At 43.1% G+C, this 230,686-nt stretch carries 209 protein-coding genes, 11 tRNA genes, 3 rRNA genes, 6 pseudogenes and 2 riboswitches (2 of these 231 only partly in view); of the genes and pseudogenes, 61 read left to right on the top strand and 168 right to left on the bottom strand.

Translation table 11 applies throughout. The features are described from left to right. From rpoC to LRC_RS01285, 24 genes are all read right to left on the bottom strand, one after another. On the bottom strand, nt 1-221 hold the beginning of the coding sequence (rpoC, locus tag LRC_RS01395; protein ID WP_041819799.1) for a DNA-directed RNA polymerase subunit beta'. Its footprint begins 3,454 nt before the window's first position; 221 of the gene's 3,675 nt are visible here — the first part of the coding sequence; the start codon lies at nt 219-221; its stop codon lies off the left edge, out of view. Between the two features lie 35 nt (nt 222-256). Next, entirely contained in the window at nt 257-3,841 is a 3,585-nt protein-coding gene (gene rpoB / locus LRC_RS01390; protein ID WP_014072852.1) for a DNA-directed RNA polymerase subunit beta, read from the bottom strand. Between the two features lie 250 nt (nt 3,842-4,091). Next, complete coding sequence (locus LRC_RS11485; RefSeq protein ID WP_164477224.1) at nt 4,092-4,229, bottom strand: hypothetical protein; 138 nt, start codon at nt 4,227-4,229, stop codon at nt 4,092-4,094. A 372-nt stretch (nt 4,230-4,601) separates the two neighbouring features. Next, on the bottom strand, nt 4,602-7,106 hold the full coding sequence (locus tag LRC_RS01385; RefSeq protein WP_014072850.1) for an ATP-dependent Clp protease ATP-binding subunit: 2,505 nt from the start codon (nt 7,104-7,106) through the stop codon (nt 4,602-4,604). A gap of 26 nt (nt 7,107-7,132) precedes the next feature. Further along, nucleotides 7,133-7,600 carry a CtsR family transcriptional regulator gene (locus tag LRC_RS01380; RefSeq protein ID WP_003692821.1) on the bottom strand — a complete coding sequence of 156 codons (468 nt, stop codon included), beginning with the start codon at nt 7,598-7,600 and terminating at the stop codon, nt 7,133-7,135. A 400-nt stretch (nt 7,601-8,000) separates the two neighbouring features. Beyond that, a tRNA-Pro gene (locus tag LRC_RS01375) sits at nt 8,001-8,074 on the bottom strand. 147 nt (nt 8,075-8,221) lie between these two features. Continuing rightward, nucleotides 8,222-8,295, bottom strand: a tRNA-Pro gene (locus LRC_RS01370). A 34-nt stretch (nt 8,296-8,329) separates the two neighbouring features. After that, nucleotides 8,330-8,403: transfer RNA gene (locus LRC_RS01365), tRNA-Arg, on the bottom strand. Between the two features lie 24 nt (nt 8,404-8,427). Continuing rightward, nucleotides 8,428-8,513, bottom strand: a tRNA-Leu gene (locus LRC_RS01360). Between the two features lie 23 nt (nt 8,514-8,536). Next, nucleotides 8,537-8,608 (bottom strand) — tRNA-Gly (locus LRC_RS01355). 4 nt (nt 8,609-8,612) lie between these two features. Further along, nucleotides 8,613-8,688, bottom strand: a tRNA-Thr gene (locus tag LRC_RS01350). A gap of 13 nt (nt 8,689-8,701) precedes the next feature. Then, nucleotides 8,702-8,786 (bottom strand) — tRNA-Leu (locus LRC_RS01345). Between the two features lie 11 nt (nt 8,787-8,797). Further along, a tRNA-Lys gene (locus LRC_RS01340) sits at nt 8,798-8,870 on the bottom strand. A gap of 5 nt (nt 8,871-8,875) precedes the next feature. After that, nucleotides 8,876-8,948 (bottom strand) — tRNA-Val (locus LRC_RS01335). 8 nt (nt 8,949-8,956) lie between these two features. Beyond that, nucleotides 8,957-9,074, bottom strand: a 5S ribosomal RNA gene (gene rrf, locus LRC_RS01330). A 75-nt stretch (nt 9,075-9,149) separates the two neighbouring features. Next, nucleotides 9,150-12,063: ribosomal RNA gene (locus LRC_RS01325) — 23S ribosomal RNA — on the bottom strand. Between the two features lie 167 nt (nt 12,064-12,230). Beyond that, nucleotides 12,231-12,303 (bottom strand) — tRNA-Ala (locus LRC_RS01320). A gap of 29 nt (nt 12,304-12,332) precedes the next feature. Then, nucleotides 12,333-12,406, bottom strand: a tRNA-Ile gene (locus tag LRC_RS01315). A 93-nt stretch (nt 12,407-12,499) separates the two neighbouring features. Continuing rightward, a 16S ribosomal RNA gene (locus LRC_RS01310) occupies nt 12,500-14,062 on the bottom strand. Together the 16S, 23S and 5S rRNA genes with 11 tRNA genes alongside form the textbook arrangement of a ribosomal RNA operon. A 422-nt stretch (nt 14,063-14,484) precedes the next feature. Further along, nucleotides 14,485-15,108: a histidine phosphatase family protein gene (locus tag LRC_RS01305; protein WP_014072849.1), complete on the bottom strand. Its 624-nt coding sequence runs from the start codon at nt 15,106-15,108 to the stop codon at nt 14,485-14,487. A gap of 61 nt (nt 15,109-15,169) precedes the next feature. Then, nucleotides 15,170-16,444, bottom strand: coding sequence for a serine--tRNA ligase (serS, locus tag LRC_RS01300; protein ID WP_014072848.1), 1,275 nt, complete (start codon nt 16,442-16,444; stop codon nt 15,170-15,172). 633 nt (nt 16,445-17,077) lie between these two features. Beyond that, nucleotides 17,078-18,523, bottom strand: coding sequence for an amino acid permease (locus LRC_RS01295; protein ID WP_014072847.1), 1,446 nt, complete (start codon nt 18,521-18,523; stop codon nt 17,078-17,080). A gap of 110 nt (nt 18,524-18,633) precedes the next feature. Continuing rightward, nucleotides 18,634-18,814: riboswitch (Lysine riboswitch) on the bottom strand. A gap of 88 nt (nt 18,815-18,902) precedes the next feature. Further along, a complete protein-coding gene (locus LRC_RS01290) occupies nt 18,903-19,439 on the bottom strand; it encodes an Rrf2 family transcriptional regulator (RefSeq protein ID WP_014072846.1) in 537 nt (178 codons plus the stop codon). Nucleotides 19,440-19,536: 97 nt separating this feature from the next. Continuing rightward, nucleotides 19,537-20,364, bottom strand: a complete 828-nt coding sequence (locus LRC_RS01285; protein WP_014072845.1) for a zinc-ribbon domain-containing protein — start codon at nt 20,362-20,364, stop codon at nt 19,537-19,539. 211 nt (nt 20,365-20,575) lie between these two features. Here LRC_RS01285 and LRC_RS01280 point away from each other — a divergent pair, with 211 nt between their 5' ends. The 5 genes from LRC_RS01280 (at nt 20,576) to LRC_RS01255 (ending at nt 24,787) form a co-directional block, all read left to right on the top strand. Continuing rightward, nucleotides 20,576-21,421, top strand: a complete 846-nt coding sequence (locus LRC_RS01280) for a sulfite exporter TauE/SafE family protein (protein ID WP_014072844.1) — start codon at nt 20,576-20,578, stop codon at nt 21,419-21,421. Further along, nucleotides 21,421-21,795: a DUF1634 domain-containing protein gene (locus tag LRC_RS01275; protein ID WP_014072843.1), complete on the top strand. Its 375-nt coding sequence runs from the start codon at nt 21,421-21,423 to the stop codon at nt 21,793-21,795. Before LRC_RS01280 ends, LRC_RS01275 begins: the two co-directional genes overlap by 1 nt. An 18-nt stretch (nt 21,796-21,813) precedes the next feature. Beyond that, a complete protein-coding gene (locus LRC_RS01270; protein ID WP_014072842.1) occupies nt 21,814-22,860 on the top strand; it encodes an LCP family glycopolymer transferase in 1,047 nt (348 codons plus the stop codon). A gap of 494 nt (nt 22,861-23,354) precedes the next feature. Beyond that, nucleotides 23,355-23,888 (top strand): helix-turn-helix domain-containing protein, encoded by a 534-nt coding sequence (locus tag LRC_RS01260; protein WP_014072807.1) that lies wholly within the window; start codon nt 23,355-23,357, stop codon nt 23,886-23,888. After that, nucleotides 23,885-24,787, top strand: coding sequence for an IS3 family transposase (locus LRC_RS01255; RefSeq protein WP_014072808.1), 903 nt, complete (start codon nt 23,885-23,887; stop codon nt 24,785-24,787). The genes LRC_RS01260 and LRC_RS01255 overlap by 4 nt, the downstream gene beginning before the upstream one ends. 89 nt (nt 24,788-24,876) lie before the next feature. Here the strand turns inward: LRC_RS01255 and LRC_RS11480 are convergent, their stop codons facing one another. The 25 genes and pseudogenes from LRC_RS11480 to LRC_RS11745 all read right to left on the bottom strand — a co-directional run bounded on the left by LRC_RS11480 (nt 24,877) and on the right by LRC_RS11745 (nt 44,792). Next, nucleotides 24,877-25,128 (bottom strand): hypothetical protein, encoded by a 252-nt coding sequence (locus LRC_RS11480; RefSeq protein ID WP_041819794.1) that lies wholly within the window; start codon nt 25,126-25,128, stop codon nt 24,877-24,879. Between the two features lie 179 nt (nt 25,129-25,307). Beyond that, nucleotides 25,308-25,670 (bottom strand): transposase, encoded by a 363-nt coding sequence (locus tag LRC_RS11775; protein WP_258414870.1) that lies wholly within the window; start codon nt 25,668-25,670, stop codon nt 25,308-25,310. Further along, nucleotides 25,636-25,836, bottom strand: a complete 201-nt coding sequence (locus LRC_RS11770) for a transposase (RefSeq protein WP_258414412.1) — start codon at nt 25,834-25,836, stop codon at nt 25,636-25,638. Before LRC_RS11770 ends, LRC_RS11775 begins: the two co-directional genes overlap by 35 nt. Further along, the gene (locus tag LRC_RS11765) at nt 25,811-26,548 is read right to left on the bottom strand and encodes an IS256 family transposase (protein WP_258414411.1); all 738 of its coding nucleotides are present in this window, start codon (nt 26,546-26,548) and stop codon (nt 25,811-25,813) included. Before LRC_RS11765 ends, LRC_RS11770 begins: the two co-directional genes overlap by 26 nt. 518 nt (nt 26,549-27,066) lie before the next feature. Continuing rightward, on the bottom strand, nt 27,067-27,525 hold the full coding sequence (locus LRC_RS01240) for a threonine/serine exporter family protein (RefSeq protein WP_014072841.1): 459 nt from the start codon (nt 27,523-27,525) through the stop codon (nt 27,067-27,069). An 8-nt stretch (nt 27,526-27,533) separates the two neighbouring features. Continuing rightward, a complete protein-coding gene (locus LRC_RS01235) occupies nt 27,534-28,286 on the bottom strand; it encodes a threonine/serine exporter family protein (RefSeq protein WP_014072840.1) in 753 nt (250 codons plus the stop codon). Next, nucleotides 28,283-29,470, bottom strand: coding sequence for an MDR family MFS transporter (locus LRC_RS01230; protein ID WP_041819788.1), 1,188 nt, complete (start codon nt 29,468-29,470; stop codon nt 28,283-28,285). The genes LRC_RS01235 and LRC_RS01230 overlap by 4 nt, the downstream gene beginning before the upstream one ends. 153 nt (nt 29,471-29,623) lie before the next feature. After that, nucleotides 29,624-29,824 (bottom strand): cold-shock protein, encoded by a 201-nt coding sequence (locus tag LRC_RS01225; protein ID WP_003693101.1) that lies wholly within the window; start codon nt 29,822-29,824, stop codon nt 29,624-29,626. 152 nt (nt 29,825-29,976) lie between these two features. Next, nucleotides 29,977-30,624, bottom strand: coding sequence for a metal-dependent transcriptional regulator (locus LRC_RS01220; protein ID WP_014072838.1), 648 nt, complete (start codon nt 30,622-30,624; stop codon nt 29,977-29,979). A 79-nt stretch (nt 30,625-30,703) separates the two neighbouring features. After that, the gene (locus tag LRC_RS01215; RefSeq protein ID WP_014072837.1) at nt 30,704-31,618 is read right to left on the bottom strand and encodes an RluA family pseudouridine synthase; all 915 of its coding nucleotides are present in this window, start codon (nt 31,616-31,618) and stop codon (nt 30,704-30,706) included. Between the two features lie 109 nt (nt 31,619-31,727). Further along, nucleotides 31,728-32,456 carry a hypothetical protein gene (locus LRC_RS01210; protein ID WP_014072836.1) on the bottom strand — a complete coding sequence of 243 codons (729 nt, stop codon included), beginning with the start codon at nt 32,454-32,456 and terminating at the stop codon, nt 31,728-31,730. 401 nt (nt 32,457-32,857) lie between these two features. Then, nucleotides 32,858-33,049 carry a hypothetical protein gene (locus LRC_RS11475; RefSeq protein WP_022280643.1) on the bottom strand — a complete coding sequence of 64 codons (192 nt, stop codon included), beginning with the start codon at nt 33,047-33,049 and terminating at the stop codon, nt 32,858-32,860. Between the two features lie 237 nt (nt 33,050-33,286). After that, a complete protein-coding gene (locus tag LRC_RS11760) occupies nt 33,287-33,520 on the bottom strand; it encodes a hypothetical protein (RefSeq protein ID WP_258414403.1) in 234 nt (77 codons plus the stop codon). A gap of 218 nt (nt 33,521-33,738) precedes the next feature. Further along, nucleotides 33,739-34,935: an ABC transporter permease gene (locus tag LRC_RS01195; RefSeq protein WP_014072834.1), complete on the bottom strand. Its 1,197-nt coding sequence runs from the start codon at nt 34,933-34,935 to the stop codon at nt 33,739-33,741. Continuing rightward, nucleotides 34,932-35,654, bottom strand: coding sequence for an ABC transporter ATP-binding protein (locus LRC_RS01190; protein WP_014072833.1), 723 nt, complete (start codon nt 35,652-35,654; stop codon nt 34,932-34,934). The genes LRC_RS01195 and LRC_RS01190 overlap by 4 nt, the downstream gene beginning before the upstream one ends. 1 nt (nt 35,655) lies before the next feature. Then, nucleotides 35,656-36,690, bottom strand: a complete 1,035-nt coding sequence (locus LRC_RS11755) for an efflux RND transporter periplasmic adaptor subunit (protein WP_014072832.1) — start codon at nt 36,688-36,690, stop codon at nt 35,656-35,658. Nucleotides 36,691-36,954: 264 nt separating this feature from the next. Beyond that, the gene (locus LRC_RS01180; RefSeq protein WP_014072831.1) at nt 36,955-38,349 is read right to left on the bottom strand and encodes a glycoside hydrolase family 1 protein; all 1,395 of its coding nucleotides are present in this window, start codon (nt 38,347-38,349) and stop codon (nt 36,955-36,957) included. A gap of 23 nt (nt 38,350-38,372) precedes the next feature. Then, complete coding sequence (locus tag LRC_RS01175) at nt 38,373-39,251, bottom strand: ROK family protein (protein ID WP_014072830.1); 879 nt, start codon at nt 39,249-39,251, stop codon at nt 38,373-38,375. 204 nt (nt 39,252-39,455) lie between these two features. After that, nucleotides 39,456-39,719: pseudogene (locus LRC_RS01170) on the bottom strand (zinc ribbon domain-containing protein); the annotation flags it as partial. 352 nt (nt 39,720-40,071) lie between these two features. Continuing rightward, the gene (locus tag LRC_RS01165) at nt 40,072-40,389 is read right to left on the bottom strand and encodes a PTS sugar transporter subunit IIA (protein WP_014072829.1); all 318 of its coding nucleotides are present in this window, start codon (nt 40,387-40,389) and stop codon (nt 40,072-40,074) included. A gap of 95 nt (nt 40,390-40,484) precedes the next feature. Continuing rightward, complete coding sequence (locus LRC_RS01160) at nt 40,485-40,802, bottom strand: PTS sugar transporter subunit IIB (RefSeq protein WP_014072828.1); 318 nt, start codon at nt 40,800-40,802, stop codon at nt 40,485-40,487. A gap of 51 nt (nt 40,803-40,853) precedes the next feature. Then, on the bottom strand, nt 40,854-42,293 hold the full coding sequence (locus LRC_RS01155) for a PTS sugar transporter subunit IIC (RefSeq protein WP_014072827.1): 1,440 nt from the start codon (nt 42,291-42,293) through the stop codon (nt 40,854-40,856). Then, complete coding sequence (locus LRC_RS01150) at nt 42,293-43,675, bottom strand: glycoside hydrolase family 1 protein (RefSeq protein WP_014072826.1); 1,383 nt, start codon at nt 43,673-43,675, stop codon at nt 42,293-42,295. Before LRC_RS01150 ends, LRC_RS01155 begins: the two co-directional genes overlap by 1 nt. A 636-nt stretch (nt 43,676-44,311) precedes the next feature. Then, nucleotides 44,312-44,473, bottom strand: a complete 162-nt coding sequence (locus tag LRC_RS11750) for an acetylxylan esterase (protein WP_225354896.1) — start codon at nt 44,471-44,473, stop codon at nt 44,312-44,314. Nucleotides 44,474-44,666: 193 nt separating this feature from the next. Next, nucleotides 44,667-44,792, bottom strand: coding sequence for a hypothetical protein (locus LRC_RS11745; protein ID WP_014072825.1), 126 nt, complete (start codon nt 44,790-44,792; stop codon nt 44,667-44,669). Between the two features lie 226 nt (nt 44,793-45,018). On the opposite strand from LRC_RS11745, the gene LRC_RS01140 reads away from it, so the two are divergent. Continuing rightward, on the top strand, nt 45,019-45,738 hold the full coding sequence (locus LRC_RS01140; RefSeq protein ID WP_014072824.1) for a GntR family transcriptional regulator: 720 nt from the start codon (nt 45,019-45,021) through the stop codon (nt 45,736-45,738). A 598-nt stretch (nt 45,739-46,336) separates the two neighbouring features. On the opposite strand, the gene LRC_RS01130 is transcribed toward LRC_RS01140, so the two are convergent. The 7 genes from LRC_RS01130 to LRC_RS01100 form a co-directional block, all read right to left on the bottom strand. Further along, nucleotides 46,337-47,194: a hypothetical protein gene (locus LRC_RS01130; RefSeq protein WP_241531308.1), complete on the bottom strand. Its 858-nt coding sequence runs from the start codon at nt 47,192-47,194 to the stop codon at nt 46,337-46,339. Nucleotides 47,195-47,227: 33 nt separating this feature from the next. After that, entirely contained in the window at nt 47,228-48,058 is an 831-nt protein-coding gene (locus tag LRC_RS01125) for an alpha/beta hydrolase (protein WP_014072821.1), read from the bottom strand. 52 nt (nt 48,059-48,110) lie between these two features. Then, entirely contained in the window at nt 48,111-48,452 is a 342-nt protein-coding gene (locus LRC_RS01120; RefSeq protein ID WP_039122599.1) for an AzlD domain-containing protein, read from the bottom strand. Between the two features lie 3 nt (nt 48,453-48,455). Further along, complete coding sequence (locus LRC_RS01115; RefSeq protein ID WP_014072819.1) at nt 48,456-49,223, bottom strand: AzlC family ABC transporter permease; 768 nt, start codon at nt 49,221-49,223, stop codon at nt 48,456-48,458. A gap of 173 nt (nt 49,224-49,396) precedes the next feature. Then, on the bottom strand, nt 49,397-50,773 hold the full coding sequence (locus LRC_RS01110; RefSeq protein WP_014072818.1) for a TrkH family potassium uptake protein: 1,377 nt from the start codon (nt 50,771-50,773) through the stop codon (nt 49,397-49,399). An 8-nt stretch (nt 50,774-50,781) separates the two neighbouring features. Further along, on the bottom strand, nt 50,782-51,039 hold the full coding sequence (locus LRC_RS01105; RefSeq protein ID WP_014072817.1) for a hypothetical protein: 258 nt from the start codon (nt 51,037-51,039) through the stop codon (nt 50,782-50,784). 59 nt (nt 51,040-51,098) lie between these two features. Beyond that, nucleotides 51,099-51,620, bottom strand: coding sequence for a DUF1836 domain-containing protein (locus LRC_RS01100; protein ID WP_014072816.1), 522 nt, complete (start codon nt 51,618-51,620; stop codon nt 51,099-51,101). 193 nt (nt 51,621-51,813) lie between these two features. Here LRC_RS01100 and LRC_RS01095 point away from each other — a divergent pair, with 193 nt between their 5' ends. Continuing rightward, nucleotides 51,814-52,641, top strand: a complete 828-nt coding sequence (locus LRC_RS01095) for a DegV family protein (RefSeq protein ID WP_014072815.1) — start codon at nt 51,814-51,816, stop codon at nt 52,639-52,641. Nucleotides 52,642-52,769: 128 nt separating this feature from the next. Here the strand turns inward: LRC_RS01095 and LRC_RS10345 are convergent, their stop codons facing one another. The 14 genes from LRC_RS10345 to LRC_RS11470 all read right to left on the bottom strand — a co-directional run bounded on the left by LRC_RS10345 (nt 52,770) and on the right by LRC_RS11470 (nt 69,230). After that, on the bottom strand, nt 52,770-56,186 hold the full coding sequence (locus tag LRC_RS10345; protein ID WP_014072814.1) for a YhgE/Pip domain-containing protein: 3,417 nt from the start codon (nt 56,184-56,186) through the stop codon (nt 52,770-52,772). Nucleotides 56,187-57,011: 825 nt separating this feature from the next. Beyond that, entirely contained in the window at nt 57,012-58,358 is a 1,347-nt protein-coding gene (locus LRC_RS01085; protein WP_014072812.1) for a serine hydrolase, read from the bottom strand. 93 nt (nt 58,359-58,451) lie between these two features. After that, nucleotides 58,452-59,630, bottom strand: a complete 1,179-nt coding sequence (locus tag LRC_RS01080; RefSeq protein ID WP_014072811.1) for a sensor histidine kinase — start codon at nt 59,628-59,630, stop codon at nt 58,452-58,454. Nucleotides 59,631-59,644: 14 nt separating this feature from the next. Then, complete coding sequence (gene croR, locus LRC_RS01075; protein ID WP_003693147.1) at nt 59,645-60,334, bottom strand: response regulator transcription factor CroR; 690 nt, start codon at nt 60,332-60,334, stop codon at nt 59,645-59,647. Nucleotides 60,335-60,457: 123 nt separating this feature from the next. Continuing rightward, nucleotides 60,458-61,174, bottom strand: coding sequence for a hypothetical protein (locus tag LRC_RS01070; RefSeq protein WP_041819774.1), 717 nt, complete (start codon nt 61,172-61,174; stop codon nt 60,458-60,460). Beyond that, on the bottom strand, nt 61,171-61,986 hold the full coding sequence (locus LRC_RS01065) for a glycosyltransferase family 8 protein (RefSeq protein WP_014072809.1): 816 nt from the start codon (nt 61,984-61,986) through the stop codon (nt 61,171-61,173). The genes LRC_RS01070 and LRC_RS01065 overlap by 4 nt, the downstream gene beginning before the upstream one ends. Nucleotides 61,987-62,245: 259 nt before the next feature. After that, entirely contained in the window at nt 62,246-63,148 is a 903-nt protein-coding gene (locus LRC_RS01060) for an IS3 family transposase (RefSeq protein ID WP_014072808.1), read from the bottom strand. After that, complete coding sequence (locus LRC_RS01055) at nt 63,145-63,678, bottom strand: helix-turn-helix domain-containing protein (RefSeq protein WP_014072807.1); 534 nt, start codon at nt 63,676-63,678, stop codon at nt 63,145-63,147. Before LRC_RS01055 ends, LRC_RS01060 begins: the two co-directional genes overlap by 4 nt. 78 nt (nt 63,679-63,756) lie before the next feature. Further along, a complete protein-coding gene (locus LRC_RS01050) occupies nt 63,757-64,503 on the bottom strand; it encodes an NADPH-dependent oxidoreductase (RefSeq protein WP_014072806.1) in 747 nt (248 codons plus the stop codon). A 90-nt stretch (nt 64,504-64,593) separates the two neighbouring features. Next, the gene (locus LRC_RS01045) at nt 64,594-65,841 is read right to left on the bottom strand and encodes a glutamate-5-semialdehyde dehydrogenase (protein WP_014072805.1); all 1,248 of its coding nucleotides are present in this window, start codon (nt 65,839-65,841) and stop codon (nt 64,594-64,596) included. Between the two features lie 9 nt (nt 65,842-65,850). Next, on the bottom strand, nt 65,851-66,657 hold the full coding sequence (proB, locus tag LRC_RS01040) for a glutamate 5-kinase (RefSeq protein ID WP_014072804.1): 807 nt from the start codon (nt 66,655-66,657) through the stop codon (nt 65,851-65,853). A 56-nt stretch (nt 66,658-66,713) separates the two neighbouring features. Beyond that, nucleotides 66,714-67,559, bottom strand: coding sequence for an alpha/beta hydrolase (locus tag LRC_RS01035; RefSeq protein ID WP_014072803.1), 846 nt, complete (start codon nt 67,557-67,559; stop codon nt 66,714-66,716). Continuing rightward, complete coding sequence (locus tag LRC_RS01030; protein WP_014072802.1) at nt 67,549-68,814, bottom strand: PTS sugar transporter subunit IIC; 1,266 nt, start codon at nt 68,812-68,814, stop codon at nt 67,549-67,551. Before LRC_RS01030 ends, LRC_RS01035 begins: the two co-directional genes overlap by 11 nt. A 194-nt stretch (nt 68,815-69,008) precedes the next feature. Further along, nucleotides 69,009-69,230, bottom strand: a complete 222-nt coding sequence (locus LRC_RS11470) for a hypothetical protein (protein WP_014072801.1) — start codon at nt 69,228-69,230, stop codon at nt 69,009-69,011. A gap of 764 nt (nt 69,231-69,994) precedes the next feature. Between LRC_RS11470 and LRC_RS01020 the strand changes: the two genes are divergently transcribed. From LRC_RS01020 to LRC_RS01010, 3 genes and pseudogenes are all read left to right on the top strand, one after another. Beyond that, a complete protein-coding gene (locus tag LRC_RS01020; protein ID WP_014072800.1) occupies nt 69,995-71,230 on the top strand; it encodes an RNA-guided endonuclease TnpB family protein in 1,236 nt (411 codons plus the stop codon). 189 nt (nt 71,231-71,419) lie between these two features. Next, a pseudogene (locus LRC_RS01015) lies at nt 71,420-72,050 on the top strand (ABC transporter ATP-binding protein). Continuing rightward, nucleotides 72,040-72,807, top strand: a complete 768-nt coding sequence (locus LRC_RS01010) for an ABC transporter permease (RefSeq protein WP_014072799.1) — start codon at nt 72,040-72,042, stop codon at nt 72,805-72,807. Before LRC_RS01015 ends, LRC_RS01010 begins: the two are co-directional and overlap by 11 nt. 159 nt (nt 72,808-72,966) lie before the next feature. Here the strand turns inward: LRC_RS01010 and LRC_RS01005 are convergent, their stop codons facing one another. From LRC_RS01005 to LRC_RS00985, 5 genes are all read right to left on the bottom strand, one after another. Beyond that, the gene (locus tag LRC_RS01005) at nt 72,967-73,923 is read right to left on the bottom strand and encodes an ABC transporter ATP-binding protein (RefSeq protein ID WP_003695611.1); all 957 of its coding nucleotides are present in this window, start codon (nt 73,921-73,923) and stop codon (nt 72,967-72,969) included. Nucleotides 73,924-73,946: 23 nt separating this feature from the next. Then, nucleotides 73,947-74,987 carry an ABC transporter ATP-binding protein gene (locus LRC_RS01000; protein ID WP_014072798.1) on the bottom strand — a complete coding sequence of 347 codons (1,041 nt, stop codon included), beginning with the start codon at nt 74,985-74,987 and terminating at the stop codon, nt 73,947-73,949. A gap of 9 nt (nt 74,988-74,996) precedes the next feature. After that, the gene (locus LRC_RS00995) at nt 74,997-76,040 is read right to left on the bottom strand and encodes an ABC transporter permease (protein WP_003695614.1); all 1,044 of its coding nucleotides are present in this window, start codon (nt 76,038-76,040) and stop codon (nt 74,997-74,999) included. 3 nt (nt 76,041-76,043) lie between these two features. Beyond that, complete coding sequence (opp3b, locus tag LRC_RS00990) at nt 76,044-76,973, bottom strand: oligopeptide ABC transporter permease (RefSeq protein WP_003697876.1); 930 nt, start codon at nt 76,971-76,973, stop codon at nt 76,044-76,046. A gap of 144 nt (nt 76,974-77,117) precedes the next feature. Beyond that, nucleotides 77,118-78,746, bottom strand: coding sequence for a peptide ABC transporter substrate-binding protein (locus LRC_RS00985; protein WP_014072797.1), 1,629 nt, complete (start codon nt 78,744-78,746; stop codon nt 77,118-77,120). A gap of 382 nt (nt 78,747-79,128) precedes the next feature. Here LRC_RS00985 and hflX point away from each other — a divergent pair, with 382 nt between their 5' ends. Then, nucleotides 79,129-80,388 carry a GTPase HflX gene (gene hflX, locus LRC_RS00980; RefSeq protein ID WP_014072796.1) on the top strand — a complete coding sequence of 420 codons (1,260 nt, stop codon included), beginning with the start codon at nt 79,129-79,131 and terminating at the stop codon, nt 80,386-80,388. Between the two features lie 51 nt (nt 80,389-80,439). Here the strand turns inward: hflX and LRC_RS00975 are convergent, their stop codons facing one another. The 4 genes from LRC_RS00975 to LRC_RS00955 form a co-directional block, all read right to left on the bottom strand. Continuing rightward, nucleotides 80,440-80,838, bottom strand: a complete 399-nt coding sequence (locus tag LRC_RS00975) for a GNAT family N-acetyltransferase (protein WP_014072795.1) — start codon at nt 80,836-80,838, stop codon at nt 80,440-80,442. Between the two features lie 300 nt (nt 80,839-81,138). After that, the gene (locus tag LRC_RS00970) at nt 81,139-82,065 is read right to left on the bottom strand and encodes a DUF6681 family protein (protein ID WP_014072793.1); all 927 of its coding nucleotides are present in this window, start codon (nt 82,063-82,065) and stop codon (nt 81,139-81,141) included. A gap of 478 nt (nt 82,066-82,543) precedes the next feature. Continuing rightward, nucleotides 82,544-82,975 (bottom strand): Fur family transcriptional regulator, encoded by a 432-nt coding sequence (locus tag LRC_RS00960; RefSeq protein WP_014072792.1) that lies wholly within the window; start codon nt 82,973-82,975, stop codon nt 82,544-82,546. Nucleotides 82,976-83,139: 164 nt separating this feature from the next. Further along, entirely contained in the window at nt 83,140-83,709 is a 570-nt protein-coding gene (locus tag LRC_RS00955) for a guanylate kinase (protein ID WP_014072791.1), read from the bottom strand. A 149-nt stretch (nt 83,710-83,858) separates the two neighbouring features. Between LRC_RS00955 and LRC_RS00950 the strand changes: the two genes are divergently transcribed. Beyond that, nucleotides 83,859-84,026 (top strand): hypothetical protein, encoded by a 168-nt coding sequence (locus LRC_RS00950; protein WP_003697867.1) that lies wholly within the window; start codon nt 83,859-83,861, stop codon nt 84,024-84,026. On the opposite strand, the gene LRC_RS11110 is transcribed toward LRC_RS00950, so the two are convergent. Together LRC_RS11110 and LRC_RS11100 are read right to left on the bottom strand one after the other, a co-directional pair. After that, a complete protein-coding gene (locus LRC_RS11110; protein ID WP_167317000.1) occupies nt 84,016-84,219 on the bottom strand; it encodes a hypothetical protein in 204 nt (67 codons plus the stop codon). The two genes, LRC_RS00950 and LRC_RS11110, sit on opposite strands and share 11 nt — an antisense overlap. A 202-nt stretch (nt 84,220-84,421) precedes the next feature. Next, nucleotides 84,422-84,895: a hypothetical protein gene (locus LRC_RS11100; protein WP_167316999.1), complete on the bottom strand. Its 474-nt coding sequence runs from the start codon at nt 84,893-84,895 to the stop codon at nt 84,422-84,424. Here LRC_RS11100 and LRC_RS00935 point away from each other — a divergent pair. Beyond that, nucleotides 84,786-85,970, top strand: coding sequence for a cation:proton antiporter (locus tag LRC_RS00935; protein WP_014072790.1), 1,185 nt, complete (start codon nt 84,786-84,788; stop codon nt 85,968-85,970). The genes LRC_RS11100 and LRC_RS00935 overlap by 110 nt on opposite strands. 372 nt (nt 85,971-86,342) lie before the next feature. On the opposite strand, the gene LRC_RS00930 is transcribed toward LRC_RS00935, so the two are convergent. Continuing rightward, nucleotides 86,343-87,731, bottom strand: a complete 1,389-nt coding sequence (locus tag LRC_RS00930) for an amino acid permease (RefSeq protein ID WP_014072789.1) — start codon at nt 87,729-87,731, stop codon at nt 86,343-86,345. Nucleotides 87,732-87,904: 173 nt separating this feature from the next. Next, nucleotides 87,905-89,533, bottom strand: coding sequence for a peptide ABC transporter substrate-binding protein (locus LRC_RS00925; RefSeq protein ID WP_014072788.1), 1,629 nt, complete (start codon nt 89,531-89,533; stop codon nt 87,905-87,907). 219 nt (nt 89,534-89,752) lie between these two features. On the opposite strand from LRC_RS00925, the gene LRC_RS00920 reads away from it, so the two are divergent. Further along, complete coding sequence (locus LRC_RS00920; protein ID WP_014072787.1) at nt 89,753-92,209, top strand: Xaa-Pro dipeptidyl-peptidase; 2,457 nt, start codon at nt 89,753-89,755, stop codon at nt 92,207-92,209. Nucleotides 92,210-92,888: 679 nt separating this feature from the next. Here the strand turns inward: LRC_RS00920 and bsh are convergent. Further along, a complete protein-coding gene (gene bsh, locus LRC_RS00910; protein WP_014072784.1) occupies nt 92,889-93,863 on the bottom strand; it encodes a choloylglycine hydrolase in 975 nt (324 codons plus the stop codon). Between the two features lie 275 nt (nt 93,864-94,138). Between bsh and LRC_RS00905 the strand changes: the two genes are divergently transcribed. Beyond that, entirely contained in the window at nt 94,139-95,041 is a 903-nt protein-coding gene (locus LRC_RS00905) for a proline-specific peptidase family protein (RefSeq protein WP_014072783.1), read from the top strand. 204 nt (nt 95,042-95,245) lie between these two features. Here the strand turns inward: LRC_RS00905 and LRC_RS00900 are convergent, their stop codons facing one another. Both LRC_RS00900 and LRC_RS00895 read right to left on the bottom strand, forming a co-directional pair. Next, nucleotides 95,246-95,962, bottom strand: a complete 717-nt coding sequence (locus tag LRC_RS00900) for a GntR family transcriptional regulator (RefSeq protein WP_014072782.1) — start codon at nt 95,960-95,962, stop codon at nt 95,246-95,248. Between the two features lie 396 nt (nt 95,963-96,358). After that, complete coding sequence (locus LRC_RS00895; RefSeq protein WP_014072781.1) at nt 96,359-97,228, bottom strand: ROK family protein; 870 nt, start codon at nt 97,226-97,228, stop codon at nt 96,359-96,361. Between the two features lie 282 nt (nt 97,229-97,510). Between LRC_RS00895 and LRC_RS00890 the strand changes: the two genes are divergently transcribed. Beyond that, the gene (locus LRC_RS00890; protein WP_014072780.1) at nt 97,511-97,909 is read left to right on the top strand and encodes a VOC family protein; all 399 of its coding nucleotides are present in this window, start codon (nt 97,511-97,513) and stop codon (nt 97,907-97,909) included. 671 nt (nt 97,910-98,580) lie between these two features. On the opposite strand, the gene LRC_RS00885 is transcribed toward LRC_RS00890, so the two are convergent. Both LRC_RS00885 and LRC_RS00880 read right to left on the bottom strand, forming a co-directional pair. Then, on the bottom strand, nt 98,581-98,805 hold the full coding sequence (locus LRC_RS00885) for a DUF2922 domain-containing protein (RefSeq protein WP_014072778.1): 225 nt from the start codon (nt 98,803-98,805) through the stop codon (nt 98,581-98,583). Between the two features lie 19 nt (nt 98,806-98,824). Then, nucleotides 98,825-99,025 (bottom strand): DUF1659 domain-containing protein, encoded by a 201-nt coding sequence (locus LRC_RS00880; RefSeq protein ID WP_014072777.1) that lies wholly within the window; start codon nt 99,023-99,025, stop codon nt 98,825-98,827. A 125-nt stretch (nt 99,026-99,150) separates the two neighbouring features. Here LRC_RS00880 and LRC_RS00875 point away from each other — a divergent pair, with 125 nt between their 5' ends. Further along, nucleotides 99,151-100,194 (top strand): glycoside hydrolase family 3 protein, encoded by a 1,044-nt coding sequence (locus tag LRC_RS00875; RefSeq protein WP_014072776.1) that lies wholly within the window; start codon nt 99,151-99,153, stop codon nt 100,192-100,194. 42 nt (nt 100,195-100,236) lie between these two features. Here the strand turns inward: LRC_RS00875 and LRC_RS00870 are convergent, their stop codons facing one another. Beyond that, entirely contained in the window at nt 100,237-101,457 is a 1,221-nt protein-coding gene (locus LRC_RS00870; protein ID WP_014072775.1) for an aminopeptidase, read from the bottom strand. Nucleotides 101,458-101,661: 204 nt separating this feature from the next. Continuing rightward, nucleotides 101,662-103,923, bottom strand: coding sequence for a GH25 family lysozyme (locus tag LRC_RS00865; protein WP_014072774.1), 2,262 nt, complete (start codon nt 103,921-103,923; stop codon nt 101,662-101,664). A 299-nt stretch (nt 103,924-104,222) separates the two neighbouring features. Continuing rightward, nucleotides 104,223-104,270, top strand: a riboswitch (PreQ1 riboswitch). Between the two features lie 10 nt (nt 104,271-104,280). Here LRC_RS00865 and LRC_RS00860 point away from each other — a divergent pair. From LRC_RS00860 to LRC_RS00850, 3 genes are read left to right on the top strand one after another with little or no spacing between them, the layout of a single operon-like run. Next, nucleotides 104,281-104,772 (top strand): QueT transporter family protein, encoded by a 492-nt coding sequence (locus tag LRC_RS00860; RefSeq protein ID WP_014072773.1) that lies wholly within the window; start codon nt 104,281-104,283, stop codon nt 104,770-104,772. 20 nt (nt 104,773-104,792) lie between these two features. Further along, nucleotides 104,793-105,020 (top strand): DUF2829 domain-containing protein, encoded by a 228-nt coding sequence (locus LRC_RS00855; RefSeq protein ID WP_014072772.1) that lies wholly within the window; start codon nt 104,793-104,795, stop codon nt 105,018-105,020. Further along, complete coding sequence (locus tag LRC_RS00850; protein ID WP_004563740.1) at nt 105,017-105,781, top strand: 3-oxoacyl-ACP reductase; 765 nt, start codon at nt 105,017-105,019, stop codon at nt 105,779-105,781. Before LRC_RS00855 ends, LRC_RS00850 begins: the two co-directional genes overlap by 4 nt. A gap of 436 nt (nt 105,782-106,217) precedes the next feature. Here the strand turns inward: LRC_RS00850 and LRC_RS00845 are convergent, their stop codons facing one another. The 15 genes from LRC_RS00845 to LRC_RS00770 all read right to left on the bottom strand — a co-directional run bounded on the left by LRC_RS00845 (nt 106,218) and on the right by LRC_RS00770 (nt 119,894). After that, on the bottom strand, nt 106,218-108,143 hold the full coding sequence (locus tag LRC_RS00845; RefSeq protein ID WP_014072771.1) for an FtsX-like permease family protein: 1,926 nt from the start codon (nt 108,141-108,143) through the stop codon (nt 106,218-106,220). A gap of 13 nt (nt 108,144-108,156) precedes the next feature. Beyond that, complete coding sequence (locus LRC_RS00840) at nt 108,157-108,903, bottom strand: ABC transporter ATP-binding protein (RefSeq protein WP_041819762.1); 747 nt, start codon at nt 108,901-108,903, stop codon at nt 108,157-108,159. Nucleotides 108,904-109,000: 97 nt separating this feature from the next. Next, nucleotides 109,001-109,957 (bottom strand): sensor histidine kinase, encoded by a 957-nt coding sequence (locus tag LRC_RS00835; RefSeq protein ID WP_014072769.1) that lies wholly within the window; start codon nt 109,955-109,957, stop codon nt 109,001-109,003. Next, nucleotides 109,954-110,628, bottom strand: a complete 675-nt coding sequence (locus LRC_RS00830; protein ID WP_014072768.1) for a response regulator transcription factor — start codon at nt 110,626-110,628, stop codon at nt 109,954-109,956. The genes LRC_RS00835 and LRC_RS00830 overlap by 4 nt, the downstream gene beginning before the upstream one ends. A gap of 603 nt (nt 110,629-111,231) precedes the next feature. Further along, nucleotides 111,232-112,095, bottom strand: coding sequence for a DegV family protein (locus tag LRC_RS00825; RefSeq protein ID WP_014072767.1), 864 nt, complete (start codon nt 112,093-112,095; stop codon nt 111,232-111,234). A gap of 34 nt (nt 112,096-112,129) precedes the next feature. Next, nucleotides 112,130-112,468 carry a fluoride efflux transporter CrcB gene (gene crcB, locus LRC_RS00820; protein ID WP_014072766.1) on the bottom strand — a complete coding sequence of 113 codons (339 nt, stop codon included), beginning with the start codon at nt 112,466-112,468 and terminating at the stop codon, nt 112,130-112,132. Beyond that, nucleotides 112,465-112,824, bottom strand: a complete 360-nt coding sequence (locus LRC_RS00815; protein WP_014072765.1) for a fluoride efflux transporter FluC — start codon at nt 112,822-112,824, stop codon at nt 112,465-112,467. Before LRC_RS00815 ends, crcB begins: the two co-directional genes overlap by 4 nt. A 449-nt stretch (nt 112,825-113,273) precedes the next feature. Next, entirely contained in the window at nt 113,274-113,612 is a 339-nt protein-coding gene (trxA, locus tag LRC_RS00810; RefSeq protein WP_014072764.1) for a thioredoxin, read from the bottom strand. Nucleotides 113,613-113,651: 39 nt separating this feature from the next. Beyond that, nucleotides 113,652-114,467, bottom strand: a complete 816-nt coding sequence (locus tag LRC_RS00805; protein WP_014072763.1) for a Cof-type HAD-IIB family hydrolase — start codon at nt 114,465-114,467, stop codon at nt 113,652-113,654. Between the two features lie 129 nt (nt 114,468-114,596). Beyond that, nucleotides 114,597-115,130 carry a GNAT family N-acetyltransferase gene (locus LRC_RS00800; RefSeq protein ID WP_014072762.1) on the bottom strand — a complete coding sequence of 178 codons (534 nt, stop codon included), beginning with the start codon at nt 115,128-115,130 and terminating at the stop codon, nt 114,597-114,599. Between the two features lie 882 nt (nt 115,131-116,012). Then, on the bottom strand, nt 116,013-116,741 hold the full coding sequence (locus LRC_RS00790) for a TerC family protein (protein WP_014072761.1): 729 nt from the start codon (nt 116,739-116,741) through the stop codon (nt 116,013-116,015). Nucleotides 116,742-116,829: 88 nt separating this feature from the next. Beyond that, nucleotides 116,830-117,666, bottom strand: coding sequence for a YitT family protein (locus LRC_RS00785; RefSeq protein ID WP_014072760.1), 837 nt, complete (start codon nt 117,664-117,666; stop codon nt 116,830-116,832). Further along, nucleotides 117,644-118,114 carry a helix-turn-helix domain-containing protein gene (locus tag LRC_RS00780; protein ID WP_225354893.1) on the bottom strand — a complete coding sequence of 157 codons (471 nt, stop codon included), beginning with the start codon at nt 118,112-118,114 and terminating at the stop codon, nt 117,644-117,646. Before LRC_RS00780 ends, LRC_RS00785 begins: the two co-directional genes overlap by 23 nt. Then, nucleotides 118,115-119,194 carry an NAD-dependent epimerase/dehydratase family protein gene (locus LRC_RS00775; RefSeq protein ID WP_258414381.1) on the bottom strand — a complete coding sequence of 360 codons (1,080 nt, stop codon included), beginning with the start codon at nt 119,192-119,194 and terminating at the stop codon, nt 118,115-118,117. It abuts the gene before it with no gap. Continuing rightward, nucleotides 119,169-119,894 (bottom strand): IspD/TarI family cytidylyltransferase, encoded by a 726-nt coding sequence (locus LRC_RS00770; protein WP_014072757.1) that lies wholly within the window; start codon nt 119,892-119,894, stop codon nt 119,169-119,171. The genes LRC_RS00775 and LRC_RS00770 overlap by 26 nt, the downstream gene beginning before the upstream one ends. Nucleotides 119,895-120,183: 289 nt before the next feature. On the opposite strand from LRC_RS00770, the gene LRC_RS00765 reads away from it, so the two are divergent. The 3 genes from LRC_RS00765 (at nt 120,184) to LRC_RS00755 (ending at nt 124,069) form a co-directional block, all read left to right on the top strand. Further along, nucleotides 120,184-122,055, top strand: coding sequence for a heavy metal translocating P-type ATPase (locus LRC_RS00765; protein ID WP_014072756.1), 1,872 nt, complete (start codon nt 120,184-120,186; stop codon nt 122,053-122,055). 203 nt (nt 122,056-122,258) lie between these two features. Next, nucleotides 122,259-123,470 (top strand): AAA family ATPase, encoded by a 1,212-nt coding sequence (locus LRC_RS00760; protein WP_014072755.1) that lies wholly within the window; start codon nt 122,259-122,261, stop codon nt 123,468-123,470. Further along, entirely contained in the window at nt 123,467-124,069 is a 603-nt protein-coding gene (locus LRC_RS00755) for a hypothetical protein (RefSeq protein ID WP_014072754.1), read from the top strand. Before LRC_RS00760 ends, LRC_RS00755 begins: the two co-directional genes overlap by 4 nt. A 55-nt stretch (nt 124,070-124,124) precedes the next feature. Here LRC_RS00755 and LRC_RS00750 read toward each other — a convergent pair whose 3' ends face one another. From LRC_RS00750 to glf, 4 genes are all read right to left on the bottom strand, one after another. Continuing rightward, the gene (locus LRC_RS00750) at nt 124,125-125,108 is read right to left on the bottom strand and encodes a glycosyltransferase family 2 protein (RefSeq protein WP_014072753.1); all 984 of its coding nucleotides are present in this window, start codon (nt 125,106-125,108) and stop codon (nt 124,125-124,127) included. A 59-nt stretch (nt 125,109-125,167) separates the two neighbouring features. Beyond that, a complete protein-coding gene (locus LRC_RS00745) occupies nt 125,168-126,628 on the bottom strand; it encodes a sugar transferase (RefSeq protein WP_049780062.1) in 1,461 nt (486 codons plus the stop codon). 25 nt (nt 126,629-126,653) lie between these two features. Further along, the gene (locus LRC_RS00740; RefSeq protein ID WP_049780083.1) at nt 126,654-127,391 is read right to left on the bottom strand and encodes a DUF4422 domain-containing protein; all 738 of its coding nucleotides are present in this window, start codon (nt 127,389-127,391) and stop codon (nt 126,654-126,656) included. Nucleotides 127,392-127,459: 68 nt separating this feature from the next. Further along, nucleotides 127,460-128,575, bottom strand: coding sequence for a UDP-galactopyranose mutase (gene glf / locus LRC_RS00735; RefSeq protein ID WP_014072750.1), 1,116 nt, complete (start codon nt 128,573-128,575; stop codon nt 127,460-127,462). 273 nt (nt 128,576-128,848) lie between these two features. Here glf and LRC_RS00730 point away from each other — a divergent pair, with 273 nt between their 5' ends. The 4 genes from LRC_RS00730 to LRC_RS00715 are packed head-to-tail and all read left to right on the top strand — an operon-like array spanning nt 128,849 to nt 133,262. After that, nucleotides 128,849-130,300: an oligosaccharide flippase family protein gene (locus LRC_RS00730; RefSeq protein WP_014072749.1), complete on the top strand. Its 1,452-nt coding sequence runs from the start codon at nt 128,849-128,851 to the stop codon at nt 130,298-130,300. Further along, nucleotides 130,293-131,495: a hypothetical protein gene (locus tag LRC_RS00725; RefSeq protein ID WP_014072748.1), complete on the top strand. Its 1,203-nt coding sequence runs from the start codon at nt 130,293-130,295 to the stop codon at nt 131,493-131,495. Before LRC_RS00730 ends, LRC_RS00725 begins: the two co-directional genes overlap by 8 nt. 20 nt (nt 131,496-131,515) lie before the next feature. Continuing rightward, nucleotides 131,516-132,340 (top strand): LicD family protein, encoded by an 825-nt coding sequence (locus LRC_RS00720; RefSeq protein ID WP_014072747.1) that lies wholly within the window; start codon nt 131,516-131,518, stop codon nt 132,338-132,340. Nucleotide 132,341: 1 nt separating this feature from the next. Continuing rightward, nucleotides 132,342-133,262 carry a glycosyltransferase gene (locus tag LRC_RS00715; RefSeq protein ID WP_014072746.1) on the top strand — a complete coding sequence of 307 codons (921 nt, stop codon included), beginning with the start codon at nt 132,342-132,344 and terminating at the stop codon, nt 133,260-133,262. A 38-nt stretch (nt 133,263-133,300) separates the two neighbouring features. Here the strand turns inward: LRC_RS00715 and LRC_RS00710 are convergent, their stop codons facing one another. Then, the gene (locus tag LRC_RS00710) at nt 133,301-134,269 is read right to left on the bottom strand and encodes a glycosyltransferase family 2 protein (RefSeq protein WP_014072745.1); all 969 of its coding nucleotides are present in this window, start codon (nt 134,267-134,269) and stop codon (nt 133,301-133,303) included. A 416-nt stretch (nt 134,270-134,685) separates the two neighbouring features. On the opposite strand from LRC_RS00710, the pseudogene LRC_RS00705 reads away from it, so the two are divergent. Beyond that, nucleotides 134,686-135,906 (top strand): annotated as a pseudogene (locus LRC_RS00705) (N-acetylmuramoyl-L-alanine amidase family protein); the annotation flags it as partial. Nucleotides 135,907-136,019: 113 nt separating this feature from the next. Continuing rightward, nucleotides 136,020-137,207 (top strand): hypothetical protein, encoded by a 1,188-nt coding sequence (locus LRC_RS00700; protein WP_014072743.1) that lies wholly within the window; start codon nt 136,020-136,022, stop codon nt 137,205-137,207. A 34-nt stretch (nt 137,208-137,241) separates the two neighbouring features. Here LRC_RS00700 and thrB read toward each other — a convergent pair whose 3' ends face one another. Together thrB and LRC_RS00690 are read right to left on the bottom strand one after the other, a co-directional pair. Continuing rightward, nucleotides 137,242-138,114, bottom strand: a complete 873-nt coding sequence (thrB, locus tag LRC_RS00695; RefSeq protein WP_014072742.1) for a homoserine kinase — start codon at nt 138,112-138,114, stop codon at nt 137,242-137,244. 12 nt (nt 138,115-138,126) lie between these two features. Beyond that, complete coding sequence (locus LRC_RS00690) at nt 138,127-139,413, bottom strand: homoserine dehydrogenase (protein WP_014072741.1); 1,287 nt, start codon at nt 139,411-139,413, stop codon at nt 138,127-138,129. Between the two features lie 189 nt (nt 139,414-139,602). Between LRC_RS00690 and thrC the strand changes: the two genes are divergently transcribed. The 3 genes from thrC (at nt 139,603) to LRC_RS00675 (ending at nt 143,984) form a co-directional block, all read left to right on the top strand. After that, the gene (gene thrC, locus LRC_RS00685; RefSeq protein WP_014072740.1) at nt 139,603-141,090 is read left to right on the top strand and encodes a threonine synthase; all 1,488 of its coding nucleotides are present in this window, start codon (nt 139,603-139,605) and stop codon (nt 141,088-141,090) included. Between the two features lie 796 nt (nt 141,091-141,886). After that, complete coding sequence (locus tag LRC_RS11735) at nt 141,887-142,951, top strand: hypothetical protein (protein WP_258414379.1); 1,065 nt, start codon at nt 141,887-141,889, stop codon at nt 142,949-142,951. After that, complete coding sequence (locus LRC_RS00675; RefSeq protein WP_014072738.1) at nt 142,944-143,984, top strand: acyltransferase family protein; 1,041 nt, start codon at nt 142,944-142,946, stop codon at nt 143,982-143,984. Before LRC_RS11735 ends, LRC_RS00675 begins: the two co-directional genes overlap by 8 nt. Before the next feature lie 75 nt (nt 143,985-144,059). Here the strand turns inward: LRC_RS00675 and LRC_RS00670 are convergent, their stop codons facing one another. From LRC_RS00670 to LRC_RS00655, 6 genes and pseudogenes are all read right to left on the bottom strand, one after another. Next, complete coding sequence (locus tag LRC_RS00670; RefSeq protein WP_041819755.1) at nt 144,060-144,485, bottom strand: YfhO family protein; 426 nt, start codon at nt 144,483-144,485, stop codon at nt 144,060-144,062. A gap of 205 nt (nt 144,486-144,690) precedes the next feature. Next, nucleotides 144,691-145,029, bottom strand: a pseudogene (locus LRC_RS00665) (transposase); the annotation flags it as partial. Nucleotides 145,030-145,067: 38 nt separating this feature from the next. After that, the gene (locus LRC_RS11080) at nt 145,068-145,229 is read right to left on the bottom strand and encodes a YfhO family protein (RefSeq protein WP_143455480.1); all 162 of its coding nucleotides are present in this window, start codon (nt 145,227-145,229) and stop codon (nt 145,068-145,070) included. A 17-nt stretch (nt 145,230-145,246) separates the two neighbouring features. After that, nucleotides 145,247-145,642 (bottom strand): YfhO family protein, encoded by a 396-nt coding sequence (locus LRC_RS00660; RefSeq protein WP_143455481.1) that lies wholly within the window; start codon nt 145,640-145,642, stop codon nt 145,247-145,249. Nucleotides 145,643-145,690: 48 nt separating this feature from the next. Further along, the gene (locus LRC_RS11730) at nt 145,691-145,993 is read right to left on the bottom strand and encodes a hypothetical protein (RefSeq protein ID WP_049780061.1); all 303 of its coding nucleotides are present in this window, start codon (nt 145,991-145,993) and stop codon (nt 145,691-145,693) included. Further along, on the bottom strand, nt 145,990-147,447 hold the full coding sequence (locus LRC_RS00655) for a hypothetical protein (protein WP_014072737.1): 1,458 nt from the start codon (nt 147,445-147,447) through the stop codon (nt 145,990-145,992). The genes LRC_RS11730 and LRC_RS00655 overlap by 4 nt, the downstream gene beginning before the upstream one ends. Before the next feature lie 274 nt (nt 147,448-147,721). Between LRC_RS00655 and LRC_RS00650 the strand changes: the two are divergent. Then, a pseudogene (locus LRC_RS00650) lies at nt 147,722-148,547 on the top strand (glycosyltransferase family 2 protein); the annotation flags it as partial. Between the two features lie 145 nt (nt 148,548-148,692). Here the strand turns inward: LRC_RS00650 and LRC_RS00645 are convergent. Further along, the gene (locus LRC_RS00645) at nt 148,693-150,762 is read right to left on the bottom strand and encodes a YfhO family protein (protein ID WP_041819751.1); all 2,070 of its coding nucleotides are present in this window, start codon (nt 150,760-150,762) and stop codon (nt 148,693-148,695) included. Between the two features lie 112 nt (nt 150,763-150,874). Here LRC_RS00645 and LRC_RS00640 point away from each other — a divergent pair, with 112 nt between their 5' ends. Beyond that, nucleotides 150,875-152,113 carry an IS256 family transposase gene (locus LRC_RS00640; RefSeq protein ID WP_014072735.1) on the top strand — a complete coding sequence of 413 codons (1,239 nt, stop codon included), beginning with the start codon at nt 150,875-150,877 and terminating at the stop codon, nt 152,111-152,113. A gap of 145 nt (nt 152,114-152,258) precedes the next feature. On the opposite strand, the gene LRC_RS00635 is transcribed toward LRC_RS00640, so the two are convergent. Continuing rightward, nucleotides 152,259-152,801 (bottom strand): YfhO family protein, encoded by a 543-nt coding sequence (locus tag LRC_RS00635; RefSeq protein ID WP_049780060.1) that lies wholly within the window; start codon nt 152,799-152,801, stop codon nt 152,259-152,261. 176 nt (nt 152,802-152,977) lie between these two features. Here LRC_RS00635 and LRC_RS00630 point away from each other — a divergent pair, with 176 nt between their 5' ends. From LRC_RS00630 to LRC_RS00620, 3 genes are all read left to right on the top strand, one after another. After that, complete coding sequence (locus tag LRC_RS00630) at nt 152,978-153,907, top strand: glycosyltransferase family 2 protein (RefSeq protein ID WP_014072734.1); 930 nt, start codon at nt 152,978-152,980, stop codon at nt 153,905-153,907. Nucleotides 153,908-153,919: 12 nt separating this feature from the next. After that, nucleotides 153,920-154,333 carry a GtrA family protein gene (locus LRC_RS00625; RefSeq protein ID WP_014072733.1) on the top strand — a complete coding sequence of 138 codons (414 nt, stop codon included), beginning with the start codon at nt 153,920-153,922 and terminating at the stop codon, nt 154,331-154,333. Between the two features lie 84 nt (nt 154,334-154,417). Then, nucleotides 154,418-155,284, top strand: coding sequence for a DegV family protein (locus LRC_RS00620; RefSeq protein WP_014072732.1), 867 nt, complete (start codon nt 154,418-154,420; stop codon nt 155,282-155,284). 54 nt (nt 155,285-155,338) lie between these two features. Here LRC_RS00620 and LRC_RS00615 read toward each other — a convergent pair whose 3' ends face one another. The 9 genes from LRC_RS00615 to rfbA form a co-directional block, all read right to left on the bottom strand. Next, nucleotides 155,339-156,214: a beta-1,6-N-acetylglucosaminyltransferase gene (locus LRC_RS00615; RefSeq protein ID WP_014072731.1), complete on the bottom strand. Its 876-nt coding sequence runs from the start codon at nt 156,212-156,214 to the stop codon at nt 155,339-155,341. 24 nt (nt 156,215-156,238) lie between these two features. Continuing rightward, nucleotides 156,239-157,255, bottom strand: coding sequence for a glycosyltransferase (locus LRC_RS00610; RefSeq protein ID WP_014072730.1), 1,017 nt, complete (start codon nt 157,253-157,255; stop codon nt 156,239-156,241). Then, nucleotides 157,256-158,281, bottom strand: coding sequence for a glycosyltransferase (locus tag LRC_RS00605; RefSeq protein WP_041820233.1), 1,026 nt, complete (start codon nt 158,279-158,281; stop codon nt 157,256-157,258). 161 nt (nt 158,282-158,442) lie between these two features. Beyond that, nucleotides 158,443-158,823 (bottom strand): serine O-acetyltransferase, encoded by a 381-nt coding sequence (locus LRC_RS00600; protein ID WP_049780059.1) that lies wholly within the window; start codon nt 158,821-158,823, stop codon nt 158,443-158,445. Between the two features lie 331 nt (nt 158,824-159,154). Beyond that, nucleotides 159,155-159,298, bottom strand: coding sequence for a hypothetical protein (locus LRC_RS11465; RefSeq protein ID WP_167317006.1), 144 nt, complete (start codon nt 159,296-159,298; stop codon nt 159,155-159,157). 176 nt (nt 159,299-159,474) lie between these two features. Beyond that, nucleotides 159,475-160,083 carry a dTDP-4-dehydrorhamnose 3,5-epimerase gene (gene rfbC, locus LRC_RS00595; protein ID WP_003697765.1) on the bottom strand — a complete coding sequence of 203 codons (609 nt, stop codon included), beginning with the start codon at nt 160,081-160,083 and terminating at the stop codon, nt 159,475-159,477. Nucleotides 160,084-160,097: 14 nt separating this feature from the next. Next, nucleotides 160,098-161,012: a dTDP-4-dehydrorhamnose reductase gene (rfbD, locus tag LRC_RS00590; RefSeq protein ID WP_014072728.1), complete on the bottom strand. Its 915-nt coding sequence runs from the start codon at nt 161,010-161,012 to the stop codon at nt 160,098-160,100. Nucleotides 161,013-161,032: 20 nt separating this feature from the next. After that, a complete protein-coding gene (gene rfbB, locus LRC_RS00585) occupies nt 161,033-162,052 on the bottom strand; it encodes a dTDP-glucose 4,6-dehydratase (RefSeq protein WP_014072727.1) in 1,020 nt (339 codons plus the stop codon). Between the two features lie 25 nt (nt 162,053-162,077). Beyond that, nucleotides 162,078-162,947 carry a glucose-1-phosphate thymidylyltransferase RfbA gene (gene rfbA / locus LRC_RS00580; RefSeq protein ID WP_014072726.1) on the bottom strand — a complete coding sequence of 290 codons (870 nt, stop codon included), beginning with the start codon at nt 162,945-162,947 and terminating at the stop codon, nt 162,078-162,080. Nucleotides 162,948-163,257: 310 nt separating this feature from the next. Here rfbA and LRC_RS00575 point away from each other — a divergent pair, with 310 nt between their 5' ends. From LRC_RS00575 to LRC_RS10205, 6 genes and pseudogenes are all read left to right on the top strand, one after another. Beyond that, the gene (locus LRC_RS00575; RefSeq protein WP_241531293.1) at nt 163,258-163,638 is read left to right on the top strand and encodes a hypothetical protein; all 381 of its coding nucleotides are present in this window, start codon (nt 163,258-163,260) and stop codon (nt 163,636-163,638) included. A 112-nt stretch (nt 163,639-163,750) separates the two neighbouring features. Next, entirely contained in the window at nt 163,751-165,232 is a 1,482-nt protein-coding gene (locus LRC_RS00570) for a nucleotide sugar dehydrogenase (RefSeq protein ID WP_014072725.1), read from the top strand. 157 nt (nt 165,233-165,389) lie between these two features. Next, the gene (locus LRC_RS00565) at nt 165,390-165,668 is read left to right on the top strand and encodes a hypothetical protein (protein WP_041819742.1); all 279 of its coding nucleotides are present in this window, start codon (nt 165,390-165,392) and stop codon (nt 165,666-165,668) included. Nucleotides 165,669-165,770: 102 nt separating this feature from the next. Next, a pseudogene (locus LRC_RS00560) lies at nt 165,771-166,043 on the top strand (transposase); the annotation flags it as partial. A 95-nt stretch (nt 166,044-166,138) separates the two neighbouring features. Next, nucleotides 166,139-167,608: an AAA family ATPase gene (locus LRC_RS00555; RefSeq protein WP_014072723.1), complete on the top strand. Its 1,470-nt coding sequence runs from the start codon at nt 166,139-166,141 to the stop codon at nt 167,606-167,608. Between the two features lie 6 nt (nt 167,609-167,614). Then, nucleotides 167,615-168,514 carry a hypothetical protein gene (locus LRC_RS10205; protein ID WP_014072722.1) on the top strand — a complete coding sequence of 300 codons (900 nt, stop codon included), beginning with the start codon at nt 167,615-167,617 and terminating at the stop codon, nt 168,512-168,514. A gap of 94 nt (nt 168,515-168,608) precedes the next feature. Here the strand turns inward: LRC_RS10205 and LRC_RS00545 are convergent, their stop codons facing one another. From LRC_RS00545 to LRC_RS00455, 19 genes are all read right to left on the bottom strand, one after another. Continuing rightward, nucleotides 168,609-168,968, bottom strand: a complete 360-nt coding sequence (locus LRC_RS00545) for an IS66 family transposase (protein ID WP_275078242.1) — start codon at nt 168,966-168,968, stop codon at nt 168,609-168,611. A gap of 388 nt (nt 168,969-169,356) precedes the next feature. After that, the gene (locus LRC_RS00540; RefSeq protein WP_014072720.1) at nt 169,357-170,307 is read right to left on the bottom strand and encodes an acyltransferase family protein; all 951 of its coding nucleotides are present in this window, start codon (nt 170,305-170,307) and stop codon (nt 169,357-169,359) included. 139 nt (nt 170,308-170,446) lie between these two features. Next, nucleotides 170,447-171,928, bottom strand: coding sequence for a flippase (locus tag LRC_RS00535; RefSeq protein WP_014072719.1), 1,482 nt, complete (start codon nt 171,926-171,928; stop codon nt 170,447-170,449). 6 nt (nt 171,929-171,934) lie between these two features. Beyond that, the gene (locus LRC_RS11460; protein WP_014072718.1) at nt 171,935-172,906 is read right to left on the bottom strand and encodes a hypothetical protein; all 972 of its coding nucleotides are present in this window, start codon (nt 172,904-172,906) and stop codon (nt 171,935-171,937) included. A gap of 18 nt (nt 172,907-172,924) precedes the next feature. After that, nucleotides 172,925-174,154, bottom strand: a complete 1,230-nt coding sequence (locus tag LRC_RS00525; RefSeq protein WP_041819737.1) for an O-antigen polymerase — start codon at nt 174,152-174,154, stop codon at nt 172,925-172,927. Then, nucleotides 174,145-175,188 carry a glycosyltransferase gene (locus LRC_RS00520; protein ID WP_014072716.1) on the bottom strand — a complete coding sequence of 348 codons (1,044 nt, stop codon included), beginning with the start codon at nt 175,186-175,188 and terminating at the stop codon, nt 174,145-174,147. Before LRC_RS00520 ends, LRC_RS00525 begins: the two co-directional genes overlap by 10 nt. Nucleotides 175,189-175,222: 34 nt before the next feature. Beyond that, nucleotides 175,223-176,134 (bottom strand): glycosyltransferase, encoded by a 912-nt coding sequence (locus LRC_RS00515; RefSeq protein WP_014072715.1) that lies wholly within the window; start codon nt 176,132-176,134, stop codon nt 175,223-175,225. Further along, complete coding sequence (locus tag LRC_RS00510; RefSeq protein WP_014072714.1) at nt 176,127-176,711, bottom strand: acyltransferase; 585 nt, start codon at nt 176,709-176,711, stop codon at nt 176,127-176,129. Before LRC_RS00510 ends, LRC_RS00515 begins: the two co-directional genes overlap by 8 nt. A 97-nt stretch (nt 176,712-176,808) precedes the next feature. Further along, nucleotides 176,809-177,636 carry an NAD-dependent epimerase/dehydratase family protein gene (locus LRC_RS00505; protein ID WP_014072713.1) on the bottom strand — a complete coding sequence of 276 codons (828 nt, stop codon included), beginning with the start codon at nt 177,634-177,636 and terminating at the stop codon, nt 176,809-176,811. Further along, on the bottom strand, nt 177,633-178,463 hold the full coding sequence (locus LRC_RS00500) for a hypothetical protein (RefSeq protein WP_014072712.1): 831 nt from the start codon (nt 178,461-178,463) through the stop codon (nt 177,633-177,635). The genes LRC_RS00505 and LRC_RS00500 overlap by 4 nt, the downstream gene beginning before the upstream one ends. 44 nt (nt 178,464-178,507) lie before the next feature. Beyond that, nucleotides 178,508-179,314 carry a glycosyltransferase family 2 protein gene (locus tag LRC_RS00495; protein ID WP_014072711.1) on the bottom strand — a complete coding sequence of 269 codons (807 nt, stop codon included), beginning with the start codon at nt 179,312-179,314 and terminating at the stop codon, nt 178,508-178,510. 22 nt (nt 179,315-179,336) lie between these two features. Next, on the bottom strand, nt 179,337-180,266 hold the full coding sequence (locus tag LRC_RS00490) for a branched-chain amino acid transaminase (RefSeq protein WP_014072710.1): 930 nt from the start codon (nt 180,264-180,266) through the stop codon (nt 179,337-179,339). A gap of 54 nt (nt 180,267-180,320) precedes the next feature. Continuing rightward, the gene (locus LRC_RS00485; RefSeq protein WP_143455457.1) at nt 180,321-181,025 is read right to left on the bottom strand and encodes a sugar transferase; all 705 of its coding nucleotides are present in this window, start codon (nt 181,023-181,025) and stop codon (nt 180,321-180,323) included. An 11-nt stretch (nt 181,026-181,036) separates the two neighbouring features. Beyond that, on the bottom strand, nt 181,037-182,287 hold the full coding sequence (locus LRC_RS00480) for a type III PLP-dependent enzyme domain-containing protein (protein ID WP_014072708.1): 1,251 nt from the start codon (nt 182,285-182,287) through the stop codon (nt 181,037-181,039). A gap of 12 nt (nt 182,288-182,299) precedes the next feature. Further along, nucleotides 182,300-183,139, bottom strand: a complete 840-nt coding sequence (locus tag LRC_RS00475) for an aldolase/citrate lyase family protein (protein WP_014072707.1) — start codon at nt 183,137-183,139, stop codon at nt 182,300-182,302. Next, nucleotides 183,140-185,149: a polysaccharide biosynthesis protein gene (locus LRC_RS00470; RefSeq protein ID WP_014072706.1), complete on the bottom strand. Its 2,010-nt coding sequence runs from the start codon at nt 185,147-185,149 to the stop codon at nt 183,140-183,142. A gap of 80 nt (nt 185,150-185,229) precedes the next feature. Next, nucleotides 185,230-186,006, bottom strand: a complete 777-nt coding sequence (locus tag LRC_RS00465) for a tyrosine-protein phosphatase (protein WP_014072705.1) — start codon at nt 186,004-186,006, stop codon at nt 185,230-185,232. Next, nucleotides 186,006-186,755, bottom strand: coding sequence for a CpsD/CapB family tyrosine-protein kinase (locus tag LRC_RS00460; RefSeq protein ID WP_014072704.1), 750 nt, complete (start codon nt 186,753-186,755; stop codon nt 186,006-186,008). Before LRC_RS00460 ends, LRC_RS00465 begins: the two co-directional genes overlap by 1 nt. A 17-nt stretch (nt 186,756-186,772) precedes the next feature. Next, nucleotides 186,773-187,561 (bottom strand): YveK family protein, encoded by a 789-nt coding sequence (locus LRC_RS00455; protein ID WP_014072703.1) that lies wholly within the window; start codon nt 187,559-187,561, stop codon nt 186,773-186,775. A 388-nt stretch (nt 187,562-187,949) separates the two neighbouring features. Between LRC_RS00455 and LRC_RS00450 the strand changes: the two genes are divergently transcribed. The 3 genes from LRC_RS00450 (at nt 187,950) to LRC_RS00440 (ending at nt 190,900) form a co-directional block, all read left to right on the top strand. Continuing rightward, a complete protein-coding gene (locus LRC_RS00450) occupies nt 187,950-188,849 on the top strand; it encodes a hypothetical protein (RefSeq protein WP_014072702.1) in 900 nt (299 codons plus the stop codon). Nucleotides 188,850-189,016: 167 nt separating this feature from the next. Continuing rightward, on the top strand, nt 189,017-190,276 hold the full coding sequence (locus LRC_RS00445) for an AAA family ATPase (protein WP_014072701.1): 1,260 nt from the start codon (nt 189,017-189,019) through the stop codon (nt 190,274-190,276). Then, on the top strand, nt 190,277-190,900 hold the full coding sequence (locus LRC_RS00440) for an RloB family protein (protein ID WP_014072700.1): 624 nt from the start codon (nt 190,277-190,279) through the stop codon (nt 190,898-190,900). 27 nt (nt 190,901-190,927) lie between these two features. On the opposite strand, the gene LRC_RS00435 is transcribed toward LRC_RS00440, so the two are convergent. The 3 genes from LRC_RS00435 to LRC_RS00425 all read right to left on the bottom strand — a co-directional run bounded on the left by LRC_RS00435 (nt 190,928) and on the right by LRC_RS00425 (nt 192,135). Continuing rightward, the gene (locus LRC_RS00435; protein WP_041819734.1) at nt 190,928-191,137 is read right to left on the bottom strand and encodes a hypothetical protein; all 210 of its coding nucleotides are present in this window, start codon (nt 191,135-191,137) and stop codon (nt 190,928-190,930) included. Nucleotides 191,138-191,591: 454 nt separating this feature from the next. Further along, on the bottom strand, nt 191,592-191,879 hold the full coding sequence (locus tag LRC_RS00430) for a type II toxin-antitoxin system YafQ family toxin (protein ID WP_014072699.1): 288 nt from the start codon (nt 191,877-191,879) through the stop codon (nt 191,592-191,594). Beyond that, a complete protein-coding gene (locus tag LRC_RS00425) occupies nt 191,863-192,135 on the bottom strand; it encodes a type II toxin-antitoxin system RelB/DinJ family antitoxin (protein ID WP_003697732.1) in 273 nt (90 codons plus the stop codon). The genes LRC_RS00430 and LRC_RS00425 overlap by 17 nt, the downstream gene beginning before the upstream one ends. 98 nt (nt 192,136-192,233) lie before the next feature. On the opposite strand from LRC_RS00425, the gene LRC_RS11455 reads away from it, so the two are divergent. Continuing rightward, nucleotides 192,234-192,380 carry a hypothetical protein gene (locus LRC_RS11455; protein ID WP_167317005.1) on the top strand — a complete coding sequence of 49 codons (147 nt, stop codon included), beginning with the start codon at nt 192,234-192,236 and terminating at the stop codon, nt 192,378-192,380. Between the two features lie 820 nt (nt 192,381-193,200). Here the strand turns inward: LRC_RS11455 and LRC_RS00420 are convergent. The 3 genes from LRC_RS00420 to LRC_RS00410 are packed head-to-tail and all read right to left on the bottom strand — an operon-like array spanning nt 193,201 to nt 196,843. Further along, nucleotides 193,201-195,162, bottom strand: coding sequence for a PTS fructose transporter subunit IIABC (locus LRC_RS00420; protein WP_014072698.1), 1,962 nt, complete (start codon nt 195,160-195,162; stop codon nt 193,201-193,203). A 14-nt stretch (nt 195,163-195,176) separates the two neighbouring features. Beyond that, nucleotides 195,177-196,091: a 1-phosphofructokinase gene (pfkB, locus tag LRC_RS00415; RefSeq protein WP_014072697.1), complete on the bottom strand. Its 915-nt coding sequence runs from the start codon at nt 196,089-196,091 to the stop codon at nt 195,177-195,179. Next, nucleotides 196,088-196,843 (bottom strand): DeoR/GlpR family DNA-binding transcription regulator, encoded by a 756-nt coding sequence (locus LRC_RS00410; RefSeq protein WP_338034097.1) that lies wholly within the window; start codon nt 196,841-196,843, stop codon nt 196,088-196,090. The genes pfkB and LRC_RS00410 overlap by 4 nt, the downstream gene beginning before the upstream one ends. Before the next feature lie 1,047 nt (nt 196,844-197,890). Here LRC_RS00410 and LRC_RS00405 point away from each other — a divergent pair. The 3 genes from LRC_RS00405 to LRC_RS00395 all read left to right on the top strand — a co-directional run bounded on the left by LRC_RS00405 (nt 197,891) and on the right by LRC_RS00395 (nt 200,998). Continuing rightward, nucleotides 197,891-198,688, top strand: a complete 798-nt coding sequence (locus tag LRC_RS00405; RefSeq protein ID WP_014072695.1) for a hypothetical protein — start codon at nt 197,891-197,893, stop codon at nt 198,686-198,688. 90 nt (nt 198,689-198,778) lie between these two features. Further along, nucleotides 198,779-199,222 carry an Lrp/AsnC family transcriptional regulator gene (locus LRC_RS00400; RefSeq protein WP_014072694.1) on the top strand — a complete coding sequence of 148 codons (444 nt, stop codon included), beginning with the start codon at nt 198,779-198,781 and terminating at the stop codon, nt 199,220-199,222. A 348-nt stretch (nt 199,223-199,570) separates the two neighbouring features. Beyond that, complete coding sequence (locus LRC_RS00395; RefSeq protein WP_014072693.1) at nt 199,571-200,998, top strand: aspartate ammonia-lyase; 1,428 nt, start codon at nt 199,571-199,573, stop codon at nt 200,996-200,998. 732 nt (nt 200,999-201,730) lie between these two features. Here LRC_RS00395 and LRC_RS00390 read toward each other — a convergent pair. Then, nucleotides 201,731-203,074 (bottom strand): PFL family protein, encoded by a 1,344-nt coding sequence (locus LRC_RS00390; protein ID WP_014072692.1) that lies wholly within the window; start codon nt 203,072-203,074, stop codon nt 201,731-201,733. 11 nt (nt 203,075-203,085) lie between these two features. Further along, complete coding sequence (locus LRC_RS00385; protein WP_003695792.1) at nt 203,086-203,355, bottom strand: ACT domain-containing protein; 270 nt, start codon at nt 203,353-203,355, stop codon at nt 203,086-203,088. 248 nt (nt 203,356-203,603) lie between these two features. Between LRC_RS00385 and LRC_RS00380 the strand changes: the two genes are divergently transcribed. Both LRC_RS00380 and LRC_RS00375 read left to right on the top strand, forming a co-directional pair. After that, nucleotides 203,604-204,974 (top strand): MFS transporter, encoded by a 1,371-nt coding sequence (locus LRC_RS00380; protein WP_014072691.1) that lies wholly within the window; start codon nt 203,604-203,606, stop codon nt 204,972-204,974. Between the two features lie 26 nt (nt 204,975-205,000). Continuing rightward, nucleotides 205,001-205,417 (top strand): MarR family winged helix-turn-helix transcriptional regulator, encoded by a 417-nt coding sequence (locus LRC_RS00375; RefSeq protein ID WP_014072690.1) that lies wholly within the window; start codon nt 205,001-205,003, stop codon nt 205,415-205,417. A gap of 139 nt (nt 205,418-205,556) precedes the next feature. Here LRC_RS00375 and LRC_RS00370 read toward each other — a convergent pair whose 3' ends face one another. From LRC_RS00370 to LRC_RS00360, 3 genes are all read right to left on the bottom strand, one after another. After that, nucleotides 205,557-207,041, bottom strand: coding sequence for a MucBP domain-containing protein (locus LRC_RS00370; protein ID WP_014072689.1), 1,485 nt, complete (start codon nt 207,039-207,041; stop codon nt 205,557-205,559). 468 nt (nt 207,042-207,509) lie between these two features. Next, complete coding sequence (locus LRC_RS00365; protein ID WP_014072688.1) at nt 207,510-208,946, bottom strand: nicotinate phosphoribosyltransferase; 1,437 nt, start codon at nt 208,944-208,946, stop codon at nt 207,510-207,512. Between the two features lie 86 nt (nt 208,947-209,032). Beyond that, nucleotides 209,033-209,830: an NrtR DNA-binding winged helix domain-containing protein gene (locus tag LRC_RS00360; protein ID WP_014072687.1), complete on the bottom strand. Its 798-nt coding sequence runs from the start codon at nt 209,828-209,830 to the stop codon at nt 209,033-209,035. A 127-nt stretch (nt 209,831-209,957) separates the two neighbouring features. On the opposite strand from LRC_RS00360, the gene LRC_RS00355 reads away from it, so the two are divergent. After that, nucleotides 209,958-210,299 (top strand): hypothetical protein, encoded by a 342-nt coding sequence (locus LRC_RS00355; protein WP_014072686.1) that lies wholly within the window; start codon nt 209,958-209,960, stop codon nt 210,297-210,299. A gap of 197 nt (nt 210,300-210,496) precedes the next feature. After that, on the top strand, nt 210,497-210,727 hold the full coding sequence (locus tag LRC_RS00350) for a hypothetical protein (RefSeq protein ID WP_014072685.1): 231 nt from the start codon (nt 210,497-210,499) through the stop codon (nt 210,725-210,727). Between the two features lie 273 nt (nt 210,728-211,000). Here the strand turns inward: LRC_RS00350 and LRC_RS00345 are convergent, their stop codons facing one another. Then, nucleotides 211,001-211,768, bottom strand: coding sequence for an epoxyqueuosine reductase QueH (locus LRC_RS00345; protein WP_041819726.1), 768 nt, complete (start codon nt 211,766-211,768; stop codon nt 211,001-211,003). Between the two features lie 264 nt (nt 211,769-212,032). Here LRC_RS00345 and LRC_RS00340 point away from each other — a divergent pair, with 264 nt between their 5' ends. After that, complete coding sequence (locus tag LRC_RS00340; protein ID WP_041819724.1) at nt 212,033-212,254, top strand: hypothetical protein; 222 nt, start codon at nt 212,033-212,035, stop codon at nt 212,252-212,254. Nucleotides 212,255-212,287: 33 nt separating this feature from the next. On the opposite strand, the gene LRC_RS00335 is transcribed toward LRC_RS00340, so the two are convergent. The 6 genes from LRC_RS00335 to LRC_RS00310 form a co-directional block, all read right to left on the bottom strand. Then, complete coding sequence (locus LRC_RS00335; protein WP_014072683.1) at nt 212,288-212,569, bottom strand: hypothetical protein; 282 nt, start codon at nt 212,567-212,569, stop codon at nt 212,288-212,290. Between the two features lie 496 nt (nt 212,570-213,065). Then, nucleotides 213,066-213,230 (bottom strand): hypothetical protein, encoded by a 165-nt coding sequence (locus LRC_RS00330; protein ID WP_258414367.1) that lies wholly within the window; start codon nt 213,228-213,230, stop codon nt 213,066-213,068. 322 nt (nt 213,231-213,552) lie between these two features. After that, nucleotides 213,553-214,701 (bottom strand): class C sortase, encoded by a 1,149-nt coding sequence (locus LRC_RS00325; protein WP_014072682.1) that lies wholly within the window; start codon nt 214,699-214,701, stop codon nt 213,553-213,555. A gap of 133 nt (nt 214,702-214,834) precedes the next feature. Beyond that, nucleotides 214,835-216,358 (bottom strand): SpaH/EbpB family LPXTG-anchored major pilin, encoded by a 1,524-nt coding sequence (locus LRC_RS00320; protein ID WP_014072681.1) that lies wholly within the window; start codon nt 216,356-216,358, stop codon nt 214,835-214,837. Between the two features lie 2 nt (nt 216,359-216,360). Further along, nucleotides 216,361-217,389, bottom strand: coding sequence for a prealbumin-like fold domain-containing protein (locus LRC_RS00315; protein ID WP_014072680.1), 1,029 nt, complete (start codon nt 217,387-217,389; stop codon nt 216,361-216,363). A gap of 130 nt (nt 217,390-217,519) precedes the next feature. Continuing rightward, nucleotides 217,520-220,942 (bottom strand): collagen binding domain-containing protein, encoded by a 3,423-nt coding sequence (locus tag LRC_RS00310; RefSeq protein ID WP_014072679.1) that lies wholly within the window; start codon nt 220,940-220,942, stop codon nt 217,520-217,522. 1,339 nt (nt 220,943-222,281) lie between these two features. Between LRC_RS00310 and LRC_RS00305 the strand changes: the two genes are divergently transcribed. Continuing rightward, complete coding sequence (locus LRC_RS00305; RefSeq protein ID WP_014072678.1) at nt 222,282-223,319, top strand: branched-chain amino acid aminotransferase; 1,038 nt, start codon at nt 222,282-222,284, stop codon at nt 223,317-223,319. 198 nt (nt 223,320-223,517) lie between these two features. Then, complete coding sequence (locus LRC_RS00300; RefSeq protein ID WP_014072677.1) at nt 223,518-224,609, top strand: PTS sugar transporter subunit IIC; 1,092 nt, start codon at nt 223,518-223,520, stop codon at nt 224,607-224,609. Nucleotides 224,610-224,967: 358 nt separating this feature from the next. On the opposite strand, the gene LRC_RS00295 is transcribed toward LRC_RS00300, so the two are convergent. Together LRC_RS00295 and LRC_RS00290 are read right to left on the bottom strand one after the other, a co-directional pair. Continuing rightward, a complete protein-coding gene (locus LRC_RS00295) occupies nt 224,968-225,444 on the bottom strand; it encodes a universal stress protein (protein ID WP_014072676.1) in 477 nt (158 codons plus the stop codon). 102 nt (nt 225,445-225,546) lie between these two features. Next, nucleotides 225,547-226,290: a deoxynucleoside kinase gene (locus tag LRC_RS00290; protein ID WP_014072675.1), complete on the bottom strand. Its 744-nt coding sequence runs from the start codon at nt 226,288-226,290 to the stop codon at nt 225,547-225,549. 238 nt (nt 226,291-226,528) lie between these two features. Here LRC_RS00290 and LRC_RS00285 point away from each other — a divergent pair, with 238 nt between their 5' ends. From LRC_RS00285 to LRC_RS00270, 4 genes are all read left to right on the top strand, one after another. Next, nucleotides 226,529-227,005: a nucleoside 2-deoxyribosyltransferase gene (locus tag LRC_RS00285; RefSeq protein ID WP_014072674.1), complete on the top strand. Its 477-nt coding sequence runs from the start codon at nt 226,529-226,531 to the stop codon at nt 227,003-227,005. A gap of 469 nt (nt 227,006-227,474) precedes the next feature. Beyond that, nucleotides 227,475-227,705, top strand: coding sequence for a hypothetical protein (locus LRC_RS00280; RefSeq protein ID WP_014072673.1), 231 nt, complete (start codon nt 227,475-227,477; stop codon nt 227,703-227,705). Nucleotides 227,706-227,801: 96 nt separating this feature from the next. Further along, nucleotides 227,802-229,901 carry an ATP-dependent Clp protease ATP-binding subunit gene (locus tag LRC_RS00275; protein WP_014072672.1) on the top strand — a complete coding sequence of 700 codons (2,100 nt, stop codon included), beginning with the start codon at nt 227,802-227,804 and terminating at the stop codon, nt 229,899-229,901. Between the two features lie 407 nt (nt 229,902-230,308). Then, nucleotides 230,309-230,686, top strand: the 5' portion of a protein-coding gene (locus LRC_RS00270) for a cytidine deaminase family protein (protein ID WP_014072671.1). The gene runs 57 nt beyond the window's last position; the window shows 378 of its 435 coding nt (coding positions 1-378); it begins with the start codon at nt 230,309-230,311; its stop codon lies off the right edge, out of view.

Below are 230,686 nucleotides of genomic sequence, written 5' to 3'. Positions count from 1 at the left end.
ACAATGCCCTTGTAGCTGACTTTCTTGTACTTGCCGCAAGCACATTCCCAGTCTTTTGTTGGTCCAAAAATTCGTTCATCGAACAGACCGTCTTTTTCTGGTTTCAACGTACGATAGTTGATTGTTTCAGGCTTCTTAACTTCACCGTAAGACCAGCTGCGGATCTTATCGGATGAAGCCAGACCTATTTGCATACTATCGAATTTATTGACATCGATCAAAGGACCGACCTCCCTTTTCCATAATTCTTAACTGATTATAATTCAGACTTTGTTTCTTCTTCAGTGTTTTCTGCTTCTTGCTTTTCTTCTTTTTCATGCGATAACTTGGCTAAAGCATCAACGTTGACGACCTCATCGTCTTCTTCGTCCATATCGCGCAATTCGATTTCTTGCTTTTTAGAATCAAGAACCTTCATATCAAGTCCCAATGCCTGCAATTCCTTTACAAGAACGCGGAATGATTCAGGAACGCCAGGTTGCGGAATTTGTTCGCCCTTAACGATAGCTTCATATGTCTTAACGCGTCCGACAACGTCATCAGACTTGTAAGTCAAGATTTCCTGCAGCGTGTAGGCAGCACCGTACGCTTCAAGCGCCCAAACTTCCATTTCACCGAAACGCTGTCCACCAAATTGAGCTTTACCGCCAAGAGGTTGTTGCGTAACAAGTGAGTATGGTCCGATCGAACGTGCGTGAATCTTGTCATCGACCATGTGAGCCAGTTTCATGTAGTACATGACGCCGACGGCAATTCGGTTGTCAAACGGTTCACCGGTACGACCGTCATACAAGATCGACTTTCCATCAGAAGGAAGACCTGCTTCCTTCAAGGCATTCCAAATATCTTCATCACGAGCACCATCGAAAACAGGTGACGTTACGTGAATGCCAAGCTTGCGAGCAGCCATCCCCAAGTGAAGATCGAGTACCTGACCGATATTCATACGTGATGGAACGCCCATTGGCGAAAGCATGATATCGATTGGAGTGCCATCAGGCATAAACGGCATGTCTTCTTCAGGGATAACGACGGAAACCGTACCTTTGTTGCCGTGACGGCCGGCCATCTTGTCACCGACTTGAAGCTTGCGTTTTTGTGCAATATAAACACGAACCATCATATTTACGCCAGGTGCCAATTCGTCGCCTGCTTCACGAGTGAAGATTTTGACGTCTTGGACGATCCCGCCGCCGCCATGAGGAACGCGAAGAGAAGTATCACGTACTTCACGCGCCTTTTCGCCAAAGATTGCGTGTAAGAGGCGTTCTTCGGCTGAAAGCTCCGTCACACCTTTCGGAGTTACCTTGCCGACCAAAATGTCGCCATCCTTAACTTCGGCACCGACACGAATAATCCCGAATTCATCGAGGTTCTTCAATGCGTCTTCACCAACATTAGGAATTTCGCGAGTCATTTCTTCAGGTCCGAGTTTCGTATCACGCGCCTCTGATTCATGTTCTTCGATGTGAATCGACGTATAAACGTCTTCTTTAACCAAACGTTCATTGATTGCAATCGCATCTTCGAAGTTGTAGCCATCCCATGTCATGAAGGCGATCAGCGGATTTTGACCCAAGGCAAGTTCGCCTTGTTCCATTGAAGGACCATCTGCCAAAACTTCATCTGCATCAACGTAATCACCAACGCGAACAATCGGTGTCTGGTTATAGTTTTTGCCGCCGTTAGAGCGACGGAACTTCATCAACTTGTATGAATCAAGCGCTCCGTCTTCACGGCGAACCCTGATTTCTCTGGCATCTACATATTCAATCGTTCCGGCATGTTCTGCAATCAAAGCATCTCCGGAGTCATGAGCAGCCTTATATTCGATACCGGTACCGACAAGCGGTGCGTGCGGCTTAATCAAAGGAACCGCCTGACGCTGCATGTTGGCACCCATCAAAGCACGGTTGGAATCATCGTTTTCCAAGAAAGGAATACATGCCGTTGCAACAGCAACTACCTGCTTAGGCGAAACGTCCATGTAGTCAACCTTGTCAACTGAAATTTCAATGTTTTCATCCTTGCTGCGAGCCATAACGACCGGATCTACAAAAGAACCGTCATCATTAAGCGGAGAGTTGGCTTGCGCAACAACGTAATTATCTTCTTCATCGGCTGTCAGATAGTCAATCTTGTCCGTAACTTTGTGCGTATCCCATGAAACGCGACGATAAGGCGTTTCAACAAAGCCGTACTTGTTGACGTGAGCATATGTCGACAAACTGTTGATCAACCCGATGTTAGGACCTTCAGGCGTTTCGATCGGGCACATGCGACCATAGTGAGTATAGTGAACGTCACGAACTTCATATCCGGCACGGTCACGAGTCAAACCGCCAGGTCCCAGGGCTGACAAACGACGCTTATGCGTAAGTTCGCCGAGAGGATTCGTCTGATCCATGAACTGCGACAGCTGGGAACTTCCGAAGAATTCCTTGATTGAAGCTACGACAGGTCGAATATTGATCAACTGTTGCGGCGTAACCGTCGAGATATCTTGAATAGACATGCGTTCGCGAACGACGCGTTCCATTCTCGTCAAACCGATTCGGAATTGGTTTTGAAGCAATTCGCCAACGGAACGGATGCGACGGTTGCCCAAGTGGTCGATATCGTCAGTTGAGCCGAGACCTTCTTGCAAATTGAAGAAGTAGTTCATTGATGCCAAAATATCTGATGGCGTAATGTGCTTGTATTCCAAAGGAACGTTGCCGTTTCCGATCAAGTTGATGACTTCTTCAGGGTTGGTTTCCGAATAAACCTTGATGATTTGGAGCGTCATCGGTTCTTGAACAACGCCTTCTTCTGAAGGATGGAACGTGAACATCTTGAAATCGTCACGTTTCAAGTAAGGAGCAAGCTTTTCCATGATCGGTTTCGTAACGACTTCGCCGCTTTCGACGATAATCTCGCCCGTTTCAGGATCAGCCAGCGTTTCGGCCAAACGAGCGCCCAAAAGACGCGTCTTAAGGTCAAGCTTCTTATTAATCTTGTAACGACCGACTGCAGCAAGGTCATAGCGTTTCGGATCAAAGAAGCGCGCCGTCAGCAAGCTGCGTGAAGAATCAGCCGTCTTAGGTTCACCTGGACGCAAGCGTTCGTAGATATCCTTTAAGGATTCTTCAATGCGCGAATCTTCCGTATTCTTGTGAACGTCTTTTTCCAAAGTATTCATCAAGCAGTCGTTTTGCCCGAGAATTTCAATGATTTCAGAGTCCGTACCATACCCGAGCGCACGAACCAATTCCGTCAAAGGAATCTTGCGCGTCCTGTCGATACGCACGTATGAAATGTTTTTAGCATCCGTTTCATATTCAAGCCATGCGCCACGGTTAGGAATAACCGTCGTGCCGTATGTTTCACGACCGTTCTTATCCATTTCAGAGTTAAAGTAAACGCCTGGAGAACGAACAAGCTGAGAAACGATAACACGCTCTGCACCGTTGATAATGAATGTGCCTTGCTTCGTCATCAGTGGGAAATCACCGAAAAATACGTCTTGAGACTTGATTTCGCCGGTCTCCTTGTTAATCAAACGCAATGTTACGTGCAAAGGAGCTGAGTAGTTAGCATCATGCTCACGAGCCTCATCAACCGTATACTTAGGTTCCAATAATTGATAGTTTACGAATTCAAGCGACAATTTGCCGGCAAAGTCTTCGATTGGCATAATTTCCTCAAACATTTCGCGAAGTCCTTCATCCAAGAACCACTTGTATGAATCCGTCTGGATCTCAATCAAGTTTGGCAATTCAAGAACTTCTTTAATTCGAGAATAACTTCTGCGCACACGGTGCTTGCCATATTTTACTAAATGTCCTGCCAAGTTGTTCACCTCTCCAAAAATTTGCTGTGAAATTAAACGCCATTGAAATATTACATTTGTGTTACAAATGATCTTTTTTCAATTTTCTGCATGAATTTTGGCAAAAAAAAACCAAAAACAGTTCTGTTTAACTTGAATAAACCTCACTATTTTTGCTTCTTCTTTTGCTCAACATGGACAATATATCACATTGAGCATCTAAATTCACAGTTTTATGCATTTACATATTTTAACAACAAGCCAACAGATTGTCAAGCATTCAGCCAAAACATCTGACGACTGCCAACGAAATAATTCCCACAACCACGACGACCATCAAACTTTTTGAAACGGCTGCTGCCAAAACAGTCGGTAGCGTATCGGTTACTCCCGTCTTGACGTCAAGTTCATCATTCACGCAAACCACCCCCGTAGTGTATTGTTTACAACAATACACCAATATTCGGGCGATTTCCACAATTTTTTGAAAACACCGTCGATTTGTCAAAAAAGGGCTGAGAAAAAACTCTGTCTCAAATTGAAAAACCGGATCAGATTTGCAATCATTTGCAAATCTGATCCGGTTTTTCGAATGCATGACGCTTGCTATGATGGAAATAACCCAAAATAGTTTGGCTGTAAATTCGACTGTGAGCTTGACGCGCTGATTTGTCAGACGCTGCATTTGGCAAAAGCTCTGCCGTTTACGGACACATTGATGAAAATTGACGATTTGTCCGTAAATTTGAGTGAGATCTTGGATAAATAAGTTGAGCAGCACTGCGACTTGCTATTTGGCAGTCTGTTTTTTAACGGCTGCTTTTTTTTCGCTGTCTTCTTTAGGCGTATTGACCGTCAAAGTAATTTTGCCCTTTTTGGCACCAATCGTGACCGTGTCTCCGATCTGAATCTTTCCTTGAAGCAATGCGTCACTCAAAAGATCCTCAACTTCGGTCTGCAACGCCCGTCTGATCGGTCGAGCACCATATTCGGGATCAAAGCCGGCTTTTGCGACGACTTCGATTGCCGCAGGAGTAACCTTGAGCTTGACCTTTTGCTCATCAATTCGTTTAATGACGTTTTTTGCCATCAACTTGACGATTTGGTGCAGCTCATCTTTTTCGAGTGAATGGAAGATGACGATTTCGTCAATTCTGTTTAAGAATTCAGGCCTGAAATGCTTCTTCAGCGATTCTCTGATTTTGGAAGACATTGCCTCATAATCATTTGAGAGATCGGTTGCACCGAATCCGACCGATTTTTCGTCACGTAATGCCGTTGCGCCAAGGTTAGACGTCATAATAATGATCGTGTTCCTGAAATTGACCTTTCGTCCTTTTGAATCCGTCAAATAGCCGTCATCCAACACTTGAAGCAAGATGTTGAAAACATCCGGATGGGCTTTTTCGACTTCATCAAGCAAAACGACCGAATAAGGCTTGTTGCGGACCTTTTCCGTCAGCTGTCCGCCTTCATCGTACCCGACGTATCCCGGAGGAGCCCCGATCAAACGACTGGTTGAATATTTCTCCATATATTCGCTCATATCGATTCTGATCATGGCGTCTTCCGAACCAAACATTGCTTCTGCCAAAGCCTTGGCAAGCTCGGTCTTTCCGACGCCTGTTGGTCCAAGAAACATGAATGACCCGATTGGGCGAGTCGGATCAGACAAACCGCTTCTTGCACGTCTGATTGCTTTCGACACGGCCTTGATAGCTTCATCTTGACCGACAACGCGCTTATGCAGAATTTTTTCCAAATTGATCAAACGTTCGCTTTCTGTTTTTGTCAGCTGCGTAACGGGCACTCCCGTCCACTCGGAAACGACCGTCGCAACGTCTTCTGCTGAAACAATTCCGGCGTACTCCTTCTTTTCGTCTTTTTTGCGCTTGGCTTCTTCGATTTTGGCAATCTTTTCTTTTGTCTTCAACGCCTGGTTGCGCAATTTTGCCGCCTCTTCAAATTTTTCGTCAAGCAATGCCTGCTCTTGTTTCTTGGCGATTTCGGACAATTCTTTGTTCAAATCCAGCAGCTTGACGTTTTTTCCTGCTTTAACGATTCGCAAACGTGCTGCCGCCTCATCCATCAAATCAATTGCCTTATCGGGCAAAAAGCGTTTCGTAATATAGCGACTGCTTAAGTGTACGGCTTCTTCCAAGGCCTCATCCGAAATTTTTACCTTATGGTGTTCTTCGTAGCGCGGACGAACTCCTTTCAAAATTTCCAATGCCGCCTCTTGGCTCGGTTCTTCAACGACAACGGTCGCAAAACGCCGTTCCAAGGCAGGATCTGATTCAACATACTTTTGATATTCATCAAGCGTCGTCGCTCCGATGACCTGCACTTCTCCTCTTGCAAGCGCAGGCTTTAAAATATTGGATGCGTCGATTGCTCCCTCAGCACCACCCGCACCAATGAGCGTGTGCATCTCATCAATAAATAAAATGACGTTTCCATCGTTGTAAACTTCTTCGAGAATCTTTTTCAAGCGATCTTCGAATTCGCCGCGATATTTAGTGCCGGCAACAAGCGATCCCATATCAAGCATCATCAAACGATCATTAAGCAAGTTTTCGGGAACGCAACCTTCGACGATGGCTTGTGCCAAGCCCTCAACAACCGCCGTTTTGCCAACGCCGGGTTCGCCTAAAAGAACCGGATTGTTTTTTGTCCTGCGACTCAAAATCTGGATAATCCGATTGACTTCTTTTTCGCGTCCGATTACGGGATCAATCATATTTTCAGCAGCCATCTCGGTCATGTCGCGACCAAGCTCGTCCAAGGTCGGCGTTTTTGATTTTCCTTGCTGTTCCTCAGCTTTTTTTGTCACGCGACGCAATTGACTTTGACTGATGCCGAGCTTGCGCAAAAGAATTTGTCGAAGTTTTTTGCAATCCACATGCAGACTGGTTAAAATTCGAGACGAAAGGATGTCCTCATCGCTCAACAATGCTAACAGAAAATGTTCGGTCCCGATTCTGACGGCCCCAGTCAAAAATGCCTGTTTCCTGGTTTCGTCCAAAACGGACTTGGCCTTTGGAGAATACGGCAAATAGTTGCTTGGCGACTGACGCAGCAAATTGCCGTACCCGGCTAAGCGTTCGATTTCTCGACGAACATCGCCTGGCGTCACCATCGCTTGTTTTAAGACCTGACCTGCCACGCCTTTGTCTTCGATCGTCAATGCCAAGAGCAAGTGTTCGGTCCCGATTGCCTGATGTCTGAAATAATTTGCCTGTTCCTGCGCAATCGCCATTACGCGTTTTGCGCTGTCAGTATATAAATCGTCCATGGAATTACCTTCCTTCTTTAGTATTGTCAGTCAGCACACTTCAGCCTGTTGATAACGCTCTTTAAAATACGTGCGCGCACGATATCCTCGATCTCATGGTCGCTGAAGGCCAAAACATTGCGATTAAACGTGCTTAAAATAAGATTTGCTTCTCTTCTGTTCAAAAAATGATTCTCATACAGAGCTTGAACCACCTTGAAAGCATCCGTTTCCGTTATCGATTCTCCGGTATATTCGATTAATTCATTTAAATATTCCGCATCATCGACCAAATCAACTTTCTCAATCCTGATGTATCCTCCGCCTCCGCGCTTGCTTTCAACCAAATAACCATTTTGAACCGTAAAACGCGTTTTGATTACATAGTTGATTTGTGACGGAACGCAGTCAAATTGCTGAGCTATTTCCGAACGCTTAATTTCAATTGAAGGCGACTCTTTTAAGATGCTTTTCAAATATTGCTCAATTATATCAGAAATATTCCGATTCTGCATATTCTACCACCTTTCTTCGCGTTTTGACTATGTTTGACTATTATTATAGACGCGTCAGGTGTCATTTTGCAATCAATATCCCTCGTTAGTCGCATGAAAACACGTTTTGATCTCGCAATTGCAGGCATTTTTCAACCTGTGATAACTACAATTAATTATAGTCTTTTCGGACCATTTTTGCACCATGATTTATAATGCGAGACGAGCAGCAATCAATCTCAACTATTGAAAAATACAGGGCTTCTACAAAATTAAGAAACAAAAAAATTTCTTTGTCTGAACCATGGGTATGCTGGTGAATCAAACAAGCTTATAATTAAAAATCCAGGATGCGATTTATATAATCTTTGCATCCTGGACACTATCGCAACAATCGTTGTTGCAAACCGTTTTACTCAAATCGGGAAAACAGGATTTGAACCTGCGACCCCCACGTCCCGAACGTGGTGCTCTACCAAGCTGAGCTATTTCCCGGTAACCATAATCTATTATAGTATTTTAAAACTGATTTTGCACTATATTTATCGCAAAATATTAAAAAAATAGAACACTCGCAATCAATCAGTTTAATGATCGATTACAAAAAAAGGTCGGCATAAATCCAGCCACGATCTATTTAAATCGGGAAAACAGGATTCGAACCTGCGACCCCCTGGTCCCAAACCAGGTGCTCTACCAAACTGAGCTATTTCCCGATAACCGGTCAATCAAATTATGACCACTAAAAAATGCACCCAGTAGGAGTCGAACCTACAACCTTCTGATTCGTAGTCAGACACTCTATCCAGTTGCGCTATGGGTGCATATCAATATATTAAATTATATAATGCCGAGGACCGGGATCGAACCGGTACGGTAATCACTTACCGCAGGATTTTAAGTCCTGTGCGTCTGCCAATTCCGCCACCCCGGCATATTCTTTGATGAACTGGCATAAGCGGAAGACGGGATTCGAACCCGCGACCCCCACCATGGCAAGGTGATGTTCTACCACTGAACTACTTCCGCATTCTGGTGCCGACTAGAGGATTCGAACCTCCGACCCTCTGATTACAAATCAGATGCTCTGCCAGCTGAGCTAAGTCGGCATAATAAATAAAATGGTGCGGGTGAAGGGACTTGAACCCCCACGTCAAAAGACACTAGAACCTAAATCTAGCGCGTCTGCCAATTCCGCCACACCCGCAAAACCGACTATGAGTCGTGACAGGCTCGAACTGTCGACCCTCTGATTAAAAGTCAGATGCTCTACCGACTGAGCTAACGACTCATAAATGGAGGATACAGGGCTCGAACCTGTGACCCTCTGCTTGTAAGGCAGACGCTCTCCCAACTGAGCTAATCCTCCATATCGCAACGTGNCCAACGTCCTACCCTCACAGGGGGCGATCCCCCAACTACTCTCGGCGCTATGGAGCTTGACTTCTGTGTTCGGAATGGGAACAGGTATATCCTCCATGCCATCATCACCACACTATTTTCCTTGAGAAAACCTTGTTCTCTCAAAACTAGACAATATTCACTTCTCTTTTCAAGAACCTGCGTTTTTTTGGTTAAGTCCTCGACCGATTAGTAATGGTCCGCTCCATGCGTCGCCGCACTTCCACTTCCATCCTATCTACCTGATCATCTCTCAGGGGTCTTAACTCCATAAAGGAGTGGGAAATCTTATCTCGAGGTGAGTTTCGCACTTAGATGCTTTCAGCGTTTATCTCATCCATACATAGCTACCCAGCGATGCCCTTGGCAGAACAACTGGTACACCAGCGGTATGTCCATCCCGGTCCTCTCGTACTAAGGACAGATCCTCTCAAATTTCCTGCGCCCGCGACGGATAGGGACCGAACTGTCTCACGACGTTCTGAACCCAGCTCGCGTACCGCTTTAATGGGCGAACAGCCCAACCCTTGGGACCGACTACAGCCCCAGGATGCGATGAGCCGACATCGAGGTGCCAAACCTCCCCGTCGATGTGGACTCTTGGGGGAGATAAGCCTGTTATCCCCAGGGTAGCTTTTATCCGTTGAGCGATGGCCCTTCCATGCGGAACCACCGGATCACTAAGCCCGACTTTCGTCCCTGCTCGACTTGTAGGTCTCGCAGTCAAGCTCCCTTATGCCTTTACACTCTGCGAATGATTTCCAACCATTCTGAGGGAACCTTTGGGCGCCTCCGTTACCTTTTAGGAGGCGACCGCCCCAGTCAAACTGCCCACCTGACACTGTCTCCCGCCGTGATTGCCGGCGTGGGTTAGAGTGTTCATACAACGAGGGTAGTATCCCACCGATGCCTCCGTCGAAACTAGCGTCCCGACTTCTACGGCTCCTACCTATCCTGTACAAGTTGTACAAACACCCAATATCAAGCTACAGTAAAGCTCCATGGGGTCTTTCCGTCCTGTCGCGGGTAACCCGCATCTTCACGGGTATTATAATTTCACCGAGTCTCTCGTTGAGACAGTGCCCAGATCGTTACGCCTTTCGTGCGGGTCGGAACTTACCCGACAAGGAATTTCGCTACCTTAGGACCGTTATAGTTACGGCCGCCGTTTACTGGGGCTTCAATTCTGAGCTTCGCTTGCGCTAACCCATCCTCTTAACCTTCCAGCACCGGGCAGGCGTCAGCCCCTATACTTCATCTTACGATTTTGCAGAAACCTGTGTTTTTGATAAACAGTCGCCTGGGCCTATTCACTGCGGCTGATCTTGCGATCAGCACCCCTTCTCCCGAAGTTACGGGGTCATTTTGCCGAGTTCCTTAACGAGAGTTCTCTCGCTCACCTTGGTCTTCTCGACCCGACTACCTGTGTCGGTTTGCGGTACGGGCGGTCTGATTCTAACTAGAAGCTTTTCTTGGCAGTGTGACGTCGCTCACTTAGAACGATAAATCGTTCATCCCCGTCACAGCTTGTCCTTGAGCCGGCAAGCATTTGACTCGCCGACAGACTTGCTGCTTGGACGCACATCCGATAGTGCGCATCGTTAGCCTCTTGCGTCCCTCCGTTGCTCAAACAAATCAGACCGGTACGGGAATATCAACCCGTTGTCCATCGCCTACGCCTCTCGGCCTCAGCTTAGGTCCCGACTAACCCTGGGAGGACGAGCCTTCCCCAGGAAACCTTAGTCATTCGGTGGACAGGATTCTCACCTGTCTTTCGCTACTCATACCGGCATTCTCACTTCTAAGCGCTCCACCGGTCCTTACGGTCCGGCTTCACCGCCCTTAGAACGCTCTCCTACCATGCAGCAAAGCTGCATCCACGATTTCGGTAATGTGTTTAGCCCCGTTACATTTTCGGCGCAGGATCACTCGACTAGTGAGCTATTACGCACTCTTTAAATGGTGGCTGCTTCTGAGCCAACATCCTAGTTGTCTGTGCAATTCCACATCCTTTTCCACTTAACACATATTTAGGGACCTTAATCGGTGGTCTGGGCTGTTTCCCTTTCGACTACGGATCTTATCACTCGCAGTCTGACTCCCGGATATAAATCAGTGGCATTCGGAGTTTATCTGAATTCAGTAACCCAAGACGGGCCCCTAGTCCAAACAGTGCTCTACCTCCACGATTCTCAACTCCGAGGCTAGCCCTAAAGCTATTTCGGAGAGAACCAGCTATCTCCAAGTTCGATTGGAATTTCACCGCTACCCACACCTCATCCCAGCATTTTTCAACATACACGGGTTCGGTCCTCCAGTGCGTTTTACCGCACCTTCAACCTGGACATGGGTAGGTCACCTGGTTTCGGGTTTACACCAACGTACTCGTTCGCCCTGTTCAGACTCGCTTTCGCTGCGGCTCCGGCCTTTCCGCCTTAACCTCGCACGTTAGCATAACTCGCCGGTTCATTCTACAAAAGGCACGCCATCACCCGTTAACGGGCTCTGACTACTTGTAGGCACATGGTTTCAGGTACTCTTTCACTCCCCTCCCGGGGTGCTTTTCACCTTTCCCTCACGGTACTGGTTCACTATCGGTCACTAGGGAGTATTTAGCCTTGGGAGATGGTCCTCCCGGATTCCGACGGAGTTTCACGTGTTCCGCCGTACTCAGGATCCTGGACTGAGGAAACAACGTTTCGTTTACAGGGCTGTTACCTTCTCTGGCTGATCTTCCCATATCATTCGACTACGTTATTTCTTGGTAACTCAGATGTCCAGTCCTACAACCCCAGAGAGCAAGCTCTCTGGTTTGGGCTGTTCCCCGTTCGCTCGCCGCTACTTAGGGAATCGAATTTTCTTTCTCTTCCTGCGGGTACTTAGATGTTTCAGTTCCCCGCGTCTACCTTCAGCTCAACTATGAATTCATTGAGCGATAACAGGCAAAGCCTGTTGGGTTTCCCCATTCGGAAATCTCCGGATCACAGTCTACTTACGACTCCCCGAAGCATATCGCAGTTAGTCACGTCCTTCATCGGCTCCTAGTGCCAAGGCATCCACCATGCACCCTTAATAACTTAACCTATAATATTTATCTTGCGATAAACGGTTATGAGTTTTGCGATTAAGAACTAATTTCTTGTTTTAAACTCTTTAAAACGCGGTGTTCTCGGTTATAAAAATTAACAAAGAAATAAAATATTATCTAGTTTTCAAAGAACAAGTCTTGTCGGCATCAAGTTGCCGACAATGGAGCTTAACGGGATCGAACCGTTGACCTCCTGCGTGCAAAGCAGGCGCTCTCCCAGCTGAGCTAAAGCCCCATATTAAGAAGGATAATTTAAAACCCAAATGGGCCTAAATGGACTCGAACCATCGACCTCACGCTTATCAGGCGTGCGCTCTAACCAGCTGAGCTATAGGCCCATCAATAAACCTTCCGATGTCTTAAGGGATGTAAATCCCTCAAAACTAAACAAAGCTTCGAATCATGTGCAGATTCCGTAATTCATTCCTTAGAAAGGAGGTGATCCAGCCGCAGGTTCTCCTACGGCTACCTTGTTACGACTTCACCCCAATCATCTGTCCCACCTTAGGCGGCTGGCTCCAAAAGGTTACCCCACCGACTTTGGGTGTTACAAACTCTCATGGTGTGACGGGCGGTGTGTACAAGGCCCGGGAACGTATTCACCGCGACATGCTGATTCGCGATTACTAGCGATTCCGACTTCATGCAGGCGAGTTGCAGCCTGCAATCCGAACTGAGAACGGCTTTAAGAGATTAGCTTGCCCTCGCGAGTTAGCGACTCGTTGTACCGTCCATTGTAGCACGTGTGTAGCCCAGGTCATAAGGGGCATGATGATTTGACGTCATCCCCACCTTCCTCCGGTTTGTCACCGGCAGTCTCGCCAGAGTGCCCAACTTAATGATGGCAACTGACAATAAGGGTTGCGCTCGTTGCGGGACTTAACCCAACATCTCACGACACGAGCTGACGACAACCATGCACCACCTGTCATTCTGTCCCCGAAGGGAACGTTCCATCTCTGGAATTGTCAGAAGATGTCAAGACCTGGTAAGGTTCTTCGCGTTGCTTCGAATTAAACCACATGCTCCACCGCTTGTGCGGGCCCCCGTCAATTCCTTTGAGTTTCAGTCTTGCGACCGTACTCCCCAGGCGGAGTGCTTAATGCGTTAGCTGCAGCACTGAAGGGCGGAAACCCTCCAACACTTAGCACTCATCGTTTACGGCGTGGACTACCAGGGTATCTAATCCTGTTTGCTACCCACGCTTTCGAACCTCAGCGTCAGTTACAGACCAGAGAGCCGCTTTCGCCACTGGTGTTCTTCCATATATCTACGCATTTCACCGCTACACATGGAGTTCCACTCTCCTCTTCTGCACTCAAGTCTTCCAGTTTCCAATGCACTACTTCGGTTAAGCCGAAGGCTTTCACATCAGACTTAAAAGACCGCCTGCGTTCCCTTTACGCCCAATAAATCCGGACAACGCTTGCCACCTACGTATTACCGCGGCTGCTGGCACGTAGTTAGCCGTGGCTTTCTGGTCAGATACCGTCAATACGTGAACAGTTACTCTCACGCATGTTCTTCTCTGACAACAGAATTTTACGACCCGAAGGCCTTCTTCATTCACGCGGCGTTGCTCCATCAGACTTTCGTCCATTGTGGAAGATTCCCTACTGCTGCCTCCCGTAGGAGTTTGGGCCGTGTCTCAGTCCCAATGTGGCCGATCAACCTCTCAGTTCGGCTACGTATCATCACCTTGGTAGGCCATTACCCCACCAACAAGTTAATACGCCGCAGGCCCATCCAAAAGTGACAGCAAAAGCCGTCTTTTACATAAACATCATGCGGTGTTCATGGTTATGCGGTATTAGCACCTGTTTCCAAGTGTTATCCCCCTCTTTTGGGCAGGTTGCCTACGTGTTACTCACCCGTTCGCCACTAAGCTTCTTTCGGTGAATGCAAGCATTCGGTGAAAGAAAGCTTCGTTCGACTTGCATGTATTAGGCACGCCGCCAGCGTTCGTCCTGAGCCAGGATCAAACTCTCAATTTATAGTTTGTGACTCAAAATTTACTAGCGAATTGACTTCGCAAATATTGTTGCTCTTGTTTAAAACAAGAAGCCCTGCACATTTGCTTATCGAAACTTTGTTCAGTTTTCAAAGATCTACTTCTAAGATGTCGCTTAACGCAACTTCTTAAGTCTATCACTGATTATTCATAATGTCAACAACTTTTTAACTGTCAACAAAATTAATTCAGTTTTCTTATCAGAAAAACCAAGTTTCTGACAAGAAATCATTAAGTGACAACTCGATTATTGTAACAAATTCATTGACCAATGTCAACAACTTTTTTTGAAACAATCTCTCAAGAACTTAACAACAGATACTATAATACCAACGTTTTGCTTAATCGTCAACAAGTTTTTTAAATTTAGTTTGTTTTTTTAAATATAGGATCGTTAATTATCTTTCACTTTAAATAATCCGTATTATTCCACATTTTCACCTTAAAATCAGCAAAATCGTTCGTTTTTAAAATGCACAACGAAGTATTATCAACCAAACCTTCAGCCCTGATTTTATTCAGATTTTCACCGAGCAACGTTTTTACCAAAAAAGTATTCACCAAAGCATGCGCAAATATCAGCACTTTTCCGTTCGGGTGTTCCAGATGGATTTTTTCAGCAGCATGTTGGATTCTGCCGACAAACTGGTGATAATCTTCTCCCTGCATCTCAATCGGCACAAAATTTTCAGGATCTTTAAAGAACGTTTCAAATTCACTGCTTTTTTCATGTTCAGACACCAGATCTCCATCCCAATTTCCAAAATCAAACTCGCGCAATCCTTCAATCGTGCTAATCGAAACATCTCCCAATCCCATTCCTTCAAGAACCGCTTTGCCAGTTTGCTTTGAGCGTCCCATCGGACTGGAGAAAAAAGCCTCAAAATGAGTTCCCTTAAGATACTCACCGGCTTTTTTAGCGTCTTCAATGCTTTGTTTAAGCAATGCCGAGTCTTTTTTCCCGCCTTGAAAGCGGCCTTCTTGATTAAAAACGGTTTTGCCGTGCCTTATCAGATAAAATTCAGTCATTAATATTTCCTCCAAACCAAAAACAGGGGGGCAAATTGCCCCCCTCTCTGCATTTTACAGATTAATCCTTCGTAATCTTTTCCAAACCGCCCAAGTATGGACGAAGTACTTCCGGAACCGTAACGGAACCGTCCTCGTTTTGGTAGTTTTCCAAAATTGCGGCTACCGTACGACCAACGGCGAGTCCTGATCCGTTTAAAGTATGAACGAAATTCAGTTTGCCGTTTTCATCTCGATATTGGATATGGGCACGGCGCGCTTGGAAATCTTCACAGTTTGAACAAGAAGAAATTTCGCGATACTTGTTTTGAGCAGGCATCCAGACTTCAAGGTCATGAGTCATTGCGGCACTAAAGCCCATGTCGCCGGTTGAAAGCGTAATTACATGATATGGCAAACCAAGTTTTTCCATAATGTTTCCGGCATTTTGCGTCATCTTCTCAAGTTCGTCATATGAGTTTTCGGGCTTTGAAAACTTGACCATCTCGACCTTATTGAACTGATGCATGCGAATCAAGCCGCGCGTATCACGACCGGCACTGCCGGCTTCCGAACGGAAACATGGCGTAAGCGCAGTAAAGTATACCGGAAGCTTTTCCATTGGAATAACTTCATCGCGGTAATAGTTCGTCAACGGAACTTCGGCCGTCGGAATCAGCGTCATGTCTTCTCCGTTGACTTGATAAACGTCTTCTTTGAACTTAGGGAATTGTCCCGTTCCGTACATTGTCTGAGCATTTACGATATATGGCGGAAGCATTTCCGTATAGCCTTCTTTTGCGTGCTCATCAAGCATGAAGTTGTAAACGGCGCGTTCCAAACGGGCACCCAATCCTTTATAGTAAACGAAGCGTGCGCCTGAAACCTTTGCTCCACGTTCAAAATCAAGAATACCGAGATCTTCACCGATATCCCAGTGTGCCTTTGGTTCAAAATCAAACTCGCGCGGCGTGCCTACTTTGCGCAATTCAACGTTGGCACTTTCATCTGGACCGACCGGAATCGTCGGATTCGGCAGGTTAGGCAAGCGAGAAGCCATATCCTTGACCGTTGCTTCCACTTCTTCGAGTTCCTCGTCCAAAGACTTGATTTTTGCTCCAACTTCACGCATTTCTTTGATTGCGTCAGTTGCATCCTGCTTATTGCGCTTGGCATTGGCAATTTCTGCAGATACTTCGTTACGCTTTTGCTTCAGTCCTTCCGTTTCAACCAGCAATTCGCGGCGACGCTTGTCTTTTTCAAGCAAAGCGTCGATTTTTTCTTCCTTGACGCCGCGCGTTGCGAGACGTTCCTTAATTTCGTCAGTATTTTGACGAATCATTTTAATGTCTAACATGTTTATTCCTCCTATATTTTCACGTAATCGAAAAAAAGAGCCTTCTCATCCCTCTATTGGGACGAAAAGACTCGTTTCGCGGTACCACCCAAGTTCGACCATGCGGCCGCACTCTCAGAATTAACGATCTCCCGTGCAGAATTACCTGCCCATTCAACGAACGCTGGAGTTTCGGTCAGTGATTCTCAGCTGCTTCACTTCTCTGTACGACCTACTTATGGCGAACTCAGATGTTTCGATTATTTGTTTAATTGTTATTATAGTATGATGGGGATGAAAATGCAAGGTGTGAAGCCGAACGCTTAGCCCCCGCGTATCCAAGTTGCGCTTGCGACGGGTAAGCTCGTCTTGCCCGAGCAAGGGTGCTTGGGACAAGGGGGAATGTGAGGCGAAACCCGATTATGCAAGGTGCGAAGACCAGCCGCTTAACAAGGCGGTAGATAAGGAGGGGCGCGAGTGATCAGCACAAGCGCAGTCACGACGCGGCACGAACTTATCATGAGCCTTGTTGCTGGTCTGAGCCTGATTATGCAAGGTGTGAAGCCGAACGCTCATGAGCCCGTACGCAAGCTTTGGACGACCGAAGGAGCTAAAAATCCCCGATTAAACTTCAGCCGTGCATTTCGATAAAATCTATTCATTTTTGATGTCGTGCGGCGTCAAATCGACCTCGTCCAACGGAATCAGTTTGGTTTTGTGCTTAAGCTTGTAATAGAAGAAAAGCACCAAAAAAATCGGAATCGACATATACGTTACGCTGATTGCCTGCCAATCGAAATTTGCAAAAGACTTGAGATCTTGGCCAATCATGACCAAGATGCACAGGACAAGCGCAAGCAACGGCCCGAACGGGAACCATTTTGCATGATATTTAAGCTCGCTTAAATCATGTCCCTGTGCGATGAAAGCTAGCCGGAAACGATAATGAGCAATTGCGATTCCAATCCAGGCGATGAACCCCGACAAACCGCTCGAATTTACCAAAAACGTGTAGATTCTGGTTCCAAAAATACTTGCAAGAAACGTCAAAAGACCGACAAACGTCGTTCCAAGCAAGGCAAAAACAGGAATTCCACGGTCGTTGACGCGCGAAAACATCTTCGGCGCATCACCGGAAATCCCCAACGCGAACAACATTCTGGTTGAAGCATACATTCCGGAGTTCGCTGCTGAAAGAACCGACGTCAAAATGACCGCATTCATCACTGAAGCGGCAGATGCAAGACCGGCACGCCTGAATACGAGCGTAAACGGACTGATCGTGATGTCCGACGCGCTCGATCCGAGCAGATTGGGACTGGTGTATGGAATCAGACAGGCAATCACGAAAATCGAAAGAATGTAAAAAAGCAAAATCCGCCAAAAAACTTGCTTGATGGCTTTTGGCAAGCTTTTTTCAGGATTTTCCGTCTCACCGGCCGTGATTCCGATCAGTTCGGTCCCTTGAAATGAGAATCCGGCAACGACGAAGACGCTCAAAACCGTCGGAATCCCGCCGACAAACGGCGCCTTTTTATAGGCAAAGTTTTCGAGAAATACAGCGTGTCCGCCCAAAATGCCGATAATCGTCAGCAACCCGACAATCAAAAAGACAATGACGGTAATCACCTTGATGAGCGCCATCCAGTATTCGGCCTCACCAAACGATTTGACCGAAAGCGCATTTATCAGAAAAATCATTACCAATGCCGCCAAGCTGAAGATCCAGCCGGGAACGTGCGGAAACCAAAACTTCAAAACAAGCGCTGCCGTCGAAAGATCAACTGCAAGCGTAATCGCCCAATTGAACCAATAGTTCCATCCCATCGCAAATCCAAGTGCAGGATCGACGAATCTTTTCGAATATTCCGCAAATGAACCGGTAATCGGCAGATAGGTCGCCATTTCTCCAAGAGACGTCATCAAAAAATACACCATTATTCCGATTCCCAGATAAGCTGCCAAAGCTCCACCTGGACCAGCAGTCGAAATTGCGCTCCCGCTGGCAACGAACAGCCCCGTGCCAATGCTTCCTCCAAGCGCGATCATCGACAAATGTCTCGTCTTGAGCGAACGCTTGACCTGGTTGTTTTCTTTCATTTAAAATTCCTCCCATGCAAAACTCAGAGGAGATCTTCAGCGCAAAAAGCACGACCTTCAAAACGGAGGACGCGCTTATCAGTTTCTGTCTTAAAATACGTTTTAAGCAACATCTCGATAGCGCTCCGCTGCATTTTTTACAGCGACAGTCTTCAGTTTTTTCAACTAAAGCCCAGCATCGCCTGCATAAAGGCATAGCATGCTTCGGCAAATCTCCCTTTCGTCCGGTTTCAGCACTGCTTTATCAGCTCCACCGGCTTACTGATGATCTTTGCGACCTCTTCTTCGACAGTTACTATGATACAATCTGAAAAATATAATTGCAAGGCTCGAAATTGCACAAAAAAGCCCAGGGCAAGCCCTGAGCTTAAAACAAGCTTCATCTTCCGGAACGGAGATTCGTCCGAATTTTCTCAACAATGGCCGTTGCCTGTTCGGAAGGCGAAAGCTGCAGCTTGTTCCAGTCAACTTTTGGAACGTCGACCGTCCCGAGAGTCTGACACAAAAGATCGTAAATCGTCACTTTGTCAAGTTCTTGTCGCCACAGCTGATCGGCCGCATCAAACGCCGCGTTGATTGCGCTGTTGCCTTCGGTCGCAATCGGCTTAAAGTCGCTGAATACAAGATCCAGCAATCCGTTGTTCGGATAGGTATGAATCTTCCCTTCAACCGCTGATACGATCTGCAAAAGCGTAATGTCTTCCGGTTCTCTCGCCAAACTGAAGCCGCCGCTGTTGCCTGATGCGGAAGTTATCAATCCGCCGACGACAAGCTTGCGCATGATTTTTTTCAAGTACGTCTGCGAACTGCTGACGCGCGTGTGAATGACGTGTGACGACAGCGGTATTCCCCTATTTTGAGTTGCCAAAAGTGCCATGATGCACGCTGCCTGCTCAAAGCCTTTTGTCAATTGCATTATTACATCAACCTTTCCATCCATGAACGGATCTTATATGGATATCTGATGTCTACATTATAACCTTAATTTTATTGCAGTTCTATCGACGTTTTTCCTATTTTGTCCTCTTTTTGCGTTTGGATTTGCTTTCAAAGGTATAACGACCGTTTGAAATCATCTGCGGACGCATGGCAAAAAACAAACAGAAGAGTTCACCGGCAACAGGGATGAAACGGAAAACGATCATGAACATCGGCAGTTCCGAATCATGGAACCTCCTGATAAATGCAGTGATGGTCGTGATAAAGAAGAAGATCATCCAAACAGTGAACATCACGTCAAAAGCAGTTCCGACCATCTTCGGATAATACATGTAGATTCCCGCCAAAACTGCACCCATGATTACGCTGACAATAATCGTCAAGAGATACATTCCAAGATAACCCCACCAAAAATCACCGGTTCCCATGCGCTTGTCAACCGTCAGCCAGTCTTTGAGCATCAGCTTGGTTGATACGATCAAACCCGGCTTTTTGGACTCGTTTTTGGCAATATGGTACTTCTTGGCATTGGCTTCACGAATCTTGTCTCTTTCTTCTTCAATTTTCTGCAAAAATTTCTCCACGTCAGAAGGATCGTTGATTTCAAAACTTTCCAGAGTTTGCAGCGGATCTTCCAGAGAATCGTCTTCATTTTCCCGTTCATCACGGATTTCCTTTTGATCATCTTTGCTGTCGTCAAACGACATCTCATCATAAAACAACGTTGCCTGGTCCAGGCCACAGTAAGGACAGTAGTTTGCATTTACGGGAATGGCTTCCTTGCACTTTTTGCAAGGCTTCGTTTCAATTGAAGTTCCTTCACGTTCTTGAACTATCCCGCAAAAATGACAACGAAGCTCGTCATCAGCTATTTGTCGGCCGCATCTTTGACAATAAAACATTTTTGGCCCCCATCATTTAAATTATTTATCAGTAAATACTTTATTAGTTTTTTCAATATTTATCAAGCGGTTAACAACGCTCTTCAGGCTATTTTTTAAAATTTGCACAATTTTAAAAAATATTTACTACTGTTCAGGTCATCTTTGTTAAAATATATGGTAGCGGTGCGTTTCAACTAAAAAATTCAGCACACCAGGAAAGGAATATATCATGCTTCATACGGCATTACTCATGCTTTGCATCGGCATCTTTGCCGGTGTGATGGGTGCTATTTTAGGGATTGGCGGCGGAATGATCATCACTCCTATTGTTACGTTAGCACTCGGAATGGATATCAAATATGCAATCGGAGCAAGCATTATTGCTGTTATCGCAACCAGTTCCGGATCAACGATCGCATTTTTGCGCGATGATGTTTTAAATCTTCGCGTTGCAATGTTTTTGGAAATTTTCACAACAATCGGCGCAATTATCGGTGCTCTTTTGACGGGTGCCTTCAACCCGATGATTCTTTACGTCCTTTTTGGAGCTCTGCTTGTTTTCTCAAGCTGGAACATGTACAGAAAACTTCGCCGCGGACAAGAAGTTTTGAAACGCGTTGAGCCGGACAAGCTTGCCGAAAAATTCAAGTTCAACAGTTCTTATTATGACAAAAACCTCCACAAACAAATAGATTATCAGGTCGAAAACATTCCGGGCGGCGCCGCCATCATGTTTGGCGCAGGCCTTGCCTCAGGAATGCTCGGAATCGGTTCAGGTGCTTTCAAAGTTATGGCAATGGACGGAGCCATGAAGATGCCGCTCAAACCTTCGAGTGCGACGAGCAATTTGATGATGGGCGTCACCGCAGCAGCAAGTGCCACCGTGTATTTCTTCAACGGATCCATCAAGCCTGAAATTGCCGTCCCGCTGGCTCTTGGCATCATCGGAGGGGCAACCGTCGGGAGCCGCATCATGCAGCTTTTGCCGGCAAAAATCATTCGCGGAATCTTCATTCCGATTTTGCTTTATCTTGGCTTGCAAATGATTCTTAAAGGATTTGGGGTGACGATCTGATGTCTGAAAAAAAAGCTACTACCAGAGAAGAAATGATGGCCGTTGAAATCGTTATCGGAAAAATCATGCGAATCGGAGTTTTCCTGGCAGCTACCGTGATGATTATCGGCTTTGCGATGCTGATGATCAAGGGCACGAGCGGATACCCCGGAAACAGTTTCCCGACGACTCTTTCCGGTGTCGTTTCCGGAATGTCCGCACTCAAGCCGTATGCTTGGATGATGGGAGGAATCTATCTTCTGATCTTGACTCCTGTTTTGCGAGTCGTCATCTCAATTTACGCATTCATCAAAGAAAAAGATTATCTGTACGTCAAAATCACATCGCTGGTTCTGCTGATTCTGATCGTCAGCTTCTTTCTTGGCCACAGATAGTCAAAAGGAGTGAAAAATATGCCACAAAAGGACAAAGGATACGTCAATCCCGAAATTTCGCCGCGTTCCGAACGCAGTAAAAAACATCACCAAGCAAAGAAAAACCATCGAGGTTGTTTCTTCTGGGGGTTGCTCGTGACCGTTATCGCCCTCATCGTCGGCGGCAAATATGCCTACGCAAAATATACGAATGCTAAAAATGCCGCTAATACGATTTTCCAATCCTCAAACGTCAAAAAAGCTCGTGACGTCAATTCGACCTTAAAGGACGGTCATCCTGTGTCAGTTTTGCTGATGGGAACGGATACTGGTGCGCTTGGACGTGATTTCAAAGGCAGGACGGACACAATCATGATTGCCGTTCTCAATCCTAATAAAAAAACAATGACGGTCGTCAGTCTTCCTCGCGATGCCAAGGTTGAAGTTTCCGGATACGAATCAAAATATCCGAGCAAGCTTAATTCGGCCTATTTCTACGGTGGTTCAGGAACTGCGGTCAAGACCGTTCAAAATTATCTCAACGTCCCGATTGATTTTTACGCAACAATCAACATGGGCGGCCTTGAGCGTTTGATTGACTCGGTCGGCGGACTAGATATCAAGCCCCTTCTGACTTTCACTTATGATAATCAGTCATTCGTCAAAGATGAAGAAACACATATGGATGGTGCTCGTGCACTCGCCTATGTCAGAATGCGCTACACCGATCCTCAGGGCGATTATGGTCGCCAGGCCCGTCAACGCCAAGTTTTGACGCAGCTTGCATTCAAGGGCAGCCATCTGATGAGCTTGATCAATCAAAAATTTCTGTCGACGATTTCAAAACAGATGGTTACCGATCTTACTTTTGACGACCTGCTTGTTTTAGGGAGCAAATACAGGGTCGCGACCCACAACATGGTTACGGATCACCTTGCCGGACAACCGAACCAAGAAAACGGCGAATCGTTCGAAGTTCCGACTACCAAGGAACGACAGCGAATCACCAACCTTTTGCGAAAAGCGCTTGATTTAAATCATGCTCAAACCGGAGACTCTGGTGAATGGATTGACGCGGATGATTAACAAGGTATGAAAGCGAGCGATCATGACCCCTATCGCAAGCAAGGACTCCCTAGGCGAGCTTGTCTCGTCTAGGGAGTCCTTGCTTGCGATAGGGGGAATGCGAGCTGGAACCCGATTAGGACAAGGTGTGGAGCCGAACGCTCAGCCCCCGCGTATCCAAGTCGCGCTTGCGACGGGTAAGCTCGTCTTGCCCGAGCAAGGGTGCTTGGGACAAGGGGGTTGTGAAGCGAAACCCGATTAAGACAAGGTGTGAAGACCAGCCGCCTAACAAGGCGGTAGATAAGGAGGGGCGCGAGCGATCAGCGCAAGCGCAGTCGCGACGCGGCACGAACTTATCATGAGCCTTGTTGCTGGTCTGAGACTGATTAACAAGGTGTGGAAGCGAGCGCTCATGACCCCGTACGCAACTGAATGATGATTTTAAATCCGTGCCAGTGATGGCGCGGTTTTTTTATTGTTAGACAAAGTAGTCTAATGATTGTGGGGTATTTTTTATGGCAAAGTACAGTCCGGAACTGAAAGCGGAAATTATTAGTAAATATAATCAGGGAATGGCAACGAGTATCCAATTAGCTCGAGAATACAACCTCAATTCAAGGGTTGTTCGAAGCTGGATTCAAACATATCGACTTCAAGGTAAAATTCGTCATAGTAGAAATAAGAGAATATTTGACACTGATTTTAAACTGGCTGTGATAGACTATTATCAAACACATGAGGTAACCATAGCTGAAGTTGCTGCCAGGTTTGATCTGCTTCCAGGTCAAGTATCCCATTGGAGGACACTATTTAAAACGGGTGGTATAGAAGCTTTGCGTCCTCATCAAAAGGGAAGGAAGCCAAAACAAATGAAATCACCAAAACACCCGGAAAAGAAACCAACATCATCAGAATTGAGCGAAAATGAGCGGCTGAAGGCTGAAATTATCAAGCTAAAGAAAGAATTGTATGATGCACGTCTAGACGCAGCCATATTAAAAAAAGCGGCGGCCCTGTTCTGGAACTCAAAGCACGACGGAAAACGATGATTCTTGACCAGATCAGGGCCGAACAGTTACAAATGCCTAAAGCTGAACGTTTCAGGCTTAATGACTTACTGTCTAAATTAGAGTTGAAACGGGCAACTTACTACGATGAACGTAAGCGCATCAGTAATAAGTTTGACAAGTATCATGAAGTTAAAAGGCAGATGATGATTATTGCGCAGAAGTATTCCATGAGAAATCGTTTCACTGCCGGTTATCGACGAATTCAAGTTGAATTGGAACGTCTGGGAATTCATCTGGCTGGTGATACCGTTCGGAGGCTAATGCGTGACCTGGACATTCAGGTAACCATCTACAACCGTCATCAAAATCGAAAGTATTCGTCCTATCGAGGTACCGTAGGTCATCTTGCTCCTAACCGGTTACATCAGAACTTTTGCGCGACAAAACCCTATCAGGTGTGCCATACAGATGTCAGTCAGGTCCGTCTGGCTAATCAAACCTGGGCTTACCTTTCGGTGATGACTGATGAGGCCAGTAAGGAAGTTCTGGCATGTCAGGTCAGCCTTCACCCGAATTCAGATTTAATTACAAGGACTGTGGATGAATTAATCAGGAATCTTCCTGATCATGCCTGCCCCTTGATTCATTCGGATCAGGGATGGCAGTATCAGTTGCCTTACTATACTCAAAGATTGGCTAACCATCACTTTGTTCAAAGTATGTCTCGTAAGGGACATTGTCTGGATAACGCACCAGTGGAAAGCTTTTTCCACATACTGAAAACTGAGTTGCTGGATGGGCTACCATTATTTGAAGACATTACTGCATTTCAAATGATGGTTCAAGACTACATCCATTTCTTTAATTACGAACGGGTTTCTTTAAAAACAAAAGGCATGACTCCGGTAGAATACCGAAATCATGCCATGACAGCTTAATTGTTTAATTTTGTCTAACTTTTTTATTGCACTTCATGATGGCGCGGATTTTTTTATTCTGGGCGGCACACCGAGATTTCACTCAAATTTTACGGACAAAGCGTCATTTTTTTACTGATTTGTCCGTAATCAAAACGCATTTTACGGACAAAGCGTCCATTTTCATCGATGTGTCCGTAAACGGCAGTGATTTTGCCAAATGCAGTGCTGCTCATCACCTGCTCAATCACGGTCAAAACGTTGCTTTTCGATATTTTGCTACTTTCGAGGTCGCACGGGCCGAATTTGGAGCCGATGGTAGAACATTTTTTCATTTTTCTTTGTTTTTGTTCTACTTTCATCTCCGCATGGAGTCAAGTCCTAATTTGTGTGTAAAATATTTTTTCCCAGGCACAAGTTGTGCAGGGGATGCGAATGCATCCATGTATGTCCACTATCACTCTTGAAGGAGCTGTCAAGGGTGCGCCATCTGCGCACCTCGAAGAGGTTCCCTTGACAGCTTCGGAAAGAGTGATACACCTTACGCAGCTCTTAGTTTTTGTTGTTCCTCTGCCAATTCTTTTAGTTCAGCAACCGTCTTAGACTTGATCATTTTTGCGTAGGTTGCCGGACTGAATATGGCTTTCTTGGAGCTAACGACATCGTTTCTTTCCAACAGAACGGAACCCATCAGCCGCATCAGCGAGTTCTCGTTTGGGAAGATTCCGATGACGGAAGAACGTTGCTTCAGCTCTTTGTTCAGTCGTTCTATATGGTTTGATGTTCTGAAATATCTCCGCAAATTCTTAGGAAGCGCCATGACGGTCATGGCACTTTCAAAGCCTTCATCGAGGCATGACATGGCAGATTCAGCAACGTCTTCTGTAATCAGCGATGATTTCATCACGTTTTTTACGTGCATCTTCTATAGTTTCGCAGTTCCACATTTCCTGAAGTTCGGCTCTGATGCCTGCCTGATATTTTTTTGGTGATTTTCCCGAAATGTTCCTGGCAAAATGAAACTGGCACCTTTGCCATGGAACCTCAGGAAATACCCTTACTGACGGCATCCTGAATACCTTCATGAGCATCAGAAGTGATCATCAAAAGCCTTGGAGGCCACGTTTTTTCAGTTTTTGGAGAAAGGAATTTCCAAGTTTCTTTGGATTCGTTGTCATATACTTCAAATCCAAGGATTTCACGATGTCCTTCGTGATTCGTACCATAAGCGATCATAAACGCTTTGGAAACAATTCTGTGTTTGTCCCTGACCTTGAAGTAGGTTGCATCCACTATTAAAAAAGGGTAGTCTCCGGTCAAGGGTCTGTCCTTGAACTCATTGACCTTTTCAATCAGATCCTTGCATACTTCTGAAACTGAGGACTTAGAAAATGTCGTTCCGCACAAAGTTTCCATGATATTCGACACTTTACGCGTCGCTACTCCGCTGACAACCATCTCCGCCATACTGGCGATCAAGGCAGCTTCGCTTCGGGAATAGTTCTCGAAAACAAGAGTCTTAAAAGGAACATTGCGATGTCTCGGCACAGTTAAGGTGATTTTGCCTATCCGTGTCTTGAGCTCGCGTTCTCGAGTGCCGTTGCGGCTGTCCGTGCGTTCTTCTGACCGTTCATAAGGCTCAGCCTTGAGCTGAGCAGTGGATTCCGCCATCAGAATACTATTGAGACTTTTACGAAGCAGCTCGCGAAATGCCTGATCGTGATCCTTTGAAAGAAGTTGTAGAATTTCCTCTTGATTTAAGGTAATATTTAATTGGGCCATTTGTTCATCCTCCTAGTATTATTGTTGTTTGTTGATTTAATTATACCTGGGAGCTGAGCACTTGGCTCTCTTTATTTTTATCAATTTACACCATTATACGGGCATAACCCAGCATGGCTCGGTTTTGGCCTCTGCGGTAGAACATTTTTTCATTTTTCTTTGTTTTTGTTCTACTTTCATCTCCGCGCGGCACGATTTTGGACTCCGTGGTAGAACATTTTTACGATTTTTTGAGATTTTGTTCTACTTTTGAGACCACGCGCTCCGGATTTGGAGGCAGCGGTAGACAAAAATCACACATTCACCCCGGTTTTTGTCTACTGGACCCAGAGATTCAAAAGGGATTACGGGCAAAACGACGATTTTTGAAACATGCCCGTAAATGCCAGTCCTCGGTCACGGGCAAAAGGCCTTTTTTTTTTAATCTTCCCGTGATTCCGCGCAAAACGCTGCCTCCTTCACTGCATTTGTCAAATAAAAATACCTCGTTTCACCAAAGAAACGAGGCTTAGCTTCGACTACTGCTGAGAATAACCGTGAATTTTAAAATAGACCTGGGATACGAACTCGGCCAAAAAGAAACCGACCGCAATCGAACCGGCAATCATCCCGACTTGAACAAGATAGCTCAAAGCCAAATCGTTTTTTCCAATCGCAAAATAACGCACGGCACGATATGCCTGGCCTCCCGGTACAAGCGGGACAAGGCTTGGAATATTAAACAAAATCATCGGCATTTTCTTGAAACGGGCACAGAACATGGCACCCATACCGATGGAAAATGCTGCCAGCAAGTTGGCAAGCATCGAGCTGCTGAAACAGTCCTTTATGCAAACATAGACCAACCATCCGATGACGCCGACGATTCCGCATTCGTTCAATCCGCGTCGCGGGATGTTCAGGATAACCCCAAACCCGACGGTTGCCATATAACAAAAAACAACGTTCACAATTAAAAATAAAATCAGATTCATCATCGCTTACCTCAGAAAAAACGCAATACGACGGCAATTCCAAAGCCAATTGCGCACGCAGAAATCAACGCTTCGGTTCCGCGCGAAATACCGCTCAAGATATGCCCCGCAAGCACGTCACGGACCGCATTTGTCAAGGGAACTCCTGGAACCAGCGGCATGACGGCACCAATCGTGATCATCCCCATGCTTGTTCCAAGGTGAAAGCGAACAACAAATGAAGCGAACAATCCGATTACCAACGCTCCCAAAAATTCGCTCACAAATTTTACTTTAAATCTCGTATTAATATACCAATAGACCGCATAACCGATTCCGCCTGCGAAAAATGCAGGGAAGAAATCCAAAAAACTTCCGCCATACATCACAAGCAGCGTTGAACTGACGATTGCTGCCGCAAGCAACTGCCAAGGAAAAACGAAGAACGGAGTGGTCGTTTTCATTCGGTTAAGCCTTTCATCCACCTCTTCAAGCGATAATTCGCCGCGCTGAAAGGCCCGCGACAAATCATTGACGCGCGAAACCACTTCAAGATTGATGCTGCGCTCATTGATTGGTTCGATTCGAGTCAGTTTGCTTTTGGGCGCAGACATCATGATTCCCGTCGTCGTTTCAAAAATGCGCGGCTCTTTGATCCCGGCATTTTTTGCAAGACGATACATCGTATCATCGACTCTGGTCATATCAGCTCCGCTTTCAATCATCAGTTTTCCAGCGGTCAAAACAACCTCCATGGCCAATTCATCACGTTTCATTTCATTCATTTCTTAATTTCACCATTGCCATCCAAGTTAATTTCGACGCATCCGATCAAGATGCTACCAACGATTATGACAAAAGCAGACGTAAATGTAAATAGGGCAGCGTATGAAAAATTATCGATAATTATCCCGCCCAAAACGGGACCGACTGCGCGACCCAATGCCGGAAACGCGGTAACGAGTCCCTGATACTTCCCTTTTTCGCTAAATGAGCTGAGGCTTGAGACAAAAGCCGGGAAAGTCGGAAAAGTCAGCACCTCGCCCAAAGTAACAATGGCCATCGACAAAACAAAATACGGATAGCTTTTTGCAAAAATCAGTGAGCTGAATCCGAAGGCAAACAAAACGATGCCCAAATAAATCTTATGCGTCAGCTTTGTTTGGAAAGATTCGTCAAAGCGATTGATCAGCGGCTGAATCAAGACAATTATGATACCGTTGATCGTCCACAGCAAACTGTAGTTTTTGACGGGAATTCCCAACTGTCCCATGTAAACCGACAAATTGCTCTGCCATTGCGAATATCCGACGTCGATTGCAAAATAAAGTGCGAGCGCTGCAAAAATCACGATTGCTGCTTTTTTAGGCGTTTTATCGGAGACACCCTTCTTTTGACTTGCATGTTTAGCCAAAACGTGCTGTGGGACAAAATAAAACAGCCAGACTATCAGCAAAAAAACGGCATACATCGCAAAATTGACGATAAAAATCATGTTGATTGAAATTTCAATGACATATCCGACAAGCATCGTCCCAGCGACCACGCCGACGTTTTGCATGAAATAGATCATATTAAAAACGTATCTTGGATCTTTTTCTTTAATTCCGGTTGCAAGCGAACTGACAATCGTTGACGAAATACCGTTTCCGAAATTATCCAGAATCAGCAAAAAAGCAAAACATGGCCAATCATGGAAAAAAATCAGCAAAAAGACCGATGCAGCTTGCATTAAAACTGACAAGATCAAGAAAAAGCGCACTTTTCCATGATCGTATATGTATCCTCCAAGCCAGCTTCCGATAATCAGCGTAATCGAGTTGAAGAACAGTACTGTTCCGGCAACCGTTAACGACTGATGCAAATAATCATGCATATAAATCGTCGTCAAGGGCCACAACAGGCTTCCGCCGGTCGAACAAATCAGGCTCCCTAAAAGAAGCCAATGCAAGCGTAACTCTCTTTTCAAAATTTTGCCCCCTTTTTAAATCCAGTATCATAAGTGTAATCCCGCACAAAATTTCATGCAAGCAAAAAAGACCGAATGAAATCATCCGGTCCTCTACAATTGCGATTTTCATTTCCTGATCAACAGTTACGTACGCAACTGTCCTGAGTTGTTTTAGTCTTTAACGACGTTTGCAGCTTGCAAACCGCGTTGACCTTCTTCAACGTCAAAAGTTACGTGTTGTCCTTCTTCCAAAGACTTGTAACCTTCACCTTGGATTGCAGAAAAGTGAACGAAAACGTCGCTGCCGTCTTCACGCGTGATGAAACCGTAGCCTTTTTCTGCATTAAACCATTTAACTGTACCTTGTTCCATTAATAAAACTCCTTCTGCGCCATATGCGCATAATTATTGTAATTCTGACGGGCGCAAATGGAGATGTTGAATGAAACGATAACCAATATGACCAATACAAAAATACAAGTCTAATTATACCACATCAAGCTGATTTATAGTAGGCATCAGACCTACTTAACAAAAATATAGTGTGCCGCCTTATACCCGATGCTCGTTTCTTCGCCGCTGTCGCAATAAGTCAGCTTGATCGGGCCTTCAAACGGAGTATGTTCCCCAACGACAAGCCTGTCGCCAAGATTGATGTGAATATCGTCCAAATAGGAAAGCAATTCATGATTATCGATAAAACGATCAACGGTGACCGTCGTCCCCTCTGCAACGTCAGCCAAAATCAAATAGCTTTCTTCGCGGTAGGTTCCCGATTTGTCCGGAATAACTCCTCCGTGAGGACAATGTTCGGGATGACCTAAAAATTCTTCCAAGTGATCCATCAAATTGTCGCTTGTAACGTGTTCTAAAATCTCGGCATCGTTATGCACGTCCTGTAATTTATAATTCAGCTTGTCAACCAAAAAAGTTTCCCATAAACGATGCCTTCTGATCAGATTTTCTGCAATCTCAGTCCCCTTTTTCGTCAAAGATATTCCGGCATACGGAGTGTGATCGACAAGTCCTTCTTTTACGAGCTTGCTGACCATTTCCGTCACGGAACCCGCTGCAATGTTCAAACTCATTGCAATCTGCTTATTTGAAACTTTCTTTTTGCGTCCGCCCAATTCAAAGATGATCTTTAAATAGTCTTCTTTTTTTGGCGTCATTAATCTTCACCTGACCTTTTTGTTCGTCTAGTTACAAACATTATACCAAATTTTTAGGTATATTAAAAATATTTGTCAATCAATCACAATTTATGCATCTCAATTCCCCTAACAAATGTTCCATATCATTTTCAAGCGGCAATTCAAACCTGAGCCTCTTGCAGGAAAAAGGATCGTCAAATGCCAAACAGCAAGCGTGAAGTGCTTGTCTTTTGCATGCATCGTTTCTTTTGCCTCCATACAGTTCATCTGAAATCAGCGGATGCGCAAAATGTGCAAAATGAGCACGAATCTGATGGGTTCTTCCGGTATGAAGAACGCACTCAACCAACGTGGCTTCGTTGCCAAAACGCTCTCGAACCCAATATTCCGTGACTGCATTTTGCCCATCGCAAGAAACGATCCGCCTAAAACCGTTATCCTCTTTCTTAAGCGGCAAGTCAATAATTCCGTGATCTTTCTTGACAAATCCAGAGCACACGGCCAAATACCGTTTTTCCATCGAATGTTCCTGAACCTGCTTTGAAATCAGTCCTTGCGCAAACCCATGCTTTGCGCAAAGCATCAGTCCGCTTGTAAACCTGTCCAGTCTTGTTACGGCATGAGGAACAAGATTTTCGCTTTTTTGATCAATCAGATACCCCTTGACGCGATTCATCATCGTATCATGATCGTTCGAAGGACCAGGAACGCTGGATATTCCTGCAGGCTTGTCAAGCAACAGCCAATTTTCATCTTCATAGACGACTTTAATCCTTTCGTGACTGACAAGAATCCGCTCATCGTCATTTTCCGGTGGAAGCACGAGCGTTACTTTATCATTTTGGCCGACCAAGGCCGAAAGAACCGTTTTTTCTCCGTTCAGTTTTACGTTGCCTTGGCCTCGCTTAAGTTTAGCGATCATCCGATGACTGACGCCATGATTGGCCAGAATTCTTTTCACCGTTGCTTTTTTCCCCGAATGGTTCTGCCACGTAAATTCCATGTTTGCCATCCCTTCGTTGATGTTTAGTTCATTTTAGAGCAAAGCAGCCAAATAAGCAAGCAGCCCTTTAGTCAAAAAAAGAGCCTTGCCTTCCGGCAGGACTCAAAAACAAATATGTCTACCGATCAAAACGATAGTGGCTTAGCAAAGATTCAATCTTAAGACGTGACGTCATAAAAATGACAAAACCTGGAATAATCAGCATCGCAGAAAATATCCACTGTAACCTGACCCAGGTCATTATCACCATCGAAAAACAAACTTCGCGTACGTATAACAAATCACCGATGCCAAATGCAGTGTTTCCTAACGAAAAAAACAGTGCAATCGTCATAAGAAGTCCGCCAGAAATTATCATTGCCAGACCTGAACCGTAAAAAAGCCGCCACTTATTTTTGAGATAAGCAAACAAATACCCCACGATAAGGATAATCAGACTCCCGAATACGAAAAGTCCCGCCCATGAGATGGTGCTCAGGAATTGATAAAAGTGCTGCATTCTGGAAATCTGCATTTGACTTTCCCTTGCTTCAACGTATTCATTCAGATTGTTTCTGAACTTAACTTTGACATTTGTCCAATATTCCTTGTCCTTTGACGAATACCCGGCACCGTTTACGTTGTGATCAAGCATCTTGTAAACAGTATTCGATTCAATTACCTTGTCATTCATTGCGCGAAAATTCGAGATCATTTTTTTGGAACATTCTGCCGTTTGACTGTCGCTGAGAATCAGCTTTTCCCTAAACCTCAGCGGCATCCCCGTATACTGTGCCGTTTCGATTACAGTGCGGTTCAATTCATCACCGAGTTCTTTAATCATCGTAGCATCATTTCCGAAACGCACAGGGTCCAAAAAACTTTCGATACTAATCAAAAACGTTATTGACAATACGCACAGTGTAATTAACAATGCTAAAATAGAAGAAATTACGCGTGGCAATTTGACATATGTCTTGCGTAATTCCTCCGCATAATTTTGCAAAAAAACCAGCTCCCTAAAATTATACCTAATCAACATCCAGTAACCGTCCGATTTATTATTTCTCTTTCCCCTCTCAAAATAAATAAAACGATTACAGTAGTTTACTTTTATAATACCCGGTAAAATTATTACACACAAATATTGATTTTTATTGCCATATTTGTGAATATTTTTAATAAACATCAAATTTTTTATTTATTAAAAAATGCAGCCAAGATTCCAAACACTCTCTTGACTGCATTTATCCCATTCATACGAAACGATCAATCTCGTCGCCAGTATATCATTGTCAGCACGTCTATCAGCATAACCGATAATATCAACCCAAAAAAGACTCTGATCATCGGCTCCGCACATGCATCCATTATCATTCCCCATAAAGGCAAATGCAAAGAGAACAAGACAACCACCAACAATAAGGCAACAAGCTCAACATAATTTCTTCTGTCTAACATGCTATCCTCCCCTTGCTGCGCAGAACACCTACTCAAAACGCAGCTTAAATCTCTTAATCACCAACAAACAAAGTGATATCGACACGATTGCGTATATTATGGCTGGATAAACGGGGTTCATGCCCTTAATCATACTCTCGATGCCTAGCAAAAATGAAGTGAAGGCATTATGTCTTTCAATTTCAAAAACGCCCGATCCCCAAACGGCATTCACGCCAACCAAGATCAACGCCAAGACTATTTTACCATTTTTTCCAACATTCTAAAGACGCAGCCAATCAACATCGCCGTCATCATTCCGTCAACATACAAAACCACGGCAAACGGCAGGTCATTGACATCACTGATCGAAAATACGTTTAGCAGATAGTTGTTTTGGGGATAAAACTGCTGAAACGCAAAGTAGTAGGTCGATCCTAAAAAGATATGATTCCATAGGCCGTAAAGGCGGCCAGTACTTTTGCCCTCCAATACTCCCTGCGCGTAACCCCGTTTTGAATAAAATACTTGAACTCATTATAAAAGAATAACAGGAAAACGCATAGTATGGACTGCACAAAGTCCGTCACCGGAAACATGATCCAATCAGCGGTCAATTCATTTGCCTTTCCCGACAAAAACAACCATCCGCCAAAATAAACGATGATGATGCCGCCGACTAGATTATTTCCCAAGGTCTAATCCTACCACTATCTTAAAATGTCAATCAAGTTTTTATTTGCGGCCTGCTTGGCAGGCAAAATCCCAAAAACGACTCCGACCGCTGATGAAACGCCGAATGCCAGAAGGAACGAATGCATCGTAACCACAGCATGAATCTTTTGCGGTAAGAACGGTGAAATGCCGGCCCCAATCAGCCACCCTAAGGCAAAGCCCAACAATCCGCCGGTCACCGTCAGCATGACTGCTTCAAGAAGAAACTGAATCAAAATGTCGCTTGGCCTTGCCCCCACTGCCAAACGAATCCCGATTTCCTGGGTTCTTTCCGAAACAGAAATATACATCATGTTCATCACGCCAATCCCGGCAATAAAGAGCGAAATTGCGGCAATCGCACTCACGAAATAAGTCATCGTGTCGATTACGCTGCCGATTTGTTTCAAAGCAGCTCCGGTGTCATAGTAAACGTAATCTCCTTGTTTGCGATCCTTGCCGTGCTTTTTCAAGTACTTGGCAATTTTTTTGCTGATTTTTGATGCCTTGGCATCTTTAACAAAGGTCACCTCAAGAATCGTTCCGCCTTTTTTGCCTTTTAAATACACTCCGCTCGGCACTAAAACATCTGCGCCAAGCCGATTGGAACGCCCATCAGAATCCCATGTCTCAGACGGATTAAAGACACCGACGATCGTATATGACTGGTTGTCGATCACGATTGATGAACCTAAAGCATTCTCGCTTTTTTTAAATGATTTCTTTGCAAGCGCCTTTGAAATCAACGCAACCTCATCACCGATTCCCAACTGGAACCGAGAAATATTTTTCCCGGCAACAATGTCGGGATCATCCGGACTTTTTAAAAGAGACAAAGTCCCGTTGATTTCCTCACCGCCAAGCGTTCCGACGAAATTCAACTGCTTATCTTCACGTTTGAGCTTGACGGATTTGAATTGTCCGGCAAAATTGCTTTCGATTTTATTGATATCCTCAGACGTAATCTCTCCTTGATCTTTTCCCGTTGCGATAAAATCGATTTCCGTCTTTTGAACACCTGTTGCATTTGTCGAGAAGAGATCATACATCCGCTTTTTCACGCCGTCTCCCAACGACATAATCGTAATTACTGCCGCAATCCCGATGATGATCCCAAGCATCGTCAAGAAACTGCGTTTGGGATTTGCTTTCAAAGATTGCAGTGAAGTTTTGAACAATTCAATAAACTTCATGCGTTCATGCCCCCTTCTCCCTTTTTTCCTCCCCACTCATTCAAGCCGTCTTCATCAGAAATTATGCGCCCGTCAAGGATTTTGACCAATCGCTCGCATTGTGCCCCGACTTTAGGATCGTGGGTAACCATAATGATCGTCGTATGATTCTCCTCGTTCAGTTTTTTGAAAAGGTTCATAATTTCTTGACTTGTCCTTGAATCGAGTGCCCCAGTAGGTTCATCTGCAATCAAAAACTTGGGCTTGGCGACGATTGCACGCGCAATCGAAACGCGCTGCTGCTGCCCGCCGGACAAATTTTGGGGCAGTTTCTTTTCGGCCCCTTGAAGTCCCACTTGGGCTAGAACCTCACTGACGCGATCTTTGATATACCTGCGCGTCTGTCCTGCATAAAGCAGCGGCAAAGATACGTTTTCCGCAACCGAAATCGTATTGATCAATTTGAAATTTTGGAAAACGAACCCCACGTTCTCATTGCGTAATTTTGAAAATTGCGCCCGCGTATAATCATGAATCGGATGCTCATAAAAATCATAACGTCCTTCAAACTGATCGTCCAAAAAGCCAATGATGTTGATCAGAGTTGATTTGCCAGAACCAGATTCCCCCATGATTCCGACAAACTCGCCCTGATCGATATTAAGATTGATGTCATGCAGGACGTGAAAGTTCTCATCCCCCTGCCGATAGAATTTATTAATATTTTCAAGCCTGATCATATCAATCTACCTTCTTGCCATCTTTCAGGTGCTTGTCCGGATTGGCAACAATCCTTTCCCCCACCTGAACGCCTTGTTCGACACAGAAGTATCCATCGGCAAATTTGCCATCAATTTTTTGCTTATGAACTCGTCCCTTGCTGTCAACAACATAGACCGAATTATTTCTGACGCTGTCCTTTGGCAAACGAATCTGCTCCTGCGGAACTGAGATCTTAACGGTTTGTCCATCCATGAAATTGTTTCCGTCGACATCAATGGTGAGAGGATATCCCGTACTCTTGCCTTCGACCGGCACCTGCGATAAAAACGCGATTGTCGATTCTTGCGTTTTCTTGGTTGCAAGCGCCTTGACTTCAACCTTTTGCCCTTGACTAAGCTTTTCATAGTCATATTCGGACACGGATGCTGAAACCTGCTTTTCGTGTGAGTACAGGGTTATTGATGGTGCATCTTGCTTTTTGTCGTCGACGTCAACGATTCCATCAAACGGAGCAATCAAAACGTTGTTTATTTTTCCGCTGATACTGTTCAGTTTCGTTTGTGCCGCCGTTACCTCAGAAACAGCATCATCATAAGAGCTCTGTGCTTCTTTGACTTGATTTTGAAGATCGCTGTAGCCGTCATCTTCTTTCGATGCCTGACCCAGCTGCTGTTTTGCAGAATTGAGACTCGAGAGCGCGGACTGCTGCGTTCTTTTGGCCTTGTCCAATTCCTGTTGAACTTCTTCTTTTGATTCTTGTTTTTCAGAATCATATGTTGTGAGAATAACATCGCCCTTATGTACTGACTGACCATTTTTGACTCTGATTTCTTGAACTTTTCCCGACGGAAGTCCAAGGGTCGAAACCTGTTTTGATTCTACTTGACCATTGATCGAAAATGGCGTCGGTCTGCTGACCTTTGTCACATAATACTTTGGAGCAGCGTCTTTTACGTCATCTTTTTTGGCATTTGCTTTTTGAATAAGTCCCCATACTGCCAAAATCACGATTATGACTGCTGCGACAACCAAAATCTTCCTTTTTTTTGTCATTCAAAAATCCTCCTTTAAAAAGTGGTCTGCCATTTAGTTGATTACTTACGCAACTAACTATACCGCCATCCAATTAGCTAGTCCACTGTTTTTTAATTTAAAAAATAATTTTATTATGATTGTTTCAAAATCCAGTGCCGAAACAGACTGTTGCCATAAAGCAAGAAGAGCCGGCCGGTTACAATTGAAAACGCGTATTGAAAACAAAAAAAGCCGGGAATTTCTCCCGACTCTTTTACGATTTTTTTGACAATCCGCCAATACCTATTCTTCAAAACCGTTATTATCGCTTGTCTCTTTGAACCAACGACCTGAATCCTTGATCGTCTTGATTTGCGTATGAATATCGTCACGAATAAGGCCATAACGATTGCGATATGCATTCATCCACGACCAGCAGTCAATGCCCGTCCAAACAAAGTAGCCATGGCAGTTTGAACCTTCTTCGATTCCGCGATGAAGTTCTTTCAAGTGATTCTTCATGAAATTGATGCGATAATCGTCATGAACTACACCATTTTCATCCATAAAACGCTCTTCGCGAGAAACACCCATGCCGTTTTCTGAAACGAACCAAGGAATGTTTTTGTAATTGTCGCGAACGTTGATTGCAATGTCATACAATGCTTCCGGGAAAATTTCCCAGCCTTTGTCAACGTTCATGACGCGACCAGGCATCTCATATTCATCAAAGTAGATGTCAGGCATCCAGTCCTGCAAACTCTTGGATGATACTTCAGGCGCCTTGACGCGGAACGGATGGTAGTAGTTGACGCCTAAAACGTCGATGGTTTCTTTGGCAATCAAATCGAGTTCTTCTTGAGTATAATCCCACAAAACACCGTCACGCTTCAAAATTTCAACAAGCTTTTCAGGATAGCATCCCAAAATAGCCGGATCCAGGAACATCTTGTTTGCCCAAAGTTCTGCGAATTCAGCTGCTTCCTTATCTTCTTTAGAGTCGGATGCAGAATATGCGGGCGTAAGATTCAAGATAATGCCGATACGCTTGTCGTCATCATTTCCGTAAAGCTTGCGGAAACGTTCAATTGTTTTGGCAGAAGCAAGGTTGATGTTATATGCGACCTGCACTGAAAGAGGACCGTCAACTTTCAACGGATAATGGAATTGATACAAATATGCACCATCCAGGATAACCTTTGGTTCGTTGAACGTAAACCAGTTCTTGACGCGATCGCCAAAGAGCTTGAAGCATTGTTCAGCAAAACCGGCATACAAATCCGTGACGTGCTTTGATTCAAATCCGCCGTATTTATGCTGCAATTCGACAGGCATGTCAAAGTGGCAAAGATTCATGTATGGTTCAATGCCGTTTTCGAGCATCGCATTGATCACGTTGTTGTAAAAATCGACCGCATCCTGATTTACCGTGCATTTTTCAAAATCATCAATCAAGCGGCTCCATTGAATGGACGTCCGCAATGACTTGATGCCGGCCTTGCGCATGAGAGCAAGGTCTTCTTTATAATCGTTGAAAAAATTCGATGCGGTATCAGGACCTACTCCGTCATAAAATTTATCCGGATCATTGGCATACCAATAATCAAAAACGTTTTGGTGCTTCTTTTTGAAAGTACCTTCGGATTGGGGGCCTGACGTTGCGGCACCCCACGCAAAATCACTTGGAAATTTCAGCATGTTCGTTGCTCCTCTAAATTATGTCAGTCTTCAGGATAAGTTTGTTCGAAATCGACAACGGCTCCGTACAAGTTGGCGTTGCCGCGATAAGCGCACGTTTCGATGACAGGCTTGATCGTTGCAACGTCAGACCTGTTCCTGATCTTTTCGACTGCTTCGTTTAAAAGCGGAACGAGCTTAGGATTATTAGAAACCGCCCCGCCCAAAATGAACTTTTCAGGATCAAAACTGTGCTGCAAATTAAAAATTGCAATGCCTAAAGTTTCTGCCATCTGGTCTACTTGAAACTTGGCAGCTTCATCCCCCTGATCCGCAAGATCGAAAACGGTCTTGCCATCGACGTTTTTGCCGGTTTCTTCATTATAGCGTTTGGCCATGCTTACAGGAGAAGCAGCTTGACTAATAGTCAGCAGCGTTGGGGTTGCGACCATATAGCCGATTTCACCGCCAAAAAGATGCGTACCGTGCCAAACTTTACGATTCACGATTACTGAACCACCAACGCCCGTGCCGATAATGATAAAGATCATATTTTGACAATCACGCCCGGCACCTTCTGCCACTTCTGCCAAAGCCGCACAGTTAGCATCATTTTCGATTGAAACGGGAAGCTGGAAACGTCTTTCCAACTCTTGTTCAATATTAAAGTTATGAATATATGGCAATGCGCTTGCACCTTCAATAACGCCGGTTTTCTTATTGACTGCCCCGGGGGCACTGATCGCAACGCCTTTTACGTCGTATTTTTTCTTGAAATCATTTGTTTCATGCTCAAGAATTTCATAAAATTCGTCAAGCGATTTCGGCGTATCTACCGCATGGACATCCATCAATTCGTTATTTTTCCATGCTGCAAATTTGATCGTCGTTCCTCCGATATCAATAACTGCTAAATCTCTCATTGTTGTTTAACCTGCTATATAAAATATAGAATAATATGGAATTGTAAAACTTTTTCCCGTATTATTCAGAAAGAATATAGCTTTTCCTTTCCTAATTTTATTTGTTGCCGTCAACGCTGGTATTCCCATATCCTAACGTGAGGGTAATGACATTGACCGGCTCTTGCAGCTTAAGGGTGTAGCCCGCCCCTTTTTTATTTTTCTTTATATCAAAATCATTAAATTCATGACCGCATTTTCATCTCTGCCCATGACAGCACCGCATTCATAACAAACGTATTCGTTATGCTTGGTTTTATGTTTCATGCTGCCGTCAAGACCGATTTTGTCGTCACCTTTCCTGACGAATCCGCATCGAGAACACCGTTGCATGCTTGGATAGAATTTGTCGGCTAAAAATAATTCCTTGCCATCCCATTGGCATTTATAAGCTAAAACATGTCTGAAACAGCCGAACAACAACCGCTTTCACCACCTGTCAAAGGATCATCGGTTTGCTTTTTTGCTATATAATCCCATGCAATTCTGTCTTTTTCTACAAATTAATTAACAGTTAGGTTGCTCCCTGTATCTTAATCAGCATAAGATAGTAAACGCTTTAATCCAACGTCTACAGTATACTCCTCAATCCGAATATAGTCAATACATATAACAGCAGTTGTATATTCTTTTATTTCATTAAAAAATGTTATGTCAATTACCGGATTTTTTGCGCAATAACGACAAAAGAGGCCAGGAATATCAACTCCTCGCCTCTTGTCATCACACGACATCTTCCGAACTGCAGTCATCAGCAAACATGTCGTCGTCAAAAATCAGATTAATCAATAATCTTCTTATAGACTTCAACAATTTCCTTGGCAAGATCGACAAACGTAATGCCTGTCATCAAATGATCTTGCGCATGAACCATATACAGATCGATTGGCGTATGTTCGCCACGAGCTTCAGCCGTCAACATTTCAGTCTGCGTATTGTGTGCGTCTACAATAGCTTGGTTGGCTTCTTCAAGTTTCTTTTCAGCTTCTGTAAAGTCGCCTTTCTTAGCAGCAGTAATTGCTTCTACTGCATGCGCCTTTGCATTTCCGCCAGCCATAATGATTCCCATTACAACCTGCATTCTTTTTTCGTCATCCATTATCAACAATACCTCCTGGATAAAATACAGAGCCGCACAAAATGTGCGGTTCCGCATTATTCTCAATATTTAATCAAGCACTTACAGCCTCAGGACTAACCCATGATCTTTTCTGCTTCTGCAAGAACGTTCTTACCGTTCATCATGCCATAATCCGTCATGTTGATAACTTCCATAGGAACGCCTGCATCATCGCATTTTCTTTGAATATCGGCCTTCATGTAGGCAACTTGCGGTCCAAGCATCAAAATATCTGGCTTTTCAACTTCGAATTGATGATCAATATCAGCAACTGACTTTGCGAAAATTTCGTAATCTTTGCCTTGTTCTTTAGCTGCTGCCTGCATTTTTGAAACCAAAAGCGACGTTGACATGCCTGCTGAGCAGGCAAGCATAATAACTTTATCTGCCATTTTAATCTATCCTTTTCTTTATTAATAAATTACTAACTAAATTTTTCTTAATTATTGAGCATCCTTTACAGCATTTGCATCTTCTTGTTCCTTCAAGTACTTGTCATACTTAACAGCAAATGGCCAGTAGATAGCAGTTGAAATTGCAAGAACGCATGCTTGCCACAATGCCATCTTCCAACCACCGATGAAGAAGCCGGAGATAACAGCCGGCGTTGTCCAAGGAGCAGCAACGCCTGTCGGAGGAACGATGCCGAACTTGATTACAAAGTATGTTGACAAAGCAACAACAACCGGTGTCAAGAAGAACGGAATTGCCAACCATGGGTTCATAACCAATGGGAGACCGAACAAGAACGGTTCGTTGATGTTGAAAAGAGCAGGAACAAGTTCAACTTTACCAATTGACTTGAATTGGACTGACTTAGCACCAACTAAAGTAAAGATAACCAAACCAATCGTAATGCCAGAACCCGTCAAATTAATGAAGTTGTTGTAGAATTCATTTGTAACGATATGTGCACCGTTTGCAAGAGACAACTTGCCTTCAGCAAGCAAGCGAGCGTTGTCGGCAGAGTTCGGAAGAAGGAAGGCACCGCCGATACCACCCATGATAAGGCCGCCGTGAACACCAAAGAACCAGAAGAATACAACCATGAAGGCAAGAATGATACCACCGCCAAGGGAGTCTGACAAACCTTGCAAAGGAATTTGCAAGGTCTTGTAGATCCAGTTCAAAAGATCCGTGTTAAGAGCCTTGTCGAAGATTGCATAGACAACCATAGCAACAGTGATGATTACGCCAGAAGGAATCATAGCTGAGAATTGGTTTGCAACGTTTGCAGGAACTTGTTCCGGAAGCTTGATTTCCCAACCAGCCTTAGCCATCAACGTATATGTCCAACCAACCAGGAGACCGCAAAGGATAGCTGCGATCATGCCCTGGCCGCCAAGCCATGTCATGTTGATAACGTTTGTAACAGGTGACTTCAAATATGTTTGAATCGCATCAGGCAATTGTGAAATTTGATGTGCCAATTGTGAGCTCGTGTAAAGCGTCTTGCCAGCAGCATCCGTAATGCCGGAGCCGCCCTTTGCCATTGCGCCGACAAGCGGAGCATCCACTTGGAGCTTTTGCAAAAGGAAGAAGACTGAAAGTGATGTCAAACCAACAGGAAGCGGTTCGAGTTTTTCATTCTTAGCATAGACGTAAGCAATACCAACTGCCGTCCAAATTGAAATAATAGCAAATGTCGTTTGATATGCTTGGTTGAAGAAAACCGACCAACCAATGTTATCAAAGAATGTTGAAACCGCAGGAACAGGAAACGATTTCAAGATCAGGAATACAGAACCAATGATGATGAACGGCAAGGCGTAAACCATACCATCCTTCAATGCAACAACAGCTTTCGTATTAACGAACTTCATTACAGAGGGCAGAATTTTTTCGTTAACAAACGTGCCTACTGATGATTTCTTTTCAGCCATTATAACTCATCTCCATTATCTTTAAATATCTTTTTAAACCAGTGAAAGGATTTTTTCGGTATGCGTCTCAAATCTTTAAGATCATGATTTGAACGGTTAACATAAACGGCACCGTAACGTTTTTCCATGTCTCCATGGGAACTCGGAATGTCGATCAGGCCCCACCCAAGATATCCTATGACTTTAGCGCCGTCTTCAAACATTGCGTCTTTCATCGCTTTGATGTGATCACGATGATATTCGATTCTCTTATCATCTTGAATCTCATGTTCGCCATCCCATTGCTCGCGAATTCCGATTCCGTTTTCGATAGGAAAAATCGGAAGCTGATATCTGAAATACAGAGTATCGATTGCTTCTCTGAAACCTAAAGGATCGATCTGCCATCCCCATTCATTTGCTTCAAGGTACTCATTTTCGACGTACCCGAAATTCAAATAACGGTTTGGAGCAGTTCCGTCCGGAACCTTCGTCGAGTCGAGAACGTCCGTGCGATAATAGCTGAATGCCAAGAAGTCAGCTTTCATCTTGGACAAAATTTCACGATCGCTTTCCAAAAAGTCCATGTCAAGTTTGTTTTCCTTGATAAAGTGTTCTACTGCCAAAGAATAATGGCCATTTGCAAATAAATCACACAAATTATAAATTAAAAATTCCGTTGCCCTGTCAGCTAAGAACACGTCTTTCGGACGAGAAGCAGCTGGATATACAGGTGTGTAGGCCAGCATTCCGCCAAACTTAACGTCATCGTAGTTTTCATGGACGAAAGCATCCAATTCAGCGTGCGCCAACATCGTATGATGAAAAATCTTATAGAGGTTGTCCAATGACTTTTCGACATTTTCGCATCCTGCAAAAAGAAATGCTCCATCACCGAAGTAAAGATTATGCTCATTAAACGTAATCCAATATTTGACGCGATCGCTGAAATGTTCAATCATCTTCTTGCCATAACGAACAAAAGCATCAACGACATGCCTTGACATGAAACCATTACCGTTTTTTGCCAAGTTGAGCGGCATGTCAAAGTGGTAAAGACAAATCATCGGCTCGATTCCGCGTTCCAGCATTGCATCGACCAATCGATCGTAAAACGCAATCCCTTCTTCGTTAAACTCGCCGTCACCCTGCGGATTGACGCGTGACCAGGAAATCTGAATACGATACATGTTCATATTCATCTCAGCCATCAAGTCCAAGTCTTCTTCGTAACGATGATATTCATCAATCGCTACGTGCCAGTCTGAACTATTTTCGTCTGCAGGCCGAACGTCATAAACGGATAATCCTTTGCCGCCAATGTTCCAAGCGCCTTCTGTCTGCATACTTGAAACTGAGTTGCCCCAGAAGAACCCTTGTGGCATTTTACGGTTCGTTTGCATTAAATCTCCTCCTCAATCTTGATTTTTTGATGTAACCGTTTAACCCTTTCAACAGTATTTAGTATAACCGCTTTCATGATTTTAGTCAATACTTATCAGCTTAATGTGTGTACATTTTTGTGATTTGTAACTCCATTAGTTCTAAATTAACGTTACAATACCAATGTTGTCAAGAAATTAACTTTTATAAATCTCTTTAAAAATTTTTCTGTTTTTTTACTTTTCGCTCTCCTCAAGTCTCTAAAATAAGTTAAAAAAATTAAGAATAAGCATTTGAAGACCCGCCCGTTATTATCGCTTACACCATTGCTTTAGCCACATTATGCGCATAATTTAGCTTTTATGATTTAACGTTATCAAAAATATTTTAATTCTTCCAAAAAATGTCATGTGCTAAAACTAGAACATTCGTCATGACGTGTACTTTTGTCTGAATTTCCGTCTCAAAGAAGATCATTGCTCAAGGTTTTAATGCTATTTGCAGAATTCAAAAAATTCCCGCAATTCATCGGAACTTTTCGGGCGATGCTCACGTCCGTACTCTGACAAAACCAACAGCTTCTTTGGAATTGTTCCGATTGAACGCTGCCATCTGCTTTTTGGAAAATACGACCGTGTCTTGGGGGCCAATGACCATTACGACTTCTCGGCCTGATGCTTGACGTCGACGTAATCAAGCAATCTGAAAAACTCGTTTTCATTTTTGCGAAGCGAATCGTGATATCTGAACCAATATCCGAGTTCATCAACGGCACGGACATCACATCCTGCTCCATATGCTGCTCTGTAATCAGTCAAATCGTCAGCTGATTTGATAAAAATGGCAGCAATTGCCTGACCTTTAAAAGAGAAACGAAGTATCCCTCATAAAAAAGTTATTTTTTTGTCAGCCTTTATGCTTTTATATTTATGTTATCTAAAAATCAAACATGGGGCTTCATGATACATTTTTTGAAATTGTCTCAACATTACTTTTAGCTTTCTACATCAGCTATTTGTTGATGACGATTGCTCTGAATTTGTCAAATGCAGCACGGTCAAAAAATCTGCCGATCATCTCATGCCTGACTGTTTGCAAAAAGCCTTTGATTTCAATGTCTTTCGTGACATGCATCATTTTAGCCGTGATAATCGGTCGCTTGAATCTTGTCGTTTTACATTATTCCAGGATCATGCGCATTCGCAATTAATAATTTATCTAAAAATTTGATCAGATGACATCTATAGTAAATGATACACGTAAAATACATCATTTGCTTTTTTTGTTATACTGTTGCATAATACAAGATAAATAAAGGAGATTTATATGATAAACTTATTCCCTTTGGAAAGGATGCTTTTTAATGTCTACAAAATACCAAGTTGTCGCTAATGCAATTCGTGAACGCATTGAAAACGGCACATATAAAATCGACGAACTTATTCCAGATCAAAATGCACTCGCACAAGAGTTCCACGTTAATCGCTTAACCGTTAAGAAAGCTTTGGACGGTCTTGCTGCCGAAGGTTTGATTTACAAGCAGTCCGGTCTTGGCACCTATGTCCGCGGAAAGATTCCGTTCATCACTCCGCATGACGTTTCAGTCAACGACTTCGGCGGAGCATTCCACCATTTTGGCGAAGAACATATCCAAAGCAAAGTCATTTCCTTTGACGTCGAACTTCCAGATGAACGCATTCAAAAGAATTTGAGCATCAAGCATATCGACCCCGTCTACAACATTACTCGTCTCAGGATTGTAGATGGCAAGCCGACCGTCTTGGAACATACTTACATGCCTGTTCGACTTGTCCCTGATTTGGAAAGAGAACATGTCGATACTTCAATTTACACATACATTAATGAAACTCTTGGCCTGAAATTTGGCGGTGCCTTCCGCAAATTCTCAGCATTCGGCGCAAGCGGTGATGACATTAAATATCTTGAAGTCGAAGAAGGCAGCCCGATTCTTGAAGTTGAACAGCTTGTTTGGCTGTCGAACGGCAAGATGATCGAATATTCAACAAGCCGCAATCCAGGCAACCTTCGCAGCTATACGGCTTTGAATGTGAATAATTTTTAAGCAAGGTGTGGAAGCGAGCGGTCATGACCCCGTACTCAACTGAATGATGATTTTAAATCCGTGCCAGTGATGGCGCGGATTTTTTTATTCTGGGCGGCACGCCAAGATTTCACTCAAATTTTACGGACAAAGCGTCATTTTCATACTGATGTGTCCGTAAACGGCAGTGATTTTGCCAAATGCAGTGCTGCGCGGCAATTGCTCAAGCGCTGCACCTGACCTCGGTTACGGGCAAAACGTTGATTTTGGAATTTGCTTGTAATCTGAGATCACACTGCTTTGGCGAAGGTACCCGAATAGAACATTTTTCCGATTTTGGAGGATTTTGTTCTACTTTCGAGGTCACGCGAGTCGATTTTGAAGCCGGAGGTAGACAAAAATCAGACATTTCCCCCAGTTTTTGTCTACTTCCAGGTCCGCGCACCCAAGTTTGCCCGTAATTATCAGAGATGCTACAAAGATTACGTCAAATCAAAAACTCTTCCAAACAGTGTTACCAACAGCACTGCATTTCCCACGAAAAGAGACTTCATCCACCTTTTCCCAAAAATGCCAAAAAACGCAGGGCCGATTTGCCGCTGCGTCATCATCATAATCTTTATTTAAATTCGTCCGCCACCTGCTTGACTGACTTTCCTTCGTGCTTGGCACGCAGGATAACCTGACGAACCTGCTCATCCGTAAAGGCCTTTTCGTTGAGGCCTTGTGCTTTCAAATCTTTGCGGGCTTGTTTCACCTGAGCATCAGTCATCTTGCTTTCGGCTGCGGAGGCAGCAGAATCAGAAATACCGCTGAAGACGTCTTGTTTGGTATTTTTTGAATACTTTTGCGACCTGGTCTTGTTCGCATCGGTCGAATCGTCATCGACGGTATAGCCAAGCGAACGAAGGATGCGATCGTTGTATTCTTTCAATTTTCTGGCATTATTATAGACGTCGCGATAATAGCTTTCATTAATACTGCCATAACCAAGAATTACCGCAAGTTTCGTGTTGGAAGCAGTATATTCATAGTTTTCCGAAAGCGTTTTGGCTTTCTTGTAAGCTTTCAGGAAAATCTTTCTTTCCTTGATGACTTCCTTGAGCTCCGTTGCAAGCCCAGATGACCGCTGAACGAGAAGAGATGAGCCGGAATCAACGTTAGCAACGCACTGAAACTTTTGACAGGCGTCAGCATACTTGCCGTTGTTCATATCCTTCATCCCCCGTTGGTAATCAGTCAGCTGATCGACAACGGTCGTTGCAAAATCATCGTTTGGCTTCTTCTTCAAAGCATCCCGATATGAAAGCTTGGCAGCATCATAGTTGCCGTCACGAATGCTTTGCTTGCCGGCCTCAATCGCTTGATTATAATATTTTTGCGTTTCTGCCTTCCTGGTATAGCCGTACCCGACGAAAAAAAAGGCCAACACGATACCGACAATCGTCCACCATGCCCATCTTTTCAATAGCCTCACCTCTTTTACAACTTACTTCACATTATACCATGTTTAACCGTTCTGATTAAAGATTGACGTGTTGGGAAAATTGTCCTCAAGCCATCTTTTCAAGAGAAAAACCCAGCTTTGAACGTCTTTTTCGACATAAGTTTCATTTTTTGCGCTGATTTTTGTTCCGAGTCCCAAACCATGCCTTCCTTTCGGGTAAACGTGAAGTTCAAAAGGAATTGCGTTTTCGCTCAAAGCTTCAGCTAAAAGCAGACTGTTCTGAACGGGAACGGTTCTGTCGGCAAAAGTCTGCCAGATAAACGCTTTTGGCGTTTTATCATTCACTATTTTTTCAAGTGAAAATGCAGAGCTTCGTTCCATCAGCTCATCTCCCAAAAGGTTTTCAAACGAGCCTTGGTGCCAATATCTGCCTGACGTTATCACCGGGTAGCATAAGATCATCCCTGCCGGGCGAATCAACTTCTCATCATAGCCAAGCTTTTCAAGCTCATCGGGGATGATTCCAAGACAAGCTGCCAAATGTCCGCCTGCAGAAAAACCCATTACCAAAATTTTTCCCTCATCAATGTTGAACCGCTCTGCATTTTCCTTGAGAAATAAAACGCTTTGCGCAAGTTCGCACAAAGCTTTAGGAAATCTCCTGGGAGCACAACTGTATCGCAGAATGCACACCGCACAGTCCATCGATAAAAGTTCCAGTGCAATCGGCTCTGCTTCGCGATCCGACGTTTTCGCGTATGATCCGCCAGGACAGATAATAATCGCCCTTCTTTTGCGATGCGGTTCAATCTCTTCAGAATTGTCCGGAATATAGCAGATCAGCCGAGCATCACTTGTCAGCGGTGTTTTCAGGTTATGTTCGAAATATCTCATTTTAAGTCCTCTTCAGTAAAAAAGCCGGGATAATCCCAGCCAAATTAATCTTTCAAATTGGAAATGCCATTGCCAGCAATGCAACGGCGACAAGGCCCAGCACAACGGAAAGGCCCATTGAACGTGAGCGATAGGCAACGATCGCAACCAGCACGGAAGCAAGAATCTTTGCCATATAATCGCATCCGACGAACGTGTATGTTTTCGTATTCATGAAAACGTCCTTTACGACCAAAGCCGTAAAAAGCGAAACCGGGACATATTTCATCCATTCATTGAACCACTTTGGAATCTCACGTGTTGAAAAGATACGCAACGGGATAAAACGCGGCCCGAAAGCAACCAGCATTGATAAAAGGATCAAAATGAAATGATCCATCGTTGACATATTCATACGCTACTCTCCTGACTTGCTAATGACTTTGCGACTCGCTTTTGGCTTGATTCGCTTGAGCCAAAAACCTTTCTCCTTGCCCTTCTTCACCAAAGTGTCTTCGATGATGAATCCAGCGAGCGAAGCAATCAGCGTTGCAACGACAAGACCCATCGTACTCTTCAAAATCGTCATCGAGATGATCGCAAGAACGGCTGAGAAGAAACTGACCAAAATGGTCAGCTTATTCTTAATTTGCATCATGATCATATAAAGGAACAAAGCAGTCAAGGCGTAGTCGACGATTGCAAGATCAATCGTAATCACGTTGCCGATCAAACTGCCAACGAGGTTTGAAAGCGTCCAAAAGAGTAGCGAGTAGTGCTCGACCATCAAGGCGTCTTTTGGAGTCCATTCCTTATCAGTGGCAAATTTAAGATAATTAACCGCATAATTTTCATCATTAAGAGAAACGGCGAAGAAATACAGAAACTTTTTGCTCGTTCCACGAACATACTGCGACAAGCTTGATCCTAACAAGGCATAGCGCAGTTCAAGGAAGAACAGCATAACAAGAATTGTATGCATTGGGGCATTGACAGTCAGCATCGATGCGATCATGAATTGAGCACCGCCCGAAAAAACAAGCAATGAAACCAGACCTGTCATCAAGGGATTGAAACCCGCAGCATTAAGCAAAATGCCACAGGCAACACCGATCGGGATGTAACTCAAACATAAAGGCATCGAAATCTGAAAGACCTCTGCCCAACGTGGTTGTTCTTTTTCCAAGGTAATCCTCCATCAAATCATAGAAATAATAGATCTAACTGTACATCATGTATAAATCGTGTAAATTTACACAAATTTAAAAACCTCGCAAAATCGATTATAACATAATATGTTATTCATTCGAAATCGAAAATAGAGGTTTAACCCAAATCTAACATTAAAAAAAAGAACAATTACCCGATAATGATCTTTTCTGTCGGAAGTTCATAGCTCAGATCGCGATTGCGTTTTGGAATGAAGAACAATAAAGTATAAAGCATCCCGATTCGACCGACAAACATCAAAACCATGATGACGATTTTACCGACAAGAGTCAAACTGCTTGTGATTCCAAGCGAAAGCCCCGTGGTTCCGAATGCCGATGCGACTTCGAATACGATCGAAAGAAGCGATGCATCCTCCGTAATTGATAAAATCAAAATCGCCCCCACGCACAAAACAGTCGACAAGCCGACTACAACGATTGCCTTTTGAACGTCGTCTCTTCCGATGCGGCGATTGAAAACATTGATACTGTTGTGTCCGCGAATGAATGAGAACATATAGAGAATAAAAATTCCGACGGTTGTCGTTCGAACGCCGCCGCCAACTGAGCTTGGGCTTGCGCCGATAAACATCAGGATCGCCAAAATCAAAATCGTCGTCGTGTTGAATTCGGCCATATCGTTGATCTGAAGCCCTGCATTTCGCGAGGAAACACTGTAAAACATCGCCGTCATCAATTTGTCGAACCAGTCTTGGCGAGACAGCGTTCCGCGCATTTCCGAAAAATAAATCAGAATCGTGCCGACGATGAAAAAGAAGACCGCAAAAAAGACCGCCATTTTTGCAAACAGCGAAAAACGGAATTTGCGCTTCGTCGTCTGCCTGCTGAATTTGTAAAAAGCCCAGTTTTCGCACTCAATCAAAACCGGGTAGCCAATGCTTCCGATGATGATCAGAATCATCACGATAAACAAAAAGCCGTAATGGTGCCTGAACGGGATGATCGAATTTCCCGTCACATCAAAACCGGCATTCGTGACCGAACTGACCGAGACGTAAATTCCGTGGAAAAATGCGGTGGGCCAAGTCGTCCAAACGCCCGTTGCCTTAAAATAAGCCGCAAAAATGACGCCAAAAACGATCTGAACGAAAATCATCAGGCCGAAAACCGATGTTACGAGGCGAACCATGCCGCTTAATCTGGGCTGATTCATGTCAAACTGAATCAGCTGCCTTTGGTGCAGACTGATCCTTTTGCCGGCAATCACCAAGGCAACGGTTGACAGCATCGTAATGCCGAATCCTCCGACCTGAAACAAAAATTCCAACAAAACGACGCCACCCTGATTGTACACCTGCTCAATCGGAAACGTCGTTAAACCGGTCACGCTGATGGTCGAAACGGCCATGAACAGGGTATCCAAAAACGAAATTTTCGCCCCTGGATTCTTAAAACATGGCAAGCTTAGCAAAATAAAGGCAGCTACGGTCGCCAAAGCGTAATACGTCACCAAGGACTGAATCGGCGTTGCCCCGCGATAAAGCTCCTTTAGCTTATGAATCATCTACTTCCTCACTCGATTGCTTTCATTTTCTGGTAACTGATGACAATTTTTTGTTTGAGATCAATTGCCGTATTCGTATGGTCAAATTCAGGGTCGAAATTAAGAATCGCAGAATTTCTCAATTGCTTTTCGATTACACCGGTAAAGCGATGGCGATGATACGTGAATTCAACGTGCGTTCCCTTGACAAATGCTTTTCCGATACTTGAAACTTCAATCTCTTTTTCTTCACGAGCCTTTTGCTCGCGTTTTTCGGATTGTTCCATCGAAAGAATCCCCCTTTGCTTTCTCTTACCTCATTATACCGCAAAAAAAACAAATTTTGCTAACCATCGATTTGCTCATGAAACAGTGCAAAGTATTTTTCAAGATAGATCTTATGTGCCGCCGTCATGATGATATTGTCAAGCATCCTCTTTTCTTCAGTCTTGTCCCGGCCGATTTTCTTGAGCGTTTCCTGCGTTCCAAAGACATATTCCAGCGCATTGTCGAGCTCTTCCGTGAAATATTCGTATGCTCTTCTGGTAGTATAAGTCTTGCGCTGAATCTCGACTAAAACCTTGAGATCTGCAAGCGGCAGAACCGTCTTTGAAATTGCGATAAAAAACAGGTACGCAAGCTGTTCGCGCGAATACTGCTTTTTGATTGGACTTTCAATCAGATGCTTTTTGACGTAATTGCTGATCATCGAACTCGTCAATTGAGTTCCGTCCAAGGGTTCAAGATATTCGTTCAAAAACGTCGTCGCCTGCTCCAAATAAAGTCCGACATTCGGAATCTGATCGAACGTCGGCATTTTAAATCCTTCAATCGATGGCACGAGTGCTTTTTTATTATCGTCAGTCATGTTCCAATTCCCCTCTCAACCGCCTTTCAAGCAATTATACCGATAGCGCGTCTTAAGGTCAACAAAACTCTAACAGCGGTTTTTGCAAAACTCTTTACAAGCAGTCGATTTAAGTCTATACTCTAGATACAGTTAACGGGTTTTTAGAAAACCGATGATGAAGAATATAATTCTAAAAAAGGACTTAAAAATTATGATTAAAAAAATTATTTCTGATTCAGGCGCAAACGTTTTGCATTTAGATGACGCATCATTTGAAAATATTCCGTTGACGATTCATGTCGACGGCACGGATTATCAAGATGATGCCTCGCTTTCAGTCAACGAATTTATTGAAGCGCTTCATCAAAATGACGGAAAAACTTCAACGGCATGCCCAAGCATTGCGCAATGGCAAAAAGCCTTCGAAGGAGCTGATGAAATCTATGTAATCACGATTACGAGCGTTCTTTCCGGAAGCTACAATTCTGCCGTTCAAGCAGCAAGCCTGTATCGCGAAGACCATCCAAAAACAAAGATTCACGTCATCGATTCGCTTTCAGCCGGACCCGAGATGGAACTTATCATCGACAAGCTGAAAGAATTAATCGATGCCGGTCTGAATTTTGACGAAATCTGCGCAAAAATCAATGCATACAAAGAAAAAACGCACCTGAACTTTGCGCTTGAATCGCTCGATAATCTGGCCAAAAACGGGCGCATCAGTCCGGCAGTGGCCAAAGTCGCCAAAATGCTCAAAATCCGCATCATCGGTCGTCCGGAAGACGGCAAGCTCACGCCGATCGGAAAAGCTCGCGGTGCCAAAAAAACCATCTCTTATTTAATTAAAGACATGGAAGAACACGGTTTTTCCAACGGGCGCGTCATCATTGCGCATATTTTGAATGAAGAAGGAGCAAACAACCTGAAACAGACCATTCTTGACAAGCACCCTGAAGCCTCTGTCGAAATCAGAAATGCACGTGGCCTTTGCACCTACTATGCCCAAAAAGGCGGCTTGATGGTCGGATACGAAGCATGATTCTGATTAAAAATGCAGAGCACTGAAGCTGCACTGCATTTTGACGAATCAAAAGACATTATACAGACACAAAAAAGGAGCCGGGAATGATTCCCGGCTCCTTTTTGAAGTCAGTCATTTACAACTGTTTAGTTGCCTGGATATTCTGATTCCATTTCTTCATGGAATTCTTGTTCCGGACGGATGATGCGCATCGTAACGTACAACAAGATGAGGAACGTTGCAATGAATATCAGCTGAATCAGAACCGAATGCAAGACCTGATTTGCTCCAAGTCCTGACGTCAATGCTTCACGGAATCCGTAAACAGAGTACGTCATCGGCAAGTATGGGTTGATTGCCTGGAAGAAACCGTTCATTCCGCGAGTGATTTCGATTGGGAACGAACCGCCGCAAGATCCGAGCTGGATAACCAGCAAGATCATCGAGATGAAGCGACCAGGGTTGCCGAATGCCATTGCCATGAACATAATCAGGAACATGGACGTGAACGAGAACGAAACGGCGTTCACGATCATCTGAACCGGATGGTCCGGATGAAGCCCGCAAGCCATCATCAAGAGCGTTTCAACCAAAGCATTGCCCGTAGCTATGAGCGCTCCGACCGCAACCTTGCTGAAGAACCATTCCGTTGCGCTGCCGTCTTCCGTTGAAATCCGACGAATCGGATAAACGAGATTGAAGACGAGACATCCGACGAACAAAGCAACTGACAGCATGTAAGGTGCCAGAGCATAGCCGTAGTTAGGAACGTAGCTGTAATGCTTTTCTTTAAGCTTCGTCGGGCTTGCAAACATGCTTGCGTTAGCTGAACCGAGGTTGAGCTTCGTTACGGTATCTGCACCGCCCTTAAGAGCAGAAGCAAGTTTCTTGTTGCCCTTATGAACATCGGTTGCGCCCTTGTCAAGCTTGCCTGAGTTGGCCGCAAGTTTCGATGTGCCGGCCGCAAGCTGTAAAACGCCGTCAGTCAATGTCGGTACTTGGCTGTTGAGCTGACCAAGTCCCGCTGCAAGCTGACCTGCGCCTGAACGCAATGCGCCTGAGTTGGCCGCAAGCTGCGACGTGCCGGATGCAAGCTGATTTACGCCGCTTGCAAGGGCCGGAACTTTGCCGTTGAGCTGGCCGAGACCGGATGCAAGCTGACCTGCGCCTGAACGCAATGCGCCTGAGTTGGCCGCAAGCTGCGACGTGCCAGCTGCAAGCTGATCTACACCGCTTGCAAGGGCCGGAACTTTGTCGTTGAGATGGCCAAGACCGGCATTGATTTGGCTTGCGCCTGAATTGAGCACAGCTGATTTGTTCTTAAGCATTTGAGTACCATTATACAAATTCGTGATTCCTTGCGTAAGTCCAGGAATCTTTTTACCCAATCCGTCAACTCCGTTTGCAAGTTTTGTTGCGCCGTCATTAAGCTCGTTGTTGTTGGCAACAAGCTTGTTGCTTCCGGCAAGAACTTGAGAAACGCCGGCCGTGTAATTTCCAACGCCTTCAATCAGTGCAGGAATCTGTGAATGCTTAGCCATCTTGGCTGATTGAGAAGCAACAAGCTGCTGAACCTTGGCTTCATCCGCACTGGCTGCAAAAATTGCGTTCAGATCAAGATCTTTGAGGGCTTCTTCAGTATTGACGCCGCTGTTGACCGCCGTCGAAATCTGAACCGCATTAGCAGATAAGCCTTGCAGGCTCTTGACTGCCGCAGACAATTTCTTCACTTTGGCCTGCGACTCTGCATTTGTCAAATCGTCACTTTCAGCCAACAGTTTGTTTGCCGTGTCGATTGTGCCGTCAACGCTAGCAAGGCCGCCCTTGAGCTTGTCAACGCTGCTCATCAGATTATTCAATCCGCTGAGAACTTTTTCGGTCGTAGTATTGAACGTTTGGGCTGCAGCCTTCAAATTGTTGACTGCTTGCAACGTATTGTTGTTGTTCGTTTGAATGGCTGAAATCTGTGTTTTGGCATCATTGAGAGCGTTCTTTTGATCTTCGCTGAGAGTGCCGCTGTTCAAAACTTTATCAATGTCAGCCTGTGCAGTCGTTGCGCTGGCATTTGACTTAAGGGAATTCGTGGCAATTTCGGTCAAATACTGCGTCATTGCCTTGTTGAATTCAGTCTTGGCGTTATTAACCGTTGCAATTCCGGTCTTGGCGGTTGCCAATTCGGTATTAAGCGTCCCGATGTTTGCCTTGATCGTTGCTAAAGTTCCTGATAATTTTGCAATCTGTTCCTTCTTCGACTGAACATCAGCCATTGAAGAAACCATGCTGTCCAATTCGTTCGTATCAATCTGCTTGAGACCGGCATTGATCGTGCTGTTCAAAACGTATGTCGCAGCGACGCCTTGAGGTAATTCGCTCAATCCGGCAACGCTCTTGTTGAGCAATGCGGAATTTGAATCGAGCTGCGTCAAACCGGCATTGATTTGACTTGCACCTTTCGTATAACCGGAAACGCCTTTTTTCAGATTGCCGGTTCCTGAAACCAATTTCGTTGCACCAACCGTAAGTTTCGGAACGTTGCTGTTAAATTGTGCTATTCCGTCAGCAACTTGATCGGTTCCTTTGGTATAGATCGCAACTCCGTCCTTCAACGTGCCTGAGCCGGTATAAAGCTGACTCACGCCGCTCTTCAAAACAGGAACTGAACCCTTGAGCGTCTGCACGCCGCCATTGACCGTATCAACTCCTGCAGTATAAGCATTGATCCCGTTTTTCAACGCGTTCGAACCCGTATAAAGCTGACCCACGCCGCTCGTCAAAGCAGGAACTGAACCCTTGAGCGTCTGCACGCCGCCATTGACCGTATCAACGCCTGCAGTATAAGTGTCGATTCCTTTTTTCAACGTGCTTGATCCTGTCGTCAATTGCAAAACGCCGCTTCCCAAAGGAACTACACCGGCATTGAGAGTCATGACGCCTTTGTTGACCGTATCAACTCCTGCAGTATAAGTATTGAGTCCGTCAGACAATGTCTTCGAACCGTCCGAAAGCTTCTTGGCACCATTTGCGGCCGTCTTGAACCCGCCGCCGACCTTCTTGATAACCTTGAACATCGTATCGGCATATGCTTCAGACACGCTTTCCTTAACTCTTGCATTGACTTGAGTCGCACCTTGTTTGGAAATAACTTCACCAATGTAGTTCAAGGAATCATTGGTTTTATAAGTAAGTTCCATCTTCTTTGGTTTCTTGTTCAGTACGGTCGTTGCATTTTTCGAGAAGTTTTCGGGAATCGTAATTACCATGTAATACTTCTTATGACTCAATCCGTACTGTGCTTTCTTTGCAGAAACGAAATGCCAGCCAAGATCATCGTTTTCCTTGAGCTGATCAACCAACTGATCACCTACTGCAAAATTCTTGCTTTGGAATTTGACCGATTGATCCTTATTGACAACGGCAACCGGAAGATGCCCGGTATTGCCGTAAGGATCCCAAACCGACTTTAAGAAGAATACGGAATACAAGAACGGAATAATCATCATTGCACAGATTGTCGCAGTCAAAATCTTGTGCTTTGCGATGTTCTCGAATTCTGCTTTAATCATCTTCAAAATTATCTGCCTCCCTTAATTAATTATGATCAAGTATAATCATTATCCACTTTCATAATATACACGCAATGTCCACGAAAAACAACATAATTGTATGCGACAAACGTTGCAATATGTTTCTGATAACGCTTTCTTTTGTTTTTTATACCATCCCACTTATTGCATCGGTTAAGTGTTTTTCGTACTTAACCATGATTAAAATTGTTTCACCCATTGTTCTTCTATAAGATGTCCGCTGCCGTGCGGTCACAGACTTCGGGCGGATCTGGATTTAACCGTGCCGGCAAGAAAATACAGTGCAGATTGCCGCAATTGATGTTTTATGCCGCTTGATTTGGCAGAATCACTGTTGTTTACGGACACATCGATGAAAATGGACGCTTTGTCCGTAATTGGACTGCTCGAAAAATGGCGATTACGGACAAAATGACCAAAAATCCAGCTTTGTCCGTAAATTTGAGTGAAGTCTTGGCGTGCCGCCCAGAATAAGAAAAAATCCGCTCCATCACTGGCACGGATTTAAAATCATTATTCAGTTGCGTACGGGCTCATGTCCGCTCGGCTCCACACCTTCATAATCAGGTTCAGACCAGCAACAAGGCTCATGATAAGTTCGTGCCGCGTCGTGACTGCGCTTGCGCTGATCACTCGCGCCCCTCCTTATCTACCGCCTTGTTGAGCGGCTGGTCTTCACACCTTGTCTAAATCGGGTTTCGCCTCACAACCCCCTTGTCCCAAGCACCCTTGCTCGGGCAAGACGAGCTTACCCGTCGCAAGTGCGACTTGGATACGCGGGGGCTGAGCGTTCGGCTCCAAACCTTACCTGTTAAACACACCCTTGATTGCACGCCATGCAATCACGAAGATATTGGCCTTGTCAACTGCTTTATCGGTCTTGGCCTTGATTTTGATTGAAGTTGCGCCATCAAGATAGTAAAGATCTTGACCTTTGACTTTGACGGAAAGTTCGCCGACCGTCTGGCCCTTCTTCAAAGGAGCAACAAGGCCGCCATCCTTGTAGAGCTTCTTGTCGCCTGAGAGCTTGGCAACAAGATTGGCTGATGAAACGCTGCTCTTAAGCCAAACATCGGTGTCATTTTTGGATGAAACGGCAACTTTCAGGTCCTTGCCATGATAAACAGGCAATGAAGCGGCATTTTTGAATGATTTGCCAGCTTTGATCGTTTCATATGAATAGCTGTTGTAGCAATACGACATTAACTTTTGCGTTTCGACGAAACGGGAAAGGTCTTCCTGACTGTCATGCTTGGCACCCAAGACAACGGTAATCAGACGATGACCGTCCTTGTTGACCGTTCCGGTAAAGCAGGCACCAGCTGAATCTGACGTGCCGGTTTTAAGACCATCAACGGGAAGCTCAGAGTAGGCCTTTGCCAGTCCCGGAAGCATCCAGTTCCAGTTTTCCATCGTTGTCTCATCAGTGCCGTTTTTGAATTTCATCCGTGCAATCCTGGTCGTCTCAAGAACTTCAGGATAATCTTCAATCAAGCGCTGACCGATGATTGCCATGTCTTTTGCGGAAAACTTGTTTTCGGCATTGTCTGAAGCACCAGGATATTTGGCATCAAAGACTTCATCGTTCGTCAAGCCGTTAGCCGTATAGATTTCAGCATCATTGATTCCCATCTTCTTGGCTTCCTTGCGCATCATGTCGATAAAGTTCTTATGCGTTCCGCCCACTGCATTTGCCAAAGCCATTGCGGCCCCGTTGGCAGAGTAGATCAATGTTGCTTGATACAGTGCTTTTACCGTGTACTTATGGTCAGCCTTCAAAGGAACGTTTGAAAGATGCGTGTCCTGACTGACTTTTTGCGAAGCCTCATCAGGCAAGATCTCTTGATTCCAGCTCAGCTTGCCGTTTTTGATGGCTTGAAGAACCAGATAGACCGTCATCAGCTTGGACATTGATGCGACCGGCAGTGCTTGTTCCGCATTCTTTGCGTAGAGAATCTGCCCCGTCTTGGCATCAACGGCAATTGCGGCCTTGACGTCAAGATTCAAATTCGAATCTGTTTGTTGCGGTAAAGAGTCGGCAGATACTTTTTGAACAGACAGGCCACCGATGCCTGCTGCGGCAGCCGTAGATACGGTTACGCCTGCGATGAGTGCGATCATTGTTTTTTTCAATGATTTGAATAGTTTCATTACTAAGCAGTCCCCTCTAATAAATTCCTATTTAAGAATACCCAAAAAAAACCAAGGATTCAATAGTTTTTCCAACAAAAAAGGACGAATTCGTTATTCATTCGTCCTTCTTTCAGCATTTGCCGGCTTACGCACAACATTCTTGTGTTCCGTTGGAAAGTGCATCACAAAACTGGTCAGTGCCGCATTTGATTCAACGTAAATATAGCCATTATGGCGTTCAACGATGCTTTGCACGATTGCAAGTCCGAGTCCTGATCCGCCCGTCTCGCGAGATCGTGAGCTTTCGGCACGATAAAATCTGTCAAACAGCTGCGGAACAGCATCTTCAGGAATGGGTTCTCCGTCATTTTCGATTTTGACGACGACTTCTTTAGAAGAAAGCTGCTTTACCGAAAGATAGACGTGCTTGCCGTCGCGTCCGTATTTGAAAGCATTCGAAATCAGGTTGTTGAAAACCCTGGCCAGCTTTTCTCCGTCTGCTTCCATAAATACCGGCTCATCCGGAACGCTGACTTCGACTTTCATCCCTTTTTTGCTTCCTTCAAGCTCATAGCTTGCTCCGATCTGTTCAAGCATCGCGCCCAAGTCGATTTTCACGATGCTTAACGGCAAACTTGGTTGTCTGACTTTGGTATATTCAAACAAATCGTCAACCAACGATTTCATCTGCTTTGATTTCAAAAAAGCCGTGTGGGTGTACTTTTTCAATTCTTCTTCGCTGCCGTACTGATTGTCTTCAATCAAGCCGAGATATCCGATAATCGAAGTCAACGGCGTTCTGATGTCATGACTGACGTTTGTGATCAATTCGTCTTTTGAGCGTTCAATTCTCCGCTCGTCTTCCATCGCGTTGATCGTACTGTCAACCAACGCATTGACGCTTTCAACGACGCGCTGCATTTGACCGTCAAGGGTAAATTTGATTCGATGCGAAAAATGTCCGGAAGCAATATAGTGCAATTCCGAAATAACGTGACGCAGCTGCATTTGACGATAGCGACGCATCAGGCGCCAGTAGACGATAAAAGCATCCACTAAAAGCATCAAGACAGTGAAAACCCATCCCCAAGACCACAGTCTGATGGCATGCGGCCCGAGAGAAAGCGACAGTTTAATCTGAAAAATTCCGGCTGCAAGCCCTGGGTTGCGGGCGATTTCCTGGTTAGCAATCACAAAAATCGACATATTGAGCAGCAACAGCAGGATAACCGTTGCAACGCCTTCACCAAACAGCTCGCTTTTTTCACGCGTCGTGAGTTTAAATTGCACTAAGCATCACCCCGTTAATGTGATTCAATCTTGTATCCAACGCCCCAAACGGTCTGAATGACCTTTTCACCGCCGGTTGATTCTTCAATCTTGTCTCTTAGATGACTTACGTGAACCATAACCGTCTTGGCTGAAACAACCGATTCTTGCTGCCAGACGCGCTCAAAGATTTCATCAGCAGAAAATACTCTGTTCGGATGGCTTGCAAGCAAATACAGTATGCCAAATTCCAAAGCCGTCAATTGAATCGACTTGCCGGTGACGGTTTCGACTTCATGCGAATCCTTTTTGATGATCAGCGGACCGATTTCGATCTGATCCGGTTCGTCATTTTTAACGTCATGCTGGCTGCGACGAAGCAGAGACTTGACGCGTGCCATAACTTCAAGCGGATTGAACGGCTTGGTCACATAGTCGTCCGCACCTTGAATCAGGCCTTGAATCTTATCCAAATCATCGGTTTTGGCCGAAAGCATCAATACCGGAATCTGACTATCCTTTCTGACTTCTCTGACGACTGCAAGGCCATCCATCTGAGGCATCATGATATCAAGAATCATCAAACCGATGTCAGGATTCGTATTGAGTTTCGTAATGGCCTCTTTTCCGTTATAGGCACGTTCCACTTCGTAGCCTTCGTTTTTGACATAAATACTGAGCAATTCAACAATATCTTTATCATCATCAACAATCAGAATTTTCATGGTATTTGACTCCTTTTTGATATGTACCTTGCGTAATATATACCTATATGATACCAAATTTCGCAACGTCAAGACGTAAAGAAACATCTAAAAAAAGTCGGTTTATTTAAGAAATCTCAAGAATCATCCGATCAGATAGACCCTGTCATCAATAAAGTCAAAACGTTCGTGCCGTTGATTCAGATCTTCCGGCTCTTCTAATCGGCACTCATCCCAAAATTTTTCGGAATTCGTTGCCCCGTTTTTTTCGCCGATCACGATAAACTCGCCAGGCCAGCGCATTGTTCTGAGCTTTTGCAGCACTTCCCAGTCGTCTTCTGACGTATCGGGAGCCCATTCCATGATGATGACGTCCATAACGTCCGCATATTTTTCAACTGCGGACGTTGCATCAAGACTTTCAACTTTTGTCCATGGATCGGGACGCGTAACGTCTTGTTTTGACCAATCAAAGCTGTCCGTTGCCGTCACGTTCGCCAAACCGGCTGAAAGCACTGCATTTCCCGACATTAATTGGAGCGTTTTCCTTCCGTTTAAATGCAGAGCAAGATCATCAAGCCAGTCTTCCGAAAAAATATGCCAAATTCCAAAGTTTTCGATTACCGTTTGGCGCAAATCATTCAGTCTGCTGTCAAGTTCCAGCAAATTGGCGCAATCAAGCAGATGATCCATGATGAATTCTTCGCTAAAGCCGAGTTTTGGCAAAGGATGCCTGGGCAATTTGCGCTCGCCGTATGCTTTAAGCGTTTTTTCAACGGCTGATACCTGCTCAAGCACTTCTCTTTTCGAAGAACCCTTTGACAAACGTTCAAGTTCTTGCAGATATTCTTGCCACCTCATAACATGACGTCCATCGCTTTTTTGAAATAATGCTTGTAAAGGCCCGCAAACCGACCGATGTAATCTTCGTCCCACGGCTTGTCCCTTCCGCAGAAATGCAGCACGACGGTATTCTTTATGACCCAGTCAAGGTCCCATTCGCCCATGCTGATTGCCTCATAGATCGGATTCTTTCTGACGTCATAATTATAAAGCTCATCTTCAACCTTCTTGATCTTCTGCCCGTATAGTCCGTTCAAGACGTCCTGATCGGGTAATAACATATTAAGCTTGTTTTTTTCAACATATTCGACAATTTTTTGAGGATCGACGACTCGTCTGATTTCTTCAAGGTTCATCAAAAGCACGCCGGAGTTGAAGTAGCTTTCGCCGCTTTCTGCCCCGAGCCGCACGTTGTTGAGCACGTTTTTGACGTTGGTCAAACCCGAATGACTTGCCGCTGCGTAAAGGTTGCCTTCAAAATCAAGTTCATAAAGCCGACTTAAATCATTGATGCACAAAACATCGGCATCAAGATACAAAATGCGTTTGATGTCATTCGGCAAATACTTGTGCGCAAGCAATCGATAATAAATCGTTTCCGGATACCTGTCCGTCACCGGAAAATCAGAAAAATCCTCATCGCCGATAACTACCGGATGATACTTGGCTCCGGTCTTTGAAGCAAATTTTTCGATTTCCTTCGTTTTTTGAAGCTTCTTTTTTTGCAGAACGTAAAAATCGAGCTGATCTTGCGTATTTTCCAAAATTGAGTAAACGGATGTCAACATTTGGTCAACGAAGCCGTCGTTAACCGCAAAGAGCAAGTTCATGGCGAAAACCTCCTTAACTTTCTTTCTTCCATTATAGCAAATTTTAGAGTCGAGGTAATTTTGTTCTGCTTTTGGATGGGGGCAGCTGTAAAATATTTTTTCAAATTTTTGGCCTGCTTTCGGTGTCACCGGCTCTGATTTTGGGTTTTGTCATAATTTTCCCGACACACTGCCCCAAATTCCGTACAAGAACTGCATTTGACAAAAAAATCCGCACCATCACTGAAGTGCAATAAAAAAGTTAGACAAAATTAAACAATTAAGCTGTCATGGCATGATTTCGGTATTCTACCGGAGTCATGCCTTTTGTTTTTAAAGAAACCCGTTCGTAATTAAAGAAATGGATATAGTCTTGAACCATCATTTGAAATGCAGTAATGTCTTCAAATAATGGTAGCCCATCCAGCAACTCAGTTTTCAGTATGTGGAAAAAGCTTTCCACTGGTGCGTTATCCAGACAATGTCCCTTACGAGACATACTTTGAACAAAGTGATGGTTAGCCAATCTTTGAGTATAGTAAGGCAACTGATACTGCCATCCCTGATCCGAATGAATCAAGGGGCAGGCATGATCAGGAAGATTCCTGATTAATTCATCCACAGTCCTTGTAATTAAATCTGAATTCGGGTGAAGGCTGACCTGACATGCCAGAACTTCCTTACTGGCCTCATCAGTCATCACCGAAAGGTAAGCCCAGGTTTGATTAGCCAGACGGACCTGACTGACATCTGTATGGCACACCTGATAGGGTTTTGTCGCGCAAAAGTTCTGATGTAACCGGTTAGGAGCAAGATGACCTACGGTACCTCGATAGGACGAATACTTTCGATTTTGATGACGGTTGTAGATGGTTACCTGAATGTCCAGGTCACGCATTAGCCTCCGAACGGTATCACCAGCCAGATGAATTCCCAGACGTTCCAATTCAACTTGAATTCGTCGATAACCGGCAGTGAAACGATTTCTCATGGAATACTTCTGCGCAATAATCATCATCTGCCTTTTAACTTCATGATACTTGTCAAACTTATTACTGATGCGCTTACGTTCATCATAGTAAGTTGCCCGTTTCAACTCTAATTTAGACAGTAAGTCATTAAGCCTGAAACGTTCAGCTTTAGGCATTTGTAACTGTTCGGCCCTGATCTGGTCAAGAATCATCGTTTTCCGTCGTGCTTTGAGTTCCAGAACAGGGCCGCCGCTTTTTTTAATATGGCTGCGTCTAGACGTGCATCATACAATTCTTTCTTTAGCTTGATAATTTCAGCCTTCAGCCGCTCATTTTCGCTCAATTCTGATGATGTTGGTTTCTTTTCCGGGTGTTTTGGTGATTTCATTTGTTTTGGCTTCCTTCCCTTTTGATGAGGACGCAAAGCTTCTATACCACCCGTTTTAAATAGTGTCCTCCAATGGGATACTTGACCTGGAAGCAGATCAAACCTGGCAGCAACTTCAGCTATGGTTACCTCATGTGTTTGATAATAGTCTATCACAGCCAGTTTAAAATCAGTGTCAAATATTCTCTTATTTCTACTATGACGAATTTTACCTTGAAGTCGATATGTTTGAATCCAGCTTCGAACAACCCTTGAATTGAGGTTGTATTCTCGAGCTAATTGGATACTCGTTGCCATTCCCTGATTATATTTACTAATAATTTCCGCTTTCAGTTCCGGACTGTACTTTGCCATAAAAAATACCCCACAATCATTAGACTACTTTGTCTAACAATTATAGGGCACTTCAATCACGGCACGAATTTTAATATCCTATTTCCAGCAAAGTCCCTGCTCATGCAGTACTTCAAGGATTTGGCTGCGATGCGTCTTGCGGTTGTCAAGTTTGGCAGATCCGATCTGATTGGTGAACGAATCAATGCGCTTGTTGGCATCTCGAAGATCGTAATAAGTTTGAACGACTTCATCATATGAGGCGAGATTTTCGATTGAAAAATCGTGAGGATATTCGTTTTCAAATGAGATGAATTCCAAAGGCAGGCGCGGCTTCAGCTGCGGTTCCTGATCAGGAACGCCGACTTGAACGCCTAAAACGGGATAGGTCATTTTCGGCAGATTCAAAATTTTGACCAATTCCTTCGGCTCATTATTGATGCTTCCTAAAATAACAGCGCCAAGTCCCATGCTTTCAGCCGCATTGACGAAATTTTGCACGGCCAAAACCGTATCTTCAACTGCCTGCAGGAAAACATCGGTCCCGTGAAGCGCGCCTTCGTCTTTTCCGAGTTGGCGACGAATTTCGCTGTTGCGGTACAGATCGGCAACAAAAATGAACAAGTCTCCGTTTGCGCCGACATATTTTTGCCCCGTAATCTCACGGATTTTTGCTCGTTTTTCATCATCCGTAACGTGCAGCATCGAGAACTGCTGCAAGAACATGCTTGTCGACGTGTGACGTGCCACTTCTTCCAAAGTCTTCTTCTGCTCATCAGTGAGTTCCTGGTTTTTGAAAGCTCGTATCGTCCGATGGTTCAATTGCGTTTTAATCGTTTCGTTCATGATGATACCTCCGTTAATTATTTTAAATGCAGTGCTTTTCCGGCATGACTGCCTTTAAATCCAAAAATCAGACACGTTTTTATCTTGAATCTACTCTCTGACTTGACCGTCGCCGCGAATCACGTATTTGATCGTGGTCAGCTCGTTTAAGCCCATCGGTCCTCTTGCGTGAAGCTTTTGCGTCGCAATGCCGATTTCTGCTCCAAATCCGAATTCGAACCCATCGGTAAAACGGGTCGAAGCATTGACGTAGACGCAGGCGGAATCGATTTCGTTCAAAAAACGCTGACTCGCACGGTAATTTTCAGTAATGATTGACTCGGAATGATGCGTGCTGTGCTGATTGATGTGTAAAATTGCCTCATCCAAAGAATCAACGATTCCGATCGTCAAAATATAATCGTTATATTCGGTATCCCAATCTTCAACGGTTGCGGGCCTGCAACGGCTGCCAAGAATCGCGCATGCCCGTTCGTCGCCGCGAAGTTCGACGTGCCGTTCTTCAAGGGCTTGTGCTACGCGAGGCAGAAATTTCTCTGCAACGTCTTCATGAATCAGGAGTTTCTCAGCCGCATTGCAGACTGACGGGCGTTGGCACTTGGCATTGACGACGATTTTTTCCGCCATGTCAAATTCAGCATCCTTATCAACGTAGAGATGACAATTTCCGGCGCCTGTTTCAATCACCGGAACCTTGGCATTGTTGACGACGGCCTTGATCAGACGAGCCGAGCCGCGCGGAATCAAAACGTCAAGATAATCCGTCAGCTGCATGAACTGATTTGCAATCTCATGCGAAGTTTCCTGAATGATTTGTACGGCATTTTCGTCAAGGCCTGATGAGGCGACCACAGTCCGCAAAATTTCACAAAGCTTGACGTTTGTCCTCAACGCTTCTTTTCCGCCGCGAAGAATCACGGCATTTCCGGACTTGAAACAAAGACCGGCCGCATCGACCGTCACGTTTGGACGAGCTTCATAAATCATGCCGACGACGCCAAGAGGAATCCGCCTTTTGGCGATCTGCAAACCGGCATGGTTGACCCAGGCAGAATCCTCGTTTCCGATCGGATCAGGCAAGGATGCAACCTGGCGCAGGCCTTCTGCCATCCCTAAAATACGGTCATGATCAAGCGTCAGACGATCCGTAAAATTTTGCGGCATCTCTGATGCTTTCTCCAAATCGAGCCTGTTTTGTGTCAAAATCTCTTCTTCTTTTTCGATCAAGGCATCAGCCATCTTGTTCAACACTGCATTTTTCAATGAGGTCGGCGTCTGTGCCAGCTCAAAAGCTGACTGCCTGGCCTTTTTCCCCATCTCTTCCAAAGAAATTACCATAATTTCACCTCATTTTTTCCTGAAAAGAGTTCCGATCTTATCACCGTTCATGATTCTGAAAATAATCGACGGATTTTCACCGTTCGCAAGAATCATCATGCGATCATGCTTCAAAATGCGTTTTGCCGCCTTGAGCTTGGTCGTCATTCCGCCCGTTCCGAATTTAGTTCCCTTGCCGCCGGCCTGTTCGATAACCTTGGAGTCAATCTTGTTGATTTCGTCAATCAGCCTGGCGTCTTTGAAATGGCGCGGATTTTTGTTGAAAAATCCGTCAATGTCTGACAGCATGATCAAAAGATCCGCATCGACGATGTCGGCCACGACAGCTGAAAGCTGATCGTTGTCGCCGAACTTCGTGTGGTGATCGAGTTCGTCGACTGCAATCGTGTCATTTTCGTTGATAATCGGAATAATGCCCCATTCAAGCAGCGTATCAAGCGTGTTAAAAACGTTCTGGCGACTCTCCGGATAGTCCAAGACGTCATGCGTCAGCAGCACTTGGCTGATCTTTTGACCATACGTCGTAAAACGCTGCTGGTAAATCGTCATCAGTTCGCACTGCCCCATTGATGCCAAGGCTTGTTGTTCCGGAATCTTCTCGGGTCGAGCATCCAACCCCATCTGTCCCATTCCGACGCCGATTGCCCCTGATGAAACAAGGACGACCTGCTTGCCTTCGTTGACAAGACCGCTCAACGAAAAGCTGAGCTGATCGATTGCCTGCAGATTGATCCTGCCATTCGGATGAATCAGCGTGCTGGTTCCGACCTTGACAACGATTCGTTTTGCACCGTCAAGTTGGCGCTTGCTGCTCATAACGACTACCTTCCTTCTTGCTTTTTGTTATGTTCTAACTATACCATTAATCTTTTCTATCTACTAGCACCAGGTTGGCGCTTGAGGCCATCAAGCATGTATTTTTGGATCAAATCAACAATCTGTCTGTTTTCCGGAAGATCCGAATGTTTGGCTTCGTTTCCGGTCACGGTTATTTGCGTGAATGACTTGACTTTTCCCTGAAAAATATACTTGCCAGCCTCGACGCTTTTTTCGGGAACCAGGCCGTCCGAAGTATAGGTTTCGGTTCCGGCAACCGAATATACGATCAAATCGTCGGGGAGACGGTAACTGTATTTGATAAAATCAGACAGCATCTGCGACTTCTTCTTCATCGACTGTTCCGAAAAATTGTAGGGAGATCCGATCGTCATCAGTTTTTTAAAGCTGACGTCGTAATTTTTTGAATAATTTTCGAGAAAACAGGTCCAGACCAGACCACCGTTTGAATGTCCGATACATTTGCAGTTGTTGAACTCATAGCGTTCATATAATTGCGTAAAACATTTATTGAACATCCGGGCCTGCTTCTTGATGTTCGAGTACCCGTCACGATTGTTCTCAAATCCGACCACGATGACTGGTTCGGTGTCCCTTGCAGAAATCTTGCCTTTAAACTTTATCCTGCCGTTGCTCATGACTTTGATCTTAAGCAGTCCATGCTTTTTGGGCTGATCGGAATTAAGCTGTGCGACCATTCCGTCAAATCTGTTTTCCGTCGCTGAACTTCCGGGAATCATGATCACTGGCGACAGCTGCGAATTATAACGCCGAGCCATTTGTTCAGAACTTTCTTTAGTATACCGATACGTCGGAATTGCCAGGAGAATCGTCAAAATTAAAATCAAGCCGGAAAAAAAGACTGCGCCCTTATTTTTCATCAACCTGTCCTCCCTTGAGTCGATTCATCAATTCGCCTGCGCGCTCTGCATTTTTCACAAAAAAGCAGTAAATAAAAGCATCCATCATGACCAACGCAAGCGAAACGAAAAAGGCCGCAAACGAACCGTTCGTGGCAATCAGCGCGCGCAAGACCGGCGGCGTGCCGCCCCAGACCGGGTAGACTGACGGAAGCAGGATTCCAAGCTTATAAAATGCAGAAACGACGACCATGTTCAGTTGCGGAACAAAAACATACGGTATCAAAAACAGCGGATTGAGCAAGACCGGCACCCCGATATTTAATGACGAATCGTAGCCGAAAAAGACCGGAATCAGACACCACCAACAAAGAAGCCGTCGATTTCTTCTCTTCGAAACAAACATCAAAGCAAGCAACAGCCCCAGACCGGCAAGCTGAGCATAAGTAAAGTACGTCGAATAAGTCGTCAGTTTATAAGGAACGCTGGTCAAATCGCCATGATGAGCCAAAGAATAGTTCAGGTTCTTCGTCGCCGAGGCCTCATCAAAAAAAATGCTGCTCGTATAAGGTCCAAAAAGTCCGCACCAGGTTCCGACGCTCGTCAATAGTCCGAGCCAAAGAATCGACGTAAAACTGCTCGTTGCCGCTTTCATCTCCTGAGACTGAGAAATCCCGTTTTTAAACAAATAGCTGCCTGCAAAGTTCAGAATTATCGCAAATGCAAGCGCTAAAAACAGCGGCAAAAGCATTCGGAACGAACCCGGAAGCTGCTGATCGGCGCCTTCTCTTCCCTCAACCCTGCTCCAAAATTCTCCGCTCAGTAAAAACAGCTTGCCCACGACGTATCCGAACATGATGCCGGCCAGGATTCCTTGCACGCCAAGCAGCCGATAAGCAAATACGAACCCGTGCGACTGCCCTGCCTGTTGAAAACACAATGCCAGATAAGCTATAAATCCGGTTGTCGCAGCCGTTTTATAATTTTGCCGCAAAAACTGTGCCGTATATCCGGCAGAATAATGAGCTGCCAAAAGTCCGCTCAACCCGCCGGTCATCGCATAGATTCCGTTACACAGACTATTGAATCTCTGGCTCAGTTCCATTCCAAAAATTCCGCTCAAAAAACTATCCGGGGCAAGCAATGCCACCGTTGCAACCTTTGCAAAACTGCCGATCAAAACGAATGGAAAAACTGACAGAAGCGCTGCCCGTGCCGTTTTAAAAAAGCTCATTTCTCTGATTTTGGCAATCTCAAAAATGACTTGTTTTTGCATAGTATTTTCCTCCGACTGAATGATAACTTAATTATACGCTTTTTTGAACAAGGTGCGAAGACCAGCCGACTAACAAGGCGGGAGATAAGGAGGGGCGCGAGTGATCAGCGCAAGCGCAGTCACGACGCGGCACGAACTTATCATGAGCCTTGTTGCTGGTCTGAGCCTGATTATGAAGGTGTGGAAGCGAGCGCTTATGACCCCGTACGCAACTGAATAATGATGAAAATACGTGTCGTGATGGCACGTATTTTTTCTTTTTTGGGCAGCGTGCCAAGATTTAACTCAAATTTACGGACAACGCTGTATTTTTGGCCATTTTGTCCGTAAGCAAACCGCATTTTACGGACAAACTCCCAATTTTCATCGATTTGTCCGTAAACGGCAGTGATTTTGCCAAATGCAGTGCTGCTCATCACCTGCTCAATCGCTGCACCTGACCTCGGTTACGGGCAAAACGGTGCTTTTTGGAATTTGCCCGCAATCCGATACCACACTGCTTTGGCGAAGGTAACCGAGTAGAACATTTTTCCGATTTTGGAGGATTTTGTTCTACTTTCGAGGCTGGGCGGGCCGATTTCGGAGAGTCAGGTAGACAAAAATCAGACATTCACCCCGGTTTTTGTCTACTTTCGAGGCTGGGCGGGCCGATTTCAGAGAGTCAGGTAGACAAAAATCAGACATTCACCCCGGTTTTTGTCTACTTTCGAGGCTGGGCGGGCCGATCTCAGAGAGTCAGGTAGACAAAAATCAGACATTCACCCCGGTTTTTGTCTACTTTCGAGACTGCGCGAGTCGATTTTGGAGCCGGCGGTAGACAAAAATGAGACATTTCCACCGGTTTTTGTCTACTTTCGAAGTCGTGCGGACCGAACTTGAAGGCAGCGGTTCTGCTTTCAGGGCCGCACCAGGCACGATTAAGGTCAAATCACCTTTTCCACAATTTTGCCTGTAAACTGCAGCGTCACCACGGTAATTCAACCGAATCAAGAAGTCGATTGATGCCGACAGCACTGTATTTTTCATTGATAAATATATAGGCTGGAAACCCGTCACTTTAGTGATGGGAGAAAAGCCTCGCTCAAGCACCTGAGGTGCTTCTTTTTTGCCTTTTCCCTTTCTTAGATTTTCACACATCGATATGATATAATTGATGTATGAAGAAAGCGAGGTGAACCTGTTGCAACAAACCATTACCATCAAATGCAAATTAAAGCTACAGTCATCATTGGATGAATCGGTTTTGACCAAATCCTTAGAACAATACCGACGAGCTTGTAATGCGGTTTCTCAGTATATGTTTGACCATAGCTTTGAAATGGCTCAAGCAAAGCTGAACAAGGCATTGTATCACCAGTTGCGGAATGATTATGGATTAAAAGCACAAATGGCTCAGTCCGCAATCCGTAACGTCGTTGCCCGTTACAGAACGGTTAAAACGCAGTTGGCTCAAAAGCCTTATCGCTACAATACGGGCAAACAAGATCGATACGGCAACGATATTTGGAAAAATGAGACCCGTACCCTGGATTGGTTATGGCATCCTGTCAATTTCAAACGTCCTCAACTGGACTTGCAACGCAATCGTGATTGGTCGCTTAAGGACAATCACATTATGTCTATCAATACAGTTAACGGGCGTATAAAAGTGCCGTTTACCTGTCAAGGATTCGATCAATATTTAAACGGTACTTGGGAATTCGGCATGGCTAAGATTCTCCATGTTGGCAACAAATGGTATATGCACATTAGCGCAACTAAAGAACTGCCGGATTACCTGAAGGAACAATCGCAACATGTGGTTGGCATTGATCGCGGATTACGATTTTTGGCGACTGCTTATGATGAACACGGCAAAACACTGTTTTTCCAAGGCCAGGAAGCATTACGCAAGCGGCGCAAATTTAAGCGATTGCGTCAGCAACTGCAAAGCAGGGGAACCAAATCTGCTAAACGTCGTTTAAAGAAAATCGGTCAACGAGAGAACCGCTGGATGACTGATATTAATCATCAGTTATCAAAGACACTCGTTAATCGTTACGGAGTCGACACCCTCTTCGTTTTGGAAAATCTGGCAAATGTGCGATTCGCGACTGAAAAAGTAACAAAAACACAACGTTATGAGCAGGTTTCATGGGCTTTTTATCAATTAGCACAGTTCTTGACATACAAAGCTCATTTAGTCGGAAGCGAAGTGGTTCAAGTTTCAGCTAAATACACAAGCCAGCGATGCCCAAAATGTGGTCGTATTTACAAAAATAACCGTAATCATCAGCAACATTTGTACGTGTGCGATCGTTGCGGTTATCAATCCAACGATGACCGTATTGGCGCTATGAACATTCAGCTTTTGGGCACGCAATATATTAGTGGCAATGAACGCCCGTCTTTCAACAAAGTAACAGCCGGTGAGTAAATCTCGTTGGCTAAACGGGTGTGTCGTCAACCACCCGATGATGTAGCCACATCGTGAAGAAGCACGTTAGTGCGTTACTACTTCTAAGCCGTTAGGCTTGTGAGCTACAAGCCACCGATTTTAATCGGTGGTAGTTGATGAAAAGAGCTTTCTAAATGTACTATAATTAGGCATAAGGGAGGCTTCAGCATGGATATCTTATCACTAAAAAATATTTCATTCCAAAATATCTTGGCCAATATCAGCTTGAACGTTCCGCAAAACAGCTTCATCACGCTCAGTGGTCCATCAGGATCGGGAAAAAGTACGATTTTGAAAATTTGTGCGCGCATGCTGACGCAATCCACAGGTGAATTAATTTTTGAAGGAGAAGATGCTGCCAAAATACCTGTGGATAAATATCGAATGCAAGTTTCGTATTGTTTTCAACAACCGGTGCTTTTTGGAGATACAGTGGCTGATAACCTTGACTTCCCGTTCGAGATCAGAAAAGAACCAGTGAAACGCCAACACGAAATCGAACTGTTGGAGCGCGTAAACTTAAGCTCATCATACTTGGAAAAGCCCATCGCTGATCTTTCCGGCGGTGAAAAACAGCGCGTGGCATTGATTCGCAACTTGATGTTTAAACCAAAGGTTCTCCTGCTTGACGAAGTTACGGCGGGGGCTTGATGCGGATAATAAAAAAATTGTCCACATGTTGATAAGTTCTTACAGAAAATCTGGCGGAACCGTTATCGCCGTGACGCACGACACCGACGAATTACGCCAGGCAGAACAAATCATCCATATTGAGGAGGGACGAATCATTGAACAATAGCGTTCACGTTAATAATCTCAGTCTGACATACGCCGCCGTCTTAGTTATCGTTGCGCTGATCATCTCAAATCGACAGAAGCTAAAGCTTGAATCGGACATGATTGTCAGCGTCATTCGGGCAATCGTGCAGCTGACGATTGTCGGTTACGTTTTGAAATACATCTTTTCGCTCAACAACATTCTTGTAACTGCCGCAATGATTCTGATAATCATTTTCAATGCCGCCCGCAATGCGGCAAATCGAGGCAAAGGCATCCCAAAGCTTTTTTGGCCTTCGTTCATTTCCATTTTGACGAGCACTTCGATTACTCTTTTAGGTTTGGTCCTGAGCGGCGCAATCAAGTTTATTCCATCGCAGATCATTCCAATCTCCGGAATGATTGCCAGCAATTCGATGGTGGCAATCGGTCTTTGTTACAAGCAGATGAAAACCAAATTCCACGATGAGCATCAACGAATCGAAGAAAAACTTGCGCTCGGAGCTCAACCGTTTCAAGCATGCGCAAACATTGTTCAAACGTGCGTCAAAACCGGAATGCAGCCGACGATTGATTCTGCCAAAACGTACGGCATCGTCAGTCTTCCGGGAATGATGTCAGGTTTGATTTTTGCAGGAGTCGATCCTGTATTTGCTATCAAATACCAAATCATGGTCGTCTTCATGCTGCTTTCGGCAACCAGCCTGGCATCGGTTTGTTCGTCATATATAGCCTATCGCCGCTTTTTCAATGACGAGTTTCAAATCATTATCGATTAGCACAAAAGAGACTGATGATGCACGAAAACAAACTATTTTTTCCTTATCTCCATCATGGAAGTCGATTGTCACACATACGCAAAAAAACGGATGATTCGCAACTAATTGCAAATCATCCGTTTCTTTATTTGAGGCAGAGTTTTTTCAGCCTCTCCTCATTTATTTTTGTTCGTACTTAGCAGCACGTTCCTTATACATTTCAACTTGATCTTCACGGCAGCGAACGAAGTGGCCAGGCGTGATTTCACGCAGTTTGGCCGGTTTGCCTTCAACATCTTGTTCGATCGATGCATCATACAAAATCTGCTTGCGGTTGCGTTCAAATTCAGGGTCAGGAACCGGAACGGCGGAAATCAAACTTGCCGTGTAATCATGAAGCGGCTTCGTATACACGTCATCGGCCGGTCCTACTTCAAGCAGACGACCGAAGTGCATAACGCCGATGCGATCCGAAATATACTTGACCATCGATAGATCGTGAGCAATGAAAAGATACGTCAAGCCTTTTTGTTCCTGCAAATCTTTAAGCAGGTTGACAACTTGGGCCTGGATGGAAACGTCCAAAGCAGAAATTGGTTCATCGGCAATGATGAAGCGCGGTTCAACGGCCAAAGCACGCGCAATGCCGATACGTTGACGCTGACCGCCTGAGAATTCATGCGGATAACGGCTGGCGTGATCTTTGTTCAAGCCGACCGTTTCCAGCAATTCTTCAACTTTGGCACGACGTTCTTCTTTTGTCTTGACCAAACCGTGAATATCCAGACCTTCTGCAATAATGTCTTCAACCGTCATACGGGGGTTGAGAGAAGCATAAGGATCTTGGAAAATCATCTGCATGTCACGGCAGAATTTAAGATGATCTTCTTTTGAATTAAGTTTGCTTACGTCTTTTCCGTCAAAGATAATCTGACCGTCAGTCGGATTATAAAGATGAATGATGCTTCGGCCGGTAGTTGTCTTACCTGAACCGGATTCGCCAACAAGTCCAAAAGTTTCGCCTTCGTAGATGTCAAACGTAACATCATCGACAGCTTTGACCATATCTGCCTTGCCGACTCCGAAGTATTGTTTCAAATGCTTGACTTCGAGAAGTTTCTTTTTTTGTTCTGGCATACGGTTTTCTTCCTTCCTTGTAACTATTTAGCAGCTGCTTGCATTTCTTGCCAAATTTTTTGGCGACGCAGGATTTCGTCAGGTGGCGTAATCTTTGGCGCATCCTTGTGCAAGAGCCATGTTGCTGCATAGTGCGTATCAGAAACCTTGAAGAATGGTGGCTGTTTTTCAGCATCAATCTTCATGGCATACGGATTACGAGCTGCAAACGGATCGCCCTTAGGCGGATCAAGCAAGTCGGGAGGAGTGCCCGGGATTGCTTCAAGCTTTGTACTTGAAAGCGTCGGCATTGAGTTCAGCAAGCCCCATGTATATGGATGCTTAGGATTGTAGAAGATCTCATCAACCGTTCCGTATTCGATGATTTGACCGGCGTACATAACGGCAACGCGATCAGCCATCCCCGCAACAACGCCCAAGTCATGGGTGATGAAGATGATGGATGTTTCAATTTTTTGTTGAAGCTCTTTCATCAAATTCAGAATTTGAGCCTGAATCGTAACGTCCAAAGCAGTTGTAGGTTCATCAGCAATTAGAATTTCCGGATAGCAAACGAGCGCAATCGCAATCACGATACGCTGACGCTGGCCGCCTGAGAATTGATGAGGATAATCGTTGATACGTTCTTCTGCATTTGCAATCCCGACCAGCTTCAAAATCTCAAGAGCCTGTGCCCAGGCCTTCTTCTTATCGACATTTTTGTGAATCATCAGCGGTTCGGCAATCTGGCGACCGATTTTCATCGTCGGATCCAATGACGTCATCGGATCCTGGAAAATCATCGCAATGTCCTTGCCGCGAATTTCTTGCATTTCCTTTTCGGTCTTCTTCAGCAAATCTTCACCGCGGTACATGATCGAGCCGCCGACAACTTCAGCGTTGTTGGCAAGAAGCCCCATCAGACTCTTCGTCGTAACGGACTTGCCTGAGCCGGATTCACCAACGATGGCGAGCGTTTCACCTTTATCAAGGTGGAAACTGACATCACGAATGGCTTTTACATCGCCAGCATAGGTGTGGAAATTAATTTTAAGGTTCTTTACGTCTAAAATTCTTTCGCCCATCTTAATTACCTACCTTCTTGTCTTTGGATCAAATGCATCGCGAAGACCGTCGCCTAAAAGGTTAAAGGAAATCATCAATACACAAAGAACGATTGCCGGATACCACATCTGGTATGGCAGGAATTGGAAGTTCTTTTGACCATCGTTGAGCAATACCCCAAGAGACGTTTCAGGAGCAGAAATACCGATACCGATGAAACTCAGGAACGCTTCGAAGAAGATGGCACTCGGAATCGTGTACATCGTCTGAATGATGATGATGCTTGAAAGGTTCGGAACCAAATGTTTCATCGCAATCTTAATCGGTGATTCTCCCAATGTTCTTGCGGCCAAAACATATTCCTGACTCTTCAGCTGGAGCGTCTCCGCTCGAATCATTCGGGCCATCGTCGTCCAACTTGAAATGGCAATGGCCAAGATGATTGACGTCATGCCGGGTTTGAAGACGAGCAGCATCAAAACGACAATGACAAGACTTGGAATCGACGAGATGATTTCAATAATACGCTGCATGACATTATCCACCATCCCGCCTTTCCAGCCTGAGACAATGCCATACGAGACCCCTATCGTAAGGTCAAAGAACGTTGCGACCAAAGCAACGATCAACGAAACTTTCGTACCATAGATGATACGTTGCGCAAGCGAGTGACCAAGATAATCAGTCCCCAAAACAAAGTATGTTCCTTCAGGAATATTGTTTGCCTTGTATTGGTCAACCCAAACTCCGCCTTGCTTGAGCTTGCCGTTAAACCCATTGATGTCTACGCCAGGAATCTTGGCAGGCAGGTTGGCATACTTAGGCGCGGATTTGACCAAAGTATCATGATTAATGAACGGTGTCGAACCAAAAGCCACAACAATCATTACGATAATGACAAAAAGCGAAATAACGGCACCTTTGTTTTTCTTAAGACGACGCCATGCATCCTGTGTGAAAGTTAAGGATGGGGCCGCGATTTTTTCAGCATCAAGCTCTTCTTCTTTTGGCAAAGCTTGAAAATCTTCCGGTGAAACTTTTGCTTCCGGATCTAACTTCAAATTTTCTTCCATAGCTTAATCCTCATTTCCAGCAAGACGAATGCGCGGGTCGATGATTCCGTAGATGATGTCGGTCAATAGAATAACTGCCACCAAGCCTGCGGAGAAGAGCATCGTAACACCCATGATCGTTGGATAGTCGTTTGTCGTGATTGACTTGACGAATTGTTCACCGATACCAGGAATCGAGAAGATGTTTTCGATAACCATGGAACCGGTCATCAACGAAACAGTATATGGTCCAATCAAGGTAATGAGCGGGATCAAACTGTTGCGAAGCGCATGATGATAGACAATTTGGAACTTGCTCAAGCCTTTGGCACGTGCAAGCTCAATATAATCAGAATTCAAAACGTCAACCATGCCGGTTCGAATAAAACGGGCGGTTTCAGCCAACGGACCTACGCCAAGCGCAATCGTCGGCAAAATCGTGTATGAGAACCCGCCCCAATCGGCAATCGGTAAGATGCCGAGTTTCAAGGCAATATAATATTGCAAAAGCACGGCCAAAACGAAGTTTGGAACGGACTTGCCGATAATTGACAGAACTGTGACCAACGTATCAACCCACGTGTTGCGATTGATGGCAGCAATGGATCCCAAGATGATTCCGAAGAATACGCCGAAAATCATTGCTTGAATACCAAGTTGTGCAGAAGCCCCGATACGAGTTGCAATCAAGTATGATACTGGTTGGTTGCTGAATTGGAAAGAAGTACCCATGTCCCCATGGAGCATTCCGCCAAGATACATCAAATATTGCATCCAAACAGGTTTGTCCAAGCCATATTGCTGGTTCATGATCTGAATCTGTTCAGGTGTCATTTTTTCTTGGTTAGAATATGGCGTCCCTGGCATCAGCTTCATCAAAAAGAACGTGATGGTTGCTACCAAGAACAATGTGAGTGCCATATAGAAAACCCTTTTTGCCAGGTATTTTTTCATAACAAATCCTCTCACAATCTTTGTTTTAAGAAACGTCAAAATCCCGTATTACAGGCATCTGCGCATTTCTCTTTAAAATAAACCAATTGGGGAAAGCGAAATTCTTTCCCCAACAACAGTTATTTAAATGATAAATCTATCGAATTAGTTGCCTGAAACGTAAGTATTCTTAAAGTTGTAATTTGCACCTGCAGAGTTGTAAATTACACCCTTAACCTTTGGCTTAACCATCCAAGCCGTTGCTTGTTGATACAAAGGAGAAATCCCTTGTTCTTGGATAAGGATCTTTTCAGCATTCACCAAATCGTCCCAACGCTTGGCGGCATTGCCAGCATCGGTTGACTTGGATGCTTCAATCAGATTATCGTATTGAGCATTCTTCCATTTTCCTGCGTTATAGGAGTTGTTTGACGTGAACATGTCAAGGAATGAAATCGGATCTGCGAAGTCAGCACCCCATGCTGAGATTACGATGCCGAACTGACCCTGGTTCGTACGGTTCAGGCGTGTCTTGAACGGAACGTTAGCACATTCGACCTTTGCACCCTTCAAGTTTGATTCAATCGCGCTTTGGATGAATTCAGTCGTCTTCTTTGCAATATCGGTGTCATCGCTCAAAAGTCCGAACGTCAAGCTGTCCTTGCCGATTTCCTTCAAACCTTCAGCCCAGAGTTTCTTGGCCTTTGCAATGTTTACGGTTACGCCGTCCTTGACGTAGGAAGCATCAGCAAAATCTTTGCCATTGCGCGTTGCAAGACCGCTTGAGACCAGACCCTTCGCAGGAATTGAACCGTTGCCAAGAACCTTGTTTACGAATTCCTTGCGGTCAATGACCATTGAGATTGCTTGACGAATCTTCTTGTTCTGGAATTCAGGCTTTGTTTGGTTGTACTGGAAATAGAATGCCGAAGCGGCCTGACGAACCGTATATCCGGATTGACCCTTCAACTGCTTGGCTTGTTCCGCACTCAGGCTCGTTGCATCAAGCTTGCCGGATTGATACAGGTTGTAAGCCGTTGAGTTGCTCTTGTTAACCTTGAAGTTGATAGCATCAAGCTTGACGCTCTTCTTATCCCAGTAATTGTCGCTTTTCTTCAAAGACCAGGAAAGGTTCGTACCCGTCCACTTCGTCAAATTGAACGGACCGTCGTAGCACATGTACTTGGAAGCAGTACCGTACTTGGAACCGTACTTTTCAACAGTCTTTTGATTTTGCGGGAAGAACACTGGGAAGCCCATCAACAGCTTAAAGTATGGAATCTGCTTGTCCAACGTAACGACCAGCTTGTAGTCGCCGTCAGCCTTGACGCCGACTTCCTTGGTTGACTTCTTGCCGTTCATAACGTCAGTTGCGTTCTTGATTCCTTCAAACAAATATGCATATTGCGAATTTGTCTTAGGATCAAGCGTACGACGCCATGAGTAGACAAAGTCCTTGGCAGTAACCTTGTCACCGTTTGACCACTTGGCATCCTTGCGCAAGGTAAACGTATATGTCAAGCCGTCCGAAGAAACCTTTGTCTTAGTAGCAATACCTGGTTCGATCTTTGAATCCTTGCCCAAACGATAAAGACCTTCCATCGTGTTGTTTAACGTATCGAAACTGACAACGTCAGTCGCCTTGGAAAGATCCATTGTCGGCAATTCAGCAGATTCGTTCCAATTCAAAACCTGCTTTGAAGCTGAATCGCTTGCTTTGGAACCGCAAGCGCCAAGCATCAAAGCACACAAGGCAGCAACAGAGCCTGCAGCTGCAACTTTTGCTAATTTCATATCTTAACAACTCCTTAATAATGTCAGATAATTTCAAAATGTCTTTTTACAGTTGATTAAATTTTATATGATAACCGTATTAAATTCAAGTGCCAAATCTAATTTTCCAATATATTTCTGTCCAAAAATATTCTTAATCGTTGCCGTGACGGGCTTTTAAAAAAATTAACAATTTTATCGTCTTTTGCCGACATATCAAGATTGCGCCCCTTAAATCAATCTAATAATTTTTAAAAAATTGCTTTAATGAGTAATCTTTCCAAAAGCTCAAAGAAGCGTTTACACCCTGTATTTTTCTAAGAATTCAAAGCATTATTCTTAACGATGAAATGCCGCAATGCTATAATAAAGACAATTTTACGCTAAGAAAGCGAGGGATTAGATGACACCTGTAATAATCTGCGGCGCCGATTTGAATCAGCCGGACTTTGACTACACCATGCAGGAGCTTGCAAACCTTGCCGAAGCCTGCGACATGGAAGTCAAGAACACGGTCATTCAAAAACTTGAGCGACCCGTTTCCGCATCATACGTCGGACGCGGAAAAGCAGAAGAAATTAAAACCCAGGGAAAGATTCATGATGCCAAGATTTTAATCGTCAACGACGAACTCACGCCTATGCAGATCAGAAATCTCGGTGACCTGACCGACATGAAAATCATCGATCGAACAGCGCTGATTCTTGAAATATTCGCATCAAGAGCACGCTCAAAAGAAGCCAAGCTTCAGGTTCAGATTGCCCAGCTGCGCATCAGCCTGCCGAGACTTCACACTGACAACGACAAAGTCAAGCTTGATCAGCAGACCGGTGGCGGCGGCGGTTCATTCAACAGTCGCGGCGGCGGTGAAACCAAGCTCGAAAAAGACAGGCGCGTCATCGGCAAACGCATCAGCATCCTGAAAAAAGAGCTGAAGGACATCGAAGAAAAACAAAACGTCACGCGCAAACAGCGCGACGCAAGCGGTTTGAGATCGGTCGCTCTCGTCGGCTATACGAATGCCGGCAAATCAACGACTATGAACGGTCTTCTCAGGGTCTGCGGAAAGGACGACGACAAACAGGTTTTTGAAAAGGATATGCTTTTTGCCACGCTTGACACCTCGGTTCGCAGACTGCATTTCAAAGACAACAAGGATTTTTTGATCAGCGACACCGTCGGCTTCGTTTCGCACTTGCCGCACCAGCTAGTCCAAGCGTTCAAATCGACCCTTTCCGAAGCAGCCAAAGCCGACCTGCTCGTTCAGGTCATCGACGTTTCCGATCCGAACTATTGCGACATGATCAAAACGACGGAAACGACGCTCAAGGAAATCGGCGTTGAAAACATCCCGATGATTTACGCCTTCAACAAGGCAGATTTGACCGAAGCTCCGTATCCTGAAATTCTCGGAAATCAAATCACGTATTCTGCCAAAGATCCTGCCTCAATCGAAAAAATCGTCGAACTGATCAAAGAAAACATCTTCAAAGACGATCGCATCGTTACGTTCAAAATTCCGTTTTCCGAAGGACGGTATCTTGACGAACTGAACGTCCGCGGCACCGTTTTGGAAACGACTTATGAAGAAGACGGTACCGTCATTTCCGCAAACGTCTCGCCGGAACTTCACAGCAGACTCAGCCGCTTTGAAATGCACTAGTCGGCAAATGAAAGATGCAGAGTTGACACGTCAATGTCAGCTCTGCATTTTTTAGTCTCTTCGATCAATTTCGTAAGTGTTCTTGCTTTCTTCTTTGAAATTCAAATAGCGGAAAAACTTGCCGATTCGCTCGTCATTCTTGGCCGTCACGATAATTTGGCCGACCGATCCGAAATAATTCAGCAAATGATGCATCAGGCTCTTCCCTACGCGCTTGCCCTGATAATCCGATGCAACGAGCAGATCCTGAACATAAACAACCGTTGCGTAGTCGCTTAAGGCCCGAACAAGCCCGATCAGTTTCTTGTCCTCATACGCTGCAATCACATAAGATTTTTTCATACCTTTGCGAAGATTGTCGATGTTGTTCACGTCGGCAGTCCAGCCAACGGACTTATAAAGCTCAATCAATTCGTTTTTGTTAATCTTTGGATTCACCACCAGCTCCATGAAACCAACTCCCCTCCAAATTCACCTTATATTAAAAAAAGATTATAAAATAGACAATTACATTATATTTTATACATTGCGATATTTCAAGCATTTTTCTAGATATCGGCCAGTTTTATAAAAAAAACTTAAGAGACTATAACTTATATAATTAGATTGAAAACTCCAGCAGCAATTGTCGGTTTACCCGTTTTGAAACACGCTTTTTTGTCAAATGCAGCGCATTGATCCGCATCAGCAAAACAAAAAGGCATACGGAACTCTGCATTTTGCAAAATCCTGCATGCCTTAGGACATTTATTAATGATTCCACTTGTCTTTTCTGCTCAAATGATGCGGCACGTCGGAAACGGTCATAGTTTCTGAAGTTTTTTCCGCTTCTTCTCTTTTTTTCTTTTCCGCAAGTTCTTTTTCAGGATCACGATAGGCAATCTGAACGTCAAGCTCAAACTCGGCATCCTTTTCCAACATGCTGGAGCGACCGGCAACCTTGTAAGGTCCCTTGGTCAAACATGCCGTTGCAACGGAAAGCTTGTAGCGTTTGGCAGCTTCCCTGGCACTCAAGAGACCGATCGTTTTGACTTCTCCAAGCGGCTTTGCTTCCATCTGATTGGTACCACCGTAAATAAACATACGACCGGCACGTTCGACCAGCTCGAAATACGGCAAAGCGACCGGTTCGGCCAAGGCTTGAAAACTCGTTGCAGAACCTTCCCTGACAATCGCCAGCATGTCATCTTCTGCCATGCCGCCATAGTTCAAATCAAGGTATCCGACATTCGCCAGATTCTTGACCAAAGCCTGAATATTTGCTTTTTGCTCGGCATTTGTCGTGACAACGGACGGGAGAAACTCCTCATCCTTGAAAATGCCGTTCGTTTGAACATATCCCGGTGCCTGATTCTTGCGCTTTTCGTATTCCGCCAGATGGTCTTTTGCTTTGATTCCGAGAAGCTGCTCGATTTTTGGCGTAATGTCGTACTTTGAAGACTTGTCTTTCGTAAAATAATAAAGAATGTTCAAATAAGCGAAATAGGCCAGGACGAGAAAGGCCAGAATATAAAGAAAGCCGCGCAGATAAAAGCCGTTCGCAAAGAAACGGTAAGCAACATATAATAGATAGAAGTTGCCCAAAGTTCCCAAAGACGTGTAAACTTGACTCTTCAGCTTGGCGTTCATGCTGAAATATCCGATATAGCTGTTGATTATTCCAAGAATGCTGAACATCGTTTATTCACCCCCTTCATCGTCTTGGTTGTCTGTCGCAGACGAGCTTGACGAAGACGAGCTCGAGCTGCTGCTTGATGAAGACGAGGAGCTTGAGCTTTNTTTTTTCGTCTCTGAACTTGAACTTTCCTGGTTTGAAGCCGTGCTTTCCTGCGTCGTACTTTCTGCAGAACTTTGCTGTTCTGACGAAGAAGAACTTTCATCTTTTCGATCCGGCTCAGGTCTGCTTTCCGACGATTGTGAGACGCTTTCGACGCTGGAAGATGAACTTGAGACCGTTGAAACGCGCGCACGCCCTTCTGACGTATGCGTAACCTCGTTGACTGCCACGTTTGTTGCGCCGAGCGCCAGCACGATTGACATGATTGCAAACGGCGTCAACAATGGCGGTGTTCGTTTTGCCATTTTGTTACCCTCATTTCTAGTTTGTTTCCATTTACCTATCCTACTACAATTCCTGGCTAATCAGGCTTAAAGTTTATTTAAAATTGCGTTCCGTCCCGGCACACTCGGAACACAGTCCCGTCAATTCGAAACGATGATCCTCGATCACGCATCCCGGCAGTTGTTTTTGAAAATCGAGCGGACATATCTTGATTTCCTGAACGCGTCCGCATTTGCGACAAACGAAGTGGTGATGATGCATCTGATTGAAATCGCATTGATATTTTACACAGGTTCCGTTGGGGCGGCTTTTTGTTTCAAGAATGCCGATTTCGGCAAATTCGCGAATATTGCGATAGACCGTATCATGACTGATGCCGGGAAACAATTCGCGCATATGCTCATCGATTTTCGTGACGTTGACGTAATTTTCGCGAAATCCACTCAAATATTCCAACATGGTTCTTCTTTGCTTCGTAATTTTGTAATTGTGGCTTTTAAGCAATTGAAGAGCTTGATTGATCATGCTTTTTCCTCCATTTTGACAATGTCTAGCGTATTTTACCGTTTTGATTAAATCGTAATAATTACTAATTATTATAATTCATCTGGCCAGACAAGTAAATCAGCTTGCTCAAAATTTCCGCATTGAAGCAGACGACTTCAAAATCTTGTCCAAATCCGCAAAAATCAACAAGTTGTTTCGATTCCCAACATTTGTAGCAGAGTCTGGATTTTGACCTTGGTTTCTTCCCAGTCATCGTTTTCGATGACATGCACATGCTTAACAAGCTTGTCGGGCAAGTGCTTGTCGCGCTTTGCTTCCTGCGAAGCAAGCCTGCGCTGTATTTTGTCAGCATCGTCTCCGCGTTGCTCCATGCGTTCTCTTTGAACTTTTTCATCGGTCACGCAAAGATAGACGACCTCCGTTTTTTCGGGTATCCGTTCCAGGTACGTTTCCGCACCCTTTGTATCAAGAACGATCGTCGCAACCGGAGCCCTTTGCCAGGCACGTTCCAAACTTTCATAAGACGATCCGTACAGATTGCCGTCATATTCGACATATTCCAAATAGTGATTTTTAAAAAAAGTTTCACGCGTTTCAAACCAGTAGTCGATTCCGTCGTGCTCGCCCTTCCGTTTTAGCCTGGTCGTATGCGTCAAAACCGGTTCAATTGCAAAATTTTCCGTCAGATATTTGCGGACGGTCGTTTTGCCGCTGCCCGGAGCACCGCATAAAACAATTACTTTGTTCTCCATTGTTTTTCCTCCAAAGTATGTCAACAAGCATATTGTTTGCAAAAAAGGCGATTACATAGTATACTTGTCTCATTAGGTTGTAAACGAATTCATATTTTTTGATTCAACGCTTCCTAATCTAATTTTACTATGAAATGGAGGGCAAAGTTATGAAGTTTGGTCAATTTTCAAAAACCAACTATTCAATTTCCTTAGACATGAAAAGTCAACTCTTTATTGCCCGCTCAAATGATAACCCTAAATTTGAAGCATCCGGCATTACGATCCAAGATGCACTTTTTGCACTGTCTAAAATCGATAAAAACGTCAAATTCTGACAACTTCTGAAGCAGGAGGCTGGGAAAAAAACTCTGTCTCAAATCGAGAAGCCGGATCATATTTGCAATCAATTGCAAATATGATCCGTTTTTTTTCGTATGCAGGACTGAAGGACGATTGATTGCTATGATGAAAATAACCAAAAATAGTTTGGCGCGCTGATTTATCAGGCGCTGCATTTGGCAAAATCACTGACGTTTACGGACACATCAATGAAAATGGGTCTTCTGTCCGTAAACGACCTGCTCGAAAAACGACGATTACGGACAAAATAGGCGAAAATAACCGTTTGTCCGTAAAATGCGTTTTGCTTACGGACAAATCAGCCAAAAAGGGCATTTTGTCCGTAAAATTGCGTAAGATCTTGGCTAAGATCGGTCGAGCAGCACTGCATTTAAAAATGCCAGACAAAGTCAGTCGCAACCCGACCTCCTTCGTTCGGCTTTTCGTTTAACTCAAAGGGAAAAGAGACTTTTTTCCCAGCCTCTTTTTTGCTGTCAAATGCAGAAGCCGATGTTCCAAGGTCGTTCGTAAATGAAAAATGCAAAGGCAAGCGGCAACTATTTTTGAGTCCGGGCACTGCATTTTCCTGACTCGCAGGATCAAATCGGGCGACTCCCAAGATTCTAAGGACCTTTTCATCCCCCGATTCTCTTCCGCAATATCTTGCTAAAGAGATCACAATTTGGGTATAATGGCCATATATAATTTTTATAGTTGGTCTTTTTTGAATTTTGGCAGGAAGGAAGAATGAATCTATGTCATATTTAGGGACACTCAGTCTCGTTTTAATCACCACAGCATTGGCCGGCCACTTCAGCCGCAGGGTCGGCATGCCGGCCGTCATCGGCGAATTGCTCGTCGGCATCGTCTTGGGGCCTGCCGTCCTGGGTCTGGTCACCAACAATTCTTTCGTTCATACCTTCTCTGAAATTGGCGTGATCATTTTAATGTTTATCGCCGGACTTGAAAGTGATTTGGAACTGCTCAAAAAATATTTAAAGCCTGCATTTTCCGTTGCGGTCTGCGGCGTCATCGTTCCCGTCGGCCTGGTTTTCCTGTTTGGGAAGCTCTTTTCCTTTTCAAATGAACAGGCAATCTTTTTGGGCGTGACGTTTGCTGCGACTTCAGTCTCAATTTCAGTTGAGGTTCTTAAAGAATTGCATTTCCTCGACTCTAAGGAAGGTACTACCATTCTTGGAGCGGCCGTCATCGATGATATTCTGGCCGTCCTGATTTTAAGCGTGCTCGTCAGCATCTTCAGCGACGTTGCAGCCAAATCGGGCGGGCACGTCCAGTCGAACATCGGACTCTCGTTGGTGCTTCAGGCACTGTATTTTGCAGGAATCTATCTGTTGTTCAAATACATTGCTCCGTTCCTCATGAGCATCGCAGAAAAACTCTCGATTCCGTCTTCAGTGGTTCTGATGTCGGTCTTTATCTGCATGGGCATGTCCTATCTTGCAGAAGAAGTCGGCTTGAGCAACGTTGTCGGCGCATTCTTTGCCGGCGTTGCGGTTGCACAGACGCCTTGCAAAAAAGAAATCGACTCGAACATCGAACCGATCGGGTATGCGGTGTTCATCCCGATGTTCTTCGTCAGCATCGGACTCAACATGACGTTTGACGGTTTCTTTAAGGATCTGATTTTCGTTATCCCGCTGACGATTTTGGCATTGCTGACCAAGTGGATCGGTTGCGGCTTTGGCGCAAAAATCCTTGGCATGAGCATGCGTTCCGCAGACATCATCGGTGCCGGAATGGTTTCTCGCGGTGAAATGGCTCTGATCATCGCCCAAGTCGGATACGAGGCAAAATTGCTTTCGAGCGACTTCTACTCCGGCGTGATCATCGTCATCATTCTGACCACGGTGATTGCTCCGTTCATGCTGAAGCATTCAGTCATGGCACAAAAGAAGGCTCTTAAAGAAAAAAAAGCTTAGTCAAAACAAGCGCCTGATGCTAATTAAGAAGCGGGGCGCTTGTTTTGATTGTCTGATTGCACAATGAGACAGGGCGATTCCGCGAGCATTTACGGGCAAAATGGCGCTTTTGGGGATTTGCCCGTAAAATGCAGCCCTCGGTTACGGGCAAAACGGTGATTTTTGGGATTTGCCCGTAAAATGCAGTCCTCGGTTACGGGCAAAATGGCGATTTTTGAAATCTGCCCGTAAAATGCGGCCCTCGACTCCTTTTGACGTTTCCATCATAACAGGGCATACGCAAAAAAACCGGATGACTTGAATCAACAAGTCATCCGGTTTTTTAGTTTGAGGCATAGTTTTTTTCAGAACATCTTATCTTATTCCAAATCATCATGAAGCCAGCTTGCTGTGCCTGATACCGTATCCGAAGTAGATTACCATCCCGATCGCAAACCAAATGCCGGATGCAATCCATGTTTCTGCAGAAAGCTGCAGAAGCATCACGACGCAAAGAACTGCGGACAAAATCGGAAGCACGGGATAAAACGGTACCTTGAAACCATCGTTTTGCAAATCCTGACGGCGTCGAAGCGGGATGATGCCGAGCGAAACGAACGTAAATGCCAACAGCGTGCCGATATTAACCAGATTGGTCAACTGATCCAGCGAAACGAATCCGCCCATCAAAGCAATAATGATCGTTACCGCAGCCATGCTGTGTTCCGGCGTTTTGGTCTTCTCGTTGATTTTGCCGAGAAACTTTGGCAGCAGTCCATCGCGCCCGATTGAGTAGATCAGCCTTGAAGAACTGAAAATCATCGAAACCATCATCGTAAACATCCCGGCCAAAGCACCAACGGAAAGAACACCGGCAAACCAGTTTTGATTGACGGCATGAAGCGCAAAAGCAACGGGATCCGCCACGTCAAGTTTCTTGTAAGAAACCATCCCCGTCAAAACAACCGAAACGAGCATATAGAGCACGGTGCAGATCATCAGCGTGCCGATAATCCCGCGCGGCATGTTGCGCGACGGATTTTTAACTTCGGCTGCCGATGCGGCAACAGCATCAAAACCAAGATAGGCGAAAAAGACTTGAGCCGCTCCGGCCATTACGCCGCCAAAGCCAAACGGCATGAACGGATGCCAATTTGACGGCTTGACGTAAAAACATCCGACTGCAATGAACGCAATGATGATTGTAACTTTGACGAAAACCATAATGCTGTTGACCGTCATTGAAGTTCTGACGCCTCGCGACAAAATCAAAGAAATGAACAAGACGATCAAAATCGAAATCAAGTTGACATAGGTCCCCTTTGAGGGATCAAACGGACCGCTGATTGCCTTTGGAAGATTGATTCCGAATCCTTCGAACAATGATCTCATATATGCGGAAAATCCAGTAGAGGTTGCCGCAACGGCGAGCATGTATTCCAAGATCAAGGCCCATCCCAAAAACCAACCGACAATCTCGCCGAAAACGACGTTCCCAAAAGAATATGCGGAACCCGCAACCGGCAGAGCAGAAGAAAATTCAGCGTAGCACATGGCCGCAAGCGAACAAACCACTGCAGCAACGACAAAAGATAAAATGATTGCAGGACCGCTGTGCATGGCTGCAACCGTTCCGGGAAGAATAAAAATCCCGGTCCCGATTACGATGCCGATTCCCATTGCGATCAAATCAAAAGCTCCAAGCTGCTTGGAGAACTTTTTGTCCGAGTCAAGGTAACGTGCCAGGCTCTCTTTTCTAAAAACTCTCTCTTTAAAATTCATAAAAGGGCCTCCTGATAAAAATTGTTTCATCTACAAATAATACTTATTTCAGGATTAGATGTCAATTAGAAAATCTTAGAATGTATGCCCTTCCACATCCATCATTCCTTGTCATATCAGCGTTTAAAAATGAGAAAAATTTTCTTGTCTCGTCTAATAATTGAAAAAGAGGACTATTTTTTTAACCGGCAGTCTCTTAAAATATAGTCTGAACCATAGGGGACGAACACGACGTCTTGCAGCTTTGGATTAAGCAAATATCCGTTTTCCTGCTGACAAAGCGGTGCTACGAAAGCATCCTTTTCAATCAGATCTTTTTCAGCCGCGATCAAGTACTGTCTTCTCTTGCTGAATTCGTTCGCATTCGTAACCAGGGCCTTTTCAAGATTGTTCCAGTAGTTCGGATTATCGTAGTCGTCTTTGATATGTTCGATTCCACCGTTAATGGCAAAAGCCATTGAATCAACGTATCTCGGCTGCCAGGTTCGATAACACATGTCGTAATCATAATCGATTGCCTGCGTCAATTTGTCGTTGACGGCAACCGACTTGAGTCTGATGTGTAATCCGGGCAGAGTCTTTTCAAGATTGTTCCTGATGATTTTGCCGATTTTCAAGCAATCGTGACTGTCGTTGAGCGTCAGCGTCATTTCGACTTGATTCTTCCCGATTTCTTTTTTGGCTTGTTCCCACTCGCTTTTAGCCTTTGTTTTGTTCAGGTCAACAATCTTGCCGGCCTCCTTGCGATAATCCACGTCATTTTCCGGACTGTATGAATAATCGGCCGGAACGATGCCGTAAAGCGCCTGACCATGAAATCCTTTTGTTGCGGCAATTTTTCTGCGATCAATCGCGTAAGTCACGGCCCGCCTGAAATGAACGTTTCCCGTCACCTGTCGTTTCTGATTGAAACAGATTATCGAAATTTCCGGTATCCGTCGATGGTGAAATCCTCTTTTTGAAGCAAGCTTTTTGTCATAGAAGCAGCCAATGCGAGCATAGTCGAATTTTCCCTTGAAGAAATTTTTCTGAGCCTTTTCTTTGTTTTTTTCAACGACGTATTTAAACTTCTTGACCTTGACGTCTTTTTTGCCCCAATAGTTTTTATTCTTGATCAGTTCCCATTTATGGCTGCCCCGTTCCAGTCCCTTGACCGTAAACGGCCCGTTAAATACAGTACTTTCGGATGTCTTTCCGTAGTCATCGCCGTACTTTTCCGCGATTGCATGATTTTGCGGATACGTTGCCGAAATGGCCAAAATTTCCTTATAATAAGGCGCATTTGCTCTGAGTTCGACTCTCAAAGTATGATCATCAAGCGCCTGGACACCAAGACTTGCCAAATCTTTCCTGCCTTCGTGAATCTCCTCTGCATTTTTCAAAATCAAAAGATTCGTCCAGTTGGACGTGTCATTTTTAGGCGAAAACAGCTTCTTCCAGGCATAGACATAGTCTTGTGCCACCACCGGATCACCGTTTGACCACTTGGAATCTTTTCTTAGTCTGTAGACGTGGACCCTCCCTTCATCTTCTGTTTTTTCGCTTTCTGCTCCGGCCAGGACCAGGTGACCTTCTTTATCATAGCGATACAATCCTTCAAAAACGTTTTGATTGATCACAAGGCTGTTGGAATCAAGACTCATGGCAGTGTCAAGCGTCTTGATCTTGTCACGGATTCTCATGACGATCTCTTTTTTGACAGGCTTTTCATGCGTTTTTTTTGTCTGATGGCTCGAACATCCGACAGACAAGATGCTGCTGACAAGACTTATAGTAATCACAAAAATTTTTCGTGCTTTCATAAAACGTCCCCCCTGCTGTCGTTAAAGCGATTTCTTTATCCGCTATGCTAATATAACTGTAATTTTAGACCACTTTTCTTTTCAGTTCAATCAAATCTTGAAAACATTTCTCTATCTGCAATCTGTGCTTATACTTGTCACAATAGTTATAATTTGCCGAGCGTAAAACAGGCTAATGGGTTATAATCAAGTTAGATTATTTTAATTTTGGAGGCCATCATGAAAATCAATCAATTCGCACACGCTCCGGCAGCTTTTGAGACAAAACTTGAAGAATTGTCCAAACTGCGCTTCATCAAAGCTGACGCACAACAGGAAGATCTGAACCTGCTTTGGAAAAATCTTCTTTTGAAATGCTTTCCGCAAGCCAAATGTCTGGCTCAAAAGCATGAAAAATTAGCTTCTCTGGCTGCTACCAAGACCGAATCCGTCCCGGAATTCATCGAAAAAAAGACTGTCAATCTGACCGTCTTCTACGCTGTTGCCATGCAGCTTTTGCAATTTGAGCCCGACACTGAATTTGACATCGACAATCCGCTCAAATCAATGGACGAGCTTGGCGTTTTTCACGCAGACAAGCTTGAAGATTCAACCGACCTGATCAGTGCCTTCTACGACCTTTTGGCAACTCACGGCAAAAACGGCCAGACGCTGCTCGATCATCTCGGAAATCTTGGCTTCTTCCTTGATTTCTATGACCTGCCCGTTTCCGAAAAGCCGGTCTTCTTCAACGGTAAGGCCCAGCCCGTCTTTGACACGACCAAACTGATTTTCGAAGTCGTCTACGTCGAATCCGATCTCGATACGGATCATGACGGCAAAGCCGATTTGCTCAAGGCAGAAATCATTCGCCCTAAAGATACCGAAGAAGGTCTCAAAGTTCCCGCGCTTTATACGGCCAGTCCCTACAATCAAGGAACAAACGATGCCACGGTCGAGGCCATGACGCATAACGTCAACGTCAAGCTGACGCGCAAAACGCCCGATTCCTTGACTTATGACGAGATCAAATACACGGCAAAACCAAAGACAGAGATCAAAAAACAAACCGTCAACGGCACCGTCAAGTCGGCCAACGAGACTTTTCCGCGCGAATTTTCATATACGCTAAACGACTACATGCTGGCACGCGGATTTGCCGCCGTCTATGCGGCCGGCATCGGCACGATGGATTCCGACGGCTTCAGGACGTGCGGATCCAAAGAAGAAACCGAATCAACGACTGCAATCATCGAATGGCTTGCCGGCAACAGGAAGGCTTTCATCGATAAGACGAGCGGCATCGAAATCAAAGCATGGTGGTGCAACAAGCACGTCGCAATGACCGGCAAATCATACCTCGGAACGCTCGCCACTGCTGCTGCAACCACCGGCGTCGAAGGGCTGTCGACAATCATCTCGGAAGCTGCGATTTCAAATTGGTACGACTACTACAGAGACGGTGGTCTGGTCGTTGCTCCGGACGGTTTTCCCGGTGAAGACGCCGACGTTTTGGCAGAAGACTGCTTCAGTCGCCGCAAGCAATCCGGTGATTTCCTGCACGTCAAAAAAGATTGGGAGAATCATCTCGCAAAAATCACGCGCGGTCAGGATCGGACAACCGGCAGCTACAACACGTTTTGGGATGCAAGAAACTACTTGAAGGACGTTCAAAACATCAAGTGCGACGTCGTGATGGTCCACGGTCTGAACGACTGGAACGTCAAACCAAGAAACGTCTACAATCTTTACAACGCATTGCAAAAGCTCCCGGTCGTTTCAAAACTTGTTTTGCATCAAGGGCAGCACATCTACGTCAACAACTTTCAGTCGCTTGATTTCACGGACATGATGAACCTGTGGCTTTCCCACAAGCTCTATGGCTTGGAAAACGGTGCAGAAAAGCTTTTGCCAAACGTTTTGGTCCAAGACAACGTCAAAGAAAGCACTTGGCATGCCAAGGATTCGTGGATCGATGAGGATGCGGACGAAGTTGTCTTGAAGGCAACGCCTTGTGGCAAGCTCAAACCGTTATCCGCTGAAAAATGCAGTGCTGACGGCCACGACGGCAATTGTCATGCCAAGGAACTGCAATTCAAGGACAGCCTTGATCAAAAAGATTTCGAAGCATACGTCAGCGACATTGCAAAATGGAAACACGATCTGGCTTCCGAAAATACGCCGCTTGATTCCAACCGCATCGTGTGGAAGAGCACTGCATTTGACAAAGACATCGTTCTTGAAGGAGCACCAAAAGTTTCCTTAAGGGTCAAAAGTTCGCGCGACTACGGCATGCTGAGCTTCATGCTCATCGACTATGGCACAGACAAGCGTTTGGGCGAAGTTCCGACCACGCTTGCTCGCAAAGCCATCGACTGCGGCTTCCATTGGCGCACTGACGACCTGATGGAATTCAAGCTGGCAAAAGCAACGCCGTTCAAGATGATTACGAAAGGCCACCTGAATCTTCAAAATCGAACGAACCTGTGGCATGCGGACGATCTTTCGGCCGACGAATACGTTGAAATCGACGTCGTTTTGCAGCCGATGCTTCACAGAATCAAGGCCGGACATCAGTTGGGCCTGATCGTTTATTCGACCGACATGGGGATGACCGTTCGCGGAAACGAAGATATCCGTTATACGTTGGACGGAACGAAAACCCGTCTGACGATAAACGTCAAAAATTTGAACTAACATACGACAGAGGCTGAAAAGAAACGATGCCTCAAATTGAAAAACCGGATGATTTGCAATCAATTGCAAATCCGATCCGGTTTTTTTTGCATTCAGGACAATCGCTTGCTGTGATGGAAATAACCCAAAATAGTTTGGCGGTAAATTTGACTGAGAGCTTGGCTGAATTGATTGAGCAGCACTGCATTTGGCAAAATCATTGCCGTTTACGGACACATCGATGAAAATGGGCACTTTGTCCGTAAATTTGAGTGAGATCTTGGATAAATCAGTTGAGCAGCACTGCATTTAAAAATGCCGGACAAAGCCAGTCGCAAATCGACCGTTTTTGTTCGGCATTTCATTTAATTCAAGAAAGAAACGGGACTTTTTCCCAAGCATCTTCCTTTTAAACAGACTGTACAAATCGCAGAACGAGAGCACGGTTCATAGCAAGGATAAGTTGCATCAAACGTAATTGGCTAATCCGGTCCTCAATTCAAATAACGATGCGCGCTGAATGATCGTTCCACAAATCGCGCATCTCCTTGAGAATCGCAAATCCATTGCGATTTCAAACTGAAACAAGCACATCCCGGATAATTGCTGTTCAGGGCACGTTCGAAAGCGCGAAAATCATACAATAAACTCAGAAAATACGTACCCTGACAATTAACGAAACATCGTAATCAACTCAATTTTAGTTTTGCGCAAAGATTTGTTGTTCTTCAATCAGCTTATATGATTTCAAAGCTGCTGAATCAAGGTCTTCCTTGTGCATGTCTACTGCCGTGATTTGGCTGTTGTCATAAGTCCTATAGTAGTAGATTCCGCGATCGACGTTGCAGCATGAAGAATAAATCGTGAATTCAAATTTGCCGTTGCCAACGTCGCAGCATCCCTTCTGTTGTTCAACGGAACCGAGAATGTGGAAGAATTGACTGACGCTCGTGTTTTCATCAGCCATCTTCGGCGCATTGAGCTTCGTGAACGTTGCTTTAACGAAACGCGAGTTGGATGAAAGATCTCCCGGCAGTCCCATGCTGCCCATTCCGCGAGTATATTCATCGAGTTCAAGGCCATCTGCAAACGTTGATGCGACCGGTTTTGGAGAAACGCGGCGATAGTTGTTCAACGTAAACATCTGGAATGGAAATTCAGGGTTGTTCGTCATTATGCCGACCGGGTTGTCATAGACATTAAGTCCCGCCTTCGTCTGTTCAACCGTAATCGACTCATTCTTATCGGAAATCATCCAGTGCAATGGACTCGGCGGGAATTGTTCACTGAATTCAACGTTCGTAATATTGATTTTTGCAAGCAATTTACGGACGTCAGCAACAGTCTCGCATTGTCCGAGAATCCAAGGAATGAGTTCAAAGGATGCGACATTGTCGACATCTTCTGCAGGTTCTTTGTAATCTGCATTTCCCGGGAAATTCAACCCTGCCATACTCAATCCTTTTTCGTTCGTTGCATCATAATAAAGCGGATAATCATCGACCACCGTTGCCATCCCGATGATGGCAAAATGTTCGTTCATATCATGTACTTGACGAAACTTTAAAGGAAATTTGCGTGGCGTAACCGTCACGGATTCATTGTAGGAGAGTTCCAAATCAAGATTGCGACCAAAATAATGATCTTTGCCAGTATACGTTGCTGCTGTACACATAATTAATACCTCCTAACTGTTTACTAGTATTCTAACACAGAAAATTGATGAATATTGACATTTTTTAGCGTCTTGAGTGAAGAATTATAGACGGCTTTTTGAAGATGAAAATAATCCAAATGATAAGATATGCCTTATTAAAAATTATATAATCCGAAAAATCAGGCGCAAGACAATCATAATCAGCTTTACCGATAACAATCATGCAAAATTTGACTCCGTTTCTAAGAAAGAGTGTTAAAATTAATGTATCACATTAGAAATCAGGTGTTATCATGCGTGAAGGAACGACAATCCTTACTTTGGACAACGGCTACCATTTATGGACCCACACTGACAACGTCGGCGGAAAAATCCGCTTACTTTGCCTTCACGGAGGTCCAGGCGGCAACCACGAATATTATGAAAATTTTGCTGAAAAATTAAAAGACATCGACGTTCAGGTTACAATGTATGACCAGCTCGGCTCATGGTATTCTGATCAGCCGGATTTCACCAAGCAGGAAAACGTTGATAAATTTTTAAAAATGGACTATTTTGTCGATGAAATTGAAGAGGTTCGCCAAAAACTCGGCATCGACGATTTTTATCTCATCGGTCAGTCATGGGGCGGAGCAATTACCCAAGAATATGCTTTGAAATATCCGAAACACCTCAAGGGCATCATCATTTCCAGCATGACCGACAACATTGCCGAATATATCGTCAACATCAACAAGATTCGCGAACACGAATATTCAAAAGAAGATCTTGACTTCATGAAAGAATGCGAAAATTCCGGCGACTATGACAACGAACGCTACCAAAAGCTGATCGACAAACTGAACTGCGGCTACGTCGATCGCAAGCAGCCGCCTGCAATCAGCCATTTGACAAGCACCGTCGCAACTCCCGTCTACAATTATTTCCAAGGCGACAACGAATTCGTCATCACCGGTGCTTTGGATGGCTGGGACATCAGAAACAAGATCAAAAACATTTCCGTGCCGACGCTCATCACTTACGGCGAACACGAAACGATGCCTCTTGAAACAGGAAGGCGCATGGCAGCAACCATCCCGCATGCCCGTTTCGCAACGACTCCAAACGGTGGCCATCACCATATGATCGACAATGCACCCGTGTATTTTGCACACTTGAAGGAATTCTTGCTGGACGTTGAGAACGGAACTTTTTAGCTGAATTTATATCAATGGCGTTGACTTATTCATCAGCGCCATTTTTTATTGGCACGAAGGGAACTTTCAGACCGATTTCTTCCGCCTGGCAGAACATTTTTCCGATTTTTGGGATTTTTATTCTGCTTTTGAGCCCGCAGACATCCGTTTCAGACGGGCGAGCAGACCAAAAAAAAGAAGCTGTTCTCCAAAAACAGCTTCTTTTTACTTGCGATCAAGCAACGTGTAGGCATGATCACCGTTATACGGGTGTCTGTTGCAGGAAAACTCAAGCGGACGTCCGTCTTCCAAATACACGACCTGGATCACTTGAAGAATCGGATCGCCTTTTTCAGCTTCCAAATAGTCGATGTCTTCTTGCGTTGTTTTTTCTGCTGAGATACGTCTAAAAGCACTTCCAATTTTGAAGCCGAATTCTTTTTGCAAAAACGAATAAACGGAATGCTTCAAAACATCTTCGGTCAAATTAGGAACCATTCTAATCGGCATGAACGTGTGTTCAAACACATAAGGTTTGTCGTCGCAAAGGCGCAGACGCTTGATTTCATAAACCGGATCGCTTTCCTTGACTCCCAAGCGTTCCTGAATCTCTTCATCCGGAAAAGTCACGTTAAACGAAATAACCTTGCTCTTAACGCGATCGGCCCCAAGCTGATGCGTCAAACCTTCATACTCGTTTACCGGCAAAGCATCACGCTGCGCAAGCGCGTTTTTCCTGACGTATGTACCAGCGCCTCTTCTGGAATAGATAAAACCTTCCTTAGCCAACATGTCAAGCGACTTTTTGACGGTCATTCGGCTTGTCTTGAATTCTTCCGCTAAAGAATTCTGGTCAGGAATAAGACTTCCGACAGGATACGTTCCATCCAAAATTCTCGACTTGATCGTTTCGAAAATTTGCCTATATTTCAATTCAGCCATACGGCTCACCTCACTTTTTGTATTTACAAATATTATAACATAGAATTACATATCAAAATTATGTTAATTTATACTTAATCAAATTGATTTCGATATATTGTTAGCTCAAAAAGTGTTACTTTTATTCTCAAACAAAAAGAGTCTGAGAAAAAATGATGCCCAAATTGAAAAACCGGATGATTTGCAATCAATTGCAAATCATCCGGTTTTTTTCATATTCATGACAATCGCCTGCTATGGTGGAAATAACTCAAAAGATTTTGACGGTAAATTTGACTGAGAGCTTGGCGTGCTGATTTATCAGTCGCAATCCGACCGCCTTCATTCGGCTTTTCGTTTAACTCAAGCAAGAACCGGGACCTTTTTCCCAGTCTCTTTTCGCACATTGCTGATTGATTATTTGTCTGCTTCGATTGCCAAAAGCAAGCATCCCGTAATGCCGGCATCATCGCCCAGTTCAACGTGAACGATGTAGTCGTCAAGATCCGGAGTCTTAACGTAGCCGTTCATTTGTTCTTTGAACGATTTGCGAATCATCGGAAAGAGTTGTTCCTGCTTGGAAACGCCGCCGCCAAAGATAATTTTTTCAGGAGAAAGAACGAGCGTATATGTCATGCAGGCTTGAGCAAGGTAGTATGCTTCGATTTCCCAATCCTTGTCATCTTTTGGAATATCATATGCCTTGACACCATGATGACGAGCCTCAACGGCAGGACCAGCACACAATCCTTCAAGACAGTCATGATGGAACGGACACTTGCCTTCATACTTGTCTTCTGGATGACGACGCAAAATAATGTGTCCCATTTCCGGATGACCATAGCCTTCAAGCAATTGACCGTTGATAACGCCGCCGCCACCGACACCCGTTCCGACCGTCAAATAAACGCAGCTTTCCTTGCCGCGTGCGGCACCGCGCTTGAGTTCGCCGTAAGCAGCAACGTTAACGTCAGTCGTCCAGACATAAGGAATATCGTAATGTCTCTTCATATCGCCAAGGAAGTCGTAGTTTGCCCAACCTTGCTTTGGCGTTGTCGTAATGTAGCCGTATGTTTCAGACTTCTTGTTGACGTCGATCGGTCCAAATGATCCGATTCCCATTGCGCAAACCGGATTTTCATCGAAGAACCTGAAAACCTCGGCCATCGTTTCTTCAGGAACGGTCGTAGGAATCTTGACTCTCTTCAAGATATTCATGTTTTCATCGCTAACAGCGCATACAAACTTTGTGCCACCGGCTTCTATTGCTCCATAAATCTTTGACATATATGTTTTCCTCCTGATATAGGTAATCGTTTTCAAAATTATTTTAACGCATTTAACAAAATTTGAAAAGAAACCTAAAAAAATTATACTTTTCTATGTCAATCGTTTGACATAGAACAGCTCTGCATTTATTTTGTCACCCTTTACAAATACAGTATTGAACTATTTCATTATATGCTTATCGATTATCAGAAAGCAACATTTTTCTGTGCAAATTTGCTCCAATTTCAAGACTTCTGCTATACTGAGTGAGGAAATTATTTTAACAAAAGAGGAATTCAAATGAAAATCAAGCGTATCGATCACATCGTGCTTCCCGTTTCCAATCTTGAGGCAGCCGCTCGCTTTTATCACGAGACTTTTGACATGCCGCTGATCAGCGATCAATCAGACGATTCCGTGCGCACTTTGCGCTGCGGTCACCAGCTGATTCGTCTCGTCGAAACTTCTGAATTGAAAGCTCGCAAGCAAAAAGCAGCCAGCATTTGCCCCGGAGCATGCGATCTTTGCATCGTTTCCGGAGACAAAATGAAAGACATCATCAACCATCTCAAGAGCTATTTCGTTGAAATTATCGAAGGACCGGTTGAACGTTACGGTTCTGAAGGCAAGATGGAATCAATCTACATTCACGACCTTGATTCGAATCTGATCGAAATCTCGGTCTATGAGAACAAATAATCAAAAAGCGGTCGGGTTGCGACTGACTTTGTCCGGCTTTTTTTCTTATAGGTGAATTTTTTGCCAAATGCAGTGCTGTGCAGCGCCGGCTCAATCAATACGCCAAGACTGGCTTACGGGCAAAATGGCGATTTTTGGGATTTGCCCGTAAAAGGCAGCACCCGCTTACGGGCAAAATGGCGATTCTTGGAATATGCCCGTAAAAGGCAGCGCCCGCTTACGGGCAAAATGCCGATTTCTGGGATTTGCCCGTAAAAGGCAGCACCCGCTTACGGGCAAAATGCCGTTTTCTGGGATTTGCCCGTAAATTCCAGTTCCCGATTACGGGCAAAACGGCGATTTCTGGAATCTGCCCGTAAAAGGCAGCACCCGCTTACGGGCAAAACGGCGATTCTTGGGATTTGCCCGTAAAAGGCAGCACCCGCTTACGGGCAAAACGGCGATTTCTGGGATTTGCCCGTAAAAGGCAGCACCCGTTACATACAACGTCCTTTTTTGGCCGTTTTGATACGTTACATATAAATGAAAACAGATTTTTCTGCTTGTTTCCATCATGGAAGGCGATCGTCCTGCATGCAAAAAACCGGATGATTTGCAATCAATTGCAAATCATCCGGTTTTTTAATTTGAGGCAGAGTTTTTCCAAAGCCTCGCCTGCTTCTTATTTCAGACTAGTCTTCAGCAGCAAAAACGACTTTTTCTTCAGTGTCGACATATTCAGCCTTGACCGGATCGACATAGAGCTGAACGCCTTTATTTTCAAAAAGCTGCAACTCGCCGATTTCCTTCATTGCCTGCTTGATCGTTGCCTCATCGAGTTCTTCTGCAACGTACTTCAGTTGAACGGTGCGCGTACTGTGCGAACCGGAACGAAATGTCAATTTCAATGTTTTCATATCTTAAATTCCCCCTTGCTTACTTGGCGATTTCATCAACAACCGTCACCGTCGTCGATGATACGGAATCTCCCGTCAACTTTTCGACAATTTGTGCAAACCGGCCGATTTTCGTTTCATCCGCATTTTCCGCGACGTTGTTGAAGGAACGATTTCGTGCCGTTTCGTTTGCGTCCTTTGAAGCAACTTTGATGCTTGTTTTCTTCCATGTTTTAGCCATTTTTCATGACCCCCTTTTTTATTTCGTAAGATCTTACACTGATAATAACGGAATTTCCCGCCTGATTTGAACGAATTTGTTATAATTTTTTGGGAGGCATTATTTTGAAAAAGATATTAACCGTTATGTTCGCTTTGCTGATGCTTTTTTCAGGCTGTTCTTCTCCAAAAAGCGCCCACGAAAAGAAACGCCATTTAAGGCATTCTGCCCCGGATCAAGCCGAAATCAAGCTCAAATCAATGAACCAAACACAAAAAATCAAGCAGATGTTCATCGTCAGGCCGCAAAATCAGTCCGCCTCTCAAACCGGCGGGATCATTTTGTTTTCACAAGACATGAACGACCCGAAAGCATTGATTTCTTCCTTGCAAAATGCAGCGTCCACACCGCTGCTTGCCGGAATCGACCAGGAAGGCGGAACCGTTTCGCGCCTGAGCGCAAATCCTGCTTTGACTAACAATCGCGCATTTCCGTCCCCAAAAGAAGTTTTTACGCAAAAAGGCCTGAAAGGAACTGCCGACGAAGCCTCGCAAGTGGCAAAAATCCTTCATTCACTCGGCTTCAACTGGAACCTGGCACCCGTTGCCGACGTCAGTCAAAATCAAAACAGTTTCATCTATGATCGCACGATCGGGCAAAACACGAAAACGACCGCTGCTTACGTTGCAAAAACCGTTTGCGCCATTCAAAAACAAAACGTGGCCGCATGCCTGAAACACTTCCCCGGTTATGGCTCTGCCGGTGATACCCATACTGGATTTGCCGAAGAAGACCAAATGGATCTGAAACCCTTTAAGGCAGGCATCAAAAACGGAGCCGACACCGTTTTGGTCGCACACGTCGTGATCAAAAGCGTTGATCCGCAGCTGCCGGCTTCACTTTCCCCGAAGCTTCATGACCTGTTGCGCAAAAAACTCGGCTTCAAAGGCGTGATTGTCACGGATGACCTGGCGATGGGCGCCATCAGGCAATTTGCGGAAAATCAACGTGTCTGCCCGGAAGTCCTCGCCGTCAAAGCGGGCAATGACCTGATCATGAGCGAAAACGTCGATTCCGGAACCGCTGCGATTGAGCAGGCAATAAAAGACAAACAAATTTCTCAAAAGCAGATCAACCAGTCGGTGCTGCGCATTTTAAAGCTGAAAGAAAAATTGGGCTTGTTGAAATAAAAAAAGTCGAGGCGTTTTGCCCCGACTTTTTTATCGTCAAAATCAAGCCCAGTTTCCGTTTCTGAACACGGGCACGACCGTTCCGTCTTCTTTGATGCCGTCAATATTCATTTCGGAAGATCCGACCATGAAATCAACGTGCGTCTTGCTGACGTTGACGCCGTGTTCCAGCAGTTCTTCATTCGACATTTCTCTTCCGCCTTGAACGTTGAACGGATAGGCTGCCCCAAGCGCAAGGTGATCGCTTGCGTTTTCATCATAAAGCGTATTGTAAAAAATAATTCCGGACTGCGAAATCGGCGATTCGTCAGGCACGAGCGAAACTTCGCCCAGAGAATCCGCCCCTGCATTTTTCAAAAGCTCATCCAAAACATCCTGGCCCTTTTCAGCCGTTGCCTCGACAACCTTGCCGTCTTTGAACGAAAAGCGCATCCCTTCCAGAATGTTTCCCGCATAGCTCAACGGTTTCGTTGCCGTGACGTACCCGTTGATTCTGCGATTGTCCGGTGCCGTGAAGACTTCTTCGGTCGGCATGTTGGCCATGAACTTGATGCCGAGACTGTTTTCCTTGCTTCCGCCCGCCCAATAATGATTTTTCGGCAAGCCGATCGTCAAATCCGTCACGGGCGACGTATAATGAAGTTCCTTGAACTGTTCTTCGTTGAGCCAAGCTGCTTTTTCATGAAGCTTTTCTGCATGACGCTCCCATTCTTTGACGGGATCTTCCGTCACGCGAGCCGTGTCGAAAATCTTTTTCCACAGCCTTTCAGTCGCCGCTTTTTCGTCAAGCTCAGGAAAAACCTGCTTTGCCCAGGCAGGACTTGCCGCACCGACCACCGTCCAGGCCAGCTTATGATTGATCGTTGCGTCCATCACAGGTTCGAGCGCATCGTCGCAAGTTTTGTTCCAAGCGGCCACTCGTTTGGTATCGACGCCGGAAAGAGCGTTGGGATCACTTGAAATGACCGAGATTCTGGCCGCCTTTTCGTCTGCGATCCATTTTCCTTCAGCTTTTTCCCAGTCAGGCATGTCGTTTAAGAATTCGTCTGAGGCATTTTCGATAAATTTTCTGTTGATAAAATCGTCGCGCCATTTGACAAATACACGACCGGCACCCGTTTCGTATGCTTTAGCCACGATCAGGCGCGCAAGTTTGGCCTGATCGACGCTGATATACAAAATAACCGGCTGACCCTTTTGAACGTTGACGCCCGTTTTGACAATCAGTTCCGCATATTTTTCAAGTCTTTCATCAAAATCCATTTCGATTTCCCCTTTTCATGTTGATAGGTCAATTATAACAAATGAAAATGCAAAAAAATGCAAACCACTGTTTTTTTGCTTCAATCACTGCATCAACGCCAGACATTCTTGTACAAGGATATTGCTTTTTTATCTGCCACGCCCCGCATATTCTGCAAAAAAATAGCGAAATCCCGTCTAAACGGGACTTCACTATCATACGCTTTAATTCATCAAAGCACCGGTCCACCGGTTGAAAGTGTACCAACGTCCATTGATATATTGTCTTCCATAAAGCATTTGACCATTGCCGTTATAATAGCAGGTCTTGTGCTGATCTGATATCCATTGGAACCCGGTCTTCATCGCGCCCGTGTTCTTATCGAACAGGTACCACTTGCCGCCTATGTGCTGTTGGCCGTATTGCATCTGACCATTGCCGTTATAATAGCAGGTCTTGCGCTGATCTGATATCCATTGGAACCCGGTCTTCATCGCGCCCGTGTTCTTGTCGAACAGGTACCACTTGCCGCCTATGTGCTGCTGGCCGTATTGCATCTGACCTTCGCCGTTATAATAGCAGGTCTTGCGCTGATCTGATATCCATTGGAACCCGGTCTTCATCGCGCCTGTGTTCTTGTCGAACAGGTACCACTTGCCGCCTATGTGCTGTTGGCCGTATTGCATCTGACCTTCGCCGTTATAATAGCAGGTCTTGCGCTGATCTGATATCCATTGGAACCCGGTCTTCATCGCGCCTGTGTTCTTGTCGAACAGGTACCACTTGCCGCCTATGTGCTGCTGGCCGTATTGCATCTGACCATTGCCGTTATAATAGCAGGTCTTGCGCTGATCTGATATCCATTGGAACCCGGTCTTCATCGCGCCTGTGTTCTTGTCGAACAAGTACCACTTGCCGCCTATATGCTGCTGCCCCGTGACTGCCTTGCCCTTTGAATAATAGAACGTCTTGCCGTTGACGGTCTTCCAACCGCTGGAAGCCACCGGCTTGACGATTACGTTTGGCTTGCTTTGCGATTTCAATTCGCCGGTATTTTTGTCAAAGAGACATTTTGAACCGTCAATCGTTTGTTCGCCGAAAACCTTGTGACCATTCTTGTCGTAATAATATTTCTTTCCGTTAAGCGTCAGCCAGCCATGATGCATCGAACCGGTCGACGGATCGAAATAGCAATAATAATTGCCGATTTTTTGCGAACCGTATTGCATCTGACCGTTCGAAGCGTAATAGCAGGTTTTGTTTTGATCTGCAACCCACTGCAAACCGGTCTTCATTGCGCCCGTGTTCTTGTCAAACAAGTACCACTTGCCGTTGATGCATTGCTGGCCGTACTGCATTTGCCCGTTTGATGCGTAATAGCAAGTCTTCTTTTGATCTTCAATCCACTGCAAACCAGTCTTCATTGCACCCGTGTTCTTGTCGAACAAGTACCACTTGCCGTTGATGCACTGCTGACCGTACTGCATTTGCCCGTTTGAAGCGTAGTAGCAGGTTTTGTTTTGATCTGCAACCCACTGCAGGCCGGTCTTCATTGAACCGTCCGATCCGAACAGATACCATTTGCCGTTGATCTGCCTTTGGCCGGTTACTGCATTTCCATTGACGTAATACTTGTTTCCGAACCAACCGTTTGAAACAGAAGTTGAAGGAGCATTCGTCAGCAAGCCGTTGAAGTCAGTCGAAAGATCGAGATTCCCGAACCACCATTTCCACGGCATCCGTGAGGTCGAAGCAAACTGCCATGCACCGTATCCTTGATTGCGCCATTGTCTTTCATAATAGCCGCCCCTTGAAGGCGTGAACGGATATTGAGCCAGCCACGTTCTGGACTTGCCGACCGTTGAAACGACAGCATCCCGATACTTGTAGCCAGCATAAACATAAACCGCATGATTGCGATAGCCGGCATTGTTCAATGTGCGCCAAAACGAATTAAGACCGTTTTTGACCTGATTGTTCAACGTTGCTCTGTCTTCCATATCCGCAAAAATCAGCGTATTCGGTCCAAGACCGAGCTTTCTCAGACAATCCGCCATGTGGTTGCCCTCATTCCAGCCGCTGCCGGAGTTGTTGAAAGTCGCATAATGATAAACCGCAACCTTCAGCCCTGCCTGAATGGCATTTCTGATCTGGTTTGAAGCAGCAGGATTAAGATAACCCCTGCCTTGCGAAACTTTGACGATTACCGTCTTGATTCCCTTTGCCTTGAGCTGCTTGTAGTCATTAAGCGTCAAGCCGCTCTGGTATGACGCGACGTCGATCGCATCCCCGTGCGTATAGCGTCCGTCGCCGATTCCGAAAACATCGCACGTGTCTGAACTTCGCATCACATTTAAAAACGGTGCCTTGACTTCAGTATATTCATTTGCAAAATCCGTTACTTTCCCCTGACTGTCGATTTCGACGTCTCGGCCGCTAGGAACCGCATTAGGCTGTACCGTCTCTGCATTTGCCGGAATCGTCATCAAACAGCCGGCAGAAAGAAACGTTATGAGACTAACAGCAAGTTTCGTATGCCGATTGGTGCTTTGTACTCTTTTTTTCGTCAATAAATAAATCCTCCCTTTTCAAAGACTGTCTCAATCTTAGGGGGCAAAGACAGCCTTTGTTAACCTGTAATCAACTGTAATACGCTATAATATGACTTATTTTAATACATCGTTGTGAACATTGCTTGAAAGTTATTGCAAAATACATCAAACTGTGCTTGAACAAAACTTGCAAAATGGCCTTTGCCTCTATATACTATATATTCGTGAGCAATCACGCGGTGGTTCGCAAACATCCCACCGTAATAAAAAACTAGAAACGAGGTTATCGTTATGTCAAATACTCAAAGCAAGGTCGCAAATCTCGCCAAAGCGGGCGTGGTTGCAGGCCTTTATGTTGCCATTACCTTATTGCTTGCACCGTTTAGTTTCGGTGCCGTCCAGCTGCGCCTGTCGGAATTGTTCAACAACTTGTCCGTGTTCAACAAGCGCTACATCTGGGCCGTGACGCTCGGATGCGCAATCGCCAACCTGACTTCGCCGCTCGGAGTGGTCGACGTCATCTTCGGTTCGCTCGGAACGCTCGTGATGACGAGTCTCAGCTACTACTTGACCCGAAACGTCGAATCCGTTCCGAAGAAACTTGCAATCTGCGTAATCATCTGTGCCCTCATGTCATGGAGCGTTGCTTTGGAACTTTATTTCGTAAGCAAGGCACCGTTTTGGATGACCTATCTGACGGTCGGAATCGGCGAACTCATTTCCATGGCAATCGGGGCCATCATCGTCTACGGAATCAGCAAAGTCATTGACTTGAGCGAATAATTCCGAAGAAAGGAACAAACATGACTTTTGAAGAAATTCTGCCGAAGCTCAAAGCAGGCAAAAAAGCCGTCCGCACAAAAGGCTGGGGCGCCTGTGAAGAATATGTCTTCGTCGTTTCCGGCGACACGCTGAACGGCGAAGAAATCAATCCTTATCTTATGATCAGAACCAAGGAAAAACCGGCGCTTTCACAATTTATGCCGACTTCATGCGACGTCTTGGCAGATGACTGGGAGATCGTTGAATGATGAAAAATTATCCGGAATTTAAAAACGTTTCAGTCATCGTCACTGGCGTTGCTTCCGGAATCGGGCGCGCTCAAGCGGAAAAATTTCTGCTCGAGGGCGCCTTTGTTTTCGGAGGCGACATCAACGATAACGAAGCAGTCAAAAACCTGAAACGACGTTTTCCGCAAACGTTTCGTTTCAAGCTCTGCGACGTCACCGAACTTGAACAAGTCAAGCAGTTTGCTGATGCGGCTCTGCATTTTCTAGGGGGATGCGAAATCTTGCTGAACACGGCCGGAATCCTTGATGCATATAAACCCACCTTGGAAACCGATGAAGAGTTGTGGGACAAGATCATGAACACGAACTTGAAGAGCATCTTTCGCCTGACAAATGCAGTGCTGCCGTCCATGCTGAAACAATCGCACGGTGTCATCATCAACATGGCTTCAATCGCAGGCATGGTAGCCGGCGGTGGCGGGGCGGCATACACGGCGGCCAAACATGCCATCATCGGCTACACCAAACAGCTTGACTACGATTATGCCAAAAGCGGCATCCGTGCCTGCAGCATCGCACCCGGCGCCATCAACACGCCGATGAATGCCGCCGATTTTGCAGGAGATGCTCACATGGCCAGGCAAGTTGCAGAAGAAACGCCAGCTGGCCGTTGGGCCAAACCTGAAGAAGTGGCAGAATTGACGCTGTTTTTGGCGAGCCCGCGGGCCGACTACATTCATGGCGCAAACGTCCCGATCGACGGCGGCTGGGTGGAAAAATAGATAATTTTGAGAAGTCGCAGCGTGGGAGCTGCGGCTTTTTTGTGCATATTTTGGGAGAGAGTGTTAGGGGCGGCAAGTGTTGGAGCTGCGGGGAAGCATTTGGGGCGGTGCAGTCTGGTTGGGATAGTTGCGGGAACTTAATTTGGCCGCCCTGATAGACTATTTTTCCAATTTTTGGGCCTACTTTCGGGGATGCGCGGACCATTTTTAGTGGTCGGTAGACAAATTTCAGACATTTTGCTCGGTTTTTGTCTACTTTTGCCTCCGCGCGCTGGGATGCGCAATGGCATCCGGTTTCTGCTTATTTTTACGGACAAACATTCCCAAACCGTAATCACTTCTTGACGTACTGATTGAGCGTGTGCTGCATTTGAAAAAATAGCTTCTTATACATCAAAAATCAAAAAAGGCCGCATCCCCATGCGGTCTTTGATCATCATCTGTTTACAATGTTTTCATAGACGTTTGTCGTCAGCTTGTAGACTGCAACGTATCCAAGGAACGTTACTGCTAAAGAAACAATTCCAAACTTGACGAGCAGCAACTTGTCATACATCGCCAGTAAGACCAGCATCTTCCGGATGGCCGGAATCGCAAAGCCGACGTTAACGGCCGCACCGATGATCGGGAACATGAAGACTGTCAAAACCTGACTGTTGATGGCTGATTTTGTTTCTTCTCTGCTTAATCCGACCTGCTGCATCGTTTTGAAGCGATCGCGATCTGCGTAGCCTTCCAAAATCTGCTTGTAGTACATAACGACGACGGTAGCGATCAGCATGACGATGCTGACGAAGATTCCGATAAAAAGGAGTCCGCCATACACCTGATTGAATATTTCCGAAACCAATGGGCGATCCGAGAAAGAATCCATATGAATATAAGTTCCTTGGCTGTTTTCCAGTCCCACCGTATATTTTTTCAAGTCAGATTTCTTTCCGGAAATATCGTACCCCATTGCATAAAGCCATTTTCCGGAAATCTGCTCGCAAACCGTCTTGTCTTTTGCAAAAACGAAGATTGGCTTAAAGATTGTCCGTTGATAATCGAAGTAGAAGTCAAAACTGTCAATATGACGTACCTTGTAAGTTTTCCCTTTGATCGTGAGGCGGTTTTTGTCATATCCGCCCTTTGAAGAGCACATCAAAATTTCGTCTTTTGCCAAATGCACGTTTTGCTTTTGAATTCGGTTGTAATCGGCTACCGGCACTGCAAACAGCTGATTTTCGGTGCTCATGTCAACTGTCTTGCTGACAGAATAAGCGCTGCCTGAAAAATTGCCATAAATTGGTCCTGTCATCGTCATGTTGACGTATTTTCCGACCGTGACATGATTGTCTTTTGCCCTGCTTTGAATCATCATTTTGTCGGCATGACTGATCGGCGTTTTCTTGGTCATCACCACGTCGTACGGATTGTAAAGCTTGATCGTTGCTTCTTGCGAGAGGCGCAAGGTTCCGGTCGTCACGATCGCAACAAGCGCCGTCGTCAAAAGCAGGCAGATTGAAGCAAGACTTGCACCGTTTTGCTTCATTCGATAAATCATCCCTGAAACGGAAATGAAGTGATTGCGCCTATAATAGAAGCTTTTGTTTTTTCTGAGCATCTTCAAGAAAATGATCGAAAATGCGATGAAAACCAGGTAAGTTCCGATTACGACAAGAACAACGGCCAACATGAAGCTCTTTACGCCATCCATTGAAACTTTCATTCTGACTGCAATCGCATATCCGGTGCAAAGCGCGACAACGCCCGCAATTCCGAAGATCCATGAGCCGCGCGGTTCTTTTTCTCGCTTATTGGTTGCTTTCCACAAGTCAAGCGGGTTGACCGAGCGCAAGCGCCACAAATCGCCCAAGAGCAATATAAAATACACGGCTGCAAAATATCCGATGCAGATGATAGCTGCGACAGAGCTGAACACCGGCACATTCAAGCGTTCCATCTCAAGCAATTTTTTCAACCCGAGTCCGACGAATTTGACGAAAGTTGCTCCAAAAACAAGCCCCAGAACTGAGCTTGCGGCAAACATGATCGCATCAATGAAAAAAATCATTTTTCCAAGATCAGATCTTGTCATCCCCAAAATGCTGTAAAGGCCAAGTTCGTGATTCCGACGGCGGCTGACGATGCCGTTGATGTAGATCATGAAGAAGAAAGTGATTGCCATGGTGAAGACAAGTCCGATGTTCATCAGCTGAATCAAAAAGGATCCGTAATTTTGCTTTTCAAGACTTTTATTCGTCGTCATTGAAAAGAAAATGTAGTTGATTCCGACCAGCACTGCATTTGCCAAAAGGAACGGCAAATAAAGCTGCAAGTTTTTGCTGATGGTCTGTCTTGCAAGTTTAAGTTTCAACATCCCTTTTTCCCCCTTATTCAGCCGTCAAAACGGTCATGCTGTCCGAAATCTTTTTAGCATAGTCTTTTTGCGACATGTCCCCGCGGTAAAGCTCGTGATAAATGATGCCGTCCTTGATAAACAGCGTTCTGTTGGCGTAGCTTGCGGCCTGCGAACTGTGGGTAACCATCAGAATCGTCTGTCCCTGCCTATTGACTCTGTCAAACAACACAAGCAGGCGCTTCGTATTTTGAGAATCGAGCGCTCCGGTCGGTTCATCGGCCAACAGAAGATCAGGATTCGTGATTAATGCTCTGGCGGCTGCCACGCGCTGTTTTTGACCACCGGAAATTTCGTACGGATAACGATCGAGCAATTGCTCAATTTCAAGCTCCTTTGCCAAAGGTTCAAGGCGCTTTTCCATTTCCTTATGCGATACTTTGTTCAAAACGAGCGGCAAAAAGATGTTGTCGCGATTGTTGAACGTGTCAAGCAAGTTGAAATTTTGGAAGACAAATCCCAAATGCTGACGTCTGAACGCTGCTTTTTCCTTTTCCTTGAGCTTTGACAGATCCTGATTATTGAGCGCGATCTGACCGCCCGTTGCCGTTTCAAGCGTTGCGATGATATTCAAAAGCGTCGATTTGCCGGCACCTGATTCCCCCATGATGGCAACATATTCCCCTTCTTCAACGCTGAATCTGATATCGCGCAATGCGGTAACTTGACTGTCCCCTTTGCCGAATGATTTACTGACATGGTTCAACACTAAAATACTCATTTTTCATACCTCCTGTTTCATTACTCCTTTATTATAAAAAGATTCCCACCGCAATCATAGTTACATGTGCGACAGGAACCTTACAGTTTGTTATTTTTTATAAATCCAGAATCCGATTCAAATCCAGTCTGACAACGGTCCCCGCTCCCAGTTTTGAATCGACCGCAACGTCGATCTTCAAAAATTCGCTGACCCGTTTGACGATATAAAGCCCCATTCCAGTTGCGGCACCGTGCTTTCTGCCGTTTTCACCGGTGAATCCTGCTTCAAAGATTTTTGGCAGATCGGATTGCGAAATGCCGATTCCTTCATCTTGGATGAAAAGCACGCCATCGTTGTACCCGATCATGATCTGCTGATGCGGAGCACTGTATTTGTTGGCATTAACCAAAATCTGCTCCAAGATGAATGACATCCACTTCTTGTCGGTCAAAAGCTTTTCATGCGGCACCGCCACGTCAAGCGTCAGGTTTTTGTCGACGAAAAACGTCATGTTTTCGCGCAAAATCTGCTGCACGAGCTCAAGCAGATCAATCGAAACGAACTCGATGTCATGGTTAAAATCGGACAAACGCTCATAATTAAGCAGCAGATTCAACTGATATTCGGCATTATCAACCTGCTTTTGCACGCGCGCGCTGTCCACGACATCCGCCGCATCGGCCATCAGCTTCAGTGCCGTAAGCGGCGTCTTCATCTCATGACTCCAGACAATCAGATAATCGTAACGCTCTTTGAACTCATGCTCAAGTTTTTGCGCGCGCTGATTAAGATTGTCCTTTTCTTCACTCATCTTGCGCAAGAATTCTCTTTCAACGAGCGTCCTGCCAAAAGATTCGTCAATATTTCCATTTTCAATGCGTCTGAGAATTCGAAACGTCCGCAAGGTTTTAAAAAATGCAGCACCGACCGCTACGAGCCAGGTAAAACGCACGAAGTCGCCGATCAAACTGAATTTCAAATCATAAAGCACGCAAAAAAGCGCAAAGACAGCCACGCAGAACAAATATACGATCAATGTCGACCAGCAGTCCGCCAAATATTTCCTGATCATAATTTTTCCTCCAAGCGATAGCCCTGGCCCCTGATCGTCGTAATCTGGAGCGGTCCTTCAAGAGTCGAAAGCTTGCCGCGCAACCTGCTCAAGTTGACGTTTAGCGCATTTTCGTCGATAAAGTTGTTTCCTTGCCACAATGCCGAAATCATTTTCTTCTTGCTGACCGTCTGGTTTGCATTCAGCATGAGCAGCTTCATGATCAGCCCCTCAGTCGGTGTCAGTCTGACGCTTTCTCCTTGAAAATCCAGATCGTTGGTCAACAAATTGAGTTCGCAGCCAAATTTTTCCAGACTCTTTTCCTGCACTGCATTTACACGGCGAAGCACGGCCTGAACCTTCGCCGTCAAAAGATCCATCGCAAACGGCTTGACCAGATAATCATCCGCACCGATCATCAGCGCCCTCACGGCATTTTGATCAAAATCGGCGGCCGAAATAAAAATAATCGGCACCTGTGAAAAGGACCTGATCTGCTGCGTCCAGTAAAAACCGTCATACATCGGAAGCGTAATGTCCATCAAAATCAAAACGGGATCGGCTTTCTTGACTTCCGCTATCATGTTGTCCCAGTCCGAAACGCCGGTCACGTCGTATCCCCACTTTTTCAGTTCATCATGAACGGCCTGAATGATATCTTGTTCATCTTCAATAATAAATATCTTCCTCATTGTTTCTTCTTTGTTCCTCCACATGGGTATAGTGTACCACGGATCGAAACGTGCACGCTTGCTTTTATTATTTCTGGGAGTGTGGTTTTGGTGCGGACGACTGAGTCAGGTCTGTTTTCGGATCTGCGCGCTGTCTTCGTCGGGGCGGTAGACAAATTTCAGGCATTTTAATCAATTTTTGTCTACTTTTGCCTCCGCGCGCACCGATTTCGGTCGGGTCGGTAGACAAATTTCAGACATTTTGCTCGGTTTTTGTCTACTTTTGCCTCCGTGCGCACCGATTTCGGTCGGATCGGTAGACAAATTTCAGACACTTTGCTCGGTTTTTGTCTACTTTTGCCTCCGTGCTCACCGATTTCGGTCGGATCGGTAGACAAATTTCAGACACTTTGCTCGGTTTTTGTCTACTTTTGCCTCCGTGCGCACCGATTTCGGTCGGATCGGTAGACAAGATTCAGACATTTTACTCGTTTTTTGTCTACTTTCGATACCGCGCGCACCCATCGGCCGGCTTTTGCTCCGCGGGCACTGCATCTAAACATCCCGCAAACACGCAAAAAAGCGCCCGGCCACTTACAGCAACCCGACGTTTCTTGTCAAATATCAAACATATAATTTCCAATCCGGTTCAAACGAAAGCAGCGCGCTCTTTTTCCCCGCATATGACCAAAGCGACGGTTTCATCGACATCCGTTCGATGTGAAGACGCGGAAAATCAGTATGCAGTTTTTCGTCAATGATGCTCCAGTCAGAAGCTGCCGTTTCATCATACATCATGCCGAAAGAAAAATCGCTGCCCATCAGGCGCAGCTGAAATTCGAGTTTTTCAGCAAGATCTTCATAAGTATTTTTCATCAGCAAAACTTTTCCCTCAAGTTCAAGACAGCCGTCCTCATTGAAACGCAACAAGGTTTTGACCGGAACGACGCTTGGAAGATGGTTTGAGATGTGCCCCGTCTTAAGCAGAGTATGCACATCGTTTACGAACAGGTACGTTTGCTGAGATTTTCGAAAAACGGCCAACTTGCTTAAGATGTCTTCCGGAGAAAATCCTGCTTTGGCAAGCGCGCATGCAAGCAAGACCTGATGCTTTTGCGAAATCCCTGTAGCACGCGAGTCAAACACATAAAGCGGAATCGGGCATTCGCGCATGTTCGAGTATGTGACAAGGTTGCCTCCAAGTCCGGAAATTCCGCTTGAAATATGGATGGCAACGCATGCATCATAGCCTTGTTCGCTGAGTTTGTGCACAATTTCGCCGATTTCCTGCAGAGAATTCTGCCCCAGGCTCAAGATGTCTCTGGACAATTTGGCACGGCGAATAATCGTTTCGTCAGAAGCATCGAGGCTCTCGCGATACTCTGCATTTCCCAGTGTTATTGGCAAATGCAGAGTCGCCACATGCAACGCGGCGGTTTCGGTCGGCGTCAGTGCCGCAGAACTGTCCGTTAAAACAGCAATCTTCATTTTAAACACCTTTCACTTTTATAATACTTCCATTCTAACACAAACCAGCCAGATACCAACCGATAAAAGCCGCAACAGGACCGAAGATGCCGCTCAAAACAAAGTAGGAACAGGCCTTGCTCCAGGCTTTGTTTCTGATCAGCGTCAACAGCTCGACGTTATAAGTCGAAAACGTCGTATAGCCGCCGAGAATGCCGGTCCCGACAAGAAGCGCAACCTCAGTATCCTTGACGATTCCAAGCAAAAAGGCTCCGGTCAGATTGATGATGAGCGTTGCAATCGGAAAATTCGTGCCAAGTTTTCCTTTGATGAATGCAGTCAGGTTATAGCGAACAAGTGCCCCGATTGCTGCACCGATGCCCGTAATTATCATAATTTTCCTCCCAATGCGCAGCCTAGTGCCGCAAAAAGCAGGCCACCGCACAAGTTGACTAGCCAATACGTTACGCCGATCAAAACGGCTCCTTGCTGCAAAAATGCCACCGTTTCAAACGAAAACGTCGAAAAAGTGGTCAACGCTCCAATCATGCCGGTTCCTAACCCGGTCGTCAGCCAGGACGGCCACTTGGCACGTTTGATAACGAAAAACGTTATGAACGACAGCAAAAAACATCCGCACAGGTTGGCAATCAATGTCCCCGCCGCACAGAAATCCTGTGACAGCACGTATCGCATTGCTCCACCGAAAAATGCAAAGCATGCAACGCTGATATTTTCAGCCAGTTTCACAAAAATCACCCCATGACTACTAAGTATACTCCTGTCACCTGTTCATGTCGACATTTCAGAGATCCACGACAATTTTGACTCATTTTTCACGCAAAAAAGAGGCTGAGAAAAAAGTCCAGTTTCCTGCTTGAATCAAATGAAATGCCGAACGAAGACGGTCGATTTTCGATTGAATTTGTACGGCTTTTTTAAAGGAGACGCCGCGCAAGCAGTTCAGTCAAAATCTCATTCAAATTTACGGACAAAGTGGCCATTTTCATCAATGTGTCCGTAAACGGCAGTGATTTTGCCAAATGCAGTGCCCGCCAAATCAGCGCGCCAAGCTCTCATTCAAATTTGACGCCAGCCTCTTTTCGGCGATTGTCATGCATACGCAAAAAACCGGATTAGATTGCAATTGCTTGCAAATCATCCGGTTTTTTTATTTGAAGCATAATTTTTCACAGCTTCTAACACTCCGCAAGCTTCTCTTTGAGATACCTCTTCAGATCGCCGTACTTGCGGTACCCGACGACCTTCTCCTTGGCCACGCCGTTTTCAAAAATCATCAAAGTCGGCAGATTCATCACGTTGCGATCTTCGGCAAGCTTTCTTTGATGCTCGACGTCAACGCTCAAAAACTTGACCTGCCCGCGATATTCCTTAGCCGAAAAATCGCGCTCAAGCTGTTCAAGCACCGGTGCCATCATCTTGCAGGGTCCGCACCAATCCGCAAAGAAGTCAACGACCACGAGCGGTGCCTGTTTGATGTCTTCTGCAAACGCGTACTCATTCGTTTTTTTTGCCATCTGATCACCTCATCTGAAATGAGTATAACACATCAGCCCCTAATCAATAAACTTTTCGATCACTTCAGCCACAGGATTGTGGTTGTTGTCTGCTTCCGTCACGTAGTCTGCGATTTCTTTGACAAATTCACGGCCGTTGGCCACTGATACGCCCAAGCCGGCTGCCTTGATCATCGGAACATCGTTGCCGTTGTCACCGATTGCGATGATTTCTTCCGGCTTGATTCCCAAAAGCTCACCAAGATGCAAAGCTGCCTGCCCCTTGTCTGCTTTCTTTGAGTTGAACTCGATATAGCGATCAGACGAAAAAGTAATGTTCATTTCTTCAAAGTTTTCCTGAACGTATTTTTGCAGTGCAAGGCGTTCACCTTCAGACGGCACGCTGAAGATGATCTTTGTAATCTGCTTTTCCTTCAAAAATTCGATGCTTTCGTCTTTCGGCTGTTCATAATCGTTAAGTCGCCCGTTAATATAAGCAAATTCTTCATCGTTCAAATTCCAGATGTATAACTCGTCGGGCGTATAGATATGAACGCAATACTCAGGATGTTCAATCCCAAGCCTAAACAGCTCATTTACGGTTTCAAACTTCATCGTTTCCATTTTAACGATTCTGTTGTTCTTATTTTCAACGATTACGGCCCCATTATTCGAGATGACGTACTGTCCCGAAACATCCTTCAATCCCAGTTTCTCAAGATCATCCTGCACGGATAAGAAGCCGCGCCCGGTATTCGGTGAAAAACGGACGCCTTTTTTAACGGCACGCTTGATTGCTTCAACGGTTTTCGGAGTAATCGTCTTGTTATCGGCAAGCAGAGTTTCATCCATGTCACATACGATAAGCTTATACATAACGGTACCTCCATTTAATTTAAACGTTTTCATAAGGCTATCGTATATCATTTGTACCAATAAGTCAATGAAAATAACGATAATTACATAAACATCCTAATAAAGACATAGAAATCATTATAAACACTTCTATTTGATTATATTCAAATCAACGGTCCTCAGTTTTCCGACAATTTCGCATCCGTCTTCTCGAACACCCATCGGCATTTCTTCACCCGTTAAAAAACCGTGCGCATCAAAGAAAGAGCCGATATCAGATTCTATTGGAACAAGCGTGCACAACTGTTTGAAACGTTCGCGCATCAATGCTTGTTTCAGCTTTTCGATGATTTTTCCTCCGATTCCCTGACCGACGACATCATAATCGACCATGATCAGCCCCAGCCATGCGGTTTTGGATGTTGGAAAATTCAGTACGACGTCAGCAATCGCAACGAGATTGTCGACATCATACATTCCGAGATAAAACTTGTTTTCCGGCAAAACACCTTCCGGAATGCTCGTCAGATCGCTTAACACGTCTGCTTTTTTAACTTTATGATTCAAAAACAGCGCATGATATTCGGGATGTCTTCTTTGCAAGGCAAAAATTTCATCACCGTCTTCTTCTGTCAAGCGTCTCACTTGGTAAGGCAATAAAATATTCAGTCTTTCGATCAGCATCCTGATTCCTCCTTGATTTCAAAAAGAAGCCGGGAAAAAAGTCCCATTTTCCTATTGAATTAAATGAAAACAAACTTTTTTGTCAAATACAGAACTGCGCAGCGCCTGCTCAATCAATGAGTCAGGCCTGGCTTACGGGCAAAACGCCAATTTTTGAGATTTGACCGTAAATACCGGCCCCCCGTTACGGGCAAAATTCCGATTATTGAAATCTGCCCGTAAAATGCAGCCCTCCGTTACGGGCAAAATGCCGATTATTGAAATCTGCCCGTAAAATGCAACCCTCCGTTACGGGCAAAACGCCGATTATTGAAATCTGCCCGTAAAATGCAGCCCTCTGTTACGGGCAAAACAGCGATTTTTGAAATCTGCCCGTAAAATGCAGCCCTCCGTTACGGGCAAAACGCTGATTCTTGAGATTTGCCCGTAATCTGAGACCACACTGCTTTGGCGAAGGCAAACGAGTAGAACATTTTCTCAATTTTTTGGATTTTTATTCTACTTTCAAGGCAGCGTGCCCCGTTTTTGGTGGCGTCGGTAGAACATTTTCTCAATTTTTTGGATTTTTATTCTACTTTCAAGGCCGCGTGCCCCGTTTTTGGTGGCGTCGGTAGAACATTTTCCCAATTTTTTGGATTTTTGTTCTACTTTCGAGGCAGCACGCCCCGATTTTGAGAAGTCAGGCATACAAAAATCAGACTTCCCCCTCTGCCTCTGTCCCATTTTTGGACGTTTTGACACACGGAAATGAAAACCTTATTTCAAGCATAACAGGGAACCGGGCCTGCATACGCAAAAACCCGGATTAGATTTGCAATTAATTGCAAGTCATCCGGATTTTCAATTTGAGGCAGAGTTTTTCCCATCCTTCAAAGTTGCTTATTAATTTCTTATCTTATGCACGACAACCGTTACCGCTAATGAAGCCAACACGATTCCGCCAAACAGTGCAGCCGGAATTTCGATATCTATCATCGGAATCGTCAGGAACAGTTTGACCGCAATCAATGCGATCAGAATATATGCCGTCACCTCAAGTTCAGGCAGGATTTCCATCAGTCTCATTACGACTTCCGCAATTCCTCGCATACACAAAATACCGATCAGACCACCAATCAAAACGATGACTGGATTTGGCGAAATGGCAAGCGAAGCCAAAATCGAATCAATCGAAAAGACCATATCCATCAATTCGATCGACACGACTACGGACCAGAAGAGCGGCAAAATTTGAAAACGCCCTTTTTTCTCCCGGTGGTGCACCGATTCCGGATGACGCATCTTCCAAAAGTGGTTCAAAGACAGATACATCAGATACAACGCGCCCAAAACTTTGACTTCCCAAAAATTGATCAAATATGCGCCGAGTCCGATCATGATGAAGCGAAAGACGTACGCTCCCCACAACCCGTAAAACAAGGATTTTTCCTGTTGGACCTTATCCGGAAGCTTTTGCGTCTGCGCAACAAGCACGATCGCATTGTCAACCGACAGCAAACATTCAATCAAAACAAGCGAGAGGATAATCATCCAGTCCTCGCCAGACGTAATCACCGTCCTCCAATTTTCCAAATCAAAAAACGGACCATACAGTTTTTCAATTAGTGACAATCACGGTTCTCCCTTACTATTTATTCAAATCAATTCTAACATGAACGAGCAGTGTAATGAATATTCCAAATTGTAAATTTTTCGTAAGTTACAGAATCCTCAACAAGTCTTTGCCATACGTACTTCTGACCTCTTCCATCACGACGAATGCTTTCGGATCAATCTCAGTAATCAGGTTCATCAATTTCACCAGATCCTTCGTGTCGCAAACGCAATAAAGCAGCTGCTTTTTTTGTCCGCTGACGTACCCGTGACCGTCGATGATCGTCACGCCCTGCTTTGTCGCATCGGACAATGCCGAAGCCAGCTCTTTGAAACGTTCCGAGATGATCGTCAAAGAGCGTTTTTCCACGAATTGTGCAAGCAGTTTGTTCAATATTACCGCTGACAAATACAGTTCAACAATCGTCAGCAGCATGTTTTCAAAACCGATAATCACCGCTGACGGGATTGCCACCATCAGATCAAAACAAAGCATGGCAGAACCTGTTTTGATGCCGAAGAACTTGTTGACGATTCTGGCAAGAATCGTGGAACCTGCTAAAGTTCCCTCGCCCTTCATGATGAATCCCATTGCGACTCCCATCAATGCTCCGCCGATCAGTGCCGCCACCAAAGGATCATGCAGCGGAAAACGCATTGATCCGATCAACTTCAAAAAGACCGAAATCATCGTAATCGTATATAACGTATAAAAAACGGTCTGCTTGTTCAGCAGTTTCCAACCGATCAGAAGCAGCAGTCCGTTCAACACGATGTTCGTCACGCTCGGCGCAATTTTCAGCCAGTAGTAGAAAATCGTCATGAGACCGGTCACGCCGCCTTCGCCCAGATGATTCGAAATCAAAAAACCGTTGATTGCAACGGTGTACAAAAACGCTCCCACAGTATTCAGCAGTAAATTAACAACGATCGTCTTCTTCATCAAAATTCTCCAGATTCAGCTGCATGTCGCCGTTTTCTTCAACGGTTCCGCGCAAGCCTCGTTCCTTTCTTCCTTTCAGAAAACCTTTGATCAGCTCATAAAGCTCGCCTTTTTCCTTCGTATCAAGCTTTTGTACCCCAAAACAAACGTCTGCGCTTGAAGCCAGGGTTTCAACCAAATCAACCTTTTTGATTGCCCGACCGCACAAATAGTCGGTCGAAACGTCAAAAAACTCTGCAAGCTGCCTGATATCAAGATAGGTCGGAGTATTGACGCCGCATTCCCACTTGCTGAGCTGCGACCTGGTATTTTTCTTTTGGTTGTATGAAACATCCATTTCGTTCAGCGCATCCGCAAGCTGACCGAGCGTCAGGCCACAGCCCCTGCGAAGCGCACGCATCCGTTCCGGAAACATGGCAATCCCCCGCTTTCTATATGATCCAGACAATCAGATCATTTTTTGTTCCTTCATCCATTCAGCCATTCTGCGATATGCATCGGTAAGTCCAACTGTCGGTTTCCAACCAAGCGCCTCTATTTTGTCAGAATTCAATTTCATCTTAACGTCAGGTGCATATCCCAGTTTCTTTGAGTCAGCAGGAATATCAATCACAACCTTTGACTTTTCCTGAGATAACGTTTTCGAGACCAGCTCAGCCATTTTTCTGATAGTCGTGTGGCTCGATTCGTTGGCTACGTTGTAAGCCTGTCCTGCTTCACCTTTGTACAAAAGCATCAAAATCGCTTTAACCGCATCAATCGTATAGACATAGTTTCCTTCAGACTTGCCTTCCGTCTTAAGAACGATGTCCTCTCCTCTGAGCGCACTTCTTGCAAATTGTGCAAATACGCGATTTTCTGTCGGCAGGATACCTGCTCCAAATGTTTGGGCCAAGCGTGCAGAAGAGATTCTGATTCCATGTTGTGCGGCGTAAGCAGTACACATGCATTCGCACATTCTCTTTCCTTCAGGATAGCAGCTCCTGACAGCGGCCAGATCAACATAACCCAAATCACTTTCCCTTGTATCTTCAGGATCAGCAGACTGACCGTAAATTTCCATTGAAGAAATATAGACAACGCCTTTTGTTCCTTTTTCAACAGCAAGGTTTAAAATATTTTTGGTTCCCTTCAAGGCAACGTCAATCGTTCCTACGGGATCAGAAACCATTACCTTAGAAGTCGTAACCGCAGCGGCATGCACGATATAATCGACTTTTCCTTCTAACGAAATCGGCTCATCACCAGAAAGATCGTCCAAACAAAAAGAAAGAGCATCTTTTCCCATGCATCCTTCATATATCCTGTCAGCCTTTGCTTGATTGCGAATCAGTCCGATTACTTCAAGACCTAAATCTAATTTTTCGTTTGCGTAAATCAATGATCTGACAACCATTGACCCGACAAGTCCCGTTGCGCCCGTTACCAAAATTCTTTTATCTTTAAAATTGCTCCACTCGATTTCACTCGTTAAGAGAGAATTCAAATCTTCCGTCAACACGTTATTCAAGGCCATAGATTTGTTCATCCTCTCTTGCATCCAATAATGCACGCATCGTATAGAAATCATCGGGGGTCGTAATCTTGATGTTTTCCTGCGGTCCTTCGATGAGGTAAAGCTTGTGTCCGTAATATTGCATCATTGAGCACGAGTCAATGAAATCGTGCTTGTTTTCAGCAATTGCTTTCCGATGAGCACCAATAATGTCTTTAAGCCAAAAACTTTGCGGCGCACGTGCTAGACGCGAACGTGACCGATCCGGAACTTCTTCGATTCCGTTTTCGTCATCCACCATAAGAACGGTTTCCTTTACGACAACGCTCGTAATTGAGCTTCCGCGTTTTTTGACCGATTCGATATTGTCAGAAATCGTCTTCGGTCGAATCAAAGGACGAACGCCGTCATGAATCAGCACAACGGATTCTTCACCATTTGCAACGCGTTCTGCGGCACAAAGTCCGTTGTAAATGGAATCTTGCCCAGTGGCTCCGCCTTCAACGACTTCTTTCACCTTTTTGATGTTATATTTCTCTAATAAATCCTTGAAGTAAGGAATCCAATCTTTAACGCAAGAAACGACGATCGCGTCAATTTCAGGATGATTTTCAAACAATTCGAGCGTATGGATAATAATCGGCTTGCCATGCATGTTCAAGAATTGTTTCGGACGCTCCTTGCTCCGCATTCGCGAGCCAACGCCGCCGGCAAATATTACAGCAATGTTCATGTTAAAAACCTCTCTCGATGCAATAATCATATAATGTAAATTATACCACAATTTAATTATGATTCTCTTTACAAATGCAGAGCTCCGATTGATATCTAATTGATAACCATTTTCATTTGACGTTTTTAAACCATCTCTGTCAAATCTCCGTGAAATCAACGTTTCAGCGCCCCAATTGAGAATGATTTTTATTTAGAATCATTTTAGTTTACATTATTTTCATCTCGTGTTATCTTTGAGACGTAATAAGGATCAGCGTACGGGATTCCACTCAAAGGAGGAAAAAACAATGAAACACTCAACAAAATTGTGGATCATTTTGGGGATCGGCCTTGTTGCGCTTATCTTGGAGTTCGGCTTAAAACAGCAGCTCCTTGCACAAGCGCTGATTACGATCGTCGGATCCATCATCTCGCTTTCAATGCTATATGAAATGATCAAATCACTTAAATCAGGAGACTACGGGGTTGACCTTTTGGCAATCATGGCGATTGTCTCAACGCTTGCGGTAAGTCAATACTGGGCTTCCATGATCGTTTTGATCATGCTTGTCGGAGGCGATTCGCTTGAAGATTACGCTTCGAAAAAAGCACACACGGAACTTAAGGCGCTGCTTGACAATTCACCGCATGTCGCCCATCGTTTGAACGGGGATGAAACCGAAGACATTTCCGTTGATGAAGCAAACATCGGCGATAAGCTTGTCGTGCGTCCGGGGGAACTCGTTCCGGTCGATGGTCACGTTATTCTTGGTCAAAGCAGTCTGGACGAATCTTCTTTGACCGGAGAATCAGTTCCGGTAAGCAAAAAAGTCGGTGATGACATCTATTCCGGATCAGTCAACGGGGATGCTTCTTTAACGATGGTCGTCGATAAACTGGCTAAAGACAGTCAATACCAACGCTTGGTTCAATTGGTCAAAGAAGCCGACAGCAAACCCGGCAAATTCGTCAGAATGGCCGATCGATATGCGGTTCCGTTCACGGCGATTGCCGTAATTATCGCAGGGCTTGCATGGTTCATCTCAAAAGATCCGGTCAGATTTGCAGAAGTCCTGGTCGTTGCTTCGCCTTGTCCGCTTATTTTGGCGGCACCGGTTGCCATCGTTTCCGGGATGAGTCGCTCATCAAGAAACGGTGTCGTCATCAAAACGGGAGACGTCTTAGAAAAACTCGCAACGGCTAAAACCGCTGCATTTGACAAAACCGGAACCATTACAAGCGGAAAACTGACGGTTGATTCGGTCGTTGCGTTGGACGGCATTGATAAAAACAAGCTGCTCGAACTTGCGGCAAGTTCAGAACAGGCATCAAATCACATTCTTGCGCGTTCGCTCGTTTCGTACGCAAACGAACAAGGAATCGACCTCGATTCGCCGGAAGAGTTGCAAGAAGAAACCGGCAAGGGCATCAAAGCTCAAATCAACGGTCACAAAGTCATGGTCGGAAAACTCAAGTACGTCGCTCCAACGGACAAAATGGAGTCATTGCCTGAAACTGCCATCTACGTCTCCGTCGATGACACGCTTTGGGGATACGTGATTTTCCTTGATCATATCCGTAAAGAAGCTCCGGAAACCATGAAGTCACTGAAAGAACACGGCGTTGAACATCTCGTCATGCTGACGGGCGATCAAAAAGCGATTGCTGAAAAAATTGCTCCGCAAGTCGGAATTACCGACGTTAAGGCCGATCTGCTCCCAACAGACAAAATCAGCGCTTTGAAGAACGTTTCAAAAGACAAGCGCCCCGTCATCATGGTCGGCGACGGAGTCAATGATGCTCCTTCGCTTGCAACGGCAGACGTCGGAATCGCCATGGGTGCCAACGGATCAACGGCTGCGAGTGAATCGGCAGACATCGTTATTTTGAAAGACGATTTGTCAAAAGTTTCCAAAGCCGTCATAATTGCGCAAGATACCATGCGCATTGCTCGTCAGGCGGTTTTGATCGGCATCTTCATCTGCATCGGTTTGATGCTGATCGCAAGTACGGGCGTTATTCCGGCCCTTGTCGGCGCAATGTTCCAGGAAGTCGTTGATACCGTTTCGATTTTGTGGGGACTGCGCGCAAGATACTCGAAAGAAAAATATCATCAGGACAACAACGATCATCATAAAAAGCCACATGGCAAGATGAACGGTCATGTGGCAATGAATTAACAGTTTATCTGTTATATATTATTACGCTCCAAACGTCGAATCCAACGTTTGGAGTTTTTATTTTTGATTGAAATCATTTATATCATGCGGATTAACTGCTATCAATTCATTTTCCTTGAATACCGAACCTATTAAGTATATTATTTACTTGTAACGAAAAATTACAGTTAAACTGTAATTTTTCGCAAAAGGAGGTTGCATTAATGTCGATAACAAAATTAATTGGTTTTAAAATATACAATCATTACCTGTTCAAAGATGGAAGCTATTTTGGAATAGACATTTCGGGACAAGACACTCAAAAAACAAGAAAATCAATATTCTCATTTTCTGACACGGTAAAGTTAAACAAAGTTACCAGCGTAGTCGGTATTAACGCGGTCGGCAAGACAATGTTGATTAATATCTTCAGCGGCTTGAGCGATTTTTATTTAAAAGAGAAATCAATTGACCAAACATTATTAGAAAGTACGCTAAAGCTCCGAAAAAATACTGACTACATTAAAGTCGAAGCCAGAATTGCAAGCGATGACAACAAAAGGTATGTCATTCAAACAATTTTTAAACAAAAAAAACAAGAAATAGATGAAACCAGCAGCAGCTGGTATGTAGAAGAAGAGGTAATCTACTCAGACTCGCAAAGAAATTGTTCTAGAAAAAATCTTTTTAACCCGCAAAAAATGGGTCAGCCAAGATACAGAAGTAAATTGGCGAAAAATTCAATGCTAAGTCCAAAAGATTCTTACTTCAAAAGCGTAGGTATCGATTATGCTCCAAGAGTCATGTCAACATCTTCTTTCACGAACCTCAATATTCCCTATCATTTTTCGGATAAAACACCTGAATCTTTGCTTGGATACCTGGACAACTCCATAGATTATCTTCGCTACAATCGAGATTCTAATAATGATGCCGTCATAAGCTATTCTTTGAAGTTTAAAGGTTCTGATGAAGTAATCACTTCCAATGATTTCTCAAGTTTCTCTAACATCCTTTCTTCAGGCACGATCAAAGGAATCAGTTTGTTCTTTTGGATCCTTGGAGCTTTACGAAGCGGTTCAACCATCATTGTCGACGAAATTGAAATCCATATAAATAAACAAATTGCGAGAGATTTTATCGGCTTGTTCATGGATCCTAAGACCAACAAAAATAATGCTTCCATAATCTACACGACGCATTATATGGAACTTACAAATGATCTTCAGCGCAAAGATCAAGAATATGTAATTTCCAGAAACAATGATACTCTTCAGTCATCAATTTTGAGACTGAGTGATTCAAATGCACGTTCAGAGCTTAAAAATAGCGAACTATTCGAAAGTGGCAGTATTACAAACACCCAACCAGATTATGAGAAATATATCGAACTAAAATCAGATGTTTCAAAGCACGTAAAGGAGCTGAAGCGATGAGCAAACTTCCAGAAGAATACAACGGAATAATGGTTGAGGGAGCTTCCGAAAAAGCAATAATGGATTTGCTCATCAATAACAACAAACTGATTTTTCCGCTTAACTCAATCATACAATCATCAGACGGAACCACAGTTCAAGATTATCTTAATGAACTGGACTATGCCAATAATTTCTTATCACACGGATTCAGCAAACCTGTCAATATCCATGTTGTTTTGGATTCTACCAATAGAAATTTCAAAAAATTGGAGTCCAATCGTTTGATTTCTACAGTAAGGTATTACATTACACGTGAAGAAATTGAAGCCATTCACTTATACAAACATACTGAATGGCTTGAAGGATATATGGCTTTTAAAAATAACAAATCAAACAGAAAGGGAGGATCAAAACAAATAAAGCCAAGTGCTTTTTTCAAGCAGGAACTTGGAATTAAAAACATCAAAACATATGATTATATTTATAAATTGTGGGAAGACGATATTGACGGATTGATTAAAGCAATTGACAATGTTAAAACGGACATGGTCAAACGACAAAAACTAAAATCTGGACAAAATTACCTGGCCGACATCATTAACCACGATTATCATTAGCATTGTATATTACAAAAATCCTCCAAAAATTTCTCAGCGTTTTTGGAGGATTTTGCTAGTTATTCATGATTTTTTTCTGATGCTGCAACCAACAGAATCTATATAACGGATATCCTATCTTGAGCAGGATAAAAGCTATCTTGTCTCGTTTAGGCGTCTTAGGATTCTTAGCGACTTCTTTGCTGTTTTGTTTCACATATTTAATGATTTCGACTCTCTTTTGATTAACTGCTTGACCATCCGCATTAAGCATCTGATTCAGCGTACTTAGTCTTGAATAAACTTGACGTCTGAGTACGGCTTCACGCAAATCGGGATAGACGCACAAGACGTCACTGGCCATTTTATCAGTCATTTCAATCATATCAAGCTTATTCATTTTGAATGTCCCATTGACGATTGAATTGTTATGAAAATTATAAGTATACTTTGCTTCGTACCCCACCGCAACGTCATCACATTTTAACATCAGAGCATAGGTCGTTCCGATATCCTCAAAGAGCTTTCCCTTGGGATATTCAACATCGTCAAACAGATCCTTGCGATACAATTTAGCCCAAGCAGAAGTGTCAATGACATCATGATAAAGCATTCTTTCGAGACAATGCTTGTTCGACATCCTCTCATCGCCCTTAGATCCCAAATTTTTAACATTGCCATTGTCATAATGAACTCGATGCTGACAAATCGACATTTTGCAATGATACTTTTCAACAAGAAAATAAAGATACTCAACATAATCTTTATCAACGATGTCATCAGGATCCACGCATGTCACATATTGCCCCTTTGCTTTCTTGATGCCATAATTTCTTGCATCTGACAGTCCACCGTTTTCCTTATGAAAAACAACCACGCGTTTATCCTTTTTTAAAAATTCATCGCACATTTTTGAACATTCTTTATTCGTAGATCCATCATCAACCATTACGAATTCAAGATTTTCATATGTCTGATCAAACAATGAAGTCATACATTCAGATAAATATTTCTCAACATTATAGACCGGCAAAATCACCGAAATTAAAGGCTTATCCATTCTTACCTCCAAATAGCATAAAAACAAGGAGCCAAGTTCAACTTGACTCCTGCATCATCTTACTTGGAACCTTCACCGCTGAAGACTTCCTTCACCGTCAGTCCCAAAATTTTAAGGTCTTCAAAAATCGACCAGTTATCGATATACTTCATATCAAGTTCGATAACTTTTTCAAAATCCGTAATGTCGGAACGACCGCTGACCTGCCACATGCCGGTAATTCCGGGACGAACCGCAAGACGAGCACGATGATGCTTTTCGTAATTTTTCCATTCATCAATCAACGGCGGTCGCGTCCCTACAAGACTCATTTCTCCCTTAAGAACGTTCCAAAATTGCGGAAATTCATCCAATGACGTTTTCCGAATAAACCAACCAATGCCATGTTTCGAGCCATCCTTGCCCGAACCGATGATTCGAGGATCATTGTCTGCCTTAAACATGAACCCCTTCATCGTGTTCATCGCCATAAGTTCTTTCTTGCGTTCCTCTGCATCCTGGTACATGCTGCGGAATTTATAAATTTTGAAAATTCGCCCATTTTGACCGACACGTTTTTGCGAGAAGAAGATTGGTCCAGGATCCGAAAAATAAATGATCGGCCCGATGATGATTACCAAAATTCCCGTAATCAACAAACCGACAAGCGCACCGACGATATCCATCAAACGTTTCAGTGCCAACTGAAAACTGGATGCAATTTTCAAGCTTTCCGTCATAACGGTATAGCCGCCGACCTTTTCAATCGTCTTCATGCCACGTTCGTTGTCATAAAGCTCACTGATTGACACGTGAGAAGTAATCCCCATGTTAAGCAGATCCTGCAGCAAACTTTCTGGAACTACCCCGCCCTTAGGCAAAACGAACATGACCTCGTCTACCAAATCAGTGACGATATTATCCGTAAAATCGTTAAGACTGCCTACGACCGGAACATCATCATATTTTTCGCCGACTTCAGCCGTTGAATCATCGAAAAAGACCGCTCCGGAAATCTCAATATCGCCCAATGATTTTTGTTCGATTCTTTGCTTAACGCCAGCAAAATCGTCTTTTGAAGAAACCAAAATCATTCTCTTCTTGGAATAGCCGTTTTTCTTTCGATATGCCAAAACAATCTTCTTCCATATCAATCGGCCAAAATACACTGCCGGAACACCCAGTATCGCCAATAGAACAAACACCGTTCTCGAATACCAAAATGTTGTCTGACTCAAAAGAAGATATAAGGCCAAAACAATAACCAAAGCTGAAACGTATATGATTGATGCCTTTAATTCCTTCAACCAGCTACGCTTAAGAATATTGCGATAGTTGTCTGAAAGCGTGGCAAACACAACGCCAGTAACCAAAATAACCAATGCACCGACTTGGTAGTATGTCCTATCATAAGGGTTTTCGAGTCCATGGCGGATAACATATGAAACAATGTAGACGATTTGCATAACGATCAAATCGACCAAAACAAAATCAAGGTGTTTCAACCACCCATTGCTTTTTTTACTGTACAAATTATTCACCCTCAATCCAAGCAGACATCGTTAACTATGGTTGTTTAACAAAGCCAAACTTTCTAGCAATAAACATCCAAATCTTCTTGACCATATTTTGATTACCCATAAACATCACAGGCAACTCAACGTAGTCTATCTGGTTTTGCTCAATCCAGACATCCATCAAAAGTTCGCTGATATAGCCAAATATCCGAGCTTCGCTGACCGAATACCCTGAAATATCAACACGTTTCTCAACTTCTCCCAAAACATCAAAAAGCCATTCTGAATACGCTGAAAAAACCTTGTCTTTGGCAATAATCATATTGAACATATGCGCACTGCGACGCTTCATTACCTCATCAAATTTAATCAAATAATCCGGGTATTTTTCCGCAATAACCTTGCGTGTTTCTTCAAGGCCTTCAATTTTGTGAGAATGTTCATAGTGAGACCATAAAGTTTCGATATAGTAATTACGCTTTTTAGGAAGAATAGCGTCATGTTTCTCCATAATATCAACAAGCGTTTTTTCATCTAAAACATTTTCATACTTTTTTTCAAGTGACGCACCAAGCATTCTTTTTCCCTTTGAAAACAAACGTCGGTAGTGTACCAAACCTTTAACATCAGCTTTACGATTTTTCCAGGCCCAGTACTGTGCCGTCAGTTCGCAATAATTAGGGTTCTTTTCTGAAATATTTTCTCCGGTATTATCGCGCACGAATCCAGAAAAATCATCTTTTGCCGGTCCAACCTGAACCGGAATATAAATGTTTCCTTCAGGCATCCGAATATCTTTATGGCTTACAACATAAATTTCATATGACAAACAAAAATTCCTCGCTTCATCTCAAATTAATCAGCAAATTCTTCTTTAACTGTTACCAGTGCGGCAGCGATAACCTGATCCATATTGTAGTAACGATACTGCCCCAAGCGTCCGCCAAAAATAACGTTTCCTGCTTCTTTTGAAGCCAAATTCTGATATTCCTTATAAAGACTATTATTACGCTTGTCATTGACCGGATAGTACGGCTCGTCGCCGCGTTTCCAGTCAGCAGGATATTCACGCGTAATAACCGTCTTGTCTTTGTCGCCCTTGCCGAACTCAAAGTGCTTGTGCTCAATCACACGCGTATACGGTGTCTCGGCATCCGTGTAGTTGACAACAGCGTTGCCTTGATAGTTATCAACGTCAAGTTCTTCCGTTTCAAAACGCAGGCTGCGATATTCAAGTTCTCCGAGCTTATAGTCGAAGAACTGATCGATCATCCCAGTGAAAAGAACCTTGTCATAGTTTTTCAAATATTCGTCCTTTTTATCAAAGAAATCAACGCCGGTTTCAACCGTGATCTTATCATCAGCAAGCATCTTTTCAACGATTTGAGTGTATCCGCCAACCGGGATTCCCTGATAGTCATCGTTGAAATAGTTGTTGTCATAAGTCAAACGAACCGGAAGACGGCGGATAATGAATGCGGGAAGTTCCGTAGCCTTCCTGCCCCATTGCTTTTCCGTGTAGCCTTTGACAAGTTTTTGATAAATATCCGTTCCGACAAGCGAAATTGCTTGCTCTTCAAGGTTTTCTGGTTTCTTGCCATTAAGCACCGCACGCTGTTCATTGATTTTGTCCAAAGCTTCCTTAGGAGTAACCACTCCCCAGAGCTTGTTGAACGTATTCATGTTAAACGGCATGTTGTAAATTTCGCCATTGTAATTAGCAATCGGACTGTTCGTATAGCGGTTGAATTCAGCAAATTGATTGACATAGTTCCAAACTTCCTTGTTGGAAGTATGAAAAATATGCGCACCATATTGATGAACCTGAATTCCGTGAACTTCTTTCGTATAAATATTCCCGGCAATGTGGTCGCGTTTTTCGATTACATGTACTTCGTTCCCGCGTTTTGCTGCTTCGTATGCAAATGTTGCGCCAAACAAGCCAGCACCTACAACTAAATACTTTGTCATCTTTTTTATCCTCCGTACTGATAAAAGCACTTTTTATTCATTATACACTATTTACATTTGAAATAATTTACCACTAAAGATATGTTACCTAAATTTAAAATAGTTTGTTTAAACTAAACTGATTTATAGTGTATAATATGGTATTAGTGGTTTTGAATCCACTTTTGCACAGTCGATTATATTATATTACTACAATTTACTGCAAGCAATCACATTCTTGGTGAATACGCATAGCTGATAACATCAGCCAAGCAAAAACAGGTAAGGAATCATATGAAAGTAATTAAAAATTATCTCTATAATGCCGGATACCAGCTTTTGGCTGTTTTATTGCCGTTAATAACTGCTCCCTACGTTTCGCGCGTAATCGGAGCACACGGTATCGGCATCAACACCGCAACCAACTCGACCATTCAATACTTCATTCTCTTGGGTTCAATCGGTATCGGCCTATATGGCAACCGCGAAATTGCGTACCTTAGATCAAACAAGCAAGCGATGAGCGAAGCTTTTTGGGAAATCCAGATTTTGAAAATGGTTATGGTTACAATTTCTTACGGAGCATTTCTCGTATACTTGGCCTTTTGCCCGGTCTATAAAGAATACATGCTGATTCAATCTCTTAACCTTATCGCTGCGGCAGTCGATATCTCATGGCTCTACATGGGTCTTGAAGATTTTAAAAAGACTGTTTTGCGAAACACCATGGTCAAGCTTGCATCAGCGGCCATGATTTTTATGTTTGTCAAGGATGCAAACGATACATGGGTCTATATATTCGTACTTTCAATTTCCGTTCTCGGCGGAAATCTTACCTTGTGGCCATATGTCAGGAAAACACTTGTCAAAGTTGATTTTAGAAAACTTCATCCGTTCAGACACTTTAAACCGACGATTGCACTCTTCATTCCGCAGATTGCGACTCAGGTTTACCTTGTTTTGAACAAAACCATGCTGTGGGCAATGGTCAACAGCGACGTTGCCGGATTTTACGATCGTTCCGACACATTGGTCAAACTAGTTTTGACAATCGTTACGGCAACAGGAACAGTCATGTTGCCACACGTTGCCAATGCCTTTCATGAGGGCAATGAAGATGAAGTTAACAATCTTACCGCTGACTCATTTGACTTCGTTTCATGCATCGCAATTCCGATGTTTGCCGGACTGGCAGCCATCGGACAAAAATTGGCACCTCTATTCTTTGGCCCGCAGTTTAAACCAGTCGGCATGGCCGTTTGTTTGGAGGCAATCGTTATCGTCCTGATTGGATGGAGCAACGTTATTGGACAACAATACTTGTTGCCGACTGACAAGATCAAGGTTTTCACCGGCTCAGTCGTTTCAGGAGCAATCGTCAATCTGATCCTTAATTTGCCGTTTATTTATCTTTTAGGATTGCACGGTGCTGTATTCGCAACGGTATGTTCCGAAATAGTCGTTACCGGATATCAAATGTGGCACGTCAGAAACATCCTGAACTTGAAAAAGATGTTTATCAACGTTCCCAAGTATGTCTTAGCCGGCTTAGTAATGTTTATCGTTGTCAATCGCGTCTGCATGATGCTTGATTTTACGTCAACAATTAAAAACGTATTGGCAATTGCAGCTGAAATTGGTTTGGGAGTTGTTGTGTACGGGGGAATATTGCTTTTGTTAAAACCTACAATTTTAAACAAATTGGTAAGTATTATCGAGAAAATTAGGAGTAAGAAAAATGGATAATATCTTAAAAAACAAGATCTATAGCTCAACGCTTGGAATGAAAATAAAGGAAAAAGTCCCGAGACTACCTGAATGGACATACTTTTTCGCTCTATTCATGTACCTTCTCTCTCAATTCGCACAAGGAACTTTAGCAATCAAACGTCTTATTCCCATGTTCTTGCCATATTGGATACAAATGTTTGTCGCACTAATCATCGTTTTAAAGATCATTACATTTGATGAATATTATCTTAAAGACTGGTTTATCTTGCTATTTTTAGGCATAGTTTTATGGCAAAGTGGCATGAATGCAGGTGAGTTGAACTTATTCTACTACTACATCGCTATCATCGGCGCAAAAAATATCGACTTTAAAAAGATATTGCGTTTCTTTCTCGTAACGATTTCATCATTATTGATACTGACATTTATAATCACTAAATTAAGAATAATACCTGGTTTAGTATTTAATCGTGGTGATGGTGCCCTCAGATATGCATTAGGAACGGTTTACCCATCGGATTTATCAGCAAGGTGTTTCTACTTGATGATTACCTATGCTTTGCTTCGTGATTATAAATTAAAGCTACCTGAATACATCGGATTGATTTCAATTACAATATGGGCATACGTAGTTACCGACACAAAAGTCGATTTGATTTTGATGGTATTTTTCTTGTTAATCGCCATTTTCTATAAGCAAACCATCACCCTTCTGGAAAAAATAACATCGATAGGCATTGCCATAATTTTAGGATCTGCCGTTTCATTTATGATTTTGATGACATATTTTTACAATCCATCAAATCATTTTATGAAATTGGTCGACCATGCTTTGTCAGGAAGATTCTACTTCTCACATATTGCTTTCGAAAAATATAACGTTACGTTCTTAGGGCAATATATACCGCAAAATGGGTTTGGTGGAAACACCAGCAGAGTTTTCAACTATTTCTATATCGACTGTTCTTATATAAGAATTTTGATGATGTTGGGTGCATTCGTATTTCTGCTAGTGGTTGGATATTTATTGTATCTCTCTCACATGTTTATCTCCAAAAAGTACTATTCTTTAGAACTTACCTTGATTCTAATCGCGATAAGTTCGTTGATCGATCAACATATGTGGGAGATATCATATAACATTATCTTCTTAGCAACATTCGCTACTCTATATAGTTTTAAACATTCATCAAAAAGCCTATCAATATAACGATAACTGGAGACTTTACTATGAAATTATTAAGTAACACAGAAATCAAAGAAGTTTTGCTGAATATTCTCATTGAATTGCAAAAGTCATGCAATAGAAATGGGATTGAATTCTATTTGGTTGGAGGTTCATTGCTCGGTGCAATTAGGCATCAAGGTTTCATCCCATGGGATGATGACGTTGACATTGGAATGAAACGACCAGACTATGACAAATTACTTGAACTTTCAAAAAAGAAAAATTTTTTGCCTTCTTATCTCAAAATCATATCTTATGAACAAGGAACTTCACAGTATCCATTCATAAAAATTATTGATACTAGATATTGTATGGAACAAGGATACGTTCAGGAGGGGAATGTGACATCAATATGGGTTGATATCTTGCCTACGGATGGATTGCCGGATAATCCAAAAGATATTAAAAAAATATATCGCAAAGTTGGTATATATCGCGAAATACTAATGCTGAACTTTGCAAAAATCGGTGAAGGAAAAAGCAAGATTAAAGCCTTATTGAAGCCGTTGGTTATTCCATTTGCCAAGTTAGTAGGGGTCAACCGTTGCAACAAATTAATCGACAATCTCACACGTTCAATACCATACGAACAAGCAAACAAAGTCGGATGCATAATGTGGGGGCTTTATGGAACAAAAGAGTGCATGGATAAAAAAGATTTTGAACGATCTGTCGACGTCACTTTTGAAGGGCATACTTTCAAAGCACCATCTTGTTGGGATTCGTATCTTTCCAATCTTTACGGCAACTACATGGAGCTGCCTCCTAAAGAAAAACAAGTCACGCATGAGTTAAAGGTATGGAAAAAAGAGACTGAGGAATTTTAGAATGAACATATCAATTGTAATATCAAGCTACAATGGATCATCGCACATTATAGAACAACTTGATTCTATAAGAAATCAAACAAGGACGCCTGACAAAGTGTTAATCTGTGATGATTGCTCGACTGATTCGACACCTGAAATAGTTAATAAATACATCAAGATTCATTCCTTGAACAATTGGAGAATAGTCATCAATCAAGAAAATAAGGGATGGCAAAGGAATTTTATCGACGGGATTGAAAAAAGCACAGGAGATTTAATCTTTACTTGTGACCAAGACGACATTTGGAGAACTGACAAGCTTGAAATCATGGAAAATATCATGCTTAAACATCCTGAAATAAATCTTCTTGCCTCTAATTATCTTGAATTTTATGAAGACGGGCACACAAAAACGGGTCCACTCAAAAACACTAAAAAACTTGAGAAAGTTAAGCTTAAAAATAATTATATGCTTGTCGGCGCACCGGGATGCACACACTGTTTCAGAAGAAGCCTATTTAATCAGGCAAAAAAAATTTGGTTTAAAGATTACCCTCATGATGCCTTGTTATGGAGAACAGCGCTATTTTCAGACTCCCTGTATTTTTACACGGATGATTTGATAAAATGGAGAAAACACAATGACAGTGCTTTCTCTAAGGACAGTCGAGCAGGTAAAACCAAAGCCAACAAAGAAAAGTGGCTTGACTACGATTTGGCCGTTGCCGACGGATTAGAAAAATTTTTGAGTACACTTGACATAGATACTAATCAACAAACCAAGATGCTTGACAAAAATCGCAAATGGATATCTTTAAGAAAAAATTTTTACCAAACAAAAAATATTCTGACGGGTCTTCATTTACTTTTTTATTGGAATTATTACCCACGATATCGCCAATATCTTGCTGATTGGTATTTAATTTTCATAAAAGGCTAAATTTGATAAAAAAGGCTGCGTAACGTGCGCAGCCTTTTTTATTTCAAAAATTCCTTCGTATAGTCGTCTTCCTGAATCGTAAACCTAGGACGCTTCTTAACCTCAGTGAATATCTTTCCGACATATTCACCAATCATGCTCAAACAAATCAATTGAATGCCCCCAAGCACCCAAATTGACGTAATAAGCGAAGTCCACCCGCTGACAACGTTTCCGTTGATTTTTTGGACAATTGAATAAATAAATAACCCAATTCCAATTAAAACAACCAGTAAACCAAGATTCATGATCAGCTTGATCGGCACGGTCGAAAATGACGTAATGCCATCCATCGCAAATTTAATCATCTTCTTTAACGGATACTTTGATTCACCGGCAAAACGTTCTTTTCTCGCATAATAAACCTTGTCTGAAGGATAGCCGACAAGCGGCACCATCCCTCTTAAAAACAGATTTCTTTCGTCAAAACGTAATAATCCTTCTACCGCTCGTTTGCTGAGCAATCGGTAATCAGCTGAATTAGGCACCATGTCGACGCCTAATTTGCTCATCAAAGAATAAAATGCAATCGCCGTCTTGCGTTTGAAAGCCGTATCAGTATCACGATTATTTCTTACTCCGTAAACAACGTCTATTCCTTCATGATACTTTTTGACCATCTCCGGAATGGCATTGACATCATCCTGCAAATCAGCATCAATCGTAATCGTCATGTCAGAATGGTCAACGGCCGTTGTCAATCCCGCCAAAAGCGCATTTTGATGTCCATAGTTGCGACTGAATCTGATTCCGGTCACATATTCAAACTGGTTTTCAAATTTCTTGATCAATTCCCACGTCTTGTCTTTGCTGCCATCATCGACAAACAACAGCTTGCTGTTTGAAGATACTTGCTCTTCAGAAATCATAGACTCAAGAACAACACCAAGTTCTTTAACGGTCTCCGGCAATACTTCCTCTTCGTTATAACAAGGAACAATAATCGTCAACATATTGTCTTCGCGCATGAAAATACTCCTCTCTGTTATGAAACATACTGACTTTAATTATAAATCAACGAAGCAAGAAATTGTATCGATAATTATCCTGATAACCTGTTTATAGACATGTCTGATACAATATTCTAATTTATTTAGCATTATTCAACAAATCCGCAATTTCTTCACATCATCAAAATAATTAAACTGAAAAACTGAACGATTTGTCATAACTTTTGAAACATCAAAGCCATAAGTTTTATGTATATTTTAAGCATAGAGAAAGGCGAGGTGCAATGGATATGAAACACGTTACAAAATTCCAAAAATCAATTTTTGTTTCATTGGCTGTTTTAGGATTTGTCGGAGGAATGCAGATGTCCGACATTATTAATAGCGGTGACGGATCAGCAATCCCAACGATTAAAGCAGCATCCGTGCGCCGAGGCCAACAAAGAATCAACGGAAAGTGGTATCTGTTCGATAACAATGGACATTACAAAACAGGATTCCAATGGATTCCCGAACAACATAAAACAGTCTACTATGCCCGTAACGGACAAATGCAATACGGCCAGCAAAGAATCAACGGAAAATGGTATCTCTTTGATAATTGTACTGGTGCTATGAAGACTGGTTTCCAGTGGATTGCTAATCAACGTAAGACTGTTTACTATGAGGGCAACGGTCAGATGCAGTACGGTCAGCAGAGAATCAACGGAAAGTGGTACCTCTTTGATAACAACATTGGTGCTATGAAGACTGGTTTCCAGTGGATTGCTAATCAACGTAAGACCGTTTACTATGCGGGCAATGGCCAAATGCAATACGGCCAGCAGAGAATCAACGGAAAGTGGTACCTCTTTGATAACAACATTGGTGCTATGAAGACTGGTTTCCAGTGGATTGCTAATCAACGTAAGACCGTTTACTATGCGGGCAATGGCCAAATGCAGTACGGACAGCAAAGGATCAACGGTCACTGGTATCTCTTTGATAATTGTAATGGTGCTATGAAGACCGGCCTTCAATATATCGCAAATCAGCACAAGACAGTCTACTATGCGGGCAACGGTCAGATGCAGTACGGTCAACAAAGAATCAACGGTCACTGGTATCTCTTTGATAATTGTAATGGTGCTATGAAGACCGGTCTTCAGTATATCGCAAATCAGCGCAAGACAGTCTACTATGCGGGCAACGGTCAGATGCAGTACGGATATCAGACGATAAACGGACATCATTACTATTTCAACACATCCACTGGTGCATTGGAACCACTTCCTTCAACCGGAAGTTCCAAGACATACGCTCCAAGCAACCATTCAACGTTCTCATTGAACGGTCATAGTTATGCCGTAAAATCGTTCAGCGGAACTGGAACTGTACCTGCTGACAATTACGTCTACGCCTGGACATCGCTTAGAAACTACTACTTATTTGAATATTACGGCAATGCACACAAAGAACTTGCATCTCTTCACGTTGGCAGTCCCGTCGTGATCAACGGTCAAACCCTTCACGTAAGAGAAATCATCACGAACGTTTCAAACAACGGCAACGCCTATGACCTTGTTGCAGGAAAAATGCAGCAACACAAGGCCGGCTGGCAAACGTGCGAATATGCAGCATACGGTTCAACGTTGAGGCTTTGGTTCGCAGACTGACAATGTGCAGAAACAGACGCCTTCTTACAAAAGGTGTCTGTTTTTTTATGCATCGTCTTTTAACGAATTTTACGATATAATAGGCTTAATACTAAAACTTAAGGGAGAAGAAAATGTTTAAATTCGAAAAAATATTCTTAGACATCATCTTTAAATATAAAGATAAATTTTTTCTGCTGGTCATAAGCATACTAGGTCTATTCATCCGCTATCAAGGAATCCACTTCATATCCTGGGATATGAAGACCTTCCTTATCCCATGGTATAACGTAATAGATGCCAAAGGAGGACTGCATGCTCTTGGAACACAGGTCGGAGACTATAACATTCTGTATCAGACATTTGTCGCCTTGATTACCTATCTTCATAGAAACTGTGTTGTCATGTACAAGATTCTCTCAATACTATTCGATTACATTCTGGCAGTGAGTGCAGGATTACTGTGCATGCGTCTGACAAAAAAGAACAATTCCTTCATATTCTCCAGCATATACTCCATTGTTCTTTTCCTGCCAACAGTAATACTCAACTCTTCTTACTGGGGACAATCTGATTCCATTTATACAACGTTCGTTATTCTCACACTGCTATTCCTGTTTGAAGAAAAATACCTTTTGTCTTTCATAATGCTTGGACTTGGCTTTTCCTTCAAGTTTCAGACGATTTTCATTGTTCCGTTCATCATTTGCTATTATGTTTACAAGAAACGTTTTAGTATCATGTATTTTTTAGCCTCCGTGGGCATATTCTGGCTTTCTGGACTTCCTGCATATCTGAACGGAAGAAACTTGCTTGCCCCATTTAAAATTTACGCAAATCAAACAGGCACTTATAAACAAATGTCCATAAGTGCCCCAAGTTTTTGGATTCTGATTGGCAATGATTATAAATTACTGCATCTAACAGCAATAATTCTTACAGTTGCCTTATGCGGCATCGCACTATACTTGATTATGTCCGGAAAAATCAATCTCGAAAATGCAACCAGTTATATGGCTGCTGCAGCATGGTTTACATGGACCTGTCCACTGTTTCTTCCAGCCATGCACGAACGATATACCTATCTGTTGGATATACTCCTTGTCATTCTGACTTTCATGGATAATAAATACCTCAAGTACGCCGCCATCTCCATCCTGATAAGCATCATAACCAATTGCGCATCTCTTTTCGGAACATGGCACTTCGCCATTCAATGGTGCATAATAGCCTGCGTACTGGCATGGGTACACTTCACATATACCCTGCTCAATGACAACAAAAACAGTAATCAAGAAGAAATTGCCACAGAACAATCATAAAAAAAGGCCGGCTGGATTTTCCAACCGGCTTTTTTTATCTGTCCACATGAACGCCTTCACGTTCAATTTGCAAAATTCGATACTCGTCTTTTAACCCGGCCTTTTTGCCCAAATCAATATATTCTTCAACCTTGTCATGCGGCAAAAAGCTCATGACAGTTGGACCGGCACCGCTGAGGTACGTGGCCATCGCACCTGTTCTGTGTCCGATTTCTCTTAAAATCGGAAGATGCGGGACGAGCTTTTCACGATAAGTTTCGTGATAACGATCGCTTTCAATCATTTTGCCCGCAGTCTTCATGTCACCGGCAACGAGTGCCGCAACCAAAACGTTTCCGATGCTTCCCGCCGCGACGGCTTCAGAAAACGGAAACTTTGCCGGCAAGACGTTGCGTGCGTCAGCCGTGGCCAAATCGTATGCAGGGATATACGCAACCATCGTCAAATCAGGAAATTTGAGCTTGATGCTTGAAACATCGCCGTCGACCATCGTTGAAACGACGAAATCCCCGTATAATGCCGGAGCCACGTTGTCCGGATGTCCTTCCATTTCAGCAGCTTTTTGAAGAATCTGCTCATTTGTCAAATGCATCTTTCCGACCTCGTTTGCCATGACGACGCCTGCGATCAGTGCCGATGAGCTGCTTCCCAGTCCGTGTGCCAACGGAATCTCGGACGTTACCTTAATATGCTGCGGCTCCAGCTCAGGATTCGTCTTAATCGCTGTTGCAACGATCATATTGCGTTCGTCGCTTGGAATCGCATGTCCCATCTTGTGGTCGACCTTCCACTTCGGTGCTTTGCCATAAACTGTGACCGTGAGGTATGATGAAACAGCAATGCCAAGTGAGTCAAAGCCTGGTCCAAGATTGGCGCTGGTTGCCGGAACCCTTATTTTAAGTGTCATGAATAACCTCCGCTATTTTTCGGGAAGAACTTTATAAGCCGCAAGCACGGAAATTTCTTCGAGTTCATTGAGTTTTTCCACAATATGATTCAGTTGTGATTCGGACATTTCATGAGTTACCATTGAAACGCGCGCAAAACGATCATTCATTTGCGTTTGCGTAATCAAACGGAAACTTGCGTCATATTCAGTCATGATTTCGGTCAGCTTGAGCATCTGTCCTGGCTTGTCAAGCACTTGCAGCGACAGATAGTACGGATAAACGACTTCAGAATCATCCGCAAGTTCAAGCTCATTCGTGTAATCGTTAAAACTAAAGCCCGTCGTTCCCATAACGATATTTTTCGTGACAGAAGTAATATCGCTCAAAACGCTATTCGCCGTTGGCAACTCGCCTGCGCCAGGTCCATAAAACATCGTTTCGCCAACGGCAGATCCTGTCACAACGACAGCGTTGTTTTCGTTTTGAATGGCAGCAAGCGGCTGCGTTTGCGGTACAAGCACTGGTCCGACGGAAACATCGATGTGCCCGTTGACAAGTTTGGCAATTCCAAGAAGCTTGATCACGTATCCCAAGCGCTTTGCTTCCGCAATATCAGCCTTCTGAATTCCGCGGATGCCTTTAACCTTGACCTGATCCATCGTAACGTCTTTGCCGAATGCAAACTGCGTCAAAATGATCATCTTATAGGCAGCATCAATCCCGTCAACGTCGTTTGTCGGATCGGCTTCAGCAAAGCCAAGCTCTTGTGCTGATTCAAGCGCATCTTCATATGAAGCACCGTTTTTGTTCATCTGTGTCATGATATAGTTCGTCGTCCCGTTGACGATTCCGCGAACTTCGATAATTCGATCGGCAGCAAAAGAGTTGACGATCGTGCGCAAAATCGGGATGCCGCCGGCAACGCTGGCTTCATAGCAAAGATCGCAGCCATGTTCTTTTGCAAGGCTGATCAGTTCAGGGCCGTGCGTTGCGATAAGATCCTTGTTTGCCGTAATGACATGCTTGCCGGCTTTCAAAGCCCTTTCAATATACTCTTTTGCGGTATTGACCGTCCCCATAACCTCGACAACCATTTGAATCTCGTCATCACAAAGAACATCGTCCGCATTGTCCGTCAGATTGATGCCTGTCAAATCAACGGAACGCTTCTTTTTGAGATTGTGCACGACAACTGTCTTGACTTCGAGTCTTCTGCCTGTAATGTTGGAAATTTTTTCAGCATGATCGCGCAAGATGCGAATCACGCCGCTGCCAACGGTTCCGAGACCCAAAATGCCAATTTTGATTGTTTCCATGTAATGCTACCCCCACTTGGTTTATTTGTTACTATTCTAACATAAGGAGACATTAAAAACCTACGTATTCTATAAATTTGTTGCCGAAAAGCACTATGATGATTATAATTTATTTAAAGCAATGCGAACATTATCAGTTTTATCAGCATTAATCTTCGAAATTTGAAATTTTTGAAAGGGGTATTTCACATGCAAACTCTCTATCGCAGCACGCGCGATCCAAAAGGTCAAACGATTACTGCCTCACAAGCCGTCCTTCAAGGCCTCAGTCCTGATGGCGGCTTGTACGTTCCAACGTCAATTCCTGAAATCGACCTTGATTTAAACGAATTAAAAGACCTGTCGTACCAGGATTTGGCATACAAGATTCTGCGTCCGCTTTTTTCCGACTACACTGATGAGGAACTGCGCTCATGCATCGACAAAGCATATGGAGATCAATGGGATACCCAAGAAATAGCACCGGTCGACTATCATGCGGACAACGCCTACCTTGAGCTTTTCCATGGTCCGACGATTGCTTTCAAGGACGTTGCTTTGCAGCTTCTTCCGCATTTAATGACCGTTGCGGCCAAAAAGAACGGTTCAGACAAGGATATCGTCATTTTGACTGCAACGTCAGGCGATACCGGCAAAGCTGCCATGGCTGGATTTGCCGACGTTCCGAACACGCAAATCATTGTCTTTTATCCAAAAGACGGCGTCAGTGCCATTCAAGAAAAGCAGATGCTGACGCAAACAGGAAAAAACACGCACGTCGTCGGGATTACCGGCAATTTCGACGTTGCTCAAACAAACGTCAAAAAACTTTTCAATGACAAAGAACTCGCTGAAACGATTGCCGAGGCAGGTTATCAATTCTCTTCTGCCAACTCGATCAACATCGGACGACTCTTCCCGCAGATCGTGTACTATTTCTATGCTTACGGAAAACTCGTCAAAGATGGCAGGATCTCAGTCGGAGACAAGATCAATTTCAGCGTTCCGACGGGCAACTTCGGCGACATCCTCGCAGGATGGTTCGCAAAGAAGCTCGGTCTTCCCGTCAACAAGCTCATCTGTGCTTCAAACAAGAACAACATCTTGACCGATTTCTTCAATGAAGGCACGTATGACAAGAATCGTCCATTCTACGTCACGAGCTCTCCTTCCATGGACATTCTCGTTTCAAGCAACCTTGAACGTTTGTTGTTCTATGTTTCGGGCGAAGATGCCAATAAGACGGCCGAATTGATGAATCGGCTGTCGGTTTCAGGAAAATACACGATTGACTCCGATATGCGCGCAAAGCTCGCCGATTTCGCAGCTGATTTTGCAACTGAAGACGAAACGGCTGCTGAAATTTCGCGCATCTTTTCTGCAGACAAGACGGCAATCGATCCGCATACGGCCGTTGCATCCAAAGCTGCCGAAAGCTATAAGGCAAATACGGGCGATAACAGCCCGCTCGTCGTTGTTTCAACGGCAAGCCCGTATAAATTCCCGCAAGCAGTTTTAAATGCCTTAGATGCCAAGGGAAAAGACGAAGAAGGTCTCGAGGCAGTCAAGTACCTTCAGGAAAAGATCAGCGTCAAACTGCCTGAAACGGTCCAGCGTTTGTTCGATGCACCGACTTTGCATGATACGGTCGTTTCACCGGATGAGATGAAGGACACGGTTGTAGAAATTTTGAAATAGCAATCTAATTGTGATATATTCAAATAGTTATTTTCATAACGTAATATAATAGAAATCGCCTCACTAAAAAACATTTTGGTGAGGCGATTCATATGTATGATTGAGGGAAGATAGAATGAACTTCATTAAGAAATTATTCAAAAATAAATACTTGCAAGACGTCATGATCATATTTTCATTTGCCATGATAACTATATTCATGACATATCCAAAAATTAAAACGGGAAATATCGAAGTTCGTAGCGACTGGTCTTTTCATGGACAGCGTGCTGAACAAATTTTTCTTAATCTGAAAAGAGGAAATTTTTTGACCTTTATCGCTACCGATGCTTTTCAGCATACCGGAGTAGGTAATTTTTTGTTTTATCCGAATGTCTTCTTGTACCCTTGGGCGGTTTTAAGACTTTTTTTCAAACCAGTGACTGCATTTTATTGTTGGTACGGTCTGATAATGCTAATGACGTTTATAATCGCATACTTTAGCATGAAAGCTTTCAGCAAACGTCGGATTGCAGCAATGGTCTTTTCTCTTTCATATACCTTAGGCTCGTACCATTTATGCTTGTCAACTGCCGTTTTTGGAGAATTTATTGCCGCTTCCTTTCTACCGCTTGCCTTTTGGGCCTTTTATGAAGTGCTATTCAGAGACAACTCAAAATGGCCTTGGCTCGGCATCGGCATGTCGCTAATAATTTACAGTCATGTTCTGAGCGTTTTTATAACATCAGAGATAATGTTTGCAATTTTTATCATGAAACTTATTTTTGACAAGGTAAGCAAAAAACGTTTTCTTTCATTGTCTAAAGCTGTAGGAATATCCGTCTTGCTGACTTTATTTATAACCATTCCTTATCTGACGGATTTTATCGGAAAAAACGTAACGTCTGCCCAACCCGGAATTATAATAGTCAACACATTGATGAACGTTCTTGAAACATCCTTTAATAATTCTGTTTCAACAAGCGGCATCGGACTTGTTTTGATTTTAACGGCTGTTTTTGGAAGTATCTGGATTTTGAAATCACATTCAAAGACATTGACGGCAATATATGTTTTGGGAATTTCACTGATCATCGTTTCAACAGGCTCGTTTCCATGGAACGTTCTTTCGGACACCCCATTAGGAATGATTCAGCTTACGTTTAGGTACCTTTCCTATGCATCAATGTTTCTCTCAGTGATTCTTGGTTTGTCAGTCAATGATTTGTATGAATCAGAAACATTTGATACAACGTTCAAAAGGGGAATGGTTCCTGTTTTGACAATTTGTATTTTTATGCTGTTTTATGTAGGATTTCACCATGACTCGCTGAATGCTTTAAAAAATTCTCAAAGTCAGTTTTTGAAAAATACGGATACCTTTAACCAATTGCCTGGCCGAACCTTCGTAAATAATTCCAACTATGATTATCTGCTCAATTATCCGGTCGAATATGGAGAATTGGACTACTATCCAAAAAAGGCTCGCCGATCGACCGGAAATGTTTCATACAATGAAACCAATTTATCAATCATTAATAATATCGCCGTCGTCGGTCGAAAAAAGATCCATGTCAGTCCCCTATGCGAAAGCAACAAGATGACCTATAAGATTCATACCAGGAAACAAGCCGACGTTGACCTACCGGCTCTTCGTTACAAAGGATCTTATGCTGAATTAAACGGAAAAAGGACAACGCTTATCAATAGTGCCCGCGGAACAATCAAAGTAAGAACAAAAAAAGGAATCAATACGATTACCGTTGGATACAGTCCTTCAAAATCATACTATGTCGGAATAATTATTTCCGTGATGACATGGATCTCATTGCTAGTATTAGCATTTTATAGAAAAGGAGTCTTCAAAATAAATCATGAATGAAACAACATCAAAAACTAAACGTCTTCAGTATGTCGACATTGCAAGAGGCATTGCAATGATCTGCATCATCTTGGGACACTTAGGAAATCCTTCCATCAATCGCGTTGTATTTACTTTCCACGTGCCGATTTTCTTCTTTATTACCGGTTATTTTACCAACAACAAGCGCCGTCTTCCTGAATTTGCCAAAAACAAACTCAGAACCCTGATCGTTCCGTACATTATTGCGTGCCTTGCAATTATTATTTTAGGAACGCTGCTTGGCGCACATCACGGAGATGCGGCAAGCGCATTCAAAGGTTGGCTGTCCGCTTCTCTCTATGGCGCAGGAGACTCATATACCGTTCCATTCTACATTAAAGGAATCGGCGCAATCTGGTTTTTGTGGGCAACATTTTGGGGAAGCATCTTTCTCAGAATTTCTCTTAACTTCAACAAATCTTCTAGAGTTATCGCGATCTTCGGATTATTCGCATTAGGATACTATACCAGAAAGCTTTTCTGGTTCCCTCTCAGCATTCAAGCCGGTGCATGCGCGACATTGTTCATGTATATGGGATATCTGTTGAAACAGAATAAAGATGCATTGAACTCGCTTCCAAAAGAAGCTAAAATTTTCGGTTTTGGCTTTGCTTTTGTCACATGGATATCATTTATGAAAAACTTCCAATCTTTTTGGCTGGTCAACTGTGACATCGGTCGCGGGATGGTCGACATTTTCGGATGCATCTGCGCCTGTGCCATGGTAATCCTTATTTCCAGAGTTATTGAGAAAAAACTCTCTTTTATAGGAAAGCCGCTTGCGTATTTTGGAAAATACAGTCTGCTGATCCTTTGCGTGCATATTGTTGAACTGGATCTCTTCCCATGGTGGCGCATAGCATGGAAACTTGTTCAACACAACATCCTTCCGGCAACATATTTAAGTCAGCTCGTTTTTATTATTGTAGGTAAACTGATCATCGACCTGGGATGTGCATTTATCATGTCGAAAATCCCGTTTGTAAGAAAAATGTTTGGATTTAGAAATTAAGGTTGAGAAAAATATGCCTCAAACAAAGACCCGGATGAAATTTGCGATTAATTGCAAATCCCATCCGGGCCTTTGTTAGTTTATTCTTTTTCTAAAAACTAAAATTGCAGTATAAATCCCAAAAACAATAAATGAAATAATCGAAACAATAATCCCTAATTTAAAACCAGGAGTATGATACTTGAACACCAAATTATGTTCTCCCTTAGGAACTTTGACTGCCATCATTCCGGCAGATTTGATTATTTCAATCTTCTTTCCGTCAAGGGTCGCATCCCACCCTTTATCATATGGGACAGAGAACCAGACAAGCTTTCCTTTTTTGTAATCCGTACTGCATGAAAATCCAGTATTATCACGTTTGAAATTCTTGACTCTTTCCTTGACGGTACGACCAACGTATTTGTATTTTTCTTTTGCAGATACTTTTCCGTCATATTTTTTAGCAAAATCGTCAATATCTGATAGGTCGCTACCGTCAATTAGCGCAGCATTCATCATTGCAAGTGCTCTTTTTTCTACGGGGAGTTTCATGAGAAGTCAAGTCCTAATTTGTGTGTAAAATATTTTTCCCAGGCACCAGTTGTGCAGGGGATGCGAATGCATCCATGTCTGTCCACTATCACTCTTGAAGGAGCTGTCAAGGGTGCGCCATCTGCGCACCTCGAAGAGGTTCCCTTGACAGCTTCGGAAAGAGTGATACGCCTTACGCAGCTCTTAGTTTTTGTTGTTCCTCTGCCAATTCTTTTAGTTCAGCAACCGTCTCAGACTTGATCATTTTTGCGTAGGTTGCCGGACTGAATATGGCTTTCTTGGAGCTAACGACATCGTTTCTTTCCAACAGAACGGAACCCATCAGCCGCATCAGCGAGTTCTCATTTGGGAAGATTCCAATGACGGAAGAACGTCGCTTAAGCTCTTTGTTCAGTCGTTCTATATGGTTCGATGTTCTGAAATATCTCCGCAAATTCTTAGGAAGCGCCATGACGGTCATGGAACTTTCAAAGCCTTCATCGAGGCATGACATGGCAGATTCAGCAACGTCTTCTGATGTCTGAAATTTCTTGCATACTCAAAAATGAACTAGACGCCGGAGAAGATGCAGTTTATGCCTGCGCTGTACCAGTTGGCAATTATCATGTATCCTACGGCAACCGCCAGTTTCCATCCTTTGGACTCGCCAGTGACAACTTTGTGAATAAATAGAAGAAACAACGGCAGCATATAGACACCATCAAGCCACATGATGTTGCTGCTCTGCGCTATGTTGTACTGACGGAAAGGACGACTGTCATTGCATATTTCAATCTGTTGTTGATTCTTTCCCTAAATGTTTCAACAAAAAACCAGCTGCATGTAAAAGAAGCCAAGGACAGCTTGATGACAACGGCAATGTCAAAGAACGCACGTAAATTTTCCTTGTTGAAAAATAACACCAGCAAATTGATTGGTGATGACAGATAATAACTGAAAATTGCAAAGGCTCCGTCACCAAGCATGTTTGAGAATGTATACGAAAAACTGTTTTTGCCTGCGAGGACATACTTAAGATATGCAAAAAGATCAATATACTGAATATGAGCATCCATAGATGCCAATGATTTATTGCTACCCCAAGGGATGAATCCATTAACCCAAAGTATCATTACTAATAGCAATGTCGTTATAACAGTTGTAATAGCAATCAGTATCCGTTCGCTTTTTTATCAATCATCTAAATTAATTGTCCTCCTATAAAAGCTCACCCATTCATCAGCTAATAAAATAACAAAAATAACGATTATCGAAATAAATGATACATATCTGAAAACAACAATATATGTTGGAGTTATATATTTTATTTTTATATTGACATTTCGAATTTCTTTAGCTTTTTCAATTTTTGCTCTAGAGTACTTATCTACTTTCAATTTCTCATTTCTGCCATTGACAGTTAATTTATAATTACTAACATCATATACAACAAATGGGAGTATGATATCGGCCTTTCTTGAAGTGACATCATTCAAGGTAAACGTTTCTTCCTGATAACCAGATTTAATGTCCTTCTTCCTACACCATATCTCTTACCATTGACATATGCATTGTGATTATATATATCATTTGCTTTTGGAATACTTCTCTTGGGAAGGTAATCTCTGACCAACACAGCAGAATCAGTATCTCTGTTTATAGATATTGCCTTGGAATAATTGTCATTATTAAGTTTCATAAACCACAATTCTGAAGGTGCTGGATCTTCCTTGGACTTTACTAAACTGTTGTCACGCCGCTGACTGATAGCCGATATACTAAAAAGAACAGTCAACAAAATTACAATATATTTCAATGCCTTGAAATCAGCATTGCATATAATCATTGATGCATATAATGAAAGAAACATAATAGCGAAAGTTAATATTCTCCAAGGAAACTGAATTATACTTACCGCTGTATTAGACAATTCTCCCCAAGGGAACAGAGACGTTGAAAAAATAAGCAAAAGCACCCCACACACATATATATATCTTTCGAAAATATCTCGCTTATCACGCTTATATAGAGAAAATAATCCAATTAATGCAGTTATAATTAAAATAAATCCGACATTAGGAATATCAATGCAGTTTTTTAGTGACTCTGATACTAGGCTGCTCATTTCTATAGATAGATTAAAGTATTCTGTCTGTGGATTCTGAACCTCATTAGTGAGCATGGATTTTATAAATGGAATAATGAATCCTGCCGTAGATATTATATATATAAATACACTTACTGCTAGAAACTTAAAAGAATTAATTCTGTCATTCTGTATATTCAATGTTGTAACATAAATAATCATTAAAATTATAATAGCAAATACTGTTGAAAGAATGTGGCTATATGTTATTAAAGCCATGCCCAAGCCAAGTAACAATGATCCCTTGAAACGTTCTTTCCTAAACAACACAATATACAAACCACTGAAAGCCATCGGTATGAATATACTTGCCCAGCTTTCACCAACATCGTATCTTTTGTAATCGTTATGCATCATATAAGGACACAATGTATATAGAATTGAAAAAACGTACGATATGTCTTTTCTTTTAGTGACACATTTACAACTATAATAAGAAACAACAAAACCAATAAATCTTCCAATCATGAAGAATATAAAAATTGATGTCACAGGTTTATGAATAATGCTACGTATAATAGCATAAACAATTAGATTTCCTGAAGGATAATAAGTACCAATTGCTTGTCCAACACGAAGACTGCTAAATGTCGAAATCATCGAAAAAACATGTCCAGTTTTAAGATTTCTGTACGCTTCTTCAAAACGTTCTATATGAAAAAATCTATCACTGGCAATCGTACTGTATCCTCCTTTCAAGAATATGTACATGTAGAGATAAGACGCAACAAAAAAACTAAATAAAATCAAAATGTTGTTCAAGATACACCTTTCAGTTTCTATCTTCCTTTTTGATAAATTCATCTTTTGCCCTCCGTATACTAAAAAGTTATGTAATACATCTTGAAATTGAATTAACAAATTCCATGATAATACACATATTATCAGAAAAGCAACCTCTTCAAAGTGTTATACTGTGTAATGTATACTGTCATTTGAATGCTACCGATAATTATATTAACCAAAGGTATTTTCTAAATTATAATTCAGGACTTCAATCATAACAGCATACATGAATCATTCCTATGATCAATTAGAATCAACAGACTTTTTCCAAATTAAAAATCGGAGGACCATTATGAAGACACTATCAATCATTGTCCCCTGCTACTATGAAGAGGACAGTCTTCCCCTGTTCTACCAGGCAACCTCAGGCAACAGAGGAAGTCAATAAAAAGCTGAAAAACATCAGGTTCGAATACTGGTTCATAAACGACGGATCTACCGACGGCACCTTAGCAGAAATGTGCAAATTAAACAAACTTGATCCTGAAAAAGTGCATTACGTGTCGTTTTCCCGCAACTTTGGCAAGGAAGCCGCACTGTACTGCGGTCTTCAGCAGGCAACTGGCGATTATGTGACCGTGATGGACGCTGACCTGCAGGACCCGCCGGAGATGCTACCTGAAATGATCAAGATCCTCGAAAATGAAGACTATGACTGCGTCGGCACACGCAGGACAACGCGTGAAGGCGAACCACCGATCAGATCTTTTTTCGCCAGAATGTTTTACAAAATCATCAATAAGATTTCCGATACCGAAATCGTCGACGTCGCCCGTGATTTTCGCATCATGACGCACCAAATGGTTGATGCGATTCTCGAAATGAGCGAATACAATCGCTTTTCAAAAGGCATCTTCAGTTGGGTCGGTTTCAATACCAAATATCTTGAATATAAAAATCATGAACGCGTTGCCGGAAAAACAAGCTGGAACTTCTGGAGCCTGTTCAAGTATTCCATTGACGGCATAGTGAACTTCTCGCAGTTCCCGCTTGACATCGCATCGTTTGTCGGCTTCATCTCCGCCTTCCTGTCAGGCTGTGGAATCCTGTTCATCATCATCCGCTACATCGTCCATGGCGGCGACCCGACAAGCGGCTGGGCATTTCTGACTGCCGTATCAAACGGCAACTGTTGTGCATTAAAATCAGCAAATATCGTAAATGCACCGTTGCCTTTAATTATGGCAGTCCCAAAAATTGCAGCTGCCACCACTAAAGAACACAATATGCATACTAATAAATTTTTATCGTATTTTTCCTTAATCAAAATATCTCCCTAGCTTTAAAGCATTTGCAGACGGTTATCCAGATTCCCAACAAAATAATGCCGATCAAAGTTTCGACTAGTCCCTTGAAGAATCCCGGAACCATGTAGTGCATGCTCAAATTATTCTTTCCTTTCCTCAACGGAATCGAATATAAACAATCACCAATCATCTGCGTTTGTACGTCTTTTCCGTTTAGCTTAATCGTCCATCCTTTGTCACACGGGACCGATAAATAAAGACTTTCGCCCTTTTCTTTGGCAGTCGTCATGATTTTAACGTCGCCATTTTTTATTTGCATAAATTTAGGTTCCCGTACTTTTAGTTTGGACGTAATTTTGGCAAATTCTTTTAAATCCAATGCATAAAATGCAACTCCGTCTCTTTTTATATCATAGGACGTTTTAGCTGCCAAAGAGACGTTTGCCGTTTCTTTACTGCCATCAGTCGACATATGGAATACTACCGGGGACAGCCATGATGAATATGGAATTTTATATTTATCATCAACGTTTAGTTCCGCATTCACCCATGTGTTCCAAGGAATCATTCCGTAAACGGTGTACTTGCCGTTTTTTGGCAAAGAAACCTTGTAAATCATCGGTTTCTTTTGTTTGATATCCCCTTCTTGAACCAATGAAAAATTCAAGGGTTGATAAACGGAAACCTTTTTGCCGATAAGTTTGCTATATAAGCTGTTTTGATATTCAAAATGATTGGCTAAGTTATATGCAACGTTATTGTCCTTATATTGTACAGCCATAGGAAGGGCATATGGGTTCAAATACGTTTTACGCCCATTGTACTCACCAATGTCTTTCACTCTCTTCAACCCATTGATCGGATATGAGGACAGCACGTATTTTGTTCCCAAAAATGAATCTATACCCAACATGGAGGTATTGACGACGCAAAAATTCGGCCCCATGATATTATATCCTGCTTTATCCAAAAAGCCCCTCTGCATATCATTCGGCGAAGACGTGTATCCTGCCAACGACCAATAATTATGTGCAAATGCTTCATCATAATTTGCATTAATTCCAGCGTAAGTCTGCGTTATTCGATAAACTCCTCTGTCTCTGCTTTGAATCATGCTGATTTGTTTACTTGCTTCTTTAGCCTCTTTGCTTCTTAAATAACTGTCATGTTCCGCATATTTATCCATCAGCAAAACAGAATTATACACTGAATCGCCTATGCATAAAAAGGCCATCAGTAAGATTGATGATTGATAAAACCTGATATTTATATTTTTTGATTTAATGAATATAACCAAACCAAATGCGAACCCTGTCACAAGAAACATCAGTGAGGTTGCATAAACTTCCCTAATCGGCTGAGCATGCCTTGCATGGTTTAACAAAATAATCATCACGCTCAATAAAATAGCACTGACAGACGTAGGCACCATCCCATATTCACTGCCCAAGAAATATTCACCCGCAATGTATATCAATACAAAAATAGCTAGATATGAATAACGATACCAATAACCATTAACATCCTGAAACATGGAAAATACCGATATCAACGGTTTCCAATACATGCTCAAAATGGCAAATAAAAGCAATAGTCCGCATTTTGCTTTTACGCTTACTTTACTTTTCTTATTTAGGAAAAAGGCAATCACGCCGATTGCAACAATGCATCCACAAAACAGAGCTACGCTGTTTTCGGCACTTGTTGCACCATAAACGTAATTTTGAAGAACCGTTTTTATATCACCGGTTATCGTATTATCAAAAAGCTTGTCCCACTTCAAATCACCGCGAGAACTCCCCTGTAATGCCTTAACGGTCGGAATGAACAAAAATGCGCTCAGCATGATTCCAAGAACCATTGCAAAAACATAGCTTAATCCATTTTTCAGTAAATTTACAAGCTGATCTTTAGCTGAATCTTTTTTCTGATAATTTCTGGCATATTCAAAAATAAACCAAAATCCGGAAAAGATGCAGTTAATGCCTGCACTATACCAGTTGGCTATTATCATATATCCTACTACAATAGCCAGTTTCCATCCTTTTGATTCACCAATGACGATTTTGTGAATGGACAACAACATCAATGGGTTATGCCCGTATAATGGTGTAAATTGATAAAAAAAAGAGAGCCAAGTGCTCGTCTCCCAGGTATAATTAAATCACCTAACAAAATAATACTAGGAGGACAAACAAATGGCTCAATTAAATATTACCTTAAATCAAGAGGAAATTCTACAACTTCTTTCAAAGGATCACGATCAGGCATTTCGCGAACTGCTGCGTAAAAGTCTCAATAGTATTTTGATGGCGGAATCCACTGCTCAACTCAAGGCTGAGCCTTACGAACGGTCAGAAGAACGCACGGACAGCCGCAACGGCACTCGAGAACGCGAGCTCAAGACACGGATAGGCAAAATCACCTTAACCGTGCCGAGACATCGCAATGTTCCCTTTAAGACTCTTGTTTTCGAGAACTATTCCCGAAGCGAAGCTGCCTTGATCGCCAGTATGGCGGAGATGGTCGTCAGCGGAGTAGCGACGCGTAAAGTGTCGAATATCATGGAAACTTTGTGCGGAACGACATTTTCTAAGTCCTCAGTTTCAGAAGTATGCAAGGATCTGATTGAAAAGGTCAATGAGTTCAAGGACAGACCCTTGACCGGAGACTACCCGTTTCTAATAGTGGATGCAACCTACTTCAAGGTCAGGGAAAAACACAGAATTGTTTCCAAAGCGTTTATGATCGCTTACGGTACAAATCAGGAAGGACACCGTGAAATACTCGGATTTGAAGTATATGACAACGAATCCAAAGAAACTTGGAATTCCTTTCTCCAAAAACTGAAAAAACGTGGTCTCCAAGGACTTTTGATGATCACTTCTGATGCTCATGAAGGTATTCAGGATGCCGTCAGTAAGGTATTTCCTGATGTTCCATGGCAAAGGTGCCAGTTTCATTTTGCCAGAAACATTTCGGGAAAATCACCAAAAAAATATCAGGCAGGCATCAGAGCCGAACTTCAGGAAATGTGGAACTGCGAAACTATAGAAGACGCACGGAAAAAGCGGGACGAAATCATCGCTGATTACAGAGACGTTGCTGAAGCTGCCATGTCATGCCTCGATGAAGGCTTTGAAAGTTCCATGACCGTCATGGCGCTTCCTAAGAATTTGCGGAGATATTTCAGAACATCGAACCATATAGAACGACTAAACAAAGAGCTGAAGCGACGTTCTTCCGTCATTGGAATCTTCCCAAATAAAAACTCGCTGATGCGGCTGATGGGTTCCGTTCTGTTGGAAAGAAACGATGTCGTGATCTCCAAGAAAGCCATATTCAGTCCGGTAACCTACGCAAAAATGATCAAGTCCGAGACAGTTGCTGAACTCAAAAAATTGGCAGAGGAACAACAAAAACTAAGAGCTGCGTAAGGTGTATCACTCTTTCCGAAGCTGTCAAGGGAACCTCTTCGAGGTGCGCAGATGGCGCACCCTTGACAGCTCCTTCAAGAGTGATAGTGGACAGACATGGATGCATTCGCATCCCCTGCACAACTGGTGCCTGGGAAAAAATATTTTACACACAAATTAGGACTTGACTCATCAATGGCAGCATATAAACACCGTCAAGCCACATGATGTTGCTACTTTGAGCAATATTATATTGACAAAGCGCATAGCTGACGGATAAAACAATTGTCATTGCATACTTCAAATTGCTATTAATCTTTTCTTTGAATGTTTCCGCAAAAAAATAACTGCATGAAAGCGCAGCAAGCACCAGCTTAATGACAACCGCAATATCAAAGAAAGTACGCAAATTATCTTTGCTGAAAAAAATTACTAATAAATTAATGGGAGAAGAGAGGTAATAGCTAAAAATGGCAAAGCTACTTCCACCCAACACATTGGAAAAAGTGTATGAAAAATTATTTTTGCCTAAAATAACGTCTTTTAAATATGCATACAGATCAATGTATTGAATATGCGCATCCATTGATGCCAGTGATTTATCGTTTCCAAACGGAATGAAGCCTTGAATATACATGATCATCAACAAAAGAGACAACGTGCATAGACTGGATATAACCACTATCGATGCCTTTTTTCTCTTGCTCATCCTATTTCCCCCCTATGATAAAAACTGTTAATCAACAACAAATTATATCACATAAAATCACCCTTAATACAATCAATATATTAATTTTAAATCACATATCACCGTATCTAATGTATAATATAACCTAGTAAGCCCTTGTTTTCCGCATAGGCAACTACCCATGGAGGATTCTCAAAATGAAGATATTATCAATTATTGTCCCGTGCTATTACGAAGAAGAAAGTCTTCCTCTGTTTTATAAAGCAACAGAGGAAGTCAATAAAAAGCTGGAAAATATCAAATTTGAATATTGGTTCATCAATGACGGGTCGACTGACGGAACCTTAGCAGAAATGCGCAAATTAAACAAACTTAATCCTGAAAACGTGCATTACGTGTCGTTTTCCCGCAACTTTGGCAAGGAAGCCGCACTGTACTGCGGTCTTCAGCAGGCAACTGGCAATTATGTGACCGTGATGGACGCTGACCTGCAGGACCCGCCGGAGATGCTACCTGAAATGATCAAGATCCTCGAAAACGAAGATTATGACTGCGTCGGCACACGCAGGACAACGCGTGAAGGCGAACCACCGATCAGGTCTTTTTTCGCCAGAATGTTTTACAAAATCATCAATAAGATTTCCGATACCGAAATCGTCGATGGCGCCCGTGATTTTCGCGTCATGACGCGCCAAATGGTTGATGCGATTCTCGAAATGAGTGAATACAATCGCTTTTCAAAAGGCATCTTCAGCTGGGTCGGTTTCAATACCAAATATCTTGAATATAAAAATCATGAACGCGTTGCCGGAAAAACAAGCTGGAACTTTTGGAGCTTATTCAAATATTCAATCGACGGAATCGTCAACTTTTCGCGTTTCCCGCTTGATATCGCATCGTTTATCGGCTTCATTTCGGCCTTGATTTCGGGATGTGCCATCCTTTTCATCGTTATCCGCTACATGATTCATGGCGATCCGACAAGCGGTTGGGCTTCCATGGTCTGCATCATGCTGTTTATCGGCGGAATCCAGCTCTTTTGCTTAGGAATCGTTGGCAAGTACATCGGCAAAATCTTCACTGAGGTCAAGCACCGACCTATTTATATCGTAAAAGAAAAGAAATAACAGGTAATTGTAATGAATAAACTAAAAAACTTTTTTGACGTGACCATGATCAAGTTCATTTTGGTCGGAATCGTGAACACTGCAGTCGGCATGGGAACCATGTTCATCTGCTATAACTTCTTCCATCTCAGTTACTGGATCTCTTCTGCCTCCAACTACGTGGTCGGAAGCATTGTCAGCTACTTTTTAAACAAGTACTTTACTTTCCAAAACAAGTCCAAGAGCATGAAGACCGTTGTCAAATTCATTATCAACATTACGGTCTGCTATCTTGTTGCGTACGGTGTTGCAAAACCATTGGCTATTTGGGCATTCAGTTCATTTGACAAGGGCATTCAGGACAATATCGCAATGCTTGCAGGATCGGTATTCTTCGTCGGCTTGAACTACATCGGACAACGTTTCTGGGCATTTAAAGAAGAATAATTCCCAAATTGCAATATTGGAACACATTCTCTCTTTGCGGTATAATATACACATAGAAAACGATTTTAAGGGGGACCATTTCGAATGGCGAAAATCAAGATTGTCACCGACTCCTCAGCTCAGTTGACACCAAAAGAAATTGAAGAATACGATATCCACGTTATTCCGTTGTCAGTCGAAATCAACGGGGAAAACCACGTTGACGGCGAAACGATCACAAGACAGGAACTCGTCGACGAACTGCGCAAGGGCAACATTCCAAAGACCAGTCAACCGCCAATGGGACGTTTTTTAGAAACATTTGAACAACTTGGAGCTGATGGCAGCGAGATTTTGGCAATCATGATGTCTGACGTTTTAAGCGGTACATACCAAACCGCATGTTCTGCCGCTGAAATGGTAAAATGCAGCGTTACCGTCATCAACAGCAAAGAAACTGATCGTGCGCTTTCTTTCCAGGTCTTAGCAGCCGCAAAAGATGCTACGGAAGGAAAAAGCGTCGAAGAAATCAAAGCACACTGTTTGGATATCCATAAGCGCACGACGACGGACGTTTTGATTGACAACATGGACTGTTTGGTTGCCGGCGGTCGCGTCAGCAAATTGGCAGGTGCTTTGACCAAATTGATCAACCTGAAAATCATCGTTCGTCTGCGCGAAAATAGTCTTGACGTTGTCTACAAGGGACGCAGTCGCAAAGCATTCTTGAAATATTGCCAAGAATTGAGCAAGTTCCATCAGGACAATCACATTCAGGAACTGTCTCTTTCAAACGTTGGAACCGATGAAGACTTCCTTGAACGGATCAAAGAAACCATGTTGCCGGAAGGAAGCAAGGATGCCGCATATATTGCACGTTTGACAAGTCCGATCATCATGACGCATACCGGTTTAAATGCCGTTGGCGTAATCACGTTGACAGAAAAAGAAGAACCTGAAGAAAACAGATAATGAAATGAGTCCTTACTGAACTTTATGACACAGTAAGGACTCATTTTATTATGTTCAATTTTTATAAACTTCATTGAGCCTTTCAATCAAATCACTGGAATGCTTAAAATCAAATTTCCTCGCAAAAAAGAAGTTGCCGCTTTTTATCTCATTCAAATCCTTTTCGTCCAGGACAGCGGGATAGCTTTCATATTGTTCAACCCATTTTATATAACGATAGTTTTCGTTCGTACATCTTTTCAAATAGTCCTCGTTATTGCATAATATCGTCTGAACCCAGAATTCATCCGAAAAACACCCTGTTTGAAGCATCTTGACAAAGTTGGGGTGCTTATCCATATATTCCACACAGTATTGTGCAACATCCCTCGGGAGATCCATCCAATTGGCACCGGTATAAATATCAAGATCTATTCCCAGCTTCTTGAACTTATTAACTCTGAGCAACAATTGGGCAAATATCAAAAAACGATGATAAAACTTTCCAAAAATGGTTCTTCGCTTAACGGCATCGTAGTTAAAATAGAACTTTTGCCACCAAATCAGCCGTTCATGTGACTTAATTCTGTCTTCAGCCTTGATATAACGCATATAGATTCTATCGTTATTTTCAAAAACTTCATATAACTCATCAATATTTTTTACTGGCCAGTCTTGACCTGAAATAACATGCACATACGATATATCCGGATTCTTCAAAGCAAGTTTCATCAAACGATATGCAGCCTCGCCTATGCTCCAACTGCCCCAGTTTACATCAACTTCAGAGATATGTTTAATGCCGTTATCATCCATAAACGACTTCTCTTTTTCACTAACAGGACATTTGGTATCAAAATGAATATAGACTTCAAACCTTCTGTTTAATTTAGATGCCAACTGCAACACTTGATCAACATTCTTGTGTGCCAAAATGAGCATTGCTTGCATACTCTATTCCTCTTCTCGATTAAATTAGTGTATCAATTGCCTGATTGCGTTCTTGATATAGTATCCGGAACGCATCTTTTCAGCAATTACTTGCGTATTACTCTTTATCTCATTATACTGTTCGCTGCTGAGTTCGTCTAAAATCGAATCAACGTCTTCCAACGACTCAACGGCTATCCCGACTTTGTTTTTCTCAACAAAATCAGCCAATGCGGCATCTTTCCAAATAATAACCGGTATTCCTGAACTCAAGTACAATGACACCTTATGCGGGTTGTTGTATCTCATGTATTCCCCAAATACTCCATCGCACTTGTCCACGCTTTTTCCATCCCACACCAATCCGAAACTGTGATTCAAGTGTGCCGGAACCTCTTCAGGAGTATATTGACCTTCATAATTAATGCATTCACCGTAATTATTTTGCGGATTAGGCCCCATTAAAAACAACTGATGCTTTATGTCAAGTCTGTTTAAAAAATCAGCTTTCTTTAGATTGCCGGCAAAGCACAAGGATCCATCATAAGGATACCCGCTTTGTATCTCTTGAGGGTTGTCATAATCGAAAATTTCCAAATTGGCAATAGGAACATTGACACCATTATCTTTAAGCCACCCATTCATTTTATCATTGTGACCGACCAATCCGTCAGAACCGTTCAAAATTCCAACTTCTTCCCTGATAAATTCCTTATTATCTCTAAACAACCTTAATGATTCCAAATCATGAATGACAAAATAAAGTTTGGCATTGGTATATTTTCTTGCATTGTCAATTATGGCTTTAGTAATAACCGTTGAATAGAGCGGGTATTGCAAAACCAAAGCATCCATATCTCGATGCTTCTTGAAAAAGCTCGGCACTGTTATCTTTAACGCAAAATACTTCTGAATCTTGGATTTTAAACTAGAATCGGTTTCAAATTTCAAATACTTGTTAACAAATCCAAGTTCTTCCAAGTACTTAACTACATCTACCTTGGCCTTGGGTGCAGCCGTATTCTTTTCGGTATCTTCTAAAGATATAATATAGTTCTTCATTCAATATTCCTGCCTATTCATCAACTTATTTAACTCATCAGTAGCGTTTGTCAAAAAATATCCCTTTCTCATCAGCTTGGCTATGTTTTGTACATTTGAACACATTTTTTGATAATCATCGACTTTCACTTCAGATAAAGCTCTGTCAATATCCTTCAAACTATCTACGGTTATCCCCAGTTTTTCATCTCTTACAATGTCTGCCAATGCCGCCTCTGACCAAATAATGATCGGAAGTCCGCTACTCAGATACAAAGATACTTTATGTGGATCATTAATTCTCAAATAACTTCCATAATTACCTGTACATTTATCCATGGAGTTTCCGTCCCAGACCAATCCAAAACTTTGGACTAGTGCACCAGGAAGTTCTTCAGCGGCTAGGACTCCTTGGTATGATACGTTGTTTGGATACTTATCTGCGGCATTGGGTCCGTAAACATCAATCGGAGTTTCCAAATCCCATTTTTTCAAAAACGTTGATTTGCCCAAATTTCCCGCAAATACGATGCTTTTCTTGTACTCTCTCGAATCAGTCAATGGCTTAGGGTTATTATAATCCCATATTTTCATGTCAGTTATTGGTGCCTTGATTCCTTTTTCAATCAACCAGTCTGTCATCTTATGATTGAGCGAAACTATCCCATCCGCTTCTTTTAAAAACAACAGCTCCGTTTGCTCACTCTCAGGATGGTCATTGCCATCATTCCATATCCTCAAAGTTTCTATATCATGTATGATATACGCCAGCTCAGCGCCAGAAAAATGCTTGATAAAAAATATTATCATCTTCATTTGAAAAGGTATGCCTGTCGGAAATTGAACATAAATTACGCCGCGGCGTATTTTTAAGCACACAAATGGCAAAACAAAGATTACATATAACATTTTAAGATACTTATTATGCGGAGTATCTATGATTTTGTATCCTTGATTTCTCAAAAAGAATTCAACATCATCTTTTGCCTTTGTTCCACCAGTATTTTTAGCACTGTCATGCCAGCTTATAAGATATTTATTATTCATTTTCATCTCACTAATTTCTGCAGTATTAATCTCAAAAACAATTTTACCATAATATTATCTACTATGATAATATTCGCATTTCCAAAATAAAAAGGCGGGCATATTCAATTAATGCCCAACCTTTAATATCAACCAAATTATGTAATGTTCCCCGCTATTTTCTAGCCTTTTTTATGTTTTTCAGTATCCTCAAATATAGAATAATGATAGTCTGGATCCTTTATGATAACCCTTGGCTTTTGCAATACCACCGTCGCATTGTCGGGAACATCCTCAAAAACCACACAATTAGCACCAATTCTAACGTTATTTCCTATTTTGATACCACCAAAAATTTTAGCGCCGGGTCCTATATAAACATCGTCACCTATCGTTGGGACACCGCCTTTTGATCGTCCGATGGTAACCTGATGCGAAAATTCCACGTTTTTGCCGATTTTTGCTTCACCAGCAATTACGATACCTTTTATACCGTGCCCTAAGATAAGGATGACCTTTAAAATTGTTCTCTTTAGCCGATAATATATTAATATCAGCTCCATTTTTGGCATCCATCCTGCGCAAATAAAAAAGATAATACATCTTTAATATTTTGGGTGTCTTCTTTTCAAATATCTTATCTCTTCGATTCCAGTACTTATCATAATTAAAGCCTTTGATAGCTGGCAATAAATAATCCCTGATACTCATTTTACGCCTCTCTTGATATGGCTAAATAATCCTCCGCTTAATTATCCATACAACTAGCTTAATTTTAACACAAACAATATCATAGTATAGAAACGATTTTTTTGTCAATTTCAACCGAACAATCCGCAACCCTGTAAAATTTAAATCCTCGCCCAATAAGGCGAGGACCCAAATTCCCTCAGTTCAAAGTCTTCTCCTTCTAACCACTATCGCAACTCCCATAATCACGCAAATCACAACAATAACCCCGATTATTTCAAATCCCAAATAATCATCAGTCAACGTCTTGATCAGCGGTACTTTTTTGCCGTTGAAGATATTCATCACGTTGATTTTAGCATCCAGGTCACGCAGAACACTCCCTCTTCAAAAATTTGCTATAGTTTTGTTTTAAGCAATCCAATCAATCTGCGGGTCTCTAAATAAATATAAAAAAATTTTTATTTTGATAACAATAAAAGATCCAGAACCGCACACCGATTCCGGATCTTTTGAAAATTATTCTAAAACTTGAACGTGTCCTTGAATCCGAGCCACTTCTGATCTTTGTCGGACAGAGTGATCTTCGTGCCGTCTTCAAGCGTGTAGCCTTCAGCGGACGGAGTACCTTTGTACTCACCGACAAGTTCCGGCCACTCTATCCCGATTTCGGGATCGTTCCAGGCCATGCCGCCTTCATCGTTTGGATGCCAGAAGTCATTGACCTTGTAACAGAATTCCGCTTCATCGCTCAAAACGAGGAAACCATGCGCAAAGCCTTCGGGGATCAAGAACTGCTTCTTGTTTTCGGCTGAAAGCGTCACGCCGTACCACTTGCCGTACGTCTTCGAATCCTGACGAAGATCGACGACCGCATCAAACACAGTTCCGCGAACGGCTCGCACGAGCTTGCATTGCGGGAAGTGCTTTTGGAAATGCAGTCCTCTCAGCACGCCTTTGGTCGACATCGACTGGTTATCTTGCACGAACTTCACGTCGATGCCTGCTTCCTTCATGTCGTTTTCATTGTACGTTTCCATAAAGTATCCGCGATCGTCACCGTGGACTGCCGGCGTGATGACGCAAAGGCCTTCGATTCCGCCGACGTTTTTTTCAACATTGATTTGTCCCATTTTGAATTACCTCTTTAGTATTCGATTTCCTTTAAATACCGCGACAGCGCGTCCTGCCAAGTCGGCAGCAGTTCAAAGCCGTTTTCTTTGAGCTTGCTCTTGTCCAAGCGGCTGTTGAACGGACGCGCGGCTTTCGAAAGGCCGTACTCTTCGGTTGTCACGGGGATGACCTTCGTCTTATAGCCGGCCTGCTTGAAGATTTCGCACGCAAAATCATACCATGAAATATAGCCGCCCTCGTTCGTTGCGTGATAATAGCCGTACTTGTCCGTTTCGATCATGTCGACCAAAAGGCGCGCAAGATCATATGTGTAGGTCGGAGTTCCGATCTGATCGGACACGACCTTCAGCGTATCGTGCGTCTTGCCAACGTTCAGCATCGTCTTGATGAAGTTCTTGCCGTTGACGCCGAAGACCCAGGCAATGCGCACGATGAAGTACTTGTCCAGATTTTGGCTTACCGCAAGCTCACCTTCGAGCTTGGTCTGACCATAGACGTTCAGCGGCTTGTAGTCCTTGCAGTCCGGTTCCCATGGCTTCGTGCCCTGTCCGTCGAAGACGTAGTCCGTTGAGATGTAGACCATCTTGCAGTCAAGCTTCTTGCAGACCAGAGCGATATTTTCGGTTCCCTTTGCGTTGACCTGACGCACGAGCTCGACCTTGTCGTCGTCTTCTGCCATGTCGACGGCCGTCCATGCGGCACAGTGGACCACGACGTCAGGATTCAGATCCGTGATCGTCTTTTCGACGGTCTCCTTGTCCGTAATGTCCATCGAAACATAGGGAGCGCTCGTGACGAACGTTCCGTCGGAAGCTCCGACATATTCAGGCGCAATATCTGAACCGATGCCCTCGTATCCGCGTTTATTGAGTTCGTTCATTACATCGTGTCCGAGCTGTCCGGACACGCCCGTTACAAAAATTTTCATGCCTTTCCCTCACAAACAAATCAGCGATTTTCGTACATTTTCTTATAATAGTTCTGATATTCGCCGGAAACGATGTCTTCCCACCAGTCTTTGTTGTCAAGGTACCATTGGATCGTCTTCTTGATGCCGTCCGCAAACATCGTTTCAGGTTCCCATCCGAGCTCGTCATGAATCTTCGTCGGGTCGATCGCATAGCGGCGGTCGTGCCCCTTGCGATCGGCAACATGCGTGATCAGGCTTTCAGGCTTGCCGAGCTGTTCGCAGATAATCTTGACGATGTCGATGTTTCTCATTTCGTTATGGCCGCCGACGTTGTACACTTCTCCGACGCGTCCTTTGTGGATGATCAGATCGATTGCGCGACAGTGATCTTCAACGTAAAGCCAGTCGCGAACGTTGAGGCCTTCACCGTAAACCGGAAGCGGCTTGTCGTTCAAGGCGTTGATGATCATCAACGGAATCAGTTTTTCAGGAAAATGATACGGACCGTAGTTGTTTGAGCAGCGCGAAATCGTCACGGGCAGGCCATATGTACGATGGTATGCCAAAACCAACAAATCGGCCGATGCTTTGGAGCTGCTGTAAGGAGAGCTCGTATGAATCGGAGTTTCTTCCGTAAAGAACAGGTCGGGACGATCAAGCGGCAAGTCACCGTAGACTTCGTCCGTGCTTACCTGATGGTAGCGCTTGATGCCGTATTTGCGGCAGGCATCCATCAAAACCGACGTCCCCATGATGTTCGTTTCAAGAAAAAGCTGCGGATTTTCGATTGAACGATCGACGTGCGATTCGGCCGCAAAGTTGACAACCATGTCGGGATGTTCTTCTTCAAACAATTTGTAAATTGCTTCACGATCGCAGATGTCAATCTTGCAGAAACGGAAGTTGGGATTGTCCATCACCGACTTGAGCGTCGACAGGTTGCCCGCATACGTGAGCTTGTCAACGCAGATGATGCGATAATCCGGATGTGCCTTAAGCATATGGAACACGAAGTTGCTGCCAATGAACCCCGCGCCTCCTGTAACAATAATGTTCATTTCAATAAAACCTCTCTGTAATTTTCTAATCTTCAGCTGCCAGACGCAACAAATACTGACCGTAGTCGTTCTTCTTCAGCGGCTGCGCCAGCTCAATGAGCTTTTCCCTTGAAATCCAGTGCATCCGGTACGCAATTTCCTCAAGGCAGGCCACCTTCAGGTTCTGACGCTTTTGAATGGTCGAGATGAAGCTTGCCGCTTCAAGCATCGAATCATGAGTCCCGGTATCGAGCCATGCGTACCCGCGGCCCATAAGCTTGACGTCAAGCTTGCCGCGTCTTAAGTACTCCTTGTTGACATCCGTGATTTCAAGTTCGCCGCGATCGGACGGCTTTAGATTTTCCGCGATTTCGACAACGTCATTGTCATAGAAGTAAAGGCCGGTGACGGCATAGTTGCTCTTCGGATGTTCCGGCTTTTCTTCAATCGACAAGGCATGCATGTTTTCATCGAATTCGACCACGCCGAATCTTTCCGGATCGTTGACGTGATACCCGAAGACGGTTGCGCCGTCCTCTTTTTTGGCTGCTTCCTGGAGCTGCTTTGAAAGGCCGCTTCCGTAGTAGATGTTGTCGCCCAAAATCAGGCAGACGGAATCAGACCCGATAAACTCTTTCCCTAAAATAAACGCTTCAGCCAAACCGTTCGGATGCTCTTGAACCTTATAGGAAAGATTGATTCCAAAATCGGAACCGTCTCCCAAAAGGCTCTCAAACAACGGAGTATACTCCGGCGTCGAAATCACCAAAATATCTCTGATTCCGGCCAGCATTAGCGTTGACAGCGGATAATAAATCATCGGCTTGTCGTAAACCGGAATCAGCTGCTTTGAAATTCCTTTGGTGATCGGATACAGGCGCGTACCTGATCCGCCCGCAAGAATTATTCCCTTCATAACTACATTCCTCTTCTTTCATTAATCAGATAATTTCATTATCTCACAACCAGCATACCGATAACAACCATATGCTAACAATGATTATAATACATTTTTGCTTGAATGACATTTTAAGTTAATGATTGAACCCGAATAGACCGATTCGCATTTTCTGATTGCACAACCCAGCCAAAATAATCCACGCATATTTCGTGCAAATGCATAGCATCCGCAAGAAACACAAAAAAGGACCAATGAGCTGATTGATTCAAGATACCCGCTTGACGAAACGCACCTCTTCTATCTGTCGATTCAGCTCAAATCAATCATGCGGCAAATGCTTCCGCCGGTCGAAATCATCACGGTTTCAGACATCGTTTCCGAACTGTCCGACATGTCATTGTTTTTGAACAGAAAGTTTTCGCCAGATCTCATCACGATTACGCCCTACCTGTTAAATGCACAGTCTCCGGCAACGCTGCTGCATAAAGAAAACTGCATCATCATCACCAACAAAAAGTTCAAAAATATCCTCTGCTCGTTCGGCTTTGCCGAAAAAAACAAGATCGTCTCGATCACGATCGGAATCAATGACAACGACGTCAGAATGATCGGCGAATCCATCATGGAAGCTGAGCAAAAAAAGGTTGACGAACTTAAAAAAATCCTTCGTGCGTCTTGCATGAAGGATTTTTGTTATTATAGATAACACTGATGAGATATATTGAACGGAATATACCCTTTGTGGTAGTATATTCTCATACAGAAAAGTTACATAGGTTATTGTAAGTTATTTTAAATAACAAAAGAGGCTAATCATAATGAAGAAATTATCACAATCATTGTTAGCAGACATCGTTTCAACGAAACGCAAAGCCAAAAACATGACGCAGCAAGAATTATCAGACAAAGTCGGCATTAATCGTGCCTTGCTCTCACGTCTCGAACAGCAAGACTTCATGCCGTCCATTCCGCAACTCGAAAACCTCGCAGAAGTCCTCGATTTCGAGCCAAGCGACCTCTTCATCAACAGCGAAATCAAAAAAATGAAGTCACCGTCGCCGCTCAACATTGCCGTTGCGGGAACGGGCTACGTCGGCCTTTCCATCGCCACGCTGCTTGCACAGCACAACCATGTCACAGCCGTTGACATCATCCCTGAAAAAGTCGATCTGATCAACAATCGCAAGTCACCTATCCAAGACGACTACATCGAAAAATACCTGGCTGAAAAAGATCTCGATCTGACCGCCACGCTTGATGGTGCTTCTGCTTATAAGGATGCCGATTTCGTCGTCATCGCCGCTCCGACGAACTATGACAGCAAGCGCAACTACTTCGACACGTCCGCCGTCGAAAGCGTCATCGAACTCGTCATGTCGGTCAATCCGAATGCCATCATGGTCATCAAATCAACGATTCCTGTCGGCTACACCGATTCAGTCCGCAAGAAGTACGGCACTTCAAACATCATCTTCAGTCCCGAATTCTTACGCGAATCAAAGGCTCTTTACGACAACCTCTACCCGAGCCGCATCATCGTCTCAACCGACAAAAACGATGCTCGCTTAGTTGAAGCATCCCACACCTTCGCCTCACTTCTCCAGGAAGGCGCACTGAAGGAAGACATCGAAACCCTCTTCATGGGCTTCACCGAAGCCGAAGCAGTCAAGCTCTTCGCCAACACCTACCTGGCACTGCGCGTTTCATACTTCAACGAGCTCGACACATATGCCGAAATGAAGAACCTCAGCACAAAAGACATCATCAACGGCGTCTGCCTTGATCCGCGCATCGGCTCGCACTACAACAACCCTTCCTTCGGTTACGGCGGCTACTGCCTGCCAAAGGATACGAAGCAGCTGTTGGCAAACTACGCTGACGTTCCAGAAAACCTCATCGAAGCCATCGTCGAATCCAACCGCACAAGAAAGGACTTCATTGCGGATCAGGTCCTCAACATGGCCGGCTACTACAGCTATGACGAAGAAAACACCTATGATTCTTCGCTCGAAAAAGACGTCACCATCGGCGTCTACCGTCTGACCATGAAGTCAAATTCCGACAACTTCCGACAAAGTTCCATCCAAGGCGTCATGAAACGCATCAAGGCAAAGGGTGCCAAAGTCATCATCTATGAACCAACTCTCAAGGACGGCGAAACGTTCTTCGGCAGCAAAGTTGTCAACGACCTCTCCAGGTTCAAGGCCCAAAGTCAGGCAATCATCGCCAACCGCTACAACAGCTGCCTCGACGACGTCAGGGACAAGGTCTATACAAGGGATCTGTTCTACAGGGATTAACGTATAATATCTTCAATCGATATGAAACAATACATGCAATATCTTTGTGTGTATTGTTTTTTATTATGAACATTTTAAAAAAATAATTCTGCCGTTTTAGTGGTAATTAAAACAAAAAAATACTAATATGAAATCATCAGGAAAGAAGGGACAATAAATGAAAAAAATCACAATAGATTTCTTTAACGAAAAAAACCTAACTATAGAATCTTCTGATATTAATGACTTCTTAGAAAAAATAGAAGAATACGTTCCTTACGATCAAAAATGGAAAGATTTGGTATCTATAGGCGACACCTTCGTTGACTTACTGATAAAAGCAAAGGAGAAAGGATGGATAAAGGAATTTGATGTCGATGACGAATTGACTGAGCCACCACATCCGACAAATAAAGCGAAACCAAAGCTCCAAGACAAACTTGATATAGGACACTAAAAATAAAAGACATTAATCGAAAATCCCAGTAGCAATGTTATAATGTCCTTTAAGTATACAGGTAAAAAAGAAAATTACTGTATGCTTGGAGGGCACTTTCATATGGGAAGAAAATCGAAATATTCTGCTGCTTTTAAGCTGATAATCATTCGTGAAGCAGAAACATCAGGAATTATCAGAACATCAAAGAAGTATTCCTTAGCAGACCATACCATCAGAACCTGGAAACTCATCTATAAGTACCAGGGTATTCAGGGCCTGGAACCCATGCGTTCAAATAACACATATTCCAGTGAATACAAGGCATCACTGGTTGAAGAATATCAGAAGTCAGATGAGAATACCGAAAAGTTTGCCATTCAGCACATGCTCAGGAGCTTGTATCCAACTAAGACAATGTATTATTTTATGGTATAATATGACTGAAACTTGACAGGACATAGTACAGAAAGTACGGGAGGGTTCTATTGATGCAAATTATACATAAAACAGACACCTGGCCTCCTAGTGCAGGTGATTATAAAAACTGTTTGGTGTTATATGATGATAATTGGAACGACTATCGTTATATTACACTGTTTCATGCAGTTTTTTGTGATGATGATGGCGAGTGCATAGACATCGGTGATGTGAAAATTTATTATTACGACTATGACAAAAAGCGAACTGATACCTATGGGAAGGCTGTCGCTAGTGTTATTGACAAAAATATCACTCAACTAGACAAAAAATTTTGCTCTTTGGGGCAGACATTAAATTATTATCAAAAACTTAAAAATAACTGTCCAAATGATTACCTTGACATCTTGAAAAGACTGAATGACATTGCAATCGACCATGATTTGAGAAATGAATTCATAGAAGAGGATGGAGTTCAGACATCACTTCTTCGAGATTCAAGTGCAGAAAAGGCCTTGAACGAGGCCGAATTGTTATTAAAAACAAATCAATTACTTGAGAAAGATGTTTCATTTAGCTATTTTGCAAAAGTGCCTTACAATACAGATAGAACACACCTCTTTTTTGATTTCAAGAAAAATGAAAATCTTCCTTACCGAATAAATGCATTGATTGGAAAAAATGGCGTAGGAAAGACACAAATTCTTTCACATCTTGCGGAGTCACTTAGTGGGATTACAGAAAACGTTTCAGAAAAAGAAGAATCGTTTAAAGGCAAGCGTCCCCCAGTGGATAAGGTTATATCGATTTCTTATAGTGCCTTTGATGAATTTCGTAAGCGTGTGGCAAAAGACAATGATTATAAAGACAACAGTTACGCATATTGTGGAATACAGTCCGAACATGGAACTTTATCCTTGGATGATCTGAAGCGTAATTTTCTTAAAGCATTAGAAACCATTCGGCAGAGTAAGCGCTTGAAATCGTGGAAAATTATCATGCAGGAGTTGATTGAGAAAGAGCATCTTGATTTGATTGAACAGACTGTAGAAGGTGAGATAGATAACATTCATTGGAGTTCAGGCCAATATATATTACTCTGTACAATGACTGAAGTAGTAGCAAAGATTGAAAAAGAGTCTATTTTACTTTTTGACGAACCAGAGCTACATTTGCACCCTAATGCAGTTGCCAATACGATACGAATGCTTTATAGATTGCTTGAAGAATTTGATTCTTATGCGATTTTTGCGACACATTCGCCTTTAATTGTTCAAGAAATTCCTTCAAAATATGTGAAGATATTGTCGAGAATTGATAATGTTCTTACGGTGAGAACACCTTCACTGGAATGCTTTGGGGAAAATGTTACGAATATTACAAATGATATTTTTGATGTAAATGAATCAGAAAGCAATTATAAGACAATTCTAAATAATCTGAGCAAAAAAATGAGTTTTGATAATGCTTTAAAGATTTTTGATGGAACGTTGTCTTTTAACGCAATGATTTATTTAAAAGGATGTTATAGGGACGAGTAAGAGATTATGAAACAGTTGAACGAACCAACAATGAATAATGAAGAGATATTTGAAAATGTAATCCAAGGCAAAACATACAAGAATGATCATTGTAAAAAATGTCGTATAACACAAAAAGATTGCCGAGTGTGCGGCTATGGGAACCGTGGGAAAATGATGAATATTAAAGATAAGGTTTTTCAGCGATACAAATTTTATCTTCAGAATAAAAATAAATTAAATGAAATTAGACCTATAAAAATGCTGAATCCTGATGAAGTACAACTAATGAAGGACTCTTATAAAACAAGCAAAGTATTCCAAGGGGTTAAAAAACAACTGCTTGAAAATGTTCCTAAAGAGCGTAGGGATGTATGTCCATTTTGTATGATCTCAGAACCGACAACCATAGATCATTATTTCTCGGAAAGTGAATATCCAGAGTATATTATATTTGCACCTAATTTGGTTCCGTGTTGCAGTCATTGCAACACCTTAAAGGGAGAGCGATTGTTTCTGAAAAATGAAGATGAGATAAAAAGAACAATTATTCATTTTTATTATGATGTTCTTCCAAAGACAAAATATCTTAAATGTACATTTTGCGTAACTGATAAAATTCCACAAATTTCGTTTCGTTTAGAATTTGAGTCCGAAACAGAGATTACGAGAATTATTAAGGACCATTTTAAAACACTACATCTGCTTGAACGGTATCAAGAACGGAGCAATGGTATTTTATCTACAGAATGCAAAACTATTAGAATGTGCCTAATGAATGATTGTTTAGTAAAGAAATTGGTTCAATTATTGAGAATTAAAGCACAATTTTTAGAGGAAATATTTGGTAGAAATTACTGGAAAGCATGTATTTACAGAGCAATGAGCGAAAGTGAAGATCAATTGGTGAAGTTGGTAGAAGACTAGTAAGCGGTCGTTAAAACAGCGGTGTGTACACAAATAGCCTGAGATAGTATTATTATCTCAGGTTATTGCGTATGCATCGTTTTTATTTTCTTATTTATGAGGTAAGATCGATGTTCCATGGGAGAAGTTGGCGGAACCTTTCAGGATCAAATACCTCAATGTTGGTAATCTCCGTTAATACTTTTCTCAAGTATTTTTCAGGATCCAACTGATTAAGTTTGGCCGTATATATCAGCGACAACGCAACGGCATTAGCCCTTGCGCCTTCAAAAGTTGATGAAAACAGCCAGTTTTTTCTCCCCATCACGCTCTCTTTGACAGCACGTTCTGCGCTGTTGTTGGACAATTCAAAATATCCTTTTTCAAAGATGTTCAGAATATTCTTTTCTTGACCCAGGGCGTATTTTTTGGCTCTTCCCAATGATGACTTGGCAGATGCGGTAACTGAAACTATCAGGGAAAGTCATACCGTTTAACATCGGTCAGTTCTTAAACCGCCCAAATCATACATTTTTAAAGCGCCCTTGACAAGAGTTAACAATTGCATTTTTTGAATCTTTATTATTTACATTCGGATTATGTATAAAAAATTCTGTTGATGTTTGCCTTAAATTCCACAGTCCTGCATCCAACGCCATACCACATTAAATATTCTTGTAATTTCCTGATATGCAACTTGACTTGCTTCAAAAAAAGCAATTGCCATTATGAAACCTCAGTTCTTATCAACTTGTTTTCACATCTTAACCAATCATAAGATCGTTGCTTGCTAATCACCGCATAAAGGTGTGTGATTATTAAAGCAGCACAGGAGTTCTCGCTCCATATACATAACTTTGCTCTTACTTACCAATGAAAATTTTTAATTTTGTTTTCGTAAACAACATAGACAAAAACCACAAAACAGCTAAACTCAAAATCAACACAAGCAAATTAGAAACAATCTTCGGCATTGCAACACAACTAAAGGCTTTATGTAGAACTTGTATAACAACCTGATTCAAACAGAGATACACAATGGAATTTTTCCCAATACCCATCAGCCATTTAAACTTGCCCGTCTTACATATAAGTTTTGAAATAGAAATACCCAAACATATGGATAATAACACATTAATCCAGAATAATGGTAAAAATCCGTACCGTCCCTCTCTCATATTAACATACCCATTAACAAAAATTAGTCCAGTAGTAACAATCCCTACAATCAGTATTTGAACCAAATTCATATTATATATTTTTGTCAATTTGTTCTCATATTTTTTGCTTATCTGACCCATCCAATATAACCCTAATCCGACGCAAGCCGCACTTAGTGCCCACGGAAGTGGATACGGTAATATCTGATCAGCAAAACTACCAATAAGAACAGCTGGAATTATCAGCCACTTAACATTCCATTTGTCAAACAAGAAATAAATAATATCAGTCAAAAAAAGCGCAGTTAAAAACCATAACGCTCCTGCAATTGGAAGTCCCTCTGTATTAACGGTAAGTAAATGGAGAACAGGATTGATAGAAAATCCAACAATAGTCACTAATAGAAGATAATGAAAAAAACCAAATGAAACATATGGAATCAGTAAAGATTTTACCTTTCTATCAACATATTCCTTGGTGCCGTACTTTCCTGTTCTGTAAAAAAAGCCCGAAATAAAGAAGAACATTGGCATATGAAAAGCATGGATAAGATGATCAAATATTTCACCAAATCCGATATGCCCCATCACCATTGCTATGATTCCAAGTCCTCTAAATGCATCTACATAGTCTAATCTCTGCTCTGCTCTCAAAATTCTAATTCTCCTTCATCTTTTAAATATCAACAGTACTATTATGATGGGTACACACCGCTATTTTAACGACCGCTTACATTTAAAGCCATCCTTGACAGATATTTAATTTATTGTTATACGCTATAACTTAGATGATTCAATACATTTTTTCATCTCTCTTCGTAGCACTTAATAATAGATTCTTTAAATTTTTTCCAATACTATTGTTTTTTGAAAATATATAAAATACAAATAGTGATATGATATATAATATAGCACCAATAACAATCTTAATGAATAAAGAAACAATAGATTTAGTAGAAAAAGTAATATGAATCAGAACAACATACATTACAATCCCAGCAACTAAAAAAGGAGATGCCATCTTTATCATCTTAAAAATTTTAACTTCCTCTTTAACTGAATAAACCTGATACACACATACGGTCATCTCCGCAAATAAAGTTCCTATTGCAGCTCCCACTGAACCTTTTCCGCTTATCAAGGAATAGTTAATTACAAAATTGACTATTGAACCTAAAAAAACAGAAATGATATACTCCTTATCTCTTTTCATAGGAATCAAATATTGTGTCCTTATAACATTAGCAACTCCTAAAAATAAACAGCTTGGTAATAAAATATTGAAAAGGATAATACATATATAATAATTATTTCCCAAAAATATAGGAACAAATATATCAGATACACCCATCAATCCGAAACAAACAATAGATACAATAGCAATTACAAATATAACTGAATCAAGCATGTATCTATCAGCTCTTTCTCTCTCACCTTTGGATATAACATTAGACATTTTAGGCAACATCACAGTTCCAAGAGAATTAATTAAAGCCATCGGAACTTGTATAACACGTTCAGAATAATCGTAATATCCTACTTCAGACATCGAACTTAATGCTCCTAGCATAATTTTATCCATATATTTATATAAACTAATAGCAATAACAGGAATGAATAATATTAAGTTAGGCTTTATATGTTTGACTATATCGCCAATGACAATTTTCTCCATATGAACAAATCTAGCGAGATATACCCAGAGAACGCATTGACCAATTATTGTCCCCATAACAGAAATAAGAGCATATATATATACATCACCCGAATCTTTTACCAATAAAAATATCAATAATGTTGATATAATTTTGATAACGGTATTCCTAGTAACCGTAATTTTAAATTGTTCCATTCCAAAAAAGAACCAATTTATATCGATAATACCAGAAATAACATAAATCAACAATATCCACGTCATTATATTATTAGAGAACAGTATCGCATAACATACATATACGAACGTTGCAATCAATCCACATATTAATTGTAATGCATACACTGACCAAAACTCTTTTGATAAAATTTTATTATCGTCCCTTATAGACGCTATGGTTCTATTCCCGTAATTATTCAATCCTAACATTATAAATAGAACAAAGTAAGTAGCAATTGCGTATGAATACGAATACATACCCGTGTTTTTAGCACCTAAAACCCTTGACAAATAAGGCGTTGTAATCAAAGGTATCATAATTATCAATAATTGATACAAAGAATTATAAATAAAATTTTTCTTGATATTTCCCACATTAAAACACTGATCCTTTATATCCATATAATTTTATAATACACTGGCTATTTTACGAACTTCATCAACAAAAATATCCTCTTGTCTCCTTATAGAATCTCTGTATTCATCAAATAATGTTCTATTAAGTTCATAATTATTCAAGCAGTCTGTAATTCGGTCAATTATTTTAGGAATGTTTTTTCCAAACATATCATATTTAAATTCATTAGGAATTGGAACATCTTTATCATTCCCAGCCGATCCTTCTTTATTAGTTATAACACAACACCCACATACAGCTGCCTCCCTAGGTATTCTATCTTTTCCTGGATGGTTCCCAAAATCTATATAGACCTTAGAACTAGTCATTACATTCATCATTTCTTTGTGAGTCATATTTTCCAAGGGAAGAAAATCGATTCCCTTGGCGTTATTAATTATCTTTTTAGTAAAATCAATTCCCTTTTTAGGATTATACAAAACAATATTCTTTTTTGGTTTAGAACTTTCATTAATTGTCCCACTAATAAATTCTGAACTTAAATAATCAGACAACGAATATATATTATCTTTCTTAATCCCCTTGTTAAATAAAAACAGGCGAGCATACTCAGACTGCACGCAATGAATGTATTTATTGTCAAAAGGATTGTACTTCTTCCTCTTCATACCTAAGGGAGCATATAATTTAGCATATTTTGTTTCCATAGATTTATAATAGTTATCTACGCTTAGCCACCAAATTACAACCTTAGCATTCTTAAACCTAGGCAAAAACCACAACTCACCTTCAGACAGCACGATCGTATTTTCCTTGCTATCTATTATCTTGTCAACCTTCTGGCAATTATACCTATTATAAGTTTTAGATAAATTTGCCCCTGTTTTCATAGTAGGAAAGCTAAACTTTTCATAATACGCCATTTTTGCATCTTTACCAATTTTATTCAGATGGTAACAAAATTGATGTAATAATTCTGGACCTCCGCTAACACAATTTGCATTTGCTACAATATATATCATTTATAAAACACTTCGCTTTCAGTTTCTTATTTTAAATCTATATTTATGATTAGAGTTAAGTAAAAAGACAAACAAAAAACCTATGGCAAACCTTATGCTCATCCAAGAGCATCTAACCATGCTAAAAAACATTGCATAATATATAAATGCAAGCATTACCTTAGATTTTGCATTATTAATTCCCGCATTCTTTTTATAAATCATACATATGACGTATCCATATACTATCGAAAATAGAACCACGCCAACATAACCACCATCTAAAAAGAAATTACCTATAAATGAATAAAATGAATTCGTAATCTCATCGGGAGCTACATACTTAGCATATTCGAAATACTCAGTATATTTGTCAGCTATAGTAAATACTGACCATTTCACTGGATTACCCGTTATAAGCTGAATTGCCTTAGGTATAATTCTCAAAAAACCATTACAGGATAGTACTCCATAAGTATATCCCTGAGTAAAATGATAATCACTTTGTGTAATCAAACTATCCATCAAGGGAACACATGAGCAAGCATAAAAATAAAAAGATTTAAATAGTTGCATGCCATAACCAGAAACTGTAATTACTATCCCAGCTCCAGCTAGCAAAATGTATTTAACCTTAGACTTTATTTTTACCATATATTCACTGCGATCAGTTAATGCCATAACTGCAAATGATAAAACAAAGAATATCAGTCTTGCTCTACTACCAGTTGCCATAAAGAACAATATATTTAAAAATAATCCTGAAAATATAAGAAACTTTTCTTTACGCTTGTATATTATCAGATAAACTGTTAACGCAACTAAGAAAAAATTAAAAGGATCAAAAAAATATACCGTAAAAACATCATTGCCTTCCCCTAATAACAATTTTGCATTTTTTACCGACCAACCAGAAGAAAATATCATAAATATTTTATTCAAATATATAGGAGCAACATATATATAATCAAATATTGTTATAGTCTTAATTAAAAAAAATGAATTAATATCTTCTTGTACTAATTTCTTGCCATTTCCATTAATCTTAATACTATTGGCTATTAAGTAGCCGATTATAAAAAAAGAAATACCTAAAATTATAGTCAATTCTGTACTGAAGCTGACTTCAACTATTTTGTATAAATGTAATCCGTATAGAAAACATATCGTTGTCCAAATAACAAGAAAAACTGTTAATGGACTTCCTTTATCTTTCTTTAGATACATATACATTAAAAAAAATAATAGTAGTGAAAATACTAAAAGCATCTTCTTACTCCTTCTTGTATTCTATGCTTTGCACTCCTCATGCCTTCAAGAAAATTAAATACGAACCTCAGAGTACGAACTTTATTATTTCTTACAAGATAGCACATCCATCGCCACTTTGTTTTTATATCACAATCGTTTACAATACTATTGTATATTTCCAAATGGCACAAACGCAAAAGATCTTTATCTGTTATTTCATCAGGAATGCTCCTTAATAAGGAAACAAATAAATATAATAATACTTCATTTTTATAAAGAACTTTTAGTTCTTTCGTCAATCTGTCAGGATATAACTTAAAAAAATCTTTTCTTGCTTCTAAAACACTATATAACTGTTCTGGAGTATTTTTAAACGCACTGATATGGTCTTTTCTATACATATATAAACACTTATCATAATAAGAAATGTTATTAGCATTCTCAAACGCATACATATTAAAAATATTATCTTGTGCTCGTTTCAGATTACAGTCAAATCTCAACTCATATTTGTCTAAAAAGGATTTTCTATACAATTTGCCCCACGGAACACCGATAGCAGTGGTTACCGTACCAGGATGATGCTTACTCAAATCTATAAGTTGTTCAAAGAAAAATGATTTTCCTTTTTCAGTGCTTGAAAAACTCTCCTCAAAAAAATGCTCATCTGATTGACCAGCATCATCAAATACCGTACAACCACAAGCAACGATGTCGCAATCATCCTTTTGAATATTATTAACTAATTCATGCAAAATATTACTTTTCAATAAGTCATCTGCATCAACAAACATAATATATTTTCCACACGCATGCTCCAATCCACAATTTCTTGCAACAGCAGCACCGCTATTTTCTTGATAAAAATAGTAAATATAATCATATTTTTTTGCATACTTTTTGGCAATTTCTGCTGAAGAATCTGTAGATCCATCATCTACTAGCAATATTTCTGAATTATCATAATCTTGTTTTAAGATACTCCTTATACAATCATCCAAGTACATCTCAGCATTATATACGGGCACAATAATAGATACTTTTTCTTGCATTTAATACCTGTTCTTTCAAAAAATAACCATACAACTAGAATTTATTAAACAACATTAGCAATCTATACTTCATTACAGATTTCCAACCTACATCTAACCTACCCAAATTATAAAACGCTCTAATTTTATGAAAAATACCCTTTCTATAAACTGCAAATGAACGTATACAATCATCAGCAGCGTAAGGAAAATATTTATTGATGCTTATGCATCTTAACGAAATACCCAGTTCTTTTTTCTTAACAAAATAGAAATCGTAATATTTTTTCATTTTATTAATCAGTGACTTAGGGGTTGCGCCACATGCATTACCACCATGAACTCTATAATGAATATAACTGTTGCTATCAAATATAAGTTTTCCTTTATAATGTGCAACCATATTTAGCCACACATCGTGCGTCAAACCTTTAGGGTTATCTATTTTCATTAATTCACGTTGTAAATTTTCATTCCAAACCATAGTGCAGCCATAAGGATTTGATATATAGCAATAATTATTGAATTTATTAATTATAGTATTAATTTCTGATTCAGAAAAAAGCATATACTCTCTTTTTTCGACTGTATCATATACCTTCAAGTTACTTGCGTATAATAATGGCTCATTTTTATCAATTTTATCTACAGCAGTTAATATTTTATCTTTTTCCCATATGTCATCCTGATCAGCAAATGCATAAAAATCAGCCTTAGCACAATTTTTAACCAAATACATAAAACTATTTGCGAATCCAATATTATCGCCATAGAATACAGTAATCATCTCTGGATATTCTTCTTTATATTTGCTAATCTTTTCTATGGTACCATCACTCGATCCATCATCCCGTATACTCAATTGAATAGATACGCCTTCTTGTTTAAGAATACTATTAATCTGATCATCAATATATTTTTCACCATTATAGGTTGACATCAATATATTAACTTTTTTCTTATCCATGGCTATCTCCTCTAGAAGTTTTTTCCCACACACCAGTATCTGTATTATATTTCTTTATGACTCTTGCAGGATTTCCAACAGCCATACAATAATCCGGAACATCTTTTGTTATAATACTTCCGGCACCTATAACACACTTTTTTCCAACAGAAGTACCAGGTAAAATAATGACTTTTTCTCCAATCCAAGTCCCATCGCCAACATAAACATCTTTAAACTTTAAATCTTGTTTCATGTATGGTACCGATGAATTTGCATCAATAGAATGATTTTCTGCAAAAAAGCAAACATCACTTGCAACAAGCACATTTCTGCCTATTACAATTTTTCCTCCACATAGTATTGTTACCCTATTGCAAAAATACGAACCATCACCTATGTATAGTTTCTTATCATTTTCTTTGTCATAAAAATTGATCCTGGTATCTCTGCCAAACGATATATTTTTTCCAATATTCATTTTATTAATTCTTTTTATTTGTCCGCTACGAACAAATAAATTGTTTTTGAATGTATTTGTAAAAAATAATATTGGATGCAAAAAAAGCATGTATAATTTTTTTATTGTTTTCTTCATATCTCACCGCATTAAATTACCGTTTATATAGCGCTCAGTATATGCTATCTACGAACCAAATTCCCCCTCTTAATCACTGCACGAGAATCCAATACAATTAATTGATTTTCTCAATCATTTTAATTTTAAAGTCATCTCCCCAGATAGCCTTCGAATCATATGGCCTATCAGGGAATCTTCCGTAATCAAGCTTTATGCTGAAATTATTCTCTTTAATAAAACGCTCTACACGATCTGCTAATTTTTCAGGCCTTCCAGAACATATATTGATAACACCATCCATTTCATCCTGTTTTACAGCATCTGCCACATATTTGCAGAATACATCATAATTAAGAAAATCAAACTGATTAAGTCCCATTGTAAACGGAAAATGTTCTTGACCACTATTTGCTGCTTGAACAATTTTAGAGAATATTGAACAACCATCCTTAGTATTTCCGACAATATAAAATCCTCTCAGCCATTGAAATTTAGCATTGTCATCTTCACACTTGAGTTTTAACAGCTCTCTAAGCGCATTCTTGCTTATACCATACAGACTTTGCGGATTGCATGGCGTTGATTCATTAATGCTTCCTTCGTAGAAACCTATTTCATGCATAGAACCCATGCATGCTACTCGTTTTACACCACCATCAATCAGTTTGCACAAAAAATCATAATGCTTTGGCAAATCATTAATATGATTGACAGAATTGTGCACAAATCCGTCTCTCCATGCCATATGCAATACTACATCCGGTTTTCCAAAGTATTCATATGGATCATCTAAGCCAAAAAGGTCCGCTTTAACAACTGTTGCTCTTTTGTCTATTAAATTATCTCGAAAGTCTGTAGCAACAACATCTATTCCATAATCTAAAAGTTGTTTCACAACACCCTTGCCAAGATATCCATTAGCCCCTGTAACTAAAATTTTCATTTATTGCTTTTCTCCATTCTGTCCGAAACAAAATCCACATTCATCAACTTACCAATCTTTTTTAAAATTGGACGTAAGCACTTAGGACTCAATTCTGAAACTCTGCATTTTAAATCATACTTCAAATTTTCAGAAAAAGTCATGACCGGTCTTGTTCCCGTGTCAATATGATATCCTTGTTTTTCAAATACCTTTATTGACTTTCTGAGATATTTGCTCTGAACAACCGTATGTGTAATTTCTAGTATGTTTCTGTCATCACCTAATGCTACTATATCAGATTGTAGATGAGTTTTATTGCGAACTTGGTTAAGTTCAAAAATCCACGCATTATAGTTGTCAGAACCAACCAAATCTTTAAGAAAATTCTTCTTCCATATTGCAGGTTGTAAACTTATTCCGTAGTCAGAATTTTCATCTAGAATATGCAAATACGGCTTGCCATCATAACTTTTTCCCTTAATTTTTGTTTGATTAAGCAATTTGCAAAAATCAACGTTGTTTTTCTCAATAATACGAACCAAATCTTCGAAATTATCCCCATTTACTGGTCGTGTAGTGAAAAAATCCTCCAAAAGCAATACTACGTAGTCTGTAGGAATAGCATCGATAGCTGTATATACTTTTTTACTCCACTCCGCATCTTCACCACACGGAATCACAGTTACGTTTTCATAATTTGGCATAAGAATATTTGATGCTAAAAACGTTTGGGGACGATCAGGCCAATATTTGTTTAATAACTCAAAGTAGTAATCCCAAACATCTTTGTATGGATCATACCCAATAATTAAAAGCGATATATTATCATAATTAATTGCATTCATATCAATATGCCTCCTTCTGAATATATCCAACCAATTGAAATAAATTACATATAGTATTTTTTCAAAGAATTGAAACACCACTTTATTAAGTGAATCACTACCAATGCTCTGTTGATACCTTCATCTTGAGTCTGTATTTCCCAAATTTGCTTTATGCTCTTTGTCTTTCCGGAACTAAGAGAATTATCCAGTATACGATATTTGACCAAGGACTCATTTATTCCGCACGCAAAAACATCATTTCTCAATAATTTCAGCCACGTTGCATAGTCTTGACCACCACGTCTTAAATTCATCCTAAAATCCCCCAAAGTACACCTATCAATAACAACGGACGACGTTGCAATCATCGTATTACTGAGCAAAAATTTATAGTCAATGCTCTTTTTAACCTGTCTTTTTCCTTTGATAAGCTTATCGTCCTTATCTATCATTTCAATAGCTGTATATGAAAAAGGAGAACTTTTCTCTTTCATTAACTTAATTTGCCGCTCAATCTTGCCCGGCATCCATACGTCATCAGAATCAAGGAAAGCAACATACTGCCCCTTTGCCAATTCAAGTGCCTTGTTTCGAGCATAACCGGCACCCATGTTCTTAGGCTGTAAATAATAAACCATCTCGGGATGCATCTTCTGGTATTTTTTTATAGCATTAGCTGAGCCATCACTTGATTGATCATCAACCAATATAATTTCAATATTCTCATATGTTTGTGAAAATACTGAAACCAACGTACTATCAATATATTTTTCTACATTATAGACCGGGATGATTACCGAAACTAACCCTTTTACGTATTCATTCGGCATTCTCAACGAATGGCTATCCAAAATCTCAACATCTGACATCCTTTATTTTCTCCTGATAATTTTATAAATCGTAAACACCCGTAACCCAATCTTGATGAAGCTTGTCTTTACCCATTGCAGCATCAAGATATTTTTTATGCAGCATCTTTGTGATTTTGCCAACTTCAGACGTAATTTCATAACGATCCACACTGTAAACAGGCGTAATCTCCATTGCAGATCCACAAAGAAACGCTTCATCAGCAACATAAAGCTCGGTTCTGTCAATCGTTCTTTCTTCTACATCAAGACCAGCATCTAATGCTAATTTAATCACAGTGTCCCTGGTAATGCTCTCCAGAACGCTGTCCGTTAATTTAGGAGTAATAATTTTATTGTTTTTTATCATAAAGAAACATGATCCAGGTCCTTCAGATATTTTTCCTTGTGAATTCAAAAATATACATGTGTCATACCCGTTTCTCAATGCTTCTCTTTGCCCCATTCGAGAGTTAATATAATTTGCACCACATTTGATTCTCGGGCTTAACACTGTATCATCAATTCTTCGCCATGACGTAATGCAACAATTGAGTCCTTTTTTATTATACTCTGCGCTCGTTTTTCCTCTAGAAATAGGCGCCACAAACATGTCTGAAGGCTCACTTGATCCCCATGATCCAAAACCATCAACAAAAGTAGTGGTACGAATAGAAATATTTTCATCGTATTCGTTTGCCTTAATAGTATCTATAATTGCTTTTTTTATTTCATCAAAACCATAGGATGCATCTATCTGCATCAATTTCATTGATTTTTCCAGTCTCTTGATATGGTCCTCTAATCTAAATATATAAAGCTGACCATTATCTGAATTCCAGTACCCTGGAATTCCTTCAAATACATTCAATCCAAATTGGGAAGTTGGAGCCAAGATATTAATTTTTGCATCATTGACATTCAAAATTTCGCCTTTAAACCAAATTCTTCTGTTCTCGACATCATATTTCATAATGCTCTCTCCTTCAAAATAACATTTCCTTATACGATTGTAGTTAAGTGATTTCTATTCGCCATCATCTGGAAGATGTGCTATCCGTATAATCTCTTTCTTGGCAATTTCTGCTGATTCGGCACTGCTTTTGGCCCCATCAACTTTTTCCTCGTATATGTCAGATTTTTTAAATACTTTGGCAATAGTTTCGATTATAATCTTAACGTCAAGAAAAATGCCCTTTTCCTTAAACTCATCAATATATTGATTGTCAAGAGTGACTTTCTCATCCCAAGAATTCTCGTTTCTTCCCCTAGCTTGCGCCAATCCTGTGATGCCACCCTTTACCTGAAATCTCTTCTTGTACTTTTTATTTAAAGTTTCGTATTCACCAAGTTCATAACTAACACATGGCCTAGGTCCAACTATCGATATATCACCTTTAAAAACATTGAATAGTTGTGGCAATTCATCAATGCTGGTGTTTCTTAGAAACCTTCCAACCTTAGTAACCCTTGGATCATTTGCATAATTGAACAGGCCTGTACCCATTTTTTCAGCATCTACAACCATAGATCTGAATTTATACATTTCAAAAATTTTTCCATCCTTAGTTCTTCTTTTCTGTGAAAAAATAATTGGGCCCTTTGAATCAAATTTAATTGCAATAGAAACGACTATCCAAACAGGGAAAAGAACTATAATTGATATACCTGATAAACAAATATCAAATATTCTTTTGAGAACCAAATTTAATTGCAACATAAATTTATTCATTTCTTACCTCTTCAAAAAATGTACGTCCTAAAAAGATCTTCAAAATTCTCAGCACGCTTGATAACCTCACAATTATCCCTACAAATATCAAGTACTGCAAAATTAGGAAGAATAAACGGTGGCTTCATAACTATGGAATATGATCCGCAGTTGCTGATAACCAAAAAATCACCAATAGAAAGCTTACCGCTATGATTCCTTACAAGCACATCCCCTTCTATACAAGTAAAACCTGCAATATCAACATCTTTATAATCAATCGTTTCTTCTTCTCGTAATCCGGGTACAATTTCATAAGGAGGATTTATCCCTGACATGCTAATGTTTTTCTGTGAACCAATAACTGTAGCTATATCTTTTCCCCTAACGTTTTTGAACGTTTCAATACGGCTGACAAATTTCATGCAGTCCCCTGCAAGTGCTGAGCCCGGTTCAATAACTAACTCTGGAGCATCTGGCACATTTGCAAAATGATCCGCAAATTTTTTGGCCGCAGCTTCTGCATATGAATCATAATTTTCAGAATCTCCCAACCCTAACTGATTTTTCAAATCATCTGGCATCTTACCATAAATTCCGCCACCAAGATCTATGCGCTGAGGCTTGAGGTTATAATCTTTAACAACGCGATCGTATATGTTCAACATTCCATCGGCTCTTTTAGACCAATATTTAGAAAGTCTCTTTGCAAAATGGCATTGCAATTCAACCAAATCAATGTTTTTAGAATTTTTTACGTAAGAAAGAACATAATCAAAATCGTTACCTTCAACATCAATCCCAAACCTTGACATTACACCATCGTTAACGTCGAAATTACACCTTACCCCAACATGCAACTTTTTATCCAAGTGCCGTTTGGAAATTGAAAAAATAATATCAGCCTCTTGCTTGGAATCAATATTGACCATCCCACCACAAAGAAGAAATTCTTCAATTTTCTCTTTATTCTTGATTGGTCCGTTCCAAATAATACGATTATATTCAATACCGCTATGAATTGCTATTTGTTCCTCCATATCAGAGACTATTTCAGCATAACCACCAAAGTCATTAACAATTTTTACAAGCTTAGGAATGTAGTTTGTTTTATAAGAGTAAGCAATATTAAACTTAGGATAATACTTTTTAAAAGCATTAGAAAGTTCAACATAATTTTCTTTGAAAGTGTCGGAGTCTAATAAATAAAAGGCATTCCCATACTCTTTCGATAAGTTTATCAAAGTTTCGGTATTAATTTTTTTTTGTAACTTTTTTGACATACTCATCTCTCCCTATCTACGTTTACTCACTCTTATTTTTTGAACTACGCTCTCAACATCTTGGGCTAATTCATAATGATTTCGTTTAAGTTCCTCATACGTAACTTTTTCCATCTTTTTTTCAAAAGAATTGAGCTTGTCCATATTTATACGGAAAGTATCTTCAATTTCATCAATATCAGTAATTTTTGAACAATTACAGAAGGATCTTGATAAAATTACCCGTGTAGAACCCAGACGATAATGCTCCATAATTATTTCTTCTGCAGGAACTGCTCCTTCTCCTATTCGTGCAATACCTCCAAAACCATATGGAACATTAAATTCTTTAAATTTTGAACAAAGTTCGTCAACTATGCCATTCGTAAGCAATTCGAACATGAAATCCAAACCATATGAAAGGTGTAAATCGTTCAATCCTATATGAATCTCGTCAAATCCGCCATTTGATAGAACATTGTTCAGACACTGAACCGCTTCTTTTGTCTCCAAAAGCAACGTTGTTTTGACCCTTCCATTTACAAATTTCGTAAATTTATCGACCTCAGCAACTGTTTTCCACATAGGAAGCATAATCATGTCAGCACCTGCTTCAATAACAGAATCGATTTCATTTGGACTGTAATCGTCATCCCATGGATTTATCCGAACTAATAATTCTGATTCCTTGATTACAGGGCGAACATTTCTGATATCTTGAACCGTGTGATGATTCTTGACGGTATCCAAGCCCTTTTGTCTCTCATCCTTTCCCTTATATTCCATATCAATCCATATACGATCTACGCCGTAATTTTGTGCAATTTCAGCTACTTCAGGATTATTTGTTATATACATAAGTTTCAATGCCATTTATGAGTTCCTCTCTGAATCAGTACACCATTTCTGATAAATTTCTTCCTTGCCAGTCGGATGCGCGCCAACCGGATGGAATGTTGAAACTACTTTCTCAACCATTGATACAATGATTTCGCTATTCTGATAGCTTGCCTGTGACAGATTTTCAAGATCTTTAAAGAAGTTGTCCATATCAAACGGAATCGGCTGACCGATAAAAATCAACTCATTTTTAGTCTTCTTTAGGCCCTCTTCCTTCATGAGCTTTTCTTCATACAGCTTTTCTCCGCTTCGAAGACCCGTATAAACAATCGGAATATCGACATCTGGTTCATGTCCTGACAATTTGATCAAATTTCTTGCCAAGGTATCAATCTTGACAGGAGACCCCATATCCAACACAAAAATCTCTCCGCCCTTTGCGTATGTACCAGCTTGAAGAACTAAACTGACAGCTTCAGATATGGTCATGAAATAACGAATAATGTCTGGGTGAGTAACCGTTACTGGGCCACCTTCTGCAATCTGTTTCTTAAAAAGCGGGATAACACTGCCATTGCTCCCCAAAACATTGCCAAAACGAACAGCTACGAACTTTGTCTTAGTTGCTTTTGGTTTTTCTTCTTTTAAACCATCTTTTTTATGATCATGAAGCAACGGAAGAGAATCAAAATTATCGTTCTCGCTGATTCTTTCCATGCTTTGGATAACCATTTCGCAAAGACGCTTGCTTGCACCCATGATGTTCGTTGGATTGACCGCTTTATCCGTACTGATAAGAACGAATTTCTCAACTCCGTACTTAAGTGCCATATATGTCGTTTTATATGTCCCGATGACATTATTCTTGATTGCTTCATTAGGACTTGCTTCCATTAACGGAACATGCTTATGAGCTGCCGCATGGTAGACAATATCGGGACGATACTTGTCAAAAATCATGTCCAGTCGACGGCTGTCACGAACGGACCCTATCAGCGTCACAAGATTGAGCTTATCGCCATACTTACGGACAAGTTCCTGCTGAATGTCATAGGCATTGTTCTCGTAAATGTCAAAGATAATTAGCTGCTTCGGATTATGTGCTGCAATCTGACGGCATAATTCGCTGCCGATTGATCCGCCACCACCTGTAACAAGGATGGTCTTGCCGGTAAGCTGCCTGAAGACCTCTGCCATGTCAACTTTAATGGGATCTCTTCCAAGAAGATCTTCAACATTGACAGCCTTCATCTTGCTCAACGACACCTCACCGTTGGCAAGCTGATAAATTCCCGGCAAACTCTTGAGTTCACACTTTGTCTCCTTGCAGATATTAAGAATATCCCGCTTGTCTTCGGTTGAAGCCGACGGAATTGCAAACATAATCTGGTCAATACTGTACTTCTTAACGGCACTTAAGATTGCGTCGCGGCCACCGACAACAGGAACTCCTTCCATTGTCCGGTCCCACTTATTTGGGTTGTCATCAATGACACAGCAGGCCTTTCCAGTCATTCCCTGGGAATTACGCATCTCTCGCAGGATTGTCTTGCCGGCAGCACCTGCACCGATTACCATGACATTGTGAATGGCAGCGTTGGTATTGTAACGACGATTTCTCTCAAGATTGATATATCTGTAACTGAAACGTATTCCGACAATCATGGCAAACTGAATGAGGGCCCCGAAAATGTAATAGGATACAGGCATCCTGACAATCAGACATGTCATGAAAAGCATCTGAAAAACGGTTGTTATCACAGATGAAGAAATAATTCTGTTAAGTTCATCAAAGCTTGCAAACTGCCACAAGCTGTTATAAAGTCTCAGAAAACGAAACACAGTTAGTGCAAATACCGTATAGAATGGTGCAAACATTATGAAGGCATGCAGATACTCAGGGGGGATGCTTGAAATGCGCATATCAAACCTGAGAAACAGTGCGGCAAAATAAGAAAAATTCACCGCAATAATGTCATAAACAACCAAGTACAAGGAAATCAGTTTCCAATGTTCGAATTTCTTTTCTGAACCGTTTTTCATCGTCGTAATCTACCCTCTCCGCCATCGTATATACTGTAATGACGCTGCCTTCCAACAACGTCATCACAGTCAATCATAAGTTAAAAGAACAAGAACCTCTTTTTCTTCTTGATAGGTGAATAGTTGCGTGCAGCAACATAGTCACCGTTAATCAGCTTTTCAGCATTGTTCTCAAATTCAGTTGCCTTTTCTCCCCCAAAATCTTCAGCAATCTGGTACAATGCTTCACTCAAAACAAACTTTCTGCCCGGCAAGCTGTGAGCATCGGAAGCAACGACTTGAACAAGATTGTGTTCAACCATGTCATGCGAAATCTGTGCAACGTGCTCGCCAAAGCCTCCAACGTAGCTTGTTGCGGTGACCTGTGCCAAGGCACCGTTTGAGATGAAGTCATATAAAATGTCCAAATTGTCCTGAATCTTCTTGTTTCTCTCTGGATGAACGATTACAGGAATCGTTCCCTTACGCTTCAAATCAAAAATCAACTGTTCCGCATAGCCTGGAACGTCACCGTGCGGAAATTCCAACAACATGTAGCGTTTCTGCTCATCAATGCCTAAAAGATCATCGTAACGTTCAACCAGATCACCGTTGATGTGAACTTCTTGACCGGGAAAGACCGTCAACGGGATATCCCTGTTGTCAAGTTCGGTCTGAAAATCATCACAGACTTTGATGACGTCATCTTTGTGATTGACATAGTCATTGTCAAGATGATGCGGCGTCGCCAAAATATGCGTCACGCCGTCCGCAACCGCTGCTTCAGCAAGTTTCAAAGACGTTTCTAAATTTTTGGAACCATCATCAATCCCGGGAAGGATGTGACAATGCAGGTCAACAATCTTGTCAAATCGCATTATTTCTTGTCTTCTTTACCATAATATCCATAGTAGCCGTAATATCCATAGTAGCCGCTGCCGGATGATCCTTTGACGTCATTGAAAATTGTCCCGATAATTTTGGCATTGACGTGATTCAACAATCCGACTGCCTGACGCAAAGCCTCTTTTTCAGTTTTGCCTTCTCGAACGACAAGAACGGTGCCATCAACACGCGTCGAAATCAGCTGGGCATCGGTTACGCTCAATAGCGGTGGGGCATCATAGATCACAAGATCAAAGTTAGCTTCCAAAGCCTTGATCAAGCCGGCCATTTTCCGCGATCCGATCAATTCTGACGGGTTGGGCGGCACCGGACCGCTTGGCATAACGCTCAGGTTATCAACCGTTGTCTTATAAATCACGGCATTTGCCGGCATGTCTTTTTCCGTCAAAAAGTTCGTCAAGCCCTTCGGATCAGCGATGCTGAATGTCGCGTTGAGCGTTGGACGTCTCAAGTCGGAATCGACCAGTAACGTTTTCTTGCCTTGACGAGCAAACGAAACGGCCAAGTTGGCCGAAACGGTCGACTTGCCTTCAGAAGCCATCGATGACGTCAGCATGATTGATTTGAACTGTTCGTCAGCGCTTGAAAACTCGATGTTCGTGCGAATCGTATTGAACTGTTCCGTGTTGGCTGAACCTGATTTGGATACGGTGATCATGCGAACGCCGTAATCCATTGTTGTAGTTTCAAGATGTTTTTTCTTTTTCTTAAACAATGACATTTCATACCTCCGCTAATCTAAACGCGACGACGAACACGATGTTCATCGCCATTTTCCGAAACGCTTTCGTTCTTTTCAATGATTTTGACCAAGCCGTAATCCTGGTTGTCGCTACTGATGTGGTAAATGGCGCCAAGATTCGTCAAACCGAGTTCCTTGGTCAAGAAGTCCGTATCCTTGACGGTCGTATCGCGAAGTTCTTTGATGACGGCAATCGCAACGCCGATCAATAATCCAAGCACTAAGCCAATCAAAGCATTCTTAAACTTGCTTGGTGAAACAGGGTTGGTATTAGCTGTTGCTTTAGTAACTATAGTAACGTTGTCAATTTTCATCATTGTCTGGATCTTCTTGGCGAAAACCTTGCCGATCGTATTGGCAAGATCAGCGGCCGTATAGGCATTCGTATCGGTTACGGTTACGCTTATAACACGCGAATTTTCCTGATTGGTAATCGACATCGATTTCTGCAAAGTACCGACGGATCCCTGGTAGTTGTCGCGTTCTTTGACTTCTTTGACGACAGGAGCCAAGATGACTGATTTTTGCAAGACGTCCTTATAAGTATTGATTGCCTGCAAGTCGGCCTGTTGTGCCGTGTACTGCATCTGGGTGTTGTCTGCTTTTTGATTGACCAAAATATCAATCGTCGAACTGTACTTTGGAGTCATCAGAACAAAGGTCGCAAACAGGGACACCAGCAAGCCTGCGATGCCCCAGATGATAATACTGACAATGTTTTTCCTGACAGCTCCGAACAGTTGGGATAAATCGATAACTGTTTCTTCATTATTGTTGTCGTTCATTTCACTTCTCCTCATATGTAGATTACTCTCACCATTTTAACATAATTCAAGACAGGCGTTTTCTTAATTTACATAGTTTTTCAAAAAATAGCCAATCTAATTATCGATTATTATATAACTGTAATGCAATACAAATAATTGATAAATGCATTATCGATAATCATTCTAATTTCTATCAAAGTCTTATAAAAAGTATTCTACCACATTATAATATGGAAAGTAGGGCAAATTTGCCATACTTTAATTTTAGTATTCATAACTATTATTCAATATTACATTTTAGTTCACAATTTATTTATATCAAACACTAACTAAAAGGAGTATCATTATAGGTGAAATAAGGGTTATCGACATTTAAAGGTTGCGGTTACAAAAAGGAGTGGTATATATGAAAAAAGAATTGAAGCTTTTCGGAATTTTACTTGTTTCAGTCTTGATTTTAGGGGCTTGCTCAAATCAAAAAAAAGGTGAAAAAACTTCAAACGAAAGCGAAAAAACAAGTTCGGTAGCGTCAGTCAGGACGAAAAAATCTCAAGAAAAGTCACAATCATCAGGCTCCGTCAAAAAAGATGCCTCAACTTCCAGTGCCGGTTCAGTTTCTGACGCTTCTTCGAGTTCCGGCTCAAACCTCGAGGCAAGAGAAACATCAACGTCTTCTCCGACACTGGATTTAAACAACAAACGATTATTAGAACTTAATGCTTCAATGCGAAACAACTTAGGAAACATCTTGCTTCCGAGCTCAAACGGACTCGATTCGGCACCCGGATATTTGAACATGCGTTATACCGGCGATGCGAACAACTTCTCCGTTGACTACATCGTAAGCTACAAACCATACGGATTGAATGACGGGGCAATCAGCGGACACGTGCCTTACGCAACGTTTGTCAAAAAGACTTATGACAGCGAGAGCGCAGCCGCAAACGACGTGCCTTACCAGTCATCAGACAGCTCAAGCGGATTGCCGACAGTCGATCTTGGACACGGCATCAGCGGCGTCATGGACTCGGGTGCGGGACAACGCTACCTGCAATGGAACGAAGGCAGATGGTCATTCGTCGTTCATGCGAGTGCAGTCGTTGGCGAAGATCCTGTTCCGACAGCACAACACGTCGTTGACCTGCTTGAACGATACTACCTGCCGGCACCAAGTACCAAAGGCGGCGGACAGTTTGAAGCAACCGCCAACGAAAACGTGCTGACGTGGAACAAGGGCAACGTTTTGTATACATTGAAGGGAAAGAATATCGATACGCTGGTCAAGATGGCTGCCAGCGTGAAATGATGGATAATAGGAAGCGTTGCGACGGGGTCGGGGCGCTTTTTTGCGTATTGTGCATTATTATGAGGAAATGTGTGGGAAAATTGCAAAAAACGCCAAAATAATGTTGAAAATAGGATTTAAGAAGCATATGATAAGCATAGGAAAGCATTTTAAAAGGAGGTCATCATATGCTGATTCAATTTACTGTCGAAAATTTCTCATCCATCAGAGACAAAGTTTATTTGAGCCTTGAGCCTTCAAGAACCAAAGAGCATTCTGAAAACATCATAAAAAAAGGAAAGTATAAAGCCGTAAATTCCATTGCTATTTATGGAGCGAATGCTTCTGGCAAAAGCAGCTTATTTAAAGCGATAACTATTTCCCTAATAATGATAAGAAATTCAAACAATATTCAAGTTACTGACAGCCTTCCTGTAATTCCATTTAAACTTGATTACGAATCCAGAAAAAAGCCCTCTTCTTTTGAATTCACATTCATCGCAAAAGACGGCAAAAAATATATTTATGGGTTCAGCGCAACCACTGAGAAGATTGTTGAAGAGTATTTGTACAGATACAACTCGTCAAAACCGACATTATTATTTGATATAACCGAAAACGAAGATCCTAAGTTTAACAGAACATATAAAACGAAATTTGAAGCTGCATACCAGATGAACACCCCGAATAAGCTATTTTTGTCAACTGCTACTGCTTGGAACGTTGAATGCACAAAAATTCCGTTTGAATGGCTTGCAAGATCAATCGATACTTTTACGGACGTAACAAGTCTAAGCGGAGTATCCCTTGAAAAATATCGCACAGACAAGAACCATGAATATATTGATTTTACAAAAAAATTACTGCAACAAGCAGATATCAACATCAGCAACATTGAGATAAAATCAAAAGAAGTTGTTGAGAATCTTCCATTTCAGCTCATTGTCCAGGACAGGGTAATAACACCAAGCGAAGGAAAGCATTATAATTTGGAAATTACTACCAGCCACACTGTTACAGATGACGATGGAAAAAAGACAGAGTTTCCGCTTGATTTTCAGGAAGAATCATTAGGCACACAACTTTTATTCTTCTATGCCCCACTGTTAAAAGATTCTTTTGAAAATGGAAAAACGCTTATTTTAGACGAAATCGACAAAAGCATGCATCCGAGCCTAGTAAAATTTATAATGAACCTTTTCAGAGATCCGGATATAAACAAAAGCGGATCTCAATTGATCGTAACAACACATGAAACAAGCATTTTGTCCTTGAATATGTTTAGAAGAGATCAAATCTATTTTACGGAAAAAGACTCCAAAAACGGCGTAACGGATTTATACTCACTTGACGAATTTTCAGTTCGCAAAACGGAAAATATTGAAAAAGGATATCTGATGGGAAGGTATGGGGCAATTCCGTTTATGAAGACGGGGGAGGTTCTGTAGATGGCTGAAAGAAACTTTAAAAAGAAAAAAAGAAACAATGTCCAGCGGCACAGAAAACCCGTAATGCTGATTACAGGTGAAGGAAAAAACAAGACTGAACAGTTATATTTTAGCTCCTTCAATGAACAACATGGCAATTATGTAATTAGATTTGTAAAGACAGGATTAGATACAGATCCATCCAGGATGCTCAGATCTATGAAAAAAGCATGGACTGCCAATGGTCTTAATACTAAAAATGGGGATAAAGCCTATATTGTCTTAGATTTAGATTGCGATCCTCAAAAAATTCAAAAAATAAAAAGTTTGCAAAAATCATCAAAAAATATCAAATTCATTGTATCTAATCCTTGCATCGAGGTTTGGTTTATTTTACATTTTAAGTATACTACCCACCCATTTGAGGATAGTAAGGATCCAAAAAAAGAATTAGCAAAATATATACCAGGATATAAAGAAAATATGGATATTTCAGAAAAGATCCGCCCATACTTAGAGAAAGCAGTCGAAAATATCAAAAAATTGTCGGAACACTTTAACTCCATAAATATTAAGTGGGGAGATGTTGACTGTAATCCCATGACGGAAATTGATACAATTCTAAAAGAATTGGGTGTTCTGTAAATATACATGCAAAAAAATCAACGCTTGCTAAAAAAGGCTGCTTCGCACGAAGCGGCCTTTTTTTAACAAGCACCCTTTTATATCGAAACAGCAACTACCACCATTTACTTCTGATGGCAACAATTTTTTCAGAAATTCAACCTCAGCTTTAGCATGTTCGACTTCTTTTTTAAGTTTTAGAAACTCCTCTTCGCTGCAGTAGTAATCGCCGTCTTCCTTCATCTGCGCTCTGAGCATAACCGCACCTCCTGTTTTGATAATAGATTACCACATTTTGGGGCAAATGGCGTCTATTAATGTGCTCCATGAAAGATGGTTTGGGGGAAGCGAGGAGGTGGATGAGAGCGTACGAAAGAGGTTGCTTTGAGGTGAGGATGAATGGGAAGTTGACGAATGTTATGTAAACCAGATGCGAACAACGTGAGCATCTGTTCCTTATTGATTAGATTCTCGGCAGGCCGAGAATCTTTTCCTTTTTGATTTGGATTGGGGGGAATTCGCAGCGGAGCAAGAATTCCGACAGATTGAGTGGTGGAGGGTTGGAGGCGGTTGGGGGGATTTGCGCCGGTAGACAAAATTCAGACATTTTCCTCGCTTTTTGTCTACTTTTGGGGCCGCGCGGGCCGATTTCGGAGGGGGCACTGCATTTTCATGAAACAAAAAAGCACGTCGGCAAATTCCAACGTGCTTTTTAAAACAATTCAGAATGTGTGCCTAGCCTGTAAAGAAACAGGACCAGCACGTCTTGGCGAATTTCATAGATGAGCAGGCAATCCGGTTCAACGTGACATTCGCGTGTGCCCTTGTAATTACCCGTAAGAGCATGATCTCTGTACTTTTCGTCCAATGTGCCGCCAGCCGCTAAAACATCAATCACTTTAAACAATCTATCAAGATTCCTATGCTGCTTTTTCGCAAGCTTGAAATCCCTCTTAAACTGACCGGTGAACTGAATATCGTACTTATTTTTCAAGCGCATCCCTCAATTCATCAATGTTGGAATATCTTGGTGAAGATGGATCGGAAGCCATTTTCCTCCCCTCTTCAATCGCTGCAATCGTCGTTTCGTTCGGCACGTCCAATTTCAATTCAAACGGAATGCCGCGTTCACGAATAGCAGTTCTCAGAAAAATATTTACGGCACTGGTCATGTTTAATCCAAGTTCATTGAAAATTTTCTCTGCTTTCTCTTTGACATCCTTATCTGTTCTGATGTTTAAATTCGTTGTTGACATATGGAACACCTCCATTCAAGGATATCGTATATAAGAATGATCTTTTTGTCAACATTTTGTCATTACAATATATACAAAAAAGCTATGAATACATAGATATGCTGTCAACAAAAATAAGATTCGAACATCGTGAGCATCTGTTCCTTGTTGATTTATTGGAAGAAGATTCTCGGCTTGCCGAGAATCTTTTCATTTTTGTTTTAATCGGGGGAATTCGCATCGAAGAAAGAATTCCGACAGATTGAGTTGAGAGGGTTTTGGGGGGTGGCGGCGGTAGACAAAATTTCGGCATTTTCCTCTGTTTTTGTCTACTTTAGGGGCCGCGCGGGCCGGTTTTGGAGGCGGCAGTAGGCAAAATTCAGGCATTTCGCTCGTTTTTTGTCTACTTCGAGGACTGCGCGGGGCCTTTTTGGAGGTGGCGGTAGACAAAATTTCGGCATTTCACTCGTTTTTTGTCTACTTCGAGGGTTGCGCGAGCTGTTTTTGGAGGTGGCGGTAGACAAAATTTCGGCATTTCACTCGTTTTTTGTCTACTTCGAGGGTTGCGCGGGCCGGTTTTGAAGGCAGCAGTAGACAAAATTCAGACATTTTGCTTCGTTTTTGTCTACTTCAGAGGTCGCGCGGGGCCTTTTTGAAGGCCTAGGTAGACAAAATTCAGGCATTTATCACTATTTTTGTCTACTTTGAGGGCTGCGCGAGCTGTTTTTGGAGGCGGCAGTAGACAAAATTTCGGCATTTCACTCGTTTTTTGTCTACTTCGGGGGCGCGCGATCAGCAGCAGTCAAAGCTCTGCATTTCACAAAAAAGCAGCCGAAACAATCGACTGCTTTATAAACAGGTTCCTCGAACCCTTGTATAAAGGAGAAAGGAGTTCGATCTGAAGTAATCAAATCAAAACAACCACGGATAAGGCGAGGAGGGCACCACCCCCTGCGCTCTATATTATATCCTGTCTCTCCAAACCGGCAGTCCCATTCAAAAGGTCCGACAGTTCGTTTTTTGGCACTTCAGGCAAGATGCAGAGCACAAAAACAGGACTTCTCAAGGAGAAGTCCCGTCAATCATTTATTTTTCATCAGCATCCTTGCGCCAGAAGCCGAGGATGAGTCCGGCAACGATCGTACCGATGACAACGGCAAGGATGTAGCCGAGCGGGTTGCTTGCAAGCGGCGTTACCCAGAAGCCGCCGTGCGGTGCGGGAACGGATACGTGCCACAAGCCGATGAGAGCTCCTGAAATGGCAGAACCGACGATGCAGGAAGGAATCACGTGACCCGGATCGGCCGTTGCGAACGGAATCGCGCCTTCAGTGATGAAGGAGAAGCCGAGAACCCAGTTGGAGACGCCGGCGCGGCGTTCCTGTTCCGTGAACTTCTTAGGGAAGAGCACTGTTGCAAGCGCAGTTGCGAACGGAGGCACCATGCCGCCGACCATGACCGCAGCCATCAAGCCTGCTGCGGCCGTTGAATGCGGATCGTTTGCGAAGGCACCGGATGCAAAGACGTATGCGGCCTTGTTGAAGGGACCGCCCATGTCGATGGACATCATGCCGGCCAGAATCAAGCTGAGCAGGACGGCATTGCCCGTGCCGAGGTGATTCAGGAAGTTCGTAATCCAGACGTTGATCGTTGAGAAAATCGGGTTGACGATGAAGTACATGATCAGTGCGATGAACAGCAAGCCTAAAATCGGATAGATCAGCATCGGCTTCATGCCTTCGACTGACTTCGGCAAGTTCTTGCAGAGCTTCTTCAAGCCGTTCATCATATGGCCGGCAATGAAACCGGCTGCGATACCGCCAAGGAAGCCGGCTGCGGATTTGGCATCGGACATGACGTTAGCAGTATATGCGCCGCCGAACGAGCCGGAGTAGACGGTTGCCATGAAACCGCCGACGAAACCTGGCATCAGGGCCGGCTGATCGCCAATGGCTTCGGCAATGTATCCGGCAAGAACAGGAACCATGAAGGCAAAAGCCATGTTGCCGGCATTATTCAAGAAGATAAATGCAGGTGATTTTGCACCGCCCATGTACTGTTCAACGATAAATGAGATGGCCATCAAAATCCCGCCGCCAATAACGAACGGAAGCATATGAGAAATCCCGTTCATCAGCTGCTTGTAGATGCTGCCCCAGACTGTGTCGTTTGAAGATGCAGAAGATGATTCTTCTTCACCCGCTTCTGCTTTGTATGCAGGCGCTTTGCCGTCAAGAATCGTTTGAATCAGTTCTTCAGGATTTTTGATGGCGCTCGTTACGGGTTTTGAAATCAATTGCTTGCCGTTGAATCGTGCCATTGCGACTTTCTTGTCGGCAGCAATGACGACGCCCTTTGCGCGCGCAATTTCCGAATCTGAAAGAAGGTGCTTGACGCCTTCCGAGCCGTTCGTTTCGACCTTGATGTCAACGCCGAGCTTTTCAGCAGCCTTCTTGAGGTTTTCTTCTGCCATGTACGTATGCGCAATGCCGTTCGGGCAGGCCGTGACGGCAACGATGTACGGGCGGTTGCCTGCCGGAGCATTGTCCGCCTGCTTTTCAGCCTCTTCCTGAGCCTTGTTTTCAGCTTCCTTCCTTGCAACCGCGTCAGCAAAGATTGCCTGAACCTTTTCAGGCGTATCGGCGGACTTCAAGGCACTCGTAACGTCAGGATTCATCAATACCTGCGACAGTGCTGCCAAAGCTTGAAGGTGCGTATTGTCGCCGCCTTCGGGAGCTGCAATCATGAAGAAGAGATGTGCAGGCTGTCCGTCAAGCGAGTCGTAGTCAACGCCCGCTTCGCTCTTGGCAAACATTACGGCCGGTTCGTTGACGGCTTCGTTGTGCGCATGCGGAATGGCAATGCCGTCGCCCATTCCGGTCGAACCTTCTTCTTCACGTTTGATAATGTCTTTTTTATATGCTTCTTCGTCCTTGATGACGCCCTTTTCAAACAGATTGTGGACCATTTCATCGATGACTTCAGCCTTTGTTCGTGCCTTAAGATCCATGATCATCAGGTCCGTTCTTAATAGTTCGCGAATGTCCATGAGATATTCCCTCCTTATCTATATTCTTCGATTTTGATCAATGGCAAAATTTCGTTGATCTTATTCTTGTCTGCAAGGTCTTCGGAAAATGCAGTGGCTGAACCGCAGGCGAGACCGTAACGGAATGCTTCCAAAACGTCGCCCGTCCTGGCAAAGGTTCCGGTAAAACCGCCGATCATCGAATCACCGGCACCAACCGAGTTGATGACCGTGCCCTTCGGCGCATATGAACGATAGACCTTGTCTTTTGTAATCATCATGCCGCCGTCACCTGCCATTGAGATCAAGACGTGCTGTGCGCCAAGCTCCAAAAGTTTCCTGCCGTATTTCGCAACGTCATCCATCGATTTCAGTTCAACGTGGAAAAGATCTGCCAGTTCGTGATTGTTCGGCTTAACGACAAGCGGCTTCTTTTCAAGCGTCTTCATCAAGCTTTCGCCCGTCGTGTCGATCACGAAATCCGCGCCCTTTTCGCGAATCACGTCAATCAGTTCCGCATAAAAACCGTCATCGAGATTCGGTGCAAGGCTGCCCGCAAAAATCACGACGTCGCCCTTTTCCAATTTTTCAAACTGCTTTTTGAACTCGACCAATTCTTCTTCAGAAATCACCGGACCGCAGCCGTTGATTTCAGTTTCTTCTTCTGCCTTGATTTTAACGTTGATGCGCGTGTCTTCCTTAATATGCGTAAAACTTGTGCTCAAACCGACGTTTTCAAGCGATTCTTCAACGAATCTGCCGGTAAACCCGCCCAGGAAGCCGAGCGCTGTATTTTCCACGTCGAGCTCTTTCAAGATGCGCGAAACATTGATGCCCTTTCCCCCCGGGAGCTTGTTGTCGTAGTCCATGCGATTGACTTCGCCCAATGTCAGGTTCCTGAGCTGAACGATGTAATCGATTGAGGGGTTGACCGTCACCGTATAAATCATTTTTCTACCTCCTGTATCGTTGTCTGCTTGTTGTACTGACTGCTCAGCTTTGGCAGCAACTGCGTGGTGATGATTTGTGCTTTCGAAACGTCAGCAACCTTGACGAACGAGACCGCATCAAACTTAGTGTGATCAGCGAGCACGTAGCACTGTTCGCTTTGTTCCATCGCAGCCTGCTTGACGGCAGCTTCGTTGGGATCAGGGGTGGTGTAGCCATAACGAGGGTGGATGCCGTTCATCCCCATGAAAACTTTGTTGAATCGGTACTTCTTGAGCGAGTTGACCGCTTCAACGCCAACGATGGCCTTTGTCGTATTTTTGAGTTCGCCGCCGATCAGAATCGTCCTGATGTCATTGTCGGCAAGCATGGATGCGTGCATGACGCCGTTCGTGACAACCGTCAGGTTCTGTTCCGGTTCAAGATATTGAACCATTGCAAGAGTTGAAGTGCCGGAATCAAGATAAATCACGTCATCCTGCTGAATATGTCTTGCCGCAGCATGCGCAATCGCATTTTTTTCAGAAGTATTGCGTGTCGCCTTGCCCGACATGTCCGGTTCTCTCGACAATGAATACTTGATTTTGGCACCGCCATGCACCCTGACCAAAAGATTCTTTTCTTCAAGCAGTTGGAAGTCCCTTCTGGCGGATGATTCCGAGCAGCCGGACTTTTCACAGATTTCCTGGAGCTTGACGACTTTGTTTTCCTTCAACATTTGCAAAATCATTTGCTGTCTCTCTTCTGCAAGCACTTTCATCACCTTCCGATAGTATAGTAACATGGCGTTTGAGAAAAAGCAATCAAAAAGAGTCAAAAAGTTTCATTAATTTGAACGGTTGTGACTGTTTATGAATGAAGATGGAGAGTGTGGACCGTTGAAGGATGGTAGGTTTGAGTCTTGTGTGGGGGGGATTGTGAGGGGGTGCGGTAGTATTATGTAAACTAGTAGCAGGAATATTAAAAGAGGAGGAAATATTATAAAATGGGGTATTATGTAAACTAAAGTGAGCGGAGGAATTACGTAAACTGAAATATACGGTGAGATTATGTAAACTAGATAAGGACGTGGTGAGATGCGTCCACGCAACGATGTTATGTGAACTAGCGAGGCATGGTGAGTTAATCAATACGTCATGAAATCCAGATGCGAGCACAGTGAGCATCTGTTCCTTATATACTATTGAAAAAGATTCTCGGGAAACCGGGAATCTTGTCATTTTTGATTTAGATCAAGGGAATTCGCAGCGAAGCGAGAATTCCGTTCATTATTCGACGCTGTGCGGATCGGTTTTGGAGGATACGGTAGAACATTTTTTCTTTTTTTCCTGTTTTTGTTCTACTTTCATCTCCGCGCGGCACGATTTTGGACTCCGTGGTAGAACATTTTTTCATTTTTCTTTGTTTTTGTTCTACTTTCATCTCCGCGCGGCACGATTTTGGACTCCGTGGTAGAACATTTTTTCTTTTTTCTCTGTTTTTGTTCTACTTTCAGCTCCGCGCGGATCGATTTCGGACTCCGCGGTAGAACATTTTTTCTTTTTTCTTTGTTTTTGTTCTACTTTCATCTCCGCGCGGCACGATTTTGTGAAGACAAGACATGCGTCCCAGGGGTACCGCAGTGCACGGCAAACGATGCTTTGGAACCCATGGCCATAGCTTTTTAGCCGTGGTACAATTGCACCCGACCCGCAGCCATCAAAGCCCTGCATTTTACAAGAATATTACATCGTGTTTTAAGTATTGAATAAGCCTGGAATAAGAGTATAATTAAAACAATTTTAATATAAGGGGGGATCATATGGACTCACTGCACGCACTATTGTTAGCCGAGCACGACAAAGTTTTGCAACAGATCGACGTGCTCGAAAAAAGAATCAAAACGGCTCCGAAGGGAACGCTTCACGTTGTCAAATACAAGGGAAAATCATGGTTTAAGAGATATGATTCAGAAAGAAAGAAAACAACCTACCTTCCCAAAAGCAACATCAGCGTGATCAAGGGATTGGCCCAGAAGATGCATGACGTCGCGTGCCTGAAATTTGCCAAGCAGCGACTTAAGGCGATCAATCGGTTTTTGAAAACAGACAGCGAATCTTCCTATTTGGAGATTTACGAAAATTTACCGGACGAATTCAAAAATTTCACCGCACCGCTCGCAAAATCGATGGAATACAAGATCAACGAATGGGTTTCAAAGGGATACGCAAAAATGCGTCCTGTCGAAAATGGGTTCAAGACTCTTAAGGGCGACACGGTTCGTTCAAAGTCGGAGAAGCTGATTGCGGACCTGCTGTATATGCTCGGAGTGCCATACAGATACGAAATGAGGCTCGATATGGGCGACGGGACGATCGTTTATCCTGATTTTACGATCTATGACGTCAGAAAAAACCGCTTGGTTTATTATGAACATTTCGGAATGATGGATGATTCGCATTACGTCAACAACGCCATCAGAAAGCACAACGAATATCTGAAGCACGGTTTGGGAAACGACTTGATCATAACGCTTGAGTCAGGCCAAAAACCGCTTGACCTTGAGGCGGTTGAAGCACAGGTGAAAAAATACGCGCTCGCCAAAAGCGCGACAAATTAAACAGGATGTTATTAGGCCAGGGGAGTTGGCCTTTTTTTATTGCTTAACTCGTCAACTTGGTGTTATATTATATAACATGGAGGGATTTATATGGATCAGATTGACCGCACCATCTTAGGATGTCTGGAACATGATGCGCGAATGTCTCTAAAAGAACTAAGCAAGCAATGCTTTATTTCAGCTCCGGCCGTGAGCTCAAGAATCGCGCGCTTGAAGGAACACGGATACATAACGGGATTCCACGCAGCAGTCGATTGCGAAAAACTGGGATACCCTATCAAGGCATTCGTCAGCTTGTGCCTTGCACCAAAAGACAAAGAGGAATTTTACCCTTACGTCAAAGGATGCAGGAACGTCGTCGGGTGCGACTGCGTGACCGGCAAGTATTCGCAGATTTTGACCTGCCGTTTTAAAACGACGAAGGATCTGGACGAGTTCATCAATGATTTGCAAAGATTCGGCGAAACGCAAACTCAAATCGTTTTTTCGACCAGCGTGGAGCCGCGTTCGCTCGTGCCTGCAGATGAAGAATAGAGAGTCGCAGCCCTGGTTGCGGCTCTTTTTTTGTCAAAATGCAGAGCAGACGGCCGCGGTGTCTGAACAAGGAAGCAAAGAGCAAACCGACGCACCGGGACAATGATTCATCCTGGCCGCGCAAAGAACAGCAGCGTGCGTTTCGAACCCTGAGGCTCCAAAAACAAACGGCGAATCAACGCCCTGCATTTTTTAAGCGACATAGCCTGCAGACTTAAAAATCTTAAGTTTAAAACGTCGCACACATTATTTTCAACGCAAAACCGGTTAAGGTATCGCAATTCAGCACCTAATGTTATATTATATAACACGTAAGTTGATTCAGATTTTGAAAGGTAGGTTTTTACAATGCGGATTGAAAGCGACTCATTAGGTACCAAAGCTGTTGACGATGCTGCGTATTACGGCATTCACACCGAGCGTGCTCGCGAGAATTTCCCTGTCACGAGTCGACCGGTCGACGGAAGACTTGTAAAGAATTTGATTCTCGTAAAGGAAGCTTGCGCAAATGCGAATGCCGAAACGGGCAGGTTGGCAGCCGATAAGCACCGGATGATCGTCGGCGCATGCGAAGCTATTTTGGACGATTTTGATCGTTTTGCTTCAGAATTGCGGACTCCAGCTATTCAGGGGGGAGCCGGGACGAGCACCAACATGAACGCTAACGAGGTAATCGCCAACCTCGCGGCGGAAATGGCCGGGGCAAAGAAAGGTACATATGAGCTGATTCATCCAAACGATGACGTCAACATGGCACAATCGACAAACGACGTCTATCCGACCGCCGGACACATGGCTCTGGTGGAATATACGACCGATCTCTTGGATCAGCTTGAGAAGACTGCATCCTCATTTCTTAAACTGGCTCATGAACACCGCTTCTCCTTGAAAATGGGCCGTACCCAACTTGAAGATGCAGTCCCGACAACGTTTGGCAAGGAGTTTCACGCGTATTATCGTGTCCTCATGCGCGACTACAAGCGAATCGAAGCAGCCTCAGCTTCTTTGCTTGAAGTGCCCCTTGGCGGAACGGCGATCGGCACCAGCATTTGCGCAACTCAGGAATACTGTGACGCCGTGGTTCCTGAATTGCGTCGCCTCTCTGGAATGCCGTTGACTCAAGCTGAAGATTTGTCGGATGCCGTGCAAAACACGGATTGCTATGTGGCATTGTCAAGCGCATATAAGAATCTGGCCACTGATCTGATCAAGATTACAAACGACCTGCGTCTCCTTGGTAGCGGTCCGCAAGCCGGTCTCCATGAACTGGAACTGCCAAAAGTTCAAGCCGGATCATCAATCATGCCCGGCAAAGTCAACCCAGTCATTCCTGAAGTTTGTGCGCAAGTTGCATTTCAAGTAGTGGGCAATGATGCTGCAATCGCACTCGCAAGTTCGTCTGGGCAGCTTGAACTGAATGCCTTTGAACCCGTAATGTTTAACGATCTTTTTGAAGACGCATCCCTTCTTCGCGGCGCGCTCCTTACTTTGAAGAAAAACTGCCTCGATCATCTCAAAGTCAACGAGCAACGCTGCGCTGAAATGGCTGCACACTCCGCAGGCCTTGCAACCGCGCTGTCTCCAACAATTGGCTACCGTGCCGCGGCCAAAATTGCTCAGGAGGCGGTTGCTACAGGCGAGTCGATTGAAGTGTTACTCAAAGAAAAGATCAACATTCCCGATTCAAAAATCAAAGAGTTACTCAATCCACAAAACCTTCTCCAACCGGCAAATTCGAGTGTTAAGCTCGAGACCGCCACAATGTTGAAACGTTAATGTTTCGTTTATGATCTAATAACCGAGAAAAAGATAAATGCGGCACATCTCAAGAACCGTCCGATTTTCGGCGGTTCTTTTTTTGTAAAATCCAGTTCTTTTGGATGCAGCGGTGATGCGATGCTGCATTTGGATAAGGCGCTGTGAAGATGGGCCGCGTGCAGGCTGATTTTGGCAGCACTTCCCAATATGACAGCTGACGAGTCCGCGCGGTTTTGGAGGATGCGGTAGACAAAAATTAGGCATTTCTCTCGATTTTTGTCTACTTCGATGGTCGCGCAGGGCCTTTTTGGAGGCAGCAGTAGACAAAATTCGGGCTTTTTGCTCCATTTTTGTCTACTTCGGGGATCGCGCACGCCCTTTTTGGGGGCAGTGGTAGACAAAATCAAGGCATTTCTCTCGATTTTTGTCTACTTCGATGGTCGCGCGAGGCCTTTTTGAAGGCAGCGGTAGACAAAATCAAGGCATTTCTCACGGTTTTTGTCTACTTCGATGGTCGCGCGCGCCCTTTTTGAAAGCAGCGGTAGACAAAATTCAGGCATTTCTCACGGAACTTGTCTACTTCGATGGTCGCGCGCGCCCTTTTTGAAAGCAGCGGTAGACAAAATTCAGGCATTTCTCACGGAACAATTGCGGCCGCCCGCCACTGCAAGAACAAATTCCGCAGCCGCAAGCTCTGCATTTTATAAAAAAAGCGACACGCCGAAATGGCATGTCGCAAGCAACTTAATGTTAATTTTTAAAACTGTGAATCGGAGCCGGGATCAAACCGCCGCGGTGAATCATGTCGGCAGAACTTGCCGGATTGACGCCCATGATCGGCGCATGGCCGAGGAGGCCACCGAATTCCACGGTCTCGCCGACCTTCTTGCCGGGAACCGGAATGACGCGAACGGCCGTCGTCTTGTTGTTGATCATGCCGATTGCTGCTTCATCTGCAATCATGGCACTGATCGTTTCAGCAGGCGTATCGCCAGGAACGGCAATCATGTCGAGCCCAACCGAGCAGACTGCCGTCATTGCTTCAAGCTTGGAAAGTGTCAGCGTGCCGGCATTGACGGCATCGATCATCCCTGCATCTTCGGAAACGGGGATGAATGCGCCTGACAAACCACCGACGTGACTGCAAGCCATGATGCCGCCCTTTTTAACGGCATCGTTGAGCATGGCAAGAGCTGCCGTCGTGCCGTGAGTGCCGACTTGTTCAAGACCGATTTCTTCCAAAACCTGCGCAACGGAGTCCCCAACGGCAGGCGTCGGTGCAAGCGACAAATCGACGATGCCAAACGGAACGCCGAGACGTTCTGAAGCAACGGCACCAACCATTTGACCCATGCGCGTAACTTTGAACGCTGTTTGCTTGATCGTTTCGGCAACGACGTCCATGGAAGCACCCTTGACTTTTTCAAGCGCCTTCTTAACGACGCCAGGGCCGGAAACACCAACGTTGATGACAGTATCCGGTTCGGAAACGCCGCAAAAACCGCCGGCCATGAACGGGTTGTCTTCAACGGCATTGCAGAAAACAACCATTTTGGCATTCGTCATGAAATCAAGCTCTGAGGCTTTCTTGACGGCCTGCCCCATTTCGGCAACGGCATCCATGTTGATGCCGCTTCTCGTTGAACCGACGTTGACCGAAGCACAAACAAGATCGGTTTGAGCCAAAGCTTCCGGAATCGACTTGATCAGAGTCTTGTCGCCGCTTTGATATCCCTTTTGAACAAGCGCAGAATATCCACCGATGAAATCAATGCCGAGCGTATGGGCTGCCTTGTCAAGCGTCAAGGCATATTTGACGTAATCCTGATCGTGCGAAGCAGCGGCAATCAAAGAAATCGGCGTTACCGTGACGCGCTTGTTGATGATCGGAATTCCGTATTCTTCTTGAATCTGTTCACCGACCTTGACGAGATTCCTGGCCTTGGTCGTGATTTTGTCGTAAATCTTCTGGCAAGCTTTGTCGCTGTCCGAATCGATGCAGTCAAGCAATGAGATTCCCATCGTGATCGTACGCACGTCAAGATTCTCGTCAGAAATCATGTGAATCGTTTCTAAAATCTTTTCGCTTTCCATATTTTCCCCCATTAAAGATGATGCATCGCACGGTAGATTTCTTCGTTGCGAATGCGAATCTCAACGCCAAGCTTTTGACCAAGGTCTGCCAATTCTTGTGCCAAAACGCCGAATTCTTTTTCGTTTTCCGGCACGTCTACCATCATCATCATTGTAAAGTAGCCATCCATGATCGTTTGTGACAAATCCAGGATGTTAACCTTGTTTTCTGCCAAATATTGACTTACGCCTGCGATAATTCCGACTTGATCTTCACCGACAGTGGTCAAAATTGCTTTCATCTTTTTTGCACCTCGTTCTTTATATTAAACCTGTTAGTTTTAATAAAAGTATAGCGCATAACTAATAATTTCGCAAAACATTTTGAAAATATTCGTGTTTTTCAGCAAATTTGTTTTTTTATCCTCATGTATTTGATGAAATATCGAATGTTGCCGCACTGCATTTTATAAAGAAGGCTTGAAATTAAATGCAAATGCATTTATTATTAAATGCAGATGCATGTAATTTAGAAAGAGGAATTGAAAACATGGCAAATATTTCAAAAACCATCAATCCGAAACTTCGGACGACAATTACCGTGCTGCTGCTTCTTTCATCGTTCATCAGTCTAGCCAGCCAAACGATGATGGTCACAGCTCTTCCTGTCATCCAAAGGGAAATGCACGTTTCACTGACACTTGCGCAATGGCTGACCACCGGTTACACGTTGATCATCGGAGTCGTAACGCCCCTTTCATCCAATATGTATGAAAAGTTCCGCAATCGCTCCGTCTTTTTGGGAACGATCGGCACGTTTGTCATCGGCACACTCATCGGCTGCGTTGCGCATAACTTTTGGTTCCTGTTGCTTGCGAGACTCGTTCAGGCATGCGCAGGCGGAATTTTGATGTCATTTCAAATGACGACGATGATTTCAATCTATCCGATGGAAAAACGCGGAACGATTCTTGGCATGTCAGGCCTTGTTATCGCCTTCGGACCGGCAATCGGGCCGACGCTTTCAGGAATCATCGTCAACTCGCTCGGATGGCGTTACATATTCATTCTTGTGCTGCCGCTGATGCTGCTGGTTTTACTGATCGGTTTTGCAACGTTCCCAAACTTCAAAGAACCGCGCGAACTCAAAATCGACGTTCTTTCCGTCTTCCTGTCCTTGATCGGTGCAGCTTTGACGCTTGCAAGCCTGACGTTTTTCCAAACAGACATTGCTCTGGGATTTGTCATGCTCGTTGTCGGACTTGTCATTTTGACACTGTTCATTAAGCGCCAGCTCAAACTCAAAGACCCGATGCTAAACGTCAGAATCGTTGCCAACCCTGCATTTCGCAGAATGACGCTCGTTGGTATTTTTGCCTTCATGATTTTGCTTGGCACTGAACAAATGGTGCCGATCTTTGCGCAAAATGCCTCGCACGTCAGCTCAACCGTTTCAGGGATGATTCTTCTGCCAGGGGCAATTGCCAATGCGCTTTCGGCCGCCATCGTCGGACGCTTGTACGATCGCTTCGGACCAAAATATCTGATTACGACCGGCGGTATTTTGATGCTTTTGGCCTCGATTCCGTTGGTTTCCCTCAAGCCGACGACCCCGCTTTGGATCGTGACCGTCGCCTATATGGTCCGCATGATCGGCAATGCGCTCGTCTTTTCGCCTGCAATGTCCGAAGCATTTATCGAACTTGATCAAGCAGAAATCAGTCATGCGACTGCTTTGAACAACTCCATCAGACAGGCTTTCGGAGCAACTTCGATTACCTTGCTGATCGTTGTTTCCGGAATTCCGGCTTCATTTATTACCGGGTTCCACGCTGCCATGTGGCTGACCGTTGTCTTTGCGGTTTTGCTTTTAGCAACGTTTGCCCGCTACTGGCAAGGATCAAGCAGAAGGAATTCTTAAACTCTGCATTTTAAAAGGAACAAATTATGAGATCGAGCATTGAAAAATGGTGTTCCGTCTTCAACCGCAAGATCAGAACCGAAATCAACCGACGCTGCAGCAAATACGGCTTGCACGAGGCGAATTTCTTTTACCTGATTATTGTCGACGAACACCCTGGCATCAGCCAGAATTACCTGATTCAGACGATTCAGCGCGAGCAAAGCATCGTTACTAAACACATCAATCACCTTGTGGCCGACGGTTGGCTGAGAAAAGACGTCGCAAAAAACGACCGGCGTAAAAACGAACTGTTTTTGACACAAAAAGGTCGAGACGTTATTCCCGTACTCGACCATATTATGGAAGACATCAGCCATGAAAGCGTTGCTGGCCTGACTGACAATGAAGCTAAGATGTTGGAGAACCTGTTGGAAAAGGCGGCCAAAACATATGACGTGTAAGTTCAAGATGCCGGGAAATCCCCGCTTGGACTAAATAAAAAGCCGAACAGAGGCAGTCGAGTTGCGACTGACTTTGTTCGGCTTTTCGTTTAAACCAAGATAGAAAAGAGACTTTTTTCTCAGCCTCCGTTGTTAAAAATTATTCTTTCTTGTTATCTAAATTGAAACGACGATCAAGCATGACCAAGCCGCAGATTGATAAAATTCCAACAATAACTGCACCCAAGAAACACAAATTTGAACTGAAATCGCCCGTTTGCGGCAGAAGTCCAAAATTCTTTTTGCTTTCGCTTGGTTGAGCAGCTTTTTGCTTGACGGCAAATTTAGCTGGAGTGATAACTTCTGTCTGACGCGGCTGATCTTTTTGTCGATCCACCTGAAATTTTCTCACGTTCCGATCGTTATTTGACCCGGCTGCAACCTTTTCTTGTTGCGGGTTTTTATTTTCACCGTTGGCGTTGCTTTCCGCAGAATTATCGGCCACGTAGCTGACCACGCCATCCTTGAACGGATCTTCAGGCGAAGACAAACGGTAGCCGTCGCATTTGTTTGCGCTGACCTGTTGAAGGCTGCCATTGCTGCATTCGACAGTATATCCTTCGATATAAGGAACGATCTGATTCTGGGCGGCTATCTTGGTCGAATCTGACGGATCGTTTTGGTATGCAATGTCTTGCTCCGGCTTTCCGGGAACGGAAATCTTCCACGATCCCAGACGCTTATAAACATAGTTGATTGTCCGAGTCTGGTTGCCGAAGTAATTTTCAAGCGGAATCGTCATCCCGCCCACAAAACTGAGATGGGCAGTTCCGTGGCCGAACGGCTCAAGCATCATCGAGTTGCCGATTTTTGCTCCGCCGTAATAGACGTCGGCAATTGCCGTACCGGAATCGTCCATTTGCGTATATTTGATCGTTGCACCGATGCCGCCATGATACTTGATTGTCCGCACCGTTCCGGGAACGTTGCTTTCATTCATTCGATCATCTGCATTCGATGGTGTTTCCGTCAACAGATATCCAGGAAAAACTCGACGCTTGGTTTGGTAAATCATTCCGGTCATGACGTTGTGTCCGATAGACGGGGCAATCCTTTTGCCGTTGCTATCAAGGTAATTGATCGTCTGGTTGATCAACCGCGGCGTCGGTTCGGATATTTCCCGGGAAATAATCTGCGAATCTGAATCTTTGTAATGCTGCAAGACAACATTCGTATCGCCTTCGACCATCACGTCAAAGCTGTCTCCGTCATGGTAGTAGTGCAACTTAAACGGACGATTGCTTTGATCTACGTGCCTTAGTGCTTTATTGCTGTTCGGAGCAAGTTTGAAATTATTCGTTACTCCGTTTGGCATAAACTCCCAAACGCTGATCGTCTGGTCACCATCGCGCCCGATTGCGGCAACGACTCTCGTCGGCCCCTTTGCGTTCAAGATGTCCGCATCAAAGAAAGCATATCGATTTGCACCAACAAAACTTGAATATTGCATATAGTTTTTAGGATTGCAGATCGTGTAGTTTTCATCTGCATGAACCCTGTTGACATAAATTGCAAATACTCCAAGTATTATGGAAATAATCGTAACAATACCATATTTCAATCCCTTTTGAAATTCGTCCTTCATAATTTATCCCCCTAAGTAATACTAAGATTAACTATAGCACAAAATTGAAAAATAGTGTGCATTTTTAATGCTCTGCCCCTAATTCATCAGACAGGAGGGCAAAGCTTATTTTTCCACAATTTTTCTGCGTTTACGGACACATCGATAAAAATGGAGCCTCTGTCTGTAAATGGCCTGCTTAAAAAATGGCGATTATGGACAAAATGGTCAAAAATGGCCGCTTGTCCGTAAGATTCCAGACGTTTGAGCCCCGGTTTTACGGACAAATCATTGGAAAAAGCCGGTTTGTCCGTAAATTTGCGCGAAATCTTGGATAAATCAGTTGAGCAGTACTGCTTCTTGAAAAAGTAGTTTTTATGCATTTAAAATTAAAAAGCCGAACGAAGTCAGTCGCAACTCGACCGCCTCTGTTCGGCATTTCATTTAATTCAAGTAAGAAACGGGACTTTTCTCCGGCATTCTCACTATTTATTGATCTGCAAATTTTGAAACGAGTTCTTGCTGAACTTCATAAAGTTTTGGCGTGATGAACACCGGATATTCATCCGCATTGAGCAGGCGCTTCGTTGAATGCGGAAGCAAATCGAGCTGAGATTTGCTGAACTTTTGGATCTCAAAGACGTTTGGAAGATCGATTTTGACTTCAGTCCCGTCCATAGCTTCTTTTTGAAGAGGAACCGCCGTAAAGTTTGCAAGATGACCCTTTTGTTTCGTTGCCAACGGATCAGCCTTGAAAGCCGTGAGTTCGGACGGAAGATCCTCGTCACGAAGCGTGATAATATCGGCAAAGGCTTTGCCTGATTTGTTGTCGATCAAGCGATATGTCTGCTTGATGCCAGGAAGCGTCAACTTGCCCTTGCTTTCCGAAACTTTGATCTTCGGAATGAGCTTGTCGCCTTTGATAACGGCAGAAAGCTTGTAAACACCGCTCAAAACAGGCGAAGACGAGCTTGTGATCATCTTTTCGCCGACGCCGAAATTGTCGATCGGAGCACCTTGTTCGAGCAGGGACTGGATGATGTTTTCGTCAAGCGCATTTGAAATCGTGATTTTGGCATTCGGGAAGCCTGCTTCGTCCATCATTTCACGGGCTGCTTCAGCAAGTTTTGTTACGTCGCCTGAATCAATCCGGATACCGAAATTGCCGTGTCCTTCCGCCTTCAATTCGTTGAAAATCTTAATGGCATTCGGAACGCCTGATTCGAGCACGTCATACGTATCAGCCAAAAGCGAGCAGTTGTCAGGATAAATGTCTGCCCAGGCTCTGAATGCGTCGTATTCGCTGTCGAAAGCTTCGATCCAACTGTGCGCCATCGTTCCTGCAGCCGGAATTCCGAATTTTTTGGCCGCAAGCAGGTTGGAAGTGGAACTTGCGCCGCCGATTACGGCTGCCCTTGCACCGTAAGTAGCACTTGAAGGACCTTGGGCACGACGAGCACCGAATTCCATGACGCCGCGCCCTTTGGCTGCAGCCGTGATTCGACGCGCCTTTGTTGCAATCAGAGTTTCGTGATTGATGATGCTCAAAAGAAGCGTTTCAAACAGCTGTGCCTGAATCAGCGGTCCTTGAATCGTCATTACGGGTTCGCGCGGGAAAATCGGAGTGCCTTCCGGAACGGCCCAGACGCGGCAACTGAATTTGAAATCAGCCAAATATTCGATAAAATCATCTGAAAAAAGGTTTAACCCCTTCAAATACTCGATGTCTTCTTTTTCAAAGTGGAAGTTCTTGAGCTCCTCGACTGCTTGCTCAAGCCCTGCCAACACTACAAAACTTCCATCGTCGGGCATCTTGCGAAAGAAGATGTCAAAAACGCCTTCTTCTTCGCCTAACTTCTCCTTAAAACCGTTTGCCATCGTCAGTTCGTACAAATCGGTCACTAATGCCCAATTGTCTGCATCCATGAGATTTCCTCCTATTTAAGTCGCAACCACCTTTATTCTCCAATAAAGTAGATACCACTTTTATATTGAACCTATCTTACACTAATTTACTTTGTTTTGCAACTTTCATCATCTTCGACTGATTTTAAAGCGTAAATCTTGGCTGGTCGTCCTGGGCGTTTTTGGACGGTTTCCGTCCCGATTTCCTTTAACAGATGCATATGCGTTTTTCTGAAGTTGGAATTGTCGATTGCGTCGACTTTTTTCATCAAAAACGGTGCATAAACGCAGCGAGCCTCGCGCATCGTAAACGTCGATCCCAAAACCAGCAAGACGTTTGGTCGGTAGTTGAGCTTATTGCGAATTCTTTCGCAAGCCACTTTGAAGATCCAGTCGTAATCAAATGCGAGGTGCGTTTTGGGATCGTACTCTGCATTTTCATAATACTTCGCCTGACTCGTCGCTTCGCTTGCTTTAAAATGCAGTGCTCCGTTCCGCACCACATAGTGACCGTCTTCTGCGGAGAACGCAAACCAGCGCGCATCGGTTGCTCCGTATCCGGCTTTGAGCGGTGGCATTTCAGGAAGAAACGTCATGTACGCCAAAGACAGGATTCGGTCGCGCCCCCGGCCGGAACGCATCGGATTCGTGAAAGTCGCCAACTGTTCGGTATGGATCGCAGACAGATTCAGTCCGATTTTTTCGCGAACCAGCCTAAGCGCTGCCGCATCCGCGCTTTCTTCCGTTCTCAAATATGTTTCGGGCATTGCCCATGCCCCTTTTTCGGGCTCATTTGCACGCTTAACGAGCAGCATGTTGACTTGACTTGTTTCCCGGTCAAAACTCCAAATAACATTAACGATGTTGATATATGGTCGTTCCAACAATTCCGTCTGTTCGCTCATGATATTCTCCCTTTCGATTGATACCTACTTATAATTATATCTTAAATTAAGAGTCATGTGTACTCAAAGCAACACCAATGGATTATAATATAGGTAAATATTTTTTAAGAAAGGCGGAATTTATAATATGCTGCATATGATTCCTGACAACATGGAACAGGTCGAAGAAAAACTCGCTTGGATGAAGCAAAACGGCTACGAACAAACCACCAAACAAGACGTCATCAACGATATGACCAGGGACGGCGTGCAAGACATGCTGGATACGGCGCTTGAAGGGCCTTATTGGACGGCACGCTGGGAAGAAGCAGGCCAATTGCTTAAAGTTTGCGGACCTGTCGGCGACGTTATCGGAACTTTAAAACCTCGTGATGAGTACGATGATTTTGAAAGCGACCTTGAAAACAATGCCATCCTCTTTTGGCGCAATCTTGCAACGCAAACGCAAAAACTCATCGGTCATGACTAAAAATGAGAAGAATATGCGGCCATTAATCATTGTCTAGTCAATTGATGATAAGTTAAAATGCATTCTTTACAATCAAGTACACGCTTACATTATTGATATAGATATCTTTCTAGATTAGAAATACTCTTTTCTGCTTGCAACTACTTGAAATTGTGATAAAATGTTAGTAATTTTTACAGAAAGAAGAATTACTAACAATGGTTAAAATTAAACGTGCTCCAGTTGCTGGTTTGAACTTGCTCGAAGGCGAAATTGTCAAAAAAGATCTCAAAATTTCTGGCATGAGCTTTAAAAACGTACCAGTTATTCCTGAAGTAAAAAACGATGATACTAGCTATCACGTTTCTGAACCTGTCTACAAGCGTCTTTATACGTTGCTTCGCAGTCGTTGTTCCAAAGTTGTTGATTTTGACGATTTTTCATACTAATACGAATATCAAACATAAGACAAAGAGGCCGAAAAAGGTGCCTCAAATTGAAAACCCGGATGATTTGCAGTCAATTGCAAACCATCCGGGTTTTTTCGTATATATGACAATCTTTGTATATAATGGAAACAACCAAAAAGAGTCTGTCAGTAAATTGAATGGGAGCTTGCTGCGCTAATTGAGCAGACGCTGCATTTTGTAAAAAAGTCTCACGCTTTAAATTAAGAAAAAACTGAATTTTTTCCAAAACTCTTTTTGCTTTTCAAATGTGAATCAGACTTCGATACCGTCAATCGAAAAGCGAATCTCCGGAAATTCTTTTTGACCGTCTTTTCCCTCCATAAATGCCAAGGCTTCGCGTCTGATTTGCGACAAGTCAACGCCTTGCTGCTTGGCAGCAAACATGCACCCGCAGTAGCATTGACGATAGACGTCATATTCCTTGCACATTTCAACGGAACGAAGGTAGCCGTTTCCTTTCTTGAAATCGCTTGGCAGATAATGCACGTCGTAAAACTGCTGAACCTCGATTCCAACGGAATTGATTACTTGAGAGTTCTTGTGCGGGCTGATCGTCAGCGTGCTGCCAAAGTAGTCAAACCCAAGTTCCACGGCCTTTTTTGCAACCGTATCAAGTCGATAGTCAAAACAGGCACGACACCTTTTGCCGCCTTCAGGTTCTTTTTCAAGACCTCTTACGGCTTCAAAGTATTCCTGCGGCCGGTATGGTGCGGCAATAAATTGAACGTGATTGCCTGTTTTTTCGTTGAAATCGTGAATAAATTTCTGTTGGACGTATTCTCTTCGTTGATATTCGGCACGAGGATGAATGTTAGAGTTGGCATAGTAGATGGTTACTTCAGCAAATTCAGTCATGCGCTCCAACGTCGTAGTGCTGCACGGAGCACAGCAGGCATGGAGCAGAATCTTCGGCCGAATCCCAGCTGTTTGCCAATTCTGAACCATTTTCATCATGACCTTGTCATAATTGATTTTTTGGTTCAGATTCATTTTCTCAAGTATTTCCTTAAGATCAATCAATTCAAATTCTTCCTTTCATCGTTTTTGGACTGGATGCAATTATCTTTATCAAAAAAGCTCAGGTTTGCAACTTGAAGAATCGGCTGTCCCCCCCCCGATCACGATCGGGGTCTTCGTTAAGATTACCGCCATCAATTATAGTGAAAAATCAGCTTTCATGCAAATGTTCCACGTGGAACAATAAACGAATGTTTCACGTGAAACATTATCCGTTCTTGTCCGAAACACATCTGAATAATATAATGTCTTACAGGAGGAAATCATATGAAAAAAAATATACCGCTGCTTGTTTTCGGGCTCTTCATCTTAATTGCGCTGGCTTTTGTGCTGTGCACGCTGACCGTTTGGGCTTTCATGTCGAATCAAGGCAAAACTCTTCGCCTCATTTTGATGTTGGGAGCATTCTTTTCATGCAGTGCATCAATTACCGTTTTAACAATTTTGATTACGCACTGGATTTCACGACTGAAAAAAAATCAAAAATAAAAAGGCTCCGGTTCTCCGGAGCCTTAAGCTTCATCATCTCAAATGACGCAGCCATCCTATAAACACATCTAATGGACGCCCCATCGTAAGCGCCTTTTCCAAATCGCTCGCAATCGTTGGTTTCTTGCGTCGCTTATTTACCGCATACGACTGAATACGTCCGAAAAGCTCATCTGAATCGAGCTCTTCTTCAAGCAGTCTTTCGCGAACCCATGCGCAAATCGCAACAAACTCCCGATCTTTTGAAAATTTTTCATTTCTGAGACGTTCATCAATCAAACTGATGACGTCTCTGGTACGATCTTTTGTAATCACTTTGATCACCTGCCTAGCAAAACCGAATCCGGCAACCATCTAGGGTAATTGTAATCCATTTCTGTAAACGGTGTCAAACTTTTTGGACAGATCAAAGAAAACGTTTCAACAAACACCAGTCAATTGCTAAGGAGCGGTCATCATCCACTGATTCAATCCATTCGCTAGTCCCCTTCGTGATTGCAATCTTCTAAAATCAGCTGATTTTAGAAGAATCCTTCAAGCTGCATAATTCAAAAAAGTATTCGTCCAAAATAAAGCCATGCTTTACCCTGAAAGCTAAAAACCTCAGGCAGACGCTTCAGTAATCTGCCTGAGGAACGTGATTTAACGGGAGTCGAAAAGAGGGAGTAACCGGGACAGCTTCTAACATGCTTTGGCGAATCACGGATGAAAAACTGTGCAAATCGAAGAACAGCACCTCGAAATCAGCACTGCATCCAGAATAATTCGCACGCTGCCATAAGGAATCAACAAGCTCTGACCTCTTTTCGCATCATTGGAAAACAATATCTTGATTCGTCTGAATCTCAAAGCTAACATTCCCTACTCTTTGATTGTAAACGCTTTCTTTGTAAAATGCAAGCTCTTCGCCTTGACTGATGACGTTCGATTCAATCAAAAAAGTCCCGTTTCTTACTTGAATTAAATGAAATGCCAAACGAATGCAGTTAGTTTGCGACTGCTTTTGTTCGGCATTTTTTAAATACGGTGCTGCTTAACCGATTCAGCCAAAATTTCATCCAGCTTTACGGACAAAGTGCCATTTTTCGCTGATTTGTCCGTAAACGACAGTGATTCTGCCAAATAAAGCACATGATAAATCAGCGCACTAATAATTTGCCGCCTGCCTCTTTCAGGTCATTTCCATCATTGCAGGCGCTTGTCACGTATACGCAAAAAAACCGGATCAGCTTTGCGATTGATTGCAAGCCATCCGGTTTTTCAATTTAAAGCATAGTGTTTTCTCAGCCTTTTTTCAGCTAATGATGATTTTTAACAATCCAAATTTTTTCGTTATCCTGAGCAATGAAACTCTTTTGCTTCTTCTTTGGATACAGTGCTGCATTTTCCTGTCGGAGCTTCTTAATTCCGGCACGGACGCTCAGATGGTCATTTTTAATGCAATAGACGTTTCCTGGAAGATTTGTGAACCTGACTCTCCCCCGTTCATCCGATTGGACGATGAACTCTTTTTGGTTGCGATACAGCTTGCGCCTGCCGTTTCTGGCAAAAAGCCGGAAAGCTTCGCCAACGACAGGTTTTCCGTCCGCATCGACAACGATGAAATCAAGGTTGATCTCGCGCTTTTTAAGCAAGCCGCCGTGGATAATTCTGTACAAAATATAAAATACAGAAAAAATCGCCATGACGCATCCTAGCATAACGGCCGCTTGAATCAGGTTGTTCATTAGGGATGCACCTTCGACTTCACGTGCAATCTTCTTCGTATATGGAACTCGATACCCAGTCACAAGCATTCGATGAGAATTGATCATGTACGGTGTGCACGTCATCAGTGTCGCCAAATCCTTGTCCTTGACCGGAAGAAGCGATTTGACTTTATTTGGCTTGATGACCTTGATGTTGTAAACCTTGTAGGCCATATTCTTTCCATAAACGCTGATTACGAACAAATCGCCCTTCTTGACCTTGTCAAGGTCCGTAAACAGCTTGCGTTCAGGCAGACCACGATGGGCAGCAATAACTGTTCGCTTTCCTTTTCCGCCGGTCGGAAACGATGACCCTTGCAAAACGGCCGCGCCATAATTGAGCGTGTCGGCCGTCGTCAGATTAAATAACGGTACGTTAACGTTGATTTTCGGAATTACGACCCGACCCAGCAAATGCTTGCGCAACTTCTCGGCATTCATGTTGTCTGTCCCGCGAAACGGGTCTTTGGCAGCTTTTTTAGCAGCACGTTCATTTTCTGCTCTGAGCTTTGCAAGTTCTTTCGCATTTCTTTTGGCATCAAGTTTCTGGGCTTCTTCAATACGTTGATTATCAATAAAATTATTTATCGATTCAACGTAGAAAGGGTATAGCATAATCAACAATCCTGCCAAAAAGACAATCATCAGCAAAACTTGAATCCAAAAACCATTTTTCGATTTCTTCTTTTTTTCAGCCATTCTTTTTCCTTTTGATACTCAATTGACATTACGTTCAGTTTAACAGAAAAAGGGATCGGAAAATTCATTCCCGACCCCCAAAAATTGGTATATGAATAATGAGCTATTTAGTTGTGATGAATAGAATCACGAATCAGATGTTTTCACGACGGTTGCGGCGTGCAATCATAGTACCTGCAGCACCAGCCATTACAACGACACCTGCAACGATGAAGAGAACGATACCCATGCCGCCTGTTGATGGAAGGAAGCCGCCCTTCTTCGTGTTGGAAATCTTTTGACCGTCAGCTGCTTGAACCGTCTTGTAGCTGTCCTTTGCAACCGTGAACAAAACTGGATCCTTAAGCAAGTCGTAGCCTGTAGGAGCTTTAACTTCTTTTACGGCATATGATTCGCCGGCTTCAAGCGACTCAGAATACTTCAAACCTGCAAATTCAAATTGACCGTTTTCGCCAGTTGTCTTCGTAACAACGTTTGTGTTGTTCGTATCAAATGTGTAGCCATCTTTTTCATTGCCGTGAGCATACTTGACAACTTGACCGTTCTTAACGATAACAAGTTGGAATTGTGCACCTGCAAGCGTCTTTGATTGGTTAGAACCATCAACCTTGACGAACTTCTTGCCGCCTGTGAAGACTTCTTCTGACTTGACTTCGTGGTGTGCTTCGTTGTCAACCTTGGCAGTAGCCTTGTTAGGAATACCAGTGTCAATCAATGTAAGATCTTCAATGCTGAGATGACCCTTAACAGTTGTCTTGAGCGTCTTGCCGGCAAATGCAGCAAGATCTGCAGCAGGAATCGTGATCGTGAAGCCGTTGTCGGCATTCTTCTTAACAGTATACTTGTTGCTTGCAAGACCTTCGATTTGAATCGTATCAGCATCCATGATCAGGCCCTTGCTTGGGTTATCAGTAATCGTGTAGACTTTCTTGTTAGCAATATTCCAAGGAACAACCGTTTCGATAGTGTAGTTGATCTTTTCGCCGGCAGTGAAGTCGTGGTGTGAGCGATTGTCATTCAAAGTCTTCTTGTCTGATTGCTTAACGTTCTTTGGATAGATGTTGATTGACTTTTGAACAGTCTTTCCGTCTGCTCCGTAAATCGGCATTGCCAAAACGAACGGTTCTGCTTTTTGAGTAATGTTTGCAGGAGCATCTGTTTCAGCAAAGAGGTATGCCTTGTAGTTTCCGTTTGCGTCTCTCAACGGAAGGTTTGCAAATGATGCAAGACCACCGTTGGCAGTTGTCTGTTTGCCAACAACCGTTGCCGTCTTTTGAAGCGCATCAGCCTTCTTTGCAACTGCAGCACTCGCCGTCTTGGCTGCATCGGCAGGACTTTCATTCTTATCGCCGGTTGCCGTCTTGTATTCATTTGCATATTCGCTTGTTACATCGTATGCCGTAAATTCAACGCCATCAAGTGCTTCGGCATTGTTCTTGGTCAACCATGCATTGATTTCGTCTTGTGACTTGCTGTTGTCAATCTTGTCAGAAGGCAAAGACTTGTCAAATACGTATTTGTGCAACGTAACGGTTGCCGTTTCCGTTGACGTTTCTGCAGCCTGTGCGGTCTTGACGCCAACAGCACCCTGCAATGCCAACGGCAATGCAAGTAACAATATTGCTAATGCATTTCTCAATTTCCTATGATTCTTCATTTTTAATGCTCCTCTTTATAATTTCTTCTCTTTGCGCTTACTAAAACAACTAAACATATTATTCCTATGCCGAGCAATGCCATAATCGATTTTGATTCACCAGTTTGCGGCAACATCCCCCATAACCCTTTTTTCTTGACACTTTTCGGTGTCGTTGGCTTGCCTGGAGTATTTGTCTTGCCGGAGTTGCTTGGCGGATTCTCAATACTGTAATTATAAATGCGCGGCTTGGCGGCACTGACTGCCCCATCAGACAGTTTTTGATCATAAAGTCCTTCCAAAGCTGTGCCGTTGACTTTAACGCCGTCAGACATCTTCTTTGGAATATAAACTTCGATCTTGCGTGCTTCATCGGTAATCCTGTATCCTTTGGGTGCCTGAACTTCGCTGAAGTAGTAGGTGCCAGGATCAAGACTCTCACGGTCATACATGACCAAACCTGCCGAGTTGGACGTGAATTTTGCAATTTCATCGTCGCTGAGCGGAGAAGCACTTGCCTTAAAACCGCCATTATTTGTGCAATATAATTTTATTGAACCGTCCAAGCGGTACAAAACAAATTTTGCATCGCTCAACGGTAACTCTCCGCCGGCGTTTTTGCCATATTTGAAGAAATAGGCTGAACGCTGCACGAGCGAAGTTTTACCTTTGATTTGAAACCACATCCGACCTTGATCATCAATTTTGAAGTCATCATTCATCAAAAAGACGAATGGGAGGGTAAAAGTTCCGTTGTCCCCTGCATTTTCAATGACTCCGTTCTCATCGGTCTGAACGATCAGGTACGCATCGCACCTGGGAACGATAAAATCGATCGAAGAATTTGCCTTGTTTCCGGTCTGTCGACTGAGAGGCTTCAAGCTATGCTTTTCAATGAAGTTCTTAGCATAACTCTGACCTACGAGCGGGAATTTTGCGGTAAATTCCTTTGGATCATCAGCTTCATTAAACTGATCCGAAATATCATATATTTCGAACGTCGGCGCTCTCAGTTTGGTAACATCTGTTCCTGAAGGAAGATTGAGTCCCAAACTGATATGGATGTGAATATTTTTTGAGTGATACCCGTTGTCGAATCAGCTGATGCTTGCCCGGATCCTGCGAATACAGCAGTCATAAAGGCAACGATCATGAACAATAATTTTAATACTCTCTTCATGATCACACCCCCTTTGAACTGCGAATCCGTCGCCAGATGAGCACCTCAGTCAGGGCACACGCAACAACGATCAGCAGCAATCCCAATGCTTCAAACAACAATCTGCCCGGTCCGCCTGTTTGAGGAAGCATCCCTCCGACAGGATAATTCAAAACCTGAAGCGTTGTCGTTTTTTTCTTCTCAGGATTCATGGCAATGATGCTTGCGTAAGCAGGATTTTTAATCTTGTTGCCGTCAGCATCTGTAATCGTAATCGAAGATTCCTTATCCTTGACGTCGCTCATGTTCTTTTTACTCAAAATGAAATAAATCGGAGTGTCAAGTTTTATATAGCCTGATTGCGTTCTCGTTTCAACGAGCTTGTACCGACCGGTAAGCAAGCCTTTGTAGCTGATTCGTCCGTTAACGCCTGTCGATACGTCTTGAATGTACGGTATCCACTTGTCGTCTGCCAAACGATACAAATCAAAATGAACGTCACGCATGACCTTCTTATCGATGGCATCGCGTTTCAAAATATCGAAGTCGACATTATATCCAGTAATCGTAGCATCACCGGAAGTATGCGTCACTTCCTTATCTTTATCAACCTTCGTATAAATAACCCTGTTGTCCAACCCCTCGATTGATGCGGTATTGGCTACGCGATCCTTTCCTGAAGTCAAAATCTTTGTCTGATATTTGATTCTGTAAGGCCGACTGATATAGTTGGCCTTTTCGCCAGGATTATTCTTTTGGTCATCATTGAACGTGATAATCATCTGTTGAGTGACTCTTCCGTCGGAAGTAGTATACGGAACAATTTTCGCATTGTATGCCGACTTCGGAAGCGGTTTGCTCGAAAGCTTGTCATGCCACTGATCTAATCCTTCATATCGATATACTTCAATCGAGTCTTCAACGAAAATCTGCTTCCCATCAAGAGTATCCTTGATGGCACCGTTAGGATAGGTGACATACGCCTTGTTGGCGTCGATCGTCCAGTTCACGAGACTGTTGTCATCATTGTCGACCACGCCATCTTTTTCAAGTGTTTTCTGCCAATGCCAATAATCGCTTGTAGCACTGCCTTTCTTGTCATTTCCTTGATACAAATCAGCGTAATCAATATAGTGATTCTTATTGCTGGTGTATCCGACCGGTCCAAGTTTTACGCCATACGAAATACAGTATTGGTGGTCCGTATCAGGCAAATGGATAATCAGAAGCTTTGCAGGCGACGTATAGGTCTTTCCGTCCTGATTGTACGTTGTCGTCGTTTCCTGAATCTCTCGTCTGACTTGACTCGTAACATCCTTGTTGTCAGTCAGGTCTTTAACCTTGATTGTTGATGCCATCAGAGTCTGGTCACCAGTAATCGTATCCTTGACCACATAGTTGCTCATCGGAAGCTTTTCTGCATTGACGTAGACATCCCAATGCAAGAGACCGTCTGTTCTGTGGACCCCAGAATTGCTCTTTCCAATCCCGATGTTTTTAGAAACTCCGCCGTCAGCAGGAACACTGTCTCTCGTTTGCTCATTGCCAAACTGTGCCCAGTTCCCTGATTCTTGAGAAGAATCGCGTGTCGTCTGATACCTTGCTTCATAAAGCGCAGCCGGTGCTTCGCCTTTAAACGTAATCTTGAAGCCTTTGTATCCGCCTTCGCCTGATTTATTGTCTTCTTTAATCGTATATTCGCCAGGGTCAACCAAAATATTCGTATTCCAGTCTCCAGGTCCGCTGCTTCGATAGACCTTGACGGTATTCAGTCCGCCCACCAGGTTAAGCTGATTGCCGCGATTGGTATAAAAGTGATCTGTCAAAGTCAGATTCTTGAACGCCTTAAAAGCATTGTTGCTTGCCGCTTTATAGAATTTTACGGACCAGTCGATCGTATTTTCGGTAACGTTCCTGTGCTCCTTGTAAACATGCTCTTTTACTTGATCGTACCAGATGCTGCTTTCGCCTTCATTGTCATGTCCGTCTTTGACGTGATTCCTGATTTGAGCGCCTTGCCATAACCAATCCGGCAAAATCGATCTGTAGCGAATCACATACCCTTTGCCGTCTGAATTATTAATCTTGATCGTTGCAACTTTACAATCAGATTTGGCTGAATACACAATGGAATATTCGCTGCTTGAAAGCTTGCGACCAATATTGATGTTGTTCTTATTGTTATTGAACGGATTTCCGTCAATTGATGAAGCCTCATAGATTTCAAAACTGTTCTTATCAAACGTTCCACTGTACAAACTGTCCAACAAGATCGTGCTGTCGCCGAACTTGTGACCGACAAGGTTGTAGTAGATCGTCCAATCAACTCTGTTGCTGTCTTTTTGGACGCCATTTTTAACAATCGTGCCACCCTTGTTCCACCAATTTGCCCAAAGTTCCTTGGACGCATCGGCCAGATGTTTGTCGCCATCATATGAGGAAACCTTATTGCCAACCTTCGTTGCCTCACGATTACCGGAATAATTCGTAATATCCGTTTCATATTCTACACGATATGCGCCCTTGATTTTGTGCTTAAAATGAAGCTCATAACTCATGCCATCGGCAGACTTGACGATTTCATATTCTTGCGGATTAACTTTTTCCTTGCTGTTTTCGATGACTCCGCCATAAGAATCAAGTCGAACGGAATAAACATCGAAACTGTTATAGTCGATTTTATGTTCAGAACATTGACCGTCAGCACGATACAAATTGTCTTTCAAAACAGGATTCTCAATATCGTTTAGCCCTTTGTTGAAATCAATCGTCCAATGTGCTCGCTTCGGCTGCCAGCCGTTCCCGAGAAACCAGCCGTTTTTTGTCACGTCCCCGAATTTTTCATCCGTATGCTGCTTGATTTCAACATTGTAAGTCGTACTGTCTTTCAACGGAATTTTGATCTCCTGACGATTTTCTTTGGAAAAGCTTTCAATATCCAAAGACGACTCGAGGTGTATTGTCCCTTTGCGTCCCTGAATCTTTTTAATGTTATCGTTAAAAGTCATGACCAACGGATACCCGTTGTTTTCATTGTCAAACGTGCCGGACATCTGCCATGTCCCAAATCCCGTTCCGTCTTCATTCTTGAGCTTGCCATCACAGGAATTATATGCCTTGAAAGCCCTTGGAACATAAATCGTATATGTGTCGCCCGGATTGATGTCCGTATTATCAGAAAAACTGAAATTATAATCAACCGATATCTTGTCGCCGTCCCTTAATATGTATACATCATTATTCTTAAGTTCCTCTGATGTCGAATCTTTATGACTGACCATAATTTTTACGCTGTCAATAAAACTGACGGTATTGTTTTGATTCAACTCAACCGCAGCATTTGCCTTTTCGCCGTCGAACTTCCCCATGGCAAAAACAATCGCAAATACCGTGGCCATCGCCCCCAAAAGCCAGAGCAGCTTTTTAAATGTTTTATTTCTTTCCATATCAGTTGCTCTCCATTCTTATCTATCACTAACCAACAAATACTTCAAACATAACGTCTGAAAGATACCGTCATCAGACAACCTCTCTTCGCCAAACAACCGTATCTGCCCCAAAAAGAAAATCCATCTCTCCACTAAAGATTGAATCGTCCATAATAAATGATGTATACCAATAAACGTTTCAGGAACTCGTTCAAGTTTCCAAAACAACCGTTGCAAACTACAAATTGAATTCTTCTTAAAAATTCAAACATAATTCACAAATCTTTCACCTTGAATTATAGCACAGCAAAAATCGTTTTCCAACAAATAAATTATAGAAAAATTCATTTTTGTTCACAAAAATAGCACATTTGTTAAAACACACTATTTATTTTCTTCTAATCGCCAACTTTTTGTCAAAAATGACAAAAATAACTATTACAGTAATGTGCTTATTTTTATTTTATTTCATATTAAATTAAAGCAGATGCTTTTTTTTAAATGAGTCTGCAATGGACTATATGCAGCATTACAAAAAAACGTATTCGATTACAGCTTTAATATAATGCTGGCGTTTGCTTTTTATCTTGAACGGATTTTAATAATGTTGTTCTTGTAATATAGCAGAAGAACAATTCACATTTATTTCATTTTTTACGATATTTTCTCATATTTCGGTTATTTCTAAACTTATTTTAATCTTGATAAAAAATGCCACTTTTCGTATTAATTTAAATAAATGAACTATACCACTTATCAAGGACTTGATTAAAAAATTTCAGAACATCTTAAACGCACACCAGCTAAATTCCTTATAATCCTCAATAGTGTTGCTCAAATTTTATTCTGATTTTTCATAAATTCATCACAGTCCAACTTATCAGATGCCATTCCAATTCGTGATTTTGAAATTATTTTCATTCTTAATTTGCCTCCTTAAACCTTTGATATTCAAAGATTTGTGCAATGGTCTCAGATTTTATTTGAAAAAAATAAAATATTTCTATTGCATTTTTAATAAACCTTGATATAATGAAGTCATTCAATGCAAAGCAATCATGCAAGTCTTGGAAATAAGTCAAAGGAGGTCGGATGTCATGAAGCAATGCAAGGTGAATAACGTAGCGTCATCTCGAATTATTAGCCTAGTCATCTCCTTGTGTGGTTTCGTGCCATCTGATGTCTCGGCTTAGTTAGAGTGCAAGAATTTCAGATCCGGCACATGCACCAAGGCGGCGCTGGATCCTTATACCCGAATTGGACCCCGATGCCGGCTTAGTGCCAGTATCGGTTTTTTTATCATTCAGATTGAATGATTGCTTCCCGCTGCGAAAGCCATTTTGAGGAGGAGTTACTTATGACAGATACAAAAACAGTAGATCTTGATTGGAACAACTTAGGCTTCGCCTATATGGATCTACCATACCGCTACCGCGCATATTGGAAGGACGGAGAATGGCACAAGGCTGGCCTGGTTGAAGATTCATCCATTACGATTAATGAAGGTTCTCCTATCATCCATTACGGTCAAGGATGTTTCGAAGGCATGAAAGCATACCGTTGCAAGGACGGCAGCGTCAATCTTTTCCGTCCGGATCAAAATGCGGCTCGAATGCAACGCAGCTGTCAGCGTCTTTTGATGCCGGAAGTTCCGACGGAGATGTTCGTTGATGCTTTAAAGCAAGTCGTTCGTGCCAATCAGGCATACATTCCGCCATATGGCACCGGCGGTACTCTTTACCTTCGTCCGTACATGATCGGCGTTGGTGAAAACATCGGTGTTCACCCAGCAACGGAATACATCTTCTCCGTATTTGCAATGCCTGTCGGCAACTACTTCAAGGGCGGCCTGACACCGACGAATTTCCTTGCTGCTGATTATGACCGTGCCGCACATAAAGGTACTGGTCAATCCAAAGTCGGCGGCAACTATGCAGCCAGCCTTCTTCCTGGCGATATTGCACACAAGCGCGGCTTCTCAGACTGCATTTACCTTGATCCGATTGAACATAAAAAGATTGAAGAAGTTGGTTCGGCTAACTTCTTCGGCATTACGCGCGACGGTAAATTCGTGACGCCTAAGTCACCATCTATCTTGCCTAGTGTTACTAAATACTCTCTTCTTTACCTTGCTGAACACAATCTTGGCATGGAAACAGAAGAAACTGATATCTACATCGACCAGCTCGATCACCTTGCAGAAGCAGGTGCTTGTGGGACGGCTGCCGTAATTTCACCAATCGGCGGCTTCCAAGTGGGCGACAAGTTCCACGTCTTCTACAGTGAAACAGAAGTTGGTCCCGTAACCAAGAAACTTTACGACGAATTGACGGGTATTCAATTTGGCGATCGTCCGGCTCCTGAAGGCTGGATCGTCAAAGTACCTCTTGACTAGTATCAGAATTTAGTACACGCTCGGGCAGGAATAACATCATAAAGATAATTCTTCCTGCACTGAGTTTTGATAGAGCTCAGTTTGACTGAACTCTATTTTTTAGGCTTTCAGTAAATGTGTAGTTTTTTTAAAAGTTACTTAATAAGGTCTTCATTTTTTATTTGAGAGTTATTGAGAATTATTATAGGGGGTAATTATATGAACGTCGATACATCAACTACGAGTACAAACAAGCCAACAACCAGAGATTACGTTTATCGGGTTTCCGCTGCTGTCGCCAATGCTATTTTAGTTACGCTCGGCATCGGACTCTTATTCCAGACTATCGCACAATTCATTCATTGGCAGCCGCTTTATGATGCAGGAACGATGGGGACGGTTCTGCTCGCGCCTGCACTTGGCGTCGCGGTCGCCTCGCAGCTTGACGTTAATACGCTTGTCATCTTCAGTGCCATGATTTCAGCAACGGTCGGTTCAAACGCAGTACATTTTACGACAAAAGCGGTCAACGGAACTTCTGCCGTCGGCGGCACGCTTCTTCAAGCAGCCGGCAGCCCTTCATTTTCAACCGGACAGCCTGTCAGTGCCGTTGCCGCAGCATTGATTGCTGCACTTGTCGGCAAATATCTGACCGGTAAAACGCCGCTCGACATGGTTTTGGTTCCTTTTGGGGCAACGACCGCCGGAACGATTTCAGGCTTGGGACTTGCTGCCGTTACAACGCCGCTCTTGCTTGATATCAGTCGATTCATTGAGCAATCCATGCACGTCAATCCGATCTTGGGGTCTGTCTGCGTTTCGCTTGCATGGGCATTATTCTTGATGTCGCCGGCTTCTTCAGCAGCTCTTTCGATTGCCTTGACGCTTGATCCGATCAGTTCTGCGGCGGCACTTATCGGAACAACGTCGCAGTTTGTGGCTTTCACTGCAATGTCATGCCGACAAAACAACCTTGGCGCAAACATCGCTCAAAGTCTGGTAACTCCTAAGATTCAATTCCCAAATATCGTGCTTAATCCTTACCTGCTGATTCCATCGCTTGTTTCGGCCGTGGTTTCAGCACCGGTTGCAACCGTCCTTTTCCATTTCCGCTCAAACTACACGCTTGGCGGACTTGGACTCAACTCGCTGATTGCACCTTTGGCATATGCTGCCAAAGGCGTTGGACCATTTGCGGTTTACATGTTTACTGGCGTGGTCTTGCCAGCGGCAATTTCCGTTTTCGTTTACCTGTTCATGAAACGGTCAAACCTGATCGGAGAAAATCAGCTTAAACTTCAGGTTATCTGATTTACGACATAACTCTTTGCTTGCTGAGTCAGCGGGCCTGCCAAAAGCAGTTATCTGATTCAGCAAAACATAATCCTCAATCTCTAAGAGGCCGGAACCATTTTCCGGCCTCTTTTTTGCAAACGCCGTAACGACATATAAATTGAAGCAATCAGCTATGATCAAATCATAAAAACAGGTGCCTTTTTTGCAGATGAACCGCTCAAAAGATGAATGATTGCGGGCAAATATCAATGAATCACATTTTGCCCGTAATCCATGGCACCTTTTAAGATTATGGAATTAAAAACGAATGACAAAAAGGCAGTCGGGCCCTTGTTTGGGTCTCGACTGCCTTTTTTAACTAAAATCAATATTCTTATTCTTTGACGTCTTCTTCTTTTGTACGCGCAACCAACACGTCGCATCTGGCCGAACGAATCACGTATGCCGCAACAGAACCAACGACCAGTCTTTGCAAAAAGTTCTTGCCGGTTGAACCGACAATAATCAAATCATTTTCATATTCGGGTTGGAAATCTTCAACGATAACCAGCTTAGGATTGCCGAAACGCAGGTGAACCCTGATTTGTTCCGGCTTGAGCCCTGCTTCCTGAATTGCTTTTCTGCGCAGTTCAAGCAAATATTCTTCGCTATCGTGTTCGATCTCGTAAATCTGCTCGCCGTCAAGCGCAATTCCTGCTCCGCCATATTCAAGCGAGTTAAGATCCATGACCCTCAGCACGTCCAAATGTGCATCGTTGCGCTTGGCAACTTCGATGGCTTCTTTTAAAGCAACTTCTCCGCCTTTTGATCCGTCAAGCGCAACCAAAATATTTTCATATTCGCATGACATATGAATCACCCTGCCTTTCTTCCTATATATCACTTTATATTTATAATAGCCCTAAACATAAGAATTTGCAAGCCTTTTCACTTTTTCGTCAAATGCAGAATTTTATTGCTGCTTCAATATTTCGAGATGAGCTTTGCGCAATTCATCTACTTTTGTCTGCTCCAAATTGCCAAGATCATAAAGCTTGTCTTCGATCGTTTCCAGAATCTTCATGCGATCTTTGACGTCGGCAACAAAATCATACTTATCGCCATCGATGATCAACAGCGGAGATTCGTCATATTCGTCCATCCAATCGTCATAATGGCTGAGCAGACGATGGTAATAATCAACAAGCGAAGGATCTTTTTCAATCTGTTCGTAATCTCGACCGCGCTTGATGATTCGCTTGATCATCGTTTCGTATGAAACTTTGATCGTAATCATGAGATCCGGCGACTTCTTATGCGCAGCATACGGCAGTTCTTCCATCATGTTGTTCAAAAGACTCTTATAGATGTCATACTCGACCTTGGTCGCATTTCCCATCTCGGTATTCATCTTCATGAAGATTTCGTCTTCATAAATCGACCGATCCAAAATATTGTTGTCGTTTTGCATGGCTTCTTTGATCATCGCAAAGCGACGATTCAAAAAGTATGTTTGTAAAAGGTAGGCATACGGATTCGTCGCATCTTTCTCACCGGCTGCGCGTTTTTTGGCCGCAATTTCGTTGCCCTTGTAAAAAATCGGCAGCACCGGATTATCTTCAACGGGTTCATAATATGCCTTTGTTCCAAGTTCCTTTGACAAGATTTCCGTCAAACTGGATTTTCCGGAACCGATAATTCCTGATAATGTAATCAAAATAGTAGATGCATCCTTTCTGTAGCTTAAATGCAGTGCTCTAGATTTCATAAGCAATCGCACATTGCGCTCTTTCAATCATACACTCATTTCGTTTAAAAATAAAGCACATCTAGTGTTTTGTTTCACAGCATGGCACAAGATATAGAGAACGCAGTCTATCAACCATAAAAAGGGTTGCAAAATATTTTTGCGCAATGATAAACTAACATTAAATTGCAATGTAAGGAGAATTTAAATGAAATCCGTATACTTGGCATCGCCATTTTTCAGCGATAAGCAAAAAGAACGCATCTATCAAGTCAAAGAAGCACTTGTCAAAAATAAGACGATCGATTCGGAAAAAATTTTCATCCCGCACGAACATGAATATCAGGAAGCAGAATTCGGCAGTTTCGAATGGCAAAAAGCAACCTTCCAGCTCGATGTTTCACAAATTTATGCGGCCGACCTCGTTGTTGCAATCGTCGACTATAAAATGGAAGAAACTAAGGAAAACGAACCGGACTCAGGCACCGCCTTCGAAATCGGCTTCGCATACGGCACTCGCACTCCGGTCGCCGTCGTTCAGTTCGATCCGGAAAAAGAAGTCAATCTGATGATCGCCCAGGCTTTGACCGCATACTTCGACGTTTCAAAAGACGGGCTTGAACAATTGGCAACATATGATTTCGACAAAATGATTCCAAAATTCACGAGAAGACCCGTAATTTAAATTTTAGCCAAAAAGACTGGGAAAACTAAAATCCCGGATGATTTGCAATTAACTGCAGATTATCCGGGCTTTTTTATGCAGCGCTGGATGATTTGCGAAAATGCCAGCTTTGCCCGTAACCGAGGTCTTCCTTTTACGGGCAAATCACAGAAATCGACGTCTTGCCCGTAACCGGGGTCTTCCTTTTACGGGCAAAGCTCAGAAATCGACGTTTTGACCGTAACCGGGGTCTTCCTTTTACGGGCAAATCACAGAAATCGACGTCTTGCCCGTAAGCCCCATCTTGATCTTGACGCATGATCAACAGGCGATTCGAAGCACTGCATTTAGCAAAAATGGGTAAAATTTAATGCCGAATGCAATAATTCGTCCAGCACCGCCCAGTGAAAAAATTTTTTCAAAAAAAAGCATTTCACACTTGTGCTATATCACAAATGTGATATAATAAGAAACGTAGAGGTGAGGTCCGATGAGAATCGACATCAAAGCCTACTTGTCCGCCAAGAAATTGACGATCTACAAAGTGGCAAAGAAGTCGGGCTACGGGTACACCACCCTGCATAAGTCATTCAACAAGCGGCAGACCAGCGCAACCTCGCTGAACCTTCGGGACCTGGATGCGTTGGCACAAGCATCGCAGCAATCGATGTGGGAAGTTCTTCGCGAATTGGAAGAAAGCTACTTGTCGGATGATGACTAATTTTATAGCCCGCACTAAGCTCTTGTCAGTCGCCGCCGGTTTTCTGATTTGAGCTTTTTTGTGCGAAAGAGTCACAAAAGAAATGAGGTATGTATTATGGCTAGATTTTCATCAGATCCATTTTCAAGCAGCATGGATGACATTTTCAATCAATTAATGGGCGAAATGAACGGATTTAACTCAGAGAGCAGTCGCTATCTGATCAACGGACGCGAAGTAACGCCTGAAGAATTTCAACAGTATCGTCAGACAGGAAAGCTGCCGCAAAATAACATGAAAACAAAAAATACGGTAAAACAACCCGAAAACGGAATTTTGGCAAAACTTGGTCGAAACTTGACGCAAGAAGCGCGCGATAATAGGCTTGATCCGGTTATCGGACGCAACAAGGAGATTCAAGAAACCGCTGAAATTCTCTCACGCAGAACAAAGAACAACCCCGTCCTTGTCGGAGACGCCGGCGTCGGCAAGACAGCCGTCGTTGAAGGCCTGGCACAAGCCATCGTCCACGGCGACGTGCCGAATGCGATCAAGAACAAGGAAATCATCAGCATCGATATTTCATCTCTTGAAGCCGGTACTCAGTATCGCGGAAGCTTCGAAGAAAACATTCAAAAACTCGTCAAAGAGGTCAAAGATGCCGGCAATGTCATCTTGTTCTTCGATGAGATTCACCAGATTCTAGGTGCCGGATCTTCCGGTGACGGCAACGGTTCGAAGGGACTGGCCGATATTTTGAAACCGGCCCTTTCACGCGGCGAAATCAGCGTCATCGGTGCAACGACGCAAGACGAGTATCGCAATACAATCATGAAAAATGCAGCATTGGCACGGCGTTTCAATGAAGTTCAGGTCAAGGCTCCAAGCGCAGAAGATACGTTCAAGATCCTCCAGGGAATCAGAACTCTGTATGAAAAGCACCATAACGTCGTTTTGCCGGACAGCGTCCTCAAAGCTGCCGTCGACTACTCGATTCAATATATTCCCCAACGCTCCTTGCCTGACAAAGCCATCGATTTGATCGACATGACCGCGGCTCACCTTGCAGCCAAGCATCCCGTGACTGACGTCAAGGCGTTGGAAGAAGAAATCGAAAAAGAACGTCAAAAACAAGATGAGGCCGCAGCCAAAGAAGATTTCAAAACAGCGCAGGAAGCCAAAGACAAAATCAAAGAACTTCAGGCAAAAATCGACAATCAATCAGAATCTCAAAAGGTCGAAGCAACGATCAACGACGTGGCCAAGTCCGTTGAGCGCTTGACGGGCATCCCCGTTTCCAAGATGGGAGCAAGCGACATCGAGCGTCTGAAAGGCATCGGCGATCGCTTAAGAGGCAAAGTCATCGGACAAGATGAAGCCGTCAAAGCCGTTGCCAGAGCCATTCGCCGCAATCGTGCCGGCTTTGATGAAGGAAACAGACCGATTGGCAGTTTCCTGTTCGTCGGACCAACGGGTGTCGGCAAGACCGAACTTGCAAAACAGATTGCGCTTGACATGTTTGGCAAAAAGGATGCGATCATCAGACTCGACATGTCCGAATACTCCGATCGAACCGCAGTTTCAAAGCTGATCGGAACGACCGCTGGCTATGTCGGATATGACGACAACAACAACACGCTGACCGAACGAGTCCGTCGCAACCCATATTCGATCGTCTTGCTTGATGAAATCGAAAAAGCCGATCCGCAGGTAATCACTTTGCTGTTGCAGGTTCTTGACGACGGTCGTCTGACTGACGGTCAGGGAAACACCATCAACTTCAAGAACACGGTCATCATCGCCACGTCAAATGCAGGGTTCGGCAACGAAAGCCTGACAGGAAACGACAAGCAGGACGAAGATATCATGAAACGTCTCGCCCCGTACTTCCGCCCTGAATTTCTCAATCGTTTCAACGCCGTCATTGAATTCTCTCACCTCACGAAGGACAATCTCAAAGACATCGTTGAGCTGATGCTGGATGACGTCAACAAGACCCTTGCCAAGAAAGGCATTGATCTGACCGTATCCGATGAAGCAAAGGACTACCTGATTGAAGAAGGCTACGATGAAGCAATGGGCGCTCGCCCGCTCCGTCGCGTCATCGAACAGCAGATCAGAGACAAGGTTACGGATTTTTACCTCGACAATCTCGACGTCAAGCATCTCGAAGCTGAGATGAACGACGGCGAGCTGGTCATTAAAGAACGCGCATAGAATCGTCAAATAAAAGAGAGCGGGTTACGGTTTCTCCTTGGCTTGAATAAAATGCCGAACAAAGGATGTCTTTGTCCGGCATTTTTTAGTTTGGCTGACTTTTTGTCAAATGCAGTGCTGCGCATCCCCTGCTCAATCGATGCATCAAGACTATCTTATGAGCAATACGTTGATTTCTGAGATCTGACCGTAAAAGCCGGTCATCGATTACGGGCACGCCCACTAAAGCTGAACAAGTCGAACTATGTATATTATATTATCGTATACAGGAATATGTTTTGTTTGGTGTATCGAAGAAAATAAAAGTAACGACATTGTATGTTACGAAAGTGATATACAGTGTCGTTATTTTTATGCTACAATGCGGATATGAATTTAACAAATCGGAATTTATGGAGGAAAATCAAATGGATATTTGGGAAAGAATGTATGAAAAGGCGAAAGAGCAATATCATCCAGAGGAAGTATCTCCCTTTATATATGCGCACAATGTAGTTTGTGCAATAGAAGCTGAAAACGGAGATATCTATACGGGATTTTGCATTGAAAGCTGCTGCGGAGTGATGAATATTTGTGCCGATAGACTTGCCGCACTGAATATGTATGCTAACAGTGGTCAGACAAGAATGAAAAGATTTATAGCGTTCCGTGACAGTGCGCCAAACGGAGGTGGGAGCGGTATGCCTTGTGGTGCTTGTCAGGAATTATTTTATCAATTAAATGAAGCGAACGAAGATATGGAAATCATGGTCAATTATGAAAAAAGAGAAACCGTAACATTAAAA

Source organism: Ligilactobacillus ruminis ATCC 27782, assembly GCF_000224985.1.
GTDB lineage: Bacteria > Bacillota > Bacilli > Lactobacillales > Lactobacillaceae > Ligilactobacillus > Ligilactobacillus ruminis.
This window is presented reverse-complemented; position numbering and strand designations above follow the sequence as displayed.

Excerpts from the sequence above, each read along its gene's own strand:
- LRC_RS01385 (WP_014072850.1), bottom strand. The coding sequence starts at position 7,106 with ATGGACGATTTATATACTGACAGCGCAAAACGCGTAATGGCGATTGCG.
- LRC_RS01380 (WP_003692821.1), bottom strand. The coding sequence starts at position 7,600 with ATGCAGAATCGGAATATTTCTGATATAATTGAGCAATATTTGAAAAGC.
- LRC_RS01305 (WP_014072849.1), bottom strand. The coding sequence starts at position 15,108 with ATGACTGAATTTTATCTGATAAGGCACGGCAAAACCGTTTTTAATCAA.
- serS (WP_014072848.1), bottom strand. The coding sequence starts at position 16,444 with ATGTTAGACATTAAAATGATTCGTCAAAATACTGACGAAATTAAGGAA.
- LRC_RS01295 (WP_014072847.1), bottom strand. The coding sequence starts at position 18,523 with ATGAAAGAAAACAACCAGGTCAAGCGTTCGCTCAAGACGAGACATTTG.
- LRC_RS01290 (WP_014072846.1), bottom strand. The coding sequence starts at position 19,439 with ATGCAATTGACAAAAGGCTTTGAGCAGGCAGCGTGCATCATGGCACTT.
- LRC_RS01285 (WP_014072845.1), bottom strand. The coding sequence starts at position 20,364 with ATGTTTTATTGTCAAAGATGCGGCCGACAAATAGCTGATGACGAGCTT.
- LRC_RS01280 (WP_014072844.1), top strand. The coding sequence starts at position 20,576 with ATGCTTCATACGGCATTACTCATGCTTTGCATCGGCATCTTTGCCGGT.
- LRC_RS01275 (WP_014072843.1), top strand. The coding sequence starts at position 21,421 with ATGTCTGAAAAAAAAGCTACTACCAGAGAAGAAATGATGGCCGTTGAA.
- LRC_RS01270 (WP_014072842.1), top strand. The coding sequence starts at position 21,814 with ATGCCACAAAAGGACAAAGGATACGTCAATCCCGAAATTTCGCCGCGT.
- LRC_RS01260 (WP_014072807.1), top strand. The coding sequence starts at position 23,355 with ATGGCAAAGTACAGTCCGGAACTGAAAGCGGAAATTATTAGTAAATAT.
- LRC_RS01255 (WP_014072808.1), top strand. The coding sequence starts at position 23,885 with ATGATTCTTGACCAGATCAGGGCCGAACAGTTACAAATGCCTAAAGCT.
- LRC_RS11480 (WP_041819794.1), bottom strand. The coding sequence starts at position 25,128 with ATGAAAGTAGAACAAAAACAAAGAAAAATGAAAAAATGTTCTACCATC.
- LRC_RS11775 (WP_258414870.1), bottom strand. The coding sequence starts at position 25,670 with ATGAAATCATCGCTGATTACAGAAGACGTTGCTGAATCTGCCATGTCA.
- LRC_RS11770 (WP_258414412.1), bottom strand. The coding sequence starts at position 25,836 with ATGCCGTCAGTAAGGGTATTTCCTGAGGTTCCATGGCAAAGGTGCCAG.
- LRC_RS11765 (WP_258414411.1), bottom strand. The coding sequence starts at position 26,548 with ATGGCCCAATTAAATATTACCTTAAATCAAGAGGAAATTCTACAACTT.
- LRC_RS01240 (WP_014072841.1), bottom strand. The coding sequence starts at position 27,525 with ATGATGAATCTGATTTTATTTTTAATTGTGAACGTTGTTTTTTGTTAT.
- LRC_RS01235 (WP_014072840.1), bottom strand. The coding sequence starts at position 28,286 with ATGAATGAAATGAAACGTGATGAATTGGCCATGGAGGTTGTTTTGACC.
- LRC_RS01225 (WP_003693101.1), bottom strand. The coding sequence starts at position 29,824 with ATGGAACAAGGTACAGTTAAATGGTTTAATGCAGAAAAAGGCTACGGT.
- LRC_RS01220 (WP_014072838.1), bottom strand. The coding sequence starts at position 30,624 with ATGACGCCAAAAAAAGAAGACTATTTAAAGATCATCTTTGAATTGGGC.
- LRC_RS01215 (WP_014072837.1), bottom strand. The coding sequence starts at position 31,618 with ATGGCAAACATGGAATTTACGTGGCAGAACCATTCGGGGAAAAAAGCA.
- LRC_RS11475 (WP_022280643.1), bottom strand. The coding sequence starts at position 33,049 with ATGTTAGACAGAAGAAATTATGTTGAGCTTGTTGCCTTATTGTTGGTG.
- LRC_RS01195 (WP_014072834.1), bottom strand. The coding sequence starts at position 34,935 with ATGAAGTTTATTGAATTGTTCAAAACTTCACTGCAATCTTTGAAAGCA.
- LRC_RS01190 (WP_014072833.1), bottom strand. The coding sequence starts at position 35,654 with ATGATCAGGCTTGAAAATATTAATAAATTCTATCGGCAGGGGGATGAG.
- LRC_RS11755 (WP_014072832.1), bottom strand. The coding sequence starts at position 36,690 with ATGACAAAAAAAAGGAAGATTTTGGTTGTCGCAGCAGTCATAATCGTG.
- LRC_RS01180 (WP_014072831.1), bottom strand. The coding sequence starts at position 38,349 with ATGCTGAAATTTCCAAGTGATTTTGCGTGGGGTGCCGCAACGTCAGGC.
- LRC_RS01175 (WP_014072830.1), bottom strand. The coding sequence starts at position 39,251 with ATGAGAGATTTAGCAGTTATTGATATCGGAGGAACGACGATCAAATTT.
- LRC_RS01165 (WP_014072829.1), bottom strand. The coding sequence starts at position 40,389 with ATGGATGACGAAAAAAGAATGCAGGTTGTAATGGGAATCATTATGGCT.
- LRC_RS01160 (WP_014072828.1), bottom strand. The coding sequence starts at position 40,802 with ATGGCAGATAAAGTTATTATGCTTGCCTGCTCAGCAGGCATGTCAACG.
- LRC_RS01155 (WP_014072827.1), bottom strand. The coding sequence starts at position 42,293 with ATGGCTGAAAAGAAATCATCAGTAGGCACGTTTGTTAACGAAAAAATT.
- LRC_RS01150 (WP_014072826.1), bottom strand. The coding sequence starts at position 43,675 with ATGCAAACGAACCGTAAAATGCCACAAGGGTTCTTCTGGGGCAACTCA.
- LRC_RS11745 (WP_014072825.1), bottom strand. The coding sequence starts at position 44,792 with ATGATGCATGTCACGAAAGACATTGAAATCAAAGGCTTTTTGCAAACA.
- LRC_RS01140 (WP_014072824.1), top strand. The coding sequence starts at position 45,019 with ATGTCTACAAAATACCAAGTTGTCGCTAATGCAATTCGTGAACGCATT.
- LRC_RS01125 (WP_014072821.1), bottom strand. The coding sequence starts at position 48,058 with ATGAGATATTTCGAACATAACCTGAAAACACCGCTGACAAGTGATGCT.
- LRC_RS01120 (WP_039122599.1), bottom strand. The coding sequence starts at position 48,452 with ATGAATATGTCAACGATGGATCATTTCATTTTGATCCTTTTATCAATG.
- LRC_RS01110 (WP_014072818.1), bottom strand. The coding sequence starts at position 50,773 with ATGATTCATAAGCTAAAGGAGCTTTATCGCGGGGCAACGCCGATTCAG.
- LRC_RS01105 (WP_014072817.1), bottom strand. The coding sequence starts at position 51,039 with ATGGAACAATCCGAAAAACGCGAGCAAAAGGCTCGTGAAGAAAAAGAG.
- LRC_RS01100 (WP_014072816.1), bottom strand. The coding sequence starts at position 51,620 with ATGACTGACGATAATAAAAAAGCACTCGTGCCATCGATTGAAGGATTT.
- LRC_RS01095 (WP_014072815.1), top strand. The coding sequence starts at position 51,814 with ATGATTAAAAAAATTATTTCTGATTCAGGCGCAAACGTTTTGCATTTA.
- LRC_RS10345 (WP_014072814.1), bottom strand. The coding sequence starts at position 56,186 with ATGATTAAAGCAGAATTCGAGAACATCGCAAAGCACAAGATTTTGACT.
- LRC_RS01085 (WP_014072812.1), bottom strand. The coding sequence starts at position 58,358 with ATGAAACTATTCAAATCATTGAAAAAAACAATGATCGCACTCATCGCA.
- croR (WP_003693147.1), bottom strand. The coding sequence starts at position 60,334 with ATGAAAATTCTGATTGTTGATGATGATAAAGATATTGTTGAATTGCTC.
- LRC_RS01070 (WP_041819774.1), bottom strand. The coding sequence starts at position 61,174 with ATGAGGTGGCAAGAATATCTGCAAGAACTTGAACGTTTGTCAAAGGGT.
- LRC_RS01065 (WP_014072809.1), bottom strand. The coding sequence starts at position 61,986 with ATGAACTTGCTCTTTGCGGTTAACGACGGCTTCGTTGACCAAATGTTG.
- LRC_RS01060 (WP_014072808.1), bottom strand. The coding sequence starts at position 63,148 with ATGATTCTTGACCAGATCAGGGCCGAACAGTTACAAATGCCTAAAGCT.
- LRC_RS01055 (WP_014072807.1), bottom strand. The coding sequence starts at position 63,678 with ATGGCAAAGTACAGTCCGGAACTGAAAGCGGAAATTATTAGTAAATAT.
- LRC_RS01050 (WP_014072806.1), bottom strand. The coding sequence starts at position 64,503 with ATGAACGAAACGATTAAAACGCAATTGAACCATCGGACGATACGAGCT.
- LRC_RS01045 (WP_014072805.1), bottom strand. The coding sequence starts at position 65,841 with ATGGTAATTTCTTTGGAAGAGATGGGGAAAAAGGCCAGGCAGTCAGCT.
- proB (WP_014072804.1), bottom strand. The coding sequence starts at position 66,657 with ATGAGCAGCAAGCGCCAACTTGACGGTGCAAAACGAATCGTTGTCAAG.
- LRC_RS01035 (WP_014072803.1), bottom strand. The coding sequence starts at position 67,559 with ATGAAAAATAAGGGCGCAGTCTTTTTTTCCGGCTTGATTTTAATTTTG.
- LRC_RS01030 (WP_014072802.1), bottom strand. The coding sequence starts at position 68,814 with ATGCAAAAACAAGTCATTTTTGAGATTGCCAAAATCAGAGAAATGAGC.
- LRC_RS11470 (WP_014072801.1), bottom strand. The coding sequence starts at position 69,230 with ATGAGCAGCACTGCATTTGGCAAAATCACTGCCGTTTACGGACAAATC.
- LRC_RS01005 (WP_003695611.1), bottom strand. The coding sequence starts at position 73,923 with ATGCCAGAACAAAAAAAGAAACTTCTCGAAGTCAAGCATTTGAAACAA.
- LRC_RS01000 (WP_014072798.1), bottom strand. The coding sequence starts at position 74,987 with ATGGGCGAAAGAATTTTAGACGTAAAGAACCTTAAAATTAATTTCCAC.
- LRC_RS00995 (WP_003695614.1), bottom strand. The coding sequence starts at position 76,040 with ATGGAAGAAAATTTGAAGTTAGATCCGGAAGCAAAAGTTTCACCGGAA.
- opp3b (WP_003697876.1), bottom strand. The coding sequence starts at position 76,973 with ATGAAAAAATACCTGGCAAAAAGGGTTTTCTATATGGCACTCACATTG.
- LRC_RS00985 (WP_014072797.1), bottom strand. The coding sequence starts at position 78,746 with ATGAAATTAGCAAAAGTTGCAGCTGCAGGCTCTGTTGCTGCCTTGTGT.
- hflX (WP_014072796.1), top strand. The coding sequence starts at position 79,129 with ATGACACCTGTAATAATCTGCGGCGCCGATTTGAATCAGCCGGACTTT.
- LRC_RS00975 (WP_014072795.1), bottom strand. The coding sequence starts at position 80,838 with ATGGAGCTGGTGGTGAATCCAAAGATTAACAAAAACGAATTGATTGAG.
- LRC_RS00970 (WP_014072793.1), bottom strand. The coding sequence starts at position 82,065 with ATGTTCAGCATTCTTGGAATAATCAACAGCTATATCGGATATTTCAGC.
- LRC_RS00960 (WP_014072792.1), bottom strand. The coding sequence starts at position 82,975 with ATGATCAATCAAGCTCTTCAATTGCTTAAAAGCCACAATTACAAAATT.
- LRC_RS00955 (WP_014072791.1), bottom strand. The coding sequence starts at position 83,709 with ATGGAGAACAAAGTAATTGTTTTATGCGGTGCTCCGGGCAGCGGCAAA.
- LRC_RS00950 (WP_003697867.1), top strand. The coding sequence starts at position 83,859 with ATGAAGTTTGGTCAATTTTCAAAAACCAACTATTCAATTTCCTTAGAC.
- LRC_RS00935 (WP_014072790.1), top strand. The coding sequence starts at position 84,786 with ATGTCATATTTAGGGACACTCAGTCTCGTTTTAATCACCACAGCATTG.
- LRC_RS11100 (WP_167316999.1), bottom strand. The coding sequence starts at position 84,895 with ATGCCGACGAGCAATTCGCCGATGACGGCCGGCATGCCGACCCTGCGG.
- LRC_RS00930 (WP_014072789.1), bottom strand. The coding sequence starts at position 87,731 with ATGAATTTTAAAGAGAGAGTTTTTAGAAAAGAGAGCCTGGCACGTTAC.
- LRC_RS00925 (WP_014072788.1), bottom strand. The coding sequence starts at position 89,533 with ATGAAAGCACGAAAAATTTTTGTGATTACTATAAGTCTTGTCAGCAGC.
- LRC_RS00920 (WP_014072787.1), top strand. The coding sequence starts at position 89,753 with ATGAAAATCAATCAATTCGCACACGCTCCGGCAGCTTTTGAGACAAAA.
- bsh (WP_014072784.1), bottom strand. The coding sequence starts at position 93,863 with ATGTGTACAGCAGCAACGTATACTGGCAAAGATCATTATTTTGGTCGC.
- LRC_RS00905 (WP_014072783.1), top strand. The coding sequence starts at position 94,139 with ATGCGTGAAGGAACGACAATCCTTACTTTGGACAACGGCTACCATTTA.
- LRC_RS00900 (WP_014072782.1), bottom strand. The coding sequence starts at position 95,962 with ATGGCTGAATTGAAATATAGGCAAATTTTCGAAACGATCAAGTCGAGA.
- LRC_RS00895 (WP_014072781.1), bottom strand. The coding sequence starts at position 97,228 with ATGTCAAAGATTTATGGAGCAATAGAAGCCGGTGGCACAAAGTTTGTA.
- LRC_RS00890 (WP_014072780.1), top strand. The coding sequence starts at position 97,511 with ATGAAAATCAAGCGTATCGATCACATCGTGCTTCCCGTTTCCAATCTT.
- LRC_RS00885 (WP_014072778.1), bottom strand. The coding sequence starts at position 98,805 with ATGAAAACATTGAAATTGACATTTCGTTCCGGTTCGCACAGTACGCGC.
- LRC_RS00880 (WP_014072777.1), bottom strand. The coding sequence starts at position 99,025 with ATGGCTAAAACATGGAAGAAAACAAGCATCAAAGTTGCTTCAAAGGAC.
- LRC_RS00875 (WP_014072776.1), top strand. The coding sequence starts at position 99,151 with ATGTTCGCTTTGCTGATGCTTTTTTCAGGCTGTTCTTCTCCAAAAAGC.
- LRC_RS00870 (WP_014072775.1), bottom strand. The coding sequence starts at position 101,457 with ATGGATTTTGATGAAAGACTTGAAAAATATGCGGAACTGATTGTCAAA.
- LRC_RS00865 (WP_014072774.1), bottom strand. The coding sequence starts at position 103,923 with ATGACGATTCCGGCAAATGCAGAGACGGTACAGCCTAATGCGGTTCCT.
- LRC_RS00860 (WP_014072773.1), top strand. The coding sequence starts at position 104,281 with ATGTCAAATACTCAAAGCAAGGTCGCAAATCTCGCCAAAGCGGGCGTG.
- LRC_RS00855 (WP_014072772.1), top strand. The coding sequence starts at position 104,793 with ATGACTTTTGAAGAAATTCTGCCGAAGCTCAAAGCAGGCAAAAAAGCC.
- LRC_RS00850 (WP_004563740.1), top strand. The coding sequence starts at position 105,017 with ATGATGAAAAATTATCCGGAATTTAAAAACGTTTCAGTCATCGTCACT.
- LRC_RS00845 (WP_014072771.1), bottom strand. The coding sequence starts at position 108,143 with ATGTTGAAACTTAAACTTGCAAGACAGACCATCAGCAAAAACTTGCAG.
- LRC_RS00840 (WP_041819762.1), bottom strand. The coding sequence starts at position 108,903 with ATGAGTATTTTAGTGTTGAACCATGTCAGTAAATCATTCGGCAAAGGG.
- LRC_RS00835 (WP_014072769.1), bottom strand. The coding sequence starts at position 109,957 with ATGATCAGGAAATATTTGGCGGACTGCTGGTCGACATTGATCGTATAT.
- LRC_RS00830 (WP_014072768.1), bottom strand. The coding sequence starts at position 110,628 with ATGAGGAAGATATTTATTATTGAAGATGAACAAGATATCATTCAGGCC.
- LRC_RS00825 (WP_014072767.1), bottom strand. The coding sequence starts at position 112,095 with ATGAAGATTGCTGTTTTAACGGACAGTTCTGCGGCACTGACGCCGACC.
- crcB (WP_014072766.1), bottom strand. The coding sequence starts at position 112,468 with ATGATAATTACGGGCATCGGTGCAGCAATCGGGGCACTTGTTCGCTAT.
- trxA (WP_014072764.1), bottom strand. The coding sequence starts at position 113,612 with ATGGCAAAAAAAACGAATGAGTACGCGTTTGCAGAAGACATCAAACAG.
- LRC_RS00805 (WP_014072763.1), bottom strand. The coding sequence starts at position 114,467 with ATGTATAAGCTTATCGTATGTGACATGGATGAAACTCTGCTTGCCGAT.
- LRC_RS00800 (WP_014072762.1), bottom strand. The coding sequence starts at position 115,130 with ATGCTGATCGAAAGACTGAATATTTTATTGCCTTACCAAGTGAGACGC.
- LRC_RS00785 (WP_014072760.1), bottom strand. The coding sequence starts at position 117,666 with ATGAAGAAGACGATCGTTGTTAATTTACTGCTGAATACTGTGGGAGCG.
- LRC_RS00775 (WP_258414381.1), bottom strand. The coding sequence starts at position 119,194 with ATGAACAAATCTATGGCCTTGAATAACGTGTTGACGGAAGATTTGAAT.
- LRC_RS00770 (WP_014072757.1), bottom strand. The coding sequence starts at position 119,894 with ATGAACATTGCTGTAATATTTGCCGGCGGCGTTGGCTCGCGAATGCGG.
- LRC_RS00765 (WP_014072756.1), top strand. The coding sequence starts at position 120,184 with ATGAAACACTCAACAAAATTGTGGATCATTTTGGGGATCGGCCTTGTT.
- LRC_RS00760 (WP_014072755.1), top strand. The coding sequence starts at position 122,259 with ATGTCGATAACAAAATTAATTGGTTTTAAAATATACAATCATTACCTG.
- LRC_RS00755 (WP_014072754.1), top strand. The coding sequence starts at position 123,467 with ATGAGCAAACTTCCAGAAGAATACAACGGAATAATGGTTGAGGGAGCT.
- LRC_RS00750 (WP_014072753.1), bottom strand. The coding sequence starts at position 125,108 with ATGGATAAGCCTTTAATTTCGGTGATTTTGCCGGTCTATAATGTTGAG.
- LRC_RS00740 (WP_049780083.1), bottom strand. The coding sequence starts at position 127,391 with ATGCCTGAAGGAAACATTTATATTCCGGTTCAGGTTGGACCGGCAAAA.
- glf (WP_014072750.1), bottom strand. The coding sequence starts at position 128,575 with ATGACAAAGTATTTAGTTGTAGGTGCTGGCTTGTTTGGCGCAACATTT.
- LRC_RS00730 (WP_014072749.1), top strand. The coding sequence starts at position 128,849 with ATGAAAGTAATTAAAAATTATCTCTATAATGCCGGATACCAGCTTTTG.
- LRC_RS00725 (WP_014072748.1), top strand. The coding sequence starts at position 130,293 with ATGGATAATATCTTAAAAAACAAGATCTATAGCTCAACGCTTGGAATG.
- LRC_RS00720 (WP_014072747.1), top strand. The coding sequence starts at position 131,516 with ATGAAATTATTAAGTAACACAGAAATCAAAGAAGTTTTGCTGAATATT.
- LRC_RS00715 (WP_014072746.1), top strand. The coding sequence starts at position 132,342 with ATGAACATATCAATTGTAATATCAAGCTACAATGGATCATCGCACATT.
- LRC_RS00710 (WP_014072745.1), bottom strand. The coding sequence starts at position 134,269 with ATGCGCGAAGACAATATGTTGACGATTATTGTTCCTTGTTATAACGAA.
- LRC_RS00700 (WP_014072743.1), top strand. The coding sequence starts at position 136,020 with ATGTTTAAATTCGAAAAAATATTCTTAGACATCATCTTTAAATATAAA.
- thrB (WP_014072742.1), bottom strand. The coding sequence starts at position 138,114 with ATGACACTTAAAATAAGGGTTCCGGCAACCAGCGCCAATCTTGGACCA.
- LRC_RS00690 (WP_014072741.1), bottom strand. The coding sequence starts at position 139,413 with ATGGAAACAATCAAAATTGGCATTTTGGGTCTCGGAACCGTTGGCAGC.
- thrC (WP_014072740.1), top strand. The coding sequence starts at position 139,603 with ATGCAAACTCTCTATCGCAGCACGCGCGATCCAAAAGGTCAAACGATT.
- LRC_RS00675 (WP_014072738.1), top strand. The coding sequence starts at position 142,944 with ATGAATGAAACAACATCAAAAACTAAACGTCTTCAGTATGTCGACATT.
- LRC_RS00670 (WP_041819755.1), bottom strand. The coding sequence starts at position 144,485 with ATGATGAATGCTGCGCTAATTGACGGTAGCGACCTATCAGATATTGAC.
- LRC_RS11080 (WP_143455480.1), bottom strand. The coding sequence starts at position 145,229 with ATGTGGCTTGATGGTGTCTATATGCTGCCGTTGTTTCTTCTATTTATT.
- LRC_RS00655 (WP_014072737.1), bottom strand. The coding sequence starts at position 147,447 with ATGAATTTATCAAAAAGGAAGATAGAAACTGAAAGGTGTATCTTGAAC.
- LRC_RS00645 (WP_041819751.1), bottom strand. The coding sequence starts at position 150,762 with ATGTTGTTGTCCATTCACAAAATCGTCATTGGTGAATCAAAAGGATGG.
- LRC_RS00640 (WP_014072735.1), top strand. The coding sequence starts at position 150,875 with ATGGCTCAATTAAATATTACCTTAAATCAAGAGGAAATTCTACAACTT.
- LRC_RS00635 (WP_049780060.1), bottom strand. The coding sequence starts at position 152,801 with ATGAGCAAGAGAAAAAAGGCATCGATAGTGGTTATATCCAGTCTATGC.
- LRC_RS00630 (WP_014072734.1), top strand. The coding sequence starts at position 152,978 with ATGAAGATATTATCAATTATTGTCCCGTGCTATTACGAAGAAGAAAGT.
- LRC_RS00625 (WP_014072733.1), top strand. The coding sequence starts at position 153,920 with ATGAATAAACTAAAAAACTTTTTTGACGTGACCATGATCAAGTTCATT.
- LRC_RS00620 (WP_014072732.1), top strand. The coding sequence starts at position 154,418 with ATGGCGAAAATCAAGATTGTCACCGACTCCTCAGCTCAGTTGACACCA.
- LRC_RS00615 (WP_014072731.1), bottom strand. The coding sequence starts at position 156,214 with ATGCAAGCAATGCTCATTTTGGCACACAAGAATGTTGATCAAGTGTTG.
- LRC_RS00610 (WP_014072730.1), bottom strand. The coding sequence starts at position 157,255 with ATGAAGAACTATATTATATCTTTAGAAGATACCGAAAAGAATACGGCT.
- LRC_RS00605 (WP_041820233.1), bottom strand. The coding sequence starts at position 158,281 with ATGAATAATAAATATCTTATAAGCTGGCATGACAGTGCTAAAAATACT.
- LRC_RS00600 (WP_049780059.1), bottom strand. The coding sequence starts at position 158,823 with ATGGAGCTGATATTAATATATTATCGGCTAAAGAGAACAATTTTAAAG.
- rfbC (WP_003697765.1), bottom strand. The coding sequence starts at position 160,083 with ATGGGACAAATCAATGTTGAAAAAAACGTCGGCGGAATCGAAGGCCTT.
- rfbD (WP_014072728.1), bottom strand. The coding sequence starts at position 161,012 with ATGAAAATTTTTGTAACGGGCGTGTCCGGACAGCTCGGACACGATGTA.
- rfbB (WP_014072727.1), bottom strand. The coding sequence starts at position 162,052 with ATGAACATTATTGTTACAGGAGGCGCGGGGTTCATTGGCAGCAACTTC.
- rfbA (WP_014072726.1), bottom strand. The coding sequence starts at position 162,947 with ATGAAGGGAATAATTCTTGCGGGCGGATCAGGTACGCGCCTGTATCCG.
- LRC_RS00575 (WP_241531293.1), top strand. The coding sequence starts at position 163,258 with ATGCGGCAAATGCTTCCGCCGGTCGAAATCATCACGGTTTCAGACATC.
- LRC_RS00570 (WP_014072725.1), top strand. The coding sequence starts at position 163,751 with ATGAAGAAATTATCACAATCATTGTTAGCAGACATCGTTTCAACGAAA.
- LRC_RS00565 (WP_041819742.1), top strand. The coding sequence starts at position 165,390 with ATGAAAAAAATCACAATAGATTTCTTTAACGAAAAAAACCTAACTATA.
- LRC_RS00555 (WP_014072723.1), top strand. The coding sequence starts at position 166,139 with ATGCAAATTATACATAAAACAGACACCTGGCCTCCTAGTGCAGGTGAT.
- LRC_RS10205 (WP_014072722.1), top strand. The coding sequence starts at position 167,615 with ATGAAACAGTTGAACGAACCAACAATGAATAATGAAGAGATATTTGAA.
- LRC_RS00535 (WP_014072719.1), bottom strand. The coding sequence starts at position 171,928 with ATGGATATAAAGGATCAGTGTTTTAATGTGGGAAATATCAAGAAAAAT.
- LRC_RS11460 (WP_014072718.1), bottom strand. The coding sequence starts at position 172,906 with ATGATATATATTGTAGCAAATGCAAATTGTGTTAGCGGAGGTCCAGAA.
- LRC_RS00525 (WP_041819737.1), bottom strand. The coding sequence starts at position 174,154 with ATGCTTTTAGTATTTTCACTACTATTATTTTTTTTAATGTATATGTAT.
- LRC_RS00520 (WP_014072716.1), bottom strand. The coding sequence starts at position 175,188 with ATGCAAGAAAAAGTATCTATTATTGTGCCCGTATATAATGCTGAGATG.
- LRC_RS00515 (WP_014072715.1), bottom strand. The coding sequence starts at position 176,134 with ATGGATAAGAAAAAAGTTAATATATTGATGTCAACCTATAATGGTGAA.
- LRC_RS00510 (WP_014072714.1), bottom strand. The coding sequence starts at position 176,711 with ATGAAGAAAACAATAAAAAAATTATACATGCTTTTTTTGCATCCAATA.
- LRC_RS00505 (WP_014072713.1), bottom strand. The coding sequence starts at position 177,636 with ATGAAAATTTTAGTTACAGGGGCTAATGGATATCTTGGCAAGGGTGTT.
- LRC_RS00500 (WP_014072712.1), bottom strand. The coding sequence starts at position 178,463 with ATGAATGCAATTAATTATGATAATATATCGCTTTTAATTATTGGGTAT.
- LRC_RS00495 (WP_014072711.1), bottom strand. The coding sequence starts at position 179,314 with ATGTCAGATGTTGAGATTTTGGATAGCCATTCGTTGAGAATGCCGAAT.
- LRC_RS00490 (WP_014072710.1), bottom strand. The coding sequence starts at position 180,266 with ATGAAATATGATGTCGAGAACAGAAGAATTTGGTTTAAAGGCGAAATT.
- LRC_RS00485 (WP_143455457.1), bottom strand. The coding sequence starts at position 181,025 with ATGAATAAATTTATGTTGCAATTAAATTTGGTTCTCAAAAGAATATTT.
- LRC_RS00480 (WP_014072708.1), bottom strand. The coding sequence starts at position 182,287 with ATGTCAAAAAAGTTACAAAAAAAAATTAATACCGAAACTTTGATAAAC.
- LRC_RS00475 (WP_014072707.1), bottom strand. The coding sequence starts at position 183,139 with ATGGCATTGAAACTTATGTATATAACAAATAATCCTGAAGTAGCTGAA.
- LRC_RS00470 (WP_014072706.1), bottom strand. The coding sequence starts at position 185,149 with ATGAAAAACGGTTCAGAAAAGAAATTCGAACATTGGAAACTGATTTCC.
- LRC_RS00465 (WP_014072705.1), bottom strand. The coding sequence starts at position 186,006 with ATGCGATTTGACAAGATTGTTGACCTGCATTGTCACATCCTTCCCGGG.
- LRC_RS00460 (WP_014072704.1), bottom strand. The coding sequence starts at position 186,755 with ATGTCATTGTTTAAGAAAAAGAAAAAACATCTTGAAACTACAACAATG.
- LRC_RS00455 (WP_014072703.1), bottom strand. The coding sequence starts at position 187,561 with ATGAACGACAACAATAATGAAGAAACAGTTATCGATTTATCCCAACTG.
- LRC_RS00450 (WP_014072702.1), top strand. The coding sequence starts at position 187,950 with ATGAAAAAAGAATTGAAGCTTTTCGGAATTTTACTTGTTTCAGTCTTG.
- LRC_RS00445 (WP_014072701.1), top strand. The coding sequence starts at position 189,017 with ATGCTGATTCAATTTACTGTCGAAAATTTCTCATCCATCAGAGACAAA.
- LRC_RS00440 (WP_014072700.1), top strand. The coding sequence starts at position 190,277 with ATGGCTGAAAGAAACTTTAAAAAGAAAAAAAGAAACAATGTCCAGCGG.
- LRC_RS00435 (WP_041819734.1), bottom strand. The coding sequence starts at position 191,137 with ATGCTCAGAGCGCAGATGAAGGAAGACGGCGATTACTACTGCAGCGAA.
- LRC_RS00430 (WP_014072699.1), bottom strand. The coding sequence starts at position 191,879 with ATGCGCTTGAAAAATAAGTACGATATTCAGTTCACCGGTCAGTTTAAG.
- LRC_RS00425 (WP_003697732.1), bottom strand. The coding sequence starts at position 192,135 with ATGTCAACAACGAATTTAAACATCAGAACAGATAAGGATGTCAAAGAG.
- LRC_RS11455 (WP_167317005.1), top strand. The coding sequence starts at position 192,234 with ATGCTGTCAACAAAAATAAGATTCGAACATCGTGAGCATCTGTTCCTT.
- LRC_RS00420 (WP_014072698.1), bottom strand. The coding sequence starts at position 195,162 with ATGGACATTCGCGAACTATTAAGAACGGACCTGATGATCATGGATCTT.
- pfkB (WP_014072697.1), bottom strand. The coding sequence starts at position 196,091 with ATGATTTATACGGTGACGGTCAACCCCTCAATCGATTACATCGTTCAG.
- LRC_RS00405 (WP_014072695.1), top strand. The coding sequence starts at position 197,891 with ATGGACTCACTGCACGCACTATTGTTAGCCGAGCACGACAAAGTTTTG.
- LRC_RS00400 (WP_014072694.1), top strand. The coding sequence starts at position 198,779 with ATGGATCAGATTGACCGCACCATCTTAGGATGTCTGGAACATGATGCG.
- LRC_RS00395 (WP_014072693.1), top strand. The coding sequence starts at position 199,571 with ATGCGGATTGAAAGCGACTCATTAGGTACCAAAGCTGTTGACGATGCT.
- LRC_RS00390 (WP_014072692.1), bottom strand. The coding sequence starts at position 203,074 with ATGGAAAGCGAAAAGATTTTAGAAACGATTCACATGATTTCTGACGAG.
- LRC_RS00385 (WP_003695792.1), bottom strand. The coding sequence starts at position 203,355 with ATGAAAGCAATTTTGACCACTGTCGGTGAAGATCAAGTCGGAATTATC.
- LRC_RS00380 (WP_014072691.1), top strand. The coding sequence starts at position 203,604 with ATGGCAAATATTTCAAAAACCATCAATCCGAAACTTCGGACGACAATT.
- LRC_RS00375 (WP_014072690.1), top strand. The coding sequence starts at position 205,001 with ATGAGATCGAGCATTGAAAAATGGTGTTCCGTCTTCAACCGCAAGATC.
- LRC_RS00370 (WP_014072689.1), bottom strand. The coding sequence starts at position 207,041 with ATGAAGGACGAATTTCAAAAGGGATTGAAATATGGTATTGTTACGATT.
- LRC_RS00365 (WP_014072688.1), bottom strand. The coding sequence starts at position 208,946 with ATGGATGCAGACAATTGGGCATTAGTGACCGATTTGTACGAACTGACG.
- LRC_RS00360 (WP_014072687.1), bottom strand. The coding sequence starts at position 209,830 with ATGAGCGAACAGACGGAATTGTTGGAACGACCATATATCAACATCGTT.
- LRC_RS00355 (WP_014072686.1), top strand. The coding sequence starts at position 209,958 with ATGCTGCATATGATTCCTGACAACATGGAACAGGTCGAAGAAAAACTC.
- LRC_RS00350 (WP_014072685.1), top strand. The coding sequence starts at position 210,497 with ATGGTTAAAATTAAACGTGCTCCAGTTGCTGGTTTGAACTTGCTCGAA.
- LRC_RS00340 (WP_041819724.1), top strand. The coding sequence starts at position 212,033 with ATGAAAAAAAATATACCGCTGCTTGTTTTCGGGCTCTTCATCTTAATT.
- LRC_RS00325 (WP_014072682.1), bottom strand. The coding sequence starts at position 214,701 with ATGGCTGAAAAAAAGAAGAAATCGAAAAATGGTTTTTGGATTCAAGTT.
- LRC_RS00320 (WP_014072681.1), bottom strand. The coding sequence starts at position 216,358 with ATGAAGAATCATAGGAAATTGAGAAATGCATTAGCAATATTGTTACTT.
- LRC_RS00310 (WP_014072679.1), bottom strand. The coding sequence starts at position 220,942 with ATGGAAAGAAATAAAACATTTAAAAAGCTGCTCTGGCTTTTGGGGGCG.
- LRC_RS00305 (WP_014072678.1), top strand. The coding sequence starts at position 222,282 with ATGACAGATACAAAAACAGTAGATCTTGATTGGAACAACTTAGGCTTC.
- LRC_RS00300 (WP_014072677.1), top strand. The coding sequence starts at position 223,518 with ATGAACGTCGATACATCAACTACGAGTACAAACAAGCCAACAACCAGA.
- LRC_RS00295 (WP_014072676.1), bottom strand. The coding sequence starts at position 225,444 with ATGTCATGCGAATATGAAAATATTTTGGTTGCGCTTGACGGATCAAAA.
- LRC_RS00285 (WP_014072674.1), top strand. The coding sequence starts at position 226,529 with ATGAAATCCGTATACTTGGCATCGCCATTTTTCAGCGATAAGCAAAAA.
- LRC_RS00280 (WP_014072673.1), top strand. The coding sequence starts at position 227,475 with ATGAGAATCGACATCAAAGCCTACTTGTCCGCCAAGAAATTGACGATC.
- LRC_RS00275 (WP_014072672.1), top strand. The coding sequence starts at position 227,802 with ATGGCTAGATTTTCATCAGATCCATTTTCAAGCAGCATGGATGACATT.